The organism is Paucidesulfovibrio longus DSM 6739 (genome assembly GCF_000420485.1).
Taxonomy (GTDB): domain Bacteria; phylum Desulfobacterota; class Desulfovibrionia; order Desulfovibrionales; family Desulfovibrionaceae; genus Paucidesulfovibrio; species Paucidesulfovibrio longus.
The window spans coordinates 227144-452635 of record NZ_ATVA01000011.1; the positions used below are offsets into that span (position 1 = coordinate 227144).

Below are 225492 nucleotides of genomic sequence, written 5' to 3' on the forward strand. Positions count from 1 at the left end.
GGCAAGGCGGATGCGCGCGGAGCTTGACATGGACGCCCCGGAGCGGGAAACCGGAGCGCAGCGCATGGGGCGCGAAAGCCGGATCGTTCCGGCCGGACTCCGGCCCGGGCCGGAAAAGAGGTGAGCGCATGGAGGCGACGGTTCCCCTTGTGGCGGTGGCGGGCATTCATCTGGTATCCTGCATGAGTCCCGGCCCCAATTTCCTGATCAGCGTGCGGCGGGGCCTGCGGCATTCCCCGCGCATCCTGCTGCTGACCACCCTGGGCGTGGCCACGGGAACCACGACCTGGACGCTGCTCGGCGTGCTCGGCTTTACCGCCGTGATTCTGGGTTCCCCAGGACTTTTCCTCGCGCTCAAATTCGTCGGCGGGGTCTATCTTGCCCGGCTGGGGCTGCTCGCCCTGCGCTCGGCCTGGCTGGGAAGCGCAGGCATCCGACTCGCCGCAGAGGCTCCGGCGCAGCCCATCAGCGGTTGGCGGGCCTACCGCAGCGGACTGCTGACCTGCCTTTCCAATCCCAAGGCCGCCGCCTACTATCTTGCGCTCTTCACCACGGTGCTCGGCCCGCAGACCCCGTCCCAGGTCAAGTGGCTGCTCGTGCCGCTGCTGCCGCTGATCTCGTTCACCTTCTACACGCTGTCCGCCCTTGCGCTTTCGCGTTTCAGGGGCGTCTACGCCCGCATGGTTCGGGGCGTGGACGCGGTCTTCGGCGTGGTCATGCTCGCTGTGGGCCTGCGCATTTTCTTCGCCGGGAATTGAACGCGAAAGGGCGCCCCTCGCAGCCGGGGCGCCCTTGTCGTGGGCAGGTTCGCTGCCGGACGCGATCAGGCCGCGTCGCGCCGCGTCTCGGTGCCGGTGAGGCGGCGGTCCACCTCCTTGACCTTCTTGAGCACGCTGCGGACGATGCGGCGGAATTCGCCCAGATCGCGCGGCTCGTAGCGCGCCTTGGCCTTTGTCAGGCCCGCGAGGTCCAGGGTTTCGTTGTAAAGGTAGGGCAGGTAGAGCGGATCCTGATGGATGAAGAGCGATACCTGCTCCATGAGTCCGTGGATTTCGTCCTGGTTCTTGGCCAGCTTGCGGAAGAGCTTTTCCAGCCGCTTTTCCGCGCGGTGCAGGCTGGAGGTCCAGGAGTTGCTCTGGGGCTCGAACTGGAAATCGCGATGGCAGGCCGAGCAGAGCGTGAGCCGTTCCAGAAAGTGCTTCAGGCTGCCAGGAGCCGAGGCCAGGGCTCCGGCCATGCGGGCCTCCTCCAGCGACACGGCGCGCGCGCCCTGGATGGGGGCGTAGCCGCCGTAGAGATAGGCGATGGGGAAGGGCGTCTGGCGGATGTCGTCCTCCAGGTCGCGCTTGGCCGCGAGGTACTGCCGCGAGGTGACGATGCTCTCGCCTTCCAGGTTCTGGATTCTGCGGTGGACGCGCTCGTTGAAGACCTTGTTCGTGCCGTGGGCGTGGTGGCCTTCCACGTGGGAGCCTTCCTCCTTCCAGGCGAAGTCCTGGCCCACGAGGGTGATTCCGGCCACGCCGCACCAGCGCAGCAGCCGGATCAGGGTCAGGCTGACGTTGCCGCCCGCGTCCAGGACCAGCTCGTTGTCCTTGAGCACGAAGGTGGCCATGCCGCCCATGGTCCAGAGCGGAATGGTCGGGCCGGGATACGTCTCCACGACGCGCGGGTCCACCTTGGTGGAATAGATCAGGGGCACGTCGCGGGCGGCCTGCATGTCCAGGCGCTTGTAGATGTCGAGCATCTGCGCGTTGAAGTCCAGGGCCAGGCAGAAATGGGGCGTCAGGCCCAGGCGCTGGAGCGCGGGCATGGTCTGGAGCGATGTGGCGTAGAGGGCGTTGCCGGGCTGCTCCGCCAGCTTCGGGGCGAATTCTTCCAGCGAGGGGCCGGCGCCGAGAATCACGGCGGAAAGGCCCTTGGCCGCGCCGCGAAGCGGGGTCACGCTGCCTTCCTCCATGGCCCTGCGGAAGTTCTTCAGCTCGTTGCCGACCATGAGATCCTGGCGGAACTTGAGCGTGTTCAGCTCCACGGAGAAGTTTTCCAGCCGGGCCTGGGCCTTCTTGCTCCAGACCGAATACAGCGGGGAAAGCTGGCTGGAGGGCAGATCCTGGCGCAGGTGGATGCGTCCGTAGATGAACTGGAGTTCCAGGTTCTGGACCACGGCGGCGAGATGGTCCTCGCTGGGCGGCAGAAAGTGGAGCTTCTTGGTTGCGAAGGCCGGGCGGTAGTCCGTCTGCCCCAGGCAGCAGTAGAGCTGCACGGGGTCCGGCTCCAGGACGAGAATCTTATGGGAAATAGGCGTATTGGTGCAGAGGTGGTTGATTCCGTAGCCCAGGTTGCAGCCCACGACGAGGCTCGCGCCCGTGGCGGCCTTGTCCTGCGGAATCCAGTCGCGGTAGAGTGCCACGGGGGGCATGGACTCGAACATGCCTTTGCCGCTGGGCAGCTTGAGGTCCAGGAGTCCCCAGCGGTTGTTGAAAACGCGGGCCTCAGCGGCTTCGCGCAACTCCTTGTCGTCGAGCGGCTGCGCGCGCAGCCAGTTGACGAGTTCGGGAGCGTAGTTATTCAGTGTGTCGAGGTTTCCGTCCAAATGAGGAAGCAGCGTCATGGTTCCGTCCTTGTTCAAGGTTGACGCTCCTGGTCTGCAAGGATCGTGCTATCGCCTTGCGGGCCGGTCGGATTTGCCGTACACCTCACCCATCATAAACGCTTCAAGCCTTGGAAAACGAGTTTGAAAATGATCTACAAGGACGTTCTTTCCCGCATCGGCAACACCCCGCTCGTGGAAATCAACAGGCTCAACCCGTTCGCACCGGGCGTCAGCATTCTGGCGAAAATCGAGTGCGTGAATCCGGGCGGCTCCATCAAGGACCGGGTGGCGTTGTGTATGATCGAGGCGGCGGAGCGCTCCGGCGAGCTGACCCCGGACAAGACCATCATCGAGGCCACCAGCGGCAATACCGGCATCGGCCTGGCCATGGTCGCGGCGGTCAAGGGCTACAAGATCACGCTGCTCATGAGCGAGCGCGCCTCGGAAGAGCGCAAGATGATCGTCCAGGCCTTCGGCGCGGACATCCTGCTCACCCCCGGCCACCTTTCCACGGACGGGGCCATCGAGAAGGCCTACCGCATGGCCCGGGAGGAGCCGGACAAATACGTGCTCATGGACCAGTTCAACAACACGTCCTCCATCGAGGCCCACTACAAGGGCACGGGCCTGGAGATCTGGGAGCAGACCGGAGGCGCGGTCACGCATGTGGTCGTGACCCTCGGCACCACCGGAACCTGCATGGGCATCACCAAGCGCATGCGGGAAATGAACCCCGACGTGCAGGTGGTGGCCGTGGAACCCCATGCCGGGCACAAGCTCCAGGGCCTGAAGAACATGCACGAATCCTACCCGCCGGGAATCTGGGACAAGAAGGCTCCGGACCGGGTCATGCGCATCGAGGACGACATCGCCTTCGAGTATTGCCGCAGGCTCGCGCGGGAGGAGGGCATCTTCGCGGGCATGAGTTCCGGCGCGGCCCTGGCCGCCAGCGTACGCTTGGCCGAAGAGCTGGCCGCGCAGGGGCGCGGGGCCAAGATCGTGACCATCTTCCCGGACTCCGGGGAACGCTATCTCTCCACCCCGCTCTTTTCCCTGGCGGCGGCCAAGGGCCTCAAGCTGCGCAACGCGGCCACGGGAACCGGCGTGACCATCGGCACCAGCGGGACTCGCGGGCTCTACGCCGTGGGGCCGAGCATGGACCGTCCCGACGACGCCGGAGCCTGGCGGCGGGCCGTGCTGCTCGACGTGCTGGCCCGCGCCCTTGAGGAACGCGGCGCAGCCGTGAGCGCGGCCATCGGCCTGACGGACATGGACGACCGCACCCTGGAAGCGGCGCGTGCTTCGGGCGGGAGCCGTGCCAAGTACGCCGAGGCTGTGCGCGCCCGGATCAAGGAGCGCGCCCGGATGCTCGGCATGCGCGAAGGCACGGCCTTTCCCCTGGCTTCCGGCTCCGCGGCCAAGTGCGTGGAGCTGACCCGCAAGCTGACGGAAAAGGGGCTGGCCTACGAGAAACTGCGTAGCGTCTACTTCGACGTGCTGCGGGACGAACGCTACGGAGCCATGGCCCTTCAGGATCCGGACAAGATTTCCGCGGGCAAGACCGTGGACCTGGACGACTACGTCAAGTCCAACCCCCTGGATTTCACATTGCTCAAGCGCGCCAGCCTCCAGGATCTCAAGGAAGGCGAAGTCTTTGAGACGGCCTGGGGCAACGTGCGGCCCACGTGGTTCCTTCAGGTGGCCGCTGCCGGGCTCGACGCGCTGCCTTCGGTGGACGTCTTTCTCGCCGACGAATCCCAGAGCTTTCCGCATCTGGAGAATCTGCGCGCGCTCTGGTCCGCCGCGGGCCGGGAGGTCCAGGCCTGGATCCTGGGCCAGCAGGCCGTGGCCGAGGACGGGCTGGAGTTCGGCGACTTGCTGGCCGAGGCCGAGCATCCGTTGGCCCTGCGCATGTGGCTGCTTTCGGGTTCCTATCACAAGACCCTGACCGCCACCCGGCAGGCCGTGGAAATGTGGTCCAGGAACTGGCGGCGCGTGCAGGACGCGGCCGCGACCCTGGCCCTGGCCCAGTCCGCGCCGGGAGACGACGTGCCCCAGCCCGCGGAGCAGGCCGTGTTCGATCTCAAGAGAGGGCTGGCCGAAGCGTTGGACAACGATTTCGGGCTGCACCGCTTCTGGACGGCGCTGTTCAAGTTCGTCAAGGACGTGCACCAGCTCGAATCCGCCGGACGGCTCACGGGCGCCGCGGCCAAGGCCTGCCTTCGCCAGCTTCGCGCCGTGGACCGGGTGCTCGGCATTCTCGACGAAAACACGCTGCCGCTGCTGCTCGCGGATTTGCCCGAAGAGGTCCGCGCCCTGGTGGGCAAGCGGCAGGCGGCGCGGGAAGCCAAGGATTTCGCCGCCTCGGACGCCCTGCGCGACGAGCTGGCGGCCAAGGGCTACCGGGTCGAGGACTCGGCCAAGGGACCGCGCATCTTCCGCGCCTAGGCTCGACCGGGGCGGAGGCGCAAGCCTCCATCGACAGTACGCAAAAGGGCGGAACCGCGCGGTTCCGCCCTTTTTAATGGTTGAAGCGGGGTGGGTGTCCCGTTCTATTCGTTGCAGTCCTTGCAGGGCAGAACCAGGTTCAGCAGCACGCCCACGATGCCCGCGAGGCCGATGCCGCCCATCTGGAGCTGGCCGATGCTGATGTCCGCGCCGAAGATGTCGGCGATGGCGTTGATCGGGCCGCTCAGGGGCACGGTCAGCCCGCCGATGCCGACCACGAGGATGATGCCCACGATGGCCATGTTGCGCGGCAGCATGAGGTCGTGTCCGGCCCGGACCAGGGTGTTGATGCCGATGGTGGTGATGGCGCCGAAGAGCAGGACCATGATGCCGCCCATGACCGGGGTGGGCACGGTCTGGAGCAGGCCGCCGAGCTTGCCCACGAAGGCCAGGAGCACGGCGGAGATGGCGGCCCAGGTCATGATCGCGGGGTTGAACGCGCGGGTCAGGGCCACGGCGCCGGAAACCTCGGAGTAGGTGGTGTTCGGAGGACCGCCGAGCAGGGCCGCCAGAGAGGTGGCCAGGCCGTCGCCGAGCAGGGTGTTCTTGATGCCGGGATCCTTGACGTAGTCCTTGCCCGTGATGCCGCTGATGGCCAGCACGTCGCCGAAGTGCTCGATGGACGGGGCGATGGCCACGGGCACGATGTAGAGCACGGCGGCCCAGTTCCAGTTGCTCCAGCTGGGGAAGGAGAAGTTCGGAACGGCGAACCAGGGGGCGTCCTTGAGGGAGCTGAGGTTCACGAGATGGTCGCCGGCCACGCTGAAGAGCAGGGTGGCTCCGGCGGCCTCCTTGGCCGCGCGCTCGGCGGTGAACTGGGCCAGGGCCGAAGCGGTGAAGCCCGTGGCGTCCAGAAGCACGGCCGTGCCGTAGCCCGCGAGGATGCCGCAGAGGATGGGCACGAGCTTGAACCAGCCCTTGCCCAGCAGGGAGACGAGGATGGTGGTCAGCAGGGCGACCACGGCGCAGATGGCCGCGGCCTTGGGCACGGCCAGCACGATGCTGGCGTCGCCGCCCAGGCCCATGGACATGTTCACGGCCACCGGGGCCAGGAACAGGCCGATGACCATGATCACCGGGCCGGTGACCACCGGGGGCAGGATGCGGGCCAGGGCCGCGTTGCCGCGCCAGCGGATGATCAGGCTCAGGATAACGTAGAGCAGGCCTGCGGCGAAGAGGCCGCAGAGCGTGCCCTCGATGCCCCATTCCTTCACGCCGTAGCCGATGGGCGCGATGAAGGCGAAGGACGAGGCCAGGAACACGGGCACCTTGCCCTTGGTGACGACCTGGAACAGCAGCGTGCCTGCTCCGGCGGTGAACAGGGCCACGTTCGGGTCCATGCCCACCAGCAGGGGCACGAGAACCAGCGCGCCGAAAGCCACAAACAGCATCTGCGCGCCGAGAATCCCGTCTTTCAATCGGAAATTGTACTCAGTCGAATGAACGTTGCTCATTAACTCCTCCTCTCTGGGTGCGAACGGACAAAAAAAACGGGCCGGAGCCCGTGGTTGCTATTTGGTGCCGAAGATTTTGTCCCCGGCGTCGCCGAGGCCCGGAAGAATGTACCCGACGTCGTTCAGCTTTTCGTCGATGGCCGCCACGTAGATGTCCACGTCCGGGTGCTCGCGTTCCAGACGGGCGATGCCTTCGGGCGCGGCCACGAGGAACAGGCCCCGGATGCTGGGGCAGCCCGCTTCCTTGAGCAGCTTGATGGTGGCCATGAGCGTGCCGCCGGTGGCCAGCATGGGGTCGAGAATGAAGGCCAGGCGCTGGTCGATGTTCTTGGCCAGCTTGACGTAGTACTGCACGGGCTCCAGGGTTTCCTCGTTGCGGTAAAAGCCCACGACGCTGACCTTGGCGCCGGGAACCATGTCGATCACGCCGTCCATCATGCCCAGACCGGCCCGCAGAATGGGCACGACGGTGATCATCTTGCCGGAAATGGTTTCGACCTCGATTTCACCGGCCCAGCTCATGATCTTGGTGGACTCGGTCTGCAAGTCCTTGGTGGCCTCGTAGGTCAGCAGACGAGTGATTTCGATGGCGAGCGCCCGGAATTTGCTGGTGCTGATGTCGGACGTGCGCAGGAGCCCCAGCTTGTGCCGGATCAGCGGATGATCCACGACGGTTACAGACACGATAATCCTCCAATTTTCTTGAGAAAAAATATTCCAGCTCGGACAAACTTTTTATCTTTACTCGGCAAAGGGGGCGGAGGTCAAGCCCCGTGCGCCAGCGGCACTTCAATACCAAAAAGGTGTTTTGTCATCCGGGCGCGGGGGGTATATCATCCCCATATGAAAAACAGGAATGACGAAAGCGCCTCGGCGGCGGAGATTTTCGGGGCGGGCTGGCGGCGAAGGGTCGCGCCGGAAGACGGCGGTCTGCGGCTGGACCGTTACTGGGCCAGGGAGCTGGAAGAGGAGGGGGTTTCGCGCGGCAAGGTCCAGGACTGGATCAAGCTCGGTCTCGCCCTCGTGGACGGCATGGCCGTGAGCAAGCCCAACCAGACCCTGCTGCCCGGCCAGGAGCTGGAACTGCGGGGCAAGGCTCCCGCCTGCGGAACCCTTGCCGAGGCAGGCCCCCTGGAGGTGCTCCACGAGGACGCCCAGGTGATCGTCCTGAACAAGCCCGCCGGGCTGACCACGCATCCCGCTCCGGGCGAGCCGGAGGGCACGCTGGTCAATCGTCTCCTGGCGCGCTGGCCCGACATGGACCCGGCGAAATCCGGCATGGACCCGGTGCGGCCCGGCATCGTGCATCGGCTGGACAAGGACACCTCCGGCCTGATCATCGCGGTCCGCACCGAGGCGGCCCGGCTTCTGCTCGCAGCGGACTTCGCCGCCCGCAGCGTTGACAAGCTCTACCTCGCCCTGGTGCACGGCGTCCCCGAACCCCGCAAGGGCGAAATCGACCTGCCCATAGGCCGCGACCCGCGCAACAAGACGAAGATGGCCGTGGCCGAGAAAGGCGGAAGAGAGGCGCGCAGCAGCTACGAGACGCTCTGGGTCGCTCCGGGCATGAAGGCGTCCCTGGTGGCCGTGCGCATCCACACGGGCCGCACGCATCAGGTCCGCGTGCACATGGCGGCTATCGGTTGTCCGCTCCTGGGCGACGCCACCTACGGCGCGCGGCAGGCCGCGGAATGGTCGGCGGCGGGCGAGCCCGAAGCGGCCAGACAGATGCTCCACGCCTACGCCCTGCGCTTCACGCATCCGATCACGGGGAAGCTGCTCTTTTTTCGGCAGGATCCTCCCGAAGACTTCCAGAACCTGCTCGCGGCCCTGGCCCGGAGCGGGCTGCGCGTCGGACTGGTGGGGCCTCCGGGCTGCGGCAAGTCCACGCTGCTGGGGCTGCTGGCCGAGGCGGGGCTGCCGACCTTCAGCGCGGACGCGGCCGTGGCCGAGCTTTACGCGCCCGGCGGGGACGGAGCCGACCTCATCGGCAGGCGTTTCGGCACGCAGTATCTTCACGCGGCAGGCGGCGTGGACAAGGCCGCGCTTTTCGCGGCCATGCGCGAATCCGGGCAGATCCTGCGCGAGGTCATGGAACTGGTGCATCCCCTGGTGCGCCACAGGGCCGAATCGTTCTTTCGCCGCCACGCGGCACAGGTGGCCGTGGCCGAGGTTCCGCTGCTGCTGGAGGGCGGCTGGCACGAGAGCGGCGTCGTGGACTGCGTGGTCGGCGTGTTCTGCCCGGACGAACGACGCCGGGGCGCTTTCCGCGAGGCGCGCGGGCTCGACCCGGATACGCTGGCCGTGTTCGATTCCTGGCAGTGGCCCCCGGACCGCAAGCGGGCCTTCTGCGCCCTGTGCGTGGAGAACGACGCCGGGCTGGCAGAGCTGCGCAGCGAGGCGGCCCGCGTTTCCGCGAGCCTGGAGGAGATGCGTTCGCGGCGCGGGGCCGAGGCCCTGGAACGGGCCGGGCAGGCCATGCTTATCGTGGCCGAAAGGCTGAAAGAGGCGCCTGAGTGATTCCGCTGTACGACAACGTCCCCCGCGTGCATCCGCCTTACGCGGTGCTTGGGATCATCATTCTGAACGTTCTGGCGTTTCTTTATGAACTCAGCCTGCCGCCGCAGGACCAGATGCTGTTCTTCCACCTCTTCGGGGTGGTGCCGGCGCGGTTCAGCGATCCGCAGTGGGCCATGCACGCCGGGTATCCCGACGCCACGCTCTGGCCCCTTTTCACCTACATGTTCCTGCACGGCGGCTGGCTGCATCTGATCATGAACATGTGGATGCTTTGGATTTTCGCGGACAACATTGAGGACGTGACCGGGCATTGGCGGTTCGTGGGCTTCTATCTCTGCTGCGGGCTGGTGGCCGTGGCCCTGCACGTGCTCTTCAACCAGGACTCGCCGCTGCCCATCGTCGGCGCGTCCGGGGCCATCGCCGGGACGCTCGGCGCGTATCTCGTGCTGTATCCGCACGGCCGGGTGGCCACCCTGGTGCTCATCTTCATTTTTTATTTCCGGGCCTCTCTGTTTCTGGTCGTCTGGTTCGCGTTGCAGATCGTCTCCGGCATCGAGCAGGGCTCCGCCGGCCAGATCGCGGGCGTGGCCTGGTGGGCCCATGTGGGCGGTTTCGTGGCGGGCATGGTCCTGATCCGCGTGTTTCGCCTCAAGGATCGCTGCTACTACTGCTACGACGCCCGCCTTCGCCGATACGACCTGGCCGATTGACGGGACGACGGTTTTCAAGGGGATGCTGGTTTGGTACAAAGCGTGATGCTCAAGACTTCGCCTTTCTATCGTGCTTGTGCGCTGCTGCTGGCCCTTGGGCTTTCTCTCGTCTTCGCAGCCGGAGCGGCGGCGGCGTCCGCAGGGACCGGGCGCACCCTGCGCGTTGTGGCCCTGGAGGCCCCGCCCTTGTGCATGCAGGGGCCGGACGGAAAAGCCGAAGGCCTGCTCGTGGACATCGTTCGAGAAGCCCTGCGCCGCGCCGGATATGGCGCGGAATTCGAGATCCTGCCCTGGAAGCGCTGCCTGGAAACGACCCGCAACGGCGAGGCCGACGCGGTTTTTTACGCCGGGTACAGTCGGGAACGCGCAAAATACCTCTACTTCCCCATGGAACAGCTTTTCGAGGAGCAGACCGTGTTCTGGCGTCGGGCCGGGAGCCCGGCGCAGCTTGCTCCGGACTATTCCAATGCACGGCGCTTCACCGTAGCCGCCGGGATAGGCTATCGTTACGGAGGCCGGTTGGACGGCGCTCTTGCCGAGGGGCTTTTTCGGCATGTGGAGCGCATTTCCGACTGGGAACGCGGCGCCTGGATGCTGTTGAACGGACGGGTGGATTTTTTTCTCGCCGACCGTCTGCCCGCGCTGCATCTCCTGCGCGTGCAAGGGCTGACGGACCGCATTGAGCCGCTGCGCGACGCCCAAGGGCAGGTCATGATCTGGAGCCGCTCGCCCACGTATCTCTGCTTTTCCCGCGCGAGCACGACCCGGAAAGACGTGCGCGCGTTCGACGCGGCCTTGAGCGCCCTCAAGCAGGACGGCACGTATGAAAGATTGCTGTCCGCACCCCGCTGAGGGGGAGTCGCCGCTCTCCGCGTCGGGATCTTGACTGTCGGACAAATCGGCTTATTGTAAAGTATTGCCGGACGGTTCCGGCGCGAGAAAATGAGGAGTCGATAGCCGATGGCCGTTGAATACAAGGACTACTACCAGACGCTCGGAGTTTCCAAGACCGCCGACAAGGATGAGATTTCCAAGGCGTTCAAAAAGCTCGCCAGGAAATGTCACCCCGACCTGAACCCCAACGACAAGAGCGCGGAAGCCCGGTTCAAGGAGATCAACGAGGCCTACGAGGTGCTCAAGGATCCGGAAAAGCGCAAGCTCTACGACCAGCTCGGCCCCAATTGGGACCAGTATCAGCAGGGAGGCTTCCAGCGTCCTCCGGGCTTCGAGAACGTGCAGTTCGACTTCGGCGCGGGCGGCGGCGGTTTCAGCGATTTCTTCGAGACGATTTTCGGCGGCGGCTTCCAGGGTGGCGGCGGCTTCGGCGGCGGCTTTCCGGGCGGCGGCTACCGGCAGGAGGGCTTTGGCGGGCGACAGGGCTACCAGCGTCGGCCCCGGCGCGGCGCGGACTCCGAGGCCGTCTATGAAATCACGCTGGAAGAGGCCTACCGAGGCGGGCAGAAGACCATCACCCTCCAGGAGCAGGGCGGTCCGGGCGTGGCCGCCGGACAGAGCAAGACCCTGGACGTCAAGCTCCCGTCGGGCGTCAAGGACGGCCAGCGCATCCGGCTCTCCGGCCAGGGCAACCCCGGCATGGGGGGCGGTCCCGCGGGCGACCTCTACCTGAAGATCCGCATCCTGCCGCACCATCTCTACAGTCTTTCGGACAGCAACATCCTTCTCGACCTGCCCCTGGCTCCGTGGGAGGCCGCGCTCGGCGCCAAGGTCCGCGTGCCCACCCTGGACGGCCCCGTGGAAATGAACATCCCCGCGGGCATGGCCTCCGGCAGGAAGCTGCGCGTCCGCGGGCGCGGACTGGGCTGCGGGGCGAAAAAGGGCGACCAGATCGTCCGCATCGTCATCGCCACGCCCAAGCAGCTCACGGACGAGGAACGGGAACTCTGGGAAAAGCTGGCCACGATCTCCGATTTCGAGCCACGGCCCTACTAGGCGGAAGCGCGCCGCCCTTCATATCCAAGCAAGGAAGCGGGAAACATGACCACCAAACGCCTTCAGGAAATTCTCTGCCGGGTCCAGCGGCCCAATCTGCCGGAACGCTCCGAGCTGGTCGCCTGGGCCCAGCTTGTGGAAATCACGCGTATCGAACCGAGCCACGTTTCGGAGCTTCTGGAGCTGGGCTGGATCAGCCCGGTAAAGACCAACGCCGAGGAGTATCTCTTCCGCCTGCGCGACGTGTACCGCATCCAGAAGCTGATGCGCCTCTGCCGCGACCTGGAGGTTTCCCTCATGGGCGGCAGCATCATCGTGGATTTGCTGGAGCGCATCGAGCAGCTGGAAAGCGAACTGGAACAGGCCCGACGCCTGGGCTGACGGCCGGTGCGAACCTCCAGCCGCGGATTCCCGCACTTCCCGTTTCGCCGGGCCGGGTTCCGGCTTTCGCGCGCCGCTTGCGCCGTTGCGGCCGTCAGTCGCGGCATTCCCGAAATCCACATATTTTCGAGTCGTTCAGCGGGTTGCGAACATTTTCCACAGCTTTCCTCTTGCCAGTATAAAAGGCATGCTTACCTTTGTCCGTGATAGGAACAAAAATATATTTAGCTTGTCCTTTCAATATCTTTAATTGTGGAAAATTATTTCGGGCGCAGATCCGGCCCGAGAGGAAGGAGGCGCAATGGACCTCAACAAGCTGACCCAGAAAACCCAGGAAGCCATCACCCAGGCGCAGTCCCTGGCCGTGAAGCAGGGCCATCAGCAGATCGACGTGGAGCACCTGCTCTACGCCCTGGTGATGCAGGACGACGGGCTCGTGCCCAAAATTTTGAAGAAGGTGGACGTGGACGCCGCGGCCTACGCCAAGGCCGTGGAAGCGGAAATCGGAAAGATGCCCAGGGTGTCCGGCCCCGGAGCCCGGCCCGACCAGGTCGTGGTCACGCATCGGCTGAATTCCGTGCTGGTGCGGGCGGACGAGATTCGCCAGCGCATGCAGGACGAGTTCGTCAGCGTGGAGCACGTCTTTCTTGCCGTGCTCGACGAGTCCGCCTCCACGGGCGCGGGCCGCGTGAACAAGCAGTTCGGCGTGAACCGCGACGCGGTCTTCGCCGCCCTGACCAAGCTGCGCGGCAACCAGCGCGTGACCTCGGACAATCCGGAAGCCTCCTACGAGGCCCTGAACAAATACGGACGCGACCTTGTTGACGAGGCCCGCAAGGGCAAGCTCGACCCGGTCATCGGCCGGGACGCGGAAATCCGCCGGGCCATCCGCATTCTTTCGCGCCGGACAAAGAACAATCCCGTGCTCATCGGCGAGGCGGGCGTGGGCAAGACCGCCATCGTGGAGGGGCTGGCCCAGCGCATCGTCAAGCAGGACGTGCCCGAAGGGCTCAAGGACAAGACCATCTTCGCCCTGGACATGGGCACGCTCGTGGCGGGCGCCAAGTATCGCGGCGAGTTCGAGGAACGGCTCAAGGCCGTGCTCAAGGAGGTCCAGACCTCCGAGGGCCGCGTGATCATGTTCATCGACGAGATCCACACCATCGTGGGCGCGGGCAAGACCGAAGGCGCCATGGACGCGGGCAACCTGCTCAAGCCCATGCTGGCGCGCGGCGAGCTGCACTGCATCGGCGCGACCACCACGGACGAGTACCGCAAGTACATCGAAAAGGATCCGGCCCTGGAGCGCCGCTTCCAGACCGTGATGGTCAACGAGCCGAGCGTCGAGGACACCATTTCCATCCTGCGCGGGCTTCGGGAGCGGTTTGAAGTGCACCACGGCGTGCGCATCTCCGACGGTGCGGTGGTCGAGGCCGCTGTGCTCTCGGACCGCTACATCTCGGACCGCCAGCTTCCGGACAAGGCCATCGACCTCATCGACGAGGCCGCGGCCCTGATCCGCACGGAGATCGACTCCCAGCCGGAAGAGCTGGACCGCATCAACCGGCAGGTGCTGCAACTGGAAATCGAGCGCGAGGCCCTGAAGAGGGAGATGGACCAGCCCTCCCGCGACAGGCTGGTCAAGCTGGAGGACGAGCTTTCCGGACTGCGCCTGGAGCAGGACGAGCTTCAGTCCCAATGGGAGCGGGAAAAGGGTTCCATCGAAGGCTTGCGCCGCATCAAGGAGGAAATCGAGCAGGTCCGGCTTCAGATCGAGGAAGCCGAGCGCGTGCTCGACTACAACCGTGCGGCCGAATTGCGCTACGGCAAGCTGAACTCCCTGGAGAAGCAGCTCGCCGGGGCGGACGCGGCCATGGACGAGGAGGGCAAGCCCCGACTGGTCAAGGAGGAGGTCGGCCCGGACGACGTGGCCGAGATCATCTCCCGCTGGACCGGCATCCCCCTCTCCCGGCTCATGGAAGGCGAGCGGGAAAAGCTGCTGAAGCTGGGGGACGTGCTCCACGAGCGCGTCGTCGGCCAGGACAAGGCCGTGACCGCCGTGACCGAAGCCGTGCTGCGCGCCCGCGCCGGACTCAAGGATCCGCGCCGGCCCATCGGCTCGTTCATCTTCCTCGGCCCCACGGGCGTGGGCAAGACCGAGCTGTGCAAGACCCTGGCCGCGGCCCTGTTCGACACCGAGGACAACATGATCCGCATCGACATGTCCGAGTACATGGAGAAGCACACGGTGGCGCGGCTCATCGGCGCGCCTCCGGGCTACGTCGGCTACGACGAGGGCGGCCAGCTCACCGAGGCCGTGCGCCGCAAGCCATACTCGGTGATCCTCTTCGACGAGATCGAAAAGGCGCATCACGACGTCTTCAACGTGCTGCTCCAGGTGCTCGACGACGGGCGGCTCACGGATTCGCACGGACGCACCGTGGACTTCAAGAACACCATCGTGATCATGACGTCCAACATCGGCGCGCCCCGTCTGCTCGAAGGCATCGACTACGAGCGCGGCGGGTTCAAGCCCGGAGTGGAGGATGCGGTCATGGGCGAGCTGCGCCAGCACTTCCGGCCCGAATTCCTCAACCGCGTGGACGAGACCGTGATTTTCTCGCCCCTGAGCACCGAACAGCTCGGCGTCATCGTGGAACTGCTCCTCAAGGGGCTTTCGGAACGGCTGGCCGACCGCAAGATCACGCTCAGCCTCACGGACGCGGCCCGCAAGTTCATCGCCGAGGCGGCCTACGACCCGATCTACGGCGCGCGCCCGCTGAAGCGGTACATCCAAGCCCACGTGGAGACCCCCCTGGCCAAGCTGCTCATCGGCGGCAAGCTGGGCGACGGGGACAGCGTGGCCGTGGACGAGCAGGACGGCGAACTGGTCTTCAACTGATCCGCAGGCGAATGCTGACGGCAATCACGGGCCGGGGGAGCGATCCTCCGGCCCGTTTTGCTGGCTGCGGCGAATCTGGCACCTTCGTCGATATCCTGCTAGGCTGCTGGAAAATCATCGGTGAAACCGAGCAAGGACGAGGAACATGCCGGAAACGTTGACGACCCTCCTGGGCGAACCGGACGCGCCCGAAGCCTTGGAGAGGCTCTACCGCGCCGATCCGGCGGCTTTTGCCTCGGCGCTGCCCTCGGCTCTGGCCGCGCGGCCCGACTCCCCGCTGCTGCGGGCCTGGCGAGCGCGGCTCGCGCCGGACGCGGAGGGGGTGTACCTCCTGGGAAAGCCGCCGAGGCGGGAAGCCGAGGGAAGGGCGCAGGCGACGCGGCCTGGGAGCCTGGGCGAAGTCTGGCTGGTCGTCGGCCTGGGGCTGCTGGCCGGGCTGTTCGTCAAGCTCCCTGAAATGGCGTCCGGCTCCTCCTGGGCCTTCTTCAGCGAGGACTGGTTCTACCCGCGAAACATCCTTCTTGGGCCGCTGGGAGCCATGTTTCTCTATCTGCTTCATCTGCGGGGCTGGAAGCGGCCCGGCTCCTGGATCGCCATCGGCCTGTTCGCGATTCCCGCCCTGTGGCTCAATGCCCTTCCGGACACCCACGCGGACGCCACGGTGCTGGCCTGCCTGCATGCGCCGCTGCTGCTCTGGTGTCTGACCTGCGCCGCGTATGCGGGCGGGAGCTGGCCCAGCGCGGAGCAGCGCCGGGAATACGTGCGCTTCTTCGGCGAAGTGGTGGTCTTTTCCGGGCTGTTGCTGCTCGGAGGCGGCGTGCTGCTCGGCCTGACCCTGGGGCTGTTCGAACTGCTCGGCGTGCCCGTCTCCTGGATTTGGGAGTGGATGATGCCCCTGGGCGCCGCGGCCATTCCGGTTGCCGCGGCCTGGGCCGTGACGCGGCATGACGGCGGCGCGCGGATCATGCCGCTCCTGGCGCGCATCTTCGCGCCCCTGTTCCTGGTGGTGCTGATGGCCTATCTGGTGCGCATGGCCGTCCATCTTCCGGAGTTGTTCCAGGACCGGGAGACGTTGCTGGTCTACAACCTGCTGCTGCTCTCCGTGCTGGGCCTGTCCGTCTTCGCGCTCTCCGGGCGGGACGCCGGAGGAAGGACGCGGGCCGGATTCCTGGAATGGCTGCTGGCCGCGCTGCTGCTTCTCACCGTCCTTCTCGACTTCGTGGGCCTGGCGGCCATCGGCGACCGCATCCTGGGCATGGGGCTGACCCCGAACCGGCTGGCCGTGCTCGGCTCCAACCTCGCGGTGCTCGGCAACCTTCTGGCCCTGCTGCGGCTGTATGCGCTGCTGCTGCGCGGCAAGGCGGACGTCGCGGCCCTGGAACGCGTCACCGCCCTCTACCTTCCGGTCTACGCGGTCTGGGCCGCGCTGGTGACCTTCGTGTTCCCGTCGGCGTTCTGACCGGGCGCGCCTTGACATACCCCTCCCAGGCCCGATCATATGGAAACCGGGACGCATCCCGATGCCCCGGCCAAGACTTGGAGACGACATGAGCAGAATCACGAGCACGGATCTGGAAAACTATGCCGAGGTGCTGACCTGGGCCATGCGCACCTCGCGCGCCGAGAAGCTGCACAACGGCGACGCCGTGGTGGTGCGCTTCGACTATCCGGCCATCCGGCTCGCCGAGGCGCTGTACACCAGGCTCGTGGACGAACATCTCAATCCGGTTCTTCGTCTTTTGCCCACCCCGCTCATGGAGGGCGAGCATTACCTGAACTCCAGCTTCGGCCAGCTGGTCTTTCAGGAACCGGGCGAGGTGGAGTTGTATGCGGGCTGCGCCGGGGTCATCACCGTCTATTCGCCCCTGGAGCTGACCCACCTCGCGGGGATCGACCCGCGAACCATCCAGGAGGGCCGCCGCGCCCGGCGAGCCGTGTTCGAGGTCATGGAGCGGCGTCGGCGTTCCGGCAGGCTCGGCTGGACCTCCTGCGTGCTGCCCAGTCCCGCCCTGGCCAATGCCGCGGGGCTGTCCCTGGACGAGTACGAGGAGCGCTGGCTGCGGGCCTGCTGGCTGAACATGCCCAGCCCGGTCAAGGAGTGGCGGCGCATCCGCGAGGAATTGTCCGAAATTTCGTCCTGGCTCGACTCCCTGGACATGGAGAGCGTGCACGTGCAGGCCGCCAACGTGGACCTGACCTTCGCCCCCGGCGACAACCGCCGCTTTCGGGGCATGCTCGGCACCAACGTGCCCGGCAGCGAGGTGTTCATCTCCCCCGACTGCCGCAGCGTGCGGGGCCGTTTCTGGTCCGACCTGCCGTCGGTGGAGCTGGGCAGGGTGGTTCTCGGCGCGCGGCTCGACTTCGAGGGCGGTGTCGCGGTCCGGGCCGAGGCGCAGACCAACGCGCAGTTCTTGCAGCAGCGGCTGTATGCGGATGCCGGGGCGCGCAAGGTGGGCGAGTTCGCGCTTACGGACCGTCGCTTTTCCCGCGTGGACCGATTCATGGCCCACACCATTCTGGACGAGAACCACGCGGGCGAGCACGGCAGTTGCCACATCGCCCTGGGAGCCTCCATCCCGGCCACGTTTTCGGGTCCGCAGGAAATTCTCACGCCGGAGATGGAGCTGGCGCTCGGCTTCAACTCCTCCGGGGTGCACTGGGATCTGGTGAACACGGAAGACAAGCTCGTCACGGCGAAGACCGCTGACGGCTCCGAGGTCGTCATCTACGAGGACGGGGAGTTCCGGCGCTAGAGCCGGAACTGTTGAAACCGTATCGGAATCGGCGCGGCGTCCCCGGGAACGCCGCGCCGATTCTGTTTTTCGGGCTATTCCTGGAGCAGGGCCTGGCCCTCGCTGTCCTTGTGGACGTTCAGGATCGCCAGCACGATGTCCAGCAGATACCACATCAGCAGTCCCCCCAGGGTGAAGATCTTGAGGATGCCGAGCACGCGGTGGCCGAGATAGAAGCGGTCCATGCCGAAGAATCCGCCCATGATGGCCAGCAGCAGGCAGACGCTCTGGTAGCGGCGTTTCGGCCGGACCAGGGCCTCGCCCTCGGCGTCGGTGCGGATGCGCCCCGTGATGACCAGGTAGAGGTCCAGCAGCTGCCAGAGAATGACGATCAGCAGGAGGGGCCAGAAGAAGATCCCGGAACCCGTGGGGTGGCGGAACGGATTCGAATTGTACCAGAAAAAGGACGCGTAATAGAGCAGGCTTACGCCGAGCCGCGTGAAGCAGAGCCTGCGGAAGCCGAGGTAGAGGTAGTGCACGCCGAGCCCGGCTCCGAAGACGGTGAGGATGAGATAGGTGAGGGTTTCCTTGTTCTCCGAGCCTTCCAGCGGGACGCCGTTGACGTCCTTGGGCTTTCCGCCCACGAGCAGGTAGAGGTCGATGAGCCACCAGATGAACAGTCCGCCCAGGGTGATCATCTTGAGGATGCCGGTGCCGATCTTGCCGAGGTAGAAGCGGTCCAGTCCGGTCCAGCCGAGAAGCAGGCTGAGCACCACGGCTACGGAATACACCCTGCGGGGAGCGTTATCAGCGCTCTCCGGAGCCGGGCGCTTGATGGTGCCCAGCAGCCATTTCCACTCGTCGGCGTAGGCCGAGGACGGTACGGATTCCTCGTTGACGTTTTCCTGTTCCATTGTCGTCTCCTTTTCATGCACGATTACGGTTGGTTGTTCGTCCGCATACGAAGACGGCATACCAGATGGGCGGCATGAATGCCAGTCTTTGGATATGTTGAAACAGTGAAGAAGCGATCCGGGACGCAACGCGGCGGGTGTCCGTTTTGTCCTGTTTTTCCCGCCCGGACCGTTGACATCGGTTCCCTGGTGCTTATCCCTTCTGGGCAACGGGGCGTGGCCCCAATTACCAAGAGCAAGGAAAGACAGATGAGCGAAGAGAAGAGCACTGAATCCGCGAAAGCCGAGGCCGGTCAGGCGGACGGCGTGACCCAGGAGATCGATCTCTCGGAAGAGGAACTGGAAGCGCTTTGCCGAGAACGCGTCTGCCCCGCCTGCAACGTCATGCAGGAGGCCGAGAATCTGCGTCTGCGCGCCCTGGCCGACACCGAGAACATCAAGAAGCGTCTCCTGCGGGAAACCGAGGAGTTGAGGAAGTACGCCGGGGAGAACATCCTCGCGGACCTGCTTCCGGTGCTCGACAATCTCGACCTCGCGCTGGAGCATGCCAAGGGGCTGGACGCCTGCGCGGATTTCGTGGTCGGCGTGGAAATGACCCGAAAGATCTTCCTGGATACGCTGGAGCGGCAAGGCCTCTCCTCGATCCGCGCTTCCGCAGGGGAAGAGTTCGACCCCAACGTGCACGAGGCGGTGGGCATGCTCCAGAATCCGGAACTGCCCGACGGAGCCGTGGTCCATCTGGTCCAGCGCGGCTACGCCCTCAAGGGGCGGCTGCTGCGGCCCGCCAAGGTCATGGTCAACAAGCTGGAAGGCTGAGCAATCGACCTGCATCCGCCCCCCTTTACAACGTGGCGGAGCGTCTTATCTTTGTATCGTTGCAGTGAACCGACAAATTTATCTCCAGATTTGAATGAGGAGGACGCATAATGGGTAAAATCATAGGAATCGACCTCGGAACCACCAACTCCTGTGTCTACGTCATGGAGGGCAAGGATCCGAAGTGCATCACCAACCCCGAAGGCGGACGCACCACGCCTTCCATCGTGGCCTTTACCGACAAGGAGAGGCTCGCGGGTGAGATCGCCAAGCGTCAGGCCGTGACCAATCCCGAAAAGACCATTTTCGCCATCAAGCGGCTCATGGGACGCGAATTCGACGCCCCGGAAGTGACCAAGTGGCTCGAGCATTGCCCCTACCGCATCGTCAAGGGCAAGAACGGAGACGCCTGGGTCGAGGTCGCGGGCAAGAAATATTCCCCGCCTGAAATTTCGGCCATGATCCTGCAGAAGCTGAAGAAGGACGCGGAAACCTACCTCGGCGAGGAAGTCACCGAGGCGGTCATCACCGTTCCCGCCTACTTCAACGACTCCCAGCGCCAGGCCACCAAGGACGCGGGCAAGATCGCGGGCCTGGAGGTCAAGCGGATCATCAACGAGCCCACGGCGGCTTCCCTGGCCTACGGATTCGACCGCAAGGCCAACGAAAAGATCGCGGTCTTCGACCTCGGCGGCGGCACCTTCGACATTTCCATCCTGGAAGTGGGCGACAACGTCGTGGAAGTGCGCGCCACCAACGGCGACACCTTCCTCGGCGGCGAGGACTTCGACCACAAGATCATCGAGTATCTCGTGGAAGAGTTCAAGCGCGAGAACGGCATCGACCTTTCCAAGGACCGCATGGCCCTCCAGCGGCTCAAGGAAGCGGGCGAAAAGGCCAAGAAGGAGCTGTCCTCGTCCATGGAGACCGAGATCAACCTGCCGTTCATCACGGCGGACCAGTCCGGTCCCAAGCACCTGATGATCAAGCTCTCCCGCGGCAAGCTGGAGCGTCTGGTCGAGAGCCTGGTGGACCGCACCGAGGCCCCCTGCAAGAAGGCCCTGGCCGACGCGGGCCTCACCGCCGCGGACATCGACGAGGTCATCCTCGTGGGCGGCATGACCCGCATGCCCCTGGTGCAGGCCAAGGTGAAGGAATTCTTCGGCCGCGAGCCGAACCGCTCCGTGAACCCGGACGAGGTCGTGGCCATGGGCGCGGCCATCCAGGGCGGCATCCTGGCGGGCGACGTCAAGGACGTGCTCCTGCTCGACGTGACCCCGCTCTCCCTGGGCATCGAGACCATGGGCGGCGTGATGACCAAGCTCATCGAGCGCAACACCACGATCCCGACCCGCAAGTCCCAGGTCTTCACCACGGCCACGGACAACCAGCCCAGCGTGTCCATCCGCGTGTTCCAGGGCGAGCGGCCCATGAGCGCGGACAACATGCTCCTCGGCAACTTCGAGCTTTCCGGCATTCCGGCCGCGCCGCGCGGCGTGCCCCAGGTCGAGGTCACCTTCGACATCGACGCCAACGGCATCGTCAACGTCTCGGCCAAGGATCTCGGTACCGGCCGCCAGCAGTCCATCCAGATCACCGCTTCCTCGGGCCTTTCCGAGGACGAGATCAACCGGATGGTCAAGGACGCCGAGGCGCACGCCTCCGACGACAAGCAGAAGCAGGCCCTGATCGAGGCCCGCAACCAGGCCGACAGCCTGGCCTATACCACTGAGAAGTCCCTGCGGGACATCGGCGAGAACGTGGACCCGGTGCTCAAGGGCGAGATCGAGACCAAGCTGGAGGCCCTCAAGGCCGTCATGGACAGCGAGGACGTCGAGACCCTGAAGAAGGCCACGGACGAGCTGGCCCAGGCTTCGCACAAGCTGGCCGAGAAGCTCTACGCCCAGAAGAGCCAGGCCGCGGGCGAGGGCGGACAGCCCGGCCCCGAGGGCGCAGCCGCCGGTCCTTCCGCCGGAGCGTCGGCGGGCTCGGATGACGACGATGTGGTCGACGCGGACTACACCGAAGTCAAATAGCCCTGAAAACGTAATGAATTCAAAAGGCCGCCGGTTTTCCCGGCGGCCTTTTTCATGTCTTCGCCCTGCTCGTGCGCCGTCCGGTTCGCTCCCCCGCGCGCTGGCGCAGGGAGCCGATCCCCAGGCAAAAGCCTTGCTCGGCCCGGCACTTGCCTTGCGGCGTCAACCAGTATAGCCTGTCCCCGCCCGTTTCCAAGGGCTCATGCACGGTTCACGCACCACGCCAACCGGAAGAGATCAATGATTCGAATGCAACACGAGATACCCCGCATTGCGGCCCTGATCCTGCTGGGAATCCTGCTCTTCGGCGCTACAGGCTGCCAGAGCGGAATGCAGATCAACCGGCGCTCCCTGGAGAGCGCCGCGACCCTGCCGACGCCTCAACTGAAGCAGGAGGCGGACACCGCCTTTGCCGAAAATCGTTGGGCGCAGAGCGAGTTCTACTACCAGCGATTGGTGGAGCGCCAAGACCTTGCTGAAGAACAGCGGCCCGAAGCGCTCAAGCGCCTCGCGGACAGCGCCCTGCGCGCCGAGCACCCCATGCAGGCCCGCTTCGCCCTGGAACAGTGGGCCGCGATTCAGCCGGACGCGGCGAACGGCTGGCAATACAACGCCCTCCTGCTCGACGCCTACCGCGCCCTGGGCCGCGAAAGCGAGCTGGCCTCGCTCAAGGACAAGCTGCTCAACGACGCCTCCCTGACCTGGGCCTTGCGCCACCGCGCGGGCGTGCGCCTGGCCCTCGGCTACGCAGCGGAAGGGCAGAATGCCAAGGCCCTGCAGACGCTTGAGGAATTTTACGCCAAGGCGCCTTCGACCACAGCGCGCGGCGAGATGGAAGCGACGTTCTTCAAGGGCATGCAGGATCTTTCGAGCGTGGACGCGCTTGCCAAGGCCGTGCCCGCGGCGAAGCGTCTTTCCTTCCCTGGTGCCCTGGTGTTTTTCGAGCAGGCCCGGCGCGAAGCGCGCGGCGGCGAAAAGGGCTGGGACGCGGCCTGGAAGACCATGCGCGGCATCCTTTCCAACGCCGACCTTGCGGACAAGGTCATGCTCGGCGACATCCTTCAGGCCCTGGAGCGCTCCAACGGCCAGCCCCGCACCGGAGTGGTCCTGCTCCTGCCCATCACCGGGCGCTACCAGGACGTGGGCCGCAAGATCGTGCGCGGCGCGGGCGCGGCCCAATGGATGCTCGCCAACCAAGGCGTGGAGCTGGACATCAAGGTCGTGAACACGGATGCGCCGGACTGGCTGGAACGGCTGCGCAACCTGCCGCCGGAATATGCCGTCGTGGGCGGGCCGCTGCGGGTTTCCAGCTTCAAGTCCCTGGAGGAGAGCGGCGAGCTGGCCCGGCGTGCCGTGTTCGGGTTCCTGCCTTCCCTGGGGGACGCCCAGGAAGGGCGGCAGGCCTGGCGCTTCTTCCCCTCGCGCGACGACGAAGTGCGCGCCCTGGTGCGCATCGCCTCCCAGCGTCTGGGCATCCGCAACTTCGGCGTGCTCAACCCCGCGGAGCCGTTCGGCACCGAGATGGCCGACATCTTCCGCAGGCAGGTCATGCTGGCGGGCGGCAACGTCACATCGCAGCAGTCCTATGCGCCCAAGGATTCTCCCAGCTGGGGGCGACGGATCGCCGCCCTGCTGAACGTCCCGTCCAGCTTCGACAAGGAGGCCCCCCTGCCGGAGGCGAATTTCGGCGCGGTCTTCCTGCCGGACGGCTGGTCCCAGGCGCAGCTGCTGGTGCCCAACTTCTTTTTCTACGACGCCACGGACATGGTCTTTCTCGGACCGAACCTCTGGAGCAGCGCCCTGGACCGCGTCACGGACGTGGAGGAAGCGTATTTCCGGCTGGCGATTTGTCCCGGCGCATGGAACCAGCAAAGCCTGGGCGCGGAAAAACTCCAGGCTCTGCTGGACTCCGAGGGGCTGGGGCAGGCCGATCTCTGGGTGGCCATCGGATACGACTGGCTGCGCATGACGGCCGGGCTGGGAGCGTTGCCTTCCGGCTGGACCCCGGCGGACGTCAACGCCCGGCTGCAAAACCTGCACATGGAATTCAGCCTTGCGCCCATGACCTGGGACGCGGACGGCGTGACCTATCAGGACATGTATCTGTTTACGCCCGGCCCGAACGGCGGCACAGTGCTCGCCGACCCGGACGCCATTGCCGAGCGGTTCGCGCGGGCCAAGGCCAAGCGCGAGGAACGCCGCAGGCTTTGGCGTCAGAACCAGAAAAGATAGCAAGGCACAAGAGAAAGGAGCCCGACGCATGAAGATCAGCCCCGAAGAGGTGGCCCGCGTGGCGCGCCTGGCCCGGCTCGACCTCTCCGAGGAGAAGGTGGAGCTGTTTTCCGGCCAGCTTGGCGATATTCTTGACTATATGGACAAGCTCGGCGAGGTGGAGACTGCGGAGGTGGAACCCCTCTACAGCCCCGTGGAGCACGTCACCGTGCTGCGGCCCGACGAAACCGCCAAGGAATACAGCCGCGAGGAAATCCTCTCCAACGCGCCCGAAACCGACGGCAGCCATTTCATCGTTCCGCGCATCGTCTGACGCCCGGCCCGCCACCTTTGCCCAACGGAAGAATCATGTCCGAACTTCATCAAAAGACGTTGACCGAATTGCGCTCCCTGCTGCTCGCCGGGAAAGCCACGGCCGAACAGGCCGTTTCCGACTGCCTGGGCCGCATCGAGGCCACCGAGCCCAGCGTGCGCGCCCTGCTCCAGGTGCGGGGCGAGGACGCCTTGGCCGAGGCCCGCGAACTGGACAAGGCCGGTCCGGATCCGCAGAAGCCGCTCTGGGGCATTCCCCTGGCCGTCAAGGACGTGCTCTGCACGCGCGGCCAGCGGACCACCTGCGGTTCCAGGATTCTCGAGAATTTCACCCCGGTCTTCGACGCCACGGCCGTGGCCCGGCTGCGCGAGGCCGGCGCCGTGCTCGTCGGCAAGACCAACATGGACGAATTCGCCATGGGCTCGTCCACGGAGAACTCCGCCTATTTCCCGACCCGCAACCCCTGGGCGCTCGACCGGGTTCCGGGCGGTTCGTCCGGCGGCTCCGGCGCCACGGTGGCCGCGCGGCAGTGCCCGGCGGCTCTGGGCACGGATACAGGCGGATCCATCCGGCTGCCCGCGTCCTTTTGCGGCCTGGTCGGCCTGAAGCCCACCTACGGAAGGGTTTCCCGGTTCGGAATGGTGGCCTACGGATCCTCCCTGGACCAGATTGGTCCCATGACCCGCTGCGTGGAGGACGCCGCCCGCGTGCTCGGAGTCATCGCCGGGCATGATCCGCGCGACTCCACGTCGGTGGACCGGCCCGTGCCGGACTACGTGGCCGCGCTGGAACAGCGCAGCGACCTTTCCGGCCTGCGCATAGGCCTGCCTGAGGAATACTGGGGCGAGGGCCTCGCGCCCGAAGTGGCCGCCGCCTGCGGCGCCGCCGTGGAGAAGATGCGCGCGCTGGGCGCGACCACCGTCCCTGTGAAGCTCTCCATGACGCAATACGCCATCGCCACCTATTATATAGTGGCCATGGCCGAAGCCAGCTCCAACCTGGCCCGGTTCGACGGCGTGCGCTACGGCTACCGCAACCGCGAGGCGTCCGAGCTGATCGACATGTACACGCGCAGCCGCACCGAGGGCTTCGGGGACGAGGTGCAGCGCCGGATCATCATCGGCACCTATGTGCTTTCGTCCGGTTACTACGACGCCTACTACCGCAAGGCCGCGCAGGTGCGCCGCCTGCTTCGCGAGGATTTTCTGAAAGCCTTCGAATCCTGCGATCTCATCGCCGGTCCGGTCTGCCCGACCACGGCCTTCAAGGTCGGCGACAAGGCCGATCCGCTTCAGATGTATCTCATGGACATCTTCACCATTTCCGCGAACCTCGCGGGACTGCCGGGCATGAGCCTGCCTGTGGGCCTCGGCGCGGAATCCGGGATGCCCGTGGGCTTGCAGCTCATGGGACCGTCCTTCAGCGAGGAGAGCATGCTTGCGGCGGCGCATTGCCTGGAACAGGCTCTGCCTCCGCTGCCCGCGCCCTCGCTCTGATCGCGGAGGGCGCCTGGGACCGGGAGGCCCGGAGGGGAGAATGGGACGCGGCAAGACCGGAGCTTCGGACGGAGCGCAGGCTGGGGCGTCGGTCCATTGCGGATTTTGCCTCGGCGGGCTGCTGGCCTGGGCCGCGGTAGCGGCTCCCCCGGCGTGCGCCGATGCGGGCGGACCGCTGCTCACGGCGGTCTTTCTGGACGCGGCGCTCTTTTCCTGGGGCGAGTTCGCCGCCGTGCTGGTGGAATGGATCTACCTGCGGATCTGGATCAAGGGGATTTCCACGGGCAGGGCGCTGTGGTGGTCCGTGCTGATCAATTCCCTGTCGGCGCTGCTGGGCATGCTGCTGCTTCTGGCGCTGCTCCCCCTTTTCCCGGAAATGCTCTCGGATCGCCCGGACATGCACGAAACCAGCCTGCACATGTGGCTGACCCTGGGCCTGGTCCTGAGCTGGCTGGTCAGCGTGGGCTCGGAGCGCTGGCTCCTCGGCCTCCTGGCGCGCAGGCGGGGGCTGGCCCTGCGCCATCCCTGGCGCAACAGCATGTGCTTCAACGCGCTCAGCTACGTCGGGCTTTCGGGCATGGCGGTCTGGCTGCTGTATATCCTGTAGATTTCAAGGAGACGAATGCGTTCGAGCGATGCGAGGCGCGTGGTTGCGGCGGTCAGCGGCGGCATGGACAGTTTGCTGGCGCTGGCCCTGCTCAAGGAGCAGGGGCACGATGTCGTGGCCGCGCATGGACTTTTCCTGCCGGATTCCAGAGCGGATTCCCCTTCGGTGCAAGGGCTTGAGCGCCAGTGCGCCGGGCTGGGCGTGCCGCTGCGCGTGCTCGACATGCGCCGGGAGTTCCGTCGGTGCGTCACCGACGTCTTCGCTGCGGAATACCGCGCCGGGCGCACGCCCAACCCCTGCGCGTTGTGCAATCCCCGCATCAAGTTCGGGGCGCTTTTCGAGCTCGCTCGGGAGTTCGGAGCCGAGGCCGTGGCCACGGGACACTACGCCTGGCTGGACGCGGCCGAGGAGTATGGAGCGGGACCGCTCCTCCTGCGGGGCACGGACCTTTCCAAGGACCAGAGCTACTTTCTTTCGCTGCTTCCTCCGCGCGTGCTGGACAAGGTCATCTTCCCGCTGGGGGGGCTGCGCAAACGGGACGTACCCGCGGAGCTTGCGCGGCGCGGGCTTGTTCCGCCCCTGTCCGGCGAGAGCCAGGAGATCTGCTTCATCCCCGGCGACGATTACCGGGCCTGGCTTGAGGCGAACGCTCCGGACCTGCCGGGCGGCGGCGCCATGCTTGTCCGCAACGCCGAAGGCAAGGCGGAACAGGAGGTCGGGCGGCACGGCGGCCTCTGGCGATATACGCAGGGACAGCGGCGCGGGCTGGGCGTGGCCTGGAGCGAGCCGCTCTACGTCCTCGACAAGGACACGGCGCGCAACGCGCTGATCCTTGGGACGCGGGAACAGGGGAACTGCATGGCCTGCGAGGCCGGAGAGGCGAATTTGTTCGTCCCGGCGGAGAAGTGGCCGGAAAAGCTGCTGGTCCAGACCCGCTATCGGCAAAGGGCGGAGCCTGCGAAAGCCTGTCTGGTGGCGGGCCGGTTGCGGCTGCGGTTCGAGCGTCCGCACGAACGGCCCGCCCCGGGCCAGGTGGCCGCGCTCTACGACGAGCAGGGCCGCGTTCTGGCCGGGGGGATTCTGGACCGCGTTCTGGATTGAATGGGTTTAGTTCTCGTCGACCTTGATCAAGAGCGACTTTTCGTTGCGCTGGTCGAGGCGGCCGCGCTCGTAGGCGGCTTCCATGCGCCGGATGACCTCGGCGGCGTCGAGATTTCTCACCGAGGCGCGCTGCGCCTCCAGACGCACGGCTTCTCCTATCTTCTCATTGTCGTAGGGGCGGTAGTTCATGAGCCTTGCCAGCGCGCCTCCGGGGCCGGACTTGCCAATCTCGGTCAAGTCCAGATAGAAGGCGGCCTCCGGGTCGTCGGGCAGCTTCTGGAGCGCTTCGGTGAGCTGGGTTTCCGCTTCGGCGTATTCTCCGTTGTGGATCAAGGCCTTGCCGAGCATGATGCGCGTCCGTGCCGAATCGGGATGCTCAGACAGCGACTGTCTGTAGAGGGCCACGGCCTGGGCCGGATCGTCGGCCATGGCCATGGAGGCTTGGGTCCGGGTGGAGCAGGCGGTCAGGGTCATGATCGTCAGCAATAACGCGGCGGATATTTTTGATGTCTTGTTCATGGCGTGCCTCCTGGGCATGCGGGGTTACGGGACCGATGGTCCTGTGTTATTCTCCAAAGATAGGACGTTAGGGAAAAAAGTAAAGGGCTTCCGATGGACAAACCCGCACGGCGCATATTCACGGCCACCCTCGGCTGCAAGATCAACCAGTACGAGACGCAGGCCATTGTCGAGGCCTGGCGCGACGGCGGATACGGGCACGCGGAACATGCCTCGGACGCGGATGTGATCCTCGTGAACTCCTGCGCAGTCACGTCCAAGGCCGTGGCCGACCTGCGCAAGACCGTGCGGCGGCTGCACCGCGAAAACCCGGAAGCGGGAATCATCGTCACTGGCTGCGCGGCCCAGGTCTTGCGCGAGGAGCTGGCCGAGTTGCCGGGCGTGGTCAGGGTCGTGCCCCAGGAAAGCAAATCCGAACTGCTGCGCCCCCGCTCCGGCTCCTTCTCCATCAGCGACTATCCCAGGGCTCGCGCTGTGGTCATGGTGCAGGACGGCTGCTCCCACGGATGCACCTATTGCATCGTGCCGCTCACGCGCGGCCCCTCGCGCAGCAGGGAAGTGGCCGAGATATTGGACGAGGCCGAGAAGCTTTTGGAGGCTGGATTCCACGAGCTGATCCTCAGCGGCGTCAACCTGCGGCAATTCGGGCGCGACCTCGCCCCCGGCCCCTCCGGCGATCATCCGGATTTCTGGGATCTGCTGCGGATGCTGGAAGAGCGGCTTTCCCGTTTCGCGGGCCGGGCGCGGCTCCGGCTCTCCTCGGTGGAGCCCGGCCAGCTCGGCGGCAAGGCGTTGGAGGTTCTCGGCGGGTCGAAGCTGGCCAGCCCGCATCTGCATCTGTCGCTTCAGGCCGGAGATCCGGAGGTGTTGCGGCGCATGGGCCGGGGACACTACCGCGCCGAACAGGCCGAGGAGTTTCTGGAACGGCTTTCGACCCGCTGGCCGATATTCGGACTCGGTGCGGACCTGCTGACGGGCTTTCCGGGAGAAACCGAGGCCCAGTTCGAGAACACCCTGGACTTTTGTCGGCGTCTGCCTCTTTCCTACGCACACGTTTTCCCGTACTCTTCCAGACCCGGAACCCCAGCCGCGAACATGCGGGACAAGGTGCCGGCGGCGGAGAAGAAACGGCGCGCCGCGCTTCTGCGCGAACTGGCCGAAGCCCGGAAGACCGCCTTTTTGGAGCGCGTTTCCCGCCTGGAACGGGTGGACGTGCTCGTGCAGGATGTCCGGGGCAACGGGGTCTGCGAATATTACGCTCCCTGCCGGTTCACCCGGCCCGGACCCGAAATCGCGGCGCGGGCCTTGGTTCCCGCGCGTCCCGTGGGGGTGCGGCGCGGCGTGGTCCTGGTGGAGCCGCTGGAGCGGGCGGAATAATGAAATTTAATGAAAGTCATATATTTTTAGATAGTTGAATTGTCAGTGGAATAATCGATACCCAGGGCGCGAGCCGCGCCAAGGAGTTCATATGCCCGTGAGCATGACTGGTTATGGCCGAAGCGAAGGCGGTGGTGACGGCTTCAGTTTCGTATGGGAACTGCGCAGCGTCAACGGCCGTTTTCTCGACGTGAAGTGGAAGCTGCCTCCCTCCATGCGCTGCAAGGAGCAGGAGTGGGAGAAGCTGTTGCGGTCGGTGGGGTCGCGGGGGCGGGTCGAGGCCAGCCTGAACCTGGAAGTGGCTTCTCCCGATCTGCTCGGCGTGCAGCTCAACGTTCCCCAGGTCCGGGCCATGATCGAACAGGTCCAGTCCCTGGCCGAAGGGTACGGAGAAACCTTCACGCCTGATTTCAATAGATTTTTGTCCATCCCGGCGCTCTGGCGAGACAATTCTTCGGAGCCGGATCCCAAGCTGGCCGCCGAGGTGGAGAAGGGGCTCGCCGCCTGCGTCGCGGACTGGCAGCGCAGCCGGGAAGCCGAAGGCAAGGCCCTGGTGGCGGACCTGCTGGCGCGCATCGAGGTGCTGGGAGGGCTGTCGGAGCGAATCGCCGAGCGCGTTCCCGTGGTGCTCGCGGAGAAGCGCGAGGGGCTGGTGCGGCGCATCCGCGAGATGATGGAAGCGTCGGAAGCGGTCTTCAGCGAGGAGCGCATGCTCCAGGAAGTGGCCATCCTCACGGATCGACTGGATGTTTCCGAAGAGTTGACCCGGCTCGCCGAACACCTCAAGCGCATGGCGGAAGTGCTCGGACGCGACGGGGATGTGGGCAAGCGGCTCGATTTCCTTCTTCAGGAAACCTTCCGGGAGATCAACACCTGCGGCAACAAGGCCCAGGATACCGAGGCCAGCCGTCTTGCCGTGGATTTCAAGGCCGAGCTGGAGAAATGCCGCGAGCAGGTGCAAAACATCGAGTAGGGTCGGTATGCAGAACATTTCAGCCAAGCAGCGGCTGCTGAACATTGGTTTCGGCAACTTCGTGGTCACGAGCAGGGTCATCGCCATCGTCAACCCGGCCTCCTCGCCCATGCGCAGGCTGCGCGAGGACGCGCGCCAGGAGGGCAGACTCATCGACTCCACCCAGGGCCGCAAGACGCGCTCCATCATCGTCACGGATTCCAATCACGTGATCCTTTCCGCCATCCAGGCGGAAACCATCGGCCAGCGCTTCATCGCGGAGGAGACGGTCAATGAGTAGCCTGGAAGCGGACCGCGGGCGCGGCCCCGGAGCCGCGCCGGAAGACCCGGAACGCCTTGGGCTCGTGCTGGTCATCTGCGCGCCTTCGGGCACGGGCAAGAGCACGCTGGTCCGCCGCCTCGTGGAGGAATTCCCGCGCTTCGCCTTTTCCGTTTCCTGCACAACGCGGGCGCCGCGCGGCCAGGAACGCGACGGAGTGGACTACCACTTTCTTTCCAAGGACGATTTTCTTTCCATGCGCGACAAGGGCGAGTTCGCGGAGTGGGCCGAAGTGCACGGCAACTACTACGGAACGCCGCTGGCCCCCTTGCGAAAGGAATTGGACCAGGGCAGGGACGTGCTCTTCGACATCGACGTTCAGGGGGCCATGCAGCTCAAGCGCAGCTTTTCGGACGGACTGTACGTCTTTTTGCTGCCGCCTTCGCGGGCGGAGCTGGAGCGCCGCCTGCGCGGGCGCGGCACGGACGCGGAAGAGGCCATCCGGCGACGGCTGGCCGGAGCCGCCAAGGAAATGCACGCCGCCACGGAGTTCGATCACTGGATCGTGAACGACGATCTGGACCGGGCCTACGAGGAACTGCGCGCCGTGTATCTCGCGGGACGCAGCAAGCCCGTGTTTCTGCCGGGCCTGCTGCGGGGCATCCTGCAAAGCTTCGAGGAGGAAGGATGAGCGAACTGGTGGTGGCCCTGGACTACCCGGAACCGAAACCCGCCCTGGAAATGGCGCGCGGCCTGCGCGGAGTCGCGCCGTGGGTCAAGGTGGGCATGGAGCTGTTCGGCGCGAGCGGCCCGGCCATCGTCGAGGAACTCAAGAAACTCGGCTTCAAGGTCTTTCTCGATCTCAAATTCTTCGACATTCCCAATACCGTGCGGGGGGCCGTGCGCAGCGCGGGCAACGCGGGCGCGGACATGTGCAACATCCACGTGCTCGGCGGCGCGCGCATGGCCGAGGCCGCGCTCGCGGGCCGCTCGGATTCCCGCCCGGAGATGCTGCTCTTCGGCGTGACCCTGCTCACGAGCATGACCGAAGCGGACCTGCCCCTGGATACCGGCGGGATACAGGGACCGGAATTGGCTCTGCGCCTTGCGGTAAGCGCGAAAGCGTATTATTTGGATGGTGTGGTCTGCTCCGGATTGGAAGTCGCGGGGATCAAGGCGGCCACCGCCGGAGACCTGCTCTGCCTGACGCCGGGCATTCGCCCGGACGGCGCGGAGCGCGCGGACCAGCGCCGCGTGGTCACTCCCGCGGAGGCTGTGCGGTTCGGATCGGATTTCCTCGTGATCGGGCGGCCCATAACGGGATCGACCCACCCGGAACGCGCCGCAGAGGCCATCGGCCTTGAGATGGAACGGGCCGGGCGCGAAAACAGAGGAGAAGCATGAGCGATCAGCAGTCCCATTCCCAAGGCGAAGCCAAGCCTGAGCGCGGCAAGGTGGAAGGCGTCGGACGCGACAAGATCAAGGGCGTCTTCTCCACCCAGACCGTGGAAAAGGTCGGCACCGGCACGACGCAGCGCAAGGCCATCCAGAAGACCTACTGGTTCTGCGAGGAGGGCAAGGAGGACTTGATCCAGGTCCAGCCCCTGAACAAGAACTACGTTCCTTCCGGTCCCAGCCGCGCCGTGGCCAAGGAGGAGTTCCTGGGCAAGTTCAACCCGGAACCGGAATTTTACGTCCAGACGGTCTATCCGAAAATGCGCGAACTGGAGAACACCATCAAGCGCGGCGAGGACCACCGCGAGGCCGGAAGGGTCTATTCGGCCGAGCTGGAGTTCAAGGAAGCCACCACTGTGGACGAGGAAAACGTCCGCGCCAATTTCGGCCTGGGCCTGACCTATCTGGATCGCGGCGACGCGGTCAAGGCCAACGACATTTTCGAACGGCTCGTGAACCTGGAGGCGGCGTTCGACCAGGAACACAAGCACCTGTTCAACGACTTCGGCATCAACCTGCGCAAGAACAAGATGCTTGAGCAGGCCCTTGAATACTACCACCGCGCCGAGCGGCTGGAAGGCCACGACGAGAATCTCTTCCACAACATCGCCAGGGTCTACTACGAACTCGGCGATCTCGAACACTGCGTCGAATATCTGAAGCGCTCGCTCCAGCTCAACCCCGGCATGGAAGAAGGCAAGCTGTTCATGGAATATCTCAAGAAGAACGGCTACGTCACTGTACTTCCCGACGGAACGGAAAAGATCGATCCCAATCCGGACGGCATCGTCGGCAGCGGCAAGGGCAAGGGCGACGGCAAGCCCATCGACGTGGACGGAGGCGCGAAGTTCTGATGCACAGCGACGACGCCAAGACGTTTCTGATCGGGCTGCCGGACGTGCGGCACGACCTGCCCTTCTCGCCCGGCCTGATGCACAAGCTCTTTGCCCAGACCGGGGAAAACTCGCTGGCCTCCCTGAACCAGGTGGCCGAGACCATATCCAAGGACCAGGGACTGACGGCCAAGATCCTGGCCGTGGCCAATTCCGCGTTCTACGGGCTTCAGGCGCGCGTGAGCACGGTGCAGCGCGCCGCGGCCGTGCTGGGGCTGGCGGAAATCCGCAACATCGTGGTCGCCTTCGGCATCCGCGCCCTGAGCCGCAAATTTTCCCTGCCCAAGTCTTTCAACCTGCTGGATTATTGGAAGCACCAGTTTTGCGTGGCCAACGTGGCCAAGGAATTGGCCCGGCGGGCCGGGAGTCCGGACGTGGCCAACCTCTTCACCGCCGGACTGCTCCACGACCTCGGCAAGCTGATCACCGCGCTCTATCGTCCCGAAGACTGGCAGGCCATGGAAGATCTCGCCAAGGTCAAGAAGCTGCCTCCGCATAAGGCCGAGGACGAATACTGGGGGCTGGACCACGGCGTGATCGGTTCCCTGGTGCTCAAGTCCTGGGATTTTCCCCCTGAACTTTACGAGCCCGTGAACTGGCACCATTCTCCGCGTCTGGCCGGGGTCTTCAGCGGCGACGCCGCCATGCTCGGCATGGCCGACGCCATTGCCCGCCGGATTTTCGACGGGGTGGACTCCGACCCGGAAGCCGAGGAGCAGATCATCAAGACCTGCCGGCAGTTCGGCCTCGACCCGCAGGAAATCCTGGCCCAGGCCGGGGAGCTGCTCAACGACGAATCCATCGACAAGGTCGTGCACCTGCTCGTCTGACCGGAGGCGTTTTGCCGAACATCTGGAAGTTTCGCGAGCGGGGCGGCAGCCCCGCCGATTCGGATCGCATGGCCCAGGAACTGGGCGTTTCCCCTCTCATTGTGGAAATATTGTCCAGCCGTGGCTTGAAAACCCTCGGCGAGATGGATCGTTTCCTCAGTCCCCTGCTGCGCCACCTGGAGCGGCCCGGCTGCATCCCCGGCCTTGCCGAGGCTGCCCGCGTCCTGGCCCAGGGCATTGCCGAAGGGCTGCCCTTGGCCGTTTGGGGCGACTACGACGTGGACGGCGTCACCTCCACGGCGCTGGTGAAAAACTTTCTCGCGGAGCACGGGGTGGAGGTGCGCCACTTTCTGCCCAACCGTCTGGAGCACGGCTACGGCATGAACGTGGAAGGCGTGGAACAGCTTTACGAAGAGGGCGTCCGGCTGCTGCTCACCGTGGACTGCGGCATATCGGACCATGAGCCCGTGGCCCGCGCCCGCGAGCTGGGCATGGTCGTGGTGGTTTCGGACCATCACCTTCCCGGCGAGTTTCCGCCGGATGCCCAGGCCGTGTGCAACCCCAAGCTGGCCTGCGCGGACGGGGAATGTCCCTGCGCGGACCTGGCCGGGGTGGGGGTCGCGCTGCTGCTCATGGCCGAGCTGAACAGGCTGATGCCGAAACAGATTGATTGGCGGCCGTTGCTGGACCTCGTCGCCCTGGGCACCGTGGCCGACGTTGTCCCGCTGACCGGGCCGAATCGCATTCTTGTCAAGAACGGCCTGCTTATGATCAAGGACGCCAAGCGTCCGGGCATCGGCGCGCTCAAGGAGGTCAGCGGCTACGATCGTCTGGCCGCGCTCGGCGCGGGGCAGATCGGCTTCGGCCTGGCGCCGCGCATCAACGCCGCGGGACGGCTCGGCGATCCGCAGACCGCCCTGGACCTGCTCCTGGCCCCGGACCTGGCCACGGCCCGGCCCCTGGCGGAAAAGCTGGACCGCATGAACGCCGAGCGCCGGAGCGAGGAAGACTCGATCCTCGCCGAAGCCCTGGAACAGGCCGAGCAGCAGCTCCGGCTCTTCCCCAAAGCCATGGGCCTCGTGCTCATGGCGCCGCACTGGCATCCCGGAATCATCGGCATCGTGGCCTCGCGGGTGGTCGAGAGGCATTATCGGCCCACGCTTCTGCTCTGCGAGGAGGGAGGCGTGCTCAAGGGGTCCGGCAGGAGCATCTCGGAATTCGACCTGCACGGCGCGCTTTGCGCATGCGCGGACCTGCTGGCCGGATTCGGCGGCCACAGACAGGCCGCCGGGCTTTCCCTGCCCGCGGAAAATCTGGATGCCCTGCGCGCAAGATTCCATGCGGCCTGCGTCGTCCAGCTCGGCGAGGAGCCGCTGACCCCGTCGCTCAAGGTGGACAGCGAACTGCCCCTTTCCGCCGTCGATTTCAACCTGCTCAAGAATCTGGAACAGCTCCAGCCTTTCGGCATGGGCAATCCCGAGCCGGTATTCGCGACCCCGCCCGTGCAGGTGCGCGAGCACCGCGTTTTCGGCAAGAACCACGTGCGCATGACCCTGGCCGACATGGAGGCCAAGGCGGTGCTCTCGGCCAAGGCCTGGCGCATGGCCGAACAGTTTCCCTACGACCTCAAGGGCAAGGTGCTGCGTTTCGCCTTCACGCCCAAGATCGACCGCTTCAACGGCGTGCCCAAGATCGAGCTGAACATCAAGGACTGGCGGGAAAAGTAAAAGCCGTGCCTCCGAGAGGGGCACGGCTTTTTTCTGGATTCCGTCCGCCCGCTGTGCGGGCCTCAGTCTTCCGCAGGGCGTTTTTCGAGAAACTTCGCAGCATTGTAGCTGCTGCGCACCAGCGGGGCGCAATACATCTGCGGCACGCCCAGCTTCTTCCCTGCCTCGGCATACTCCTCGAAAACGTCCGGGTGCACATAGCGCCGCACTTCCGGGTGTTCGCGCGTGGGGCGCATGTACTGGCCCACGGTCACGATGTCGCAGCGTACCGCCGCAAGATCCTTGACCGCGCGCAGCAGTTCCTCGTCCGTTTCCCCCAGCCCGACCATCAGGCCGGACTTGGTGGGGATTTCCGGCGCGATTTCCTTGGAGCGGGCCAGCAGGTCGAGGCTTTGGCGATACTCCGCCTGGGGCCGGATGCGGTCATAGAGGCCGGGCACGGTCTCCACGTTGTGGTTGAGGATGTCCGGTCCGGCGTCGAGCACCGTCTTCAGGGCATCGCGGTCGCCCTGAAAGTCCGGGATGAGCACTTCCACGGTGCAGTCCGGCTGGGCGGCGCGCAGCGCCCGGATGGTGGCAGCGAAGTGCGCGGCCCCGCCGTCCGGCAGGTCGTCGCGGGTCACGGAGGTCACGACAACGTGCCGCAGGCCCAGGCGTTTCGCGCCTTCGGCCACGCGGCGCGGCTCGTCCGGGTCCAGGGGCTGCGGGCGTCCGGGCGTGATGTTGCAGAAGGCGCAGTTGCGCGTGCACTGGCTGCCCATGATCATGAACGTGGCCACCTTGCGCGAGAAGCACTCCCAGCAGTTGGGGCATTTGGCGCTCTGGCAGACCGTGTTCAGGTGCAGGTCTTTGAGCAGTTCGCGCGTGCCGGAAAAGTTCGGGCTTTCGGGCAGCTTGACCCTAAGCCAGGGCGGGATGCGCAACGGCCTGGAATTCTTCTCGGAAGACATCTTTCACCTCGTGCATGGAAATCTCGCGCCCGGCCTCGGCCGAGAGCGAAGTGGGCCGCGCTCCCTGGATGCCGCAAGGCGTGATCAGGTCGAAAAGGGTGGTGTCGCTGGAAACGTTGAGGGCCAGGCCGTGGTAGCTGACCCATTTTTTCACGGCGATGCCGATGGAGCAGAGCTTGCCCTTGTCGGTCCAGACGCCGGGGTGGCCTTCGCGCCGCCGCGCGGCCACGTCGAAACGGGCGGCGGTCCGGATGACGCTTTCCTCGATGTCGAAGAAGAGCTGCTTCAGCCCGCCGGGTCGTTTTTCCACGGGCAGGATGGGGTAGCCCACGAGTTGGCCCGGAAAATGGCAAGTGATGTTGCCGCCGCGCGTGGTCCGCGCCAGCTCGATGCCGCGCTCGCGCAGAAAGGCTTCGGGCACGTGCAGGTTGGCAAGTCCGCCCTGCCGTCCCAGGGTGATCACCGGACGATGCTCCAGCAGAAAAAGGGTCGGCTCGCCTCCGGCCAGCACGTCGGCGTGGGTTTGCAGTTGGAGCTCCAGGGCCTGCTGGTAGGAAATCAATCCAAGGTCGATGACGTTCATGGCTTTTTAGGTTTGCGGCGCTTGTCCGAGCTGGGTTTGCGTTTGTCCGGGGCTTCCTGGCGGCGTTTTCCCGCCGGTGCGCTCCGTTCCTCTTTTCCCTCGCGGGGCTTGCGGCGGGGGGAAGCGGGCTTGGGGGCGCGTTCGTAGCGTTCGCCGATGCCGCCCTTGCCGGTGCCGGAGCGGGGCGTGCGCGCGGACTTGCCGCCGGACTCGTCCGGTTCGGCGGCGCGCGGTGCGGGGCGCGGCTTGCGTTCCGGGTCGAGCGGAAGGATCAGGGCGCCGGATTTGGGGTCGTTGTCAACGTGTTCCGGCCACTGCGGAACGAGCAGGTCGCCCGGCCAGCCGCCCCGGCTGAGATTCGGGGCCTGGATGAGCACGAGTCCGCGCTCGCAGCAGCCGTATTGGCCTGCTCCGTCCGGAATGGGAAAAATATTCGAGACGGCGCGGACCCGGTCGGACTGGGGCGCGGCGGCGCGGCTCATGAACAGGAAGCTGATGCTTGTGTCGTTCTTGGGCAGTCCGGCCCGGTTGGACAGGGCCTGCAACCAGCGCGGAACGCCCGTGACGGGCAGTCGGAAATGGCACCAGGGCTTGCTGCCCGTGCCGGGCATGGGGCATTCCTCCGCGTGGGGGCAGGGGGAAAGCGGAGCAAAGCCCTGGTCCAGGCATTCGCGGCGCAGGTGGGAAAGGATGGTGCCGGAGCGCCGCGTTCCCGGCTCGATGATCAGGAGCTTTCCGTCGTCCGCCATGTTCTTGCGCAGGATGGAGGTCACGCGCTCGGCCTGGGTGGGCAGGCTGCCGCCCGGTCCCCAGTGCAGTTCGTTGAGCGCGTTGGCCGCCACGAGCAGGTCCGCCCGACCATGGATTTCCGTGTGCATGGGGCCTTTGACCAGATCGATCTTCCAGGGCAGTTCTTCGCCCGCCATTTCGCGCAGCAGGGCCAGGCCGTCGCGCATGATGCCGGGCGTGCGGTCGACGCAGACCAGGCGCAGGCGGCGCGTGCGCAATTCGGGCAGCGCGATCCAGAGGGCCAGAGGCACGGTCAGGGGACCGGAGCCGAGGTCGGCCACGGTGGCTCCCTCCGCAGGGGCGATGCCAAGGCCGTCGCGATCCAGGCCTTGAAAGAGCCGCACGAGCCGATAGAGGTTCCAGGGAAGGAAATAGCGCAGATAGGCGGTCCGGGAGCCGGGGTTGCCCATGTAGTCGTTGTTGATCTCGCCGCGCTCGTCCGTGAGCATCCGGGAGAGGTCGCGAATGCCGTAGGGCAGGGTTTCAAGGTGGCGTCCCTTGAGCGGGTGGATTTTGTCCAGCGCGCGGCCGAAAACCGCGAGGTGCGCGGTCACGGTCTCGTTGGGCTTGGGAAACAGGGTCGAAAGGCGTTTAGCGGACATGGGCGAAGACCATCCTTTGCATGAATTGACTGCCGAGTTCGGGGTCGGCGGCGAGGTCCACCAGCCGGGGCGGGGCCATGCCTTCCAGATCCTTGCGGACCTGGGGCGATTGGAGCAGCAGAACCGCCCCGCGCAGGGAGGTGTTGCCTTGCTTGCGCGTGCGTGCGGCCAGTCCCGCAGGCAGGAATCCCAGAGTTTCCAGATCCGCGAGGGAAACATGCTCTCCCATGGCTCCGGCCAGGTGCAGGGCCGCGAGGTCGCCCGGCAGCAACCCCGCCTCGGCCAGCAGGCGCGAAAAAGCCAGGTTGAAGGCGGCCTTGACCTTGAGAATCTGTTCCACGTCCGAGGCGGGCAGGGCGAGGTCGTCGTTGACGCGAAACGCGGGCTCGTCCTGCGCCGTGAAGAGCCGGGCCGCGAGCCGTCCCAGCAGCGGAGTGGCCGCGTTTTGCGCGGCGTCGGCAAGGAAGCGCCCGTCGGTGCGCAGCAGTCCGGCCCGCAGCAGCAGGGCCACCAGGGAAAGATGTCCGGTTCCGGTGATGCCGGGCGGGCCGTTCTGGTCGTTCTCGAAATATTGCGGAGTCGGTCCGGCCGGGCCGAGGGTGAAGCCGGTGACGGCGCCCGGTCCGGCGGTGCGGCCGCAGCGCAGTCCCACGCCTTCCAGGGCCGGGCCCATGGGCACGCTCGCGCAGAGCAATTCCGAGGGCGAGAGGGCCAGGATGAATTCCCCGTTGGTGCCCAGATCCGCCAAAAGGAAGGGGTATTCCGGCCGGGCGTCCGGTGCGAGGACCAGGGAGGCGAACCCCGCGGAAAGATCGGCTCCCACGAACGGCGCGTAGAGCGGCGGCAGATAGGCCGGGGGCAGGGCCGGATCGAGCCGTTCGAGGCTTCCGCCCCGCAGCGGCAGCGCGTAGGGCGAGGACGCCAGACAGGAGGCGTTTCTGCCGAGCAGCAGGGCGAGCATGGCCGGATTGCCCGCGATGCAGAGGGAATCCACCGGGATGTTCAGCGAAGCGGACAGGAGCTTGAGCTGGTCGAGAACCAGGTTGCGGAGGATGTCCCCGCCGCCGGGCCGGAGGGAAAAGGCCAGCCGGGCCATGATTTCGCCGCCGAGGCCGATCTGCGCGTTCAGTTCCGAGCCGGACGCGGTGATCTTGCCGCCCTGCAAGGCGGCCCAGTGCAGGGTCGTCGTGCCGAGATCCACGGCCAGGGCCGTTTGTCCGCGCGCGTCGAGCCTGCCCTCGCGGCGCGGCCGGGCCGCGCGGGTCGGCTGCGGCAGTTCGATTTCGCAGGGGGTCGCGGGATGCAGGCAGGAGAGCCGCCAGCCCTTGTCCACGTCGTTCTGCCCCAGACGGGCGATTTCCTCCCGTCGAGGCGCGGGCGCGCTGCTGGTGAATCGCACGCGGCAGAGCCCGCATTTCCCCAGCCCGGAACAGAGCGGCACGTTTTCCCAGAGGCCGAGCAAAAATACGGCCTGCGCCAGGGTCTGGTTCGGATCCGTGGCGGTTTCCCGGCGGGTGCCTTCCGGCAGGGTGATGACGATGCGTTCCATTCGGGTTCCTTTATGGGGCGATTACCGTATCCCAGGGGCCCGGTGCTGTAAATGGGCGGTGCTTGGAGTCCCGGTGGCGGGCGGACGGGCACGGGCGGCGGAGCCGGAGGACGGCGTCCCCGACAGGCGTTTTCGCGTCCGGAGAGGGGTCAGCAGCGTTGCAGGCGTTGTATTGCGTCGTGCAGATGCGCGAGCCATATCTTGGACAATTCCGGATGCTCGGCAGCGCCGAGGAGCACCACTTCGCACTCCAGGCCGGCCTCCGTGAGCAGGCTTTCCCAGGATTCCGGCCGGTCCCCGGCCAGGTCGCGCAGGGCGTGCCAGCCCGCGCCGAACAGAAAGGGAAGCAGGGCGGCCTTGCGGATGCCCAGGCGCGCCAGCTTGTCGCGGGCTTCGAGGATTTCGGGACCGTCGATGGGCGCCACGAACACGAGAGGGTTGTGCTCCTGGAGCAATTCGTTGAGGGCGTCGTAATATTCGCTGCCCGGATGGCGGCTGCCGTGGCCCATGAAGAGCACGGCGCCCTCTTGGGGGGCGTGGCGTTCCGCGATGGTCAGCAGGGCCTTTGCAACGTGCTCCAGATCCTGCTCCCCGGCCAGGAGCGGAAAACCCACCTCGATGCGCTCGAAGCTTTCGTCGCGCAGGACCAGCTCGTTGGACAGGGACAGGATGTCGTGAAATTCCCGGCCCGGAATGACGTGCAGGGACTGAATGGCCACGCGGCGCAAGCCTTTGTCCGCGAGTTCTTCCAGGCGGGAGCGCAGGCCCGGAGCGGACTCGCCCTTTTCTTCCAGCATCTTGCGAACGTGCTGCGAAGTGTAGGCCACTTCGCAGGGCACGCCCGGATACTCGGCGCGGACCATGTCGCGGATGCGGCTCAGGGCGGCCTGGGCGTCGGGCTTGCGGGAGCCGTATGCGGCGAGAAGAATGGCGTAGTTCATGTATCGGGCGGCTCCGGAAGGGGCTCGGCCGGACTCAGGTCGCGGCGGGTTCCAGGCAGAAGGAGCGCAAAAGCGCTTCCACATCGACCACGAGGGCGTCGGATTCGCCCATCATGCCGAAGCCGAGGATGGGCAGGGAGAAGATTTCGCCCACGGGCAGCGTGAATTTGGTGATGACCACCTGCTGCTGGCGCAGAACCTCGTCCACGAGAATGGCGGTCTTGAGCTCGCCGACGCGGACGACCACGGCCTGGGCACGGGTCATGTCCTCGATATCCGTCGCGATGTCAAGGTAATCGCCCAGCCGGAGCAGGGTGTGCACCTCGCCCCGCACGTCCACGGTCTGCCTGCCGTCCGGCAGATCGACCATGTCGCGCTTGCGCGGCAGGTAGATCTCGACCACGTCCTGGCTGGGGATGATGAACAGTTCCTTGCCCAGGCGGCAGACCAGCGCTTCCACGATTCCCTCGTTGGCCGAGCGGGAAAGGGGAATTTCCAGGGTGAAGGTCGAACCCCGCCCGTATTCGCTGGCGATGTCGATCTCGCCGTCCAGGGTGTTGCGGATGACGTTGAGCACGGCGTCCATGCCCACGCCGCGACCGGACACGTCCGTGACCTTTTCCGCGGTGCTGAAGCCGGAGGTCAGGATGAGTCGGAAGATTTCGGATTCGCTGAGTTCCTCGTCCCCGGTGAGCAGCCCCTTTTCCAGGGCCTTGGAGCGGATGCGCTCCGGGTTCAGGCCGCGTCCGTCGTCGCGGATTTCGATGTAGGCGTTCTCCCCTCTGCGCGCGGCCGAGAGCCGGACTGATCCGGTAGGCGGCTTTCCGGCGGCCTCCCGTTCCTCCGGCATTTCGAGGCCGTGGTCCACGGCGTTGCGCAGCAGATGCACCAGGGGTTCGTTGAGGCTCTCCACGATGGTCTTGTCCAGGGCCAGGCTGTCGCCCAGGATCTCGAAGCTGATCTTCTTGCCCATTTTCTGGGCCAGGCTGTTCACGAGGCGGTGCATGGGCACGAAAATCTGCTTCAGCGGCACGAGGCGGACCGCGTTGACCTCGGTTTGCAGGTTGGTGATGATGATGTCCAGCTCGCGCAAGCTGCTGGCGGTTTGGCTGGCCCCGGTTCCCCCCGCCTGGGAGATGACCGCGTAGGTGACCATCAGCTTGCCGACCAGCTCGATGATCCTGTCCAGGCGCTCGGTGTCCACGCGGATGGAGGAAATGCTCGAAGCCTTGATGGCCTGGGCCGCGGCCTGCTGCTGCGTCTGGCCCTCGGATTCCGGTTGATCGGGCAAGGCTTCGCCGAGTTCGTCCGCTTCGGGTTCGGCGGCCACGGGTTTGGGGGCTATCGCCTCTTGCGGCGGTTCCGTCTGGACCTGGAGGGCGTTCATGGCCCCTTCTTCCAGAAGGCCGGACATGGCGAAGAGCAGCTTCTTGTACCCCTCGCAGATGCCCAGCAGGGCCGTGGTGATGTCGGCGCTGACCGGAGTGATGCCGTCCGCGAGCATGTCCATCAGGGCGATGACCTGCGCGGAGGGCAGCTTCACATGGGAGAGGCCAAGGCTGTCCAGGACGTCCTTGATGCCTGCGCCGCCGTTCTGCTCCGAATCCAGGATGCTGCGCTCGAATCCCTCGATGCATTTCTGGATGCTCTCGATCATGCGCTGCGCTCCCGGCGTGCCTGCTGCCGTTGCAGATAGGCCTCGAGGTTGGAGTAGCTTTCGAAATACCTGTCGAAGCCCCAGGCGTAAAAGGTGGCGCGGCAGGATCCGCGCATGCCCGCCGCTGCGAGCTGAAGCCGGGCGGCGTGGCCCGTGATGCTCTGCCAGACCGAGGAGCCCATGGTGCGTACCTCTTCCAGATCGAGAACGGCGTCCTCTCCGTCGGCGATCTTGCCCAGTTGCTCTCCGAGGGCCAGGCGATGTCCCTCCAGGTGCAGCCGGGGGCAGGTCACGCGGATGATGGAGTATCCGTCTTGGCGAACGAGCCTGAAGCAGTCCGCGCTGGGGGCGAGCTCCTTGCGCTTGCCTCCGGCCGCGTCGGCCAGAAGCTTCAGGATCTCGTCGGCTTCCTGCTGGTTCAGCGCCCCTTCCGTCCGGATTTGCTCCAGAACCTGGAAGATCGCGGTCACGCCGCGTCCTGCCAGGGCGAGGTTTCCCTCGTTGCACTCGATCTTTTCCGCCTGGAGAGCCTTGAGAAAGTCTTCGACCTTGTGGGTGAAGGAGGAGGCCGGCTCGAATCCGCTCATGAATCCGGCCACGCCCTTGATCGTATGGATCGGGCGAGCGAGGATCTCGATGCCTTCCGCGACGTTTCCGCTGTCGAGAAGTTCAAGTCCTTCGATGACTTGCGGATAGTACTTGTCGTTCACTTCCGCAAAAAATTCTTCGACCATGGGATCGATGGTCATGCGGATTCCTCGCTACTTGGCCAGCAGCCCGAGCTTTTCCAATTCGCCGTAGAGCTTGTCCTTGTCCACAGGCTTGACGATGTACCCGGAAGCTTCGCCGTCGTGGAATGATCGGATGACGGTCTTGGGGTCGTCGAGGGCCGTGGTCATGATCACCTTGACGGGATTGGCGATGTCCAGCTCGCGTTCCATGTCGCGGATACGCTCCAGAGCTTCCATGCCGTCCACTTCGGGCATCATGATGTCCATGAGGATCAGTTCGTATGGGTTGCCTTCCTTGTGGGCCAGGCGAAAGGCATCCAGGGCTTCCTTGCCGTTGACCACGACTTCGACCTCGAAGGCGGTGGTCAGGAAGGAGCGCAGAACTTTGCGACTCAGGAATTCATCTTCGACGATAAGCGCACGCATGTCGTCCTCGCGTCGATGGGAAAAAGTGTTGTTGCATCGTCAGCCACGTTATCAAAAAACAATGGGAATACAAAGGGGAAATTCGAAATCCCGTGCATCTTGCGCGCAAAGGCATAATCGGGTAGGCACGCGACATGCCACGAGAGATTACTCCCCAGCGGCTGGAGCGCATCCGCGACGTGTTGCGGCTCCGCCAAAAAGATCTGACCCTGATTATGGATAACATCTGGGATCCGCACAATGTTTCCGCTGTGCTGCGCAGTTGCGACGCCTTCGGCGTGCTCGGCGTTCATCTATATTATACGACTGCAAAGTGGCCCGATATCGGCAAAAAGTCTTCGGCATCGGCGCTCAAATGGGTCGACCGCACGCGCCACGACAGCGCGGCGGAAATGATAGGCGGGCTTCGTTCGCAGGGCTATCAGATTTTGCGGACGGGCTTCTCCGAGACGGCGCACGAACTCGCGGAATGCGATTTCACGCGGCCCACGGCGGTGATCCTTTCCAACGAGCATCGCGGCACCTCTCCGGAGCTTGCCGAACTCGTGCCCGACGAGATCTATATCCCCATGCGCGGCATGATCCAGAGCTTCAACGTATCCGTCGCCGCCGCCTTGATCCTCTACGAGGCGTCCAGCCAGCGCGACGCCAACTCCATGTACGACATCCCCTCCCTCAGCGATGAGGAACTCCTGGAATACGAGGCGCTCTGGCGCGAGCGCTAGCGCTACGGCATGGCGGCTCGGCGTTGCCTGCCGCCTTTGCCCGCGTCGGGTCCGCCCTTTTCGCGCGATGCGGGGCGGGCCGATTCGGCTTGCGGTTCATTCTTCGCAGGTTTGCGGCGGCAGCCCCTGAAGCAGGGCCTTGCGCCGGGCGAGCAGATCGGTCCAGAGCGTTTCCCGGTGCCTGTCGCCGAGCGCCTTGATCTCCTCGCGCCCGTACTTCCCCTCCAGCTTGATGCGGTTGCCGAAGACGTGGCCTATGCCCGCCAGGGTCTGGGCCTTGGCCAGGCTGGAGTGCTGGACGTGCCGCACGGCCAGTCGCCCTTCGTAGACCACCTTCATGCCGTTCAGCCCAACGCGCAGGTCGCGTTCCAGGTCGTCGAACTGGGTCGGAGAGAAGCGGATGTCGAAGTCTCCGGCCCGGCGCACCCCCTCCATGCTCAGCAGGTGGCAGCAGCCGGACACGGAAAGCGCCGGGCGACGGTAGCTGAAAAGCCCCAGGTCCAGGGCGTTGGCGCAATTGTCGAAGATCAGGATGTTGTCTTCGCGTTCCTGGAAGGTGGACGGACACTGGCCGGGAGGGAGCAGGTGGTAGTCCGCGGACTGGATGCAGGCGGGCGCCGAGGCCGAAATGATTCTGCACCCGGCCACGTCCGCGCCGCTTTCATCCATGGCCCTGCCGAGACGCACCAGCCAGTCCGCGGGCAGGAGCACGTCGTCGTCCAGAAAGGCGGCCCTGCGGCAGGCGCGGACTTCCGGCAGGGAGAGCAGCCAGTTCCGCGCGGCGGGCGCGCCCACGTTCACGGGCAGGCGCACGTCCAGGAAACGGCCCGGAGCGAACAGCGAACGGCAGCGGCGCACCGTTTCCGCAGTGGCGTCGGAGGAGCCGTTGTCCAGGGCCACGACCAGGGCGCGGCGCAGGTCGCTGGCCGCGAGGCTGCGCAGGGTCTGCTCCAGCAGTTCGGCCTTGTTCCATGAATAGACCAGGACGCAGGTGTCGGAATAATCCTCGTCCGAGGCCGGAACGGGCGGTTCGAGCAGATTGGAGAGCTTCAGGGTCAGCTGGGGATGCCAGGGCAGCCGTCGCCAGACGCCGGCGAGCAGCCGGATTCCTTCGGCCCGTTCATCCATGCGCAGGGGAAGCTCCGCGCGGAGATAGTCGGAGAAGGGGGACCAGAGTTCCGGGCTCAGCGCCTGCGCGTGGGCCAGGGCCTGCTTCGGGGGCAGGTAGTGCAGCGCCCACTCGGCCCGGAGCCGGTTCTTGAGCGGAAGCAGGTCGGGCTCCACGTCCGCGGCGTCCAGAAGCGAGGGGGGAAGATCCTCCCGCCCAAGACGCAGCAGCCAGTCCCAGGAGGCCGCGAGCCAGAAGATTCCTTCGCCGGGCTGGCGCACGCGCAGCAGCAGGTGCTTGAGCGCCAAGGCCTGTTCCCCGGCGTCCATGGCCGCGCGGAGCGGTTCGCTGTCCAGCGGGCGGGCCAGGGCCGCGTGCAGCTTTCGCAGGAAGCGGGGCAGCGGCGGGGTGAAGGGTTGCGTCCGGCCCGCTTCGAGTAGGGGCGTCAGGGCGTCGAGGCTCAGCGGGCGGCGCTGCCAATTCCAGAGCAGCAGCTCCCGCGCCGCCGGAAGCAGCGCGGGAGCGCGTTCGACGCCCATGCGCAACATGCCGTGCCCAAAAGCCAGGGCGGTGCGGTCCTCTTCGATGCCCAGGGGCCATGTCGGCGCGGCGGGCCGCAGGGTCTGGAGCACGGATTCTCCGAAGTCGGGATCGCAATGTATAGGGGATGCGGACATGCGGCCTCCTGTTACGGCTTGGTACGATATTTCGGATTCCTTGAAAAGCCGCTGACCCGGGAACTCTTTTCTGCTAGAGGGTTCCCATGCGAAGCGTACTTCAGACCCTGCGCGACGGCGGAGTGGTCATCTACCCTACGGAAACCCTCTACGCCCTCGGCTGCCACGGGCTTTCCAGGGATTCGGCGCTGCGGGTGCTGCGCATCAAGCAGCGGCCCGAAGCCAAACCCCTGCCCCTGATCATCGGGGCCCCGGACATGCTCGAACTGGTGGCCGAGGTCGTTCCCGACTGCGTCCGCGCATTGGCCGAAGCCTTCTGGCCCGGCCCGCTCTCCATTCTGGTCCGCGCCTGCGCCGAAGTGCCCAGGCCCATCCGCGACTCCCTCGGCTTCGTCTCGGTCCGCTGCACGCCGCATCCGCTGGCGGCGGCGCTCTCTCGCGAGCTGCATGCCCCGCTGGTGGCCACCAGCGCGAATTTCAGCGGGTGTCCCGCTGCGGGGAGGCCCGAAGAACTCGATCCGGACCTGATCGCCCGCGCGGACGCCGCGCTTCTGGCGCAGCCCTATCCCGAAGGGGGCGCTCCTTCCACCCTGGTCATGCCCCACCCGGACGGGCGCATTCAGGTTCTTCGTCACGGCGCAGTGCCGCTGTCCGCTCTTCATGCGCAAGGCTTCGCGTTTCTTGACGACTGAGCCGCGCCGCCTGTCGGGAAAAGAGAGCTTTACTGCGCCCGGTCATTTTGGCAAGCTGCGGAATCCTGATACGCTGTGAGACTGAATGAAACCAATGCCGGTTCCCAACATCCTTGTCATCGAGGACAGCAAGTCCGTTCAGGCGGAATTGGTGCGGCGCATTGAAAAGGATCTCCGGTTCAATGCCCAGGCCGTGGGCACCCTGGCCGCGGCGCGCACCGCCCTCGCGGAAGGCGAATGGTTTCTCGCCATCGTCGATCTGGCGCTGCCGGATTCGGACGACGGAGCAGTGGTGGACGCCGTGCTGGAGCACGGCCTGCCCTGTCTCGTGTTCACCTCGGACATCACCCAGGAAACCCGGCAGCGCATTCTGGCCAAGAGCGTGACCGACTACGTGGTCAAGAACCGTCACGCCGTGGACAATCTCGTGACCGCGGTGGGGCGGCTGCACCGCATTCGCGGACGCAAGGCCCTGGTGGTGGACGATTCCCGCTCCATGCGGCGCTATCTCAAAAACCTTCTTTCCCTGCATCTTCTGGACGTGGTCACCGTGGAATCGGGCGAGCAGGCTCTGGCCTTGCTCCAGGAGGATCCCCATTTCCTGCTGGCCGTGGTGGACTACGAGCTGGATGGCATGGACGGCGTGGAGCTGACCGTCAAGATCCGCGCCCGCAGGGAACTCAAGGATCTGGGGATCATCGGCATTTCTTCCTTCAGCGGCGAGCCGCTTTCAGTGCGGTTCATCAAGAACGGCGCCAATGATTTTCTTCGCAAGCCCTTCGAGCGGGAGGAATTCCAGGCCCGCATGTTCCAGCTGGTGGACACGGTGGAGCGGCAGCGACGCCTGCGGGAACTGGACGAAATCAAGAACCGCCTGCTCGGCATGGCCGCCCATGATCTGCGCAACCCCATCAACGCCGTGAACGGCTTCGCCGGCATCCTGCTCCAGACCGCCAAGAGCGCCCTGGACGAGAACCAGCAGAAAATGCTCGAATACATCCAGCTGGCCGGCTGGCAGATGAACGCCCTGGTCAGCGATCTTCTCGATATATCGGTCATCGAGAGCGGCAGGCTGGAGCTCTGCTGCCAGCAGGAGGACATCGCCTCGCTGATGGTCGAGCGCGTGGACATGGCCCAGCTGATGGCCGGGGACAAGAACATCGAGATCCGCATCGACCGCAACGAGGCCTTGTCCGCCAATGTGGACCGCCGCCGCATCGGACAGGTCATCGACAACCTGCTGACCAACGCCATCAAGTTTTCTTCCCCCGACACCCTGGTGAGCGTGGAGTCCTGGAGCGAGGACGAAAACGTCTGCTTCCAGGTTCGCGACCAGGGCCCGGGAATTCCCTCGACAGAACGCGACAAGCTTTTCGTCTCCTTCCAGAAGCTGACGAACCGGCCCACGGCGGGCGAGGTCAGCACCGGCTTGGGGCTGGCCATCGTCAAGAAGATCGTGGAGGCGCACCAGGGCCGGGTGCAGGTGGAAAGCGAGCGCGGCAAGGGAACCTGCTTTCGTGTTTGTCTGCCGCTGCAATCCCACTGCTGATGGAACCACATTGAGGGTTGAATTTTTTGAACCGGGTGCCGTTGCCCGGTTCAACTTTTTGTTCTACAGCAATCTTGGCGTGTTATGCGCTTGCGGCACCCCGGACAGAACTGGAGCGCGATTCTCCGGTATAAAAAATTGATCGGCTTTCATGGAGCGGCGGGCGGGGAATGGAATTTGTTTTCTTGCGCAATATCTTGATTATGCTCATCTTTCAACAAATAATGTCCAGGCCCTGAAGTCTGGCACGAAGACTGCTAATAACAAATTATCCTTCTTCTTTTGCAGACACAGTGTTCGAATGAGGCTCTCCGGGTGGTCCGGAGAGCCTTTTTCGTTTTTCGGTGGCGGGGATTGCGTAAATTTGAAGAACTCTTCGAAACAGATGCGCAATCGGTTGTCATCCGTAGACAGTATGCTATGAATAGAACCAGATGATCGTCGCGAGAATGCACGGCATGAAAAGCGGCGATTCGGGGGGCTTGGATGAAGACGGCGCGATCCTGCCCGCATTGTGGCCGGGAGGTGGAGTTTTATCGAAATCCGCTTCCGACCGTGGACGTGGTCATCCATGTGCCCGGTCGGGGGGTGGTGCTTGTGGAGCGCGCCAACGAGCCGCACGGCTGGGCCTTGCCCGGCGGTTTCGTGGACTACGGCGAAAGCTGCGAGGCGGCCGCCCTGCGCGAGGCGCGCGAGGAAACGAGTCTGGACGTGATCCTGACGGGTCTTGTGGGAGTCTATTCCGATCCGTTGCGCGACCCGCGCCACCATACCCTCAGCGTTGTCTACGCGGCCGCGGCTGCGGACCCTTCCCGGCTGAAGGCGGGAGACGACGCCGCCGGAGTGCGGATATGGCCCCTGGACGACCTGCCCTCCCTGGCATTCGACCACGCACGCATTCTTGAAGACTACCGCAGGAGCCTGCCCGGCGCCGCTGCGGACCTGAACCGGAGGCATGGGTGACGGACGAAACCACCAACAGGCCGCGCATCGTTCTCCTGACCTCGGAGATGTTTCCCTTTTCCAAGAGCGGCGGCCTCGGCGACGTCATGGGGGCGCTGCCCTTGGCCCTGCACTGCAAGGGGGCCGAGGTCTGCGTGATAACGCCGTTCTATGGCCGCCTGAGCACCGCCGGACACGAGATCCGCCTGGTCCGGTCCGATTGTCCCGTGGGATATCCGTGGAGCCCCGTCACTGCCGAGATCTACCGCACGGACTACCAGGGCGTGCCGATCTATTTCGTGGCGCGCGGCGAATACTTCGACCGCCGCGCCTACTACAACACCTATGACGGCGATTATTTCGACAATTGCGAACGGTTCACGTTTTTCGTGCGCGCGGCCCTGTCCTGGTGCCGCCAGTTCGAGACGCCCCCCGCCGTGATCCATTCCCACGACTGGCAAAGCGCGCTTGCGCCCGTTTTCCTGCATTTCCTGCGGCAGACCGATCCGTTCTGGAAGGACACGAAATCGGTCATGACCATCCACAACCTGGCCTTTCAGGGACGGTTCTCCTTTCGGCTTTTCGAAAACTGCGGCCTGCCGGGGGAGGCCTGGAACCTCGACGGCGTCGAGTATTACGGCGACTTCAACCTGCTCAAGGGCGGCATCGCCTATGCCGACGCCGTGACCACGGTCAGCCCGGCCTATGCGCGCGAGATTCTGTCCCCGGCCTTCGGCTGCGGGCTGGAAGGAATTCTCCAGAAGCGAAGCGACAGGCTTCGGGGCATTCTGAACGGAGCGGACTATTCGGTCTGGGATCCGGACAGCGACAAATATCTGCCCTGTGCGTATGCGCCCGAATCCATGGACGGGAAACGCGTCTGCAAGCGCGCCCTGCTGCGGGAGTTCTATCTCGCGGACCAGCTGGAGGACCGGCCCCTGCTTTGCTTCATCGGCAGGCTGCGAAGGCAGAAGGGCATCGACCTGCTTTTCGAGATCCTTCCGGAGCTGATGCGCAACGAGGTCGGGGTCATCGTCCTCGGCGAGGGCAATCTTGAGTTCGAAGCCCGGCTCCAGGAACTCGTGGAGCAATACCCCGGCAGACTGGGCGGGGCCATCGGCTATTCCGAGGATCTTGCCCACCGCATCCACGCGGGGTCGGACATCTTCCTGATGCCTTCGCGGTACGAGCCCTGCGGCCTGACCCAGATGTACGCGCTGCGCTTCGGCACGCCGCCCGTGGCCACGGCCGTGGGCGGGCTCATCGATACCATCATCTCGCACCCCAGCCCCTATTGCACGGGCTTCACCTTTGCCAAGCCGGAGCCGGGCCTTTTCCTGGACGCGGTGAACCGCGCGCTGCGGCTCTGGAACGACAAGACCGCCTGGCAGGGTATGATGGAGCGGGCCATGCGCCAGGCATTCACCTGGGAGCTGGCCGCGGAGAAGTACCTCGACCTCTACGCCTCCCTGGGCGCGGAATTCCGGTCCGATGTCGGGCCGGAAGCCTCCCCGGAAGACGAAGCCGTTCTGCAATGCAACCCCCGGACGCTCCGGGGCGCATAAGGAGTGGAAGATGCCGCTTTCCAAGAAATATTTAAAGAGCAAGCCGGTCTGCAAGGTCACCTTCAAGGTGTCCAAGAGCACGGCGCAGGGGGCCAAGAGGATTTTCCTCGTGGGCGAGTTCAACAAGTGGAACACGAAGAACCTGCCCATGCAGCAGCTCAAGGACAATTCCTTTTCCGTGACCGTTGACCTCGAAGTGGGCCGGGACTACCAGTATCGGTACCTTACGGATGATGGCGTCTGGCTGAACGATTCCAAGGCCGACCGCTACGAGTACAGCGCCTTTGCGGGCGGCGACAATTGCGTGGTCACCACTTGAGGCATGGCCCGGCTTCTCTTGGTCCGACCGAACAGCAACGAGGAACAATGCCCGAAACCACCCGCCCCGTCTATATCGCCCCCTTCGACCTGCATCTCTTCGGCAAGGGCGAGCATTGGGATTTATACCGTATTCTCGGAGCGCACCCCGCCGTGGGCGAGGACGGCGCTCCGGGCTATCGGTTCGCGGTCTGGGCGCCCAACGCCCGGAGCGTCAGCGTGCTCGGCGCGTTCAACGACTGGACTCCGGGACGGCACCCGCTTTTCCCCGTGGGATCCTCGGGCATCTGGGCCGGATTCCTTCCCGAAATAGGGCGCAACGTCTCCTACAAATACGCCGTGGAGCAGCAGGGCGGGCGGGTGATCTTCAAGACCGACCCCTTTGCCTTGGCCACGGAGTCGCGTCCCGGCAACGCGGCCGTCACCGGGACGCTGGACGGCTACGTCTGGGGCGACGAGGACTGGATGGAGTCCCGCCGCAAGAACGAGCTGCCCCTGGCGCGTCCCGTGTCGGTCTATGAAGTCCATGCCGGATCGTGGCGCAGGCCGGACGGCAGGTTCCCCACGTATGCGGAGCTGGGCGACGAGCTGATTCCCTACGTCCTGAACCTGGGGTTCACGCATGTGGAGTTTATGCCCCTGGCGGAGCACCCCCTGGACGAATCCTGGGGCTATCAGACTTCCCACTACTTTGCGCCGACCTCCCGTTTCGGCTCGCCCGACGAGTTCCGCTCCCTGGTGGACCGTTTCCATCAGGCCGGGCTGGGAGTGTTTCTGGACTGGGTGCCCGCGCATTTTCCCAAGGACGAATGGAGCCTGGGCCGCTTCGACGGCACGGCCCTCTACGAGCACCAGGATCCGCGCCTGGGCGAGCATCCGGACTGGGGCACCTACATCTTCAACTACGGCCGTTATGAGGTCGCCAACTTCCTGCTCAGCAACGCCCTCTATTGGCTCAAGGAATTCCACATCGACGGCCTGCGCATCGACGCGGTGGCCTCCATGCTCTACCGGGACTATTCTCGCGAGCACGGCCAGTGGCTGCCGAACCAGTACGGCGGCAACGAGAACATCGAGGCCATCGAGTTTCTGCGTCGGCTGAACACCGTGGTCCACGCTCATTATCCCGGCGCCTGCGTCATCGCCGAGGAGTCCACCTCCTGGCCGGGAGTGTCGCGGCCCGTGTATGCGGGCGGACTGGGATTCACCTTCAAATGGAACATGGGCTGGATGAACGACACCCTGGCTTATTTCCGCAAGCAGCCCATCCATCGTTCGCATCATCACCAGAACCTGACCTTCTCCATGCTGTATGCCTTCACGGAGAATTTCCTCTTGCCCATTTCCCATGACGAGGTCGTGCACGGCAAGGGCGCGCTGCTTTCCAAGATGCCCGGCGATTCCTGGCAGCAGTTCGCCAACCTGCGGCTTTTTCTGGCCTACCAGTGGGCTCATCCCGGCAAGAAGCTGCTCTTCATGGGCTGCGAGTTCGGACAGTGGAACGAATGGAATTGCAGCCGCGAACTGGACTGGATTCTTATGACTTTCGACACCCACAGGGGCGTCTCGCACCTCGTGGGCGACCTGAACAGGCTGCTGCGCGAGCAGCCTGCGCTGCATGCGCACGACCATGACTGGGACGGGTTTCAGTGGCTCGATTTTGCGGATCACAACGCCTCGGTGATCAGCTTTTTACGCAAGTCGCCCGGAGCGGCTCCCGTGCTTTGGGTCTTCAACTTCACGCCCGTGCCCCGCGAGAACTACGCCGTGCCCTGCCCCCTGGAAGGGGAGTGGCGCGAGCGGCTGAACACGGACGCGGGCTGCTATGGCGGCACGAACCTGGGCAACGGCGGCGCGGTCCTGGCGCGCCCGGAAAACGGCGGCCCCACTCTGCGGCTGACCCTGCCTCCCCTGGCGGCGCTGGCTTTCGTTTACCAGGGCTGACCCCCTCCGTTTCGCGGGGACGGCGAGAAAGTGCTTTTCTCGGCTGCCGCGAATCCGTAATCTATGCGGATGAATACCATCCTGATCACGCTGGGCGACACGGGCGGGCTTGGGCCGGAACTGGTGGTGCGCCACTTCCTTGAGGCGGCTTCTGACCCCTGCGGCCTGGAGGCGGCGGGCCAGGGCGACGCGGGCGGGGATTCCTGCGACATCGGCTTACGCTATCTGCTGCTCGGCCCGGAATCGGCCCTGCGGACGCATCTGGGTGCCGGAGAACCTTTCTGGACGCGGCTGGAAGCGCCGGAAGAGCTCTTGGAGCTGGGGCCGGGAGTCTATCTTTTCGAGCCGGAGGAGCTCGCCGGGCTGGCCTGCCCCCTGGGCACGCCGAGCGTGGCGGGCGGAACCTGCGCCGGGGTGAGCCTGGAGCTGGCCGTGCGCCTTCTGCGGGACGGAATCGGCCAGGGACTCTGCACCTGCCCGCTGAACAAGGCCATGCTCCAGGATGCGGGCTTCGATTTTCCCGGCCATACTGAATTTTTGGCCGAGCGCCTGGGCGTGGGGCGCGAGAACGTCTGCATGCATCTGGGCGGACCGGTGCTGCGCGTCAGCCTCGTGACCACCCACCCGCGATTGCGGGACGTGGCCGACTTGATCACCCAAGAGCGCATTTTGCACTGTCTGCGGCTGACGGCCGCGCACATGCGCGCTCTGGGCGTGGCCGGACCCATCGCGGTCTGCGGGTTGAACCCGCACGCGGGCGAGTCCGGGAAGATCGGAAGCGAGGAAATCGAGATCATCGCTCCCGCGCTGGAAGTGGTCCGCGCCGAGGGGCTGGACGTGGTCGGTCCCCTGCCGGGCGATACGGTTTTCCATTTCGCCGCGCGCGGAGCCTATGCGGCTGTCCTGGCCATGTACCACGACCAGGGCCTGGCCCCGCTGAAGCTGATGCATTTTTCAGAGGCCGTGAACGTGACCCTGGGCTTGCCGTATCCGCGCACGTCTCCGGACCACGGCACGGGGTACGATCTGGCGGGCAAAGGCTCGGCCAGCCTGGAGAGCTTCCGGGCCGCCTTGCGGATGGTCGAGCGCATGGTGGAGGTGCGGGAAGAGGTTCGGGCCGTGGCCGAATGACCGATTCGGGCGTTCGCCGCCGGGTCAGACGTTCATGGCGAGCCGGGCCGCGGCCTCGCCCGCGCGTTTGCCGTAGACCTGGGTGGCGGTGACCATGGCTCCGCCGAGGCGGTTGGCCCCGTGCATGCCCGTGGCGCATTCGCCGCAGGCGAACAGGCCCGGCAGGGGCTGATCGGTTCCGGCGGCCAAAACGGCTCCGTGGGCGTTGATGAGCGCGCCGCCGTTGCCCGCGTGGGCGAAGAGCGCGGCCTCCTCCCAGTCCCCCTTGCCGATCTTGACCCGCACCACGCCGCGTTCGTTCGCCTGGGCCTGGAGCCACTGGTCCATGCCGTAGTCGTGGACCTCTTCCCCTTCGTATTCCACCGGTCCCCAGGCCGCGGGGCAATGCGTGCGGCGCGCGTCCGCCAGGGCCAGCACCTTGGCCGAGGGCGCGACCTCCCGGCCGTCCGGGGTCATGGCCACGGCGTCCGGCCCGGCGATTTCCGCCGGGGAGCGAAAGCGCAGTTCCGGCAGACTCATCCAGAAATATTGCAGATAGTCCGTGTTTTCCATGCGCGCTCCGGCGTCCTGGAGCATCTGCCAGGAAAGACCGGGATTGCCCGGTCCGGCCGTGTGCCGTTCGGCCAGAGGGGCGGGGCCGCCCAAGGCCATGACCACTGCCTTGGCCCGGATAAGAATCGGATCGCCTATGCCGTCTGCCTCGGAGCCGGGCCTGGGGCGCAGTCGCGCTCCGGCGACGCGTCCGGATTCGATCTCCAGGCCGAGCACCTCCAAACCGGACCGGAACCTGACGCCGAGGCCGACGGCCTTGTCCTGAAAGAGTCCGTGCGCGTGCGCCAGATCGTCGAAGACCGCTGCCCTCGGAAACGGGCTGAAGCAGCCGTTGCGGCGCAGCAGCCTGCCGTCCGCGCCGTAGCGGAATTTCAGGCCCAGGGCTTCCAGTTCGCGGAAGCGCGGTTCGGCCTCGTTGGCCAGGATCTGAACGAGAGCATGATCGACCATGCCCGGACTGGCCAGCCAGACGGCCTCGCGCACGAAACGCTCTCGTTCGCGCTCGCCCAGGGGCAGCTGCATGCCGAGATTGCCGTTGCGGTTGGCAAAGGAGGAGCCCGAAGGACCGGGCAGCAGCGTGGCCAGCGTCACCTCCAGTCCGGGGCAGGCTTCGGCTGCGGCCCAGGCGGCCCGGAGTCCCGCGAGGCCTGCGCCGAGAATGAGAACATCGGTGCGACTATGCATGACGGCAGGGTAAGGGAAAAACTCCCGGGAGGGAAGGGGATGAGCGGGCTTTGCGCTGCGATGTCATGGAATTGCGGGCGGATGCGCAGGCGAGAAGAAACAAGGAAGCCGCCCGAAGGCGGCTGCCGGTCTGCTGCTGAAAGCGGATCTAAATCTTTTTCAAGGCGTATTGCCGCATCTTTTCCGCCTCTTTGAAGGCGGGATTGATGCCCAGTGCCTTTTCCGCCGCGTCCTTCATCTTGGCCCACTGCCGCCAGTCGAAATAGAGGCGGCCGAGGTTGAAGTAGAGGTATTCGTCCTTGTCCGTGTATTCCAACGCCTTGAGATAATAACGTTCCGCCGCGTCGAACTGCTTGAGCTTGCGCAGCACGATGCCGATCCGGTTGTAAAGGAACAGGGCCTGGGGATCGTTTTTGAGCGCGTCTTCAAGCAGGCCGAGGGCGTCGTCGTAAAGGTCGGCCTTGAGATAGCGGTCCGCGATGTCGGCCTTGAGTTCCGTGTCGCCCTTGAAGGTGCGCATCAGGCCGTTGAAGGTGCTGCGGGCCTTGTCGATGGCCTTGGCGTCCAGGAAGGCCTGGCCTTTTTCCAGCTCTTCGGCCTTGACGTGTTCCTTGTTGGCGATCTCGTGCTGGGCTTCCTCGGTGACGTGGTTTTCCAGTTCGCCCACGAGTTCGAGCATGGTCTGGTAGAGTTTCTTCTCGTCGCCCGGTTTGTAGGGGATGACCAGCGGATAGAGCCGCCGCAGTTCCTTGTCCTGGTTCAGGGTGTACACCGCCTGCTCGATGAGCACCGAGAACTCGTCCCGCTCGTTTTTCATCAGCGGGTTTTTCAGGATGGTCAGCAGCGCCTGGGTGACCGCCTGGGCGGCGGCCATGGGTTTTCCCTGCTTGAGCAGGCCGTTGACCTCGGTCAGACGCTTGCGTGCTTTGATCAGTTCGACGGACATGCCGCTCCTATGAAAACAAAGGCCTGGTTATTTTCCGGTTTCCTGCCGGACCAGATCCCGGAAGCGGGCGAAGAAGTAGCCGCTGTCGTGCGGACCGGGCGCGGCCTCCGGGTGGAACTGAATGGCGATGATGGGCTTGTCGCGATGGGCAAAGCCTTCCAAGGTGTCGTCGTTCAGATTCCTGTGCGTCATCTTAAGATGATTCAGACCGGAAATGTCAACGCAAAAGCCGTGGTTTTGAGAGGAAATCTCGATTTTTTCCGATTCCAGGTCCATGACCGGGTGGTTGCAGCCGTGGTGGCCGAAGCCGAGCTTGAAGGTCGTTCCGCCCAGGGCCAGGCCGAGAATCTGGTGTCCGAGGCAGATTCCCGCCACGGGCAGATCCTGGCAGAAGTCCCGCGTGGCCTCGACCGCACCCGTGACCACCGCAGGGTCGCCGGGACCGTTGGAAAGAAAAATGGCGTCCGGCTCAAGCGCACGGGCCTCGGCCGCGCTCATGGACGAAGGCACGGTGAGCTGCACGAACCCCTGGGCCGCGAGCAGGCGGTGAATGTTCCACTTGATGCCGAAGTCGTAGACGATGACGCGCGGGCCGCCTTCGGGCCAGGCGAAGTCCTTCAGGTTCACGGGAACCGGTCCCTGGTCGGTCCAGAGGTAGGGCTCGGTGGTGGAGACGCGGTCGGCCAGGTTCAGGCCCTCCATGGGGGCGAGCCCCTTGGCCCGGCGCACCAGCTCCGCGGCGTCGTCAACCGAGGTGGAGATGACGCCGCGCATGGCGCCGTGAATGCGCAGGTGGCGGGTCAGGGCGCGCGTGTCCACGCCTTCGATGCCGGGAATGCCCGCTTCGCGGAGATAGTCGGGCAGGGACTTGTGGGCGCGCCAGTTGCTCGGCTGCTTGCAGCATTCCTTGACGATGAACCCGGCGACCTGGACCTTGGGGGATTCCACGTCTTCGACGTTCACGCCGTAGTTGCCGATCAGCGGGTAGGTCATGCAGACCATCTGGCCGGTGTAGGAGGGGTCGGTGAGGACTTCCTGGTACCCGGTCATGCCGGTGTTGAAGATGACCTCGCCGCCCGCTTCGATGGGGCCGGTGAAGGATTCGCCCGGAAAGAGGGTGCCGTCTTCGAGGGCAAGGATCGCTTTCATAATTGCTCCCTGAGGATGTTCGTAACTCCGGCCAGATCCTCTTCGCGGTCCACGCCGTGGCAGGCGTGCCGCGTCAGGCTGACCCGGATGGGGATGCCGTTCTCCAAGAGCCGGAGCTGCTCCAGCTTTTCCCTGCGTTCCAGGGCGCCCGGAGGCAGGGCCGCGAAGGCCCGCAGCGCTTCCATGCGGAAGGCGTAAAGCCCGATGTGCAGCAGGTAGCCGTCGCCCGAACCGTCGCGGTCGAAGGGGATGGCCGATCTGGAAAAATAAAGCGCGTTGCCGTTCGTGGCAAGGGCCACCTTGACGCGGTCCGGCGAGGCGGCCTCTGCGGCGTCGATGCGTCCGGCCAGCGTGGCCACGCGCACCTCCGGCTCGCGGAACGGGCGCAGCAGGTCCGTGAGCATGGCCGGTTCCAGGCAGGGTTCGTCGCCCTGGATGTTGGCCACCACCGCGTCCGGCTCGACTCCGATCAGCTCGGCCGCTTCCAGAACGCGGTCCGTGCCGCTGGCGTGGTCGGGCCGCGTCATGACGGCGGGCACGCCAAGTTCTTCCGCCTTGGCCCGGATGCGCTCGTCGTCCGTGGCCAGGAGCACGCGCGCCAGCTCAGGGCAGCGCCGCGCCCGGTCGTAGACGTGCCAGAACATGGGCTTGCCCAGGATGTCCGCCAGGGGTTTGCCCGGAAGGCGCGAGGAGGCGTAGCGCGCGGGAATGATGCCGTAGCATTTCGGAAATTCTTTCATTGGGCCGGTTGCGCTTCCTATCTTCTTTTGAGGGAATGGGCAATATGGAGACAGGCGGTCGCCGTGCCGCCCCGTCGCTCGGAAACATAGGCCTGAAAGCGCGCCCGCACCGCATCGCGGTCCGGCGGGGCGTCCAGAAGGCTCAGAAGCTCGGCCAAAGCGGCCGCGGTGTCGGGCGTTTTGCGCACCAGACCCGCCTGGAGAATATCTTCGCCCACCCAGGCGAAATTCTTCCAGTGCGGGCCGATGACCGGAATCAGGCCGTGCGTCAGCGGCTCCAGGAAATTCTGTCCGCCGAGGGGAGCCAGGCTGCCGCCGACGAACGCGGCCGAGGCCTCGGCAAAGGCGCCTTCCAGTTCGCCGATGCGGTCCCAGAGCAGCACGGTGCCGGGGCGGACCGGCTCTTGCGCCCGCGAACGCAGCACATGGGGGATTCCCGCGCCGGAAAGCAGTTCGCTCCAGGCGTCGACGCGTTGCAGGTGGCGGGGAAAAAGTCCGGGCAGGCAGTCTGGCCGGGCCGCGAGCAGGCCGCGCAGCAGCTTGAGCGCCTCGGCTTCCTCCTGCTCGCGCACGGAGGCCAGCACGACGAAGGGCGTCGCGTCCCCCGGCAGGAGTCCGTCCAGGGCGGCGGATTTGGCCGCAGGATCGCCGGCCTTGGGAATGCGGTCGAACTTGATGTTCTGCATCAGCTCCACGCGGCCGTGCCCGTAGAGCGTGGAAAAGCGCGCGCCGTCCGCTTCGGACATGGCCAGGATCTTGTCCGGGGCGATGCGCCGGAAAAAGGAGGGAAACTTGAGGTAGCCCCGCAGGCTGCGTTCGCTCATGCGGCCGTTGACCAGCAGAAGGCGGACGTTCTGGTCGCGGCAGGAGGCCATGAACCCCGGCCACATTTCGGACTCCAGCAAGACCGCCGCGCGGGGCTGGACCCGCATCAGGGCCTTGCGCATCAGCCGGGGGCGGTCCAGGGGGAAATAGGCGGCGCGCAGGTTCAATTCCGGGCGCAGGGGGCGCAGCTCGGCCATGAGGGCGTCCAGGCGTTCCATGCCCTCGGCCGTATTGGTGGTCAGCAGCACGGACAGCGGCTCCCCTTCGGGCTGGTCCGAGGGCAGGTGCAGCCGCCGCAGGATCTCGCCCGCGAGAAAGGCCTCGCCCACGCTGGCGGCCTGGATCCAGAGGTCGCAGGGGCCGGGGTAGGGCTCTCGCTGGACGCGCTGGCCCCAGCCGTGGCGCAGGCGCTGATTGCGGCGCAGAAAAAAGAGCGCCGGACCCCAGACGAGGTCATAGAGACGAAAGAGGGTGGTGCGGGTCAGTGCCATTCGGGCCTACCGCTCCAGGCCCAGGCGGATCAGCTCGGCGATGAGCTGGTCGAACTCCAGACCCGCGGTGCGCGCGGAGCGCGGCAGCAGGCTGGTGGCGGTCATGCCGGGGAGCGTGTTCATCTCCAGCAGGTAGGGCTTGCCGTCCGCGGAGACCATGAAGTCGCCGCGCGAGTAGCCCCGGCAGCCGAGGGCGCGGTGCGCGGCCAGGGTCATGGCCTGGACTTCCTCGGCCAGGGCGTCGTCCACGGGGGCCGGGCAGATCTCCTCGGCGCCGTCTTCGTCATATTTGTTCTGGAAATCGAAGTAGGCCGCTCCGTGCTTGGGCCGGATCATGATCAGGGGCAGGGGGGACTCGCCGAGAATGCCGCAGGTGACCTCCACTCCCGGAATGGAGGCTTCCACCAGGGCCTCCTCGCCCAGCGCGCCGACCTTTTCCAGCGCCTGGAGAAGATCCACCTCGCGCTCCACGAGGCTCATGCCCAGGCTGGAGCCGCCCATGTTCGGCTTGACGAAGACGGGGTAGCGCAGGCCGATCTTGGCGTTGCGGGGCGGCAGGGGCCAAAGCTCCCAGCGAGGGGTGCGGATGCCCGCGTCCTGGAAGATCGCCTTGGACGCGGCCTTGTTCAGGGCCAGAAACGAGGCCGCCGGACCGGAACCCTGGTAGGGGCAGCCCACGCGGTCGAGCGCGGCCTGGACCAGTCCGTCCTCTCCGGGCGAGCCGTGCAGGCCGATGAAGGCGAAGTCGCATTCCTTGGCCAGCTGGATCAGGGCGGCATAGCCGTCGAGCAGATCCAGGAAGGTCACTTCGTGGCCGAGATGCTCCAGGGCGCGACGGATGTTGCGGGCGCTGGAAAGGGATACGTCGCGCTCAGTCGACCATCCGCCCGCGATCAAAAGTATCTTCACTCAGGTCCACCTTGCATGTTTTGCTGAAGAGCCGTTCCACTTCCATGGCCTGCTCGTGCGTGACCGCGATGCGTTCCCTGATCAGCTGCGTCTTGCCGTAGCGCTCGAGCAGATCCTGGAAGCGGTCTTCCAGGGAGACGATGCGGTCGTGGGCGACGCGCTTGTCGCCGTAGATGACGGCCAGAGGCAGAACGTGGCCGGGCAGCTCCAGGTCGAAGGGCCAATAGACGTGGTGCATCACGCCGTGGGCCAGGGCCGGGTTGCCGGTCACCGCCATGACCCAGGAGGCGCCGAGCTGGCTGTGATTGCCGCCGTGGTGGATCGTGTATGCCTTGGCGATGTCGTGCAGCAGGGCGGAGGCGCGCACCTCGGCCACGTCCACGTCCAGCCCGGCCTCCTTGGCCAGCACTGCGAGATGGGTGGCGACGCGGGCCACCATGCCGCTGTGTGCGCGGATGTGGTCGGGCATTTCGTAACGGTCCCAGAGCCGGACGCATTCCGCATGGTCCGGAACCCTCGCGCGGCGGCTTTCCGGCGGGGGCGGCGGAGTGTCCAGTGGCGGCAGGAATGGTTGCAGCGGGTTCTTCATGGCGTTTTTTCTTGAGGGGTTGGTCTCGGCGCAGCGCCGGAACAAATTGACAGTATCAGCAGGGATTATAAAAGTCCAAGGGCGACTGCGCGTTTCGAAGCGGAGAAATCCTCGTCGGACGGGAGGAATCGATCAGAATCCGAGAAGAGAAATATTTTCCTTGATCTAATTCGCACCGGGAATTAATACTCGGCAACCGACTTCGGGCTGCGGGCCCGAATCCTGCCCCGGCAGGTCCCTTTGAGATTATTATTTCCACAACGCATTGAGGAGGTTTAGGAATGGCTTCTATCGAGTACAAAGGCAAATCCTTTGAGGTTGACGAGGACGGTTTCCTGCAGAGCTTCGACACCTGGACCCCGGACTGGGTCGAGTACGTCAAGGAGCAGGAAGGCATCGCCGAGATCTCCGAAGACCACCAGAAGGTCATCGAGTTCCTGCAGGACTACTACAAGAAGAACGGCATCGCCCCGATGGTGCGCATCCTCTCCAAGGTCACCGGCTTCAAGCTGAAGCAGATCTACGAACTGTTCCCGTCCGGCCCCGGCAAGGGAGCCTGTAAGATGGCTGGCCTGCCCAAGCCCACCGGCTGCGTGTAACCCACGTATTTCGGTCTTTTCGGCGGGAGCTTCGGCTCCCGCCTTTTTTTTTGTCCCGCGGAAGGCGGTTTTCCCTCCGCAGTCCGCGCATCCTGCCGATAAGATTTGCTTCGCACGCTCCAAAGGAGTATGAAGGTCCGCACCTCATTCAACGCGGCACTTCAACGTGGAGAAATGCTTTGAGCCTCACACTGCTTGAGAAATTTCACGATCCGGACCTCTGCAAGGGACTTCTCGACAAGCTGCACTCCCTGGTGGACCGGGAATTCCGTTTCATGGAAGTTTGCGGCACCCACACCGTGGCCATCTTCCAGAGCGGCCTGCGCTCGCTTCTGCCCGAGAAAATCGTGCATCTTTCCGGGCCGGGCTGCCCGGTCTGCGTGACCCATGAATCCGAGGTCAACGCCTTCATCGATCTGGCCGGGCGCGACGACGTGATCGTGGCCACTTTCGGCGACCTCATGCGCGTGCCCGGAAGCAAGGGCCGCAGCCTGAAAAAGGCCCAGGCCGACGGCGCCAAGGTCGCGGTCGTCTACTCCCCGCCGGACGCGCTCAAGCTCGCGGCGGACCACCCGGACAAGACCGTTGTCTTTCTCGGCGTCGGCTTCGAGACCACGGCTCCGGCCGTGGCGGGAACGCTGCTCATGGCCCGCGAACAGGGCCTGAAGAACTTCAAGGTGCTTTCCTTCCACAAGCTCGTGCCCCCGGCTCTCGGCGCGCTGATGACCGATCCGGAGGTGAACATCGACGCCTTTGTCATGCCCGGACACGTTTCGGCCATCATCGGCCTGGAGCCGTATCGGCCCGTGGCCGAAGTCTTCGGCAAATCCGCAGCCGTGACCGGATTCGAGCCCGTGGACATCCTCGGCTCCCTCGTCTTCCTTGTGGAGGCCTGGAAGAGCGGCGAACCCAAGGTCGCCAACCTGTATCCGCGCATCGTTCGGGACGGCGGCAACGCCAAGGCCCGCGCGGTCATGGAGCAGGTCTTCCGGACCTCGGACGCGCTCTGGCGCGGCATCGGCCTGATTCCCGGCTCCGGCCTGGAAATGCGCGACGAGTTCGAAGATCACGACGCCAAGAAGGCTTTCGGCATCGAGATCGTCGAATCTCCGGCCCTGCCCGGCTGCCGCTGCGGCGACGTGCTCAAGGGCAAGCTGCGCCCGGACCAGTGTCCCCTGTTCAAAAAGGCCTGCACCCCGGCCAGCCCGGTCGGCCCCTGCATGGTTTCCACCGAAGGCTCCTGCGCCGCCTACTTCAAATACAGCATGGACTAAGCATAATGAGCGACAAGGTTCTTCTCGACTACGGCAGCGGCGGGCGCGCTTCCCAGCGCCTTATTTCCGAGCTTTTCCTCAAGCACTTCGCCAACCCGGAACTGGACCGCCTCAACGACGCCGCGCGTCTGGAGCTGGACGGTCCCCTGGCCGTGAGCACCGATTCCTTCACCGTGGACCCGATCTTCTTTCCCGGCGGCGACATCGGCTGCCTGGCCGTGCACGGCACGGTCAACGACGTGGCCATGCTCGGCGCCGAACCGCTCTACCTGACCTGCGGCTACATCATCGAGGAAGGGCTGCCCATGGAGGATCTGGAGCGCATCGTCGTGTCCATGGGCGCGGCCGCGCGCCACGCGGGCGTGCGCATCGTCACGGGGGACACCAAGGTGGTGCCGCGCGGAACCGTGGACAAGATTTTCATCAACACCACGGGCATCGGCCGCATCGTGGCCGACCCCATGCCCAGCGGCGACCGCGCCGCGCCCGGCGACGCCGTGCTCATCTCCGGAACCATGGGCGACCACGGCCTGACCATTCTCGGCACCCGCGAAGGGCTTTCCTTCGAGGCCGCCGTGCAGAGCGACTGCGCCTCCCTGAACCATCTGCTGCTCAAGCTGGTGCGGGAAATCCCGTCCGTCCACGTCCTGCGCGACCCCACGCGCGGCGGCCTGGCCACCACCCTGAACGAGATCGCCATCAGTTCCGGCGCGGGCATCGAGGTCCAGGAGAAGTCCGTGCCGGTGCGTGCCGAGGTTTCGGGCGGCTGCTCCGTGCTGGGGCTCGACCCGCTCTACCTCGCCAACGAGGGCAAGTTCATCTGCATCCTGCCCGAAGCGGACGCGGAAAAAGCCCTGGAGATCATGCGCGCGGACGAACTCGGCGGCGACGCCTGCCGCATCGGTTCGGTCACGGAGCAGAATCCCGGCAAGGTTTCCCTGGTCACGCCCCTGGGAGGCAAGCGCCTGCTGAACATGCTGGAGGGCGAGCAGTTGCCGCGCATCTGCTGACCCCGGCCGCGACCCGCAATGAAAAACGTCCGCAACGGCTTCACCCCGTTGCGGACGTTTCGTTTTTTTTCTGGCGGATTGTTACCAGCCGATGTGCTTCGAGAATTCGTTGAGCACGATCTTCCATGTGCTCAGGAGATTGCGGAAATGCTGCTCGGAGACGCCGCCCGTGGCCAGGGCGTCCATCTCGACGCGGCTGTTGCCTTCGCTGTCCAGATAGGCGCGGCCGAAACGGTTGTGGGTGTTCCAGGTGTTGATGGAGCTTTGGCTCGGATTCTTCGCCTGGGTGAAGCCGCTGTAGAACTGAACCGCCTCGCAGACATCCTTGGTGCAAGCGTAGAAGAATATCTGAAAATTCAGATTGCCGTCGCTGGAACTGATCAACGGATCTCCGGCATCGTCCTTGGTCAGTTCCGTCTTGAATCCCATGTTTTGCATGATGCGCTGCATCTCCGCTCCGGAAATTCCGTCGTAGAGTGTCTGCGCGCGGCAATCCGCGGCGAAGTTCGCGCCGCAAAGGGCCACGGCGAGCAGCATGGCGAAGCACAACTTGAATCGTCTCATTACTCTTTCCTTGTTGAAGTGGGGTGAAAGGGTATCCAACAGTAGAGTTCCGAATAATTCATGAATGAGTTTGCGGTCAAGAGCAGAGAGCACCGTGGCGTCTGCTTCATGCGGGCAAATCCGTGCAGAAGGCTTGCTTTTGCTTGACGCTGCAACCGCGCTGATGTAAACGGTGTTCATGAAGACCACTCAGCTAGGCCACAACTTCTTTTCTTTTTTCTTCTTTTTTATCTTTACCCTCGCCTGTGGCCTGGAGGGGACTGTCTAGCTGCATCCAAAGACAAGACCAAAACCGGGCCGCAGGCGAAAGCTGGCGGCCCGGTTCTTTTTTGTCCGCCAGCCGTAGCCAGGGGCCTCCAAAACCGGAGGAGAGGTTATGATGTTGGGACTCGGGAGCGCGGAGATCGCACTGGCCTTCTGGCTGGTGATCGCAAGCGCGCTGTTGTGCATCGGCTACGGCGTGGCGAAATGGAATTCCGGAGGGCAGGAGGACGCGGTGGACCCGGAGCGGGAGGAAGCGCAGGCCGCAGGGGCCGCTGTTTCCAGAACCGCTGAGGAGGCCGCGAAATGATTTCCAAAATCATCGTCAGCGTACTCTATTTCGCAGTAGTCTTCTACCTCGGCTACAAAGGCTGGCAGAACACCCGCAAGGCATCGGACTACATGCTGGCGGGCCGCAGGATGAACCCCTTTGTCATGGCCATGAGCTACGGGGCCACGTTCATCTCCACCTCGGCCATCATCGGTTTCGGTGGAGCCGCCGGACTCTTCGGCTTTTCCCTGCTCTGGCTCACCGTGGCCAACGTCTTCATCGGCATCTTCCTGGCCATGACCGTATTCGGCCGCCGCACGCGGCGCATGGGCCTTTGCCTCAACTGCCACACCTTCCCGGAGCTGCTCGGCAGGCGTTTCGACTCCTCGTTCATCCAGGGCTTTTCCGGCCTGATCATCTTCCTGTTCATCCCGGTCTACGCGGCAGCGGTGCTCATCGGCATTTCGCGCATGCTCGAAGTCTCGCTGAACATCCCCTATGACTGGGCTCTCATCGGCATGACCGCGATTCTCGCCGTCTACGTGGTCACGGGCGGGCTCAAGGCCGTGATGTACACGGACGCCTTCCAGGGCGGGATCATGATGGTCATGATGATCATCCTGCTTTACTACACCTATTCCGCCCTGGGCGGGGTGACCAGCGCGCACCAGACGCTCACGGACATGGCCGCCATGATGCCGGAGAAGCTCCAGAAGGGCGGCATGCTCGGCTGGACCCAGGGCGCCAAGTTCGGGACGCCGCTCTGGCTGGTCATCTACACGACCATCATCTACGGAGTGGGCATCGGCGTGCTGGCCCAGCCGCAGCTGGCCGTGCGCTTCATGACCGTCAAGAGCGACAAGCAGCTCAACCGGGCCGTGCTCTTCGGCGGCATCTTCATTCCGTTGATGACCGGGGTGGCCTTCATCGTGGGCGCGCTTTCCAACGCGGTGTTCACCGCGCGCGGCGGAAAGATCGCCATTGCCCAGGCCGGGGGCAACATCGACAAGATCATTCCCACCTACATCGAACAGGTCATGCCGGACTGGTTCGCCGGATTGTTCCTGCTCGGCATGTTCGCGGCGGCCATGTCCACGCTCAGCTCGCAGTACCATGTCGGCGGCACCTCCCTGGGCCGCGACGTGATCGAGCGCGGGCTGTTCAAGCGCGTGGGCACCTCGGCCAAGGCCTCGCAGATCGGCGTGACCGTGACCATCCTGGCCACCCTGGTCTGGGCCTGGGTCTTGCCGGAATCGATCATCGCCCGCGCCACGGCCTTCTTCTTCGGCCTGTGCGCGGCCTCGTTCCTGCCCGTTTACCTGCTCGGCCTCTACTGGAAGGGCATCACCAAGGTGGCGGCCAAGGTTTCCATGGTCGGCGGATTCGCGGGGTCCATGCTCTGGCTCCTGTTCGTGCACGAAAAGGAAGCGGCCGGTCTGGGGATCTGTCAGTGGCTCACGGGTCAGCCCACTCTCGTCTCCGCGGCGACCAAGGGCTCCTGGGTTTGGCTTCTGCAATGGGTCGATCCCAACGTGGTGGCCCTGCCGATCAGCTTCCTGCTGGCCGTGGGCGTGAGCCTGATGACCAAGCCCATGCGCCAGGAGCACCTGGAGCAGTGCTGGGCCAACTTCTAGATTCCGCATGCGGAAAAGGACCGGGCGCGCGTCGAACGTGCGTGGCGCGCGCATCGGTTTTGTCCCTCCTCCAGCGGGGCTTCGGCCCCGCACAGGGGGAGGAGGGCAGGTTCGCGGAATCGCGTGAATGAAAACAGCAAGGCGGAACGCCGGATGTCCGGCGTTCCGCCTTGTCGTTGGGCGGGGTTCAGGAAGCCTCAGCCTCGGCGGGCCTTGCGCATGAAGACCACGGTCAGGCCGGGGCGGACCTGCTGCGTAAGGTATTCCTCGTAGCCGAGTCGGCGATAGAGGCGCAGGTTGCCCTCGCTTTTGTGGCCGGTGAAGATTTCGAAGTGTTCCGCATCCGGAAAGCGGGTTTCTATGGCGTCCATGAGCCGCGAGCCGATGCCGCGCCTCTGGAGGGCAGGGGCCACGACGAGCCGCCCGATGCGGCAGGTGCCGCCGTCGAGATTGGCGCGGACCGAGCCGGCGATGCGCCCCTCGTCCATGGCCTTGAGGAAAAGATGGCCGCGCATGGCATCGCGCATCTGCTCAAGGCTTTCCAGCATGGCCGGGACCGCGTCCATGCCGTAGAGCATGGCCTCGGACTGAAAGGCGGCCTTTTGCAGGGCGAGCAGTTCTTCGGCGTCGTTGGCCTGGGCCTGGCGGATGCGCAGCGGGGCGTTCATGAGGGAATGATCTCCGAAGGATCGAAACGTCCGGGATCGGCGGGAATCATGTCCGCGATGCGCGCGGCCGCGGATTCCAATGCCTCCCAGGTCTCGCAGGCGGCGAGTTCGCTGCGCAGGATGCGGATGTCGCGCAGGCCCTTGGCGTAGCGTGGAATGAAGGAGCGCAGCTTGCGGAACGCCCGTTCCGTCCCGTCCAGATCGCGCGTCAGGCGGATGTGCCTGTTCACGATGGCGCCCAGGTGCGCCCCGGTGCGGGCGGGAGGCTCCTCCCCGCGCAGCAGGGCGTGGAAGCGTTCGAACACGGCCGGATCGAACATGGCTCCGCGCGCGAACATGACCGCGTCGATGCCGGTTTCGCGCAGGCAGCGCACGCCGTCGTCGGCGGTATAGATGTCGCCGGAGCCGACCACGGGAATGGACACGGCCCGCTTGAGTTCGGCCAGCCGGGACCAGTCCGCGTCGCCCATGAACATCTGCTTGCCGTAGCGGGGGTGCAGGGTCAGCCAGGCCACGCCCAGGTCCTCAAGACGACGGCCCACGTCCACGAACACGTCCAGCCCTCTTTCCCAGCCGAGGCGCGTCTTCACGCCGACACGGCCCGGTCCGGCCTTGCGGACCATGACCTCGGCCAGGGCGCAGAGGCGGTCGGGATCTTCCAGCAGGCGCGATCCGGAACCGGACTTGGCGACCTTGCGGACGGGGCAGCCCGCGTTGAGGTCGAAGAAGCGGAAGCCCATCTCCAGCACCTTGTCCATGGCCGCCTCGAAAATCTCCGGCTCCGCTCCGAAGAGCTGGAGCACGAGAGGCTCGTCGTTGGGGTGCGTGTCCAGGAGGTTGGTGGTGCCTCTGTTCATATAAAAAAGGCCCTTGGCCGAGACCATTTCCGTGTTGGTCACGGCGGCGCCGTATCCGCGGCAGAGCATGCGGAAGGGGAGGTCGCTGTAGCCCGCGAGCGGGGCCAGCCAGGGCTTTTCTGGTCGGATGTCGAGCGTGTTCATGGCCGTCTGGAAATAGGCCCAGCCGGAGCCGCTGTCAAATGCGGAGATGTTTTTTGAAAGGAAGGCGAAAAAAATGCTGGACAAAGCAAACTTGAACTGGCAATAGCGTGGGCCGCAAGCAAGCGCAGGGACTTTTGAAAGTTTCCCGTTGGGAAGGTGAAAATAATCCTTGCGTTTTCGATGAGGGACGAGTAGTTTCCCTCGTTCACGCTGGCTGGCGTAGCTCAATTGGTAGAGCAGCTGATTTGTAATCAGCCGGTTGCGGGTTCAAGTCCCATCGCCAGCTCCAGTCAGCGCATTTGGTGGGGTTCCCGAGTGGCCAAAGGGAACAGACTGTAAATCTGTCGGCGAACGCCTTCGGAGGTTCAAATCCTCCCCCCACCACCACTTTGAAATGAAATGCTGTAGGAGGCGGTAATCCGCCGGTGACTACGGATAATGAGCGGGAATAGCTCAATTGGCTAGAGCATCAGCCTTCCAAGCTGAGGGTTGCGGGTTCGAGTCCCGTTTCCCGCTCCAGCCGTTATCCAGCCGATTCACCTCCTTTCAGTATTGCCAAAGCCCACGTAGCTCAGTAGGTAGAGCACATCCTTGGTAAGGATGAGGTCACCGGTTCAAATCCGGTCGTGGGCTCCACTGGTATTTTAGATAATTGAATTTAACCATTAAAATTGCTGAACAGAACTTTATAGGGGGATTCCAACATGGGTAAGGCCAAGTTTGAGCGGAACAAGCCGCACGTCAACATTGGTACCATCGGTCACATCGACCACGGCAAAACCACTCTGACCGCCGCCATCACCAAGCTGGCCGCCATGGCCGGTAAGGGCGAATACGTCGCTTTCGACGAGATCGACAAGGCTCCTGAAGAGAAAGAGCGCGGCATCACCATCGCCACCGCCCACGTCGAGTACGAGACCGACAAGCGTCACTACGCTCACGTGGACTGCCCCGGTCACGCCGACTACATCAAGAACATGATCACCGGCGCTGCCCAGATGGACGGCGCGATCCTGGTCTGCGCCGCCACCGACGGTCCCATGCCCCAGACCCGTGAGCACATCCTGCTCGCCCGTCAGGTCGGCGTGCCCGCCATGGTCGTCTTCATGAACAAGTGCGACATGGTCGACGACGAAGAGCTGCTGGAGCTGGTCGAGCTCGAGATCCGCGAGCTGCTCTCCAAGTACGAATTCCCCGGCGACGAAATTCCCGTCATCCAGGGTTCCGCTCTGAAGGCTCTTGAGGCCGACACCATCGACGATCCGGCTGCCAAGCCCATCTTCGAGCTGCTCGAGGCCTGCGACAGCTACATTCCGGAGCCCGTCCGCGACGTCGACAAGCCCTTCCTGATGCCCATCGAGGACGTGTTCTCCATCTCCGGCCGCGGCACCGTCGTGACCGGTCGTGTTGACCGCGGCGTGATCACCGTTGGTGACGAAGTCGCCATCATCGGCATCAAGGACACCGTCAAGACCACCTGCACCGGCGTCGAGATGTTCCGCAAGATCCTCGACCAGGGTCAGGCTGGCGACAACGTCGGCGTCCTGGTTCGCGGCGTGAAGCGTGACGAAGTCGAGCGCGGCCAGGTTCTGGCCAAGCCGGGTTCCATCACCCCGCACACCAAGTTCAAGGCCCAGGTCTACGTCCTGTCCAAGGACGAAGGCGGCCGTCACACCCCGTTCTTCTCCGGCTACCGTCCCCAGTTCTACTTCCGTACGACCGACGTCACCGGCGTCGTGACCCTGGAAGAGGGCGTCGAGATGGTCATGCCCGGCGACAACGCGGTGTTCAACGTCGAGCTGATCGCCCCCATCGCCATGGAGCTGGGCCTTCGCTTCGCTATCCGTGAAGGCGGCCGTACCGTCGGCGCTGGCGCGGTCAGCGAAATCGTGGAGTAAGACATGCGCGTCAACATCCAGTTGCAGTGCACGGAGTGCAAGCGTAAGAACTACGCTACCTCCAAGAACAAGAAGAATACTACTGGACGCCTGGAAGTGAAGAAGTATTGTCCCTGGGACAAGAAACACACGGTCCACAAAGAGTCCAAGTAGTTTCGAACGCAGGGGTGTAACTCTAACGGCTAGAGTGCCGGTCTCCAAAACCGGAAGTTGGGGGTTCGAATCCCTCCACCCCTGCCATCTTTTATAGGACGGTCCGAATGGCCAGAAAGAAAATCAAGGACTCCGGCAGTCAGCAGGCCCAGAAGGTCTCCCCGGCGAGCCTGGGGGCCAAGATCTCGCAACTGAAGGACTTTTTCGAAGAGTCCAAGGTCGAGATCAAGAAAGTCGTCTGGCCCAGCCGGAAGGAAACTGTCGCCACCAGCATCGCCGTCGTGGTCTTCACGGTGGTGGTTGCCCTGTTTCTGGGGGTTGTCGACCTTGGGCTGTCCCAGCTCATCAGCGTCATCCTGTCCTAACCGCGGCGCGTAAGGACAACGGACTATGAGTGAACTTGAGCTTACAGGCGACGCCAAGATGCGCGCCCGCTGGTATATTCTGCATACCTACTCCGGGTTTGAGCAGCGGGTTGAGCAGACGATCAAAGAGATGATGCGTACCGGCCAGGACAACGGTCTGATCGAAGAAGTGGTCATGCCCACCGAGAAGGTCGTTGAAATGGTCAAGGGCGAGAAGCGGACCACCACGCGCAAATTCTATCCCGGATATGTCATGATCAAGATGGTCATGACGGACGAATCCTGGCACCTGATTCAGGACATCCCGAAGGTTACAGGGTTTGTTGGCGGCAAGAACCGCCCTACGCCCATGCGCGACAGCGAGGCGCAGACTATCCTGAAAATGATGGAGAGCCGCCAGGAGCAGCCCCGTCCCAAGTTCAACTTCGGACGCGGCGACGAAGTCCGGGTCATCGACGGCCCCTTCTCCGGTTTCAACGGAGTGGTCGAGGACGTCAACTACGACAAGGGCAAGCTTCGGGTCAGCGTATCCATCTTCGGTCGACAGACGCCTGTCGAGTTGGATTTCGTCCAGGTGGACAAAGGCTGATCCGGGCCGATCCCTACGTCTAAAAGGCACCGCAAGGATTGAAAAATGGCCAAGAAAGTCATCGGAAAAATTAAGCTGCAGATCGCCGCAGGCGCTGCCAACCCGTCGCCGCCCGTCGGCCCGGCTCTTGGTCAGCACGGCGTGAACATCATGGAGTTCTGCAAGGCGTTCAACGCCCGCACGCAGGACCAGAAGGGTATGATCATCCCCGTGGTCATCGAGGTCTACGCGGACCGGTCGTTCTCCTTCATCACCAAGACCCCGCCCGCCGCGGTGTTGCTGGTCAAGGCCGCCAAGCTCGACAAGGGCAGCGGCGAACCCAACAAGACCAAGGTCGGAAAGGTGACTCGCGCCCAGGTGCGGGAAATCGCCGAACTGAAGATGCCCGACCTGACCGCCGCGGACATCGACGCCGCCATGCGCAGCATCGAAGGCACCGCCCGCAGCATGGGCATCGAAGTTAAAGGCTAGTTGGAGAAGCGAACCATGCCGAAACACGGAAAGAAATTCAGAAGCGCCGTCGAGGGAAAAGACCTCACCCAGCGCGTGTCCGTCGAGGAAAGCGTGAAGCTGGCCGTCGAGGCCTCTTTTGCCACCTTTGACGAGACCGTGGATGTGGCCATCAACCTCGGTGTCGATCCCAAATATTCCGATCAGATGGTGCGCGGCGCCGTCATCCTGCCCAACGGTCTGGGCAAGGACGTCCGCGTTGCCGCCTTCTGCAAGGGCGACAAGGAAGCCGAAGCCAAGGAAGCCGGAGCCGACGTCGTCGGCGGCGACGACCTGATCGAGAAGATCCAGGGCGGCTGGCTGGAGTTCGACAAAGCTGTCGCTACTCCGGACATGATGGCCCAGGTCGGCAAGATCGGCCGGGTGCTCGGTCCTCGCGGCCTGATGCCCAACGCCAAGATCGGTACCGTCACCTTCGACATCGGGAAGGCCGTCAAGGAACTCAAGGCCGGTAAGGTCGAGTTCAAGGTCGATAAGGCTGGCGTGCTCCACGCCCCCATCGGCAAGGTCTCCTTCGGCGCGGACAAGCTCTGCGAAAACCTCAAGGCCCTGCTGGAGACGGTCAACCGCATCAAGCCCTCCTCCAGCAAAGGCACCTACATGCTCTCTCTTGCCGTGGCCACCACCATGGGCCCCGGCTTCAAGGTGGACGTGTCCACCATCCGCAAGTTCCTGGAAGCGTAAGGGACAACCCCGCCTCGGTCGGACCGGGGCGGGTCGAGATATACAACAGGAAGGCGAGTCGCAGACAGCAGGCGGGGTTTCGGCCCCTTAATCCGTCCTGCCGAGACGAGTTCTAGACTTGCTTTCCGGGCCAACTGATGAGGAGTGTCGATGAACAGGCAAGATAAAGCCCAGATCATTGAGCAGCTTTCTGAGAAAGCTTCTCGGGCGAGCATTGCCGTCGTCACCGGCTTCGCCGGTCTGACCGTGGAACACACCACTGTTCTGCGCAAGGATCTCCGCGAGTCCGGAGTCGACTTCCAAGTCGTCAAGAACACCCTGGCCCGGTTAGCTCTCAAGGATACCGATCACGGGGTCCTCTGTGAGCATTTCAAGGACAACTGCGCTGTCGCCCTCGGGTACGAAGATCCCGTTCCCCTGGCGAAGGCGCTGGCCGAATTTGCGAAGAAGAACAAAAAGTTCGAAATCAAATTCGGTAGCCTTGAAGGGCGCTATCTTGACGAGAACGGCTTGAAGGAGCTCGCCAAGCTGCCCGGTAAGCCCGAGCTGCTTGCGTCGGTCCTCGGCACCATGAATGCCGTACCGACCAACTTTGTGGGTCTGTTCGCGAACCTGCTGCGCAATACCCTCTACGCCTTGACTGCGATCAAGGAGCAGAAGGAAAAAGAAGCGGCGTAACGGATCCGAGTGCTCACGACCAAGTAAGGTTACCCCCAAGGAGGACAACGAAATGGCTGATATCACTAAAGATCAGGTTGTCGATTTTATCGCCAACATGACTGTGCTTGAGCTCTCCGAGTTCATCAAGGAACTCGAGGAGAAGTTCGGCGTCTCTGCCGCCGCTCCCATGGCCGCCATGGCCGTCATGCCCGCCGGTGGCGGCGAAGCCGCTGCCGAAGAGGAAGAGAAGACCGAGTTCGACGTCATCCTCACCGGTGCCGGCGACAACAAGATCGGCGTCATCAAGGCCGTCCGCGCCCTCACCGGCCTGGGCCTGAAGGAAGCCAAGGCGCTGGTCGACGAGGCTCCGAAGCCCGTCAAGGAAGGCGTGTCCAAGGACGATGCCGCCGAAGCCAAGAAGCAGCTCGAGGAAGCGGGCGCCAGCGTTGAAGTTAAATAGTTAGAATCAAATAACAGCCAAAGAGCGCAATCCCCAACGGGGGAGTTGCGCTCTTTGCGCTGTATCTGTATAGAATTTTTTAGCGTTTTAATTTACCATCCGCATTTCCCGTGAATACCGGCTCCCCGCCGGTTTTTGGCCCGAACGGGGTCGCTGGAGCTGCGCAAGGCAGTCCGTACCTAAACGCCAAACGTATCGCACGAGGGTACAATGGTTCAGCTTACAAAACAGTTCGGAGAAATCGTCAATGCCCTGCCCATCCCCCACCTGCTCGAGTTGCAGGTGGACTCCTACAAGCTGTTCTTGCAGGAGGATGTGCCGCCAGCCAGCAGGGAGGACATCGGCCTTGAGGGGGTCTTCCGTTCGGTCTTCCCCATCGAGGACTTCAACAAGACGGCCAGCCTTGAGTATGTCAGTTATGAAATCGGCGAGCCCAAGTACGACCAGTCCGAATGCATTTCCAAGGGCCTGACCTATGAAACGACCATCCGCATCAAGGTGCGTCTGGTGGTCTATGACGTGGACGAGGAGTCCGAATCCCGGACCATCCGCGACATCAAGGAACAGGACATCTATTTCGGCACGATCCCGCTGATGACGGAAAAGGGCACCTTCATCATCAACGGCACCGAGCGGGTCATCGTCAACCAGTTGCAGCGTTCTCCCGGCATCATCTTCGAGCATGATTCCGGTAAGACGCACTCCAGCCGCACCGTTCTTTACTCCTGCCGCATCATTCCCATGCGCGGCTCCTGGCTGGACTTCGATTTCGACCACAAGGACATCCTCTACGTCCGCATCGACCGCCGCCGCAAGATGCCCGCCACGATCCTGCTCAAGGCCATGGGCATGACCCGGCAGGACATTCTCGACTACTTCTACGACTCCGAGACGTACCTTCTCCAGGACGGCAAGGTGCTTCGCAAGGTCGTCGAGGAGCACTTCCGCAAGGAAGAAGCCTACGTGGATCTCGAACTTCCCGACGGCAAGGTCGTTTCCAAGGCCGGCGCGCCCATTTCCAAGGGCGGCTGGCGCAAGCTCGCCCGCCAGGGAGTCGAGACCATCGAGGTCGCTCCCGAAGCCCTGCATGGCCTTTTCCTCTCCCGCGACCTTGTGGACAAGAACGGCGAAGTCATCGCCGAGGGCGCCGAGGAGATCACCCCGGCTCTCATCGAGCAGGCCCAGGAAGCCGGAATCGTTGAGATTCCCGTGCTGTGGACCAGCGGCATGGACGTTTCCTCCTCCATGCGCGAGACGCTGATGCTGGACAAGACCGTGGACCTGGAAAGCGCGCAGATCGAGATCTACCGCCGCCTGCGTCCCAGCTCTCCCCCCACGGGCGAGATCGCGGCCACGTTCTTCGAGAACCTCTTCCGCAATCCTGACTATTACGACCTCTCCAGCGTGGGCCGCTACAAGCTGAATTCCCGTCTGGGCCTGGACCAGCCGCTGGAGAAGCGCACCCTGGCCAACGAGGACATCCTCACGGCCGTCCGCGTGCTCTGCAAGCTCAAGGACGCCCACGGACCGGCCGACGACATCGACCACCTGGGCAACCGCCGCGTGCGCCCCGTGGGCGAACTGGTGGAAAACCAGTATCGCATCGGCCTCGTGCGCATGGAGCGCGCCATCAAGGAGCGCATGAGCCTTCAGGAAGTGGCCACCCTGATGCCCCACGACCTGATCAACCCGAAGCCCGTGGCCGCGGTGCTCAAGGAGTTCTTCGGAACGTCCCAGCTCTCGCAGTTCATGGACCAGACCAACCCGCTCTCCGAGGTCACGCACAAGCGCCGTCTCTCGGCCCTTGGCCCCGGCGGCCTGACGCGCGAGCGCGCGGGCTTCGAGGTGCGCGACGTGCACACCTCCCACTATGGCCGCATTTGCCCCATCGAGACTCCGGAAGGTCCGAACATCGGTCTGATCGTCTCCCTGACGACCTATGCCAAGGTCAACGACTACGGCTTCATTGAGACGCCGTTCCGCGTGATCAAGGACAACAAGGTCACCAGCGACGTCAAATACGTCGACGCGACCATGGAGGCGGGCGAGGTCGTGGCCCAGGCCAACGCCCCGCTCAAGGACGGCGAATTCGTCAACGACCTGGTCACCGTCCGAATCCTCGGCGACGTGACCCTGGCGCCCCGTGAGGAAGTCACCCTCATGGACATCAGCCCGAGCCAGATCGTCTCCATCTCCGCCGCGTTGATTCCCTTCCTGGAACACGACGACGCCAACCGCGCGCTCATGGGATCGAACATGCAGCGCCAGGCCGTGCCCCTGCTGCGCGCCGAAAAGCCCCTGGTGGGAACCGGCATGGAAGCAACCGTGGCGCAGGATTCCGGTGCGTGCCTGCTCGCCGAGCAGGACGGCATCGTCCACTATGTGGACGCCGAACGCATCGTGATGTGCTACGAGGGCGGGATTTCCCCGAACACGGGCGGCGTCAAGAGCTACGAGCTGCTCAAGTGGCACAAGTCCAACCAGAACTCCTGCTTCGGCCAGCGCGCCCGCGTCAACGTGGGCCAGAAGGTCAAGAAGGGGCACGTGCTCGCGGACGGCCCGGCCATCCGCGACGGCGAACTGGCCCTGGGCAAGAACCTGCTCGTGGCCTTCATGCCCTGGTGCGGCTACAACTTCGAGGACTCCATCCTGATCTCCGAACGGATGGTCAAGGAGGACGTCTTCACCTCCGTGCACGTGGAGGAATTCGAAGTCGTCGCGCGAGACACCAAGCTCGGACCCGAAGAAATCACCAGGGACATCTCCAACGTCTCTGAGGAAATGCTCCGCAACCTCGACGAGTGCGGCATCATCCGCCTCGGCGCGCGCGTGCAGGCCGACGACATCCTGGTCGGCAAGATCACCCCCAAGGGCGAGACGCAGCTGACCCCGGAAGAAAAGCTCCTGCGGGCCATCTTCGGCGACAAGGCCCGGGACGTGAAAAACACCTCCCTCAAGGTTCCGCCGGGAATCGAGGGCACCGTGGTGGACGTGAAGGTCTTCAACCGCCGCTCCGGCGAGAAGGACGAGCGCACCCATAATATCGAGCAGTACGAGCTGGACAAGATCGACCTCAAGGAGATGAAGCACATCACCGCGCTGACCGACGCGCAGCGCGAAAAGATCATCCCCGTGGTGGAAGGCAAGGCCGTGGCCAAGGATCTGCCCGGAAAGAAGAAGGGCAGCCTTTACGCGGAAGGCGGCCAGCCGCTGGACGCCGAGGCCTTGGCGGAGATTCCGCTGAAGAAGCTGGCCGGGGTCTTCGAGGACGCCGACGTGAACAACGTCATCAAGGACTTCCTCGCCGACTACGAGCGTCAGATCAAGTTCATCAAGAACATCTACGATCTCAAGCGCGAAAAGGCCACCGAGGGCGACGATCTGCCTCCGGGCGTGATCAAGATGGTCAAGGTCTACGTCGCCGTGAAGCGCAAGCTCAGCGTGGGCGACAAAATGGCCGGCCGCCACGGCAACAAGGGCGTCGTCTCCTGCATCCTGCCGGAAGAGGACATGCCTTTCTTCGCCGACGGAACGCCCATGGACATCGTGCTCAACCCGCTCGGCGTTCCTTCGCGTATGAACATCGGCCAGATCATGGAAACCCACCTGGGCTGGGGCGCCAAGGAAATCGGCAACCGCCTCTACGCCATGTACGAGGAGGGGGTCCAGGATCTGCGCGTCCGGATCAAGGCTTCCCTGGGCGATACCGTGGACGAGCTCATCGACGGCCTCAGCGACGAGGAGCTTGTGGAGGCCATCAAGGCCAGCAAGAACGGCATCGTGACCAAGACGCCGGTTTTCGACGGCGCCGAGGAAGAGGAAATCTGGTCCATGCTTGAAAAGGCCGGCCTGCCGGACGACGGCAAGGTCGTGCTCTACGACGGCCGCACCGGCGTGCCGTTCCAGAACCGGGTCACGGTGGGCGTGATGTACATCCTCAAGCTGCACCACCTGGTCGACGAAAAGATTCACGCCCGTTCCACGGGCCCGTACTCCCTGGTCACCCAGCAGCCCCTCGGCGGCAAGGCCCAGTTCGGCGGCCAGCGTTTGGGTGAAATGGAAGTCTGGGCTCTGGAGGCCTACGGCGCGGCCTACATGCTTCAGGAGTTCCTCACGGTCAAATCCGACGACGTGCAGGGCCGCGTGAAGATGTACGAAAAGATCGTCAAGGGAGACAACTTCCTTGAAGCGGGGCTGCCGGAATCCTTCAACGTTCTCATCAAGGAACTCATGTCCCTTGGACTGGACGTGCACCTGGAGCAGGACGAGCCTCGCAAGAAGCCCATGCCGCAGCGTTTCGCGCAGTAGGGCGTTCGGCGATATTCGATTGTAACCGGCCCGGCCGAAAGGCCGGGCCAGTTAGAAATTCATAACCCCAAGGGGCAGCCATGACTTTGGACGATCTGTTCACCTTGCGTGGCACTCCCAGCGTCGGCGGCGCTGGTCGTGGATTGAAATCCATCAAGATATCCATCGCATCTCCGGAGAAAATCCGTGAATGGTCCTTCGGCGAGGTCAAGAAGCCGGAAACCATCAACTACCGCACGTTCAAGCCGGAGCGGGATGGCCTGTTCTGCGCCAAGATCTTCGGGCCGGTGAAGGATTACGAGTGCAACTGCGGAAAATATAAGCGCATGAAGCACCGCGGCATCGTCTGCGAAAAGTGCGGTGTCGAGGTTATCGCTTCCAAGGTGCGCCGCGAGCGCATGGGCCACATCGAGCTGGCCGCTCCCGTCGCGCACATCTGGTTCCTGAAGACCCTGCCTTCCAAGATCGGCACCCTGCTGGACATCACCATGGCCGATCTGGAAAAGGTGCTTTATTTCGATTCCTACATCGTGCTTGAGCCGGGCGAGACTCCGCTCAAGAAGCACCAGATCATCTCGGAAGACCAGTACCTCCAGGTGCTCGACCATTTCGGCGAGGATGCCTGCGAAGTGGGCATGGGCGCGGAAACCATCCGCAAGCTGCTCGAGGCTTTGGAGCTGGAAGAGCTGCGCGCCTCCCTGCGCGAGGAATCCCAGTCCACCCGTTCCCAGACCCGCAAGAAGAAGATCACCAAGCGGCTCAAGATCGTCGAGGCCTTCATCGAATCCGGCAACCGCCCGGAATGGATGATCCTCGAGGTCGTGCCCGTGATTCCGCCCGAGCTGCGCCCCCTGGTGCCCCTGGACGGCGGACGCTTCGCCACTTCGGACCTCAACGACCTCTACCGCCGCGTCATCAACCGCAACAACCGTCTGAAGAGACTGCTGGAGCTGGGCGCGCCGGACATCATCATCCGCAACGAAAAGCGCATGCTCCAGGAATCCGTGGACGCGCTCTTCGACAACGGCCGTCGCGGCAGGGCCATCACCGGCACCAACGGCCGTCCGCTGAAGTCCCTCTCCGACATGATCAAGGGCAAGCAGGGCCGGTTCCGTCAGAACCTGCTCGGCAAGCGCGTTGACTATTCCGGCCGTTCCGTCATCGTCGTCGGTCCGAGCCTGAAGCTGCACCAGTGCGGTCTGCCCAAGAAAATGGCGCTCGAGCTGTTCAAGCCCTTCATCTATTCCGAGCTGGAGCGGCGCGAACTGGCCACGACCATCAAGAGCGCCAAGAAAATGGTCGAGCGCGAAGACCTGGTGGTCTGGGACATCCTCGAGGACGTGGTTCGCGAGTATCCCATCCTCCTGAACCGCGCCCCGACCCTGCACCGTCTCGGCATCCAGGCCTTTGAGCCGCTGCTGGTCGAGGGCAAGGCCATCCAGCTGCACCCGCTGGTCTGCGCGGCCTACAACGCGGACTTCGACGGCGACCAGATGGCCGTGCACGTGCCGCTTTCCGTGGAGGCCCAGATCGAGGCCCGCGTGCTGATGATGTCTTCCAACAACATCCTCAGCCCGTCCAACGGCAGTCCGATCATCAACCCTTCGCAGGACATCGTCCTCGGCCTGTACTTCCTGACCACCCAGCGCAGCTTCGAGCTGGGCGAAGGCAAGGTCTTTGCCGGACCCTGGGAAGTCATCGCGGCCCACGACGGCGGCGCGCTCAGCCTGCACGCGGGCATCAAGGTGCGCATCGACGGCAAGCTCGTGGAAACCACCACTGGCCGCATCATCGTCAGCCAGCTCCTGCCCGAAGGCGTGGACTTCGAGGCCGTGAACTGCGTGCTGAACAAGAAGAACATCGCCCGGCTCGTGGCGCAGACCTATCGCGACGCGGGAACCAAGGCCACGGTCATCCTCTGCGACCGGGTCAAGGGTCTGGGCTACGAATACGCGACCCGCGCGGGCGTGACCATCGGCGTGAAGGATCTCCGGATTCCCGCGCGCAAGCCCAAGCTCATCGAGTCCGCGTACAACGAGGTCTCGGAGATCGAATCGCAGTACCGCGACGGCATCATCACCCGTACGGAAAAGTACAACAAGGTCGTCGACGTCTGGACCAAGACCACCAACGACGTTTCCAACGAGATGATGAAGGAAATGTCCGTGGACATCGTCCAGGATCCCAAGACCGGAGCTGTGGAGCACAACTCCAGCTTCAACCCTATCTATATGATGGCCACCTCCGGCGCCCGAGGCAACCAGGACCAGATGCGCCAGCTGGCCGGCATGCGCGGCCTGATGGCCAAGCCGTCCGGCGAGATCATCGAAACGCCCATCACCGCGAGCTTCCGCGAGGGACTCTCGGTTCTGCAGTACTTCATCTCCACGCACGGCGCTCGTAAGGGTCTTGCGGACACCGCCCTGAAGACCGCGAACTCCGGTTACCTGACCCGCCGCCTCGTGGACGTGGTCCAGGACGTGACCGTGTCCGAACTGGACTGCGGCACCGTGGACGGACTGGAGCTGACGCACTACATCAAGGGCGGCGAAGTGAAGCAGCCCCTGTCCGAGCGCGTCCTCGGCCGGGCCACCATGTTCGACATCTTCGATGAGGCCACGGGCGAGCTGATCGTCCCCGGCGACACCATCATCGACGAATACTACGCCGACAGGCTCGACAACGCCGGCGTAAACAGCATCATCATCCGCTCGGCCCTGACCTGCCGTTCCAAGCGCGGTGTCTGCGCCAAGTGCTACGGACGCGACCTGGCCCGCGGCCACCTCGTCAACGTGGGCGAGACGGTCGGCATCATCGCCGCCCAGTCCATCGGCGAGCCCGGCACCCAGCTGACCATGCGTACGTTCCACATCGGCGGCACGGCCTCCAAGGAAATCGAGCAGTCTTCCATCGACAGCCAGCACTCCGGCCGCGTGACCTTCTCGCGCATGCGCACGGTCATCAACAGCGAGGGCCAGCACATGGTCCTCGGCAAGAGCTGCCAGGTGGGCGTTGTGGACGAACAGGGCCGCGAGCGTGAAAAGTACGTTCTGCCCTCCGGCGCCAAGCTGCTGGTCCAGGAAGCCCAGGAGATCAAGAAGGGCCAGACCCTGGCCGAATGGGATCCGTTCAACGAGCCGTTCATCGCGGACGTGAGCGGTACCGTGGTCTTCCACGACATCATCGAGGGCAAGACCATCCAGGAACGCGTGGACGAAATGACCCAGAAGGCCACGTTCACCATCATGGAATACCGGACCACCAACTTCAAGCCCGCCATCTCCATCGTGGATGAGAACGGCGAGGCCGTGATGCGGCCCGGAACCTCCAGCCCCGCGGTCTTCCCCATGCCCGTCGGCGCCATTCTCATGGTCCGCGACGGCGACGTGCTCAAGCAGGGCGACACCATCGCCCGCAAGCCGCGCGAAACCTCCAAGACCAAGGACATCGTCGGCGGTCTGCCGCGCGTCGCCGAGCTCTTCGAGGTCCGCAAGCCCAAGGATCAGGGCGTGGTCTCGGAAATCGACGGCGTCGTTTCCGCCGGCCAGGAAACCAAGGGCAAGCGCAAGATCATCGTTACCCCGGAAGTGGGCGAAGCCAAGGAATACCTCATTCCCAAGGGCCGCCACATCACGGTCCAGGAAGGCGACTTCGTGGAGGCGGGCGACCTCTTGACCGAAGGCTACCCGGAGCTGCACGACATCCTCAAGATCAAGGGCGAGAAGCATCTGGCCCGCTACCTCGTCGAGGAGATCCAGGACGTCTACCGCTTCCAGGGCGTCAACATCAACGACAAGCACATCGAGATCATCGTCCGCCAGATGCTCAAGAAGGTCAGCATCCTCGATCCGGGCGGCACCACCTTCCTCATCGGCGAGCAGGTGGACAAGACCCGGTTCATGGAAGAGAACCAGAAGGCGCTGGCCGAGGGCTTCGAGCCCGCCACGGCCGAGCCGCTGGTCCTGGGCATCACCCAGGCTTCGCTGTCCACGGATTCCTTCATCTCGGCGGCTTCCTTCCAGGAGACCACCAAGGTGCTTACCGAGGCCTCGCTGATGGGCAAGGCCGACAGCCTGAGAGGACTCAAGGAGAACGTCATCGTGGGACGCCTGATTCCCGCGGGCACGGGCTTCCGCGAATACGCCGAAGCCGAGATCGACGTTCCCGAACAGCAGGAGCGTCCGGACAAGTTCCTCGAGGAACTGGAAGACAATCCGCTGCTCGTCGACGGCTAGAACACGTCCCAAGCTATTCGAACCAATGGAGAGGCTCCGGCCTCTCCTTTTTTTGGGCAGTGGCGGAGCAGGGGAGCCCCAAGTATAAAGTGGCGTCCGAGCCTTGACAAAGCCAAGGTTCTTGACGTACATCCCCGTCTCTTTGACTAGGATTCAGTAACACTTGTTTTGGAGGAGATATGCCGACTATCAATCAGTTGATCCGCAAGCGCCGGAATGCCGTGGGCAAGCGGAAAAAGACCCCGGCTCTCCAGGAATGCCCCCAGCGGCGCGGCGTGTGCACTCGCGTGTACACCACCACGCCGAAAAAGCCGAACTCCGCGTTGCGTAAGGTCGCCCGTGTGCGCCTGACCAACGGCATCGAAGTTACGGCTTACATTCCCGGTGAGGGCCACAACCTTCAGGAGCACTCCGTCGTGCTGATCCGTGGCGGCCGTGTGAAAGACCTTCCCGGTGTTCGCTACCACATCGTGCGTGGTACCCTGGACACCGCTGGTGTTTCCGATCGCCGTCAGGGCCGTTCCAAGTACGGAGCAAAGCGTCCCAAATAAGGCTTTTCGGAGCCCGTTTTCGTCTGAGTGACTCAATGTCCGGGGAGCGATGCCCACAAGTAGGGTTTTCCGGCGTCCTGAAATAACGTCCCCCCGGCCAGAACCAAGGAGAGCAAAATGCCGCGCAAAGGACCAGCGCCGAAGAGGCAGGTCAATCCCGACCCGATTTACGGGAGCCGCCTGGCGTCCCGTTTCATCAACCGCTTGATGCTCCAGGGAAAGAAGAGCGTAGCGGAAAGAATTTTTTACCAAGCCCTGGAGAACCTCGGCAAGGCTTCTTCCGAGGATCCCCTGAAGGCCTTTGAAAAGGCCCTGGAAAACGCCAAGCCGCACGTCGAGGTCAAGTCCCGCCGTGTTGGCGGCGCCACCTACCAGGTGCCCATGGAAGTCCGGCCCGAGCGCCAGTCTGCCCTGGCCATCCGCTGGCTCATCAACTTCGCCCGCAATCGTGGCGAGAAAGGCATGGTCGCGCGCCTCTCCGGCGAGCTTCTGGATGCCTACAACAATCGTGGTGGAGCCGTGAAAAAGCGGGAAGACGTACACAAGATGGCCGAAGCCAACAAGGCCTTCGCCCATTACCGCTGGTAGCGGAGGAGAGAGATCGTGGCCAGACAGGTTCCCAGGGAAAAGCAGCGCAACATCGGCATCATGGCTCACATCGATGCCGGTAAGACCACTACCACGGAGCGCATCCTGTTCTACACCGGCGTCTCGCACAAGATCGGCGAGGTGCATGACGGCGCAGCCACCATGGACTGGATGGTGCAGGAACAAGAGCGTGGAATCACGATCACCAGCGCAGCCACGACCTGCTTCTGGCGCGATCACCGCATCAATATCATTGATACGCCCGGTCACGTGGACTTCACCATGGAGGTGGAGCGTGCCCTTCGCGTACTCGATGGAGCCATTGCGGTCTTCGATGCGGTTGCCGGTGTGGAGCCCCAGTCCGAGACGGTCTGGCGGCAGGCGGACCGCTACAAGGTCCCCCGCATGGCTTTCGTGAACAAAATGGACCGGATCGGCGCGGACTTCTTCCGATGCGTCGATATGATCAAGACCCGCCTGGGCGCCAAGCCCGTGCCCCTTCAGATCCCCATCGGCGCCGAGGACGAGTTCCAGGGCGTGGTGGACCTCATCGAGGGCAAGGCGATCATCTTCGACAAGCCCGAGTCCCTTGGAATGGAATTCTCCACCACGGACGTCCCGGAGGACATGCAGGAGCTTTACGAGACCATGCGTCTCGAGATGCTCGAAGCTGTCGCCGAAGAGGACGAGTCCCTGATGGAAAAATATCTCGGCGGTGAGGAACTGACCGCCGAGGAACTGCGCGAGGGCGTGCGCAAGGCCACCGTGGCCCTGACCATCTGCCCCGTGCTCTGCGGCACCGCCTTCAAGAACAAGGGCGTGCAGCAGCTGCTCAACGCAGTCGTGGATTACCTGCCTTCTCCGCTCGACGTCGTCGCCATCAAGGGCGTGCACGCCGACACCGGCGAAGAGGTGACCTGCCCCTGCGAAGACGACAAGCCCCTCTCGGCTCTGGCTTTCAAGCTCATGACCGACCCGTTCGTTGGCCATCTGACCTTCCTGCGCCTCTATTCCGGACACATCGAGTCCGGACAGTCCGTTGTGAACACCCGCAGCGGCAAGAAGGAGCGCATCGGTCGTCTTCTGAAGATGCATGCCAACAAGCGTGACGAGGTCAAGGAAGCCTGGGCGGGTGACATCGTCGCCGCCGTCGGCCTGAAGATCGTCGCCACGGGCGACACTCTGGCCGATCCCAAGCTGCCCGTGGTTCTGGAGTCCCTGGACATCCCGGAACCGGTCATCGAGGTGGCCATCGAGCCCAAGACCAAGGCCGACCGCGATGTTCTCACCGACAGCCTGGCCAAGCTGGCCAAAGAGGATCCGAGCTTCCGCGTCAAGACCGACGAGGAAACCGGACAGACCCTCATCGCCGGCATGGGCGAGCTGCACCTCGAGATCATCGTCGACCGCCTGCTCCGCGAGTTCAACGTCAATGCCAACGTGGGCGCTCCCCGCGTCGCTTACCGCGAAACCATTACAAAAGCGGTCAAGGTTGACGTCAAGCACGCCAAGCAGTCGGGTGGTCGCGGCCAGTACGGTCACGTCGTGCTCGAGGTCGAACCCAACTCCGAAGGGGGCTACCTCTTCGAAGACGAGATCAAGGGCGGCGTGATCCCGAAAGAATACATCGCCCCCGTCGACCGCGGCATCCAGGACGCCCTCAAGAACGGCGTCATGGCCGGCTACCCGGTCGTCGATATCAAGGCCAAGCTGGTCTTTGGTTCCTACCACGAAGTCGACTCCTCGGAGCAGGCTTTCTACGTGGCTGGCTCCATGGCCATCAAAGAGGCCTGCAGAAAGGCTGGGCAGGTTCTGCTCGAACCGATCATGAACGTGGAAGTCGTGACCCCCGAGGACTACCTCGGCGACGTCATGGGCGACCTCAGCGGTCGTCGCGGCCGCGTGGCCGGCATGGACACCCGCGGAGGCGCGCAGGTTATTCGCGCCAACGTGCCGCTGTCCATGATGTTCGGCTACGCCACGGACCTGCGGTCCAAGACCCAGGGCCGGGCCACCTTCACCATGCAGTTCGATCACTACGAACAGGTGCCTGCCTCGTTGGCCGAGGAGCTGATCAAGAAGAGCTAGGCCCTGCCCGGCTTTTTACTTGACAGAACTGTGATATTGAGAGTAAGCCTTCGGACCGTTTTTATCTATTCGAAGGATCCCGCGCCCGCACTGAAACGACCGGGCGCGTTACGAAGAAACGTTTCAGGAGTACGCTTATGGCGACCATGACCAGTGATCGGATCAGGATCAAACTGAAAGCATATGATTATCGTATCCTGGACAAGGCGGTCACCGAGATCGTAGACACCGCCCGGAATACCGGTGCGGCCATCGCCGGACCCGTTCCGTTGCCCACTGATATTCACCGGACCACGGTCCAGAAGTCCGTTCACGTGGACAAGAAGTCCCGCGAGCAGTTCGAGATGCGCATTCACAAGCGCCTTCTCGATATTCTGGAGCCCACCCAGCAGACTGTGGACGCGCTTGGAAAGCTGTCCCTGCCTGCGGGTGTTGACGTGGAAATCAAGCTTTAATTGAGAGGATACCATGCCCAAAACGCTTGGATTGCTCGGAAAGAAGATCGGGATGACCCGAATCTTCAGCGACGACGGCAGCGTGTGCCCAGTGACCGTTATTGCCGCCGGGCCGTGTCCGATCATGCAGATCAAGTCCGACGATAAAGAGGGTTACAGCGCCTTGCAGGTGGCCTACGACGAGATTCCGGAGCGGAAGATCAACCGTCCCGAGCGCGGCCATCAGGCCAAGGCCGGGAAGGGCTTTTTCCGCCACACCGTCGAATGCCGCATCGAGAACGTCGGTGATTACGAGATCGGCCAGGAATTGACCGTTGATATGTTCAAGGCCGGCGACCAGGTCAAGGTCTCCGGCACCAGCAAGGGAAAAGGTTTCCAGGGCGTTATCAAGCGCTGGAACTTCTCCGGTCTGGGCGCTTCCCACGGCGCTGAAAAAGTGCACCGTTCCCCGGGTTCCATCGGCAACTGCACCTACCCGGGTCGCGTCTGGAAGAACAAGAAGATGCCCGGCCACATGGGCGCTCGGAACGTCACGCTCCCCAACGTGGAAGTGATCGATGTCCGCCCCGAAGAAAACATCATCGTGGTCAAGGGGCAGATTCCGGGCCCCAATAACGGCCTCGTGATGATCCGCAAGAAGAACTAGGGGAGTCCGTCATGGCCAAAGTGAACGTGTACGACCAGAATAATATGGAAGTGGGCAGCATTGAGCTGGCCCCTGAAGTCTTTGAGGTGGAGGTCAAACCCGAAATCCTTCATCTCGTGGTGCGGGCCTTCCGCGCCGCCGGCCGAGCCGGCACCCATGCGACCAAGAACCGCGCCCTGAAGCGCGGCGGCGGACGCAAGCCCTGGCGCCAGAAGGGCACTGGCCGCGCTCGCGCGGGCAGCACCCGTTCGCCTCTGTGGCGCGCCGGCGGCATCACCTTCGGCCCCCAGCCCCGGTCTTACGACTTCAAGGTCAACAAGAAGATCCGGAGCCTGGCTCTGAAGATGGCTTTGTCTTCCCGGCTTTCCGAGGAAGGTCTCAAGGTGATCAACAAGATCGACCTGCCCGAGATCAAAACCAAGGGCTTCGTCAAAGTGGCGACCGGCCTTGGCCTCGAAAAAGCCTTGATTGTTGCCAAGGATGCTGATACTAATCTCGTCCTTTCTGCCCGGAACTTGCCGGGAATTAAGGTGGTTGAGGCCGATAAGCTCAATGTTTACGATGTGCTCCGTTTTCCCTCTTTGATCCTTCTTGAGGGCGCGGCCGCGCACATCCAGGAAAGGCTGAAATAATCATGGACTACACCCAGATTCTTCTCAAGCCGCTGATCTCGGAAAAGGCCACCATGGCCAAGGAGGAGACGAACAGCGTAGTGTTCTACGTGCATCCCTCCGCCAACAAGATCGCGGTCAAAAAAGCGGTGGAGAAGGCCTTCGACGTGAAAGTCGAGGCCGTCAACATCGTCAACCGGAAACCCAGGGAGCGCCAGCGTTTTGGCCGTCAGGTTGGCCGCATCGCCGGTCACAAGAAGGCCTACGTCAAGCTCGCCCCCGGCAGCAAGATCGATCTGTTCGAAGGAGTGTAACGAATGGCTACCCGTTCTCTCAAACCGACCTCTCCGGGACGCCGTTTCCAGACCATCTCCACCTTCGAGGAGATCACCAAGGATCGGCCGGAAAAGTCTCTCACCGAGGGCCTGCCCAAGAAGGCCGGCCGGAACAACAACGGTCGCGTGACCTCCCGCCGTCGCGGCGGCGGCCACAAGCGGCTGTACCGGATCATCGACTTCAAGCGCGACAAGCGTGACATTCCCGCCACTGTCGCCGCCATCGAGTACGATCCGAACCGTTCCGCCCGTATCGCCCTCCTGCACTATGCCGATGGTGAGAAGCGCTACATCCTGGCTCCGGTGAACCTGAAGCCCGGTGACGTCGTCACCGCTGGCGACGACGCCGATATCAAGCCCGGTAACGCGCTGTACATCAGCAAGATTCCCGTGGGCACGATCATTCACAACGTGGAGTTGCATCCGGGCAAGGGCGGCCAGTTCTGCCGCGCCGCCGGAACCTACGCCCAGCTGATCGCCAAGGAAGGCAAGTACGCGCTTCTGCGCATGCCCTCCGGCGAGATCCGCAAGGTGCTCGTGACCTGTACCGCCACTGTCGGTCAGGTCGGCAACATCCAGCATGAAAAAATCTCCCTGGGCAAGGCGGGCCGTAATCGCTGGCTCGGCCGTCGGCCCAAGGTGCGCGGCGTGGCCATGAACCCTGTGGATCACCCGCTTGGCGGTGGCGAAGGCCGCAGCTCGGGTGGCCGGCATCCCTGCTCCCCGTGGGGCATGCCCACCAAGGGCTATCGGACCAGAAGCAAGAAGAAGGCTTCCAGCAAGCTTATCGTCAAGCGTCGCGGACAGAAGTAGGAGACAATCATGCCCAGATCGCTTAAAAAAGGTCCGTTTGTTGACGGACATCTGCTCAAGAAGGTCGAGCGGGCCAATGAGAACCAGGACCGTCGTGTCGTTCAGACCTGGTCCCGCCGTTCCACCATCACTCCTGAGATGGTGGGCCTGACCTTTGCAGTTCATAACGGTCGCAAGTTTATCCCGGTGTTCGTGTCGGAGAATATGGTCGGTCATAAGCTGGGCGAGTTCTCGCCCACCCGTACCTTCTTCGGACACGCCGCCGACAAGAAAGGCAAGAAGTAGGGGGTAGGGAAACATGGAAGCTAAAGCTGTCAGCAAGTTTCTCCGGGTGTCCCCTCGCAAGGTTCGCCTTGTGGCCAAAAACATTAACGGCAAGCCGGTAGAGGACGCGTTGAACATTCTCAAGTTCACGCCCAACAAGTCTGCTGCCATCCTGAGAAAAGTGCTTTATTCCGCCGTTGCCAACGCGGAACAGAAGCCCGGGGTGGATGTGGATTCGCTCAAGGTCTCCTCGGTCATCGTCAACGAAGGCCCGACCTGGAAGCGTATCATGCCGCGGGCCATGGGCCGCGCCTACCGCATCCGCAAGCGCACCAGCCACATCACCGTTGTCGTGAAGGAAATGTAGGTACCGTCATGGGTCAGAAAGTTCATCCGTACGGGTTCAGGCTGGGGTATACCAAGAACTGGCTTTCCCGCTGGTTCAGCAAGAAGGAATACGCCGATTTCGTCCTCCAGGACGACCGCCTGCGCAAGTACGTCAAGAAAAAGCTGTACCAGGCCGGCATCTCCCGCATCGAGATCGAGCGCGCCGGTGGTAAGGTTCGTCTCATCATCCACACTGCCCGTCCCGGCATCGTCATCGGCCGCAAGGGCGTGGAGATCGAGAAGTTGCGCGATGATTTGAGGAAAAAGTTCCAGACCGAGTTCACCATTGAGGTGAACGAGATCCGGCGTCCGGAAACGGATGCCCAGCTCGTGGCTGAGAACATCGCACTCCAGCTGGAGCGCCGAGTGGCCTTCCGCCGCGCCATGAAGCGCACCGTGGGCCTTGCCCGCCGCTTCGGCGCCGAAGGCATCAAGGTCTACTGCTCCGGCCGTCTGGCCGGCGCCGAGATCGCCCGCTCCGAATGGTACCGCGATGGTCGGGTTCCCCTGCATACGCTGCGCGCCGACATCGACTACGGGTATGCCATCGCGCAGACCACCTACGGTGTCATTGGCGTCAAGGTCTGGATTTTCAAGGGTGAAATTCTTGACCACGAGGTGGAACAGTAATGCTTGCTCCGAAGAAAACGAAATACCGCAAGCGGCAAAAGGGACGCGTCAAGGGCCAGGCCCAGCGCGGCAGCACGATCGCCTTCGGCGACATCGCGCTGAAGACCCTGGACCACGGCAAGCTGTCCAGTCAGCAGATCGAGTCCGCCCGTATTGCGATCATGCGTCACATCAAGCGTGGCGGTAAGGTCTGGATCCGCGTCTTCCCGGACGTGCCCATCACCAAGAAGCCCGCTGAAGTCCGCATGGGTAAAGGTAAAGGCTCTCCGGAGGGCTGGGTTGCCCCGGTCAAGCCCGGACGCATCCTTTATGAAGTGAAGGGCGTCAGCCTCGAGCTGGCCAAGGAAGCCCTCAAGCGCGCTTCCTACAAGCTGCCCGTCCGCACCACCATCGTGGTCAAAGAGGGGGTGGAATAATGCAGAGCGTCAAGGAACTTCGCGAGATGGAAGAGTCGAAGCTCGCAGAGACCCTGGCCGAAACCCGGCAGGAGCTCTTTACCCTGCGCTTTCGGCATGCCACTGCGCAGCTGGAGAATACCCAGCAGCTTCCGAACCTGAAGAAAACCATCGCCCGCATTCTCACTGTTCAGCGTGAACGCGCAATGGGAGCCTAAGATATGGCTGAGCTCAAGTTTAAAGGCAACCGCCGCGTGCTGACCGGAATGGTCGTCAGCGACAAGGCCGACAAGACCATTGTCGTCCGGGTCGAGACCCTGGTGAAGCACCCGTTGCTGAAAAAATATGTTCGTCGCCGCAACAAGTTCATGGCCCATGATCCGGCCAACGAATGTGGTATCGGCGACAAGGTGCAGATCGTCGAGTACCGTCCTCTGTCCAAGCAGAAGCGGTGGCATCTGGTCAAGATTCTTGAAAAGGCTGTGTAGGTGAAGCCATGATCCAGGTGGAATCCAATCTCGACGTGGCTGACAACTCCGGTGCCAAACGGGTAGCCTGCATCAAGGTGCTTGGCGGTTCCCGTCGCCGGTACGCCACGGTCGGAGACATTATTAAGGTTTCGGTCAAAGAGGCCATGCCGCATTCCAAGGTGAAGAAAGGCGATGTCCTCAACGCCGTCATCGTGCGGACCAAGAAAGAGGTGGGCCGTCCGGACGGTTCCTACATAAAGTTCGACAACAACTCCGCTGTGCTGCTGAACAACTCCAACGAGCCCATCGGTACGCGTATCTTTGGCCCGGTGGCTCGTGAGCTGCGGCAGAAGAACTTTATGAAGATCGTCTCTCTTGCCCCCGAGGTCCTGTAAGGAGGGCCTTAACTATGAAGAGCAAGATCAGAAAAGACGACAAGGTGATGGTCATCGCCGGCAAGGATAAGGGAAAGATCGGCAAGGTCCTTCGGATTCAGAAGAAGAAGGACACGATCATGGTCGAAAAGGTGAATCTGGTTCAGCGCCACACCAAGGCCAATCCCTATGCCAATCAGCCTGGCGGGATCATTGAGAAAGAGGCCCCCGTTCATATCTCCAACGTGATGGTCATGTGCGACGCCTGCGCCAAGCCGGCCCGCATCGGCTATCGGGAGACCAAGGATGGGAAGAAGGTCCGTTACTGCAAGCATTGCAACGAACAGTTCGACTAGGGGCTGAACATGACTCGTCTTGAGAAACTCTATCGCGAGAAGGTCGTGCCTGAACTTCAGAAGGAATTCGGGTACAAAAGCCCCATGGAACTTCCCCGGCTGGAAAAGATTTCGCTGAACATCGGTCTTGGCGAAGCCAGTCAGAACAGCAAACTTATCGAGGACGCCACGGTTGAACTGACCCGCATCGCCGGTCAGCACTCCGTTGTCACCCGGGCCAAGAAGTCCATCGCCCAGTTCAAGCTGCGCGAAGGGATGCCCATCGGTTGCCGCGTCACGCTCCGTCAGGAACGTATGTGGGACTTCTTCGACAAGCTGGTGACCTTCGCCCTGCCCCGTGTGCGCGACTTTCGTGGCGTTCCGGACCGCGGGTTCGATGGTCGAGGCAACTTCACCATGGGTGTGAAAGAACACACGATTTTTCCCGAGATCGACATCGACAAGGTCGATCGGGTGAAGGGCATGAATATCACTGTCACCACGACTGCCAAGACGGACAAAGAAGGCAAGATGCTTCTCGACCTGCTTGGCATGCCCTTCAAAAAGTAGGAGGTTACCGGTTTGGCCAGGACATCTCTTCGGGTCAAGGCCCAACGCAAGCCGAAATTTAAGGTTCGCGCCTATAATCGTTGCCCGATTTGCGGGCGTTCGCGTGCGTTTCTGCGCCGGTACGGCATCTGCCGCATTTGTTTCCGCAACAAGGCGCTTGCCGGTGAACTTCCCGGCGTTCGCAAAGCGAGCTGGTAAGGAGATCACGCATGAGCGTTGTCGATCCCATTTCCGATATGCTGAGCCGCGTCAGGAATGCCTACGCTGCCTATCACAAAGGCGTCGATATCCCGACTTCCAAGATGAAGCAGGCTATCGCAGGCATCCTGAAGGATCAGGGCTATGTCTCTGACTTCACGGTCGATGAAAAGAACATCAACATCCAGTTGAAGTACTCTGACGGCAAACCGCTGATCTCCGGTCTGCGCAAGGTCAGCAAGCCTGGCCGTCGCGTATACGTCGGTGCCAGCGACATCCCCCAGGTGCAGAACGGCCTCGGCATCTGCATCCTCTCCACTTCGCGTGGAGTGCTTGAGGGTGCGCAGGCCCGGGCCGAAAACGTCGGCGGCGAGCTGCTGTGCGAGATCTGGTAGCGAGGATTGTGATATGTCCAGAATAGGAAAACAACCCGTCGCCATCCCGTCCGGCGTTGAAGTGACGCTCGGGGACGAGATCATGGTCAAGGGCCCGAAGGGCAGCCTGACCACCTCGACGCACCACACTGTCACGTACAAGCTTGAGGACGGCCAGGTCGTCGTCGAGCGCAAGGATGACTCCCGCATGGCCCGTGCCCAGCACGGCCTGCGCCGGACCCTGCTGGCCAACTGTGTCGAGGGCGTGAGCAAGGGGTTTGAAAAGACCCTGGAAGTCATCGGCGTCGGTTACAAGGTCCAGGTCGCGGGCAAGAGCGTCGTTCTCACCGTTGGGTATTCCCATCCGGTCGAGTATCCGCTCCCGGCTGGCATTGAGGCCAAGGCCGAGGGCAGCAAACTGACCATCAGCGGCATCGATAAGCAGCTGGTGGGCGAAGTCGCCGCCCAGATTCGCAAGATCCGTCAGCCGGAACCCTACAAGGGCAAGGGCATCAAGTATCTTGACGAGCAGATCAGACGTAAGGCCGGTAAGTCCGGCGGCAAATAACGGGGGAAAGCTATGAAGCTTACCAAGGAACAAGCCCGGCGGCGCAGAAAGGCCCGCATCCGGAAGAAGATTTCCGGTACGACCGAGCGGCCCCGCATGGTGGTCTTCCGTTCCAACACCCATCTCTACGTCCAGCTTGTGGACGACGAGACCGGTGCCACCCTTGTCAGCTCCTCGACCCTTACTCTCTCCAAGGAGAAGGGCAAGATGAGCGCCAACCGCGAGTCCGCTGCCGAAGTGGGCAAGGACATCGCCGGCAAGGCCAAGGAACGGAACATCGAGCAGGTGGTCTTCGACCGCAACGGGTATATCTACCACGGACGAGTGAAAGCCCTTGCCGACGGCGCCCGCGAGGGCGGCCTGAAGTTCTAGGGTCAATCGAAGGATACGGACGATGGAACAGAACGAATCCGGGCTGATTGAAAAGATCGTGTACCTCAACCGCGTGGCCAAAGTGGTCAAGGGTGGCCGGAGATTCTCCTTCAGCTGCCTGGCGGTTGTCGGCGATGGTCAGGGAAGCGTGGGGTACGGACTTGGCAAGGCCAACGAAGTGCCCGAGGCGATCCGCAAGGCCACCGAACGCGCCAGAAAAGCCATGATCAAGGTCCCCCTGCTGGACGGAACGCTTCCGTATGAGACTCTCGGCTGCTACGGCGCCGGTCGTGTCATGCTCAAGCCCGCCAGCCGCGGAACGGGCATTATCGCCGGCGGTCCTGTCCGCGCCATTATGGAAGCGGTCGGGGTGCATGACATCCTGACCAAGGCCATCGGCACGAACAATCCGCATAACGTGCTCCGCGCCACCATTGCCGGTCTGGCTTCCCTTCGCAGCGCGGAGGAAGTTTCCGAACTGCGCGGCATGAAGGTCGAGACCCCCCGGAAGTAACTCGTCCGGACGTTAAGCAGCATAGGAGACGGCCATGGCTCAGGTTACGGTTAAGCTTATGAAGAGCAAGATCGGGTGCACGCCTTCGCAGCGTGCCACCCTTGCGGCCCTCGGACTGCGGAAGATTCGGCAGGAAAACTGCTTCGAAGATTCCCCGGTCGTGCGGGGCATGATCAATAAAGTGAAGCATCTTGTGGAGGTTGTTGCATCATGAAGCTCCACGAACTCTATCCCTTCCCGGAAGAGTACAAACAGAGAAAGCGCATTGGTCGCGGTTCCGGCTCCGGCTGGGGCAAGACCAGCGCCCGCGGCCACAAGGGCCAGAAGAGCCGTACCGGCGCTTCCATCCCTGCCTGGTTCGAAGGCGGCCAGATGCCGCTCATGCGTCGTCTCCCGAAGCGCGGTTTCAAGAACCCCTTCCGGGTCGAGTATGCAGCCATCAACCTTGGTCGCCTGATCGAGGCCTTTGAGGGCAAGAACGAGATTACCCTTGAGGACATCTACGAGCGCGGCCTTTGCAAGACCGGCGCTCCGGTAAAGATTCTGGCCAACGGTGAGGTCTCCGCGGCCGTCACCATCGAGGCGCATCGGTTCAGTGCCGCTGCCGCCGAGAAGATCTCCAAGGCCGGAGGCACCGCCAAGTCCATCGAAGTTCAGGAAGGATAACACGTGGCACTCTCTGGCGTTGAGAATCTTGCGCGACTGCCCGAATTGAAGAAGCGGCTTCTGTGGACGCTGCTTCTTCTTTTCGTGTATCGCATCGGCATTCATATCCCCGTACCGGGCGTGAACGGACCAGCTCTCGCGGCCATCTTCGAAGAAGCCGCCGGGACGCTTCTCGGTCTTTTCAACATGTTTTCGGGCGGTGGATTGAAGAATCTGTCCATCTTCGCGCTGGGCATCATGCCCTACATTTCGGCGTCCATCATTCTCCAGCTGCTCACCGTGGTCAGCCCTGAGCTGAAGCGGCTGCAGAAGGAGGAAGGACAGGCCGGACGCAAGAAGATCACCCAGTACACCCGTTACGGAACCGTGCTCATTTCTCTTGTCCAGGGCTTCGGCATCGCCGTCGGCCTGGAAAGCATGGTCAGCCCCATCGGTCCCGTTGTTTCTCCGGAAACCGCGGGCTGGGCATTCAGAAGCATCACCGTGATCACCATGGTCACGGGTACGGTGTTCCTGATGTGGCTCGGCGAAAAGCTGACGGAAAAGGGCATCGGCAACGGCATTTCCCTGATCATTTTCGGCGGCATCGTCGCCGGCATGCCCAGCGCCGTGGCGCGTACGATATCGTTCATGAGCGAAGGCGTCATGAGCCCCCTGTTCGTGCTCGTCCTCGTCCTGGGCATGGTCGGCATTCTCGCGCTGATCGTTTTCGTGGAGCGAGGCCAGCGCCGTGTTCCCATCCACTATGCCAAGCGCCAGATGGGCCGACGCATGGTGGGCGGGCAGACCACGCACCTCCCGCTGCGCGTGAACACCGCAGGCGTCATCCCGCCGATCTTCGCTTCGAGCTTGCTGCTTTTCCCGGGCACCATCGCCCGGTTCTCGGACATGCCCTGGCTTCAGGCCATCTCCGACTACATGCAGCCCACTTCCATTGTTTATAACCTGCTGTACGTGGCGGTTGTGGTTTTCTTCTGCTACTTCTACACCGCCATTGTCTTCGATCCCAAGGGGATTGCCGACAACATCCAGAAGCAGGGCGGGTTCATTCCGGGCATTCGTCCGGGCGCCAAGACCCATGAATACATCGACCGCGTGCTTGCACGCATCACGCTCTGGGGTTCGCTTTACGTGTCCGCCATCTGCGTGCTGCCCATGTTCCTGATCGCACAGTTCAACGTGCCGTTCTATTTCGGCGGCACCTCGCTGCTGATCATCGTGGGCGTGGCCATGGACTTCATGGGGCAGGTCGAATCCTATATGATCTCCCGTCAGTACGAAGGCCTCATGGGCAAGGCTGGCAAGGTAAAGGGCAGGCGGTAGGTTTTGAAGAAGTTCCGAGGAGTATTCCTCAAGAACGATAGAGAGATTGGCCTCATGCGCGAGGCCAATCGCATTGTCTCAAGGATTCTGGACGAAATGGGCCAGGCTGTTGAGCCCGGCGTGACGACCATGCTCTTTGAGAAGATCGCCCAGGCGCGCTGCAGGGACTACAAGGTCCGACCGGCTTTTCTGGGGTACGGAGGTTTTCCTTTCGCACTGTGCTGCTCGGTGAATGAGGAAGTCGTGCACGGCTTTCCCTCGGACGCTAGAGTGCTTGAGGAAGGCGATATCGTCAGCTTTGACATGGGTGTTGTGTACGAGGGCTACTACGGAGACTCCGCCCGGACCTTCGCCGTCGGCAAGGTCAGCGACACCGCCCAAAGGCTGATGGACGTAACCCGGGAGTCCCTGATGAAAGGCATTGCCCAGGCACAGCCGGGTCGAAATCTCTTCGAGGTTTCCCAGGCCGTGCAGGAATACGCGGAGTCCGCCGGTTTCGGAGTTGTCCGGCGTTTCGTGGGGCACGGAATCGGGACCAGGCTGCATGAAAAGCCTGAGATTCCGAACTTCGTGCCCAAAGGGTTGCCTGGGGTGGTGCTCAAGCCGGGGATGACCCTGGCCATCGAGCCCATGATTACCGAGGGATCGCCGGAAGTGGAGATCCTTTCGGACAAATGGACGGCGGTGACCAAGGACAGGAAACTGTCCGCTCATTTCGAGCATACCATCGCCGTGACTTCGGACGGTCCCGTAATCTTGAGCCGATCCGATTGAGAAGGTGGGCAGGAAATCCTTGCGGTTTCGAAAAAACTGCTGTAAAAGACACCTTCGCTTTTTCCCGACGGGGTCCGTCGGCTGCTGTAAAAGGCATACGATTTTAAGGGATTAGTCCCGATACAATAGAGCTGAAAGATACTGGAGACGGTCATGAAAGTCAGGCCCTCTGTAAAGAAGATGTGTTCCAAGTGCAAAATCATCAGGCGCAAGGGTGTGCTGCGGGTCATTTGCGACAATCCGCGGCATAAGCAGCGTCAAGGATAAGAAGGGGTATAGAAAGTGGCACGCATTGCTGGTGTTGATCTGCCCAAAAGCAAGCGGATGGATATCGCCCTGACCTATATCTATGGTATCGGCCAGGCAACTGCTCTTGAGATCCTCAACAAGTCGGGCGTCGACTGGAACAAGAGTTCCGACGACCTCACCGCTGACGAGGCCAACACCATCCGTGTTGAAATCGAGCAGAATTACAAGGTGGAAGGCGACCTGCGTCGTGACATCACCGCGAACATCAAGCGGTTGATGGATATCGGCTGCTATCGCGGACTTCGTCACCGCAAAGGACTGCCCTGCCGCGGTCAGAAGACCCACACCAACGCCCGCACCCGTAAGGGTCCGCGCCGCTCGGTGGTTGGCCGCAAGAAGAAGAAGTAGCGGCACGTCCGCCTTTCTATATTTCAATAGATCGTATCTGAGGAGATCAGGTTATGGCGAAACCCAAGCGTTCCGCGAAGAAGAAAGAAAAAAAGAACGTTCCCGTGGGCCTTGCCCACATCAAGGCGACGTTCAACAATACGATCATCACCTTCACCGACATGAAGGGCAACGTGGTCAGCTGGGCGAGCGCTGGAGCGGCCTTCAAGGGTTCCCGCAAGAGCACCCCTTTCGCCGCCCAGATTGCCGCTGAGAACGCCGCCAAGGTCGCTCGCGACAACGGCATGCGTACCGTCGGCGTCTTTGTCAAGGGTCCGGGGTCCGGTCGTGAAGCCGCCATGCGCGCCATCGGCGCCGCCGGTTTCAAGGTCAGCTTCATCCGCGACATCACCCCGATTCCCCACAACGGCTGCCGGCCCCCGAAGCGCCGCCGCGTCTGATTCAGGAGGTTTCCCTTGGCTCGTTATACCGAAGCAAAATGCCGCATTTGCCGCCGCGAGGGACACAAGCTGTTCCTCAAGGGCGACCGCTGCTATACGGACAAGTGCGCTTACGAGCGCCGTCCTTACGCTCCCGGCGCCGCCGGGCGCAACATGCGCCGCAAGATGAGCGACTACGCCATCCAGCTGCGCGAGAAGCAGAAAGTCCGCCGTATGTACGGCATCCTCGAAGGCCAGTTCCGCCGCTACTTTGAGCGCGCCGACGCCATGAAGGGCGTCACCGGCACCAACCTGCTGGTCCTGCTCGAGCGTCGACTGGACAACGTGATCTACCGCCTTGGCTTCGCCAACTCCCGGACCCAGGCCCGTCAGCTGGTTCGTCACGGCGTCTTCGCCGTGAACGGCCGCCGCGTGGACGTGCCTTCCTTCATGGTTCGTCCGGAGGATGTCGTCGAAGTGCGCGAGAAATCCCGCAAGATCCCCGTCATCGTCGAGGCCCAGGACGTGATTGCCCGCCGCGGCTGCCCGGACTGGCTCGAAAGCGATGGCGCTGCCTTCAAGGGCAAGGTCAAAGACCTTCCCAAGCGCGAGGACATTCAGTTCCCGATCAACGAGCAGCTCATCGTCGAGCTGTACTCCAAGTAAACGGGTGATTCATGCTTGTTCAAGACGGTGACAGACTTATCAACACGCGGAACTGGTCCGAGCTCGTAAAGCCGGAACAGCTCGTCCGCGACCCCAAGTCCACCGGTACGTACGGCAAGTTCGTCTGCGAACCGTTGGAGCGCGGCTTTGCCACCACCATCGGCAATGCCCTCCGCCGTGTGCTGCTTTCCTCCTTGCAGGGAGCAGCCATCGTGGCCGCGCGTATCGAAGGGGTCCAGCACGAGTTCACCACCATCGAGGGCGTGATGGAGGACGTGACCGAAATCGTCCTCAACCTCAAGTCCGTCCGTCTGGCCATGCGCAACGTCGAGCCCCAGATATTGGTCCTTGAGGCCAACAAGCGGGGGCCCATCACCGCTGCCATGATCACTGAGAACCAGAACGTCCAGGTGCTCAGCAAGGACCAGGTCATCGGAACCCTTTCCGAGGACCGCCCCTTGAAGATGGAGCTGGAAGTGCGCATGGGCAAGGGCTATGTCCCCGCCGAGCTGCACGAAGGCCTCACCGAGGACATCGGTTTGATCACCATGGACGCCAGCTACTCCCCTGTCCGCAAGGTCGCGTACACCGTGGAGCAGGCTCGCGTCGGCCAGATGACCAACTACGACAAGCTCATTCTTGAGGTGTGGACGGACGGTTCCGTGTCCCCTGAGGATGCGGTCGCCTACAGCGCGAAGATCCTCAAGGACCAGCTTTCCGTTTTCATCAACTTCGACGAAATGTCTTCGGCCCAGCAGCCGGATGACGATGATACGGTCAACCTGAACCCGAATCTGTTCAAGAGTATTGACGAACTGGAGCTTTCGGTCCGTGCGACCAACTGCCTCAAGGCCGCCAACATCCAGCTGGTTGGCGAACTGGTGCAGCGCTCCGAGCAGCAGATGCTCAAGACCAAGAACTTTGGTCGCAAGTCCCTGGATGAGATCCGCAGGGTCTTGGACAGCATGGGACTCAAGTTCGGCATGCTCGTCGATGACTTCGACAAGAAACAGCAGGAATGGCTGAAGAGGAAAGAGAAAAATGAGGCATAGAAACTCCGGCAGAAAACTGAACCGCACCAATGCCCATCGCAAGGCTCTGATGCGGAACATGGCGCTGGCTCTGCTCACCCATGAGCGCATTCGTACCACCGAAGCCAAGGCCAAGGAGCTGCGCAAGGTTGTCGAAAGCCTCGTGACCCTTGCCCTGCGCGACGATCTGCACTCCCGTCGTCTGGCTTACAAGGCCCTGAACAATCACCAGATGGTTCAGCGTCTCTTTGACGAAATCGCTCCCCGCTTCAAGGACGGCAACGGCGGATACACCCGTATCCTCAAGCTTGCGCTTCCTCGTCGCGGCGACAACGCCCCCATGGTCGTGATCGAGCTGACCAAGCTCGCCGAGGCTGCCGCTCCGGCGGAAAAGGCTCCGGCTGAGAAGGCTTCTGCTGAAGCCTAGCGACCAGAGCATATGATTCTGAAGAGCGGCCCTTCGGGGCCGCTCTTTTTTTGGGCTTGCTGGATAGTATTTTTCTATGTAGTAAATCGAGATCATGGACTTCAGAAAACTCGAAGCGTTCTGCAAGGTGTACGAATTACGCAGCTTTTCAAAAGCCGGCCAGGAACTTCACCTTTCGCAGCCAACCATCAGCGCGCATGTGGCCTCGCTTGAAGAGCAGCTTGGACTGTTGCTTTTCGATCGACTCGGACGAAACGTACTGCCGACCAACGCCGGCGACGTTCTTTATCGCGAAGGTAAGGAGATCTTTTCCATTCTGCGCAGGGCGGAGGCGGAACTCTCCATGCTGCGCGACGAGGTCGCCGGGGAGTTGATCGTCGGCGGCAGCACCATTCCCGCCAACTATATTCTCCCGGAACTCATGGCCCGGTTCATGGCCAAGCATCCGGCCGTACGCATCGAGCTTCGCACCGGAGACACGGACGAGGTGACGGAAATGGTTGCGGAAGGGAGGCTGGACCTGGCTGTTGTCGGAGATTTGCCAGAGGTTCGCGGCATAATCCCGGAGCCTCTTTTCAGTGATCGTCTGACCGCAGTCGCTTCACCCCGGTATGTTCTTCCGCCCGACTGTCCCCTGTCGGAGTGGCCTTGGGTCATGCGGGAACAGGGGTCCGGCACAAGGCGCGCATTTGAACGTGCCCTGGCTGCCGGGGGGCATAATCCGCGCACATTGCGCTCCGTGTGCATGGTGTACGGAACCGAGGCGGCCATGCGCGTCGCCGTTGCCGGGGCCGGCATAGCCGTCGTTTCCGCGCGCGCCTGCGATGCCGCTGTCCGGCGCGGTGAGTTGCGTGTGGTCGATTGCGGGCTGCTTGAGATGGAGCGCAAATTCTATCTTCTGCGCCATGAAGGCCGTCGCGCATTTCCCGCGGCAGGGGCCTTCCTCACCTTCCTCCGAGAGAACGCCGAGATCTAGCCTGCCTTGAGCATGCTCCGTTCCAGTTCGGCGAATCGAAGCTCCGGAGCGGATTCAATGATTCCGCTTTCCGAGAGCAGGGCAAAAAAACGTTCCAGCCCCGTTTTTTCCTTGTCGCCCAGATCATACGACAGCCCGTTGAAATACGAACACATCTCCAGCGCATCCAGGGAGCTTCCGCACGAGGCCAGACCGCACAGCTCGGAGATGTGTTCCTGTCCCCACTGTTTGGCTCTCAGAAGCTGATTGACGGCGTTTTCGAGCGCGATCCGGTTTGCGTCCCAGGCTTCTCGCAAGATGATCCAGACGCCGAATATGAACGGCATTCCGGTCCATTCCAGCCATTCCTGCCCAAGATCGTAGAGGTGCGGATAGTCCGGATGGCGACGCAATTCCAGGGCCTCGTCCCCGATGGCCAGAATGGCTTCGGGCTTGTCGCCCCTGGCGAGCATCGACGTGGCGTCGCCGCTTTCGAAACGGACTTCGACCTTGTAGCGTCGCGCGAGGAGAAGGCGCAGCAGCGCGGCCGAGGTATGCGTCTGGGCGCTGACGAGAATGCTTTGCCCCGCAAGCTCGCGGACGGGCCTGCGCGAGAGCAGGAGCACGCTCTGCACAGGGCCGTGACAGCCGATGGCGAGGTCGGGCACGAGCAGGTATCTTTCGGAGCGCCGCGCATATTCGATGCTGGAGTTGGCGGAGAGGTGCAATTCCCCACGTCGCATCATCTCGTTCAGCTCTGCGGGCACGCCGGACACGATTTCCAGCTCGTGCGGCACGAGCCCCTGCTCCAGCGGGTGATAGATCGGCAGAACGTTTCTATACCCGATCTTTCCGAGTTTCAGGCGTGCATTCATGCCGTTTCCACCGGCTGATACGTCATGTTCCGCTGCACTGGCCGAAATCCAGCCGCTTCGATGAGACGGTGGATCTCTTCCCGCGTCAGCCGGAAGCAAACCCCGGCGGCTCGGACGACGTTTTCCTCGATCATCAGCGAGCCGAAGTCGTTGCCCCCGAAATAGAGGGCGAGCTGCGCGATCTTCGGTCCCATCGTGACCCACGAAACCTGGATGTTGTCCACGTTGTCCAGCACGATGCGCGAGAGCGCGAGCACGCGGAGGTATTCGGGCGAGGTCAGGGGCCGGGCCTTGATGTTGGTGTTCTCCGGCTGGAAGGTCCAGGGAATGAAGGCTGTGAAGCCCCCTGTGCGGTCCTGCGTTGCGCGTACCGCGAAGAGATGATCGAGGCGGTGCTCCGGTTCCTCCTCATGCCCGAACATCATGGTGGCCGTGGTGCGCAGTCCCTGGGCGTGCGCTTCTTCCATGACGGCGAGCCAGGCGTCCGCCGAGCATTTGTTGGGCGAAACCCGTTCGCGCACCTCATTGACCAGGATTTCCGCGCCGCCACCCGGAATGGAATGCAATCCCGCTTTGCGCAACCGCTGGAGCACTTCCGCCACGCTCATGCCGTAGAGGCCCGCAAAGTAGTGAATTTCAGGCGGCGAAAAAGCGTGCACATGGATGCTGGGATAGCTTTCCCGTATGAATCCGAGCAATTCTTCATAGAATTCAAAGGGGAGGTCAGGATGGTGGCCGCCCTGCATCAGGATTTGCGTGCCACCGAGCGCGAGGGTTTCCTCGATTTTCCGTGACAAATCCTCGCGGCTGATGACGTAGCCGCCTTCCTGGCCAGGAGCTTTGAAAAAGGCGCAGAAGCGGCAACCGCAGGAACAGATGTTGGAATAATTGATGTTCCTGTCCGCAACGTAGGTGACGACCGGAGCGGGATGCTTGCGCAGCCGGATCTCGTGGGCCAGCGCGCCGAGTGCGTGCAGCGGCGCGGATTCGTAAAGCGCGGCGGCTTCCTGCCTGTCGATGCGCCCGCCGGAGCGGACCTTGTCGAAAATATCTTGCATGGCGCGGTCTCGTTGGTTGCATTGACGACGCGGGTTACCCCCGGCGCGTCTCAATTGGATTGAAGTAGGAATCGCGCTCCACAGGGCGAAATCCGCAACCGCGGATCATTTCGTCCAGCTCCGAGCGGGTCAGGCCCTGCTGCGAGGTGGCGCCCGCCTCGTGCCCGATCTTTTCTTCCACCACGGTCCCGTCGAAGTCGTCCGCGCCCCAGAGCAGGGCGGCCTGGGCCTGCTTGACCGTGAGCATGACCCAATACGCCTTGATGTGCGGCACGTTGTCGAGCATCAGCCTGGAAATAGCGATGGTCTTGAGTTCGTCGAGCCCGGTCAGCGGGCGCTCGATCTTGAGCTTGCTGTTTTCCGTGAGGAACGGCAGTGGGATGAAGCAGACGAAGCCGTTTGCCCGGTCCTGAAGGCGGCGCAGCCGATCCAGATGGTCGAGTCGATGGGCGCTGGTTTCGATGTGTCCGAAGAGCATGGTGCAATTGGTCTTCAGGCCGAGGCCGTGGGCCTCCTCGTGAATGCGCAGCCATTCTTCGGCGTCGCTTTTGCGCGGGCAGACCTGTTCGCGGATTTCCGGCGCGAAGATTTCCGCGCCTCCGCCGGGGAGCATGTTCAGCCCGGCGGCCTGGAGACGCCGCAAGGTTTCCAGGGTCGATATTCCTTCCAGCGCGGCAAAATGCGCAATTTCCACGGCGGTGAAGCATTTCAGCACGGCTTGGGGATAGCGGCCGCGCAATTCGGCCAGTGTCTGCTCGAAAAAGCTCAGGGGCAGGGTCGGATGGCAGCCGCCGACCATATGGATTTCGCGCGGCTCGCTGGGGGCGCGTTCGAGCTTGTCGAGCACATCTTCCCGACTGAGGCGGAATGCGCCGGTTTGCTCGTCGTTTTCGCGCTGATAGGCGCAAAAGGTGCAGCCGTTGACGCAGACGTTGGTGTAGTTGATGTGGCGGTTGACCACGTAGTAGGCGGCGTCGCCGTGCATCCGCGTACGGACGAGGTGGGCCAGGTCGCCCACGGCCAGCGGGTCCGGGCAGGCGAAAAGGGCCTCCCCGTCCGAGAGGCTCAGGCGTTCACCGGCCAGAACCTTGTCCAGGACGGTTTCCAGGCCGAGGCGGGCGTACCGCTGACGATCAAGCATGCTGTTCTCCGTTGTTCGCCGCCAGGGCGCGGCGGATGAAATCCATGAGCTGGTCGATGCGTTGGCGCGAATCCGCTTCGGAGATGCCGTGCAGGGCGGGATGCACTTCCGGGACCGTCAGGGACTGGAGCAGGCGGTCGAAAAGACCGTCCACCAGGAACACGGCCATGTTCAGGTCAAGGTCGGAGCGCAGCTCGCCCCGGCGAATTCCTTCCTCCAGGAGCGGGGTCAGGTATTTGGCCGCGTAGCCGCGCACCTGGCGCAGGAAGGAGACGCGAAACGGCACGTTCTCCTGGAAGAGAACCTTGAGATAGATGCGGTAGAGGCGGGGATGGGCGCGCACGAATTCCAGCCCGGCCTCCAGGCTCAGCCGCAAGCGGTCGAAGGTGTCCCCCTCGGCCTCGCGGGCCTTGCGGAGCGGGCCTTTGAGCTTTTCCACGGAATGCTCGAAAACGCACTGGAAGATGCCTTCCTTGGTGCCGAAATAGTTGAAAAGCGACCCTTTGGCGATGCCGAGGCGCTTGACCATGCGGTTGATGCTGGCCTGATGGAAGCCGTGTTCGGCGAACTCCTCCACGGCGGCGTCGAGCACGCGTTCCTGCTTTTGCGGATCAAGGTTTTCAAAGGTCTTGCTGCGCATCTTTCTTGCCTTTGGCTGAGGGCTTTCGTACAGTGACCAGGTGGTCATCGGCAGGTGCGAATGACCAGGTGGTCACCGTAGTTTTCGTTTCGAAGCTTGTCAACGACAAAGGATTTTTGCATGCCCGCGCAGCTTTCCATAGGAATTTCCCCCTGTCCCAACGACACGTTCATCTTCGGCGGCCTCGCTCTCGGACTCATCGGCTGCGAGGCGGGCGACCTGGACTTCCGGCTGGGCGACGTGGAAGAGCTGAACAATTGGGCTGCCGGAAACGGTCCCGATGTCTGCAAGGTGTCGGTGGCCGCTGCCGCTGGGCTGCTGGACGAATATGTGCTGCTGCGGGCGGGCGGGGCTCTGGGGTGGGGCGTGGGGCCGATCTTGGCCGGGGTGCCGGGGACCAGGCTGGACGGCCTGCGCGGAAAGGTCGCCGTGCCCGGCATGCGCACCACGGCGACGCTGCTCTTTTCAATGCTCGCGGACGAGCACGGCCTCGACGTATCCTTGGAGGAAATGGTCTACAACGAGATCATGCCCTCGGTGTCCCAGGGACGCTGCCAGGCGGGGCTGGTCATCCACGAGGGGCGTTTCGTTCTGGGCGAGTATGGCCTGGAATGCTTGCAGGACATGGGCGAATGGTGGGAAAAGCGAACCGGCCTGCCTCTGCCTCTCGGCTGCATCGTGGCTCGCCGATCCCTGGGCGAGGCGCGGCTGCGCCTTCTGGACAAATGCATCCGCGCGAGCATTCTTTTGGCCAGGAATCAACTGGATGCGGTCTGGCCGTTCATCGTCCGCCATGCCCAGGAGATGGATCCCGGCGTGATTCGCGAACACATCGATACTTTCGTGACCGACTACAGCCTGGACGTGGGACAGGAGGGCGAAGGCGCGGTGGCCACGCTGTTGCGGGAGGCCGCAAAACTCAGCGGCGCTCGTCTGCCGGAAGGGAATCTGCTGCTCGGCGCATGATCGGCACGGAATTCTGTATGGCTCGGAAGCAGGAGCAACAAACGGGGCGGCTCAAAACCGCCCCGTTTTTTTCGGTAAGGGGAGCGGGGCGTTTCAGCGCGCGTCCGGGGGCAGTTCCACGGTCACTTCCGTGACCTTGGACCTGGTCTTGGTCTGGCTGACGATCACTCCGGCCAGGACCACGACGGAGGCGGCATACTGCATCGGGGTGAGCACCTCGTCGAGATAGGCCCAGGCCATGAACAGGGTCAGCACGGGAATCAGGTTCGTGAAGGCCGAGGCCTTGTGGGCCGGGATCTTGCTCAGCCCGTAGTTGTACAGGCCGTAGCCTCCCAGGGTGATGAACGCTCCCAGGTAGACGATGGCGAGGATTCCTTCGAGGGAGAATCCCTGCGGCGCGGCCGTGCTGGGCAGGAAAAGCAGCGGAAAGTAGAACAGCGTTGCCTGCACCGCCTGCACCGCCGTGAGGAACAGCGGGGGGTAGCGCACGCTCATGCGCTTGAGCATGATCATGTAGCCCGAAGCGCAGATCATGGCCAGGAACTCAAGAAAGTTGCCGAGCATGGGGTTGGGCGCGCTCTCTCCGGGCACGGCTCCGGCGGAGAGCCAGACAGCGCCGACCACCGCAAGGGCGAACCCGAACAAGGTCCGCCGGGTGATCTCCTCCTTGAGCACGAAATGCGCGCCCACGGCCACGATCAGCGGCAACAGGGAGACGATCATGCCGGCCTGGGAGGCGTGGGTCTTTTCCAGGGCCAGCGCCTCGAAGACGAAATAGAGGCAGGGTTCGCAAAGGGCCATGAAGGCCAGGAACTTCCAGTCGCCCTTCTGGTATTTGATGTTCCGGAAGTTGCGCCAGAGAAAGAGAAAGCAAAAGCTGGCCACGAACATGCGTCCGAAAATCACGACCATGGGGTCGTAGTGCCGGAAGGCCACCTTGAGCGCCACGAAGGAGCTGGCCCAGAGCAGCGAGGCCGAGAGCAGGGCGAGAACCGGAAGGGCGCCCGCGGAGATGCGCATGGCTTATTCCTCGCCCTGAAGGGCGGAAAGGGTGGGGGATTCGTCCACGTAGAGAGGCGGGTTGATCTGCTGCTTGCCGGAGCGCAGCACGATGATGGTCTGGGTGGCGCGGACCGGGGGAATGTCGTTGATGTTGGTGAGCACGTGCTCCAGGCTGGCCGTGTCCGGGCAGCGGAGCTTGAGCAGAAAGCAGGCCTCGCCCACCGTGTAGTGCACCTCGACCACTTCCGGGATGCGGGCGAAAGCGGCGGCAGCCTCTTCGGAACGGCGCATCTCCTGCAAATAGACCTGTGCGAAGGCCAGCACCTGCATGTTCAGCGCTTCCGGAGCCAGCTCCACGGTGAAGCGACGGATGATGCCGCGCTTTTCCAGGCGCTTGATGCGCCCGTGCACGGCCGCTGCCGAAAGCCCCACCAGCTCGCCGAGGCGGGCGTTGGTGGTGCGGGTGTCTTCCTGAAGAATGTTAAGAATCTGCTTGTCAATGGCGTCCATCGTTCAATCATCCTCCGATGGGGCAGGCAATAGATCAGTTTTCTGCGGAAGGCAATGACTGAAGATCAAAAAAAAGCGGCCCCGAAGGGCCGCCCGTGCGCTGCGTGGGGAAAAAGCTGTTTCAGAAGCACATGGCCACGAGGTTGAAGGGCTTGTAGCCGTTGTCCGGGTTGAGGGCGTAGCGGCAACCGAGGGTGCAGTCGTCGCGCTTGTTCACGATGTCCTGGTCCGAGCCTTTGTAATGGGGACATTCGTTGTTGTAGCAGACCAGGACCACGCCCCAGCCGCTGTCCGGCGGAGCCAGCCAGGCTTCCATGGGCTTGCCGCAATGCGGGCAGTCGTGGTCTTCGAGGACGGTCTCGATTCCTGCGTATGTGAAGATCATCTCGTTCTCCTTGTTGGTGTATTCGCCTTTGTACAGATAAGACCTCTGACCAGCGCGTCAACCCATGCGGACGCGGTAATCCGCCGATGGGCCGAACGCTTTTCAGCTCTGCGATGCCTCCCGCAGGGCGCGGAACAGGGCGCGGGCGTTCTTGGGCGGCTTGCCTTTGGCGCGTTCCTGGCGCGCGTTGCGCAGCAGGCTGCGCAGGTGCTGCCGGTCGGCCTCGGGATGGGAGTCGAAAAACTCCTCCAGGGGTTCGTCTTCGCCGTCAAGGAGCCTGTCGCGCAGGCGTTCCAGGGCCTTGAAGGCCGCATTGGCCTCGGCCGTGGCCGCGCCCCTGCTGTCCAGGAATTCCATGATCGGTTCCGGGTCCAGGGAGCGCATCAGCTTGCCCACGAACTGGTTCTGGCGTCTGCGTGCTTCGTGCTTCGTGATGCGCCGCAGCTCGTCCAGGGCGTCGAGCAGGTCCGCGGGCAGGTCCAGAGGGCGCAGTTCTTCGCGGGTCAGCGCGGAGAGGCGTTCGCCCATGTCTTGAAGGGCAGTCATGTCCCGTTTTTTTTGGGATCGGCTCTTTGGAGCCTTGAATTCTTCCATGCCGAATCTCTAGCCGAGGCCGTCGAGCCTGTCCAGCCCGCGTTGCCTTGATCGTGACCGTGAGCTATCGTTGCCGGCGGAGGATTTCATTCATGGCGAACCGGCTTTCCGGGCAACGACGCGCAGATGCTGAGAGCGCATGCGCCGCGCGCATTGAACGCGGGGGCGCGGGGGACGTCCTGCGCCTTGACGGGCGGCTGGACGCAGGAGCTGTGGCCCGCTGCTGGAACGACATCGTTCCCCAGGCCGGGCCGGAGCTCCTCGTGGACGCCTCCGGTCTTGCGGATCTCGACGGCGCGGGCATGGCCCTGCTGCTGACCCTGCGCCGGGCGGGCGCGAAGCTGGAAGGGCTGGCGCCGCGCTTCGAGGAGCTTCTCGGCCTTGTGCCGCTGGACGCCCTGACGCGGGACAGCGGAGATTGCCGGCGCTGCGGGCTGGCGGAGCGCGTCGGCCGTTCCGCGGGCAGCGCCTCGCGCGACCTGGGGACGCTCGTCTCCTTCGTGGGCGAGTGCGGCCTGGCGCTCTGGCAGGCCGTTCGCCATCCGCGCAGTGTGCGCCGCCGCGACGTTCTCGACGCCATGACCGCCGTGGGGGTGGACAGCATGCCCATCCTGCTGCTCATCGGCTTTCTCATGGGCCTGATCATGTCCTTCCAGTCCGCCGTGAGCCTGGTCCGTTTCGGCGCGGTCATCTTCGTGCCGAACATGCTCGGCCTGGTCATGTTCCGCGAGATGGGCGGGTTGATCACGGCCATTCTGCTCGCGGCGCGCTCCGGCTCGGCCTTTGCCGCCGAGATCGGGACCATGAAGGTCAACGAGGAGCTGGACGCCCTGGTCACCATGGGCCTTTCCCCCATGCGTTTCCTCGTGGCCCCGAAGGTCATCGCCTCGGTGCTCATGGTCCCGTTGATGACCTTGTTCTTCAATTTCGCGTCTCTTGCGGGCGGCGCCCTGGTCATGCTTTCCATGGGCTTTCCGCTGGCGACCTTCACGGGACGGGTCTTCGCCAACACCACGGGCATGGACGTGGGAGGCGGACTGCTCAAGGCGCTGGTCTTCAGCGTGCTCGTGGCCGGGGCGGGCTGCATGCGCGGCATGGGCACGGGAGCCGGGGCCGGGGCCGTGGGCCGCTCCACCACCGGAGCCGTGGTCAGCGGCATCATCCTCATCGCCGTGGCGGACGGGCTTTTCGCCGTGGCTTTCTACCTCCTGGGAATCTAGCGCATGGACCAGGCCGGAATCGAACCCGTCATCCGCGTGCAGGGCCTAGTGGCCGCCTACGGCGAAACCGTCATTCTCGACAACGTGAGCTTTGACGTGAATTCCGGGGAAATATTCGTGATACTGGGCGGGTCTGGCTGCGGAAAATCCACGCTGCTCAAGCATATGATCGGCCTGCGAGCCCCGCGCCGAGGCAAGGTGCTCATCGGGGGAAGCGACGTGGCCGCGGCCGAGGGAACCGAACGGGACGCGATTTTGCGGCGCATCGGCGTCATGTATCAGAGCGGCGCGCTGTTCGGGTCCATGAGCCTGCTGGAGAACGTTTCCCTGCCGCTGGAGGAGTTCACGGACCTGCCTCCGGACGCGGTGCGGGCCACGGCGCTCATGAAGCTGGGGCTGGTGGGCCTCGGAGGGGCCGCAGGGATGCTTCCCGCCGAGATCAGCGGCGGCATGCGCAAGCGGGCGGCCATCGCCAGGGCCATGGCCCTGGATCCTCGGATTCTGTTTCTGGATGAACCCTCGGCCGGGCTCGATCCCGTGACCTCCGCGGAACTGGATGATCTCATCGTCCGGCTTTCGCGCACCCTGGGAGCGACCTTCGTGGTGGTCACGCATGAGCTGGACAGCATTTACGCCATTGCGGACCGGGTGATCATGCTCGACAAGCGCACCCGCCGGATCGTGGCCCAGGGGGATCCTCGCGAGCTTCGCGACCACGCCGACGACCCGGAGGTGCGGCGGTTCTTCCTGCGCGGCAGAACCGAATCGCATGTCGCCGAAACCGGAGAAAGGACATGAGCCGGCAACGTTATCATCGACTGGGGCTGTTCATCATCGGAGGCACGGCGCTTTTGCTCTTCGTGGTCTTCGCGCTCGGGGCTGGCCGTTTTCTCAATTCCTCCATCAAGCTGGAAACGTATTTCAACGAGTCGGTCAACGGACTGGAAGTGGGCTCCCCCGTGAAGTACCGGGGAGTCAAGATCGGCACCGTCTCGCACATCGGCTTCGTCATGGGCCGCTACACCTCCGTGGCCGAAAGCGACTACCGCTACGTGCTCGTGGAGTGCGAGCTGTCGGACGACTCGTTCCTGAACCGCCCGGAGGCGGAGATCGCCGATCAGATCCAGGAGGACGTGAAGCGCGGCCTGCGCATCCGGCCCACCTCCGTGGGCATTACGGGACAGCTTTTCCTGGGTATCGATTACCTCGATCCCGCGAGCAACCCGCCTCTGCCCATCACCTGGGAGCCGCGCAATTTGTACATTCCTTCCGCGCCGAGCACCCTCAGCCGCCTGGAAGAGGCGGTCACGCGCATGAGCGAGGCCGTGGGCGGCATCGACAGGGAAGATGTCGAAGGGATTCTCAAGGGAGTGCGCAAGGTGACGGACAGCCTCGGCAGTTTTCTGGAAAAGGCCGACGCCAAGACCCTGGGCGAACTGCTGGCCGCCAACCTGGAGCAGACCGAGGGCATCTTCGCCAGCGTCAACCGCCTTCTGCGCGACCCCGAAGCCGTGAAGCTCCTGCCCAACGCCTCGCTGGTCATGGGCGACCTGCACGGCATCCTGGGACGGGCAGGCGAGGACATCGTGGCCACCGCTGCGGACATGCGCGTGACCTTCGCCGCGCTCAAGACCGCGTCGATCCAGCTGGAGCAGGCGCTTCGCCAGCCGGGTACGGACTTGCCCACCTTGGCGAAACGTGTGGACGAGGCCACGGGCGAGGCCGCGGCCGCCTCGGCAAAGCTTCACGAACTGCTCAACCGGATCAACGGCGTGGTGGCCGGACAGCAGGGCAACGTGCAGGAAATTTTGGAAGGCTTGCGTCTGCTCGTGCAGGATCTGCGCGAGATCACCCAGGAGGCGCGGCGCTATCCCTCCGGGATGCTCTTCGGCGAGCCGCCCGCGCGGGAGCTGCCGGAGGGGCATCAACGTGCAGCGGAGCGGCCTGGGAGCGCGGGAGACAAGCAATGAACACGGAAGCGAAAAAAATGAACGGGAAGAGATGCCGGAACGCGGCGGAAAGAGGCGTGGAGAACTGCCGGGCAGGGCGTGCGGCCCGTGCATGCCGGAGTCGGGGCGCGGTTTTCCTGGCGGGGTTGATCGCGGTGCTGGCGTTGGGTCTGGCCTTGTCCGGCTGCGCGGGGCTGAAACGTCCGGCCGTGGAAAAACGGCACTTCGACCTGCGGCCGGAGCGAGGCGAGCGCGTCGCCGCCCCGCAGGGCGCGCCCAATCTGAGACTGCGGCGCGTGCAGGTTTCTCCCCTGTGCAGCGGCAGGGAAATGGTCTTCCGCTCCGGTCCGGGGGCGTTTGCTTCGGACTATTACAACACTTGGTTCGTGCCTCCGGCGGACATGCTCAGCCAGGGGCTTCGCCAATGGCTGGACGGTTCCGGCCTTTTCGCCCACGTGCTCGACGGCGCGAGCCTTGCCGGGGCCAGCCTGGCGCTTGAGGGCACCGCCAATGCCCTGTACGGCGATTTTTCCGGGGATGCGCCCGCCGCTGTGGCCGAAATGCAGTTCCTGTTGTTGAACGAAGCCACCGGTCATAACGAAATCGTCTTTTCCGGCAGTTACGAAGAGCGCGTTCCTTTGACCTCCGAGGCCCCGGCGGAACTCGCCGCCGGTCTGCGGCAGGGCGTGGCCGCGATTTTCGCCCGGCTGGAATCCGACCTGGGCAAGGTGCCGGACCTGGCCGCCGGGGGGCAGGCGGCCCGTTGAGCTTTCCACGGGGGGACTTCGCCGTGTCTTGCCCGTTGAGCACGCTTCTTCGCCGGAATGGCATGCGCGTCGATTGGCCGACGCGGGCGTTCTCGTTCGCGAAGAGGCTGCACCGGCATTGGGCGTCGCCTGTTCGGCCAGACGGCGTCACCAGCCCTTGCGGCCGCCGTCGTAGGGCTTTCCCAGGCCAGCGCGGATGAGCATCTGCGCGAGATCCTCTCCGTCCACGCTGATGTCCGCCACGATGCGGAAATACTTTCCCCGGCGCACGTTGCGCAGTTGCAGCACCCGGCAGCCCGACAGGACGGCCCGGACCAGTTCCCGCGCCTGCACGGCCATGCGGCGAATCTCCGGGCGTTTGTCCCGGAGTTCCGGAGTGTCGCACCCGGCCAGCCTGACGGAAATCTCCCTCCCCACGATGTCCGGATAGCCGGGGATGTCCACCACGATGGTGTCCCCGTCCACCACGCGCAGAAGCCGAGCCTGGAGATGGCCGTAGATTTGGCCGCCTGACAATGCGGCGGAAGGGAGGACGCAGGATGCCAACACCAAGAGTGCGGCGAGCCAGCGTGTGCGGTTATTCTTTTTGTTCAATATTCTATGGTGTTATGGTTTAAAAAACATGTCAGAAATAGCCTTCGGGGAGGCAGGGATATCTTGTGTCCTCCCGTTACAGTTCATGCCATATTTTGACAAATAGCATATTGTTGTCAATAGGCTTTTGTCAGATCCGAAATAAAACATGCACTATATGCGTTATTTATAATGCGCAAAAAAGGCCCCTGCCGAAGCAGGGGCCTTTGGGGGGCAAAAAAAGGAAGGGCGAGCTCTTCCGGCGCGGTGCATTCCGGCGCCGCAGCCCGGTTTCGCCGCCGGGGAAGCTGGACGAAATCAGGCCCAGGCGGCCTCGAAAGCCTTCAGCCGTTCGGCGTAGGGCGGGAACTTGAAGAACGCCGAGCCGGAAACGAGCACGTCCGCGCCCGCCTCCACGAGGGATTTGCAGTTCTCCAGGGTCACGCCGCCGTCCACCTGGATCAGGGCCTTGCTGCCCGCCGCGTCGATCATGGCGCGCAGCTCGCGGATCTTGTCCATGCAGAAGGGAATGAATTTCTGGCCGCCGAAGCCGGGGTTCACGCTCATGATCAGAACCATGTCGAGCTGCGGCAGCAGGTATTTGACGGCGTCCAGGGGCGTGGCCGGGTTCAGGGACACGGCGCATTGCACGCCCCGGTCCGCGATGGCGGCCACGGCGCGTTCCAGATGATGCGTGGCCTCGGCGTGCACGCAGATCAGGTCGCAGCCCGCGTCCGCGAATTCGTCGATGTAGCGTTCCGGCTTTTCGATCATCAGGTGCGTGTCGAAAAAAAGCTTGGAGTGTTTGCGCATGGCCTTGATGACCGGGGGGCCGAAGGTGATGTTCGGCACGAACAGTCCGTCCATGACGTCCAGGTGCGCCCATTTCAGGCCGGCTGCCTCCAGCGCCTGCAACTCGTCGGCGAGCCTTGCGAAGTCGCAGGAAAGCAGCGAAGGGGAAAGAACGATCTCTCGAGCCATATCGGCTAGTCCTCCACGTTGAAATCGACTTTGATCTTGAACATCTTGTCCGCGGGAAGGTTGAGCACCTTGATGCCCGTTTTGGCGCTGATCTCCGCCAGGGTCGCCTCCACATCCTCCCAGTCCGGGCCGATGTAGGTGAACCAGACGTTCAGCTCGTTCTCGCGCAGGTAGTTGTGCGTGACGCCGTCGTACCGGTTCACTTCGGCCACGAATTCGTCCAGCTTCTCCTCCGGAACCTTGGCCGCGCAGAGCGTGGAGCGCCAGCCCAGCTGCCGGGAGCCGAAGTTCGCGCCGATGCGCCGGATCACGCCGCTGTCGCGCAGGCGGTTGACCCGCTCCAGCGTCTCGGACTCGGAAAGACCCACCTGCTCGCCCACCACCGCGTAGGGGCGTGGGGCAATAGGGAACTCCGATTGGATGATATTCAGGATTTTGCGGTCAAATTCGTCCATTTCGTGCATCGTGTTCGCCTCCGGCGGCCAGGGGGGAAACCCCCTTTTGAAAAAGGGGGCTTTCCCCCCTGGACCCCCCTTCCCCTAAAACTTTTATGGGTTTTGATGCGGCTGCGCCGCATCAAAACAGAGGGGCTGAAATCTGCTTCCCCTGTCCGCGATCCCGCCTTGCGCGTCAGCGCAAGGCCGATAAAAGTCTTTGGAAAGGGGGTCCGGGGGAAGAACCTTTCTTCAGAAAGGTTTTCCCCCGGCAAATTCTTTACGCCTTCGCCTTTTTCTTCGGCTGATACGAGCACAAGGGCTCTTCTTCCAGGTAATGCCCGCGCATGGTCTGGGCGCGGGCGCGGCAGCCGCCGCAGACGCGTTCGTATTCGCAGTGGCCGCATTTGCCCTGGTAGACTTCGGGGTTGCGCAGATTCAGGAACTGCTTGGACTTGCGCCAGATTGCCGGGAAGGGCGTCTCGCGCACATTGCCGCAGTCCAGTTCCAGGTAGCCGCAGGGCTGGACCTGTCCGGTATGGGAGATGAAGCAGAAGCCCACGCCGCCGAGGCAGCCGCGCGAAACCGCGTCCAGGCCGAAGTTCTCGAAGGTCACGGGAATGCCTTCCTCCTTGGCCCGCTGGCGCAGGATGCGGTGGTAGTGCGGGGCGCAGGTGGCCTTGAGCAGCATGTCGGTGGTCTTCTGGAAGTCGTAGAACCAGTTGAGCACGTCCTCGTATTCCTGGGCGGAGATGATCTCCGTGCCCAGTTCCACGGCGCGGCCCGTGGGCACGAGCAGGAAGATGTGCCAGGCGGACGCGCCGATGCGTTCGCAGAGCTGGAAGATGTCCTTGAAGAGATGCAGGTTGTTCTTGGTCACCGTGGTGTTGATCTGGAATTCGATGCCCACGTCCTTGAGATGCTGGATGCCGCGCATGGAGGCGTTGAACGCGCCCTGCTCGCCGCGAAATTCATCGTGCTGTGCGGCTTCGGGCGCGTCGATGGAGATGGAGCAGCGTTCCACGCCCGCTTGCTTCATCTTCTGCGCGGTCTCGGGCGTGATCAGCGTGCCGTTGGGGGCCATGACGCAGCGCAGGCCCTTGGCCTTGGCATAGGCGATCAGCTCGTACACATCGTGTCGCATCATGGGCTCGCCGCCCGTGAAGATGATGATCGGGTTGCCCACGTCCGGGAAGGTGTCGATGAGGGCTTTGGCTTCCTCGGTGGAAAGCTCGCCCTCGTAGGGTTCGGGGTGCGCCTCGGCCCGGCAGTGCTTGCAGGCGAGGTTGCAGGAGCGGGTCACTTCCCAGGCGATCAGGCGGCAGGCCGGGGTGCCGTCCTCCAGCTTCATGACGGGCTTCTTGCCGGGATGCTCGTGCGCGCCGTCCATGCCGCCGGGATGTCCGGCCTGGGGCTGGGAGCCCGCCGGATGCCCGCCGGGGTGTCCGCCGGGGTGTCCTTGATTGGGATTGCTCATTTGTATCTACCTGAAAAAATTACAGCGTTTTTAAAACATCTTCCGTGAAGTAGCTCAGGATCAGATCGGCTCCGGCCCGCTTGATGGAGGTGAGGGACTCCATGACCACCGCCTGTTCGTCGATCCAGCCGTTCTGGGCGGCGGCCTTGATCATGCTGTATTCGCCGGAGACCTGATAGGCCGCGATGGGCATGTCGAAGGAGTCGCGGACCTGGCGGATGATGTCCAGGTAGGCCAGGGCGGGCTTGACCATGAGGATGTCCGCGCCCTCGAAGGCGTCGGCCGCGGCTTCGCGCATGGCCTCGCGGCTGTTGGCCGGGTCCATCTGGTAGGTCTTGCGGTCGCCGAACTTGGGGGCGCTCTCCGCGGCCTCGCGGAAGGGGCCGTAGAACGCGGAGGAATACTTCACCGCGTAGGACATGATCGGCAGGTTCGCGTGGCCGCCTGCGTCCAGGATGTCCCGGATGGCCTGCACCCGTCCGTCCATCATGTCGGAGGGGGCGACCATGTCCGCGCCCGCCTCGGCGTAGGAGAGGGCCGTGCGGGCCAGGAGATCCAGGGTCGGGTCGTTGAGCACGTCCCCGTCCTTCACGATGCCGCAATGGCCGTGGGAGGTGTATTCGCAGAGGCAGACGTCCGGGCAGACGAGCAGCTGCGGCCACTTGTCCTTGATCATGCGGATGGCGCGCTGGACGATGCCGTTGTCGTCGTAAGCGCCGCTGGCCTTTTCGTCCTTGTGCGCGGGAATGCCGAAGAGCATCAGGCTGCGCAGGCCGGAGGCCACTGCCTCGCCCACCTGCTTTTCGAGCTGCTTCAGGCTGAGCTGGAACTGCCCGGGCATGGACCCGATGGGTTTGCGGAAGTCCTTGTCGTCCGTCTCGGCGACGAAGTAGAGCATCATCAGATCCTGGGGACGGATCTCCGTCTCGCGGACCATCTCGCGGAGGGTCGCGCTGCGGCGCAGTCTGCGGCCACGGTGAAATTCGGACATGGCAACTCCTCTAGGGACGGCGGGAGGGCGGGGAGAGGGGGAGGCTCGTCCCCACGGGAGCGCGGTCGCCCTCCCGGTGCTGGCCCCGGCCGGGTCGGCGCGGGGCGGAAAACGGGAACGCCGGCCGGAAATCCAGAATGCGTCGGATTTCCGGCCGGCGGATCAGTCATCAGTCCTTGACGCCCACGGGCTCGCCGCTGATCTCCTCGTCGGTGAGGTAGCAGGCGGGATCCTGGGCCCAGAAGTCGCCGTAATAGGCTTCGGCGCGGGCGCGGAAGTTGCCGCCGCAGATGTGCAGGAAGCGGCAGTCGGCGCAGCGGCCCTTCACGTGGGGACGCTTGTCCTTCATCTTGTGCAGCAGCTCGATTTCAGGATCGTCCCAGATCTGGGAGAAGGGGCGTTCGAGCACGTTGCCGAAGGTGTGGTGGCGCATGAACTGGTCCGCATGCACGGAACCGTCCCAGGAGATGCAGCCGATGCCGCGTCCCGTGGAGTTTCCTTCGTTCCACTGGAGCAGCTCCAGCACCTCGGCGGCGCGCTTGGGATCCTCGCGGAGCATGCGGTAGTAGAGGTAGGGCCCGTCCGCGTGGTTGTCCACGGTGAGCACTTCCTTGGGCAGGCCCTTGTCGTAGAGGGCCTTGGTGCGGTCCATGATCAGGTCCACGACCTGGCGGGTTTCCGCATGGTCGAGGTCTTCCTTGATCAGCTCGGAGCCGCGCCCGGAGTAGACCAGATGGTAGAAGCAGATGCGGGGGATGTCGCGCTGCTCGATGAGGTCGAAGAGATGCGGAATCTCCATGGCGTTGCGCTTGTTGATGGTGAAGCGCAGGCCGACCTTGAGCCCCTCGGCCTGGCAGTTGGCCACGCCTTCGAGCGCTTTCTTGTACGCGCCCTTGACGCCGCGGAACTTGTCGTGGACCTCTTCGGCCCCGTCCAGGGAGATGCCCACGTAGGACAGGCCGACTTCCTTGAGTTCCTTGGCCTTCTTCTTGGTGATCAGGGTGCCGTTGGTGGAGATGACCGCGCGCATGCCCTTGCCGGTCGCGTACATGGCCAGCTCGGTGAGGTCTTCGCGCACCAGGGGTTCGCCGCCGGAGAAGAGGATCACGGGCGCGCCGTAGGCGGCCAGGTCGTCGATCATCTCCTTGGCCTTGGCCGTGGAAATGGGATCCTCGTGGGCGCTGGGGTCCACGGCGTGCGCATAACAGTGCACGCATTTGAGGTTGCACCGCTGGGTCATGTTCCAGACCACCACGGGCTTTTTGTCCTTGGAGAACTGCAACAGGTGGGAGGGCAGCTTGCCCGACTCGCGCCCATAACGCAGGGCGTCGGAAGGCTCCACCGAGCCGCAGTAGAGTTTCGAAATGCCGATCATTGCCTTACCTCGCTTTGAAGTGGGACCATTGCGGTATCATAAAAGGCCCAGGCAGAAAAGTCGAAAAGAGCCGTCAAAAAAAGGGGAGGAACGCATCCTCCCCTTTCTAGTAAGCCGTGACAGCGGGCTGTCAACCGCTCATTGCGCGAGGCGCACCTCCACCCGGCGGTTGAGCTGCTTGTTCGCCGGCGTGGTGTTCGGCACCAGCGGCTCGGATTCGCCGCGCCCGTCCGTGGCCAGCAGGGCCGGGTCGATGCCGTGCCGCTGCACGAGATAGCTCTTCACCGCGGCGGCGCGCCGTTTGGAAAGTTCCAGGTTGTACTGATCCGAGGCGTCCGAATCGGTGTGCCCGATGATCAGAACCTTGCGGCCCTTGAGTTTCGGCGAATTCAGCGCCTGGCCAAGCTCGTCCAGGTTGGCGAAATATTCCGGACGGATGGTGGCCTTGTCCACGTCGAACTCGACCTTGATGTAGACGCTGCCCGTCGTCGCTCCCAGCTCGTCGGCCAGGTCCATGCTGCGGACGGACGCGCCCTGGTCGGTCTGGTTCGCGTTTTCGTCCGGCGATGCCGTGAGTCCGTCCACGATTTCGTCCGCGGTGGAGGCGAAGCCGAGGCGGCGCGGGTCCACGGGCGGCAGCCAGGAACGCAGGGGCACGGCCATGTCCGCGGCGATGGCGCGGGTGATGGAATAGAGCGGCGAGTCCGGCATGCGGGTGCGCGTCATCCAGAGCACCCAGTCCTTGTTGCGCTCGAATTCGATGCGGCCCGTCTGTTCCATGGACACGAGCATGTTTCCGCTGGCCACCTCGTAGATGTCGCAGCGGATGGTCAGGGCGGAATCGTCCACGGTGCCGCCCGCGTAGAGATAGGGCACGGAGGGAAGCACGAGCATGTCCGCGCCGCGCCGCCGGGCCTCGGCCAGGGCGGATTCGCGGCCCCGGTAGACCAGCTCGTCGGGCAGGACCAGGGTCGGGAAGACCGGCTCCTCGGACCAGGCGTCCTGGAACACGCGGGCCAGGCTGCGACCCAGCTCGATGCGCGCCGGGATGGTTTCGCGGATCCACATGGGGAACATCAGCGCCTTGACCGGGGAATGGAGCCGTTCCACGGGCCGGACGTACACATGCAGATTCGATCGGTCCACTGCGGCGTCCGTGACGATCTGGGTCTGCTGGGTCAGGGACGGCTGAACGTAGTTGCAGGCTCCGAGCAGGGCGCAGAGCAGCAGGACCGGGAGCAGGACAGGGGCGCGGCCAGGGCGGCGACTGGGGTGCTTCATTGTTTTTCCCTTGAAATCCGTATTGATGAATCGGCGACAAAACGCCGACGGTCACGGTCTTATGCGGGAATCAGAAGCAAGATGCGTACCGCCTATTGCAGCAGGCGGGTGGGGGAAGGCGCGGACTGGATGGATTCGAGCAGTTGGCGCTTGGAGTGCAGCAGACCCTGCCGGAGCATCAGCCGCTCCTTGGCGGACATCTGTCGGAAATTCGGCTCTGCGGCGATGCGCGCGAGCTTTTCCGCCTCCAGGTGAATGTCGCGGATGACGGCCTGCACCGAGGACTCGCCGGGGCAGGACTGCGCGGCGCACAGGGCCAGTGTCCGCAGTTCGGCGGCCATGTCCAGAAACACGCTCGGCTTGATCTGGCGCTGAAGCTGGCGGCGGGAGGCCAGGGAGCGGAAAACGTCGCGGATTCGGTTCAGGATCACTGCGCCGCTCCGGGATGGGGCATCTGCAAGGTGGTGAAGTAGAGCATGCCCACGACCCCGGCCACCAGGGCCACGGCCAGGACCACGCGCCAGGGCTGGGTCCGGTGGATGGCCGCGCAGCCGATGATGGAGATGGGCAGGCTCCAGAGCCAGCCCACGAGGTAGCCGTAGGGCAGCACGCTGAGAATCAGGGGGGCGTAGGAGTATGCCGTAGCCCGGAAGGTGGCCTCAAAGCCGCGCGGCGCGGCGCGCAGCAGCACGAGCACGCCGTGGAGCACTCCGGTGCTGAGGAAGAGGTTGACCACGAACATCATCGGCAAGACCCCGAACAGGAAGAGCGGGTCGGCCTGACCCGCGCCCACGTCGGTGTCGAGCATGGTCATGCCCGGCGCCAGCTTGGAAAGGGCGGGCAGTCCGGCGAAATTCCAGAACAGGCTCAGGATCAGGTAGAATTCGAAGAGCAGCAGCGCAAAGACCAGAGGCCGCGCCAGTCCTTTTAGGGGCATGACCTCGAAGAACAGCCGGGGCGAGAGCATGGCTCTTTTGATGGTCTGCGCCATGCCGGGGAAGAATCCGTAGTGCTCCAGGTCTTCGAAGGGCGGCAGCAGATCCGGGATTCCCGCTTTGACTTCGTGCAGGGGAACAGGTCCGGACGCGGGGCGGTCATGCAGATGCCCGTCCGGTCCGTAGAAGCGTTGCGGCTGTTCCTGAGCCTGCTCCTGGGGCTTTTCAGCTTCCGAAAGCTGGAAATCGTCCGCGTCGAGGCTGCGGAAACGGAATTTCTCGCCGCATTTCGGGCAGGTGGCCATTTCGCTGCGTTCGGGGATCTTTTCGTCCGGTATTTCCCGGCTGAATCCGCAATGGGGGCAATTGATCTGCATGCTCATGGTTGCGCCGCTCGGAGCGGGCGTCTGTTTCATGTTCTCTGTATCAATGGCGTCTCATACGTGAGATCGCGCGGGGACGCAACCGGATCCGGCCGGCGCGTCAGGCCGGGAACTGCGGCAACAGCAGCACTTGAAGCTCGTTGCAGAGCAGGTTGGCCCGTCGGAACCGCGACAGAGGCAGGTTGGGGAACTCCTCGTTGAGCCTGTGCCGCAGCTTGCCCCCGGAGGCCTTGTCGAAAAGCGCCAGCTTTTCGCGCAGGGCTTCCGGCTTTTTGTGCAGGTGGGAATAATGCAGGATGGGCGCGTCGAGCACGAGGCCCGTGCGTCCGGAAATCCCGGTCAGGCGCTCATGCACCGGGTTTTCGAAACGCAGTCCCGGCTGGTTGCGGAAGAGCCGAAGCTGCTGGTCGGGCCAGAGGCCGTAGCCCGCGCGGCAATGCTCGGCGTCCGGGGTGAAGGTCAGGCGCGGGAAGAACCAAGCCTGGACTCCGCGCACAGGAAAGAGGCCGGGCAGGAGCGTCCAGTGGTCCTCGGAGAACCGTTCGTCTCCATCCAGAAAGAGCACCCATTCGGCGGAGCACTCCGCGAGCATGCGGTTGCGCTGGGCGGCGAAATCTCCGTTCAGCGGCCGGGCGAACTGGCGCACCGGGCAGGCCGCGCTGATCGGCTTCTGGGGAACAGTATCCGCGTCCCAGATCACGATCAGTTCCTCGACCCAATCCGGGAATTGGGCGAAGAATTCCTCCAGACGCGGCTCGTCCGGATGCAGGACGCAGGCTGCGGAAAGGGACGGAGCCTGGACGGCGAAATGGCCGAAGGGGGTGCCGTTGATGGCTGCGTGGGGCTTGGCCAGGGTCAGGGTGCGTTGCAGGGACTGGCAGACCTCCCGTTCGTCCGGCCGAAGTTCCGGGTTCAGCTGGATGAGCGCGTCCGCAGGCAGGGCGTTTCCCTGCGCCAGCAGATGGACGATGGCCCAGGGCGAGGAGTCGGCCAGGAGCTGGACCGGGCCGTCCGGAGTGCGCCAGCCCGCGTTGCCCGCTTCGAGCACGCCGCGCGCGCGTTCCGGGGAAAGCTCGCAAACCGTGAGCGCGGCTTCCGCGGGCAGGGATTGGGAAAGAATTTCGACCAGCTTTCCAGAGCCGAGCCCCAGGAGCACCAAATGCCGCTTGCGGCTTTTCTCCAGGAGCCGCAAAAAGCGTTCGGCGGCCTGTTCCAGCTCCTCGGACGCGGGGGGCGCGGGCGGGGCTTCGGATTGCGGGGAGTCCTGCCAGGCGAAGGAGAGGATCTCGTCGGTGTAGGCGGCGAAGAGGTGCTTTTCGGAGTGCTTTTCAGGGCTCACGGGGTCTTTCCTTTGGCTTGGTTCGCGAGAATTTCGTCGTAGATGGCTTCCAGTTGCAGGGTCACGGTTTGCGCGCGGTAGAGCCGGGCGGCCTTTTGGCGTCCGGCCTCGCCCATGCGCCGGGCCAGCGCCGGATCGCCGAGCAGCCTGGCCACGGCCAGTCCGTATTCCTCGGCGTTTTCCGCCACGAATCCGGTCACCTCGTTGTCCACGAGTTCGACTTGGGCGTTGTCGCGCGGGGGCGGGCAGGGGTGCGTGACCACGGGCAGGCCGCAGGCCATGGCCTCGGCGATGACCAGCCCGAAGGACTCTCCCGTGTCGTTGGCGTGGGCCAGGACCGAGCAGCCGCCGTAAAATGCGGCCAGCTCCGCGTCCGTGCGCACGGGCGGCAGAAAGCGGACGCGTCCGGAAAGGCCGTTCCGGTCCACCCAGGCTTCGGCTTCGGGAATGCCGCCGATGATCCGGTATTCGAGGTTCGGCGCGGCGCGCAGGGCGTGGGGCAGAAAATCCAGCGCCAGGGGGGACCACTTGCCCTTGTCCGCGCGCGAGACGCGGCCGACCACGGGCCGCGAGAAATCCGGCCCGGCGGGCAGGGCCTGCGCGAAATCCGGCCCGGCGGGCAGGGCCTGCGCGAAATCCGGCCCGGCGGGCAGGGCCTGCGCGAAAAAGTCGGTGTCCACGGGATTGTAGAGCACGCCGTAGGCGGGCGGTTCGACCGGGACGCCGTGCAATGCCGCGAAGCGTCTTGCGCAGAAGTGGGAGACGAAGAGGTGGCGGGTCACGGCGCGGCCGGACGGGCTGGGATCGAAGCGGCCGAAAACGTTGGTCTCCACCACGGGAGCGCCGTAATTGCGCAGCGGCCGCATGAGTTCCGGTTCGGGCCAGCCCGCGCGGTGCACGTGCACGAGGCGCGGCCGGACCCGCTGAAGCACCTGGAACAAATCGGGCTGGATGTGCGTGGCAACGCCCGCGGCGCGAAGCATCTCCCCGCGCTCGCCGTCGCGCGGGCTGTAGACGACGGCTTCCCAGCGGCGGCTCAGGTGGGTGGCGAAGAGCTGCATCACCTTTTCCGTGCCGCCGAGGCCGAGGGACTTGGCGATGTGCAGAACGCGGATCGGTTCGGACATGGTTGCAAAACCACATGGCTCATTTCGCGGGTCTTGGCAAGACGATCCCGCAAAAGAGAAACGGGCCGGAACTCGTCCGGCCCGTTGGTTAGAGCGAATTGTTGTAGGCGGAAGCTGCCCGCTGCCGAAGCAGGTTCACCGACTTGGAGAGCGAGGTCTGGGCCGGTTGCTGTTCCTTTTGCGGCTGCTGCGGCTGGGCCGGTTTCGGCGGGGCCGCCTGGGGCTTGTCCGCCGGGGACTTGTCCGCCGGGGGCTTGGCCGCGTCCGGCTGCGCCTGCGCCTTTCCGGTTTCGGGCCGGGGCGGTTGCGCCTGGGGCTGCGCGGGCTGCTGCGTCGCTTCGGCATTCTGCTGCTGCGCCGCTGCGGCCGCTCCCATGGCGGCCATGCGGTTCAGACCGGCCATGGCCTGTCCGTTGGCGCGCTTTTCCGCTTCCGGCACGATCTGGGCGTAGGCGGAGCGGATGTTGGTCAGGATGTTCAGCACCTCGTCGATCATGCGCACGTCCATCTTCAGGTTGGCCTTGGCCAGCCGGATGTTGCAGAACATGTACAGCGAGTCCAGGTTGTCCGCCAGCTTGCCGCCCTTGTCGCGGTTCAGGCTGTTGGCCAGCTCGCTGATGATGTCCATGGCGCGCGAGATCAGGATGCCCTTCTTGGCGTAGTCCTTGGCCTCGATGCGTTCCTTGGCCTGCTTGAGAAACTTGATGGCCGCGTCGTAAAGCATGACCAGCAGTTGTCCCTGGGAGGTGGTGGTCACCTGGGTCGCGAGGTAGGCGTGTGCGGCCTTGCTCATTCTTCACTTCCTCCGCTGACGTTTCGGTTAGGAGCTGGACAGTTGGCTGATCTGGCTTGTGAGCTGCGCGGATTGCCCTTCGTAGTTGCCGAGCAGGGCGTCGAGCCGGGCGAACTTTTCACGCAGATTGCGTTCCATCTGGTCGATGCGGTTTTCTTCATAGGCGATCTTGTCATCGATCATGTCCATGATGTCTTCGTAGTTGTCTTCAAGGATGTGCAGGGGGCCTTCGGTCTTGTTGGTCAGCGCCTTGAGCTCCTTGACCATTTCTCCGGTCTTGCCGCGCTTGAGCACGGCCAGGGGATAGTCGTCTTCGCTCGTGCCCGAGGGAGGGTAGGTGCCCTGGGCGAGGTTGAGGACGTTGAGCACCAGACCGGCCGAGGGGTTCTGCTCCACCTTCCTGTCGCCGATGTTGATCTTGTGGGACTGCGACGTGATCTGGTGGGTCGTGTTGTCGATCCCTGCCGGGTATCCGTTGATCCAGGCTTCGGTGATGTTGCCGCTGGCGTCCACCGAGTACTTGACCTTATACGAACCGGCCTCGGTGATTCCGTCGATGTGCGAATAGTAGCTGACGTTGTTGGTATTGTAGACGCCGCCCTCGTCCTTCGCGCTGAACAGGCGGGCCACGGCGTCCGTGTCCGCGTTCAGGGCGATATCGAGCTTTTCCTCGTCGAGCACGAGCAGGCCCGCCGTGGGCGAGTTCTCGTCCGCGTCGGTGAGGATGCCGATCTGGGAGAGCGAGGATATGACGTCGCCCTGCGGCGTGCTCCCGGTGTCGTCGTAGTAGAAGAAGCCCAAGCCCTTGTCCGCGACGATGCTCTTGAGCTTCTGGGAAATGATGTCCACGCCGTAGTTGCCTGTGAGCAGCGAGCCCGTTTGCTTCACGGAGTCGAACTTGGTGATGCTCTGGATGTACTTGCGGACCTCGTTGACCTGGGTCACGAAGGTGCGCACGTTTTCCTTCAGGGATTCCCGGTCCGTGTCCACGATCAGGGAGATGTCCGATCCGGGCGCGGCGCCCCTGAGGTTCAGGGTCAGGCCGTCGATGATGCCCGTGACCGTGTTCGAGGCGTTGGAAATCCAGCTGCCCGAGGGCCAGCCGTTGACCCGAATCTGGGAGTTCTGGTTGATCTGGGTCTGGTCGAAGTCCCCGGATGTGAATCCCGTCAGGGTGGTTCCCGCGCCTATGGAAAGATCGGCGTCCGCTCCGAGGTCCATGCCCCGGAACTGGAGAAACGATTCCGTGCCGTTGGAAATGATGCTGGCCTTGACTCCGGGGTTTTCCGGGTCGTTGTTGATCAGGTTCTTCAGGCCTTCGAGCGTGGTGTCCTTCGGGACGCTGAGGGAATAGTCGGTTCCCTTGTAGTTGTATGCGAAAACGCGGCTTCCGCCGGAGTTCAGCACGGTGTCCGTGGCCGCGTAGCCGTTCTGGTTGGTCAAAATGGCGTTCTGGGCGAGCTGGTTGACCTGCACGGTATGCGCCGCTGCCTGCGCCGAGCTGTCCGCCGTGGCGGTGAGCACGCTGCTGGAGGTGCTGGACACGCTCTTGGTCATGAACTCGTTGATGGTGTCCATGCCTTCCAGCGTGGTCTTCAGCGAGAGCATCTTCGTGTTCAGCTCTTTGAAGGCGTCCACCTTGGACTGCCAGGAGGCCTTCCATGTCTCGAGACTCGTGACGCGGTTGCGTTCGACCTTGATGAGCCCGTCGATCAACGAGTTGAAGTCCGTCCCGTTGCCGAGGCCTGCGAAGTTGATCTGGCCGGAGGCATACGACGAAGTGGTCGCGGTATCCAGCGAACTGGCTGATGCGGCATAACTCATGAGTGTCCTGCCTTGGGCAAAATTTTCCGGGTCTGGTTATCCGCTCCAGAGGTTGCAAGTGAAGTGCCAGGAAAGAGAAGGGCCGGACCGCCCCGTGAGGCGATCCGGCCTGCCTTGGCTCGCCCTTGGCCGGGTCGAGCGTTCCGTTCAGCCTTAGCCGCCGATGAGCTGGAGGGCCATACGCGGCAGCGAGTTGGCCTGGGACAGCATGGCGACCGCGGACTGGGTCAGAATCTGCGAGCGGACGAACTCCGTCATTTCGCTGGCCACGTCCACGTCCGAGATGCGGGACTCGGCGGCCGACAGGTTCTCGGCCTGGACGTTCAGCGTGGTGATGGTGTTCTCCAGACGGTTCTGCAGAGCTCCCAGGCTGGCGCGGATCTTGTCCTTGGACACGATGGCGTTCTTCAGGGCCACCAGGGACTGCTGGGCCAGGGCCTGCGTGGAGATGGAGCGGCCGTTGGCGGTGGTGGCGCCGAGGCCGACACCCAGCGCGGAAGCGGTGGAGGTGCCGATGGAGACGTAGTAGTAGTCCTCGGCGCTGTCGTTCTCGGTTCCGAAGTGGACCTTCAGCGGACCGGAAGAAACCAGCCCGGCGCCGCTGTGGGCGGAGTTCGCGCCCGAAAGGTTGCCGTTGAGCAGGTAGATGCCGTTGAAGTCGGTGGAGTTGGCGATACGGGTGATTTCCGAAGCCATGGCCTGATACTCGGAGTCGATGATCAGACGCTGGGCCGAGGTGTAGGTACCCGTGGAGGCCTGCTCTGCGAGTTCCTTCATGCGGATGAGCTTTTCGTCGATGACGCCGAGGGCGCCGTCCGCAGTCTGGATCAGGGAGATGGCGTCGTTGGCGTTGCGCACGCCCTGCTGGAGAGCCTTGACGTCGGCGCGCATCAGCTCGCGAATCGCCAGACCGGCGGCGTCGTCGGCCGCGGTGGTGATGCGCAGGCCCGAAGACAGGCGCGCGGTGGACTTGCTCAGCGCACCGTAGGACGAGCTCAGGTTGCGCGCGGCGTTCATGGCCATCAAGTTGTGGTTGATAACGAGGGACATGGTTTCCTCCTTGAAATGGTTTCGGCTTCCTTGCCTGTTGGATGTGGGCGATTCTCCGCCGCCCATTTCCGTCTTGAGTTGCTTTAGTTATCGACGGCAGCCTAGAAAACTTTAGAGGAATGAATGTTCTTTTTATGCACGTTTCGCGTTGCGGCGGGCTGGGGCGAAGGCGCGGGCGGGGCGGCTCCGCGCCGGGGAACTTGGCACGATACGTGCTTTTCTTCGTGTGCGCGTCGTTTTGCCGACGCCGATTCACTCGAAGGAGAGACACATGCATCAAGATCATCGGCCGGGACTTGACCTCCGGCTCCGTTCCAGCTCCGGCGTTTCGACTTTTGCGGGGCGTTCCGCCTGTTCGCAGCCGCCCGCGCAGAGCGGGGACGAAAGCGCGTCCCTTGCGCTTCGCCCCTTGCAGCCTCCCTACGACGTGGATGCGCTGTTTCGCGACATGGACGCCCTGGCGCGCGAAAGCCCGGAACGGGACGAGGCGCTCCGGGAGCGCGGCAGAAGGGTTCTGGTGCAGGCCCGCGAGGCCGTGAATCTCGCCTACAGGCATAATTTCCCGCTGCATCCCTTCCTGGTCGAATCGAGACATTGCGCTCTGGAACAGGCCGTGCGCGACATCCTGGCGGGTCGTTCGCACACCGTACCCCAGGACTTGGCCGCCGCAACGGAATCGGATCCGGCGGCGCGCATCGCGGCGGGCGTCGAGCGGGCGCAGTTTTCCGAAGAATATTTCCGCATCACCGAAGCCATGAACGCCAAGGTCAGCAACGCGGCCCGCGTTGCCGAGGCGGTATCCAAGGACGGCCTGCTCTCCGCCATGCTCCTGCGGCTGGTGAACAGCCCGTTCTACGGCCTTGGCTCGCACGTGGACACGCTCCAGCGGGCCGTGGCCTTCACCGGGTTCAACGAGCTTTCCGCCCTGGCTCTGGCTGTTTCAGCCGTGCGCCATTTCCGCTCCGACGAGGACGGCGGCTCCGTTCCTGCCGGATTTTGGCGGCGGTCCATCATTTGCGGCGTGCTTGCCAAGCTTTTGGCGCGCCGCGCCGGATTGAGCGGGGAATGGTTCTTCGTGGCCGGGCTGCTGCACGACATGGGCGGGATCACGGCCCGGCGAGCGGTTCCTGTTCTGTTCGGGCAACTGGCCGAGACGATCCGCCGGGGCGACGCGCATCCGGAAAAGGCCGAAGCGCTCCTGCTCGGCAGATCGACCGCCGACATCGGCGCGAGTCTGCTGCGGCGCTGGGGCATGGTCGAGGAGCTGGCGGGGCTGGTGGAGAATCGCCGCGCGCCGGGCCGCGTGGGCTATGAGCCCGGCGTGTGCGTGCTGCACCTTGCGGAAATCCTGGCGACGGCCATGACGGTGGCCCTGCCCGAAACCATGGCGCTGCCGCGCCTGGATCCGCTGGCGCTGGAGGCGCTGGGGCTGGCCCCCTGCGAGCCTGCGGGCCTGCTGGAGCAGGCCGTTGAGGACGCCGCCGGGGTGCTCGGCGCGCTCTTTTCCTGACCCGCCGAATCATCATATATAAAGGACGCCGCCCCCGGTCCGGGAGCGGCGTCCTTTTTTCATTCGTCGGTGGGGGTCGCTAGAAAAGGCTCTTCACGCTGTCCACGGCTCCGCCGACGCCTTCCTTGGCTCCCTTGGAGACGCCATCGACAGCGCCGCCCGTCTGGTCGATGACCCATTCGCCGCCCTTCATGGCGAAATCTCCGGAGTTCTTGAAAGCCTCCTCCATGCCGGCATAGAGCCCCTTGACGATGGCGGCAGCGGCCTCGGCCGGGCTGGCGCCGCCGCTGTCCTTGCCGATGTCCGTGAGGTGGATTTCCGGCAGGTCGAGGGTCAGGCCTTCGCCGGGCAGTCCGGTGATGTCGGCGGTGATCGCGCCTTCGCGGATGTAGACGTTCTCTATGATGATTTTCTTTTCAGGCCCGGATCCGGCAGCGGGCTTTTCCGTCTCGGTACCGGCGGGCTTGGCCGCGGCCTTGTCGCCGCCGGTCGATTCCTTGATGTTCTTCAGCAGCGCTTCGAAGTTGTCCGTCTTGCCCTGGGTCTCGTAGGCGATCTTCGGAGCCTGGATCACGATCTCGTGGATCAGGATCGTGTCGGAAAGCAGGGAGTCGCGGTCCAGCTTGACGCTGACCACGCCCACGGAAAGCAGTTCGCGGGGCTTGAAGCCGCGGTTCACGGGGTTGCCCACGCGCAGGCCGTTCAGCGAACCGGAGCCGGAAAAAAGCCCGATGTCCGCGCCTTCCAGAACCACCTCGGTCTGGGTGACCTTGGGGCCGAATTCGTTGACCGCCATCTTGACGATGGAGTCCACGTTCAGCAGCACGTAGGCCAGGATGCCCGCCACCAGAATCACCAGGGCCGCCGCACCGATAATGATCTTTTTCATTTTCTACCTCGCTGGGGTATTTGAATATTTCCTGGTATCTACCCTAGCCTGGCGAGCACCGCAAGCAGGCGGAGGAAAATTGCCGTCAATCTTCGGCGGCGCATGGGGGGGGACGCGGAAAATTCACGAAGCCGACGTTGCCGCGACGGGCAGGGACGTGTACATTCATGCCATTCATCCTTCAGCTGGGCCTTTTGCCCAAGGAGTCTCGACATGCCCGTCATCAGCGCCGACACTCTCCGCAACCGCCTGCAACAGGGCGAGAATCTGCTCCTGGTGGACGTGCTTTTCGAAGCCCAGCACGAACGCAGGCGACTGCCCGGAGCGCATTCCGCGTGCGTCTACAACGTCACCTTCCTGGACCAGATGGCCGTGCTGGTGCCCGACCGAGAGGTTCCCCTGGTGGTCTACGGCGCGGGCGATCCGGACCGTTCCGCTCTTGTGGCCGAGCGCAAATTGATCGAGGCGGGCTGGACCAGCGTGTACCGTCTCGAAGGCGGCATCGACGCCTGGGCTGCCGCGGGCGGGGCTCTGGAAGGAACGGACACGAGCGCCGACAAGGATCTCGAGCGCCTTTTCCTTCCGGAAGAGCGCGTCTATTCGGTGCTCCCCGAAGAAAGCGCGGTCGCCTGGGAAGGGCGCAACAAGGTCGGCTCGCATCAGGGCGTCCTGGCCTTGGCCGGAGGGGAGCTCGAATTTCTCGCAGGCCGCGCGGACGGCGAGTTCCGGCTCGACATGCGCAGCATTGAGGACAAGGATCTCACGGACGACGAGCTGCGGCGGACGCTTGTCGCCCATCTGCTCTCGGAGGATTTTTTCGACGCGAAGAATCATCCTTTCGCGACCTTGCGCGTCAGCCGGGCCGAACCCAACGACGCCGAGCCGGGCAGGCCGAACTTCCGGCTTTCAGGAATGCTGGAGATGCGCGGGGTCAGCCGTCCCTTCGGCTGCGAGGCCACCCTGGCCAACCTGGAAGAAGGGCGCATCGTGGTGGAGGCGCATTTCGACCTGGACCGCACGCATTGGGGCGTGAATTACGGATCGGGCTCGCTGTTCCGATTCCTTGGCTACCATCTGGTCTACGACATGGTCAGCGTGCGCGCCCGGCTGGTGCTGGCCTGACGCCGCTCGCGGCCTGGGCGGGACAGGTGCGGCCTGTTCAAATCCGAGGAAAGCGCGGCCGGGCGAAATGGCGAAGACGGTTCGCGTTCTGGAATCCGTCGGCTTCGTCCTGCGGCGCATTTTTCTGATTCGTTCCTGCTTCCGCGCTGAAGTCCGCGCCGAGGCCCGTGTCCAGGCCCGGCCCGCGCCCGATGACGCCCGAAGGATCCGCGTCGCCGAAGGCCGCTGGTTCAAGCGCCGCGCAGAGCCGCACGGTTTTTTGGCTCGCTTCCTCCATGAGTTCTTCTATGGAAGCCGAGCGGGGTTCGCCCGTGACGGGGTGGAGATAGGAAATCCGGCCGCTCAGGAACTCCAGGATGGGTGCTGCGGAGGCGGCGTCGGGATAGAGCAAGGCCAGGATCTCGCGCGGCAGGCGCGACTTCTGCGGCAGCAGGGGCCGGAGCCGGGCCAGGGCCGCCCCCAATGGTGAGAGCGCCAGGAACTGCATTCGGGAAAAGGTGCGCCACGCGCGCCGCAGGGCCGCGTTCACGCCGCCGTTGCCGTTGCCTGAGAGCACGCCCAGGAAATCCAACGGCGCCAGGGGCACGGGGTCGCACGATCGCAGGAGACGCGTCAGGCGGCGGGAGCGCAGTTCAGCGCGGCTGCCCGCCACGGCGAGGTCCAGGCAGCTTTCCAGGAGGCGGTGGCGCTCCACGGCGCCTGGTTCGCCGAAGTAGTCCCCGGTGAGATGGAAGACCATGGGGTGCAGGGTCGCGTCCGCGCAGAGGTGGGAGGCGAGGCCGACTAGGAAGGCGCGGGCCTCCTTCGCTTCGGGGGAGCCATTCAGGGCGGCGGCGTGGGCGGCCTGGGCGCGGAGCAGGGCGTGCGTGTCGCGGCCTTTCTTGCCGTGCAGCAGGTGGGGCAGCTCCAGGAGCGACTCGGATTCTTCCCGTCCCGGCGTTTCCAGGTAGTACGGCGCGTCGTGAAAAACAGACCCCAGCAGCAGGGCGGCGCGGACGCGGCCTTGCAGAGGGACCAGATCCGCGCCGAAGCGGGTTCCGGCCAGCAGTCCGGCGCTGCGTTCCGCGATGCGAAAATGGGTGTATTCTTTTGGCACGGGGCGACCATACGCCGGATTGCGGCTTCTGAGAAGCGGAGGCGGAGCATCCGGACGGGATGAAACATCCCGCGTCATGCGGGTTCCCGCCGTGGCTCTCCTGTTTCCAGCGCGTTATAATACCGAACTTTTCAAGAGCGCGCGCCTTGCGTATGCTGGGGGAAAGAATGCAATGGAGGAAATCAGATGCGACCGACGAATATCGATAGCGACAAAATAGCCAAGACCCAGGTCGAGGAAGAGGACAAGACACGGGTTTTCGGCCAGGGACCGAGCGAGCCCGCCGTGCGTTCCAGCGGGAAGAGCGTCTTCTTCATCGGGCCGGAAGGTTCGGGCCGCCGGGCCGCCGGCAGGATTCTGGCCGAGCGCCTCAAGCTGGGATTCGTGGAGGCGCACGACGCCGAAACCCTCGAGGCAGCCCTTGCGGGCGAGCGGGTGGTGGCGTCCGTGGACCGGGAACTGCTGCTCGACGAGCGGCTTGTGGAAATGCTCAAGAACCAGGGCGTGGTCTTCTACACCATGGCCGGAGTGCAGGCCGTTGCCGAGGCGCGCGGCCTCGTGCCCGACGAAGAGTGCAAGCGCAGAATCTTCGCGGAAATCGACGAATGGGAACCGTTGTTCATGCGCACGCTGCATTTCCTGCTTCCGGGCGGCGTGGGACCGGAAGGTCTCGCCGCCAACGCAGCGGACAAGCTCTATCTCGTCAGATAGCAACCAACCGAACCGGAGGAAGACATGGCCAAGGCCATCGAACGACACGACCTCACGGACCTGAAAGGCTTTTATGAACTCATGGCCCTGACGCGGGACGTGCGTTTCGAGGCGGTGACCGATCTTTTCGCGGGGCGCACCCCCTGGCCGGGAGCCGTGCGTTCCCTGGAGAACGCCCTGGAGAATCTGCGTGCCGTTCCCGTGAGCCGGGGCAAGTCCGTGCTGGAAGTCACTGCCGGCCGCAGCATGGGCGTGGACCTCGGCTACGAGATCGGCGAGCTGGAGAAGGACGTGCTCTATCTGCGTTCCGGGGAGGAGGCCCTGCTGCGCAGGCTCGGCGAACTGCACGAGGGCTTTGCGGACGAGGTCCGCACCGCGGCGGACACCCTGCGCGGCATCCAATTCAACTGCTGGATCACGGACAGGGACGGCACGACCAATAATTATTGCGGTCGGTACAATTCTTCGATCCAGTCCGCGTACAACGCGGTCTTCCTCTCCCGTTTCGCCCGTTCGCGCGTGGGGGCTTCCGTGTTCATCACCTCGGCTCCCCTGCGCGATCCGGGCATCGTCAACGTCAGCGTGAACCCGGAGAACACCTTCATCTATGCGGCGTCCAAGGGCCGCGAGTGCCTCGACCTGCGCGGCGTGCGCCGGGTCTTTCCCATCGAGGAGCAAAAGCAGGCGCTCCTGGATTCCTTCAACGCGCACATGGAAGCCATCCTCGAAGATCCGGCCTACGAGATCTTCACGCTCATCGGCTCCGGCTTTCAGAAAAAATTCGGGCAGACGACCATCGCGCGCCAGGACATCACCAAAACCATTCCCGAAGACGAGTCCCACGCCTTTCTGGACAAGATCGAGGAAATCACCGCCCACGTGGACCCGGACGGCGGCAATTTCCGCATCGAGGACACCGGCCTGGACGTGGAGGTCATCCTCACCGTGGAGGGCGGAGACGGGCTCAAGGACTTCAGCAAGGCCGAAGGCGTGAACTTCCTCAACGAAACCTTTGCGCTGAATCTGGCCAAGGGGCCGAACCTCATCAGCGGGGACACCCGCTCGGACCTGCCCCTGGCCCAGGCCGCCCTGGCGCACAGCCCCGACACCTGGGCCTTGTTCGTGACCACGGACCCGGACCTGCGCGACGCCGTGCGCGCCCTGGCGCCCAAGTCGCTGATCGTGTCCAGCCCAGACGTGCTCGTGACCGCTCTCGGCTCGCTGGGCTAGACGGCAAAAGGATCCCACGCAGCAGACCGACCGACCCAACCAAGCAACCTCCGGAGGAAACGATATGGCAGCCGCAACGCTCAAAGGCGTGATTTTCGATTTGGACGGCGTGATCACCGGGACCGCCCGCGTGCATTCCCTGGCCTGGGAGAGCATGTTCAACTGGTACCTCAAGAAGGTCGCGGACCGCGACAACCGGCCGTTCGAGCCTTTCACCTCCGAGGATTACCTGAACTACGTGGACGGCAAGCCCCGGATGCAGGGAGTCAAGAGCTTCCTGGAGTCGCGCGGCATCGACCTTCCCTTCGGCGACCACGCCGACACGCCGGACAAGGAGACCGTCTGCGGTCTCGGCAACCGCAAGAACGTGGACTTTCAGGATGTCTTGCGCCGGGAAGGGCCGGATGTGTTCAGTTCTTCCGTGGCCTTCGTGCGCAGCCTCAAGGAGCGCGGGGTGCGCGTGGGCGTGGCCTCGTCCAGCCGGAACTGCCGTTTGATCCTGGAGCTGGCCGGACTGCTCGATCTCTTCGAGACGCGCGTGGACGGCGACGTTTCCCTGGAAATGGGCCTCAAGGGCAAGCCCGACCCGGACATCTTCACCACGGCGGCGGCCAACCTCGGCCTTCTGCCCGGCGAATGCGTGGTTGTGGAGGACGCCATTTCCGGCGTGCAGGCCGGGGCGGCGGGCAATTTCGGCCTGACCCTGGGCGTTGCGCGCGAGATCGGCGGAGACGTGCTCCTGGCCAACGGCGCGGACCTCGTGGTGCGCGACCTGGGCGAGATCGACGCGGACGACCTGGAGCGCTGGTTCCGCAAGGGCCTGGACGAGGACGGCTGGGTTTTCCGCTACCACGGCCTGGACCTGCCCAACGAGAAGCTGCGCGAAACCCTGACCACCGTGGGCAACGGCTATCTCGGCGTGCGCGGCGCCCTGGAAACCGAGCGCGCGTCCGAGCGGCACTACCCCGGCACCTACCTGGCCGGGATATTCAACAAGACGCCCACTCCCCTGCACGGGCGCGACATCTACAACAACGATCTGGTCAACTGTCCCAACTGGCTGCTGGTCGAATTCAAGGTGGACAAGGGCGAATACGTCAGCCCGCTGGACATGGAAGTCCTCGCCTACACGCACTCCCTGTCCATGCGCGACGCGGTCATGGAGCGGCGGCTGGTGGTCAAGGACCGCCTGGGACGCATCACCCGCATCGACTCGCGGCGGCTGGCGAGCATGGCCGATCCGCACCTGCTGGCCCTGCGCTTCGAAGTCACGCCCGTGAACTACACGGGGCGCATCACCCTGCGCTCGTGCATCGACGGCAACGTGATCAACGACGGCGTGGCCCGCTATCGCCAGCTCAACCAGCGGCATCTGGAGCTGGTCAGGAGCGGCAAGGCCGCCGGAGGCGTGTTCCTGGAGGTGCGCACCAACGCTTCGGGCTACCGCGTGGCCATGAGCGCGCGCCACGCGCTGTATGATGAAAACCGCCGCATCAACGGCACGCGGGAGCTCGTGAGCGACGGCGCGCTCGTCGGCGAGGAAATCGCCTTCCCGGCCAGCGAGGGGCGCACCTACGCCCTGGAAAAGCTGGTCAGCGTCTTCACCTCGCTGGATCTCGCGGACCCGCGCAAGGCGGCCACGGCCCGGCTGGACAAGGCCCGCAGCTTCCGGCAGCTCCACGGCCCCCACGCCCGCGCCTGGGAAAAGCTCTGGGACAAGGCGGACATGGTCGTGGGCGGAGACAGGCTCGTGCAGCGCACCCTGCGGCTGCACGCCTACCATCTGCTGGTCACGGCCTCGCCCCACAACCGCAAGCTGGACGCGGGCATGCCCGCGCGCGGGCTTTCCGGCGAAGCCTACAGAGGCCACATCTTCTGGGACGAGCTGTACATCCTGCCGTTTTATGATCTTCATTTCCCGGAGATTTCCAAGGCGCTGCTCAAATACCGCTACGAGCGCCTGCCCGGCGCGCGGCAGTATGCCGAGGAAAACGGCTACGAGGGCGCCATGTACCCCTGGCAGACCGCGGACGGCGGCGACGAGGAAACCCAGGAAGTGCACTACAACCCCAAGAGCGGCGACTGGGGACCGGATCTTTCGCGCCGCCAGCGCCACGTCTCCATCGCGGTGTTCTTCAATACCTGGCGCTACGTGCACTGCACGGGCGACTGGAAATTCATGCGCGACTTCGGCGCGGAGATGATGCTCTCCATCGCCCGCTTCTGGGGCTCCATCGCGGAGCAGGACGCGGCCACGGGCAAGTGGCACATCGACGGCGTCATGGGACCGGACGAATTCCACGAGAAGACGCCGGGATCGGACAAGGACGGATTGCGCGACAACGCCTATACCAACGTCATGAGCGCCTGGGTGCTGGATAAGGCCCTGGAGCTGCTGGGGAGCCTTTCCCCTGCGGAGGCGGCGCGCGCGGCGAAACGGGCGGGCCTGCGTCCCGGCGAGCCGGAGCGTTGGAGAGAGATCGCGCGCGGGCTGAACGTCAACGTGGACGGGAACGGCGTCATCGAGCAGTTCGAGGGCTACTTCGGCATCAAGGAGCTGGACTGGGACGCCTACCGCGCCAAGTACGGCGACATCCATCGCATGGACCGCATCCTCAAGGCCGAAGGGGACTCCCCGGACGCCTACAAGGTCGCGAAGCAGGCCGATACCCTGATGATGTTCTACGCGCTGCCGCCGGAAAGCATCGTGGACATTCTGCGGCGGCTGGGGCATGACGTGGGCGACCCGGCCACGCTCCTGCGGACCAACTACGACTACTACGAAGGCCGCACCAGCCACGGGTCCACGCTTTCCAAGGTCGTCCACGCCCTGATTTCCAGCTATTTCGGCGACGACGCCACGGCCTGGCAGTGGTTCCGGGAAGCCCTCGTGAGCGACATTCACGACACCCAGGGCGGAACCACCTTGGAAGGCATCCACACCGGCGTCATGGCCGGCACCCTTGATATCGTGACCCGCTATTTCGCGGGGGTGGACGTGAGCGGCGAGCTGCTCTCGGTGCAGCCGCATCTGCCCGCGCACTGGAGCGAGTTGGCCCTGAAGGTGCGCTTCCGGGGCGATCTCTTCGGTCTGCGCCTCACGCCCGGCAAGCTGCGCGTCGAGCTGCTCAAGTCCGGCAAGGACGCGGTGCACCTGTATGTGCTGGGCCGCAAGGTCGAGTTGACCCTGGGCAAGGCCCGGACACTGAATCTGAACTAGTCGGAGATCAAATGGCCGTAAAAGAACTGCGCGTCGAGCTGCTGAGCATGACGCCCAATGCGCTGGAACTGGTCTATGCCGCGTTCCGGCAGTGCTACCATGCGGGCTTCGCGGCGGACATGTGGACGCGCCTGCTGAACGGGGAGATCGAACGGGAGAAGCAGGCCGAGTTCGTGCGCGGGGTGCTCGAATCCGGACACGACAGCCCGGTGGAGCACGTCAGCTTCACCTTCGCCATCGAGGGCATCTCGCGGGCCTGTTCGCACCAGCTGGTCCGGCACCGCATCGCCTCCTACTCGCAGCAGAGCCAGCGCTACGTCGCCGAGAACGACCTGGACTACATTCTGCCGCCCGCCATCGCCCGCATCCCGGAAGCGCGCGAGCGTTTCGAGGCCTTCATGGCCGAGGTGGGCGAGGCGTATCGGGATCTGCGGGAGATTCTCGTTGCCCACGGCCGCAAGGCCAAGGCCAACGAGGACGCGCGGTTCGTCCTGCCCCAGGCCGCCGAGACCAAGATCGTGACGACCATGAACTGCCGGGCCTTGCGGCATTTCTTCCACCTGCGCTGCTGCAACCGCGCCCAGTGGGAAATACGGGCCATGGCCGATGCCATGCTGGCGATCTGCAAGGACAAATTGCCCGCAATCTTCGGCAACGCCGGAGCGCGTTGCGAGGAATTGGGGTTCTGCCCGGAATCCGAGCGGTTCGCGTGCGGCAAATACCCGACCCGAGCTTTTGGTGAGGCGGAATAGCGCCTATCGGAACGGGATTATCCCCTATGTGACAACTCTACGGGATTCCATCCGAATTGTTACGTGTTGGGAAAAGGCATGAGATTTCGGGGAAAACAGGTGTTCTTAATCTGCCGTGGGGGTAACCAGCCCTTGCTGGGCCTTGTATTCCCGGCGGTACGCCTTTGTGCGGGCAGGTGCCCGCATTCATGCCTGGAAAACGGCATTTACCCGTATAAACGTATTTAATTTAGATGGTTATTCGCTTTTGGCCGCGAACATGGGGCAGGCGAAAGTCAGAAAAAATCGTTATAACTTTTATTCTATGATAAAAAAGAAAGAGAATTTGTTCGAAATTTGAAGGAATCCAAAAATCATTCTGTGGAAAACTTTTTCAGTCGATGTTGAAAAAAAGTGAAGAAAGGTTATCAGCCGTTGCGCTACCGCCCTTGCCGGAGGCAATGCCGAAAGGGCTGGACAACGGACAATGTGATAAAACTAATAAATAAAGCATGTTGCGCTGTAGAGAAGCGCAGAGCGCTCTTGGCGGGCTTCCGCGTTGAGTCGCTTTGAGCCGCCGGACTCCATGCTGTAGATACACCCACATGATCAAAGACGTCTGGAAAGACATACTCAACACACTAGAAAAGAGCCTCAATCCGGGGCTCTTCACCATATGGATACGGCCCCTGGCCGCCCGCTACGGCGACGGCGTGCTGACGCTCATGGCTCCGAACGATTTCGTGGCGACCTGGGTGCGCGACCGCCTCTTGGGCGTCATCGCGGACGCCGCGCTGCAGATCATCGGCTCTTCCCCGCGCATCGTCGTGGAAGTGGACGCCGCAGCCGCCGCCAAGTCTGCGAGCGTGGCGGAAACCGCCGCCGAGCAGCGACCCGCCCCGGCGGCCGCAGCCACCGTGCAGATGGGGCTGCCCATAGTCCAGGCGCCCAAGGCCTGCCGCGATTTCCGCTGGCGCTTCCGCTTCGAGGATTTCGTCACCGGGCCGAGCAACGAACTGGCCGTGGCCGCGAGCAAGGGCATCTGCCACAACACCCTGACCTCGGACCATCTCTTTCTCTGTTCCGGGCCGGGCCTGGGCAAGACGCACCTGCTGCACTCCATCGGCCGCCGCCTCTCCATCGCCTCGAACCGGAGCAAACCCCGCGTGGCCTGTCTTTCCTCGGAAGAGTTCGCCACCCGCTTCGTGCTGGCCATGCGGGCCAACGAGTTGCCGCGCTTCAAGGCGGAATTCCGCGAGAGCGTGGACGTGCTCCTGCTGGAGGATGTCCACTTCTTCCAGGGCAAGGAAAAAATGCAGGACGAGCTGCTGGGCATGCTCAAGGCCCTTCAGGAGCGCGGATGCAAGGTCGTGCTGACCAGCTCCTTCCGGCCCAAGGAACTCTCCAACGTGGATTCGCAGCTGGTTTCGCGCATCTGTTCGGGCTTCATGGCCATGATCGGGACGCCGGATTTCGATACCCGGCGCAGAATCCTGCTGAACAAGGCCGAGGCCATGGGGGCGAGCGTCTCGGACGACGTTTCCAACCTGCTGGCCGAGCGCATCACCAAGGACATCCGCCAGCTCGAAAGCTGCCTGAACAACCTTGTGCTCAAGGCGCGCCTGCTCAAGCAGCAGCTTACGCTGGACCTGGCCTGGGAAGTGCTCGACAACTACGCCCAGACCGATTCCCGGCCGGACTACGACCACATCATCGAGTTCGTCTGCCGGACCTACGGCCTGACCCGCGAGCAGCTGCGCTCCAAGAGCCGCAAGCAGCAGGTGGTCATGGCCCGCAACACGGCCTTCTTCCTCGCGCGCACGCATACGGAGCTGTCCCTGGCCGCCATCGGCGAGCGCCTGGGCCGCAGGCACTCCACGGTCATCAAAGGCATCACCAACGTGGAGCGGGAGATTTCCCAGCAGACCCCGCTGGGCTGCCAGCTTCAGCACACCATCGAACGTCTGAACGCCTAAGCCGCCTCCCGGAAAGTCGTCCTGCCCGGCTCCGGCGGAGTCGGTCTTTTTTTTTTGTCCGACCCCGCAGGGATTGGCGGACAGGGAAGGAAAACAAAAGCGCCCCGGAAACGGGGCGCTTTTGCTTGTGTCGTTGGGGCCGCAGGACGGCGTTCATTCGCTTCGGACTTTTCCCCATCCGCCGCCTCCGGGCGTTTCCAGGCGCAAAGAGTCCCCGGCACGCAGCAGGACATGGGCTTTTCCGGGCAGCGGATCCTGCCGGCCCTCGCGGCGCAGGAGCAGATTGCGGCCGGGAGTTCCGGGCTGTCCGCCCTGGAGGCCGAAGGGGGAATGGATGCGCCGATCCGTGAGCAGCGTGGCCTCGCAGGGCGCAAGCGCCTGAATTTCGCGCACGAGGCCGTCCCCGCCGGGATGTTCGCCGACGCCCCCTGAGCCTCGGCGCAGCCCGAATCGGGTCACCCGCAGGGGATAGGCGAATTCGAGCGCTTCCACGGGGGTGTTCAGCGTGTTGGTCATGTGCGAGTGCACGCCGGATTCGCCGGGGCCGAAAGGTCCGCCGCCCATGCCCCCGCCCAGCGTCTCGTAATAGGCGAAGGCCGAATCGCCCGGCCCTGCGGCGTCCGCAGGCCGTTCATCGTCGATAGTCTGGGGGCGGGGCAGGACGCCGCTCACGGTCAGGTTGTTCATGGTTCCCTGGCTGGCTGCGGGGATGAGTCCCGGCAGGGCCTTTGCCAGCGCTCCGAGAACCACGTCCACGATGCGCTGCGACGTTTCCACGTTTCCTCCGGCCACGGCTGCGGGAAACCGGGCGTCGAGCAGGGAGCCGGGGCGGGTGAGCACCTTCAGCGGGCGCATGCAGCCCGCGTTGGCCGGGAAGTCGAGCCCCTGGGATGTGGAGCGCGCCAGCGCCAGAAAGGAATAGAGCACGGCGGAGAGGGTGATGGCCCGCACGGCGTTGACGCAGCCGGGCGTCTGGTCGGCGCTGCCCGTGAAGTCCAGTTCGGCGTCCTGGCCGCTGACGGTCAGCCGGAGATGGATTTCCAAGGGACCGTTTCCCTGGCCGTCGTCGTCCAGGACGTCCGAAAACGAGGAGGAGCCGTCCGGGATGCGCTCAATGACGCCGCGCAGCAACGTCTCGGAATAGTCGGCCAGAGCGCTCGCGAGCCGGGTCAGCCGTGCGGCGCCGTGCGCGGCGAGGAGTTCGCCGAGGCGGCGCGCTCCGACGCGGTTGGCAATGATCTGGGCCTCGAAGTCTCCCCGGCGCTCGGCCGGGGTGCGCACGTTGGCCAGGACGAGGCGCATGATCGGTTCAACGATTTCGCCGCGCTCCATGATCTTTACGGGCGGAATGATCAGCCCCTCCTGGAAGAGCGAGCTGGAAAGGGGCATGGACCCCCCGGCCATGCCGCCCACGTCCGCGTGGTGGGCGCGGTTCGCCGCGAAAAAGGCCGGTCGGCTTTCGCCGGGCGCGAAGACCGGGGCGATGAGGGTGATGTCCGGAAGGTGCGTGCCGCCGCGATACGGGTCGTTGAGCATGGCCATGTCGCCGGGACCGAGGTCCAGCTCCATGATCGCCGCGCGGACGGATAACGGCATGGAGCCGAGGTGCACGGGGATGTGCGCGGCCTGCGCGACCATGTCGCCGTTCGCGTCGAACAGGGCGCAGGAAAGGTCGCGGCGTTCCTTGATGTTCGGCGAAAAGGCCGTGCGCGTCAGGGTCACTCCCATCTCTTCCGCGATGGAGGCGAAGCGGTTCTTGAAGATTTCGAGCTGGACGGGACTGACAGGGGCAGGGGCGGACAAGTCCTGATCTGATGTTTTTCTTGTCATGGCGCTCCCGTCGTGATGTCCGGATTTCCGGCGGGGTTCAGCTTTCGCGGGAGCGGCGCAGCATCTCGCGGGCCACGTCCGGGTCCAGCCCGCGTTGCCGGGCGATGGTGTCGAGGTTTTCTTCCGCGTCCGAAGGCCGCATGTACAGCGGCTCCACAGGAGACGGTCCGTAGGCGAGGTCCGGATCGCAGGCCGCATCCAGAAGCGCCTGGGGCGAGGGGGCGTCCCGCTGCGGGCCGAGCACGCGCATACCGAGTTCCTCCGCCAGCGGGGTGAAAAAGTCCGCGTTGCGGCGCAGGCCGCTGCCGAGCAGGCTCGCAGGCCCGGAATGGCTGGCGGCAAGCTCCCGCAGATGCGCCTCGGCGTCTTCCAGCGTGCCGGAGAGGAGCGGGCCGAGGGGCTTGGCGTCGTTGCCGAATGTCTGGACATAGACCTGCCGCCGCCGGGAATGGGTCAACACCGCGAGGGGGCCGCCCAGCAGCGGCGCGACGCAGCGCGCCAGGAGCGGCAGGTGCTCGATGCCCGCCATGGGCTGCCCGTGCACAGCGCTCAGCGCGGCGGCCACGGCCAGGGAGAGACGCAGTCCGGTGAAGCTCCCCGGACCACGGACGCAGGCGATGCGGCTCACGTTTTCCGGCTTCAGGCCCAGCGCCCGGAGCAGGGACTTGATGGACGGAGCGAGGAAGCGCACGGACTCTCCCGGCACTGTCCATTCCTGGGCCGCGAGCAGATGCGCTCCCCCATGGGGGCCGGCGTGGCCCAGCGCGATCTGAAGGCGCTCCTCGGCGCCGTTGAGGGCCAGGGTCAGGCCGTCAGGAAAAGAGGATGCGGTGAATGTCATTGTAGAATGTCAGGGCCATCAGGGCCAGCAGGAAGGTGATGCCCACGTAGGTGGCCATTCTGCGGATCAGTTCGTTGACCGGCCTTCCGGTCAGAGCCTCGAAGCCGAAGAAGAGAATGTGACCGCCGTCCAGCACGGGGATGGGCAGCAGGTTGAGGATGCCGAGGTTCACGCTGATGAAGGCCGCGAGCAGGAGCACGTCCGCGAGTCCGGCCTGGGCGTGTTCGCCCACGGCCTGGGCGATCATGATCGGCCCGCCCACGCCCTTGAGCGATGCGCGGCCTTCCACGATCATCAGGAAGCTCTTGAAGGTCATGTCGATGGCGTTGACGGTCTTGTGCAGGGCCGCGCCCGCGCCGAGGTCCAGGCCGAGGGGAACGGTCAGGGGTTCGACGCTGAAGCTGATGCCGATCTTCGGCCTGGGCAGGATTTCATCGTTCTTGTCCGCTTCGCTCAGGAAGGCGGGCTGGACCAATACTTCGCGCAGTACGCCGGCGCGGTCCACGGTCAGGCTCACGGCTTCGTCGCGGCTGAAGAGAATGGTGGTCAGCAGGTCGCTGGGCGAGTAGATCTTGGAGCCTTCCACGGCCACGATGCGGTCGCCGGGCTCGATGCCCGCGGCCCGGGCCGGGCTGTCGTCGAAGACTTCCTGGACCGGATGCTGGTAGAGCGTGACCTGGCCTTGGGCCAGGAAAAGGGTCCAGTAGATCAGCCAGCCGAGCACGAAGTTGAAGACCGGCCCGGCCAGGACCACGAGCAGGCGCTGCCAGGCCGGACGGAGCATGAAGCGCTGGCTTTCCGGGAAGTCCGTGTCTTCCTCCACGCTTTCCGGGCTCTCTCCCGCGAGGCTGACGTAGCCGCCCAGGGGCAGGGCCGAAAGCCGGTATTCGGTCCGGCCCACGGTGCGCCTCAAGAGCACGGGGCCGAAGCCGAGGGAGAAGGACTTGACCCCCATGCCCAGGACACGGGCGACGAGGAAGTGTCCGAGTTCGTGGAAGAAAATCAATCCGCCGAGGACGAGGATGACTGCGATGGTGCTTGTCATGGCGCGTTGGCCCCGCTGGCGGGGCTGCTCTCCTTATGTACGGTGTGCCGCGGCTCGCTTGCGCGTCTCGCGATCGAGTTCCAGAATCGCTTCCGGCGAGTCCACGGGCGTGGCCGCGTGCCCGGCGAGCGCGGTCTCGATCATGGCCGGTATTTCTAGATAACGAATTTTCTCGTGCAGGAACAGGTCCACGGCCACTTCGTTGACGGCGTTGAGGACCACGGGGTGGCTGGGGCCGGCGGCAAAGGCTTCTTGGGCCAGCCGCAGGCAGGGAAAGGCTTCCAGGTTCGGTTCCTCGAAGGTCAGGGAACCGACTTCCGCCAGGCTCAGGCGCTTCAGGCCCAGTTCGACCCGGCGCGGGTAGCAGAGGCAGTGGGCGATGGGAATCTGCATGTCCGGCAGGCCGAGATGCGCGATTTGCGAACCGTCCACGTACTCCACCAGGGAATGCACGATGGATTGCGGATGGACCACCACGCCCACCTTGTCCGCGGGCAGGCCGTAGAGGTGGCAGGCTTCGATGATTTCCAGCCCCTTGTTCATCAGCGTGGAGGAGTCGATGCTGATCTTCGCGCCCATGGACCAGTTCGGATGCGCCAGGGCCTGGTCGCGGGTCACGCCTTCGAGGTCGGCGCGGCTGCGGCCCCGGAAGGGACCGCCCGAAGCCGTGAGGATCAGGCGGTGCAGCCCGTCCCCGGCGTGCCCGGCAAGCCCCTGGAAGAGGGCGTTGTGCTCGGAGTCCACGGGCAGGACCAGGGCTCCGCTGGCCCGGCAGGCCGCGCGGATGAGGTGGCCGCCGAGCACGAGGGATTCCTTGTTGGCCAGGGCGATGGTCTTGCCTGCGCGCGCGGCGGCCAGGGTCGGGGCGAATCCCGCGGCGCCCACGATGCTGGAAAGAACCATGTCCGCTTCCGGCAAGGCGGCCAGACGCTCGAACGCGGCGCTTCCCGAAAGGATTTCCGGATGATAGTCGCCGGGCAAAAGGGTCCGCAGCCGATCGACGTCGGCCGGTTCGACGAGGGCCAGATAGGGCGGGCGCAGAAGCGCGGCCTGCTCGGCGAGGCGTTCGGCGTTGCGGCCGCCTGCCAGGGCCAGCACCTGGAAGAGTTCGGGGTGGCGGAGCACGACTCGCAACGCGCTCGTGCCGATGGAACCCGTGGCGCCGAGAATCACAAGCCGCCGGGGAAAGGGCGGCGCGGGCGAAGTTTCGGGCCAGGGGGAAATATAGCTCTGCACGATGTCTCCGTTTGAGGCCGGATCAGAAACCCACGACCGGGGCGAGAAGCGGGGCAAAGCCTTTGCTGAGGATCAACGCGGGAAAGCATTCCCGGAGCAGGGCGTAGATGGGGACGATGAAAAGCAGGCTGTCCACCCGGTCGAGCATGCCGCCGTGTCCCGGCAGGATGCTGCCGGAATCCTTGATGCCCAGTCCCCGCTTGAGCGCGGACTCGAAGAAGTCGCCGAACTGGCCCGCGAGGTTGAGCACCACGCCGAGCAGGGCAAAGGCCCACCAGGGAGTGTCGCTGAAGATCGCGCCGAGCGCGGTGGTCACGCCCACCGTGCCCGCCATGCCGGCCCAGCTGCCGACCCATGACTTCTTGGGGCTGACCGAGGGCCAGATTTTCTTGTTTCCCCAGAGGGAGCCGGCGTAAAACGCGGCCGTGTCTCCGGCCATGGCCGCGGCCAGGGCGAGGACGATTTCCAGCGGTCCCCAGCGAAGCGGAAAATGCAGGGTCAGCGGCACGTAGGCGAGGCCGAAGAGGAAAACCATGGCATCGCGGACCGGAATTTCCTTCTCTGTGCCGAAGCGGAACAGGAAGGCTATGGCCCCTGTCCAGAACCCGGCCAGCAGGGCCAGGGAAAGCCAGATCGGGTCGCCGGCCACCGTGGCCCAGAGCACGAGCCCGGCGCAGAGCAGGCCCAGGACGCGGAGGCGCTGGTGGTCGTGGCCCCAGAAGAGGCCGTAGAGTTCCCAGAGGGTCAGGGCGCAGAGAAGGGCGAGCACGGCGAGCAGCACGGGGCCGCCGATGATGATGCCCGCTGCCGGGACGGTCAGCGCGAGGATGGCCGTCATGATTCGTTGCTGGTGTGTATTGGCTGGCATAGATTTTTTCTCGTGGGGCGCGCTGGACGCCCGAGGCACATGCTTAAACGATTCCCGTTGCGGGGGCAACCTGCCTGGCGTGCGGGCGGCGTCAAAACCGGGGACGACGCTATTTATCGCATCGATTTATCATGATAGAAGAGATAAGGGTTCACATCTCACGTTGAAGGGGGCGGCATGGGCAGGGAGGAACGGAGAGGCAGGGGCACCCGGTCGGTGCACGTGGACGAGTTGCGGCTGCGGTCCGGAGTCATGGACATGGCGCCGGAGTCCTTTGCCGATGTGGAGCAGGCGTGCGAATACGCCCGCGAACTTGTGGAGCGCAATCGGCGCATGGCCGAAATCGGTCTTGCGCTCTCCTCGGAACGTCGGGTGAACCGCATCTTCGAACTGGTGGTGGAGGAGGCGCGGCGGTTGACCCGGGCGGATGCCGGAACGCTCTACATCGTCACGGAAGATGGCAAGGCCTTGGAATTCGTCGTCATGCAGAACGAAAGCATGGGACTGCGCATGGGCGGCACCAGCGGCAACGAGATCACGCTGCCCCCGGTCCTGCTGCACGGTCCCGACGGCGCGCCCAACCACGGCAACGTCTCTTCCTACGTGGCCCTCACCGGACAAGCCGTGAGCATTCCCGACGTGTACGAGGCCGAGGGCTTCGACTTCACGGGGACGCGCGCCTACGACGCCACCACGGGCTTTCGCTCCCAATCCATGCTCGTCATCCCCATGAAGAATCACGAAGGGGAGATTATCGGCGTGCTGCAACTGCTCAACGCCCGCGACAGGGACGGACGGGTGCATGATTTCGACGAGGCCGGACTCGGCTTCGTGGCCGCGCTCGCCTCGCAGGCGGCGGTGGCCCTGACCAACGCGCAGCTGCTGCGCGATCTCAAGCGGCTGCTCTATTCCTTCATTCAGAGCATCGCCTCGGTCATCGACGCCAAAAGCCCCTATACGCGCGGCCATATCGACCGGGTGGTCAAGCTGACCATGCTAATGGCCCAATCCGTGAACATGCAGGAACACGGCGTTTTCAAGGGCGTGCATTTCAGCGAGGACGAGCTGGAGGAGATCAAGCTCGCGGCCTGGATGCATGACGTGGGCAAGATCGTCACCCCGGAACACATCGTGGACAAGTCCTCGAAGCTTCAGACCGTCGTCGACCGCATCGAGCTGATCCGGCTGCGTTTCGCGCTCATCGGCGAGCGCATGCGCGCGCAGTCCCTGGAGAGGCGTCTCAACCTCATGGCCGAGGGAGGGAGTCCGCCGGAACTGGAATCCGAGGAGCGAGAACTGGACCGGAGTCTTGCGGAACTGCGCGAGGCCTTGGCCTTCGTGGAGTCCTGCAACGGCGCGGGGCAGTACCTGAGCGACGAAAGCCTGAAGCGGCTTCGGGAAATGGCCTCTAGGGTATATCTCCATGATGGGGAGTCGCGCCCCTGGCTCACTCCCGACGAGCTGGAAAACCTGAGCGTGCGCCGAGGCACGCTGACCGACGCCGAAAGGAAAACCGTGGAGAACCACGCCGCCGTCACTCGCGAGATGCTCTCGCAGCTGCCGTTTCCCCGTCGTCTGGCGCAAGTGCCGCGCTTCGCCGGGCACCACCATGAAAAACTGGACGGATCCGGCTATCCTGATGGAATAACAGGAAAGGATTTGTCGCTCCAGGCCCGGCTGCTGGCCATTGCGGACATCTTTGAGGCGCTTACGGCCAAGGACAGGCCCTACAAAAAGCCCATGCTGCTGTCGCAAGCCTTGCGTATTCTGGGGAGCATGCGCGACCAGGGACATATCGACCCGGACTTGTACGAACTGTTCGTCCGCGAGCGGGTCTACGCGCCGTATGCGCTGAACGAGCTGGATGAAAGCCAGATCGACGAGGCGTGAGGAATCAGTCCTCGACCTGCTCGCCGGTCTTGCCGAAGCGTCGCTGGCGGCTTGAGAATTCTTCCAGCGCCTTGTCCAGTTCTTCGGGCGTGAAGTCGGGCCAGAGCGTGTCCGTGAAATAGAACTCGCTGTAGGCGGCCTGCCAGAGCAGGAAGTTGGAGATGCGCTTTTCGCCGGAAGTGCGGATGATCAGTTCCGGGTCGGGCTGTCCGTGCGTGTAGAGCGCGTCCGCAAAGACTTCGGGAGTGATCTCCTCCGGCCGCAGGCCTTGCCCGGCAAGCGTTTGCGCCGCGCGCAGGATTTCGTCCCGGCCGCCGTAGTTCAGGGCCAGGTTCAGGGTCATGCTCTTGCAGTGGGCGGTCTTGCGCAGCACATGCTTGAGCATTTCGCGCACGGCCAGGGGGAAGCGCTCGATCTCGCCGAGAATCCGCAAGCGGATGTCCTGCTCCAGCAGCGAGGACAGCTCCCCCTTGAGAAAGCGCACGAGCAGATCGAAAAGCACCCGCTTTTCCTCTTCGGGCCTGGCCCAGTTCTCGGTGGAGAAGGTGTAGAGGGTCAGGTGGCGCACGCCGATCTTGCGGCAATGCGTCACAAGGGTCCGGGCCGACTCCACGCCGACCCGGTGCCCTTCGTGTCTCTTCATTCCCCGCCGCGTGGCCCAACGGCCGTTGCCGTCCATGATCACGGCAATGTGCTGCGGTATGGTCTGTTCAGATTTCAAGGATTTCTTTTTCCTTGGCGGTGAAGGCGTCGTCGGCCTTGGCCACGAAATCGTCGGTGATCTTCTGGATTTCGTCCTGGGTCTTGTGGGCCTCGTCTTCCGTGGCGGTCTTGTCCTTGAGCATCTTCTTCACGGACTCGTTGAGATCGCGGCGAACGTTGCGGATGGCGATCTTGGAGTCCTCGGTGTACTTCTTGGCGACCTTGACCAGCTCCTTGCGGCGCTCCTCCGTGAGGGGCGGCAGGCTGATGCGGATGAGCTTGCCGTCGTTGATCGGGGTCAGGCCCAGATCGGATTTCTGGATGGCCTTGTCCACGTCGCTGAAGGCTCCCTTGTCCCAGGGCTGGATGGTGATGGTCCTGGAATCGGGAACGGAAACGGACGCGATCTGGCTCAGCGGGGTGGGGGTGCCGTAGTAGAGCACCTCGATGCTGTCCACCAGGGCGGTGGAGGCGCGGCCCGTGCGCAGCTTGGAAAAGTCTTTCTCCAGGCTGGACAGGGCGCCTTCCATGCGTTTTTTGCCTTCTTTCAGTAGCGTCTGCATAGTCTGACTATCCTCCTTGAACGATGGTTCCGACCGTCTCGCCGCGCGCCACCCGCTGAATGTTGCCTTCCTTGAAAAGGTTGAAGACAACGATGGGCAGGTCATTGTCGCGGGCCATGGAAATGGCCGTGGAGTCCATCACGCCGAGGCGTTTTTCAAGAACTTCGGAAAAGGTGACGTTGTCGTACTTGCTGGCGTCCTCGAACTTGGCGGGATCCCTGTCGTACACGCCGTCCACCTTGGTGGCCTTGAAAATCGCCTCGCATTTGAGCTCCATGGCCCGGAGCGCGGCAGCGGTGTCCGTGGTGAAATACGGATTGCCCGTGCCCGCGGCGCAGATGACCACGCGGCCCTTTTCCAGGTGGCGGATGGCCCGCCGCCGGATGTAGGGCTCGGCCACCTCGCTCATGCGGAAGGCGGTCATCACGCGGGTCTGGCAGCCGAGCTTCTCCAGGGCGTCCTGCACGGCCAGGGCGTTCATGACCGTGGCGAGCATGCCCATGTAATCGGCCTGGGCGCGCTCCATGCCCTTTGCGCTGGCAGCCATGCCGCGGAAGATGTTGCCGCCGCCGATGACGAGCGCCACCTGAAGCCCGGAAGAGGCCACTTCCGCGATTTCGCCGCTGAACTGGCCGATGGAATGCGGATCGATGCCGAACATCTGTTCGCCTGCCAGGGCCTCGCCGCTGAGTTTGATCAATACCCGCGAGTACTTCATCTTGTCCATACCCCTCTTTGATATCCCCAAAAAAAACGGGCCTCGTGGCCCGTTTTCCGTCTAGTCTTCGGAAGTTCCTTCCCCGAGGCCCAATCTCGCGAACCCCTGGAGAGTGACCCCGGACCCCTTGAGCAGGTCTTTGATCACCTTCTTGTCGTCCTTGATGAACGGCTGTTCAAGCAGGCAGACTTCCTTGTAGTATTTGCTCACGCGACCGAGAACGATCTTTTCGGCGATCTCGGCGGGCTTGCCCTCTTCCATGGCCTGGGCCTTGTAGATCTCCTTCTCGCGGTCCAGCAGCTCCTGGGGAACCTGGTCCGGAGAGACGCACAGCGGGTTGGCCGCGGCGACCTGCATGGCGATGTCCTTGGCGATCTGGTCGTGTTCGCCGGGCTTGCCGCCGGCAAGGCCGACCAGCACGCCGATCTTGCCGTTGGCGTGCACGTAGCTGCCCACGATGCCGTCCACGGCGATGCGGGCGACGCGGCCGATCTGCATGTTTTCGCCGATCTTGCTGACCAGCGGGGTCAGGTCGCAGGCGTCTTCGGGCATATCCTCGATCTTCTCCGCGCCCAGCTCGCCGGCCTTGGTGGCCAGAGCAGCGGCGAAGGAGGTGAATTCCTCGTTCTTGGCGGCGAAGTCGGTCTCGCAGAGCAGCTCGACCATGACGCCGGAGGAGGCGTCGTCGGCGATCCAGAGTCCGATGGTGCCTTCGGAAGTGGCGCGGCCGGCTTTCTTGGCGGCCTTGGCCAGGCCCTTCTCGCGCAGGTAGACAACGGCCTCTTCCATGTCGCCGTTGGCCTCCACGAGGGCCTTCTTGCAATCCATCATTCCTGCGCCGGTCTTCTCGCGCAGTTCTTTCACCATAGCAGCGGTAATAGCCATTCTAGCGTCCTCCTGACCCTTATTCAGCGGTGTCGTCGGCCTCGGTTTCGGCCTTGGGGGCTTTCTTCACTTCAGCCTTCTTGGGAGCCTCGGCCTTCTTTTCTTCGGCCTTGGCTTCGCCCTTGGCCTCCTCGCGACGCGCGGCGCCTTCCATGCAGGCTTCGGCGATGTGGGTGGCGAAGAGCTTGATGGCGCGGATGGCGTCATCGTTGCCGGGGATGATGTAGTCGACCACGTCCGGATCGCAGTTGGAGTCGACCACGGCAACCACGGGGATGCCGAGCTTGCGGCACTCGGAAATGGCGATGTGCTCGCGCTTGGGGTCGATCACGAAAGCGGCGGCCGGGGGCTCGGTCATATCCTTGATGCCGCCGAGGGTGCTGTTCAGCTTCTCGACCTCGCGGCTCATCTTGACGATTTCTTTCTTGGGGAAGCGGTTGATGGTCCCGTCCTCGTACATGGCCTCCAGCTTCTTCAGACGATCGATGCTCTTCTTGATGGTCTGGAAGTTGGTGAGCATGCCGCCCATCCAGCGGTGGGTCACGGAGTACATGCCGCAACGCTCGGCCTCGAACTTGACGGCTTCCTGAGCCTGGCGCTTGGTGCCCAGGAACAGGATGGTGCCGCCCTCGGCAACGGTGTCGGCGATGAAGTCATAGGCCTTGGCGAACAGCTTCACGGTCTGCTGCAGGTCCATGATGTGGATGCCGTTGCGGGAGCCGAAGATGAAAGGACGCATCTTGGGGTTCCAGCGGCTGGTCTGGTGGCCGAAGTGGACGCCGGTTTCCAGCATCTGCTTCATGGTAACGTAAGACATGGTGAACCTCCTGGGTTGTTCCTCCGCCCCGTACCGTGAGAGACTGCGGATTCATTGATTTTTTCCGCAGCACCCAGAGAACGTTGATGCAGGGCGTGTGTTTTTGAGACGGGAGTGACTACGACAGATCGGCGCAAAAAGCAAGCGCACGATCCGATGCGAGGCGTTATTTCCGGCTTCGGCCCGCGTATTCCTGCTCGGCCTACACGCAGATGACCAGCGGAACCACCACGGGGTCGCGTTCGAGCACCTTGCGGAAGAAGCGGCGCAGGGCGGAGCGCAGGCGCTCCTTGAGCTTCTTGACGTTGCCGGGCGGGATGTTCTCGAAGACTTCGAGCACGATGCACTTGGCGTCTTCCAGCAGGTGCGAGTATTGCTGCTCGAAGATGAAGCCCTTGGAGATGATGTCCGGGCCGAGGGTGATCTCGCCCGTGTTCTCGTCGATGACGAGCAGCACGATGACCAGGCCTTCGCCGGCCAGGAGCGCGCGCTCCTTGAGCACGGTCTGGCCCACGTCGCCCACGCCCTTGCCGTCCACGAGCGTCACCGAGGCGTCGAGCGCGTCTTCCAGGCGCAGGCCGCCGTCGGGCAGCAGCGTGAAGGGCTGTCCGTCCTCGATGACCAGGGCGCGCTCCTTGGCCACGCCGCACTCCACGGCCAGGCGGCGGTGCTTGACCAGGTGGCGGTATTCGCCGTGCACGGGCACGAAGAACTTGGGCGCTACGGTTTCGAGCATGATCCGCAGTTCCTGGCGATGGGCGTGGCCCGAGGCGTGGATGGCGGCGATGCTCTCGTAGAGCACCTCGGCTCCGAGCTTGTAGAGCCGGTTGATGACCTTGGTGATGGCGCGGACGTTGCCCGGAATGAACCGGGAGGAAAGAATGACGAGGTCGCCCTCGTGCACGGAAAGCTGGCGGTGCTCGCCCAGGGACATGCGCGAAAGCGCGGCCAGGGGCTCGCCCTGGGAGCCGGTCACAAGCAGCACCACTTCGTCGTCGGGCCGGTCCGCCAGTTCTTCGAGCGGCTGGAGCACGCCTTCGGGGATGCGCAGGTGGCCCAGCTCGCGCGCGATCTCGATGTTGCGCACGAGGCTTTTGCCGCTGACGCCGACCTTGCGCCCGAACTCGTGGGCCAGGTCGATGATCTCCTGCATCCGTTGGATGTGGGAGGAAAAGAGCGTGACCAGCACGCGGCCTTCGGCCTCGTCGAAGAGTTCGCGCAGGCGCAGCTTGATTTCCCGCTCCGTGAGGGAATAGCCCTCGCGCTCGGCGTTGGTGGAGTCGGAAAACATGAGCGTCACGCCGGGGGTCGCGAACTCGGCGAAGCCCTCCAGGTCCGTGGCGTGCCCGTCCAGGGGATTGCGGTCGATCTTGAAGTCGCCGGTGTGCACGATGCGGCCCACGGGCGTTTCAATGCCCAGGCCGAACCCTTCGATGATGGAGTGGCAGACCGGGAAGAAGGTGAAGGCGAGGTCGCCCATCTCCACCCGCTCGCGGGCCTCCACGGGCCGCAGCTCCACGTATTTGTCCAGCCCGTGTTCGCGCAGCTTGGATTCCACGAGTCCCAGGGTGAAGCGGGAGCCGTAGATGGGCGCGTTGACGTAGGGCAGCAGCCAGGGCAGCGCGCCGATGTGGTCTTCGTGGCCGTGGGTCAGGACGATGCCCTGGATTTCGTGCTTGTGCTCCAGGAGAAAGTCGAAATTGGGGATGGCGACGTCCACACCGTAGAGGAAGTCTTCCGGAAACATCAGGCCGCAGTCCACCAGGGCCATGCTGTTCTCGGTGCGCAGGGCCATGCAGTTCAGGCCGATCTCGCCGAGACCGCCCAGGGGATAGACCGTCAGTGATCCGCTCATTCGCCCTCCCGGCGAAGCTCAAGGTAGGCTTGGTTCATTTTTTCGTACAGTTCGTCGCGAAACTTGTCCCTATCCTTCAAACTGTAAGCGGATGTATCGATGGGTGCAAGCGCTTTGACGTAAACGGTATGTTCGTTGTTCAGCTTCCAGGTGTTCTTGGGCAGCACGTCGCCCATGCCGCAGATGACCACCGGAGCCACGGGCACGCCGGACTTGAGCGCCAGGATGATGCCGCCGGTCTTGAATTCCTGGAGTTTCGAGAAATCGTCGGAACGGGTTCCCTCCGGGAAGACGATGGGCGAAACCCCGGACTTGGTCACGGCCACGGCGTTCTCGATGCTCTTCATGGCTTCCCGCCGATTGGAGCGGTCGATGGGGATGTGCTGCGCGCCCCACATGGCCCAGCCGAAAATGGGCACGCTCCAGAGGCTCTTCTTGGCCAAAAAGCGGACGTGGTGTCCCGCCAGCAGCCAGTATCCGATCATGATGTCCAGCAGGCTCTGGTGGTTGAGCATGAAGACGTAATGGCCGCCCGGCTCCAGGGCGGAAAGGTCGACCTCGTACTTCGCCCCCGTCAGCCAGGCCAGCTTGCGGGTCCAGCGGTTGCCGAACTTTTCGCCCCAGCGGCCGCGATTCTTGGTGAAGCCCATCAGGCCCATGGCCAAGCTGTAATAGATGGTCAGCGGAAAGAAGAGAATATAGAATAAGATTTTGCGCATGCTCGTGTTTCCTCGGGATTTGGGAGCAAGAACCTACGTGAAAAGCGTGTGGGCCACAAGGGGCGCGCATTGCTGTTCGCAAGATCGCCTCATTGGCGCAGCACGGGAATACGGGTCCGGGGGATCGCACGAGCGTATCCTTGGCGGCGGCGCGGAAGATCGGCTTCGCGCGCTTTGACATTTCCCCTCGGCTTCCTTATCGGGGTTCACATGCACAATGCTCACGAAAGCCTTTCGGGCAGAAAACTGGCCGCGGTTTCCCTGGCGGCTCTCGGCGTGGTCTTCGGCGACATCGGCACCAGCCCCCTCTACGCGATCCGGGAGTGCTTCCACGGCGAATACGGCATCGCCGTCACCCAGGGGAACGTGCTGGGCGTGCTTTCGCTCGTGTTCTGGGCGCTGCTGCTGGTCGTTTCGCTCAAGTATCTCGTCTTCATCATGCGCGCGGACAACGACGGGGAGGGCGGCGTACTGGCGCTGACGGCCCTGGTGCGCCCGAAGCGGGGCGTGCGCGGCGTGGGCCAGTGGGCTCTCGTGGCCATGGGGCTTTTCGCCGCCTGCCTGCTCTACGGCGACGGCATGATCACCCCTGCCATTTCCGTGCTCAGCGCCGTCGAAGGCCTGGGACACATCGCCCCCGTCTTCAAGCCCTACGTCATCCACGTCACCCTGGGCATCCTGGTCGGACTTTTTTTGCTCCAGAGCCACGGCACGGCCAGGGTGGGGGCGCTGTTCGGACCGATCATCCTGGTCTGGTTCGGCGTGCTCGCCGTGCTCGGGCTGGTCCAGATCGCGCTCAACCCGCAGGTTCTCCAGGCGTTTTTTCCCTGGCACGCCCTGGCCTTCCTCATCGACAACCGCCTGCACGGCTTTGTCGTGCTCGGCGCGGTCTTCCTGGTGGTCACGGGCGCGGAGGCCATCTATGCGGACATGGGGCATTTCGGCAGCCGACCCATCCGGCTGACCTGGTTCCTGGTCGCCTTTCCGGCTCTGATCCTGAACTATTTCGGCCAGGGGGCCCACCTGCTGACGCATCCGGCGGACGCCTACCATCCGTTCTACGCCATCGTGCCGCACTGGGCGCTCATTCCCATGGTCCCGCTGGCCACCATGGCCACGATCATCGCGTCCCAGGCCGTGATCACGGGGGCCTTCTCCCTGACCAGCCAGGCCATGCACCTGGGCTACCTGCCCCGCCTGCGCGTGACGCACACCTCGTCCACGCACATCGGCCAGATCTACGTGGCGCCGGTCAACTGGCTGCTGATGGTCTGCACCATCGGGCTGGTGGTGGGGTTTCAGTCGTCGAGCAAGCTGGCCGCGGCCTACGGCGTGGCCGTGACCGCCACCATGCTGATCACCTCCGTGCTCTTCTTCGTCATCGCCCGCAAGCGCTGGAAGTGGTCCCTGCCTGCGGCGGCCCTGCTGACGCTGCTCTTCCTGCTGGTGGATTCGGCCTTCTTCGTCTCGAACATGACCAAGATCTTCCACGGTGCATGGTTCCCGCTGATCATCGGCGGCGTGTTCTTCACGGTCATGATCACCTGGGAGCAGGGGCGGCGCATCCTGGGCAGCAAGATGAAGGCCCTCACGGAAAAGCTTTCGGATTTCGTGGCCAGGGTGACCAGTGACCCGCCCCAGCGCATCAACGGGCAGGCGTTCTTCCTCACGCGCAGCCACGACCTCGTGCCCATGGCCATGGTCCAGAACCTGCGGCACAACAAGATCCTGCACTCGGACGTGTTCTTCCTGAACATCCGCACGGAGGAGATTCCCAGGGTTCCCAATTTCGAGAAGATCGAAGCGGAAAAGCTGGGCGCGGGCATCCACCGCATCATCGCGCATTTCGGCTACATGGAGGAACCGAAGATGTCCACCATCGCCTCCCTGTGCAAGGAGCAGGGCATCAACGTGGACCTGAAGGAGGCCAGCTTCTTCCTGGGGCGCGAAAAGCTCGCCGTCGGGAAGAAGCCGCTCATGGGCCGGCTGCGCGCCCAGCTCTTCCTTTTCCTCTCGCGCAACGCCATGGACGCCGCCGGGTTCTTCGACATTCCCTCGGACCAGGTCATCGAGGTGGGCGCGCAGCTCGAACTGTAGCCCGCACCTTGCAACGCCAATGGAAAAGGGCGGCCCTTCCGGGCCGCCCTTTGTTTTGAATATCGCAATGAATCCAGGAAGATTATTCTTCCTCGGCGTTTTTCTTGTGGGCCTTGATGACCTGTTCGGCCACGTTGGGCGGGCATTCCTCGTAATGGTCGAATTCCATGGCGAAGGTGCCCTGGCCCGCGGTCATGGAGTTCAGGTCCGGGGCGTACTTGAGCACTTCCGACATGGGCACGTGGGCGCGGATTTCCGTCAGGCCCGCGTTGGAGTCGGAGCCGAGCACCTTGCCCCGGCGGCCGGAGAGGTCGCCGATGACGTCGCCCATGTAGCTGTCGGGCACGGCCACGGTGACGAGCATGATGGGTTCGAGCAGCTTCACGCCGGCCTTTTCGCAGGCTTTCTTGTAGGCCAGGGAGCCCGCCACCTTGAAGGCCATCTCCGAGGAGTCGACCTTGTGGTAGGTGCCGTCGTAGAGGGTGGCCTTGAAGTCGATGAGCGGATATCCCGCGAGGTAGCCGCGCTGGGCCGCTTCCTGGATGCCCTTGTCCACGGCCGGGATGAACTGGTTGGGAATGGCGCCGCCCACGATGTTGTCCACGAATTCGTAGCCGCCGCCGGAGGGCAGGGGCTCCATGTGGATCCAGCAGTCGCCGAACTGGCCTCGGCCGCCGGACTGCTTCTTGTGGCGGCCCTGGATTTCCATGGCCTTGCCCTTGAGGGTTTCCCGGTAGGGCACCTTGGGGGTCTTGAGCACGATCTGGACCTTGGAGCGGCGCTTGGCCTTTTCCGCGGAGACCTCGATGTGGTTCTGGCCCATGCCGGAAAGCAGGGTGTCGCCGGTTTCCTCGTCGCGGGCCATGGACAGGGTGATGTCCTCGTCGAGCAGCTTGTGCACGGCGGAGTAGACCTTGTCCTCGTCGCCCTTTTCCGCGGGGGCCAGGGCGTAGGTGATCAGCTGCGGGGCGATTTCCGGCTTCTTCAGCTCGAACTGGCCCTTTTCGGGCACCAGGGTGTCGCCGGTGCGGGTATACTTGAGCTTGGTCAGGGTCACGATGCTGCCGGGGCCCATGGGCTCCTTGGTCTGGGCCTGGTCCTTGCCCTGCATCAGCAGGAGCTGGCCCACGCGTTCCTTTTCGCTGCGGTTGACGTTGAGCAGCGCGCTGTCCGGGGTCAGGGTGCCGGAAAGCACGCGCACCACGGAGAGCTGGCCCGCAAAGGGGTCGGCCAGGGTCTTGAAGACGAACATGGCCAGGGGCTCGTCGGGCGAGCTTTTGCGAACGGAATCGTCCGCGCCGATCCAGTCGGCGTGGTCCAGGGGCGAGGGCATCAGATCCTGGATGGTGTTCAGGAGCATTTCCGCGCCCTTGTTTTCCAGGGCGGAACCCACGACAACGGGAACGAGGTCGCCGGAGAGCACGCCCGCCTTGAGGCCCTGGATGACCTCGTCCGGGGTCAGCTCGCCTTCCTCGAAGTACTTCTCCATCAGGGCTTCGTCGGATTCGGCCACGTTTTCGATCATGGCCTCGCGCATGGCTTCGATGTCGTCGGCCATGTCCGCGGGAATGTCCGCCTTGGCCGCGCCGCCCTGGTCGTCGAACATGAGGGCCGTGTTGCCCAGCAGGTCCACGACGCCTTTGAAGTTCTCCTTGGAGCCGATGGGGTGGTAGAGCAGCACGGGCTTGATGCCGAGCATGTCGCTCAGCCCGGCGAAGGCCATGTCGAAGTCGGCGCGGTCCCGGTCGATCTTGTTGATGAAGACCATGGCCGGCAGACCGGCTTTCTTGACTTCGCTCCAGACCTTGCGGGTGTGCGGCTTCACGCCGTCCACCGCGTCGATCACGAGTACGGCGCTGTCCGCGCCTGCAAGAATGTAGCTGAGGTCGCCGCTGAAGTTGGCGTCGCCCGCCGCGTCGATGAGAAAATGCTGGTTCTTGTTCCATTTGTAGTTGGCGAAGCCGGGCTGGATGGAGCCGCGGCGTTTCACTTCCTCGGGCTCGTAATCCAGGGAGGTGGTTCCCTCCTCGATTTTACCCAGCCGGTTGATGACTCCGGTCTTGAACAGGAGCATTTCGGCTACGGAGGTCTTGCCGCAGCCGCCATGCCCAACCAATGCGTACGTTCTCTGGCTTTTCAATGCGTCAGACATTCCCAACTCCATTCCACTCAGGTTTTGTCGAGCGAAGGCCCGAAAAATCGGCCCGCCGCGCACGAGCAGCAGTTTTTAAGGGTTTAGACCTATAGGAACAGCAGCCGCATCTTGTCAAGGGGGGACCGGGACTTGAGCGACTCTCTAAGGGCTTGAAGACAGAATAAAATTGGAGCGCATCCAGAAACCGCCCCAGGGCTTGTGAAAAAAAGCATAAGCGCAGAGGCGGGGTTCGTCTCAAAGTCAAGGCCCGGAAATGGGAAAATCATGACGCCTCCTTCCATTCGCTGGCTGTTGTGTTATGCTAAAAGGCAAACATCGGAGGTCAAAATGAATAATCGTACAAACAAAAATGGTTCCCTGGCCCTGGCGCTCGTGTTGGGGCTTCTGCTCGCGTTTTTCGCCTCTCCGGCCCTGGCCCAGATGGGCCCCGGCATGATGGGAGGAGGGCACGGCTACGGCTCGGGCAGCGGGCAAGGCTACGGACCGGGCTACGGCATGGGTCCGCAGGGCTGGGGCCAGCCCTACACGGCGGAACAGCAGACCGCCTACTGGAACATCGCCCGCAAGTATTCCCAGCAGCAGAGCGAGCTGAACTCGAAGCTCTGGCCGCTCCAGGCGGACCTGAACGCAGCTCTCGCGTCCGACAAGCCCGATGCGGCCAAGGCCCGGGAGATCGCAGATCAGCTCGGCGACCTCATGGGCGAGATGTACAAGCTGCGCATGGCGTTTTCCATCGATCTGCGCGAGGCCGGCCTGCCCGTCTACAACATGATGGGACCGGGCATGGGCTCCGGCATGATGGGCTACGGAGGCGGCTACGGCATGATGGGTCCGGGAATGATGGGTCCGGGAATGATGGGAGGCTGGCAGTGATCGGCCTTTCCGGCTTGGCGCTGCCTGCCGCGCAATACGGCGGGACAGGACCGGGGCAGGGCATGAACGGCTTCGGCACGGGCTGGGGAGGGCACATGTACATGCCTTTCGGCGGCCTGTTCATGATCGTGCTGCTGGTGGTGGGGGTGCTGCTGGTCTTCCTGTTCCTGCGCTCCGCCGCCCGCAAGACGCCGAGGTCCGAGTTCGAGACGCCGCTGGAGCTGCTCAAGGGGCGCTACGCGCGCGGCGAGATCGACCGCGAAGCCTATCTGGCCATCAAGAAAGACCTGGAAGAACGCGGCGAGGGCGATTGAATCGCCCTTTCCGGCAGTCCTGAACGAGGCCCCTTGGAAACGAGGGGCCTTTTCGTTTTCCGGCTGCGGACCGCAAAGAGGCCGCCCGCTCTGCCGATATGCCGGAACGCATTGCCACGGCGTGGGATTTGTGGTTTTCTGTGCGCAAAGAGGAGCCTGACATGCCGTTGCCGGACTACCACGAGCGGGCCGAACGAATGCAGCGCGGACTGGCCCGCGCCCTTGCCGCCGATCCCACGCTCTTGAACTTGCCGGGCCGCTCCCTGGCCTGCAAGGTCGATCCGCTCTACTACCTCGCGGTGCAGCCGCTGTTCGACGAGGCCCTGGAACGCTGGGCCGGGCTGATGCCGGGCAGCGCGCCCGACGTCCTGGTGCGGACCGGGGCCTACGTCACCCACCCGCCGGACCGGGAGCACGTCCTGACCCTCGGCGTCTCCTGGGGCGGCAGAACCATGCGCGTGCGCGCCAGCTTCGTGGACGCGGATTTCATAGACCGCGCCCTGCGGCTCTATGCCGGGGCCGCGCGCGGCCTGGAACTGTCGGACCTGCGCATCAGCTCCGAGGACCGGGAGCTGGTGGAAAAATTCTTCGAAAACAAGACCGCGCCCCGAAATCTGGCCTATGCCTGATTGCGGGGCGCGTCGGTCGGGCTTGGTCCCGCTTCCTCGCTAGTCGCCGCGTTCCGCGGTGAGCTGCTTCTCGATCATGATGTTCAGGATGGTGCGGTCCGTCTCGATCATGCCCTGGGTGGAGAGTTCGCCCACGTTGCGCATGGTCTGCTCGGACGAGCAGCCGATGATTCCGTCCGTGTCGGCCACGTCGACGCCCTGGAGCGCGAAGAGGGCGGACTGCACGGCGGACCCGGCTGCGGTGTTCAGCTTCAGGGCGCAGGCGGCCTTGGCCCCGTCGCAGATGACCCCGGCCAGGTCGGCCACGAGGTTCTTGATGGCGCCGGAAACATGCCTGGCGTCGCCGCCGAGCAGGTAGGCGACCCCGGCCGCGGCTCCGGCCCCGGCGGCCACGGAGCAGCCGCAGACGGCCGAGAGGCGGCCCGTGTGCGCCTTGACGTAGGCCGTGATCATGTGGCTGAGGGCCACGGCTTCGAGCATCTGCCGCTCGCTGATGTGGACATGGTCCGCCACGGCGCGGATGGGCAGGATCGCTGTCAGGCCGTGGTTGCCGCTGCCTGCCGAACTCATGGCCGGAAGGTTCACCCCGGCCATGCGCGCGTCCGCCGCCGCCGAGGTAAGGATGCGCGCCGAGAGGATCATGTCCCGCTCCATGAGGCCCTGGCGGGCCATGCGGTCCAGAGCCTTGCCGATGCCGAGTCCGGAACCGTGCTTGAGGCCGTGGGCCGCGAGCAGCTCGTTGCGCTTGACTCCTTCCATGAGAAACGCCAGATCGTCGTCGTCCAGGTCGTCGGTCAGGGCGATGATTTCGTCCAGGCTGCGGGCCATGAGCCATTCTTCCAGCGCGGCCACGCCGCTCTTGCCGTCCGCCGCGCGCGGGGCGAGCAGGGCGTGTCGGGCGAGGTCCGTTCCGTCCAGGCGCAGGGCCGTGATGTTGTCGTGCAGCCCTTCGATTTCGGCCTCGGCCGCGCGGTCCCCGGCCTGCACCCGCGCGCGGATGAACAGCCCCTGGCGCTCGCGCAGCAGATGCACGGACACCTTCTTCGCGCCCTTGGCGGCCAGGGCGGCCTTGCGGGCCGCCTCCGGGATGGAGCCGAGCACCTGGAGCCTGAGGCCGGGGTCGCCGCCGAAGGCGCCCAGCGCGGCAGCCGTGTCCAGGCCCTTGAGGTCGGGCGCGCCGGGAATGGAGACGGCCAGTCCGTTCTTGTAGACGTTGGGATCCGTCCAGACCTCCACGGCGTCCACGCGGCGCACGTCGGCGTCGTCGAGCAGCGAGGCCGCGGCCGCCGCGGCGAGCGCCACGGCCACCGGCTCGGTGCAGCCCAGGGCCGGAGCCACTTCCAAACGCAGGATGTCCTTGACGGTAAAGCTCATGCGCGCTCTCCGGGGATCATTGCTGCTTGGTCTGGCTGTTCGGGCAGGAATCCGAGAGGAAGCAGATGGGGCAGCCGCCCTTGTAGGGCATGTGGGTGAAGACCGCGAACTGGTGGTCCAGGGTGCCTTCGGGGTTCCAGGAAAGTCCCAGGGACTCGAAGGCGTCCTGCACGGCGGGACCGGGCTTGGGCAGCGGGGCGCACTGGCCCTGGTCCAGCTCCGGGATGAGGTGTCGCGCCGCGATCATGACCATGGTGATGGCCAGGTTATGGAAGCTCATGCCCGCTGTGGGCGAGTCCTGCCAGATGCCCTCGATCTCGCTGTCCACGTCCTTGTCCAGCCAGAGCAGCAGGTAGGCGTTGTTGCCCTTGGCGTTGGTCAGCTTGCGCGCGTTGAGATGGCTCTTCCACTTTTCCCAGCGCTCTCCCAGCTCGTCCATGAGATCCTGGTCCATGCGGGTTTCTTTGCTGATTTCGGAATAGATCCAGATGTCGAATTCCGGATTCACTTCGACGTTCTCTATCTTCAACTCGCTCACGTGCGTGTCCTCCGATGATGTTTGATGGTCCCATACCCGCTTTCCCCGCGCGGCTCAAGCCGCCTTTTCCGGCGCAGGCGGTTCACAGCTCCGCGTTTTCCTGATAGTTTCAAGGCGTAATTCGCGCAGAGCGCTTTCGGACACCTCAACGAACCGAAGATGATCATGCCGAACCGATTCCTGCATTCGCTGCTCGCCCTGCCGCAAAAGAACCGCGAGGTGGCCAACCTGCTGCTGGCCATTCTCATCGGCGGCCTGGCCGGGTATGGGGCGCTCTTTTTCCGCTACGTGCTCATGTCCACGCAGTGGCTGTTCTATCAGCACAGCGCGGACGCCCTGACATGGCTCGGCGCGGTGCCCTGGTGGCTGAAGATCGTGCTGCCCGCGGGCGGCGGCATCGTGGTCGGGCTGATCGTGCATTACTTCGCGCGGGAGGCCAAGGGCCACGGTGTGCCGGAGGTCATGGAGGCCATCGTGCTCCGCAACGGGCAGATCCGCAAGCGCGTGGCCTTCGCCAAGATCGTGGCCTCGGCCATCACCATCGGCTCCGGCGGCTCCGTGGGCCGCGAAGGCCCCATGGTCCAGATCGGCGCGTCCATCGGCTCTTCCGTGGGGCAGGTCTTCAAGGTGCCGAGCATGGACATGCGCACCATGGTGGGCTGCGGCGCGGCCGCGGGCATCGCCGCCACCTTTAACGCGCCCATCGCGGGCGTGCTCTTCGCCCTGGAGATCATCGTGGGCGACTTCGGGCTGTTGTCCTTTTCGCCCGTGGTGCTTTCCTCGGTCACGGCGACGACCATCTCGCGCTATTACCTCGGCGACCTGCCCGCCTTCGTCATCCCCGACTATTCCATCGTCTCCCTCTGGGAGTTCACGTTCTACCCTATTCTCGGCGTGCTCACGGCCCTGGCCTCGCTGCTGTTCATCAAGACGCTCTATGCCTTCGAGGACGGCTTCGAGGCCCTGCGCGTGCCGGACTGGACCAAGCCCGCCCTGGGCGGAGCCCTGCTCGGCGTGGTGGTCATCTTTTTCCCGGAGACGTTCGGCGTGGGCTACGGGGCCATGAACCTCTCCCTGACCAACCAGATGACGGGCTGGTGGCTGCTGCTGCTCGTGTTCGTGAAGATCCTAGCCACCTGTCTCGTGCTCGGTTCGGGCGGGTCCGGCGGCATCTTCGCGCCGTCCCTGTTCATGGGGGCCATGCTCGGCGGAGCCTTCGGATGGGCCATGAACGCCATTTTCCCAGGAATAACGGCCCAGCCGGGCGCCTACGCCCTGGTGGGCATGGGGGCCATGGTGGCGGGCACGACCTATGCGCCCATCACTGCCATTCTGATCCTTTTCGAGCTGACCAACAGCTACTCCATCATCCTGCCGCTGATGATCACCTGCATTTTGGCCACGATCATCAACTCCACGGTGCGGCGCGGCTCCATCTACACCACCAAGCTGCTGCGGCGCGGCATCGACATCATGGCGGGCCGGGCCGGAAACGTCCTGCAATCGCTGCTGGTCAGCGAGGTCATGGACGACAACGTGCACGTCATCCCGGAATCGGCCGCCCTGGAGCGGATCATCTGGACCTTCAAGACGGAGAACGCGCCCTACCTGCACGTGGTCGACAGGGATGGCAGGCTGACCGGGATCATCTCCTTCCGCGACATCCGGGCCGTGCTCAACGAGCCTTCGCTGTTCAAGCTGGTCATCGCCAAGGATCTGGCCACCTGCCGCCCGGCGGTGGTCACGCCCAGCGACACGCTCCAGGTCGCCTCGCAGCTGCTCTCCAGCAAGGGTGTTTCCCAGCTGCCCGTCGTGGATTCCGAGGCGGGCTTCCATCCCATCGGCACGCTCAAGGAATCGTCCCTGACCGCCGCCTACAATCAGGCCATGGTCCGGCACGCCATCATTCGGGAGGAAACCTAGCCGGCCGACCTTTCTGGGCGGAGCTTTTTTTTTCGCCAGGCACTGGAAAACAAGGAATATCCATGATGACGGTGTGTTCGCAGCGGTTTTCGCGAGGCGGAATATCTGCCGTCCGGCATGTATTCGTCTTGCGCGGTGCGCCGATGCGGCGTATTTCGTGAATCAGCCCGGCGATGTTCGTGATGCCGGGCAGCCCGCAAGGAGCGGCTCCCGCCGGGAAAACCGGCAGAGAGGACGGCGCTGGACGCCGGTTCCTGTCTTCGGGGGGGGAAGTCCGTACGCACGCGGGTCCGGGCAATCCGGCATCGGCATGGGCATTGAGGGGAGAACGTTTTGCGGTTTCAGGCGAGGCCCGGCGGCCCGCTCAAGCGGCGGCGTCCTGCGGCCCGCAGTCTGCGAGAGGAGTCTGTGAATGTCTGGTGAGAAGCGCGAGGCGCAGGGTAAGGATATGTTGCGCCTCCGGCCCATTTCCGTTGATGACGCGCCGCATATGGTGCGGCTTTTGGGTGAGGACCGCGAAGCGGTGATGTGCATGGCCCGCATGCCCTGGCCGCTGACCCTCGAAGGGGCGCGCCAGTGGTTGCGCAACATTGCCAAGGGCGAGACCGTATTCGCGGTCTTGCGGCCCTCGGACGGGGTCTTCCTCGGCACGGTGGGGTTCTGGCCCGGCCGGGGAGACGACTCGGAAACCTTCGAAATCGGATATTTCATCGGTCGGGAATTCTGGAACCAGGGCTTCGCCACCGCAGCGGTGGCAAAAGCCGTCGAATCGGCCCGCCGGGTGGGCGTGGAATGCCTCCAGGCCCTGGTCCGGCCTGAGAACGCCGCTTCCATCCGCGTCCTGGAAAAGAACGGTTTTCTCTTTCTGGGAGAGGTGCAGCGCGACCAACCCCTGCGCGGCGGCATGCGCACGCTGGAGCTTTGGGAACGCGACATCGAGCCCCTGGGCAAGAGCCGGGACACAGAGGCCATGCGCGAATCCCTGCGGCGCAGCAAACCTCGCGGCTGGGACGAATGAGTGTCCGCCGTATGCTCAACCTGGCGGCCATGATGTCCCTGCTGGTCATTTCCTCCTGCGCGTCGAGCCCTCCCCAGGGACTCGGCGTTCATGGCGGCGGTCTTTCGGCCTGTCCGTCCAGCCCCAACTGCGTCTATTCCGCGGATCCGGATGCGGATCGCCGGGTCGAGCCCCTGCCGGCCGACGGGAGCGTGGACGCGGTGCTGGACCGTCTGGCGAAACTGGTGGAGTCGCAGCCGCGTGCCACGGTGGTCCGGCGCGACGGCGCCTATCTGCATGCGGAATTCCGCAGCAGGGTCTTCGGGTTCGTGGACGACGTGGAGTTCCTTTATCTGCCCTCGGAGGGGCTCGTGCAGATGCGCTCCGCGGCGCGTCTGGGCTGGTGGGACATGGGCGTCAACCGCGCCAGGGCGCAGCGCCTGCGCGAGCAATGGCTGCGCAACTGAGCCGGGCCGGGGCGTTTCACGCGGACTTCGCTGAAATCCGCAAGAAACGCTTCCGCATGCGATTCGACAAGAAAAGGGAGAGCCGAGGCTCTCCCTTTTCTTGTTTCCGCCTGCTGCGCGGGCGGCGGGGCGCGCACGCTTCCGGCTATTCTCCGAGCAGGGCGTGCATGAGGGCCTCGTCCAGGGTCGGGTGCGCGAAAATCAGCTCCTCGGCCTGCTCGCGGGTCCAGCCTTCCCGGACCATGATCGTGGCCGCGGTGCAGAATCGCGAGGCGTCGTGCCCCACGGCGGTGACGCCGACCACGCGGCCCTCGCTCCAGACCACCTTGACGAAGCCCTGAGTGGCGGCGTGGGCCTGGGCGATGGGATTGGCCGCCCACTGCGCCGAGGTGGTCGCGCAATCCCGCCCGGCTTTTTCCAGATCCGAAGGCATCAGGCCCACGCGCATGCATTCCGGAGAGCCGTAGAGCACGCTGGGCACGGGGCCGTGGGCATAGGGCGCGTCGATTCTGCCCGCCAGGCGCAGGGCCGCGTAGCGGGCCTGGTTGGACGCGGCGTGGGCCAGCTGGATGCGGCCGTTGGCGTCGCCCACGACATAGACGTGGTCGGCGGCGCGCAGACATTCGTCCGTCTTGATCCAGCCCGGCCCGACGAGTTCCGCGCCCAGGGCCTCCAGGCCGAGATCCCGGGTGTTGGGGCGGCGGCCCACGGCGATGAGGGCCTTTTCCGCCTCCACCTCGCTGCCGTCGTCCAGGGTCAGCAGGGCGCGGCCTTCCTTCGTGACCACCGAGGCCACCTTGACCCCGGTGCGCACGTCCCATTTCCAGCGCCGGAACACGGACTGGAGCGCCTTGGACACTTCCGGATCCTCCAGGGAGGCCACGCGGTCCAGGGCGTCGAAGAGATGTATTTTCGCCCCCATGCGGTGCGCGGTCTGGGCCATTTCCAGGCCGATGAAGCCCGCGCCGATGACGATCAGGCTTTCCGGCATGTTCTCCAGGGCCAGGAAGCCGTCCGAGTCGAGCACGGCCTCGCCGTCCGGGGCCAGCCCCGGAAAGGAGGAGGGGCGGCAGCCCGTGGCGACCACGAGATCCGCGTATTCGAGCACCACGCTGGCGGTCTCGGCGGAAACTTCCACCCGTCCCGGACCGGCCACGCGGGCCTCGCCGTCGTAGAGGTCCACTCCGGCGGTCTTGAGACGCGCGGCCATGGCCTTGCGGGTTCCGGCCAGGAGCTTGTCCTTGCGGTCCTGGAGCGCGGTCCAGTCCACGCGGATTTCGCCGTCCGCGACCTTGACCCTGGCCTGGGCGTGCAGCTCTTCGATGGCCGAGGTGGCGCCGAGCATCAGCTTGGTGGGGATGCAGCCCCGGTTCAGGCAGGTGCCGCCCAGGGCGCTGCGCTCCACCAGGGCGGTTTTCAGGCCCAGGCCCGCGGCCTGGACCGCGCAATCGAATCCGCCGGGTCCGGCTCCGATGACCACGAGATCGTATTTCACGGTGCGTGTCTCCTTGAATTAAAGAAACGGGCCGCATCCCCTGATCAGGGAGCGGCCCGGTATCAATCAATGTGTCTGCATCGTCGGCCCGTTCAATCGCCGGTTGTCTAGGCGTCGTCCGCCAGGATCATCTCCCTGGCCGCCCTGGTCTCGTCCAGCCGGGTCACGGGCTTGGTCACGGGCGCGGCCGTGATGGAGTCCGGGTCGGTTTCCACGCGGGCCGCGATTTCCAGCAGGTCGTCCACGAAGCGGTCCAGGGTGGCCTTGTTTTCCGTCTCCGTGGGCTCGATCATGATGGCTTCCTTGACGATCAGCGGGAAGTAGACCGTGGGGGCGTGGTAGCCTTTGTCGAGCAGTGCCTTGGCGATGTCCAGGGCGTGGACGCCCTTTTCGGCCTGGCGCACGGCGCTGGCCACGAACTCGTGCATGCAGGTGCGGTTGTAGGGGATCTCGAAGGCGTCCTCCAGCCGCTTGCGCATGTAGTTGGCCGAGAGCACGGCGTTCTCCGTGGCGCGGGTCAGCCCCTCGCGGCCCAGGCGGAGGATGTAGGCGTAGGCTTTGAGCACCACGCCGAAGTTGCCGTAGAACGGGGCCACGTAGCCGATGGATTTTGGCTGGTCGTAGTCCAGGAAGAACTGGCCGTCCTCCAGCCGGACCACGCGCGAGATGGGCAGGTAGGGAGCCAGCCGCTCGCTGACGCCCACGGGGCCGGAGCCTGGCCCGCCGCCGCCGTGTGGCGTGGCAAAGGTCTTGTGAAGGTTCAGGTGCACCACGTCGAAGCCCACGTCGCCCACGCGCATCTTGCCCATGATCGCGTTCAGGTTCGCGCCGTCGTAGTAGAGCAGGGCGTCGACCTCGCGGAGCATGGCCACGATTTCGGGCAGGTTCTTCTCGAAGAGGCCCAGGGTGTTCGGGCAGGTCATCATCATGCCCGCGACCTCGTCGTCGAGCACTTCGCGCAGGGCGGCCGGGTCCACGATGCCGTTCTTCGACTCGATGCTGACGACCTCGTAGCCCGCGATGGCCGCACTGGCCGGGTTGGTGCCGTGGGAGGAGTCCGGGCAGATGATCTTGGTCTTCTTGTTGCCCTTGTCGCGGTGGTAGGCCGCGATGAGCATCACGCCCGTAAGCTCGCCGTGCGCCCCGGCCATGGGGTGCAGGGTGAAGGCGTTCATGCCCGTGATCTCGCAGAGCAGGCGCTCGGTGTCGTGGATGGCCTCCAGCGCGCCCTGGCAGAGGCTGCCCGCCCCGGTGAGCTGCGGCAGCACGGGGTGCAGCCGGGTGAAGCCCGGCAGGGCCGCGACCTGCTCGCAGAACTTGGGGTTGTATTTCATGGTGCAGGAGCCGAGCGGATAGAAGTTTCCGTCCACGCCGAAGTTCTTCTGGGACAGCTCCGTGAAGTGGCGGACGACGTCCAGCTCGGAAACCTGGGGCAGGCCGGCATTCTCGCCGCGCAGCAGCCCGGAGGGGAGAAAGTCGGTGGCGTTCATTTTTCCGGCGCGGGGCCAGACGCCTTCCCGGCCAGGAACGGATTTCTTGAAGATGGTCTTCATGCCAGCACCCCCCGGAGCATTTCAGCGAACAGTCCGATCTGTTCCTCGCTGGTTTTTTCGGTGCAGGCCACCAGCAGCCCGTTTTCCAGGCCCTCGTAGTAGCGGCCCAGCGGGAACCCCGCGACCACGTTGCGTTCCAGAAGCCTGGAAACCGCCTCGTAGGCGTTCACGGGCAGAAGCACGGCGAATTCGTTTCCGAAGGAGCCCTGGGTCAGCATTTTCACGCCGGGAATGGCTGCGAGGCGTTCGGCGGCGTAGTGGGCGCGTTCCATGGAGAGCAGCGCGGTGCGTCTGAGGCCTTCCTCGCCGAGCAGGCTGAGGTGGATGATGGCCCGCAGGGCGCAGAGCGCCTGGTTCGAGCAGATGTTCGAGGTGGCCTTCTGGCGGCGGATGTGCTGCTCGCGGGCCTGAAGGGTGAGCACGTAGCCCGTGCGGCCCTCGGAGTCCTCGGTGCGTCCGGCCACGCGGCCCGGAAGCTGGCGGACCATCTTGCGGGTGCAGGTCATCACGCCGAGGTAGGGGCCGCCGAAGGAGAGCGGCAGGCCCAGGGACTGGCCCTCGGCAACGGCCACGTCCGCGCCCATCTCGCCGGGCGTCTTGAGCACGGACTGGAGCACGGGATAGGTCAGCAGCACGCAGACGGCCTTGTGCTCGTGCGCGGCGGAGAAGAGCGCGCTGAAATCGTTGACGCTGCCGAAGAAGTTCGGGTTCTGGACCAGCACGGCGGCGGTTTCGCCGTCCATGGCCGCCAGCAGCCCGTCCATGTTCGTATTGCCCTCGGCGTGGGGCACGGTGACCAGCTCCAGGTCCAGGTTGGTGGTGTAGGAGCGGAGCATGACCCGGTAGATCGGGTTCAGGGACTCGCTGACCACCACCTTGCGCCGCTTGGTCTGGCGCACGGCCATCATCAGGGCCTCGTAGAGGGCGGTGCCGCCGTCGTAGACGCTGGCGTTGGCGCATTCCAGGCCCATCAGCCGCGACATGGCGGTCTGGTATTCGAAGATGGCCTGGAGCGTGCCCTGGCTGGCTTCGGGCTGGTAGGGGGTGTAGGCGGTGTAGAACTCCCCGCGCGAGGAGAGCGCGTCCACGGCGGCGGGGATGTGGTGGTCGTAGAAGCCCGCGCCCAGGAAGCTGATTTCCGGGTTGGCGTTCTTGGCGGCCAGCCGTTCCATGTGCGCCAGCACTTCCATTTCGCTGCGGCCTTCGGGCAGGTCGAAGCTTTTCGGCCGCATTTCATCCTTGATCTCGGCGAAAAGCTCTCCGACGCTTTTCGCGCCGATGACCGCGAGCATTTCCCGGACCTCGTCCGGGGTATGGGGAACGTAAGGCATTGCTTCTCCTTGGCAGACGGAACAGGACCGAAAGAGCCCTCATTGGCGCGGCGCCGTCCATGCCGGGCGGCGCCGGGATGATTCTGGCCCGGACCGCGCGCTTTTGCAATGATAGAGCCGGACGGCGCGAACGACAACGCCCCGTCGCGGCTGTGCCGGTCCGGGGCGGAAGCGCGCCCGGCGCGCGAAATCGCCCCGCGCGGGGCGAATCGGCCCGGCTAGTGGCCTTCGGACTCGATAGCGGCCTGATAGCCCGCCGCGTCCAGCAGCCCTTCGGGAGCGCCGGAGGTCTTGACCTTGACCAGCCAGCCTTCGCCGTAGGGGTCGGCATTGACCTTCTCGGGCGCGTCTTCCAGGGATTCGTTGATCTCGACGACCTCGCCGCCCACCGGGGCGTAAAGCTCGCTGGCCGCCTTGACGGACTCGACCGAGCCGAACTCGTCGCCCGCCGCGAAGGTGTCGCCCACGGAGGGCAGTTCGACGTAGGTCAGGTCGCCGAGCTGCTGCTGGGCGAAGTCGGTGATGCCGAAGGTGGCGGTGTCGCCTTCGACCTTCACCCATTCGTGGGACTTGGCGTAGAGCCTATCATTGGGGATCATGTCTGGACCTCCTTGGGTAATCCGTAAAGATGGGTTCCCTTATCATTCCTTCATGCGGAATGAAAGTCCGTATTTGTGGACAGGGCCGAAATAATATCGGTGCATATTTCGCGAAGCGCAATGATGTTCGGTCCGGGATGCGTTTCGAAGAAGGATGGATCAAGTTTTTCGCAGCCCGTAGCGTTTTCCATGAGGCGTTTCGCATTGTTCAGCTTCAAATGAGGATGGTTCCGCGTGATTGTGGCATTCCCCTATTGATTGTCATCGGGCCGTAGTTTAGTGTTAAGACTCTATATCCTAATCAGTGTCGAGGGGTGCAACTGTTGGATTGATCGGCATCGGCTGGTCCGAGGGAACCGTTGGAGGGGGCGAGATGTATCGTCGTGCATTGACGGCTGTTGTGACTGCGTTGCTCTTGTTGGGACTTGCATCCGGCGGTTTCGCGCAGGATGCGAAGAAACCAGTGGTCATCGAGGGCAAGAAGATCCTTCCCCTCCGGGTGCTGTGTCGTCCGTTTTCCACGGTCTACAAGAGCCCGGACGAGGCCTCCGGCACCGCGCGGGAAAACGTGGCCGCCTTCACGTCCTTTTACGTCTACACCCGGCCCTCGGCAGAGGAACGGGAGATGGAAAACGGCTGGTACGAGGTCGGCACGGACAATCGCGGATCGACCATCGGCTGGATGAAGTCGTCCGACGTGTTCGAGTGGAAGCAGACCATGTGTCTGGCCTATACCCACCCGCAGGACCGCAAGCCCGTGCTGATGTTCGAAGGGCGGGCCCCGCTGGACGCGCTGCTGGGAAAACCCCAGGCCGAGCGCGTGTCCGAGGCGGAAAAGCTGTACCAGACCATCGCGGCGGGCGCTCCGCCGGCGGATTTCCCCGTGGTTTCCGTGGAGCCGCAGAAATACATCGACATGTCGGACCAGTTCTACCTCTTGCCGATCCTCAGCTTCGGCACGGTGGAGCTTGACGGCCGCGAAGGCCGCGTCGTGCAGCTCGCCGCCGTGACCAAGTCCGGTCCGGGCGCGCGCGAGAAGTCCGACATCCGCTCCAATCCGGGATATCTCCAGGAGGCAACCTCCTCCTCGACGCAGGTCAGCCCCGAAGACCTCAAGGATCTCAAGATCGACATCGTCTGGGTCATGGACACCACGGTTTCCATGCGGCCCTATATCCAGAAGACCATGCAGGTGGTGCGCGACGTTTCCGAACAGATCACCCTGGACACCAACGTGGCCAAGGGCATGAAGTTCGGCATCTGGGGATACCGCGACCCGGCGGACATGATTCCCGGCATCGGCTACACCACGAACAACTATACCCCGAAGCTTCAGGGCGTGGGCGATTTCATGCAGACCCTGGCCGGGGTGGACGTGACCCAGGTGGACTCCGAGGATTACGCCGAGGACGTCTTCTCCGGCATGGCCGACGCCATCCAGAACACGCAGTGGACGCCCGGCGCGATCCGCTTTCTCATCCTCGTGGGCGATGCTCCCGGACACGAGCTGGGGCACAAGTTCAACGCCTCCGGCCAGGACGAGCTGACCATCCGCAACTTCGCCAACGACCAGTCCGCATACATCTTCGCCGTGCACGTCAAGAACCCCAAGGCCAAGCAGCAGTACCACGACGCAGCCGAACGGCAGTTCAAGGAACTCTCCCGCAACAAGGGCACCAGCGGGCAGGCCGCCTACTGGAGCGTCTTCTCCGACGACATGGATGGCTTCACCAGCATTTCCATGGACGTGGCCACCAGGATCACGAATCTGATGAGCGGAGCCATGAAGGGCAGCGTTCCGACCGCGGCCGCAGCCGGAGGCGAGATGGCCGGACTGAACTCCTCGCCCGCGGCGTCTCCGGCTCCCGCCGCCTCGGCCTCGGCAGCTTCGGCAGCCGCGCCGGGCAGCCAGGTCATGGACGAGGTCGTGCGCGCGGCCCTGGTGGAGTGGATCGGCTCCAAGACGGGCGCGCAGGCCCCGCGCGACATCGTGGCCTGGGCCGTGGACAAGGATTTGCTCAATCCGGCCATGCAGTCCATGGAAGTGCGTCTGCTGGTCACGAAGAACCAGCTCGACTCGCTCAAGACCGTGCTCGACGAGATCATGGCGGCGGGCCTGCGCGGGCAGATCAGCTCCGAGAAGTTCTTCGACGCGTTGCAGGCCACTTCCGCCGCGGCCGCGCGCGATCCCGAAAAGATCAAGAACGCTTCGCGCCTCGCGGATACCGGGCTCGTGCCGGAATTCTTGGACGGCCTGCCCTACAAGAGCCAGCTCATGGACATGAGCAACGAGCTTTGGGACGCCATGGGCGTGGACGGCCAGGATTCCTTCCTGGACCAGCTCGACGCGCGCGTGAAGACCTATCAGGAAATCCACGACAGCCCGGCCCTCTGGGTCGAATTGAACAAGGGCGACGACCCGGACGAATTCGTCTACCCCATCAGCCTGGAACTGCTTCCGTAGCGTATGAACCGCGTCCGCCCCGGCCTCGCGCCGGGGCGGCGATCCGGTGTGAGGCCAGCATGAATTCCCTCGGCGAAGCTTTGTCCGGCGACGAATCCGTCGTCTACCGTCTGCGCGGCGTGCGCAAGCTGCGCGAGAAGGGCGGCGTGAGCTTCGAGCTTGAAATTCCGGAGTTCACGGTTCGGCGCGGCGAGTTCATCGCCGTGGTCGGGCCTTCGGGCTGCGGCAAGTCCACGCTGCTCGACATGCTCGGCCTCGTGCTCAAGCCGAGCGAGGCTCGCGAGTTTTCCTTCCGCTGCGGCGGGCAGGGCGAGCTGGCCGGGCTGGCCGGGCTGAGCGAACGGCGTCTGGCCGAAGTGCGCCGCAGCTGCATCGGCTATGTGCTCCAGAGCGGCGGACTCCTGCCGTTTCTGAGCGTGCGCGAGAACATCCTCCTGCCCTGTCGGCTCAACGGACAGCGCGGCGCGGGGGACGTGGCCGCCCTGGCCGCCCGGCTGGGCATTGCGGACCAGCTCGGCAAAAAACCCCAGCATCTTTCCGGCGGGCAGCGGCAGCGGGTGGCCATTGCCCGCGCACTAGCCCACAGACCTCCCTTCGTGCTCGCGGACGAGCCCACGGCGGCCGTGGACAAGCTCACCGCCGAGGAGATCCAGAAGCAGTTCAAGGAGATTTCCCGCCAGCTCGGCGTGACCCTGGTGCTCGTGACCCACGACCTGGGACTGGCCCGTTCCGGCGCGGACCGCCTTTTCAGCTTTCGCATCCGCCGCGAAGGCGCGGAGCGCACCGTGTCCACCCTGGTGGAAAAGGGCCTCGGCAAACACGCGGAAGCCGGAGGGGCGGCATGATGGGCGCGCGCGGCATGGTCCTGCGGCTTTCCCTCGCCGACTTGCGGCACGAGTGGATTCTCTCGGTCTGTCTGGTCATGGCCGTGGCCGCCGTGCTTTCGCCCTTGCTGATCCTGTTCGGCCTCAAGTTCGGGACCATCGAGATCATGCGCGAACGGCTCATCGAAGACCCGCGCAACCGCGAGATCCGTCCGATGATTTCCCGCAGTTTCGAGCGCGACTGGTTCGCGGGCATGGCCGCCCGCCCGGACGTGGCCTTCGTGGTGCCCTTCACCCGGCAGATATCGGCGCAGGTGGAGGCGCGGCTCAAGGACGGCGCGGAGCACGTTTCCCTGGACGTATTGCCCACGGCCGCGGGCGACCCCCTGCTGCTGCAAAACGGCGCGTCCGTGCCGGGCGAGGGCGAGTGCGTGCTCTCCGCGTCCGCTGCCGAGGCGCTCGGCGCGCAGCCCGGATCGGTGCTGACTCTGGGGGCCAGACGGCTCCGGGGGACGCAATACGAAAAGGCCGAAACCGAGCTTCGGGTCGCGGGAATTGCGCGGCCGCGGGCAACGGTGCTCAAGTCCCTGTACGTGCCCCTGCCGTTTCTGGAGGCGGTGGAACGCTACAAGGACGGGCAGGCCGTTCCCGAATACGGCTGGCCCGGAGATCAGGCCCTGGCCTACCCTGTCTATGACGGACTGGCCGTGATTCTGGCCGAGCCGTTGTCCAAGGTGGACGAATTCCGCCTCATCAACAATACGGGCTTTTCCCGGAAGGAGCTGCTCGCTCCGGGCGACATGGTCGAGCGCCTGGGCTGGAGCATCGCCCCTGGGCCGAGCGTGTATCTGGCCTCGGCCCGGCGCAAGCCCGTGGACGGCGAAAGTCTGCTGGCGGTGCAATACGCCCTGCGCGGCAAGAACCCCGTGCTCGTGCCCTGGGTGCGCGAGCTGCGCGCCGAGCTGATCGCCCCGCTCCAGGCGCTGGAGCTTGACGGAGAAGGCGATGCTTCCGGTCCCTCGGATGCCGTTCCGGCGGAGGGCGGCGTGGTTCTGGCCGAGCTTGGGCTGGACGCCTTTTCCATGTCCGCGGAGGATGCCGAACGGCTCCGGCCCTCGGCGCCGCCGTCCTGGGGAGTGGCGGACGAGTCTGCGCCGTCGGCGGCGTGGCGGCGCGTGGCCCTGCCCGAGGGATTGGCGTTGCCGAAGGACGAGCCCGAAGAGGGCGCGGCTTCGGACCGGGGAGCGCAGCCCGGCGGCGAGCCGGATGGGAACGCCGCCTCCATGAGCACGGACAGGGACGAAGAGCGCGCGCCTGCGGAACTGATCCTGCGCGTTTCCCGCGAAGACGGAGCCACGCTGGCCTTTCCCGTGAGCGTGGATCCGGTTCGCGTTCCCGGTTCGTCCCGCGCCCTGATTCCGGCGCGGCTTGCGGGCGTGCTCAATCTTTTCGGCGAGCGCAACGTGGGCTTCGACGCCCTCACGGAGGAATTCACGCTGGCGAGGCGGGGCTATGCAGGCTTCCGGCTCTACGCCGCCACCATCGACGACGTGGACGGCCTGCGGCGCGAGCTGGAAGCCCAGGGCGTGACCGTGAGCACCGAAGCCGAACGCATTCGGGACGTCATGGAGCTGGACGGCTACCTGACCCTGATTTTTCTGCTCATAGCCGGGGTGGCCCTGGTGGGCGGGGCGGCCTCGCTGACGGCCAGCCTCTACGCTTCGGTGGAGCGCAAGCGCCGCGACCTTTCCGTGCTCAGGCTGCTCGGCCTATCCGGCCCGGCCCTGTTCCGGTTCCCCGTGTACCAGGGCGCGCTCATCGCCGCCGCCGGATTCGCAGTGGCCTTCGGTTTCTTCGAAACGATGGCCGTCGTGATCAACACGCTTTTCCACGAACATCTCCAAGCCGAGGAGAGCCTCTGCCGCCTCGAACCGTGGCACCTGGGCGCGGCCCTGGCCGGAACGGTGCTCATCGCCGTTGCCGCCGGGAGCGTCGCGGCCTGGCGCGTCACGCGGATCGAGCCTGCCGAAGCCCTTCGGGACGAGTGAGGACACCATGCTTCCACGATCCGAATGCCGCGTCTGCGCCCTTTCCGCCCCGGACCCTGTCCGCGTCTGCATGCTGGCGACCCTGGCCGCCGCGCTTCTGCTGCTCTGGGCCATGCCCTGCCGGGCGCACAACCCCGCGCCCCTTCAGGACGATCTCAAGCTGCCCATGCCCGGCGGGGAGGAAATGGTCTTTCGCCCCGTGTTCCTGGGCCAGGGGGACGGCCCCTTCGCCCTGCGCAAGTTCAAGATGGGCGACCCGGGCGGAGGCTTTCGCGAATACCCCACCAGCGTGGCCCTGGGCGGCTCCTTCGTGGCGCAGGACAAGGGCAAGCGGGACTGGTGCTATTATCTCGGCAAGTATGAAGTCACCGAAGGGCAGTATTATGCGCTAATGGGGCTGCCCCAGGGGGGGGATGCGGCCCTGCTGAAGTCGAAGCTGCCCATGACCGGCGTGACCTACTTCGACGCGTTGGCCTTTGCGGACCGCTACAATCGCTGGCTGCTGGAAAACGCGCAGGCCGCGCTTCCGGCCAACGGCGAATCTCCCGGTTTCGTGCGGCTGCCCACGGAAGCCGAGTGGGAATTCGCGGCGCGCGGCGGCGCCAGGGTCACTCCGGACCAGTTCGACCGCAAGTTGCCCTACGACGGAGTGCTGCCGGAGTACGAGTGGTTTTCCGGACCGACTTCCTCGCACAACAAGCTCAAGGAATCCGGCATGCTCAAGGCCAACATCCTCGGCCTGCACGACATGCTGGGCAACGTCGCGGAAATGACCCAATCACTGTACCGCGTCGAATACTATCAGGGGCGGCCCGGCGGTTTCGTTGCGCGCGGCGGGCATTTCCTCACTTCCGAAAACATGCTGCGCTCTTCCCTGCGCACCGAGGAACCGTTCTACATCGGCAGCCGGGCCAAGGGATTCAAGCCCAACGCCAAGGCGACCATGGGCTTTCGGCTGACGCTGTCCTCCGTGATCTATACGGACAGGGCCGCGCTCAAGGACATGGAATTCGCCTGGGACGCCTATCGCGGCGGCAAGGGCGCGGACATGCCCGCGGCGGTTTCCGTGAGTCCGACCAGCTTCCAGGCGGACGTCAAGACCCAGGAGGCGTTCGAGCATCTGGAGCGGCTCAAGGCCGAACTGGCGAAGCTCGGCGGCGGCGAGTCCGTCGCGCGGGAGCTGGGCTTTATCGAGGCTTCCCTGAACGACATGAAGCTGATCCGGCGGCAGGCGGACGAGGATTCCGCTTATGCCTGGGCCAAGATTGCGGCGGAGCAGGGCTTCTTCCTCTACCGCGAGCTGCAGAAGCTGCCCAAGGTGCTCGCCGTGCTGGAGAGCGCGCAGACCTCCGGCCGCACGGCCATGATCGAGAGCCTGACGCAGCGGCGGGACGAGGTTCAGGGCAATATCGACGCGGCCCTGGCTTCCTATTCCGATTCGTTCCGGCAGTTGGCCGCCACGCCCGACTGGGCCGTGGACAAGGCCTTCGAGCGCTACACCGCCTTCCTGTTGGAGCGGGGCGCTGCGGACCAGGTCCGGGTGCTCAAGACCGTGCGGGCGCATTATGCGGATTTCGGGCAGACAAAGCGAGCGGATACGTCGGGTTGGCGCAAGCAGCTCGAAACCCTTTCCGTTCGATAATGGTGGTTTTTGATCCTGAATCGGGTAAAAATGAATGCATGTAAAACTCTTGCATGGGGGAGGGAAACCATGAAGAAATTCTTGAGTCTTGTACTGGTTCTGAGCTTGGTGGTCGGCGGCCTGTCCGCCCTGGGAGGCTGCGCGGCAAAAACCGACCGCGGCCAGACGCAGCAGGAAGGCGCGGCCACGGGCGCGGCGGGCGGCGCTGTGCTGGGAGCGATCCTCGGCGCCATCATCGGCGGCGACGCCGAGAGCGCGGCCTGGGGAGCGGCCATCGGCGCGGCGGCGGGCGGCGCGGCCGGATACGCCTACGGAACGCATGTCGCCGACAAGAAGGCCGAGTATGCCAAGCAGGAGGAATGGCTCGACGCCTGCGTGGCCAGCCTGGAGCAGACCAACGCGGAAACCAAGGCCTACAATGCGCAGCTTTCCACGGAAATAGCGGAAATGGATGCTCAGAGCAGCAAGCTCCTCGCCGACTACAATAAGAAGACCGCGGACAAGAGCGCGCTTCTGGCCGAGAAGGACGTGGTGGACAAGAAGCTGGCCGAGGCCAACGAGGCTCTGGGCAAGGCCAAGTGGGAGCTGGACAATCAGGAAAAGGTTCTCGCGGACGCCAACGCCTCCGGCTCCACCACGCAGGCCAAGGAGCTGGATGAACGCATCGCCACGCTCAAGGCCGAGATCGCCAAGCTGGAGAGCCAGACCGAACAGCTGGCCTCCATGTCCAGCCGCATGGCCGTCTAGCGGAGCGTTCGCACTGCGGGGCGGGTGCTGCCGGGGCATGAATTCAAGCAGGACAGCGGAGGAGGGACGATGGGCAAGAGAATGACGGGGGCGCTGCTGGTGTGCGCCCTGCTCGCGCTCGCGGGCTGCGAGACCACGGGCGATCCGAACCAGGGCGGGCTTTGGGGCTGGAGCGAGGAAAAGTCCCAGCAGCGCATCGACGAGCGCCAGGCGCGCAAGGCCACGCTGGAGGAAGAGCAGCAGGCCGAGGCGGCCCGGACCGCCGCGCTGGAGTCCGAGAGCGCGGAAAAGCGCGCCCAGCGCGACGCTCTGGTGGCGAAGGCCACGAGCCTGGACAAGGAACTGGCCGCGCTTCAGCAGAAGATCCGGACGGCCAAGGCGAGCACGGATGCGGCCAAGCGCCGCCAGTGGGAGCTTTCCACCGAGGCCAATGCCTTGCAAAGCAAGCTGGACAAGGCGCGCGCCGCCGCCGCGACAACGCCGGACGTGCAGGCCAAGCAGGACGAGGTCAAGCGGCTGGAAGCGGAAATCGACAGGCTGCTCAAGGAAGCCGAAGCCCTGAGCACGCTTTGATCGGCTTTCCGGAAACCGTTTCCCTTCGTGCGCGGTTCGCGCCGCTCATGTTGACGCCCATGCTCGTCCTGGCGATTGCCCTTTGGCCGGGGGGCTCGTTCGCGGCCATGCTCTCGGCGCAGTCGAACGGCGGCGGCGCGTCTCCGGCCTGGGCCGGAAACGACGACATGCTGCTGTTCTATGAGGCCCTGGTCCGCATTCAGGAGCAGTCCATCCAGGAAGACGGTCCGCGCGAGATCGTACGCAAGGCCATTCGCGGATATTTGCGTCAGGTGGACGATTTCTCGGATTATCTCTCCCCGGAAGAGTACGCCTCCTGGCGCGGGGTGCGCCAGGGCGGCTACGCGGGCGTGGGCATGGACATCTTCACGGACCGCGCAGGCCGGATGATCTGCCTGCCGTATCCGGACGGCCCGGCGGCCCAGGCGGGAATCCGCTACGGCGACGAGCTGACCTTCGTGGGCCGTGAAGCCGTGCAGGGCGTCTCGGTTCGGGTCGTGGGCTCCTGGGTCCGGGGCCGCGTCGGCGAATCCGTGAGTCTCGTGGTCCGGCGGGAAGACGGCAGCGTGCAAAGCCTCTCCCTGGCGCGAAGAGAGATGAAGCTGAATGAGCTTGTCGTGGAAAGGGACGGTCCTTTTCCGCGCCTCAGAATTTACAGCTTCGGGCCGGAAACCGCCGGGCGGCTGCGGCAGGCGCTGGCTGGGTTGCCCGCCGGAACGCCCCGGATCATCGATCTGCGCGGCAACACCGGGGGCGATCTGTATGCGGCCATCGACGCGGCGGCGTTGTTTCTTCCCGCGGGCGCGGCCATCGTGGACGTGCGCACCCGCAAGGAAACCAAGCATTTCGCCGCCCGCGAGCCCGCAGCGGACAGGTCGCCCGTGGTCATATGGCAGGACGGGCTGACCGCCAGCGCGGCCGAGGTCTTTGTCGCGGCCCTGGTCGAAAACGGGCGCGCCGCGAGCGTGGGACGGACCACGTACGGCAAAGGCGTGACCCAGACCGTCATCGAACTATCGGACGGCTCCGCCCTGTTCGTGACCAACGGCGCGCTGCGCACGCCCAAGGGGCAATACTACCATCGCCACGGACTCAAGCCCGGCCGGGAGCCTGCTTCTTCGGGAGGTTCCGCCGAGGGGGTGCTTGCGGACACCGTGCCGCTTTGGAACGCGACGCTCGAAATGCTGGGAAAGTGATCCGGCGGGGGAAAGCCTCCGGCGTTCAAGGGCCTGCAAGCCTTTGAGCGCCGGAGGCGTTTTTTTGCTTAGATCCGTTTCTCTTCCACGGCGTGGCAGGCCACACGGCCACCGGTGTCCAGCTCCACGATCCTCGGAACCTCGGCCCTGCATCGCGCGTCGGCGAAACGGCAGCGGCCGTGGAAAACGCAGCCCGTGGGCAGGTTGATGGGCGTGGGCACGTCGCCCGTCAGGCGGATGTGCTCGCGCTTGCCGCCGCCCAGCCGGGGAATGGCCGAAAGCAGGGCCTGGGTGTAGGGGTGGCGGGGATTTTCGAATATCTCCCGCACGGGGGCCAGCTCGCAGAGGTGGCCGAGGTACATCACGGCCACGCGCGTGGAGATGTGCTCCACAACGGAGAGGTCGTGGCTGATGAACAGGTAGGTCAGGTCCAGCTCGCTCTGCATTTCCATGAGCAGGTTCAGGATTTGCGCCTGGATGGAAACGTCCAGCGCGGCGATGGGCTCGTCGGCCACGATGAATTCCGGGTCGAGCACCAGGGCGCGCGCGATGGAGATGCGCTGGCGCTGGCCGCCGGAGAATTCGTGCGGAAACTGCTTGTTCCAGGCCGGGTCCAGGCCCACATGCTCCAGGGTCTTGAAGACGTGGTCCTTGACCTGTCCCCGGTCCCAGGACGGGTTGTGGAAGCGCACCGGCTCTTCCAGAATCTGGCGCACGTTCATGCGCGGGTTCAGGGAGGCGTAAGGATCCTGGAAGACCATCTGCATCTTGCGCCGATACGGCTTGATGTCGTTGCTGGAGAGGTTGTCGATGCGCTTGCCGCGATAGAGGACCTCGCCGGAGGTGGGCTTGTGGATGCGCATGATGGCCCGGCCCAGGGTGGACTTGCCGCAGCCGGACTCGCCGACCACGGAGAGCGTCTCGCCCGGCAGAATGCGGAAGGACACGCCGTTCACGGCCTTGACCACGGTGCGCACGCGCGCCATCTTGCCGCCCTGCCACTTGATCTGGTCCAGCAGGCCGCCGGAGATGTCGAAGTGCTTGGCGACGTCGCGGACTTCGAGCAGGGGAGTGATATCGTTTCGTTCGACCATATTATTTCACCATGAAGCAGGCCACCTGCCTGCCGGATGCCTTGGTTTCGGGCATGGGAACCTCGCGCTTGCAGATGTCCTGGCAAAGTTCGCAGCGGGGGTGGAAGGAGCAGCCCGAAGGAAGCTTGGCCAGGGAAGGCATGATGCCCGGAATCTGCTTCAGCTTCTGGCCCTTGCCGCAGCTTTGGGGCAGGGCGCCGATGAGTCCCTTGGTGTAGGGGTGTTCGGGGCGGTCCACCACGTCGCGGGTCGTGCCCATCTCCACGATGCGCCCCGCGTACATCACCGCGATCTTCTGGGTGACTTCGCTGACCACGGCCAGGTCGTGGGTGATGAGCAGCAGGCCCATGCCCTCGTCCCGGCAGAGTTCCAGGAGCAGGTCCATGATCTCGGCCTGGATGGTCACGTCGAGCGCCGTGGTGGGCTCGTCCGCGATGATCAGGGCGGGGCTCGTCAGCAGCGAGATGGCGATGACGATGCGCTGGCGCATGCCGCCGGAGAACTCGTGCGGATACTGGTCGAGCCGTTTTTCCGGAGAGGGGATGTAGACCCGGCGGAGCTTGTCCAGGGCGATGGCCTCGGCTTCCTTTTCGCTCACGTCCATGTGGGCCAGGATGGTTTCGACCATCTGGGTGCGGATGTTCAGGACCGGATTGAGGGTCATCATCGGATCCTGGAAGATCATGGAGATGCGGTTGCCCCGGATGTCCCGGATTTCCTCGATGCTCAGGTCCGCGAGGTCGCGGCCCTCGAAGAGGATCGAGCCGTCCGCGATGTATCCGGGCTTGCTGATCAGGTTCAGGATGGAGAAGCCCGTCAGGGTCTTGCCCGCGCCGGATTCGCCCACGAGCCCGACGCGCTCGCCCTTGCCCACGGTGAAGCTCACGTCGCGCAGGGCGCGCAGGACGTTGCCGCGCATGTCGAATTCCACGCAGAGTTTCTTGACTTCAAGCAGCGGCTGCATGGCTATCCCTTGTAGAGTTTGGGGTTCAGGTAGTCGTGGAGCCAGTCGCCGAGGAGGTTGATGACCAGCACCAGGATCACGAGCACGATTCCGGGGAAGAGGGTGATCCACCAGGAGCCGCTGAAGATGTACTCGAAGCCCACGTTGATGAGCGAGCCGAGGGACGGCTTGGTCACGGGCATGCCCAGGCCCACGAAGGAGAGGGCCGCCTCGCTCATGATCGCGTTGGCCACCTGGATGGTGGAGATGACGAACACGGGCGAGAGGGTGTTGGGCAGGATGTGCCGGAACATGATCCGCCGCTTGGACAGGCCGATGACGCGGGCCGCCTCGACGTATTCCTTTTTCTTTTCGGCCAGGACCGAGGCGCGCACGGTGCGCGCGTACTGGGGCCACTCCGCGAAGCCGATGACCAGGATCAGCAGCGGGATGGCGATGTGTTCGTACATGGCCACGCCGAACGCGGCCTGGAATACCGCCGAGATGAAGATTGCCACCATGTAGGTCGAGAAGGAGAGCTGCACGTCCGCCAGCCGCATCAGCGCCGAGTCCACCCGTCCTCCGAAGTAGCCGGAGATCAGGCCGATGACGATGCCGATGATGCCCTGCATGGCCACCGCGCCGAAGCCGATGATCAGCGAGACGCGCATGCCGTAGAGCATGGTCGAAAGCATGTCGCGGCCCTGGGCGTCCGTGCCCAGGGGGAACTGCGCCACGCCATGCTCCATGAACGCCGGGGGCTTTTCCGCGTTGACGAGGTCGTAGGTCGTCGGGTCGTAGGGATTGGAGGGGGCGAAGAGCGGCGCTCCCAGGCCGAGGATCAGCAGGAGCGCGAGCACGATGAAGCTGGTCAGCGCGACCTTGTCCTTGAGGAAGTCGTGCAGGAAATAGGATTCCCTGAAGCGACGCCATCTGCTTCTGGTCTGCATGCTATTTCCTCCCCGTGATGCGCACGGTCGGGTTGACCAGACCGTAAATGATGTCCACGACCGTGTTCACGACCACGAAGATGAATCCCACGACCACGAGGTAGGCGACCATCAGCGACGAGTCGGCCCGTTCCACGGCCTCGATGAACATGAAGCCCATGCCCTGCCAGGAGAAGACCGTTTCCGTGAGGATGGTGAAGGCGATCATCACGCCGAGCTGGACGCCGCCCACGGTGATGACCGGAAGGAGCGTGTTGCGGAAGGCGTGCACGATCCAGACGCGCATGGGGGGCAGGCCCTTGGCCCAGGCATACTTGATGTAGTCGTTTTCCAGCACTTCCATCATCTCGGAACGGATCAGCCGGATGAACAGCGGAAGCATGATCGAGGAGAGCGCCACCGTGGGCATGATCAGGTGCTTGAGGCCGTCGAGGGTCAAAAGTCCCGTGTGCCAGCCGTGGATGTTGACGGTTTCTCCCCTGCCGAAGGAAGGCAGCCAGTGCAGCTCGATGGAAAAAATGTAGATGAGCATGATCGCGGTCAGGAAGACCGGGATGGACACGCCCACTGTGGAGCCGCCCATGACCAGCTTGGCGAAGAGCCGCTTCGGCCTTATGGCGCAGTAGATGCCGAGGGGCACGGAAAGAAAGACGATGAGCACCGCGCTGCAGAAGACCAGTTCCAGGGTGGCCGGCGCCTTGGCCAGGATGACCTCCATGGCCGGTTTCTTGTAGAAGAAGGAGCGGCCGAGGTCGCCGTGGGCGGCGTTGTAGAGAAAGCGGCCGAACTGGACCACGAAGGGATCGTTGAGACCGAGCTTGTCGCGGAGCGCGTCGCGTTCTTCCGCGGAGACCGAGATGCCCGTAAGCTCGCGGACGGGGTCGCCCAGGCTTTGCTTGATGGCGAATCCGATGAAGCCGATGATGACCATGACCATGAAGGCTTGCAGGATGCGCCTGATGATGAAGGCTGCCATATTTTTCCGTCGTTTTTGCAGCGAAGGGGGACCATGCAGGCCCCCCTTCGCTTTAGGTTGTCGATGTGGTGGTCCTGAACCGGACTACTCGATGACCAGGTCGCCGAAGTAGGGGAAGTTCTGAACGTTGACGATGTCTTCGATGCTCATGCCCTTCTTGGAGGCCCAGGAAAGGTTCTGCCAGTGCAGAGGCACGAAGGCGGCGTCCTCGTACAGAATCCGCTCGACCTCCTGCAACATTTCGCTGCGCTTGGCAAGGTCGGTCTCGATCTGGGAGGCGAGGATCAGCTCGTCCACCTTGGGGTTGCAGTAGTTGCCGGAGTTGTACTGGCCGTAGCCGGTCTCGGCGTTGCGGCACATCAGCAGGAACTCGGTGTAGTTCGCGGAGTCCTCGGTGTCGGGATGCCAGCCGATCATCTGCACGTCGGCCACCTGGGCGTCGAACTCATCCCAGTACTGGGCCTTGGGCATGGTCTTCAGGCTGACCTTGATGCCGATCTTGGAGACCATGGAAACGAAGGCCTCGGCGATCTTCTCGTCGTTCACGTAGCGGTTGTTCGGGGCGATCATGGTGCACTCGAAGCCGTCCGGGTAGGAGGATTCGGCCATGAGCTGCTTGGCCTTCTCGAGGTCGAAGCGGGGGGTCAGCTCGGGCACGTAGCCGGCGAAGCCCTCGGGGGCCTGCTGTCCGGCGGCGGTGGCGAAGCCCTTCATGATGGTGTCCACGATGCCCTGGTTGTTCACGGCGTAGACGATGGCCTGGCGGACCTTCGGGTCGGCGAAGGCGGGCTGGCTCTTCTGGTTCATCTGCAGGGTGATGATGCGCGAGCCGCCCATGATCACGAGCTGAAGGTCCGGGTTGCCCTGGACGCGCTCCAGATCCTGCGGGGGAACGGGCATAATGAAGTCCACGTCGCCGGAAAGCAGCGCGGCCACGCGGGAGGCGTCGTTGGAGATCGGGGTCAGGACGATTTGCTCCACGTTGCCCTTGGACTGCTTGTCCCAGTAGTCGGCGAAGCGGGTGAAGACGGTCTTCACGCCCTGCTCGCGGGACTCGACAACGTAGGGGCCGGTGCCGGACTCGTTGACGTTGGCGAAGGAGTGGTCGGTCTTGACGATGGCGTCCTTGGGCTGGCCCTGGTCGTCGGTGCCGGAGTAGAACACGCTGTCCATGGGGAAGATGTAGGTGGCCATGGAGAGCAGCAGGCCGTAAGGCTGCTTGGTGACGATGTCCACGGTGTAGTCGTCCACGGGCACGGCCTTCTCAAAAGGCTCGAACAGGCCCTTGAAGTCCTGGGACTTCTTCAGACGCTCCAGGGTCCAGGCCACGTCCTTGGCGGTGAAGGGGTTGCCGGAGTGGAACTTGACGCCCTGCACCAGGTAGAAGCGCATGGTCTTGGGGTCGATCTGTTCCCACTTGTAGGCCAGGCGGGGTTCGATGGAGCCGTCCTTGGCCCAGCGGACCAGCGGATCGAAAACCATGTGGGAATACTGGAGCATGCCGCCGGAGAGCTGGACCTGCGGGTCCAGGGAGACGGGGTCGGCGTCCATGGCCAGACGCAGGGTAACCTTGGAAACTTCGGGAGCCGTTTCAGCGGCCTTTTCAGGGGCTGCGCCTTCCTCGGCCTTTTTTTCGTCGCCGCCGCAGCCCGCGAGGAGCAGGGCCATCGCCAGGGCGAAAACCAGGAACAAACGTTTCATGTCCTACCTCCAAAATGAATGTGAAGAAATCCTCTCCAATCCACAAAACAGGGGCGCGCCTGCCTCAGACGTCACCCCTTCGTGCGCGTTGGATGCCGCACTTGCGGCAAAGTCGTCTTCTGTTACCAAAAAGTAACCGTGATTGGAATAGATTTTTCCGGAATCGTCGTGCGGGCGGTTGCTCGCATGAAAGCGGGCGCATGGAAAATGCGTTTGCCAGCGTGCGGGAATATTGTACCTTTCCTGCGGAGGCGTTTCATGGCGGATCAAAAAAAAGCGTACCTTTTCGGGTTGGCCACTGTGCTGCTCTGGTCCACGGTGGCCACCGCCTTCAAGCTTTCGCTCCAGGCCATGCGGCCCGCGCAATTGCTGTTCTACGCGGGGATGGTGTCCACCCTGGTCCTGGCGGCCATTCTCGCCTCGCGCGGCGGACTGCGGGATGCCCTGCGCTGCTCCCGCGCCGAATGGCTGCGGTCCCTGGCGCTCGGCGCGTTGAATCCCTTTCTCTATTATCTCATCCTGTTCAAGGCGTATGACCTGCTGCCCGCGCAGGAGGCCCAGCCGCTGAACTACACCTGGGCCATCACCCTGGCCCTGCTTTCCATTCCCCTGCTTCGGCAGCGGCTTTCCCGGTTCGACCTGCTGGCCGTGTTCGTGGGCTATGCGGGCGTCGTGGTCATCTCCACCCACGGCGATCCGCTGGGCATGCGCTTCGCTTCGCCCCTGGGCGTGGCCCTGGCCCTGCTTTCCACCGTGGTCTGGGCGCTATACTGGATATTCAACACCAGGGAGACGCGCGAGCCCGTGGCCGCGCTGTTTCTCAACTTCCTGCTCGGAATGCCCCTGGTGGGCCTCTGGTGCGCATTTTTCGACGGCTTCGCCGTGGCCGATGCCGTCGGGCTGTTCGGCGCGGCTTACGTCGGCCTGTTCGAGATGGGCATCACCTTCGTGCTGTGGCTCACGGCCCTGAAGTATTCGGAAAACACGGCCAAGGTGGGCAACCTGATCTTCCTCTCCCCGTTTCTGTCCCTTGTTTTCATTCATTTTCTATTGGGCGAGGAGATTTTGCCCTCGACCTATGCGGGCCTGGGATTGATCGTCGCCGGGCTGCTGCTTCAGAGGGCGGGCAGGCGCGGCTAGCGGCCGAAGTCTTGCGGGCGATCAGCGGCGGGCAATCAGCGGCGGGCGTTTTGCGCGGGAGGCCGGTAGCGCTCCAGAAAGGCGAGAAACGATTCCAGCCGGTCCTGCTCCGTTTTTCCCGGATCCACGAAGAGCAGGCCGAGCACGAGTCGGCCCTTGGCCCGGCTGACGTTGCGGACCTCGCAAAGCATGGTGTTCGTCCTATCCCGGCTGAGCAGGGAGAAGGTCAGGTCCACCAGCGCGCCCTTTCCCGGAGGCTCGGCAGAATCGGGATAATCCAGGCAGGCGCGGCAACCGCAGCGGCTGATGTCCAGCAGCATTCCCTTCGTGACCCCGTCCAGGGTTTCCACGGTCGCAGGCAGGTGGCATTCGAAGCGGTCGTGCTGCCGCAGGGTGAAGGATTCGCCGACCGCGGGATATGAGATGTAGAGGTGGCGGTAGGGAGCGGCGTTGAAGGCCAGGGAGTCGGCGAGGAAGCCCACGAGCATGTCGTCGCAGTTTATGAACATCTTCAGCGAGTTGCCCTTTTCCAACAGCGGGTAGACCTGATGCTGGTTCAGCCCCAGGGCGGAGAGCCGCACGATGACGTAGCTGCGCGGCTCCATGCCCACGAAGCTGGTGGGCAGCCGATAGTCGAGCCCGGCGGGCTTGATCAGGATCCTGTCGCCGTATTGAGGCCGCAGTTCCTGGAAATCGACGCTGCAAGCGATGCGCCCTTCGGGGGAGATGTCCAGTTCTCGCATGACGTCAGATCCTGTATTCCGAAACGAGGCGTATGAAGGCTTCGATGCGTTTTTCCTGGTCGGGGTCGAAGCTCTGGAATTGCAGGCCCAATTGCAGCAGTCCGGCCTCCGATGATCTCCCGATGCGTTGGGACAGGCGGCAAAAGCAGTGCAGCGGCTCTGCGAGCGTGGGCAGCTGCATTGCCAGATCGTAGCATTCCCCTTCGCAGAGCCAGTGCAGAGGGTCCGCTCCGGACAGCAGGGACATGCGGCAGCCGCCTTTGCTGATGTTGCTGATCATGCCCTGGCCGGAGCCTGCCGGAGCCGCGATCTTCGCGGGCAGGTGGCAGTCGATGCGGTCGTGAAGCCGCAGGTTGAAGGTCTGGGCGATTTCCGGAAACGAGAGGTAGAGGTGGCCGAAGGGGGATGTCTTGAAGCCCTGGATGCGCACCGTGAAGCCGCACATGACCCCCTGCCGGAGATAGAAGAGCCGGGTGCGGCGGGTCTTGTCGCGCAGAGCGGCCAGGGCCGCCTTGTCCGCCAGGGCGTTGCCCAGCGAGCAGATCACGTACCGCGATGGCTCCATGCCGATGAAATAGGTTTTCAGCTCGCCTTCGAATCCTTCGGGGCGAAGCAGGAGAGGGCTGCCGAAAGCCGGATTGAATTCCAAGTCGGTGCGTTGTGGCATCGTGTTCGGGCGCTGGAGGAAACGGGCCTGCCTGCGGCAGTTGCCGTAAGGGGTACAATCCAGACCGTGTCCGGTCAATGCCGAAGGCCGTGTTTGTCCTCTTTTCGGGTAGTTTTGGGGGGCGCGGGTATGGCTTGTCCGCCCTGCGCACCATTCGCGCGAGCCTGGAAAACGTGCGCCTGACGCTTGTGCGGAGCGGCTGGAATTCGTATAAGCTTGCATCCTCGTGAATTCCCCAAAGGAGAACAGGCATGGCAAGCGGCTTGGAGCGACTGGTCGTCGCGAGCAATGGAACGGATTTCGGCATCCTGCCGGGCATGGCCAACCGTCACGGGCTCATCGCCGGGGCCACGGGCACCGGCAAGACCGTGACCCTGCGCGTCCTGGCCGAGGCGTTTTCCGACGCGGGCGTGCCCGTGTTTCTGGCCGACGTGAAGGGCGACCTGGCCACCCTGGCCGAGCCCGGCGGCGACCACCCCAAGGTGGCGGAACGGGTCGCGCTGTTGGGGCTGTCCGGTTTCGCCTACCGGGCTTATCCCGTGACCTTCTGGGACGTTTTCGGCGAGCTGGGCCACCCGCTGCGCACGACCATTTCCGAGCTGGGGCCGCTGCTGCTCACGCGGCTTCTGGACCTCAACGAAACCCAGGCGGGCGTGCTGCAACTGGCCTTCCGCATCGCGGACGACGAGGGACTGCTCCTGCTCGACCTCAAGGATCTGCGCCTGCTGCTGCGGCATGTGGGCGACAACGCCAAGGCGTATCAGCTCGAATACGGCAACGTCTCCGCGGCCAGCGTGGGCGCCATCCAGCGGCGGCTGCTGGAGCTGGAGGAGCAGGGCGCGGACCGGCTCATCGGCGAGCCCGCGCTGAACCTCGACGATTTGCTCCAGATCGACCGCGACGGACGCGGCATGATCAACGTGCTTTCCGCCGAGCGCCTGATGCGCTCGCCCCGCGTCTACGCCACCATGCTGCTCTGGCTGCTTTCGGAGCTGTTCGAAAACCTGCCGGAGGTGGGCGATCCGGAAAAGCCGAGGCTCGTGTTCTTCTTCGACGAGGCGCACCTGCTCTTCGACGACATGCCCGAAGCCCTGCTGGAAAAGATCGAGCTGGTGGTCCGGCTGATCCGCTCCAAGGGCGTGGGCGTCTTCTTCGTGACCCAGAATCCTCTCGACGTGCCGGACAAGGTGCTCGGCCAGCTCGGCAACCGCGTGCAGCACGCGCTGCGCGCCTTCACCCCCCGCGACCAGCGCGCGGTCAGGGCCGCCGCCGAGACGTTCCGCATCAATCCGGAGCTGAACGTTGAAAACGTGATCACCGAGCTGGGCACGGGCGAGGCCCTGGTTTCCTTCCTGGACCGCAAGGGCGCGCCCGGCATGGTGGAGCGCGCCTTCGTGCTGCCGCCGAAGAGCCGCCTGGGAACCATGGACCGCCGCACCCGCGACGCGATCATCCGCGAGAGCGTGCTTTTCGGGCAGTACGAGAAGGAAGTGGACCGCGAATCCGCCTACGAGATTCTCACCGAGCGGCGCACCCGCGACGAGGAACAGGCCAGGGAGCTGGCTGCGCAGCGCGAAAGGGAAAAGGCGGAACAGGCCGCAAAGCCCCGCGCCTCGCGGCGGCAGTCCCTGGGCGAGGCCTTCATCACCAGCGCGGCCCGCTCCATCGGTTCGGCCCTTGGGCGCAAGATCATCCGGGGCGTGCTCGGCGGGTTCCTGCGCTGACATTCTCCCGAATGCCGTTTTGGACCGCCCCGGATCGGATTCGGGGCGGTTTTTCTTTTTTGGACGGGCGGATGCGTGCCCGGTATTGACGCAATGGCGGCTTACGATATAGGACATGGGCAATATCCAACGCCCTGCTCGTCCGGAGATCGCCATGAAGACCGTATTCCTGTGCCTCGTTGCCTGCTTCCTCTTTGCCTGCGCTCCCAAAACTCACAGTCCCGAGGTAGACGGCCGCTCCGTGGCCGCGGAGGACGCCAAGCAGAACGAACTGGTCGCCCAAATGCAGAAGGAGCGGTATCAGCGCCTCGTGGACGTGAGCGATCCGCTGCTGAGGAACAATGTGGAAATCTGCGGCGCAAAGGTCGCCACCTCCTTCGGGGTGGATTTTGTCCGCAGCGGCGACCTGGATGGGACACGGGGGAGATACCTGGCCAAGGCGTTCCATCTTGGCCCGAAGCTCACGGCCACGCTGCTTCCCGTCCACGGTCAGGCCTACCGCGCGGGCATGCGCGAGGGCGACGAACTGGTCTCCGTGAACGGCAAGCCGGTCCCCGAGGGCAAGCGCGCCGGAGCGAGGCTGCTGGAATTGCTGAAGGACGAGGTGAAGACCTCGCCGGTGGTCACCTTCAAGGTTCTGCGCCGCAACGTGCCCTGGAGTTTTGTGGTCCGTGGCGTCCCGTCCTGCAACATGCCGGTGCTTTTGGAAAACAACCTGGATATCAACGCCTATGCCGACGGCAAGTCGGTCGTTGTGGCCACGGGCATGCTCAATTTTGCATCAGACGAGGAACTGGCCGTGATCATCGGCCACGAGATGGCCCACAATGCCATGCTGCATCCGGAGCAGGGGCAAGCAGCGGCCGAAGCGGGCCTCTACCTCGACATGGCGCTGGAATGGCTCAGCGGCGTGCCTTCGGGCTATTTCTTCACGCAGACCGGGCGCAATGCCTACAGCCATGCACAGGAGTTCGAGGCGGACTATGTGGGCATGTACATCGCGGCCCGGGGGGGCTACGCCGTGGACAAGGCCACGGAGTTCTGGCGTAAAGTGTCGGCGACCTTGGGACAGGTGAACCAGGACAGCAATTCGCACCCCAACACGCCGGAGCGCTATCTAAAGATCCAGGCCATCGCGGACGAGATCTGGCTGAAGAAGAGCAAGGGTGAGCCGCTGCTGCCGGAGATGAAGGACGGCGGGCCGTTCAAGGCTCCCTCGCTGGAAGAGAAGGAGAAGAGGGAGACGGCCGAGGCAGGGGAGAAGGCCTCCTCGACCCCAGGATTTGCGGGCGGCAGTTCGAAGTAGCGCTGCTCAGTTCCGCACGCAGCGCACGTAGTTGCGCACGCGGATTTCGTCCTCCTGGCCGCCCTGGCGCGAGCCATGTTTCACGCCCATGGTCTTGGGGTCGCTGCGCTGCGCGCCCGCGCCGTGCACGTCCACTCCGGAATCCGAAACGCATTTCCCGAAGCAGACGTAGTCCGCCTGGGCGACATTGTCGCCGTGGGTGGTGGAGGTCCAGAACCAGCCCGCCGGGTCGCTCATGCGCAGCGGCGGCGCGAGCGCGGGCACGCGCGAATAGTCCGCGATGTATTCGAGTTCCTTGGCGTTCGGCAGGCGCCAGTCGTCCTGTCCGCCGAGCCGAAGCTCTTCGCAGTAGGCCAGGGCTTCGGGCCAGTCTCTTTTCTTCCCGTCGTCGCTTTGCTGCCAGGTCAGCCCCACGGCGCGGTCCGTCACGGTCCCGTCCCCGTTGTCCTCGAAATCGTTCGCCCCCCAGGGCGCTCCGCGCACGCAGCGCCAGAAGAGTTCCACCGGGTGGCGCGTGCCGCCGCATTTGATGCGCCCGTCCAGGAAATTGACGAAGAACGCGGCCTCCTCTGGCCGATCCCAAAGCTGCCCGGCGTAGAGGGTCGAGGTCCAGGTCTGGCCCATCATTTCCGGGAAGTGGGTGGAAAAGCGGTCGTTCTTGAGGAACGAGGCATCCGGCGGTTCGATGTCGAAATACCGCGTGTCCAGGTAGGGCTTGACGCCTGCCGCCCCGTCGAAGGTGATCAGCGAGTACAGCTCCTTGACCGAGGGCAGCCGCCAGTCGTCGCGTCCGCCGAGCGTCAGTGACTCGCACGAGCGTTTCGCGTCGTAATACCGCAGACGCTCCGCATTGTGGGCGCGTTGCCAGGTCAGCCCCGTGAGCAGGTCCGTGACCGTGCCGTCGCCGTTGTCGCGGTAGGCGGGCTGCGGTCCGGCGTATTGGGCGTCCTGACCGTAATAGGGCTGTCCCGGAGCAGGGCAGGCGATGGGGTGCGTTTCGTCGAAGCAGAGCCGCTGGTTGGTGTCGGGCACGCCTCCGGTGGGGATGGGACGGCGCTCGGCCAGGGGAGAGGAGTCCGCGTCAGCCGGATAGGCCGGCGGCCGGCGGCTCGGTCCGGCTTCGCCGGCGCGGCCCATGGACGTTCCATGCATGGAGGGCATGTTGTCCGCCCGCCCCGTCCGCTCCTGCGGCGCCATGCCGCCGGGCCGCGCCGAGCCGCCGGAAGGGGCCATGCCCGGTCCGCGTCCCTGGGGCACGCAGGCCAGTCCGCCGGGCGTCATGCCGCACGATCCGGCCATGCCGCTCGGCAGGGTGCAGGTGTCCCCCGTGCTGCGGCCCTCGCAGGCCCGGATCGCCGCCTGCGGCGGCATGGGCGGCTGGGCGGACGCCGGGAAGGGAGCCGCGACAAGGGCGGCGAGAAGCGGCAGGACGGTAAGAATGCGTTTGCTGACGGACAAGCGGCCTCCTTGGAAATACGCTTGGACGGCGAATGGGAACCTGCCGGAGCATAACCGCAATCCGCGCTTGCGGGCAAGTCGGGGCAGGGCGGAAGAAGCGGGCGCGGACCACGCCGGGACGCCGGCGCACGGGCGGCGGGGCGGCTGGGAAAACGAAACCGCCCCGGTCCGAAGACCGGGGCGGCGTTGCGTCGTTCGTCAGCGGGGAGCGCGGGCTAGACCCACATCTCGCCTTCCTCGATGGGCGCGAAGCCCCGGCGCATGGTGTTTTCCGTGATGCAGCGCGGATCCATGAGCTGGATGAGGTAGTCGGGACCGCCGGTCTTGGAGCCCACGCCGGACATCTTGAAGCCGCCGAAGGGCTGGCGTTCGACCAGGGCGCCGGTGTTGTTGCGGTTCAGATAGAGGTTGCCGACCCGGAACTCGCGGCGAGCCTGCTCCAGGTGCTTGGGGCTTCTGGAGAACACGCCGCCCGTGAGGGCGAAGCGGGTCGAGTTGGCCCATTCGATGGCCTGGTCGAAGTCCTTGGCGCGCATGACCGCCAGCACCGGGCCGAAGATTTCCTCCTGGGCGATGCGGTGCTGCGGCTCGATGCCGCCCACGATGGTCAGGGGCACGTAGCAGCCCGTTTCCGGCACGCTGCGCTTGACCAGGATTTCGCCTTCCTTGGCCGCGATGTCGATGTATTCCATGATCTTTTTCTGCGCCGAGGCGTCCACCACCGGACCCATGTAGTTGGCGGGGTCTTCGGAAGGACCGATCTTGAGGCATTCCGCGGCCTTGGTCAGGCGTTCGATGAAGCGGTCGTAGATGTCGTCCACGACGATGACCCGCGAGCACGCCGAGCATTTCTGCCCCTGGAAGCCGAAGGCGGAGTAGAGGATGTGGATCACGGCCTGATCAAGGTCGGCGTCGTCGTCCACGATGATGGCGTTCTTGCCGCCCATTTCGGCCACCACGCGCTTGCAGTGGGTCTGTCCGGGCTGGACCTTGGCGGCCTTTTCCTGGATGCGCAGGCCCACGGCCTCGGATCCGGTGAAGGAGATGACCGCCACCTTGGGATGTTCCACGAGGTAGTCGCCCATGTCGCGGCTGGAGCCGGGGCAGTAGTTGAACACGCCGTCGGGCAGCCCGGCCTTGCGGAAGATCTCCACCAGCCCGTAGCCGATGATCGGCGCGAGGTTGGAGGGCTTGTAGATCACGGGGTTGCCGACCACGATGTTGGCGGCGACCATGCCAGCGGAAATGGCCAGGGGGAAGTTCCAGGGCGAGATGACCGCGGCGATGCCCTTGGGCTGGTAGAAGAGCACGTTGTGCTCGCCGGGGGCGCGGCCCATGCGGCGCGGCTTGCCCAGACGGACCATTTCGCGCGCGTAGTATTCGAGGAAGTCGATGGCCTCGCCCACGTCGTGGTAGGCCTGATCCCACTGCTTGCCGACTTCGAGAACCTGCCAGGCCGAAAGCTCGAACTGGCGGCGGCGCATGATCTCGGCGGCGCGGGCGATGATCTCGGCGCGCTCGCGGGGATCGGTGTCGCGCCAGGCCGGGAAGGCGGCTTCGGCCGCGGCCACGGCCTGATCGATCTCGGCCTGGCCCGCCTGGCAGACGCGGCCCAGGACTTCGCCCGGATCGGCCGGGTTCAGCGAATCGATGAGCTTTCCGGTTTCGACTTCCCTGCCGCCGATGAACAGCGGATAGACCTTGCCCTTCTGGGCGCGGATCTTGTCCACGGCGTCGGGGAAGGCCAGGCGGTTGGCCGGAACCGTGAAGTCGATGAAGGGATCGTTGACGAAGGGGGAATCCAGACCCTCGGATTTGTCGTCGGCCGGGGCGCACTTGGCGGCCAGCTCGCGCTTGAGGGTTTCTTCCGGGTTCTCCATGAGCCGGTCCACTTCCTCCCCCTCGGCAAAGGACTGCCGCAGGAAGGATTCGTTGGCGGTGTTCTCCAGCAGGCGGCGCACGAGGTAGGCCATGCCGGGGATCAGCTCGCCGTAGGGGCAGTAGAGGCGCACGCGCTTGGCCACGTTCTGGAGGCCTTTGCGCACGGGCTCGGCCATGCCGTAGAGCACCTGGAACTCGTAGCGGCTTTCCGGAACGTTCAGGGCCTTGGCCGTCTCGTAGACGCTGCTGATGGAGCGGATGTTGTGCGAGGCGCACTGGAAGTAGATGAGGTCGCTGTTTTCAAGGATTTTTCTGGACTGGCGCTCGTGAGCCATGTCGGATTCGGCCTTGTTGGTCCAGACGGGAACCTCCCAGCCGCTCTGCAGGGCGATGACGGTTTCCTCGTCCCAGTAGGCGCCCTTGACCAGCCGGATGCCGATGGGCAGGTTTTTCTCCCGCGCCCAGGCGATGAGCTCGTCCAGGTCGCGGTCCGTATCCTTGAGGTAGGCCTGGAGCACGATGGAAAGGTGCGGGTAGTCCACGAATTCCGGATCCGTGCGCAGCCGCTTGAACAGCTCGATGGTCATTTCCTTGTACTTCAGGGCTTCCATGTCGATGCAGAGGAAGCCGTCCATGGCCTTGACCGCCCGGTAGATGGGCTTCATGCGGGAGATGATGCCCTCGATGGAGCCTTCCAGGTCCACGGTCTTGGACTGGGAATAGAGGGCCGAGGGCTTGACCGAGACGTTGACCTTGGGCGCGTAGCCCCAGTCCAGGTCGCCCGCGCCGCCCAGGGCGGGCCAGTCCTTCTGCTCCTTGGCGATGGCTTCCAGCAGCTCCAGGTAGCCGTTCATGTAGGCTTCGGATTCCTCCTCGGAAACCGTGGCCTCTCCGAGCAGGTCCACGGTGAAGGCGAATCCGTCCTTGCGGAGCTTCTTCAGGCCCTTGAGCGCTTCCTTGGTGGTCTGGCCCACGATGAACTGCTTGGCCATGCCCTCGATGTTCGAGCGGATGGCCTTGCCCATCATCTTGCCTGCGATGTTGCCGAGCAGGCCCGTGGATTTTCCCGCGCCCCACTTGAGCACGGCGGGAATGTCCGCGTCCTCGCCCCCGAAATATTCCTCGATGTGGCGCGTGAGGTTGTCGCTGCTGTTCAGGTAGGGCAGGACGTCCACGAAGCGGAAGAGCTGGACCTTGAAGTCCTCGTTCTTCATGGCCCAGTCCATGACCTTTCCGGTCCAGAATCCTTTGTTGAAGACGGAGGGCGCTTCGCCGCGAATGCTGTCGAAGAAGGCCTTGCCTGTGGCTCTGATTTGGGTTTCCAGTGTGGACTGGGTCATTTATCCGGACCTCCTGTGCAATTGGTTATGCTTCGTCGATGGGCAGGTTGCTGCTTTCCTTGACCGTGCGCAGCACGATCGTGGATTTGGTATTCTTGACCGTGGGGATGCGCCCGATCTTGGCCAGCATTTCGGCCAGCTTTTCGGTGTTCTCCACACGGATTTTCACGAGATAGGAATCCTGCCCGGCGCAGTAGTGCACTTCCAGCACGCCCGAAATGGAGGCGAGCAGCTCTCCCGTGGAGGTGGATCCCACTTCTTCCTCCACGCTGACGAGGGTGAAGGAGGTCAGGCCGAGCCCGACGGACAGAGGAGCCACGCGAGCCTCATAGCCTTGAATAACGCCGTTCACTTCCAGCTTGCGGATGCGTTCGAGCACGGCCGAGGGCGCTTTGCCGATTTGGCGGGCGATGTCGGCGTTGGTTGTGCGGGCATTTTTCTGCAGAATGTTCAAGATCTTTTTATTAGAGCTGTCGATCATTCGTTTTGTCCTCCTAAAAAGGAACAAAGTTCTCCGGGGGGAGCATTTACGTAAATGTAATATTCTAGCAATTCAAGTTTGAATCGTTGAATGTTCTGTTTTCAAGGATGATTCAGAATATAATTCTCGAAAAAAACAAATGTCAAGATTAAAGTTCGAAATTGGAAACTAATTTCCAAAAAAATGCTTGGATTCTTTTTGGATTGAGATTATACCACTGAAACTATGGCAACTCTGAAATTGGCAGACGTAAGCATCCACTTTGGCGGCGTTCAGGCCTTGTCCGGCGTGTCCTTCGACCTCGGGGGCGGCGAAATCCTTGGGCTCATCGGGCCCAACGGGGCGGGCAAGACCACCATCTTCAACGTCATCACCGGCGTGTACCGTCCCACTTCCGGCCAGGTCACCTATGAAGGTGAAAGCCTGCTCGGCAAGCGGCCCCACCAGATTCTCAAGGCGGGAATCGCCCGGACCTTCCAGAACATCCGGCTCTTCACGGCCATGACCGCCGTGGAGAACTGCATGGTCGCGCAGCACAGCCGCACTGGCGCCAGCATCATCGGCGCGATCCTGCGCACTCCGGCCCAGCGCCGCGAGGAAGAGGAAATCCGCGAGCGGGCCATGGAGGCGCTGCGCTTCATGGGCATGCAGTCCAAGGCCGACGAAGCCGCCAGGAACCTGCCCTACGGCAGGCAGCGCCATCTGGAGATCGCCCGCGCCCTGGCTTCCAATCCGCAGACCATCCTGCTGGACGAGCCCGCAGCCGGACTGAACCCGGTGGAAAGCGCCGAACTGATGCACACCATCGAACGCATCGCCGACCTGGGCATCAACGTCCTTCTGGTCGAGCACGACATGAAGGTCGTCATGGGCGTCTGCCACCGCATCGTGGTCATGGACTACGGTCAGCTCATCGCGCAGGGCCGTCCCGAGGAAGTCCAACGCAACCCCAAAGTCATTGAGGCCTATCTGGGCCAGTAACCAATCATGAGGAGGTAGTACTGATGAAAAGGCTTCAGCTTTTCGCGTTCCTCGGAATCCTGCTGCTCGGGCTGGCTCTCGCCGGCTGCGGCGGCGAAGAGAAAAAATCCGAGCAGGCCGCAGCCCCCGCCGCGGAAACCCCTGCGGCCGAGCCTGTCCTGAAGCTCGGTTCCATGAGCCCGCTGACCGGTCCGTACTCCGCTGACGGCAACGACATCGCCAACGGCGCCCGCGCCGCCATCGACGTGGTCAAGGCCCAGGGCGGCATTCCCGGCTTCAGCGACATCGTTCTCTACGCCGAGGACACCGCCTGCGACCCGAAGCAGGCCGTGGCCGCCGCCAACAAGCTCATCTCCGAGCAGGTCACCGGCGTTGTCGGCGCGTACTGCTCCAGCTCGACCATCCCCGCCTCCGCCACCCTGGATCCCGAAGGCATCCTGATGGTCACTCCTGCCTCCACCAACCCGCAGGTCACCGAGCGCGGCCTCCAGTACATGTTCCGCATCTGCGGACGTGACGACCACCAGGCCCCGGCCGCCGTGAAGTTCATGACCGACTTCCTCAAGGCCAAGACGATCTTCATCGTCGACGACAAGACCACCTATTCCCAGGGTCTGGCCGAAGAAGTGGCCGCCAACTGCGAAAAGTCCGGCATCCAGATCCTGGCGCACGACCACGTCAACCAGGGCGACAAGGACTACTCCGCCGTGCTGACCAAGGTCCGCCAGGCCAATCCCGACGTCTTCTACATCTCCCTGCAGAACTCGGCCACGGGCGCGCTCATGCTCATCCAGGCCAAGCGCATGGGCATCGAAGCCGCCTGCATGGGCCAGGACGCGGTCTACCATCCGCAGCTGATGGAAATCGCCAAGGAAGCCGCTGAAGGCGCCTACCTGACCTTCGGCTACACCGACGTGACCACCGACACCTACAAGGAATTCGAAGCCGCCAACGCCAAGTACGGCCAGGTCGGCGCCTATTCCGCGTACGCTTACGACTCCGCCATGTCCCTGCTCAAGGCCGTGGCCGCCGCCGGCTCCACCGAGCCCGCCAAGGTCCGCGAAGCCATGATGGCTCTCGACTTCCAGGGTGCTTCCAAGCAGGTCAAGTTCGCCCCCAACGGCGATTCCGGTTCCGACTACATCATCTTCAAGGTGGTGGACGGCAAGTTCGTGCCCTTCTGGAATCCCAAGACCGGCGAAGCCTTCTAGACTGATCGTAAACGACGACCCAAAGGGGGGGCTACGGCCCCCCCGATTTGCGAGTTCCTATGGACAATGCACTCACCTTCTTCTTCCAGCAGCTGCTCAACGGCCTGACGCTGGGGGGATTCTATGCGCTGATCGCCCTGGGCTACACCATGGTCTACGGCATCATTCAGCTCATCAACTTCGCCCACGGCGAGTTCTTCGCGGCCGGCGGCTACATGGGCGTGATCCTGCTCAGCTTCATGGCCGGAGCGGGCTGGATGGATACCCACCCCTGGCTCTGCATCGGGTTCTCCATGATGCTGGCCATGCTCTACTGCGCCATGCTGGCCATGGCCGTGGAAAAGGTCGCCTACAAACCCCTGCGGCATTCCTCGCGGCTTTCCGTGCTGCTGTCCGCCCTGGGCATGTCCATTTTTCTGCAGAACGCCCTGATGCTGACGCAGGGCGTCTACGACAAGGCCTATCCCGGCGGCATCTTCGGCGCGCCCTTCGAGATTTACGGCGTGATCGTCAACTACATGCAGATTTTCATCCTTGGCATTACCGCCGCCCTGCTGGTCGCGCTCAACTTTCTGGTCTTCAAGACCCGCGTCGGGCGGGCCATGCGCGCCACGGCCCAGGACAAGATCATGTCCGCCCTGGTGGGAATCAACTCCAACCGGGTCATCAGCCTGACCTTCGCCATCGGCGCGGGACTTGCCGCGGCCGCGGGCATCATGGTCGGCTTCTATTACGGCTCCGTGCGCTTCGAAATGGGTTTCGTCCCGGGCATCAAAGCCTTTGCGGCTGCCGTCCTGGGCGGTATCGGCAACATCACCGGAGCCATGCTCGGCGGATTCATCATCGGCATGGTGGAGATCATGGCCGCGGCCTACATCCCCTACGGCGGAGAGTACAAGGACGTCTGCGCCTTCATCATCCTGATCGCGGTCCTGTACTTCCGGCCCACAGGCATCATGGGAGAGAACGTCGATGATACAAGGGTTTAAACGACAGCTTCTCTATTTCCTGGTGGCCATGCTCTGGCTTTTCGCCCTGCTTTGGCCGCTGCTGGACATCAACCCCGACGGAACCCTCGGCTTCTGGCGCAGCTTTTCCGCCTGGCTGCCCATCGCCGTGGCCGCCAGCATCATCTTCGTGGTCTACCAGATCAAGCTGGCCGGCTACCTCGACGGTCCCGCAAGGCTGCTGGAAGCCGCCAAGGAGAGCCTGGGCGAGAAGCTGAGCCGCGTGCCCACCTGGGTCTGGTTCCTGCTCGTGGCCGGAGTGTTCTTCGTCATTCCGATGTTCACCGAACGCCGCGTGCACGACGTGCTCATCCAGGTGCTCATCTATGTCTGTCTGGGCCTGGGGCTGAACATCGTCATCGGCCTCTGCGGGCTGCTCGACCTCGGCTTCATCGCCTTCTACGGCGTCGGCGCCTACACCTACGCGCTGCTTTCGCTGCACTACGACGTCTCCTTCTGGCTGGCCCTGCCCGCCGCCGGAGGATTGGCCATGATCGCGGGCTGCCTGATCGGCTATCCCACGCTGCGCATGCGCGGCGACTATCTGGCCATCGTGACCCTGGGCTTCGGCGAGATCGTGCGCATCATCCTGAACAACTGGATGAGCCTGACCAATGGCCCCAACGGCGTCATGGCCAAGCCGCTGACCGTGCCCATGCCCGTGTTCGAGGGGGGATTCCACTTCGAAACCGTGGCTCTGCGCAGCCTGGGCGATCTCTACTACGTGGCCTTCTTCCTGGCCGTGATCACGGTCATCGCCGTGAACAGGCTGAACTTCTCGCGCATCGGACGCGCCTGGGAGGCCATCCGGGAGGATGAAACCGCCGCCGAGCTCATGGGCGTGAACACGTTCGCCTTCAAGCTCATGGCCTACGGCATGGGCGCGGTCTTCGGCGGGCTGGCCGGCGCGTTCTTCTCGGCGCGCATGGGCTTCGTGGCCCCGGAGAGCTTCACCTTCCTGGAGTCCGCCCTGGTGCTGTCCATCGTGGTTCTGGGCGGCATGGGTTCCATCCCCGGCATCATCCTCGGTTCCTTTGCGATCATCGCGCTGCCCGAGGTCTTCCGCGAATTCCAGCTCTACCGGATGCTGGCTTTCGGCGGCGCCATGACCCTTATGATGCTCGTTCGTCCGGCGGGGCTGATCCCGGCGAAACGCATGGGCAAACGCGGAGAGGAGGCGGAATAGGCATGGCCCGGGACACCATTCTCGAACTCAAGGACGTCACCGCCCACTATGGGCGCATTCAGGCTCTTAAGGGCATTTCCCTCTCTGTGGAGCAGGGCGAGGTCGTCTCCATCATCGGGGCCAACGGCGCGGGAAAATCCACCACGCTGATGGTCATCTGCGGCATCGTCAAATGCAGTTCCGGCAACGTGCTCTACAAGGGGGAGGACATCTCCCGCGTCAGCGCGGACAAGCTTCCCGCCATGGGCCTGTGCCAGGTTCCGGAAGGGCGGCGCATCTTCCCCCGGCTGACCGTGGCCGAGAACCTGGACATGGGCGCCTTTTTCCGGCGCAACAAGAAGCGCATCAAGGCCGACATGGACATGGTCTACGAGTACTTTCCGCGCCTGCGCGAGCGCCGCACCCAGGCGGGCGGCACGCTTTCCGGCGGCGAGCAGCAGATGCTGGCCATAGGCCGCGCGCTCATGAGCCGACCGGAAGTGCTGCTACTGGACGAGCCTTCGCTGGGCCTCGCGCCCATCATCGTGCAGCAGATCTTCGAGATCATCCAGAGCATCAACAAGGAAAAGGGCACCACCATCCTGCTCGTGGAGCAGAACGCCAACATCGCGCTCCAGGCTTCCGACAGGGGCTATGTCCTCGAGACGGGCAAGGTCGTCATGGCCGACGAGGCGGGCGCGCTGCTGAGCAATCCCGACATCCGCAAGGCGTATCTCGGAGATTAGCCGGGTTTTGACCGCATGAAGAAAAGGCCGCGAAAGCGGCCTTTTTTATGGGCGGTGGTGCTACGAATGCGCTGTTTGATTGCTGGTTTCGTGACTTATTCGGCTTGCCAATGTCACGGCAAGACGCTAAAGACAGAGAGTGCGAAGAGAGATGAAAAGCGCCCTGGTCCGGGCGGGAAAGGCGATGCTCCGATGCCGGAAGGCGAGCGGATGAGCACTCTAGCCCAAAGAGCGGAAAGGCTCAAGGTCCGCGCCGCCGGGCGCGACTGGCTCCTGGAACGCACCGGGGACATGGAACGGCTTTGGGACGAAATGGACCAGGCCGACTTTGGCGAGGACGAGCGGCTTCCGTATTGGGCCGAGATCTGGCCCGCGAGCGTGCTGCTCTGCGAACTGCTCCTGCGGGAACGGGAACGCCTCGCCGGAAAGCCTTGCCTTGATCTGGGCTGCGGATTGGGGCTCACGGCCCTGGTCGGCTCCTGGCTCGGCGCACGCGTCCTGGCCGTGGATTACGAGGCCCAGGCGCTTTGCTTCGCCCAGGGCAACGCCGATCTCAACGGCGTTTCCCAGCCGCTCTGGGCGGTCATGGACTGGCGTTCGCCCGGTTTGGCCGCCTCCGCCTTCGACTTCATCTGGGGCGGCGACATATTGTACGAAAAGAGATTCTTCGACCCGCTGGAGGCGTTGTTTCGGCGCTGTCTGGCTCCGGGCGGGGAAATCTGGCTCGGCGAACCGGAACGAACCGTTTCGAGGCCCGTGTGGGACCGGCTTGCCGGGCTCGGCTGGCAGTGCGACATCGTGCTGCGGGACAAGGTGGCCCTGGGCGGCCAGAATCAAACCGTGCGGCTCTGGCGCGTAACGCGATGAAGGAGACTGTGAATGGGCAAGACCATCCGATTCGGCGTATCCCTCGATTCCGATCTGCTTGAAAAGTTCGACTCCCTCTGCCGGGAAAAAAGCTACCAGACCCGCTCCGAGGCCATCCGCGACCTGATCCGCAACACCCTGGTGCAGCGGGAGTGGGAACAGGCCGAGGGCGAGGTGGCCGGAACCCTGAGCATGGTCTACGACCATCACCAGAGCGGACTGGCCCAGAAGCTGACGGAAATACAGCATGAGGACCACGAGGTCATTCTTTCCTCGCTGCATTGCCACCTCGACCCCCACAATTGCCTCGAAGTGCTGGTCCTGCGCGGCGAAGCCTCGATCATCAAGCATCTCGGCCAGAAGCTGATCTCCACCAAGGGCGTCAAGCACGGCCAGCTCAACCTGACCACCACGGGCAAGGATCTTTTCTGATGTCCGGAAAATGCCGCACCATGGAGGACGTGCAGAGCGGCAAGGCCGCCATCGCTCTGCCCATCGACCGCGTCGGCGTCAAGGATCTGCGCCTGCCCGTGATCGTGCGCGACCGGGCTCAGGGGTCGCAGCACACCGTGGCCCGCGTGGACCTCTCCGTGGACCTGCCTGCCGAGTTCAAGGGCACGCACATGAGCCGTTTCGTGGAGGCGCTCGAAGGCTGGTCCGAGGAACTGGACTACGCCTCCTTCAAGCGTCTGCTCGCGGACATCACCCAGCGGCTCGACGCGCAGCGCGCCTATGCCGAACTGCGGTTTCCGTTCTTCCTGCGCCGCAGCGCCCCGGCCAGCGGCGGCAAGGGCATGATGGGCTACGACTGCACCCTGGTGGGCGAGTACGAGAACGGCAGGCTGGTCTTCACCCTGGGGGTGGAGGTGCCGGTGATGACCGTCTGCCCCTGTTCCCTGGCCATCAGCGAGCAGGGCGCGCACAGCCAGCGCGCGTCCATCCGCGCCAAGGCCCGGTTCACCGGGCTGCTCTGGCTGGAGGATCTCATCGATATCTGCGAGGGGTCCGGCTCCTCTCCGGTCTATTCGCTGCTCAAGCGCGAGGACGAGAAATTCGTCACGGAGAGCGCCTTTGCCAATCCCGCTTTCGTGGAGGACGTGGTCCGCGCCGTGGCCAGAGGCCTCACGGACCACCCCCAGGTGACCTGGTTCCGGGTCGAGGTGGAGAGCCACGAGTCCATCCACGACCACGCGGCCTATGCGGTCATCGAGCGCAATTTGAAGGGCTGAGTCTTCCGGCGATTTCTTTCGGCAATGTCTCCCGGCAATTCCCCGCGCGACTGCAACGGCGCGCTTCCTCCGCGCGGTTTCTCCGGCGGCCTTGCCCGCCGGGTCGGCGCGGGCCGCTGGACATTTCCCGCCGGATGGCTACAAGGAGACGAGGCCCCGTCGCAAGTCCGCGGCCGGGGCGTCTTCCGAATTCCGGAGCAGAAATGGGCGCAGACAATTCCATCCAGGCCATCACGGCGTTGACCAAGGCCGCCGAGGTCACCGCCGAGAATCTCGCCAACGTGAACACGCCCGGATACAAGGCCCGGCGTGCCCGTCTGGAGGATGGACCGGGCGGGGAGGGCGTTCGCGTTTCGCATCTCGATGCGGACTCCTCTCCGGGACCGGACGTCTCCTTCGTGTATTCGGATGCGCCGCCGCCCCTGAACGCCGTGCGCCAAGGATCGAACGTGGACGTCGCCCGCGAGATGGTCGATCTGATCGGCACGCAGAACGCTTTTGCCGCCAATGCGGCCGTTGTCCGCGAGTGGGACCGCACTCTGGGCCTCGTGCTCGATCTCAAGGCCTGATCCGCTTCCTGCGGCTGCCGCCTTCCGGGGCGCTCCCGCCCGCCTTTCCGCCTGCCTTCTCTTCCTCTCGCCCCTCTGACTTGGATGGATCGCCGCACCCGGCCATACGCTGCGGGAGCGGCTGGCAGACGCGGCTCGTTCCTGCCGCGTCGGTCGTGAAAAATCCTGTTCCCTTCGACGAACATATCTGATAAATGCTATTAAGCCCTCTTGCGGGCAATTGAAAATCCATGCCCCGGCGAGAGCTTGCGGGCTTTTTCTATGTCAGGAGATTGAACATGGTTCCGAACAAGTCCGTCAAGACGGATTACGACGTCATCGTGGTCGGCGGCGGGCCCGCCGGCCTTTTCGCGGCATTCTGGCTCTGCGAGCATTCCGGCCTGGACGTGCTGCTCATCGAAAAGGGCAAGCGCAGCCTGAACCGCGAGTGTCCCATTTCCGGGGAGCGCGGCTGCATCAAGTGCCGTCCCTGCAACATCCTCTGCGGCGTGGGCGGGGCCGGGCTTTTCTCGGACGGCAAGCTGAACTACATCCACAAGCTCGGCAAGACCGACCTGACCCAGTTCATGCCGGTATCCGAGGCCAAGCGCCTCATCGACGAAACCGAGACGATCTTCAACCGGTTCGGCATGGACGCCGAGGTCTACCCCACGGACATGGACGCGGCCAAGTCCATTCGCCGCGAAGCCAAGAAGCACGGCATCGACCTGCTGCTGATCAAGCAGAAGCACCTCGGAAGCGACAACCTGCCCGGCCACATCGCGGGCATGGCCGAATATATCCGCGAAAAGGGCGTGACCATGCACACCTCCGAGGAGGTCCGCGAGGTCATCGTCGAGGACGGCCGCGCCCAGGGCGTGCGCACCAGCCGGGGCGACTATTCGGCCAAGGCCGTGATCCTCGCGCCGGGCCGGGTGGGCGCGGAGTGGATGGGCAAGGTCGCCCAGGAACTGAATCTCGGCGTTTCCCAGCGCGGCATCGAGGTCGGCGTGCGCGTGGAGGTTTCCCGCGAGATCATGGAAGACCTCTGCGGCATCATCTACGACCCGACCTTCTTCATCCGCACGGCCAAGTACGACGACCAGACCCGGACCTTCTGCACCAACCAGGGCGGGTTCGTGGCCCTGGAGAATTACCAGGACTTCGTCTGCGTCAACGGCCACGCCTACACCGAAAAGAAGTCGGACAACACCAACTTCGCCTTCCTTTCCAAGGTCGTGCTGGACGAGCCCGTCACGGACAACCAGTCCTACGGGGAATCCATCGGGAGGCTGGCCACGCTCATCGGCGGCGGCAAGCCCATTCTCCAGCGCTTCGGCGATCTCAAGCGCGGACGCCGCTCCACCTGGAACCGCATCCGCAACAGCTCCATCGAACCGACCCTGCGCAACGTGGTCTGCGGCGACATCGCCATGGCCCTGCCGGAACGCATCCTGACCAACGTGGTCGAGGGGCTGGAGAAGCTCAACGAGGTCGTGCCCGGCGTGTCCAACGACGAGACGCTGCTCTACGCGCCGGAGATCAAGTTCTTCGCCACCCAGGTGGACACGGACAGCCATCTGGAAACGGCCGTGAAAGGGCTTTTCGTGGCGGGCGACGGTCCGGGCGTGGCGGGAAACATCGTCTCCGCAGCGGCAACCGGCCTGATTCCTGCCAAGAAGATCGCCGCGCGATTGAAATAGCCTTTCGTCCGCGAACCGACGCAGGCCGTTCCCCGTTTTGGGGAGCGGCCTTTTTTGTCGCCGATGTTTGCGTGCGGCATTGCCTGGACCCGTAAAAAAATGTAACGGCTGCGATAGGTGACGCGTGCATTCAACGGGAGGGGATCATGAAGTCGATGTTGTGTGCGGTTTTGACGGTCATGCTGCTTGCTTCGGCACAATGCGTCCTCGCGGGAAGCTGGGCCATGCAGTGCCCGCCGGGCTGGAGCGACGAGCGTTCCGGGCTGGGCAACGATCTCGTCAAGCAATGCATCGCTCCGAACCGCGATGCGTTCGTGGAATTGTATTCCTCGCAGGGCGAAGTGCTGCCGCTGGATCATCTGCTGCAACAGTGGGAATCCGGAATGCTGGCCAAGGGCATGCCCTTCCAGAACCGGGTACGCATGCAGGACGGCCAGGTCTCCGGAGTGCCCGCACGCACCTGGGAATACACGGGCATGGCCAACGGAGCGCGTTTTCATTCCTATGTGGCCGGAACGGTGCACGGCGGCAGCACCTACGTGGTTCAGGGGCTCTACGTGGAGGAGCGCTCCGCGTTGCAGGATCAGGTCCGGGCCGCGCTGAACAGCTTCGTGTTCACGGACCGGGGGGCCAACGTCATGCCGGGAGCCATGGGCCAGGGGAGCGGCATGCAGGGCGGCATGGGCCAGGGCGGCATGTCCGGCGGCATGGGCCAGGGCGGCGCGCCGGGGAACGCCGGATCCGCTTCCGGCGGAGCGGGAACGCCCGTGGCCGGGCTCAAGGATCGGGCCTGGAAAACCGGCGGCAATATGGCCGCGCAGTGGGGACTGGCGCACGGCTCCATTGCGCCGGGAAAGGATTTCTGCACCTGGGAGCTGACCACGACCCGCAGCCTGGGGCTGCATTTTCGCGATCCCTACAACCAGGGCAAGCAGAGCTACGTCGTGGATATCGTGGACAAGCCCAGCGGCAGGACCATCCAGAGCGAGGTCGTGGGCATGATGTCGAAGATGCGCGTGGGACCGGGGCATTTCGTGATCACGGTCCGGCCCGTGTCCGGGTACGCGGGCTGGAAATGCGAATGGGAGTGACGTTCTTCGGAACAGGACACAAGGAGGGCCGCGGCCCTCTTTTTTTTGGTAATTTTCTAGAAAAACGATTGACATTGCGTCATTTGATTGACAGTGAGGTGGTAGCATAGATGGCAAGCGGGTTTTCGCGCTTCCGCCGCAGGATGGCGAAGGCGCGTCTCGCGGTGCGGCTGTTCCCCCGCCGGAGGATGCATGGCGCTCAATATTGATGGAATCATAGGCGAAAGTCCTGCATTGCAGGAGGTCTTCCGCGTTCTGGCCAAGGTCGCCCCCACGGATTCCACCGTGCTGGTGACCGGAGAATCCGGCACGGGCAAGGAATTGCTCGTGCGTGCTCTGCACCGCAGCAGCAGGCGGCACGACAAGCCTTTCGTGCCCATCAACTGCGGAGCGATTCCCAAGGAACTGCTCGAATCCGAACTCTTCGGGCATGAAAAGGGCGCGTTTACGCATGCCATCCGTTCGCGACCCGGCCGTTTCGAGCTGGCCGACGGCGGCACCATTTTTCTCGACGAAATCGGCGAGATGGATTTTTCGCTTCAGGTCAAGATTCTGCGCGTCCTCCAGGAAAAGGAGATCGAGCGCGTCGGCGGCACCTCGACCAAGAAGGTGGACGTCCGCGTGGTCGCCGCCACCAACCGCGACCTGGAAGGGGAAGTCGCGGCCGGACGATTCCGGGAAGATCTTTTCTATCGTCTGAACGTCATTCCCCTGCAACTGCCCGCCCTGCGCGAGCGCGGCGACGACGTGATGCTCCTCGCGCGCCACTTTCTCAAGGGCTTCTGCAAGGAGCGCGAACGCCAGGGGCTTTGCCTCTCCCCGCAGACCGAGGCCATGCTCCTTTCCTACTCCTGGCCGGGAAACGTCCGCGAGTTGGAAAATTTCATGGAGCGGCTCTCCATCCTCTGCGACGGAGCCTGCATCGAGCCGGAAGATCTGCCGGAGAAAATTTGGAAGGATGCGGGCAAGGAGCCTCTGAAACGCCCGGCCCCTGCGGCGGCCGTTCCTGCGGGCTTTGCCTGGCCGAAGCTCAAGGACATGCGGGACAAGGAACTCGCGCTCAAGGAGTTCCTCGAAAATATTGAGGATCGCTTGATCCTGGAAGCTCTGGAAGAGGTGGACGGGGTCAAGAACCAGGCCGCCGAAGTTCTCGGCATCAAGCGCACCACGCTCATCGAGAAGCTCAAGAAGCGCAAGCTGCTCGACGGCTGATCGGGCGGCAGGTCCGTCCTTGCACGGGTTTTGCATTAGGGGCGGGTTGTGGACCTGAAACGATTTCGACCGCTTGTGAGACCGCTGACGCTGGTCCTGGCACTGGTCTGGATGCTCCTCCAGCCGGTATCCTCTCTTGCGGCCTCGATCACCTTCCGAACCCGCGCCGACACGGACGTACTGACCTTCGACCTTGCCGCCGCGCCCGTGCCGGGAGCGGTCAGCAGAACAGGCCCGCAGGCCCTGAACGTGCGCCTTCCCGAAGGGGACGGGCTTGCCGTGGGGCAGACCTTCCAGGCCGCCCGCCTCGTGGATTCCGTGGAGCCGTCGCCGGAAGGCGCGCTGATCAAGCTCAAGACCAACGCCTTCGGCTACATTTTCACGCCGGTTCCCGGCAAAAACGCCCTTCAGATTCAGATCTTCCGCGATCCCACCGGCGCACGCTGGAAGGATCCCACCGCAGCGGCCCTGCCTCCGGACGTGCCGAATCCTCTGCCTCCGCAGCCCGACCTGCGCGCTCCCGCGGCTCCCGCGGCACCGGCCCCCGCCGCCGCAGGGAATGGCGCCCAGCAGCCCGCAGGCGCGCCTCCGGCCGGAGAGGGCAATCTTACGCTCGACCGTCCCCAGCCCGCGCTGAACTCGCTGTTCTCGGTGCCTTATGCCGTGCGCGTTCCCGTTTCCGGCTTGAACAACGAACTCCAGGTCCGTCCCAGCGAGATCGGAACGGTCAACGTCGAGACGGGAACGGCCCGCTACAAGGCCGTGAACACCATTTCCGAGCCCACGGCCCCGGAACGCGTGCTTCCGGCAACGGATACGGAAATTCCCTCGCCGGGCCGGACCGTGAGCGGCGCTCCGCCGGGCGGCACGGACGGGCAGGCTTCATGGCTGCGCCGACAGACGGCGCTCTTTGCTCCTCCGGCTCCTTCGGCTCCTGCCGCACCAGCCGCTCCTGCCGCAGCGGCTCCGGCTCCGCCTGACGCGCCTTCCCAGGCGCCGTCGTCGTCCCTGGCGGCGCAGGCCCAGCAGGCCATGCAGCAGGCCCAGGCCGTGTACGACGGCAAGGCTCCGGCGGACGCGCCCCCTTCGCCCGTTCCCACGGACGCCGCTTCTGCTCCCGAGCCCGCCCCGGCGCAAACGGGCGTGAAGGTGCAGGACACGGCCGTCCAGGGCGCCATAGACACCATCGAGTCGCAGCAGGCCCAGGCAGCGGCTCAGGCGGGCGTTCCGGCTTCGGGAGCCGGGCTGACTCCTGAGGAAGCCAAGCGCATTGAAAATTTGCAGTTGTCCCTGATCAAGGCCCAGTCCCACATCGCCACGGGCAAGCTGGCCGAGGCCAAGAACGAGCTGGAGAGCCTCCTGGCCCAGCCGGACGTTCCGGCCAAAATGCGCCTGGAAGCGACCTACAGCCTCGGCGGCGTGCTCATGACCCTCTACAAGGACAGCGCAGCGGAACATTTCGACGAGATCAACAGCCTCTACAAGGAGGCGATGAACGCGGATCTGCGTTCCCCGGAACTGCCGCAGGCCCTGCTCAATCTCGGACTCCTGAACTTGCGCGTGGGCAACCTGCCGGAAGCCCAGGCTTATTTCGATCTGCTCAAGTCCAAGTATCCGGACGATCAGAACGTGCCCGCCATTGATTACTACTGGGGCGAATACTATTTCCGTCAAGGCGACTGGCAAGAGGCCGCCGACCGCTTCCAGGGCTTTATCGAGCGTTATCCCGAACAGGAACGCCTGGCCCGGCAGGCCGCCTTCCGTTTGGCCGAAGCCCTGAAGAACCTGGGGCTTTACGATCAGGCGTACCAGATCGTGGACTACATCGACAAACGCTGGCCCCAGGTCTTCGAGTCCAGTCCCGGCTTTCTCAAGCTCGCCGGAGACATCGAGTACCATCTCGGCAAGTACGACCAGGCCAAGAGTCATTACTGGACATACTACAACATCAATCCCAAGGCCGAAGCAGCGGACATCGCGCTCGCCCGCATAGGCGACGTGTTTCTCCAGCAGGGCGACGCGCAGGCAGCCCGCAGCATCTATGAGCGGACGGTGCAGGATTACCCGGATCTGGAAGGGGGGCTGGTGGCCAAGATGCGCCTCGCCGAGGAAGGCATCCACGATTCGCCCACCATGGTGGAAATGGTCACGGTTTTCGACCGTCCCTTCACGCTCCGGCCCAAGCAGGTCTACACCGAGATCGTGGACCAGCACCCTGAAAGCCCGCTTGCGCCCTTGGCGCTGCTCAAGCTCGGCATGTGGCACTTCTACCAGAAGGAATATCCGGATGCTCTCGCCGCGGCCCAGCGTCTGCTGGACGAGTATCCCCGCAGCCCGCTCACGGACCGCGCGCGCGAGCTGGGAAACCGGGCCTTTGCCCTGGCCGTGCCCCAGCTGCTGGATCAGGAGATGTATCAGGCCGTGGTGGATTATTGGGAAAAGTATCATTTCATCAACGATTCCTCCGACGACGAGAGCAACGCGACCCGCATCGGCGTGGCCAGGAGCTATGCGGCCCTGAACGACTACGAGAAGGCGCTCGACCTGCTGAAGCCGTTCCTGGGCGACAAGCAAGTGCCGGAATATTCGGAAATGGCCCTGGCCGTGGCCGCGGATATCTTTCTGAAGCAGAAGGCCTGGAACCGCATCAACGACCTTTCGACCCATGCGGAGCAGAATTGGGATCTCAGTCCGCGCGCCCGGCGGCTGCTGATGCACGCCAACGCCGTGGCCCTGGAAAACCTCGGGGAAACCCAGAAAAGCGCCCGGCTCTGGGCCCAGCTTGGAGCCGATGAAAACGTCGAACCTTTCATCCGTGCGGATTCATTGTACTACATGGCCAAGGAAGCCATGAAGCACGAGGACTTGCGCCGGGTTTTCGTGTATGCCCAGGAGGCGCTGTCCCTGCTGCTCTCGTCCAAGGGCTATCCGGAAAAGATCAAGGATTGCCTCTTGATGTCCATTTACGCAACGGAGCGGTCCGGACGCTACCGCCAGGCGCTGAAATGGGCTTTGGAATACGACAAATACGTGCCGGAAGATGATCCGGAGTGGGCGTCGCAGCGCTACAAGCTGGCCGAGCTCTACCGCAAATCCGGCTTCCCGGACGAGTGGGCGCGGGTCATGGGCGATTTGCGCGACAAGCAGCCGGACTCGCTCTACGGCAGGCTGGCGGCCACGGCCCTGGAAACGGACAAGCTGGAACAGCGCGCCCAGGAATACGCCCCCGTGCCCAACTAGCATCCGCGTCGAATCATCTGTTTGCAATCCGGCCTGTTGACCCTCGCGCCCGTTCGGGTATGATCAAGACAAAGTTGATTTCATGAGCCGGGGAGGTCGAGCTATGGTCAGGCAGCCCGTCGTTGCGGGGCAATTCTATCCGGGTGAGCCCGCAGCCCTCAATACCGAAGTGGAACGCTATCTGGCCCAGGCCGCTCCCCCCTCCGGTGGCGGGCGGCGAACCCTTTTGGCCATGGTCCCGCACGCCGGATACGTGTTTTCCGGCGGCGTCTGCGGCAAGACCCTGGGCGAGGCCCGCCTCTCGCGGACGCTGGTGCTCCTGGGGCCGAACCATACCGGACAGGGGGAACGTCTGGCCGTATGGCCGGAGGGAGCCTGGAACATCCCCGGAGGAAGTCTGGATGTGGACGGCGCCCTCGCCTCGGCCGTGCTGGAGCGGGTTCCCGGCATGCGCTCGGACGAGCAGGCCCATTCCCGCGAGCATTCCTTGGAAGTGGTCCTGCCGTTCCTGCGGTCGCTCAATCCGGAAACGCGCATTGTGCCCATTGCCGTGGCCGACCCTTCCCCGGATGTGCTTCTGCGGGCCGGGGCGGAACTCGGCAGGCTGCTTTCCGGTTGGGAGCAGCCTGTGTCCCTGGTGGTCAGCTCGGACATGAGCCATTACGTCAGCGACATTCGCGCCCGCGAACTGGACGAACAGGCCCTGGCGGCAGCCCTGAAGCTTGACGCCTTCGCCCTTTATGAAACGGTGCGCGGCCAGCGGATATCCATGTGCGGCGTGCTGCCCATGACCTTGGCCCTGGCCGCGGCCAAGGAGATGGGAGCGGCGTCCGCGCGGCTGGTCGCCTACACCACGTCCGGCGAGGTCACGCGCGACTTCGAGCAGGTCGTGGGCTATGCCGGGCTGCTCGCGGACTGAACCCCGCCTTGCTGTCCATCCCGAACCTGCGCAAGAACAGGGACGAAAAAAAGGGACGACCCCGTGAGAGGCCGTCCCTTTGTCATTCGTTGCGTGGACTCTAGCGTCTGCCGCGTCCGCCGTCACGTCCGCGACCGCCGTCGCGGCCTCCGGGACGCCGGTCGCCGCTGCCGGCCGGGCGCTTGAAGTCGTCCAGGTTGACCTCCTGTCCGGCCTGCTCCATGAGCCAAGCCTTGCGGGAGAGGCGGATGCGTCCGCCCGGCTCCAGGGAGATGACCTTGACGGTCACTTCCTGACCCAGCTGGAGGACGTCGCTGACGTTCTCGACGCGTTCCACATCGATCTGGGAGACGTGCAGCATGCCTTCCGCACCGGGCAGGATCTCCACCAGGGCGCCGACTTCGAGCAGCTTGCGCACGGTGCCGACGTAGTTGCGGCCCGGCACCGGGGTCTGGTCGTAGTAGAGGACCATCTCCTTGGCCTTTTCCAGGGACTCCTGGTTGGGCGCGAAGATCATCACGCGGCCGGAATCCTCGATGTCGATGTCGGCCTGGGTTTCGGCGGTGATGGCCTTGATGTTCTTGCCGCCGGGTCCGATCACGGAGCGGATCTTTTCCGGGTTGATGGTCAGCTCGCACATCTGGGGCGCATAGGCGGAAAGCTCGGCGCGCGGGGTGTCCAGGCACTGGGCCATCTCGCCGAGGATGTGCAGGCGGGCGTCGCGGGCCTGCGCAAGGGCGCGGCGCAGGACTTCCGAGGGGATGCCCGTGATCTTGATGTCCATCTGGATGGCGGTCACGCCGTCGCTGGTGCCGGCGCACTTGAAGTCCATGTCGCCCAGGGCGTCCTCGTCGCCGAGGATGTCCGTGAGCACGTAGAACTCGTCGCCTTCCTTGCACAGGCCCATGGCGATGCCGGCCACAGGGGCCTTGATGGGCACGCCCGCGTCCATGAGCGCCATGGTCGCGCCGCAGACGGAGGCCATGGAGGAGGAGCCGTTGGACTCCATGATCTCCGAAACCACGCGCAGGGTGAAGGGGAATTCCGCACCGGGCAGAACCGGGCTGATGGCCCGCTCGGCCAGAGCGCCGTGGCCGACCTCGCGGCGGCTGGGGCCGCGCAGCATGCGCGCTTCGCCGACGCAGTAGGGCGGGAAGTTGTAGTGGAGCATGAAGCTCTTGTTGATTTCACCGGTCAGCGTCTCGATGCGCTGCTCGTCGCGGGAGGAACCCAGGGTGGCGATGCAGCAGGCGCTGGTTTCGCCGCGGCGGAACAGGGCGGAGCCGTGGGTCATGGGCAGCAGTCCGACCTCGATGGAGAGCGGACGGACCGTGGTCAGGTCGCGGCCGTCGATGCGCAGGCCTTCCTCGACGATGCGCTTGCGGACGATCTTCTTCTCCAGCTTGCCCAGGGCGTCGCCGACCTGCTTGACCTTTTCGGGAGCGTCGGCCCATTTTTCGGCGGCGGCGAGCTTGACCTTTTCCTTGACCTTTTCCTTGGCGGCCTTGCGGGCCATCTTTTCGGAGGTGGTCAGCGCGGCCTTGAACTCGTCGGAAACGAGCTCCTCGACGAAGGAGGCGACTTCTTCATCCTCGACCGGAGCGACCGGTTCGATCTTGGGCTTGCCCACCAGGGAGCGCAGCTCGTCCTGGAGGTCGAAGAGCGGCTGGATCTGCTCGTGGCCCCATTCCAGGGCGTCGGCGATGAGCGATTCCGGCAGGAAGCGCGCGCCGCCTTCGACCATGACCACGGCGTCGCGGGTGGCCGCGAACACGAGGTTCAGGTCGGTGGAATCCTCCATGCCCTGGTAGGTCGGGTAGAGAACGAATTTCTTGTCCACGTAGGCCACGCGGGTTCCCACCACCGGGCCGAGGAAGGGCATGGGGGAGATCTGCAGGGCCGCGGAAGCGCCCGTCAGGGCCAGCACGTCGGGGTTGGTGCTCTTTCCGGCGGAAAGGACCGTGGCGATGATCTGGACCTCGTCGCGGAAGCCCTTCTGGAAGAGCGGGCGGATCGGGCGGTCGATGAGGCGGGAGACCAGGGTCTCGCGCTCGGACGGGCGGCCCACTTCGCGGCGGAAGTAGTTGCCCGGCACGCGGCCGGCCGCGTAGAGCATTTCCTGGTAGTTGCAGGTCAGGGGAAAGAATCCGCGGTCTTCGGCCAGGGGCTGGTTCACGGCGGTGACGAGCACCACGGTGTTGCCGGACTGGATCCAGACGGCGCCGCTGGCCTGATTGGCGAACTTGCCCGTTTCCAGGGTGATTTCCACGTTTCCGACCTTGGTGGTCAGAGATGTCTTGTCGAAAGGCTTGAGCATGGCTCCTCCTTCTTGGCGGTTGAACCGCCTGGTCCGGGAGCAGTAGCCGGCTTGGGGAAGAACTCCTGTCCGTGGACAGAAACGCTTTCCGCAGCCAACTAAAATGCCTCCCGGAACAGGGCGAATACATGTCGGGGGAGAGGGCACGGTGCCCCCTCCCCCGCAGAGACAAAGTCTCCCTACTTGCGCAGACCCAGTCGCTGGATCAGCTCACGGTAGCGCTGGATGTCCTTGTTCTTGAGATAGTTCAAGAGCTTGCGGCGCTGGCCGACGAGCTTGAGCAGGCCCGTGCGGGAGTGGAAGTCCTTCTTGTGCGTCTTGAAGTGCTCGGTCAGGTAGTTGATCCGCTCGGTGAGCAGGGCGACCTGAACTTCGGGAGAGCCGGTGTCTCCCTCGTGACGCTTGTAATCCTCGATGATCTTGTTCTTGTCCTGAGTATCCAGTACCACAGCCATTACCTCCTGTCTTGAAGTGACTTGCGTCCATCGTCACCCGCGCCGAATGGCGTCAGGCCCAAAGTCCCCGGAGAATCGCCCATTTGGGTGCTCCGTCCTTGAGCGTTGCTTCGACCAGGGCGAGCGGCTCGCCGTCGGGGCCGAGCAGCATGGCCTTCTGGCCGGGCGTTCCGGAAAGCAGCTTTCCGGGAACGTCAACCACGGGAAGCCAGGTTCCGTTCCTGACAAGTGCCGCGAGGGCTTCCGTCAGTCGGAACTTGGCCCAGTGGGGGAGCGTGTCGGCCAGGGGAATGACCTTTTCGCCGAAGCGCTCCGGTTCGCTCAGGACGTCTTCCAGGCTGTGCGCCTGGTCGAGCCCGAATGGACTGCTCTCTTCCCGGATCAGGCTCGTGAGCGCCGCTCCGCATCCAAATCGCATCCCCAAGCTGTGGACCAGGGAGCGTACATAAGTGCCCGTAGAGCACCGGACGCGGAATTTCGCCACGGGAAGGGCGATGTCCAGCAATTCAGCCGCAAAAATGGTCACCGGTTTGGTTTTCACCGGAACCTCCTCCCCCGCACGTGCGAGCGAGTAGAGCGGCTTGCCGTTATGTTTAGCCGCCGAATAGGCGGGAACATCCTGTTCTGTCAAGTCCCGCCAGGCGGCAACCGCCTTGCGGACTTCCTCCGGAGCGACTCCGACCTCGCGTTCTTCAAGGATTTCTCCTTGAATATCGTACGTGTCGGTCGTGATTCCCAGGCGCATTTCCCCGACGTAGGTTTTGGAATCCTCGCTGAGGTAGGCGGCCAGCTTGGTCCCCTGGCCCAGAAGCACGAGCAGAACGCCGCTCGCCAGCGGATCCAGCGTGCCCGCGTGGCCGATCTTGAACTGGCCGAGCTTGCGCTTGATGTCCGTGAGGCAGCCTGCCGACGTCGGGCCGGAAGGCTTGTCCAGCACGAGCAGGCCGTCGAGCTGGCGCGGGTCGCGTTTCGGTTTTCTGCCCATCAGTCCTTCTTTCCCAAAACCTGGGCCACGCTGTCCACCAAAATCCGGGTGGCCGTGTCCAGCGGGCCGGAAATGTTGCCGCCGGCGGCGTTCTTGTGGCCTCCGCCGCCCAGGAGCGCGGCCACTCCCTGAATATCGTCGCTGCCGTTGGAGCGCAGGCTGAACTTCCAGTAGTCGGGTTCGTCCTCGCGCAGAATGGCCGAGACGCGCACGCCGCGCAGGCTGCGCACGAAGTTCACCAGCCCGTCGCAGTCGTCGGCGTTGGTTCCGGTGCGGCGCTGGGTTTCCAGGTCGGCGACCACAAGGCCCATCTCGCCGTCCAGGTGCATGCTCAGGGTCGAGAGCACCTGGGAAAGCAGGTTCAGGCGCTGGGGCGTCCACTGGTTGATGATCTTGGGGTTGATCACGCCGGGCTTGATGCCCTGGCGGTACAGCTTGGCCGTCAGTTCCAGGGTTTCCGGCTTGGTGCTGCCGTAGGTGAAGAACCCCGTGTCCGTGGCCACGGCCAGGTACACGGCCTCGCCCAGGGGGCCGCTCAGTTCCAGTCCCAGTTCCTCGGCCAGTTCTCCGATCATGGCGCCCACCGCCGGATAGGCGATGTCCACCCAGTTCAGCGCGCCGAAGCCGGGGTTGCTGAGGTGGTGGTCGATGTTCACGGTATGCGCGGTGTCGAGGGCGGCCATGAGCGGCTCGCCCACGCGCGCAAGCGCGCCGCAGTCGATCACGAAGGTCCAGGCGGGCAGGGGCGAGGGCAGCTCGTTCGTCAGCGGGGCCGGGAGCTGCACCCAGTCGAGGGAGTGGGGCAGCTCGGAAACGTTGTAGAGCGTGAAGCGCTTGCCCAGTTGCTGAAATATCCAGCCCAGGGCCGCGGTGCTGCCGATGGCGTCGCCGTCGGGGTTGACGTGGGCGGACACCAGAAAATCGTCGTTCTGGCGGATGAGATCAGCTATTTGCCGGACCGGGCTTTCCATAGATCATGTCCTCGAGGAACTGGTCGCGCGAAAAGCGCAACTGGGGGATGTATTTGAGCTTCAGGCGACGCCCCAGGCTGGAGCGCAGAAAGCCCGCCGCATGTTCCAGCGCGGCCTGGACCTCGGCTTCCCGTTCCGGGCCGCCGCTCATGGTGTAGAGCACTTCCGCGATCTTCAGGTCGCGGTTCATGCGCACGCCGCTGATGGTCACCAGCTCCAGGCGCGGATCCTGGATGTCTTCCAGGAGCAGCGTGCCGATTTCCTGCTGAATCTGGTCTGAAAGGCGGATGGACCGCCGGGATGAGGACGTTTTCATCGCTCAAAGGCCTCGTTGTTGTCGGCGTCAGTCGCCGGAGAAAACTTCGGTTTCGCAGCGCACCAGTTCCGCGGGGGAGATGGCTTCGACCATGGCCAGAGCCTTGGCCAGCCGGCTCTCGACCTTGCGCGTTTCGTTGGCCACGGTGACCACGGCCAGCACGAGCCGCTTGTGCGCGTCCAGAGCGTCGACCTCGGAAACAGCCACGTTGAACTTGTTGCGAAGCTTTTGCTTCAGGCTCAGCGAGACCTTGCGCTTGCCCTTGAGGGAGTCGTTGCCGTGCAGCACGAACTCCAGGCTGAGTACGCCGATGATCATCGCCGCGCGCCTCCGCAGGGGGCTCCCCTGAAAACGTTTGCGCCGCCCGCCGCCGGAAAGGGCCGCAGGGCGGATCGCCGTGCCTTCGGGAGGGGGCGGGAGGGCTTGTCGCAAGCCCTCCCCGCATCCCTTCCGAGATGTCTAGTCGATGGTCCTGGCGACCTCGCGTTCTTCGAACGCCTCGATGATGTCGCCGACCTTGATGTCGTTGTATCGTTCCAGGCCCACGCCGCACTCGAAGTTCTTGGCCACTTCCTTGGCGTCGTCCTTGAAGCGCTTCAGCGAAGAGAGGGCGCCGGTGTAGATGACCACGCCGTCGCGCAGCAGGCGGACCTTGGCGTTGCGGGTCAGCTTGCCGTCGATGACGTAGCAGCCCGCCACGGTGCCGACCTTGGGCACGCTGAAGGTGTCGCGCACCTCGGCCTGGCCGAGGTAGTCCTCGACGGTGTCGGGCGTGAGCATGCCGCTCATGGCGTCCTTCACCTCGCCGGTGAGCTTGTAGATGATGTCGTAGAAGCGGATCTCGACCTTCTCCTGCTCGGCGATCTCCTTCAGGCGCGCTTCGGGCCGCACGTTGAAGCCGATGATGATGGCGTCGGACGCGGAAGCGAGCAGAATGTCGGATTCGGTGATGGCGCCGGTGCCGCCGTGGCGCACCTGGACCTTGACTTCTTCCGTGGAGAGCTTGTTCAGGGCCTCGGTCACGGCTTCCAGGGAACCCTGCACGTCGGCCTTGACGATCAGGTTCAGATCTTGGGCCGCGTCTTCCGGCCTGGAGGCCAGGAAGGATTCCAGGGTGACCTTGGCCTTGCCCGCCAGTTCCTTGTCGCGGTGCTTGCCCGCGCGGGTGGAGGCGATGCGCTTGGCGACCTTGTCGTCCGCGACCACGGCGAATTCGTCGCCCGCTTCGGCAATGGTGTCGAAGCCCTGGATCTCGACCGGGATGGCCGGACCGGCTTCCTCGATCTTGATGCCCTGGTCGGTGAACATGGCGCGGACCTTGCCGTGAACCATGCCGCAGACGAAGGAATCGCCCTGGCGGATGGTGCCTTCCTTGATGAGGACCGTGCCCACGGGGCCGCGTCCCTTGTCCAGCTTGGCTTCGACCACGTGGCCTCGGCCCGGCTTGTCCGGGTTGGCCTGGAGCGTGAGCACTTCGGCCTGGAGCAGAATCATTTCGAGCAGTTCGTCGAGACCGATGCGCTGCTTGGCCGAGACGTTGGCGAAGATGGTGTCGCCGCCCCAGTCCTCGGACACGAGACCCAGGTCGGAGAGTTCGCGCATGACGCGCTCGGGGTTCGCGCCTTCCTTGTCGATCTTGTTCACCGCCACCACGATGGGCACCTGGGCCGCCTTGGCGTGGCTCACTGCCTCGCGGGTCTGGTCCATGACGCCGTCGTCCGCGGCGACCACGAGGACAACGATGTCCGTGACCTGGGCGCCGCGCTTGCGCATGGTGGTGAAGGCTTCGTGGCCGGGGGTGTCCAGGAAGACGATGTCGCCGCGGCCGGTTTTGACGTGGTAGGCGCCGATGTGCTGGGTGATGCCGCCCGCCTCGCCGTCCGTCACGTTGGTCTTGCGGATGGCGTCGAGCAGGGAGGTCTTGCCGTGGTCGACGTGGCCCATGATGGTCACGACAGGGGGACGCGGCTTGAGCTCCTCAGGCGAGTCCACTTCGGTGGGAAGCAGGAATTCCTGCTCGTCGAAGGCCACGTTCTCCACCTCGTATCCGAACTCGCTGGCCAGCACCTGGGCCGTGTCGAAGTCGAGGGACTGGTTGATGGTGGCCATCACGCCGAGTCCGAAGAGGGTCTTGATCAGATCCTGGGCCTTGACGCCCATCTGCTTGGCCATGTCGGAAAGGCGCACGGTGTCGTCCACGCGCAGCTTGCGCTTGGCCGCCTTGAGGGGCTGCGTGGATTTGGGCAGCACGGGCTCGGCCTGGCGGCGGCCCTTCTTGCGCTTGCCGCGTCCGCCGAAATTGCTGTCGCCGGGAGCGTCCGCGCCCTTCTTGCCGCGCGGGCCGTCGTCGAATTTCTTGAACTCGACGGTGCGGCGGTCCTTCTTCTTCTTGCGCTTGGGCGCATCGTCGGAAGGCGGCATCGGATTGCCGGGATCCGGCTCGGAGGACGGCTCGGGCGTGGGCGGGAGGAATTTTTCACGAGCTTCGCGCAGGGCGGCCTGGCGCGCCACCTCGGCGGGATCGGGCCGGGAGATGATGCGCACGGTGGGCGCTTCCTGCACGGGGCGCTTTTTCTTCTTCTTGGCCTGCTTGTCGCCGGGCTTGGCCTTCTTGGGCTGGCGATCCTCGGAATCGGCGGCCTCGGGAGCCTCGGCGGACTGCTCCGCCTGGGGCGCTTCGGGCTCGGTCTGCTTCTGGGGCTCGATGGGCTGTTCGACCTCGGCAGCGGGCGCGGAAGTTTCCGATTCGGGCTCGGCCTGGGGGGCGACCGGCTCGGGATCGGCTTCGGCTGCGGGCTGTTCGGGTGCGGGCTTGGCCGCGATCTCGTCCTCAGGGCGCGAAATGATGCGGGCCGCCGGCGTTTCCGCCGGGGCTTGCCGCCGCTTGGCGGATTTTTTCTGCGCGGGGCGTTCGACGGGTCGTTCCGGCTCCTCGTCGGTCGGGAGGTCGGCGGGAGCGTCCTCGGCAGCCGCGTCCTCCTGCTGGCGGGGGGCGACGGGAGCGGCCGCTTCGATCTCGGCTTCGGTTTCCGTTTCCTCGACCTCGGCTTCCTCGGTCCCGACGGCTTCCTCGGTCTCTTCCTGGGCGCGGGAGCGGCTGCGACGCCGACGGCGCACGATCACTCCGGGCTGCACCTCGCGGCGCACGACCTCGGTCTTCGGACCCTCTTCGGTCTTCAGCGAGGCGCGGAGTTTGTCCACGTCTTCGGGATCAATGGCGCTCATATGGCTCTTGACCTGAACGTCCAGCTCTCGAAGGCGTTGGAGAATATCTTTGTTGCTGACGCCGAGCTCGGCCGCCAGGTCTTTCACTCTGTAGGTTTCCGCCATTGCTTTCCCCCCTTGGGATGCTTCCGCAGACCGAATTTTTCAAACCGTTTCCTGCACGCTTCATCCGAGCAGACATATATCCCACGCCCCGGAAGAACCTGGGCGGGATCACATACCAACTGCCCCGAACCATCGCGCACATGGCGCAAAAGCTCCCGCTTGGGCAGTTTGCGGCGACACAGCACGCAGGTGCGCAGAGGCACGTGCGCTTTGCCGCCTTCGACGTTGTCGCGGACCATGCGGTCCTTATTCACCGCTCTCGGACTTTTCGACTTCCTCGCCGGAAGCCTCGTCCGCCGAAGCATCATCCGGGGATTCTCCGCCCTCAGGCGCATCGCCCTCGGCAGTCTCCTCGGCTTCGGCGCTGTCCGCCGGAGCGGTCTGCTCTTCCTCTTCCGACTCGGTCTGCCCGTTGGCCGGATTGAGTCCGAGCATGTTGATGGCCGCGCGCAGGTCCGCAATGCGGGATTCGTCCATGCCGTTCACGGTGAGCATTTCCTCGTCCGTGGCCAGGGCAAGGCCCTCGGTGGTTTCGAATCCGGCGGCCAGGAAAGCCTCCACGCTGACTTCGGCGACGCTGGCCAGCTGGTCCAGGCCCTTGCGCGCGGCGTTGAGCTCGCCGTAGCGGCTTTCCGTGAAAATGTCTATTTTCCAGCCCAGCAGCCGGGACGCGAGCTTGACGTTCTGCCCCTTGCGGCCGATGGCCAGGGTCAGCTGATCGTCGGGAACGACCACTTCCAGGACTTCGTCCTCGTCGTCCACGGTGATCCGGCTGATCGTGGCCGGGGAAAGGGCGTTCCTGGCGTACATGACGATGTCCGGGCTCCAGACCACGATGTCGATGCGCTCGCCGCGCAGCTCTTGGACCACGTTCTGGATGCGCGAGCCGCGAATGCCGACGCAGGCGCCCACGGGATCCACGTCGCGGTCGCGGGAGTTGACGGCCACCTTGGCGCGCAGGCCCGGATCGCGGGCAACGCCCATGATCTTGACCGTGCCGTCGGCCACCTCGGGCACTTCGCGGTGGAAGAGGGCGGCCATGTAGTTCGGGTGCGAGCGGGAAATGAGCACCTGCGGTCCGCGCGATTCCTTCTGCACGTCGATGATGTAGCCCTGGACGCGGTCGCCGCGCTTGTAGCGCTCGCGGGGAATCTGCTCGTCCTTGGGCAGCAGGGCCTCGGTGCGGCCGAGGTTGATGATCCAGCCGGTGCGGTCGCGGCGCTGGATGATGCCGCCCACGATCTCGCCCACGCGGTCCTTGTATTCCTCGAAGATGATCTCCTGCTCCGCGTCGCGCATGCGCTGGATGATCACCTGCTTGGCGGACTGGGCCGCGATGCGCCCCAGATCCTCGATCTTGAGCTTGAAGCCCATCTCGTCGTCCAGCCGGACGCCGGGATCGTGCTGCTGCGCTTCCTCGAGGATGATTTCCGAAATCTCGTCGTGCACCTCGTCGACGACCACCTTGAACTGATAGACCTCGATTTCGCCGAGATCCTCATTGAAGGTGACTTCGATGTCCATGGCGTCGCCATACTTGCGGGCCACGGCGGAGCGCACGGCTTCTTCAAGGGTGTCGATCAAGAGATCGCGGTCGATGCCGCGGTCCTTGCTGATCTGATCGATGGCTTTCTTCAGTTCCGACATGGTGCAACCTCCGCCTCCCGGAACGGCCGGAAGGGCTGGGAAATTAGAATTCGTGGACCAGGCGGGCCGACTTGACCCACTGCCACTCGATGCGCATCTGCGCGCCGTTTTCCTCAAGCTCGAACTCGCCGTCGCCGATCTGGACGAGCCGCCCCTTGATCTTCCGCCGCTCGTTGACCAGCTCGGTGAGCTCCACGGCGACGGTGCGGTCGATAAAGCCGCGCATCTGCTCCAGGTGGAAGAACCTGCGCTCCAGGCCGGGAGAGGAAACCTCCAGCGTGTAGGAGCTGGGGACCACGTCCTCCATCTCCAGGACCACGCCCAGGTCGCGGCTGACTTTGGCGCAGTCGTCCACGTTCACCCCGTCGTCGGCGTCGATGAATACGGAAACAACGGTCTTGTTGCCGGCCGCCGGAGCCAGCAGACCCCAGAGACGGTAGCCGAGGGCTTCGATCTGCGGCTCGGCAAGTGCGTAGAGTTTTTCTTCCAGTCGTGTGCGCTTCATGAAAATCGCCTGGTTATATAAGTTTCCGCCGATCCATAAATAAAAAAGTGGACCCTAAGGCCCACCCCGATGATCAAGCCCTTGTGGCTTGGGCGGAATTTCCCTCTTGAGCCTTGGAGCGGGTGACGGGGGTCGAACCCGCGACACCGAGCTTGGGAAGCTCGTACTCTGCCAGCTGAGCTACACCCGCTCATCCGCACCGGGGAGTGCCCCCTGTGCGAACAAAACCTTTTAGGCGGGAGCTTGAAGCTTGTCAACCGTTATTTGCGGAGCGAAACGACAGGAGCGCCGTTATGCCCGCGCATGCGCCTCAGCGGCGGGTCAGCGCGAGCAGGCGGGAGCTGGTCAGGGGCAGAGGAGCCTCGAAGCGCAGGGTCACGTCCTGTCCCTGCACGTGCATGACCCGCGTGGGGATCGTCTCGAAGTCCGTGCTCTCCAGGAATTGAGGGTGCAGGGCGACGCTGTCGCCGCGCCGGAGCAGCGCCTCGCTGCTGGTGTCCTTGTCGGTCAGCAGCACGAGCCGCGCGGATGTGGCCGAGATGTCCACGAGGCTGGCGCGGTTGCTGCCTCGCGAATCGGCTTCGATGCGACAGCCGTGTCCGTAGCAGATGGCCTTGAAGACGTTCTTGGGTCGGATGTGCATGGCGGTCCTCCGTCCGTTCCTGCATACGCCTGCGGGGCGGGCCGGATCATTTCCGCGACGCGACGGAACGGTAAAGAAACGGTTACGGGCCGGGCCGATTCGTTGGACCGGATGTTGCATCTGCTTTGCTCGAAGAGGAGGTGATCCCATGCGGGACAGCATGATGAACGCCATGTTCGGCGCTATGTCGAATGAAATCAGGATGAACCAGATCGCCAACAATTTGGCGAACGTCAACACCACTGCGTACAAGCGGGACAAGGTGGCCTTTCACGACACCTTTCTCCGTTTCGCCCACGACTACATGGTCGATGCGCGTCCGTCGCTGCGGGACAAGGACATGTGGCCCAAGGCCGACCTGATGGCCAAGCCGCGTCTCTCGGACCAGAAGACGGACTTCAGTCAGGGGAGCCTTCAGATGACCGGAAACCCGCTCGACCTGGCGCTTTCCGGCGACGGCTTCTTCCGCGTGCGCACTCCGGACGGGGACTACATGACGCGCAACGGCAGCTTCCGGCTCAGTTCCGAGGGTACGCTGGTGACGGAGCAGGGCTTCGAGGTGCTCGGCAACGGCGGCCCCATCACCATCCCGGCCGGAACAGCCGCCGTGACCGTGGATTCCGCGGGACAGATCCGCGCGGACAACCAGGTGGTCGGCGAGCTGGAACTGGTGGCCGTGGACGACCTGCGGCAGCTCCAGAAGATCGGCAACAACCTTTTCCAACTCGACCCCAAGGGGACGGCCGCCGAGATTCCGCCGGAGGATCTCACCGTGGAGCAGGGGTTTCTTGAAAAGCCCAACGTGGAGGTCGTCACCGAGATGGTGGACATGATCGAAACCCAGCGCGCTCATCAGATGTATACCAAAATGATGCAGGGCACGGGCGAGATCGATGAAAAATTGATCAACACGGTCGGCCGCGCCAACTCGTAAGCGGCAGGAGGTTATCTATTATGATGCGCTCGCTTTGGACGGCGGCCACAGGCATGGTGGCGCAGCAGACGCACATCGACGTGCTCTCGAACAACCTGGCCAACGTGAACACCACGGGCTTCAAGAAGAGCCGGGCCGAGTTCGAGGATCTGATGTATCAGACCCTGCGCATGGCAGGAACCATCAACGAGGGCGGCAACCGCATCCCCACCGGCATCCAGGTGGGCATGGGCGTGCGTCCCGTGACCGTGCACAAGTTCTTCACCGAGGGAAACCTCCAGAACACGGGCAACCCCCTGGACATCGCCATCGAGGGCGAAGGGTTCTTCCTCGTGGACCGCAACGGCGAGGACGTCTACACGCGCGCCGGCTCGTTCAAGCTGGACAACGACGGCCGCGTGGTCACGCCCCAGGGCTACCCGCTCCAGCCCGAATTCACCGTGCCCGCGGACACGGTCAGCGTCGCCGTGACCGAGGACGGCCACATCGCGGCCCTGGACAGCTCCGGGGCGGAACTCGCCTCGGCGGACATCCAGATCTACAACTTCATCAACCCCGCCGGGCTGAACGCCGTAGGCCGCAACCTCTACAAGGAAACCGAGGCCTCCGGGGCGGCCACCGCCGGAACTCCCGGCGATACCAACTTCGGCACCCTGGCCCAGGGATTCCTGGAAGGCTCCAACGTGGAGATGGTCGACGAAATGGTCGGCCTGATCATCGGCCAGCGCGCCTATGAAGTGAACTCCAAGGCCATCACCACCTCGGACGCCATGCTTCAGACGGCCATCAACGTGAAGCGCTAGGCGCGCAAAGGCAGAATGGAGGAAGAAGATGAGACGCAACAGCGCGAGAATAGCCAGAATGGGACGGACCGGCCCCGCCGTGATCCTGCTGCTCCTGGCCGCCGCGGTGCTGGCGTTGGCTTTGCTGCCCGGCGGCGCGGACGCCGCCGGCGAGCCCGGCTGGAGCCTGCGCATCCGCGAGGCCGCCTGCGTGGAGTCCGAGCGCGTGCTCCTGGGCGACATCGCCGAGCCGGTCGGCCCGGTCCGCCCGGAGGTCTGGAGGGAACTGGCCGTGCGGCCACTTTGGAAGTCGCCGGAATACACCGGACGCCAGCAGGCTCTGCCGAGAGAGCAGATCGCCAAGATGCTCGCCTACTACGTTCCCGAAGTGGCCGATTCCTGCGTGCTGCCGGGCAGGCTCGTGGTTCAGAAGGGCGGGCGCGTCTTCGAGCGTCGTGCCCTGGAACGGCTCGTTGTCGATTTTCTGACGCCCAAGGCCGCGAGCCTCGGCGGCGAACCGGAAATCAAGGACATCCGTCTGCCTTCCTTCCTGTTTCTCGACGATGCCTTCGACCAGGTCGAAGTGGCCCTGAACAACGATCTGAAGCCGGGCCGGGTGAACATGCTCATCCGGGCCGTGGCCAAGGACGGCAGGATCACCCGCCGCGTGGCCACCAGCGCCTTCGTGAATCTCTGGAAGGCCGTGCCCTGCGCGGCCAAGCCCATCAACAGGCTCGAATCCGTGACCCCGGACAAGGTCATGTTCATGCGCAAGAATCTCGCCTACCTGGGCGAGGTCTGGGACGGAAAGTCCGGACCTTACCGCATGAACCGTTCCGTGGGCACGGGCCAGCCGCTGGAGATGGAGTTTCTTGACGGAGAACCCATGGTATCCAAGGGAGATACCGTCAATCTGGTCTATCGCGGCCCGCGCATCACCCTGGCCGTGAAGGCCGAGGCCCTGGCCGACGGCGACCAGGGGCAGACCGTTGAGGTCCGAAACCTGCAAAGCAAGAAGACGGTCCTGGCCACGGTGGTGGACCGCAATACCGTGTCGGTCAGATAGGGGAGAAGGACAATGAGACGTTTCATCGAGCGCATCGCGCTTCCGGCGCTTCTGGCGGGCTTCGTGGCGCTGCTGCTCGGCGGCTGCGCCGCCAAGAGCGAGCCCACGCCCATGCCGATCCTCACCGAACCGGCCTACGAGGAACCGGAACCCCTGGACAACCCCGGCTCCCTGTTCACCGAGAACACGGCGGAATTCCTCTACGAGGACAACCGCGCCAACCGCGTGGGCGACATCGTCATGGTCGTGGTTTCCGAGGTGGCCGACGCCAGCTCCAAGGCGGACACCACCTCCGACCGGACCACCACGAACCAGTACGGCATCACGGCCGCGCCGGACAAGGGCACCCTGCTCGGCGGAGCCATGGACAGCCTGGGCCTGACTCCGAGCCTGGCCATCGAGTCGGACAACGCCAACACCTTCGAGGGCAAGGGGGAAACCACCCGCAACACCACGCTCACCGCCACGGTGGCTTCCCGCGTGGTGCGGATGCTTCCCGGCCGGGTCATGCAGGTGGAAGGCGCGCGCCGGGTCCGCGTGAACAACGAGACGCAGATTCTGGTGGTGCGCGGCCTGGTGCGCGCCCGCGACATCCA

At 64.1% G+C, this 225492-nt stretch carries 217 protein-coding genes and 6 tRNA genes (1 of these 223 running past the window's edge); 134 read left to right on the forward strand and 89 right to left on the reverse strand.

What is annotated here, in order from left to right:
• The first annotated feature begins 128 nt into the window (after nt 1–128).
• Nucleotides 129–758, forward strand: coding sequence for a LysE family translocator (locus G452_RS17785; protein WP_022660738.1), 630 nt, complete (start codon nt 129–131; stop codon nt 756–758).
• A gap of 65 nt (nt 759–823) precedes the next feature.
• Here G452_RS17785 and G452_RS0102790 read toward each other — a convergent pair whose 3' ends face one another.
• On the reverse strand, nt 824–2626 hold the full coding sequence (locus G452_RS0102790; RefSeq protein WP_022660739.1) for a motility associated factor glycosyltransferase family protein: 1803 nt from the start codon (nt 2624–2626) through the stop codon (nt 824–826).
• Between the two features lie 111 nt (nt 2627–2737).
• Between G452_RS0102790 and G452_RS0102795 the strand changes: the two genes are divergently transcribed.
• Nucleotides 2738–5038 (forward strand): cysteine synthase, encoded by a 2301-nt coding sequence (locus tag G452_RS0102795; RefSeq protein ID WP_022660740.1) that lies wholly within the window; start codon nt 2738–2740, stop codon nt 5036–5038.
• Between the two features lie 104 nt (nt 5039–5142).
• On the opposite strand, the gene G452_RS0102800 is transcribed toward G452_RS0102795, so the two are convergent.
• Together G452_RS0102800 and upp are read right to left on the reverse strand one after the other, a co-directional pair.
• Nucleotides 5143–6552, reverse strand: a complete 1410-nt coding sequence (locus G452_RS0102800; protein WP_022660741.1) for a uracil-xanthine permease family protein — start codon at nt 6550–6552, stop codon at nt 5143–5145.
• A 57-nt stretch (nt 6553–6609) separates the two neighbouring features.
• Complete coding sequence (upp, locus tag G452_RS0102805; RefSeq protein ID WP_022660742.1) at nt 6610–7236, reverse strand: uracil phosphoribosyltransferase; 627 nt, start codon at nt 7234–7236, stop codon at nt 6610–6612.
• A gap of 159 nt (nt 7237–7395) precedes the next feature.
• Here upp and G452_RS17790 point away from each other — a divergent pair, with 159 nt between their 5' ends.
• The 8 genes from G452_RS17790 (at nt 7396) to G452_RS0102845 (ending at nt 17768) form a co-directional block, all read left to right on the forward strand.
• Nucleotides 7396–9072 (forward strand): dephospho-CoA kinase, encoded by a 1677-nt coding sequence (locus G452_RS17790; protein WP_022660743.1) that lies wholly within the window; start codon nt 7396–7398, stop codon nt 9070–9072.
• The gene (locus G452_RS0102815) at nt 9069–9782 is read left to right on the forward strand and encodes a rhomboid family intramembrane serine protease (protein WP_022660744.1); all 714 of its coding nucleotides are present in this window, start codon (nt 9069–9071) and stop codon (nt 9780–9782) included. Before G452_RS17790 ends, G452_RS0102815 begins: the two co-directional genes overlap by 4 nt.
• Before the next feature lie 30 nt (nt 9783–9812).
• Nucleotides 9813–10634 carry a substrate-binding periplasmic protein gene (locus tag G452_RS0102820; RefSeq protein ID WP_162141266.1) on the forward strand — a complete coding sequence of 274 codons (822 nt, stop codon included), beginning with the start codon at nt 9813–9815 and terminating at the stop codon, nt 10632–10634.
• Nucleotides 10635–10742: 108 nt separating this feature from the next.
• Nucleotides 10743–11732: a DnaJ C-terminal domain-containing protein gene (locus G452_RS0102825; protein WP_022660746.1), complete on the forward strand. Its 990-nt coding sequence runs from the start codon at nt 10743–10745 to the stop codon at nt 11730–11732.
• Nucleotides 11733–11777: 45 nt separating this feature from the next.
• Nucleotides 11778–12113 (forward strand): chaperone modulator CbpM, encoded by a 336-nt coding sequence (locus G452_RS0102830; RefSeq protein ID WP_022660747.1) that lies wholly within the window; start codon nt 11778–11780, stop codon nt 12111–12113.
• Nucleotides 12114–12414: 301 nt separating this feature from the next.
• Complete coding sequence (gene clpB, locus G452_RS0102835; protein ID WP_022660748.1) at nt 12415–15015, forward strand: ATP-dependent chaperone ClpB; 2601 nt, start codon at nt 12415–12417, stop codon at nt 15013–15015.
• A 145-nt stretch (nt 15016–15160) separates the two neighbouring features.
• Complete coding sequence (locus G452_RS17795; protein ID WP_022660749.1) at nt 15161–16474, forward strand: hypothetical protein; 1314 nt, start codon at nt 15161–15163, stop codon at nt 16472–16474.
• Nucleotides 16475–16562: 88 nt separating this feature from the next.
• The gene (locus G452_RS0102845) at nt 16563–17768 is read left to right on the forward strand and encodes an aminopeptidase (RefSeq protein WP_022660750.1); all 1206 of its coding nucleotides are present in this window, start codon (nt 16563–16565) and stop codon (nt 17766–17768) included.
• Between the two features lie 74 nt (nt 17769–17842).
• On the opposite strand, the gene G452_RS20360 is transcribed toward G452_RS0102845, so the two are convergent.
• Nucleotides 17843–18661: a TM2 domain-containing protein gene (locus G452_RS20360; RefSeq protein WP_051141969.1), complete on the reverse strand. Its 819-nt coding sequence runs from the start codon at nt 18659–18661 to the stop codon at nt 17843–17845.
• Between the two features lie 249 nt (nt 18662–18910).
• Here G452_RS20360 and G452_RS0102855 point away from each other — a divergent pair, with 249 nt between their 5' ends.
• From G452_RS0102855 to mnmA, 7 genes are all read left to right on the forward strand, one after another.
• Nucleotides 18911–19477: a nucleotide exchange factor GrpE gene (locus G452_RS0102855; RefSeq protein ID WP_022660751.1), complete on the forward strand. Its 567-nt coding sequence runs from the start codon at nt 18911–18913 to the stop codon at nt 19475–19477.
• 110 nt (nt 19478–19587) lie between these two features.
• Nucleotides 19588–21513 carry a molecular chaperone DnaK gene (gene dnaK, locus G452_RS0102860; RefSeq protein ID WP_022660752.1) on the forward strand — a complete coding sequence of 642 codons (1926 nt, stop codon included), beginning with the start codon at nt 19588–19590 and terminating at the stop codon, nt 21511–21513.
• A gap of 240 nt (nt 21514–21753) precedes the next feature.
• Complete coding sequence (locus G452_RS0102865) at nt 21754–23745, forward strand: type 1 periplasmic-binding domain-containing protein (protein ID WP_022660753.1); 1992 nt, start codon at nt 21754–21756, stop codon at nt 23743–23745.
• A gap of 28 nt (nt 23746–23773) precedes the next feature.
• Nucleotides 23774–24058 carry an Asp-tRNA(Asn)/Glu-tRNA(Gln) amidotransferase subunit GatC gene (gatC, locus tag G452_RS0102870; protein WP_022660754.1) on the forward strand — a complete coding sequence of 95 codons (285 nt, stop codon included), beginning with the start codon at nt 23774–23776 and terminating at the stop codon, nt 24056–24058.
• A gap of 35 nt (nt 24059–24093) precedes the next feature.
• Nucleotides 24094–25554, forward strand: a complete 1461-nt coding sequence (gene gatA, locus G452_RS0102875; protein WP_022660755.1) for an Asp-tRNA(Asn)/Glu-tRNA(Gln) amidotransferase subunit GatA — start codon at nt 24094–24096, stop codon at nt 25552–25554.
• Between the two features lie 40 nt (nt 25555–25594).
• The gene (locus tag G452_RS0102880; protein WP_022660756.1) at nt 25595–26161 is read left to right on the forward strand and encodes a hypothetical protein; all 567 of its coding nucleotides are present in this window, start codon (nt 25595–25597) and stop codon (nt 26159–26161) included.
• 15 nt (nt 26162–26176) lie between these two features.
• Nucleotides 26177–27262, forward strand: coding sequence for a tRNA 2-thiouridine(34) synthase MnmA (gene mnmA / locus G452_RS0102885; protein WP_022660757.1), 1086 nt, complete (start codon nt 26177–26179; stop codon nt 27260–27262).
• Between the two features lie 6 nt (nt 27263–27268).
• Here mnmA and G452_RS0102890 read toward each other — a convergent pair whose 3' ends face one another.
• On the reverse strand, nt 27269–27781 hold the full coding sequence (locus G452_RS0102890; RefSeq protein ID WP_022660758.1) for a tetratricopeptide repeat protein: 513 nt from the start codon (nt 27779–27781) through the stop codon (nt 27269–27271).
• Nucleotides 27782–27874: 93 nt separating this feature from the next.
• Here G452_RS0102890 and G452_RS0102895 point away from each other — a divergent pair, with 93 nt between their 5' ends.
• From G452_RS0102895 to recJ, 8 genes are all read left to right on the forward strand, one after another.
• Nucleotides 27875–29158, forward strand: a complete 1284-nt coding sequence (locus tag G452_RS0102895; protein ID WP_022660759.1) for a MiaB/RimO family radical SAM methylthiotransferase — start codon at nt 27875–27877, stop codon at nt 29156–29158.
• Between the two features lie 91 nt (nt 29159–29249).
• Nucleotides 29250–30131: a YicC/YloC family endoribonuclease gene (locus G452_RS0102900; RefSeq protein ID WP_022660760.1), complete on the forward strand. Its 882-nt coding sequence runs from the start codon at nt 29250–29252 to the stop codon at nt 30129–30131.
• 7 nt (nt 30132–30138) lie between these two features.
• Nucleotides 30139–30411, forward strand: a complete 273-nt coding sequence (locus tag G452_RS0102905; protein WP_022660761.1) for a DUF370 domain-containing protein — start codon at nt 30139–30141, stop codon at nt 30409–30411.
• Nucleotides 30404–31081, forward strand: a complete 678-nt coding sequence (gmk, locus tag G452_RS0102910) for a guanylate kinase (RefSeq protein ID WP_022660762.1) — start codon at nt 30404–30406, stop codon at nt 31079–31081. Before G452_RS0102905 ends, gmk begins: the two co-directional genes overlap by 8 nt.
• Nucleotides 31078–31794: an orotidine-5'-phosphate decarboxylase gene (gene pyrF, locus G452_RS0102915; protein WP_022660763.1), complete on the forward strand. Its 717-nt coding sequence runs from the start codon at nt 31078–31080 to the stop codon at nt 31792–31794. Before gmk ends, pyrF begins: the two co-directional genes overlap by 4 nt.
• Complete coding sequence (locus tag G452_RS17805; RefSeq protein WP_022660764.1) at nt 31791–32699, forward strand: tetratricopeptide repeat protein; 909 nt, start codon at nt 31791–31793, stop codon at nt 32697–32699. Before pyrF ends, G452_RS17805 begins: the two co-directional genes overlap by 4 nt.
• Nucleotides 32699–33568, forward strand: a complete 870-nt coding sequence (locus G452_RS0102925) for an HDOD domain-containing protein (protein WP_022660765.1) — start codon at nt 32699–32701, stop codon at nt 33566–33568. The genes G452_RS17805 and G452_RS0102925 overlap by 1 nt, the downstream gene beginning before the upstream one ends.
• Nucleotides 33569–33579: 11 nt before the next feature.
• The gene (gene recJ / locus G452_RS0102930) at nt 33580–35295 is read left to right on the forward strand and encodes a single-stranded-DNA-specific exonuclease RecJ (RefSeq protein ID WP_022660766.1); all 1716 of its coding nucleotides are present in this window, start codon (nt 33580–33582) and stop codon (nt 35293–35295) included.
• 62 nt (nt 35296–35357) lie between these two features.
• Here the strand turns inward: recJ and lipA are convergent, their stop codons facing one another.
• The 8 genes from lipA to G452_RS0102970 all read right to left on the reverse strand — a co-directional run bounded on the left by lipA (nt 35358) and on the right by G452_RS0102970 (nt 43523).
• Nucleotides 35358–36245 (reverse strand): lipoyl synthase, encoded by an 888-nt coding sequence (gene lipA, locus G452_RS0102935; RefSeq protein WP_027188971.1) that lies wholly within the window; start codon nt 36243–36245, stop codon nt 35358–35360.
• Nucleotides 36196–36828 (reverse strand): lipoyl(octanoyl) transferase LipB, encoded by a 633-nt coding sequence (lipB, locus tag G452_RS0102940; protein ID WP_022660768.1) that lies wholly within the window; start codon nt 36826–36828, stop codon nt 36196–36198. Before lipB ends, lipA begins: the two co-directional genes overlap by 50 nt.
• Nucleotides 36825–38219: a small ribosomal subunit Rsm22 family protein gene (locus tag G452_RS17810; protein WP_022660769.1), complete on the reverse strand. Its 1395-nt coding sequence runs from the start codon at nt 38217–38219 to the stop codon at nt 36825–36827. The genes lipB and G452_RS17810 overlap by 4 nt, the downstream gene beginning before the upstream one ends.
• The gene (locus G452_RS0102950) at nt 38209–39768 is read right to left on the reverse strand and encodes an ASKHA domain-containing protein (protein WP_022660770.1); all 1560 of its coding nucleotides are present in this window, start codon (nt 39766–39768) and stop codon (nt 38209–38211) included. The genes G452_RS17810 and G452_RS0102950 overlap by 11 nt, the downstream gene beginning before the upstream one ends.
• 149 nt (nt 39769–39917) lie before the next feature.
• Nucleotides 39918–40709, reverse strand: a complete 792-nt coding sequence (locus G452_RS0102955) for a sirohydrochlorin cobaltochelatase (RefSeq protein ID WP_022660771.1) — start codon at nt 40707–40709, stop codon at nt 39918–39920.
• Between the two features lie 34 nt (nt 40710–40743).
• Complete coding sequence (locus tag G452_RS0102960) at nt 40744–42366, reverse strand: chemotaxis protein CheA (protein WP_022660772.1); 1623 nt, start codon at nt 42364–42366, stop codon at nt 40744–40746.
• Nucleotides 42363–43115: an Hpt domain-containing protein gene (locus G452_RS0102965; RefSeq protein ID WP_022660773.1), complete on the reverse strand. Its 753-nt coding sequence runs from the start codon at nt 43113–43115 to the stop codon at nt 42363–42365. The genes G452_RS0102960 and G452_RS0102965 overlap by 4 nt, the downstream gene beginning before the upstream one ends.
• 12 nt (nt 43116–43127) lie before the next feature.
• Nucleotides 43128–43523 carry a response regulator gene (locus G452_RS0102970; RefSeq protein ID WP_022660774.1) on the reverse strand — a complete coding sequence of 132 codons (396 nt, stop codon included), beginning with the start codon at nt 43521–43523 and terminating at the stop codon, nt 43128–43130.
• A gap of 134 nt (nt 43524–43657) precedes the next feature.
• Here G452_RS0102970 and G452_RS0102975 point away from each other — a divergent pair, with 134 nt between their 5' ends.
• On the forward strand, nt 43658–44248 hold the full coding sequence (locus tag G452_RS0102975; protein ID WP_022660775.1) for a TrmH family RNA methyltransferase: 591 nt from the start codon (nt 43658–43660) through the stop codon (nt 44246–44248).
• A 96-nt stretch (nt 44249–44344) separates the two neighbouring features.
• On the opposite strand, the gene G452_RS17815 is transcribed toward G452_RS0102975, so the two are convergent.
• Nucleotides 44345–46033 carry a glycosyltransferase family 2 protein gene (locus tag G452_RS17815; RefSeq protein WP_022660776.1) on the reverse strand — a complete coding sequence of 563 codons (1689 nt, stop codon included), beginning with the start codon at nt 46031–46033 and terminating at the stop codon, nt 44345–44347.
• Between the two features lie 86 nt (nt 46034–46119).
• Here G452_RS17815 and G452_RS0102985 point away from each other — a divergent pair, with 86 nt between their 5' ends.
• The 7 genes from G452_RS0102985 (at nt 46120) to pdxA (ending at nt 54174) form a co-directional block, all read left to right on the forward strand.
• Nucleotides 46120–46725 (forward strand): L-threonylcarbamoyladenylate synthase, encoded by a 606-nt coding sequence (locus G452_RS0102985; protein WP_022660777.1) that lies wholly within the window; start codon nt 46120–46122, stop codon nt 46723–46725.
• Nucleotides 46726–46810: 85 nt separating this feature from the next.
• The gene (locus tag G452_RS0102990) at nt 46811–48274 is read left to right on the forward strand and encodes a sensor histidine kinase (protein WP_081650444.1); all 1464 of its coding nucleotides are present in this window, start codon (nt 46811–46813) and stop codon (nt 48272–48274) included.
• Between the two features lie 486 nt (nt 48275–48760).
• A complete protein-coding gene (locus G452_RS0102995; RefSeq protein WP_022660779.1) occupies nt 48761–49237 on the forward strand; it encodes an NUDIX domain-containing protein in 477 nt (158 codons plus the stop codon).
• On the forward strand, nt 49234–50781 hold the full coding sequence (gene glgA / locus G452_RS17820) for a glycogen synthase GlgA (protein ID WP_022660780.1): 1548 nt from the start codon (nt 49234–49236) through the stop codon (nt 50779–50781). Before G452_RS0102995 ends, glgA begins: the two co-directional genes overlap by 4 nt.
• A gap of 10 nt (nt 50782–50791) precedes the next feature.
• Nucleotides 50792–51100 (forward strand): isoamylase early set domain-containing protein, encoded by a 309-nt coding sequence (locus tag G452_RS0103005; protein WP_022660781.1) that lies wholly within the window; start codon nt 50792–50794, stop codon nt 51098–51100.
• Nucleotides 51101–51147: 47 nt separating this feature from the next.
• Entirely contained in the window at nt 51148–53043 is a 1896-nt protein-coding gene (glgB, locus tag G452_RS0103010) for a 1,4-alpha-glucan branching protein GlgB (protein WP_022660782.1), read from the forward strand.
• Nucleotides 53044–53112: 69 nt separating this feature from the next.
• Nucleotides 53113–54174, forward strand: coding sequence for a 4-hydroxythreonine-4-phosphate dehydrogenase PdxA (gene pdxA, locus G452_RS0103015; RefSeq protein WP_081650480.1), 1062 nt, complete (start codon nt 53113–53115; stop codon nt 54172–54174).
• Between the two features lie 24 nt (nt 54175–54198).
• On the opposite strand, the gene G452_RS17825 is transcribed toward pdxA, so the two are convergent.
• The 7 genes from G452_RS17825 to G452_RS0103050 form a co-directional block, all read right to left on the reverse strand.
• Nucleotides 54199–55410, reverse strand: coding sequence for an FAD-dependent oxidoreductase (locus G452_RS17825; protein WP_051141970.1), 1212 nt, complete (start codon nt 55408–55410; stop codon nt 54199–54201).
• Nucleotides 55411–55558: 148 nt separating this feature from the next.
• Nucleotides 55559–56356: a tetratricopeptide repeat protein gene (locus G452_RS0103025; RefSeq protein WP_022660784.1), complete on the reverse strand. Its 798-nt coding sequence runs from the start codon at nt 56354–56356 to the stop codon at nt 55559–55561.
• A gap of 27 nt (nt 56357–56383) precedes the next feature.
• Nucleotides 56384–57505 (reverse strand): glutamine-hydrolyzing carbamoyl-phosphate synthase small subunit, encoded by a 1122-nt coding sequence (gene carA, locus G452_RS0103030; RefSeq protein ID WP_022660785.1) that lies wholly within the window; start codon nt 57503–57505, stop codon nt 56384–56386.
• Nucleotides 57502–58245: a 3-deoxy-manno-octulosonate cytidylyltransferase gene (gene kdsB / locus G452_RS0103035; protein WP_022660786.1), complete on the reverse strand. Its 744-nt coding sequence runs from the start codon at nt 58243–58245 to the stop codon at nt 57502–57504. Before kdsB ends, carA begins: the two co-directional genes overlap by 4 nt.
• Before the next feature lie 17 nt (nt 58246–58262).
• Nucleotides 58263–59561, reverse strand: a complete 1299-nt coding sequence (locus G452_RS0103040; protein ID WP_022660787.1) for a 3-deoxy-D-manno-octulosonic acid transferase — start codon at nt 59559–59561, stop codon at nt 58263–58265.
• 6 nt (nt 59562–59567) lie between these two features.
• Nucleotides 59568–60470: a D-alanine--D-alanine ligase family protein gene (locus G452_RS0103045; RefSeq protein ID WP_022660788.1), complete on the reverse strand. Its 903-nt coding sequence runs from the start codon at nt 60468–60470 to the stop codon at nt 59568–59570.
• Nucleotides 60433–61059, reverse strand: coding sequence for an HD domain-containing protein (locus G452_RS0103050; RefSeq protein WP_022660789.1), 627 nt, complete (start codon nt 61057–61059; stop codon nt 60433–60435). The genes G452_RS0103045 and G452_RS0103050 overlap by 38 nt, the downstream gene beginning before the upstream one ends.
• Before the next feature lie 281 nt (nt 61060–61340).
• Between G452_RS0103050 and G452_RS0103055 the strand changes: the two genes are divergently transcribed.
• The 3 genes from G452_RS0103055 to hypE all read left to right on the forward strand — a co-directional run bounded on the left by G452_RS0103055 (nt 61341) and on the right by hypE (nt 63942).
• Entirely contained in the window at nt 61341–61658 is a 318-nt protein-coding gene (locus G452_RS0103055) for a TusE/DsrC/DsvC family sulfur relay protein (RefSeq protein ID WP_022660790.1), read from the forward strand.
• Between the two features lie 179 nt (nt 61659–61837).
• Nucleotides 61838–62932, forward strand: a complete 1095-nt coding sequence (hypD, locus tag G452_RS0103060; protein WP_022660791.1) for a hydrogenase formation protein HypD — start codon at nt 61838–61840, stop codon at nt 62930–62932.
• Between the two features lie 5 nt (nt 62933–62937).
• On the forward strand, nt 62938–63942 hold the full coding sequence (gene hypE, locus G452_RS0103065; RefSeq protein WP_022660792.1) for a hydrogenase expression/formation protein HypE: 1005 nt from the start codon (nt 62938–62940) through the stop codon (nt 63940–63942).
• Between the two features lie 81 nt (nt 63943–64023).
• On the opposite strand, the gene G452_RS17830 is transcribed toward hypE, so the two are convergent.
• A complete protein-coding gene (locus G452_RS17830) occupies nt 64024–64506 on the reverse strand; it encodes a YbjN domain-containing protein (RefSeq protein ID WP_022660793.1) in 483 nt (160 codons plus the stop codon).
• A 376-nt stretch (nt 64507–64882) separates the two neighbouring features.
• On the opposite strand from G452_RS17830, the gene G452_RS17835 reads away from it, so the two are divergent.
• Both G452_RS17835 and G452_RS0103080 read left to right on the forward strand, forming a co-directional pair.
• A complete protein-coding gene (locus G452_RS17835; protein ID WP_022660794.1) occupies nt 64883–65077 on the forward strand; it encodes a symporter small accessory protein in 195 nt (64 codons plus the stop codon).
• The gene (locus G452_RS0103080) at nt 65074–66672 is read left to right on the forward strand and encodes a sodium:solute symporter family protein (RefSeq protein ID WP_022660795.1); all 1599 of its coding nucleotides are present in this window, start codon (nt 65074–65076) and stop codon (nt 66670–66672) included. Before G452_RS17835 ends, G452_RS0103080 begins: the two co-directional genes overlap by 4 nt.
• Before the next feature lie 197 nt (nt 66673–66869).
• Here G452_RS0103080 and G452_RS0103085 read toward each other — a convergent pair whose 3' ends face one another.
• Both G452_RS0103085 and G452_RS0103090 read right to left on the reverse strand, forming a co-directional pair.
• Complete coding sequence (locus G452_RS0103085) at nt 66870–67340, reverse strand: GNAT family N-acetyltransferase (protein ID WP_022660796.1); 471 nt, start codon at nt 67338–67340, stop codon at nt 66870–66872.
• On the reverse strand, nt 67337–68341 hold the full coding sequence (locus tag G452_RS0103090; RefSeq protein WP_027188973.1) for a tRNA dihydrouridine synthase: 1005 nt from the start codon (nt 68339–68341) through the stop codon (nt 67337–67339). The genes G452_RS0103085 and G452_RS0103090 overlap by 4 nt, the downstream gene beginning before the upstream one ends.
• A gap of 213 nt (nt 68342–68554) precedes the next feature.
• On the opposite strand from G452_RS0103090, the gene G452_RS0103095 reads away from it, so the two are divergent.
• The 48 genes from G452_RS0103095 (at nt 68555) to G452_RS0103320 (ending at nt 100680) form a co-directional block, all read left to right on the forward strand.
• Nucleotides 68555–68630 (forward strand) — tRNA-Thr (locus tag G452_RS0103095).
• A gap of 12 nt (nt 68631–68642) precedes the next feature.
• Nucleotides 68643–68728: transfer RNA gene (locus G452_RS0103100), tRNA-Tyr, on the forward strand.
• 55 nt (nt 68729–68783) lie between these two features.
• Nucleotides 68784–68860, forward strand: a tRNA-Gly gene (locus tag G452_RS0103105).
• Between the two features lie 41 nt (nt 68861–68901).
• Nucleotides 68902–68977 (forward strand) — tRNA-Thr (locus G452_RS0103110).
• 68 nt (nt 68978–69045) lie between these two features.
• Entirely contained in the window at nt 69046–70239 is a 1194-nt protein-coding gene (gene tuf / locus G452_RS0103115; RefSeq protein ID WP_022660798.1) for an elongation factor Tu, read from the forward strand.
• 3 nt (nt 70240–70242) lie between these two features.
• Nucleotides 70243–70392, forward strand: coding sequence for a 50S ribosomal protein L33 (rpmG, locus tag G452_RS0103120; RefSeq protein WP_022660799.1), 150 nt, complete (start codon nt 70243–70245; stop codon nt 70390–70392).
• 10 nt (nt 70393–70402) lie between these two features.
• A tRNA-Trp gene (locus tag G452_RS0103125) sits at nt 70403–70479 on the forward strand.
• A gap of 20 nt (nt 70480–70499) precedes the next feature.
• A complete protein-coding gene (secE, locus tag G452_RS0103130; RefSeq protein WP_022660800.1) occupies nt 70500–70757 on the forward strand; it encodes a preprotein translocase subunit SecE in 258 nt (85 codons plus the stop codon).
• Nucleotides 70758–70782: 25 nt separating this feature from the next.
• A complete protein-coding gene (gene nusG, locus G452_RS0103135) occupies nt 70783–71346 on the forward strand; it encodes a transcription termination/antitermination protein NusG (protein WP_040368070.1) in 564 nt (187 codons plus the stop codon).
• Between the two features lie 45 nt (nt 71347–71391).
• Nucleotides 71392–71817, forward strand: a complete 426-nt coding sequence (gene rplK / locus G452_RS0103140; protein ID WP_022660802.1) for a 50S ribosomal protein L11 — start codon at nt 71392–71394, stop codon at nt 71815–71817.
• Nucleotides 71818–71832: 15 nt separating this feature from the next.
• The gene (gene rplA, locus G452_RS0103145; RefSeq protein ID WP_022660803.1) at nt 71833–72540 is read left to right on the forward strand and encodes a 50S ribosomal protein L1; all 708 of its coding nucleotides are present in this window, start codon (nt 71833–71835) and stop codon (nt 72538–72540) included.
• Between the two features lie 150 nt (nt 72541–72690).
• Nucleotides 72691–73218, forward strand: a complete 528-nt coding sequence (gene rplJ, locus G452_RS0103150) for a 50S ribosomal protein L10 (RefSeq protein WP_022660804.1) — start codon at nt 72691–72693, stop codon at nt 73216–73218.
• A gap of 52 nt (nt 73219–73270) precedes the next feature.
• Nucleotides 73271–73660, forward strand: a complete 390-nt coding sequence (gene rplL / locus G452_RS0103155; RefSeq protein WP_022660805.1) for a 50S ribosomal protein L7/L12 — start codon at nt 73271–73273, stop codon at nt 73658–73660.
• 210 nt (nt 73661–73870) lie between these two features.
• A complete protein-coding gene (gene rpoB / locus G452_RS0103160; protein ID WP_022660806.1) occupies nt 73871–77968 on the forward strand; it encodes a DNA-directed RNA polymerase subunit beta in 4098 nt (1365 codons plus the stop codon).
• Nucleotides 77969–78048: 80 nt separating this feature from the next.
• A complete protein-coding gene (gene rpoC, locus G452_RS0103165) occupies nt 78049–82203 on the forward strand; it encodes a DNA-directed RNA polymerase subunit beta' (RefSeq protein ID WP_022660807.1) in 4155 nt (1384 codons plus the stop codon).
• Nucleotides 82204–82382: 179 nt separating this feature from the next.
• The gene (gene rpsL / locus G452_RS0103170) at nt 82383–82754 is read left to right on the forward strand and encodes a 30S ribosomal protein S12 (RefSeq protein ID WP_022660808.1); all 372 of its coding nucleotides are present in this window, start codon (nt 82383–82385) and stop codon (nt 82752–82754) included.
• A 117-nt stretch (nt 82755–82871) separates the two neighbouring features.
• Nucleotides 82872–83342 carry a 30S ribosomal protein S7 gene (gene rpsG / locus G452_RS0103175; RefSeq protein ID WP_022660809.1) on the forward strand — a complete coding sequence of 157 codons (471 nt, stop codon included), beginning with the start codon at nt 82872–82874 and terminating at the stop codon, nt 83340–83342.
• Nucleotides 83343–83357: 15 nt separating this feature from the next.
• Complete coding sequence (gene fusA, locus G452_RS0103180) at nt 83358–85430, forward strand: elongation factor G (RefSeq protein ID WP_022660810.1); 2073 nt, start codon at nt 83358–83360, stop codon at nt 85428–85430.
• A 137-nt stretch (nt 85431–85567) separates the two neighbouring features.
• Nucleotides 85568–85885 (forward strand): 30S ribosomal protein S10, encoded by a 318-nt coding sequence (gene rpsJ / locus G452_RS0103185; RefSeq protein ID WP_022660811.1) that lies wholly within the window; start codon nt 85568–85570, stop codon nt 85883–85885.
• A gap of 13 nt (nt 85886–85898) precedes the next feature.
• A complete protein-coding gene (rplC, locus tag G452_RS0103190; RefSeq protein ID WP_022660812.1) occupies nt 85899–86531 on the forward strand; it encodes a 50S ribosomal protein L3 in 633 nt (210 codons plus the stop codon).
• Between the two features lie 11 nt (nt 86532–86542).
• Entirely contained in the window at nt 86543–87163 is a 621-nt protein-coding gene (gene rplD / locus G452_RS0103195) for a 50S ribosomal protein L4 (RefSeq protein WP_022660813.1), read from the forward strand.
• 2 nt (nt 87164–87165) lie between these two features.
• On the forward strand, nt 87166–87456 hold the full coding sequence (gene rplW / locus G452_RS0103200; protein WP_022660814.1) for a 50S ribosomal protein L23: 291 nt from the start codon (nt 87166–87168) through the stop codon (nt 87454–87456).
• 3 nt (nt 87457–87459) lie between these two features.
• Nucleotides 87460–88290 (forward strand): 50S ribosomal protein L2, encoded by an 831-nt coding sequence (rplB, locus tag G452_RS0103205; protein ID WP_022660815.1) that lies wholly within the window; start codon nt 87460–87462, stop codon nt 88288–88290.
• Nucleotides 88291–88299: 9 nt separating this feature from the next.
• Complete coding sequence (rpsS, locus tag G452_RS0103210; RefSeq protein ID WP_022660816.1) at nt 88300–88575, forward strand: 30S ribosomal protein S19; 276 nt, start codon at nt 88300–88302, stop codon at nt 88573–88575.
• Between the two features lie 13 nt (nt 88576–88588).
• Nucleotides 88589–88921, forward strand: coding sequence for a 50S ribosomal protein L22 (gene rplV, locus G452_RS0103215; RefSeq protein ID WP_027188974.1), 333 nt, complete (start codon nt 88589–88591; stop codon nt 88919–88921).
• A gap of 8 nt (nt 88922–88929) precedes the next feature.
• Nucleotides 88930–89571: a 30S ribosomal protein S3 gene (gene rpsC, locus G452_RS0103220; RefSeq protein ID WP_022660818.1), complete on the forward strand. Its 642-nt coding sequence runs from the start codon at nt 88930–88932 to the stop codon at nt 89569–89571.
• Entirely contained in the window at nt 89571–89987 is a 417-nt protein-coding gene (gene rplP / locus G452_RS0103225) for a 50S ribosomal protein L16 (RefSeq protein WP_022660819.1), read from the forward strand. Before rpsC ends, rplP begins: the two co-directional genes overlap by 1 nt.
• Nucleotides 89987–90184 (forward strand): 50S ribosomal protein L29, encoded by a 198-nt coding sequence (gene rpmC / locus G452_RS0103230; RefSeq protein ID WP_022660820.1) that lies wholly within the window; start codon nt 89987–89989, stop codon nt 90182–90184. Before rplP ends, rpmC begins: the two co-directional genes overlap by 1 nt.
• 3 nt (nt 90185–90187) lie before the next feature.
• Nucleotides 90188–90454, forward strand: a complete 267-nt coding sequence (gene rpsQ / locus G452_RS0103235; RefSeq protein WP_022660821.1) for a 30S ribosomal protein S17 — start codon at nt 90188–90190, stop codon at nt 90452–90454.
• Between the two features lie 8 nt (nt 90455–90462).
• Nucleotides 90463–90831, forward strand: coding sequence for a 50S ribosomal protein L14 (gene rplN, locus G452_RS0103240; RefSeq protein WP_022660822.1), 369 nt, complete (start codon nt 90463–90465; stop codon nt 90829–90831).
• A gap of 14 nt (nt 90832–90845) precedes the next feature.
• Entirely contained in the window at nt 90846–91166 is a 321-nt protein-coding gene (gene rplX, locus G452_RS0103245) for a 50S ribosomal protein L24 (protein ID WP_022660823.1), read from the forward strand.
• A gap of 9 nt (nt 91167–91175) precedes the next feature.
• Nucleotides 91176–91715 carry a 50S ribosomal protein L5 gene (rplE, locus tag G452_RS0103250; protein ID WP_022660824.1) on the forward strand — a complete coding sequence of 180 codons (540 nt, stop codon included), beginning with the start codon at nt 91176–91178 and terminating at the stop codon, nt 91713–91715.
• Nucleotides 91716–91727: 12 nt separating this feature from the next.
• On the forward strand, nt 91728–91913 hold the full coding sequence (locus G452_RS21005) for a type Z 30S ribosomal protein S14 (RefSeq protein ID WP_078716313.1): 186 nt from the start codon (nt 91728–91730) through the stop codon (nt 91911–91913).
• A gap of 11 nt (nt 91914–91924) precedes the next feature.
• Nucleotides 91925–92308 (forward strand): 30S ribosomal protein S8, encoded by a 384-nt coding sequence (gene rpsH / locus G452_RS0103255; RefSeq protein WP_022660825.1) that lies wholly within the window; start codon nt 91925–91927, stop codon nt 92306–92308.
• A 13-nt stretch (nt 92309–92321) separates the two neighbouring features.
• The gene (gene rplF, locus G452_RS0103260; protein ID WP_022660826.1) at nt 92322–92855 is read left to right on the forward strand and encodes a 50S ribosomal protein L6; all 534 of its coding nucleotides are present in this window, start codon (nt 92322–92324) and stop codon (nt 92853–92855) included.
• 12 nt (nt 92856–92867) lie between these two features.
• On the forward strand, nt 92868–93227 hold the full coding sequence (gene rplR / locus G452_RS0103265) for a 50S ribosomal protein L18 (protein WP_022660827.1): 360 nt from the start codon (nt 92868–92870) through the stop codon (nt 93225–93227).
• A gap of 22 nt (nt 93228–93249) precedes the next feature.
• On the forward strand, nt 93250–93741 hold the full coding sequence (gene rpsE, locus G452_RS0103270; protein ID WP_022660828.1) for a 30S ribosomal protein S5: 492 nt from the start codon (nt 93250–93252) through the stop codon (nt 93739–93741).
• 34 nt (nt 93742–93775) lie between these two features.
• Complete coding sequence (rpmD, locus tag G452_RS0103275; protein ID WP_022660829.1) at nt 93776–93955, forward strand: 50S ribosomal protein L30; 180 nt, start codon at nt 93776–93778, stop codon at nt 93953–93955.
• Nucleotides 93952–94407, forward strand: a complete 456-nt coding sequence (gene rplO, locus G452_RS0103280; protein ID WP_022660830.1) for a 50S ribosomal protein L15 — start codon at nt 93952–93954, stop codon at nt 94405–94407. Before rpmD ends, rplO begins: the two co-directional genes overlap by 4 nt.
• Nucleotides 94408–94410: 3 nt before the next feature.
• A complete protein-coding gene (secY, locus tag G452_RS0103285) occupies nt 94411–95730 on the forward strand; it encodes a preprotein translocase subunit SecY (protein WP_022660831.1) in 1320 nt (439 codons plus the stop codon).
• Between the two features lie 3 nt (nt 95731–95733).
• Entirely contained in the window at nt 95734–96504 is a 771-nt protein-coding gene (map, locus tag G452_RS0103290) for a type I methionyl aminopeptidase (protein ID WP_022660832.1), read from the forward strand.
• 153 nt (nt 96505–96657) lie between these two features.
• Nucleotides 96658–96771, forward strand: a complete 114-nt coding sequence (gene rpmJ, locus G452_RS21010) for a 50S ribosomal protein L36 (protein ID WP_078716322.1) — start codon at nt 96658–96660, stop codon at nt 96769–96771.
• Nucleotides 96772–96786: 15 nt separating this feature from the next.
• A complete protein-coding gene (rpsM, locus tag G452_RS0103295; RefSeq protein WP_027188975.1) occupies nt 96787–97161 on the forward strand; it encodes a 30S ribosomal protein S13 in 375 nt (124 codons plus the stop codon).
• A 53-nt stretch (nt 97162–97214) separates the two neighbouring features.
• Nucleotides 97215–97601 (forward strand): 30S ribosomal protein S11, encoded by a 387-nt coding sequence (gene rpsK / locus G452_RS0103300; protein ID WP_022660834.1) that lies wholly within the window; start codon nt 97215–97217, stop codon nt 97599–97601.
• A gap of 15 nt (nt 97602–97616) precedes the next feature.
• The gene (gene rpsD, locus G452_RS0103305) at nt 97617–98246 is read left to right on the forward strand and encodes a 30S ribosomal protein S4 (RefSeq protein ID WP_022660835.1); all 630 of its coding nucleotides are present in this window, start codon (nt 97617–97619) and stop codon (nt 98244–98246) included.
• Between the two features lie 11 nt (nt 98247–98257).
• A complete protein-coding gene (locus G452_RS0103310; RefSeq protein WP_022660836.1) occupies nt 98258–99298 on the forward strand; it encodes a DNA-directed RNA polymerase subunit alpha in 1041 nt (346 codons plus the stop codon).
• Entirely contained in the window at nt 99288–99704 is a 417-nt protein-coding gene (gene rplQ, locus G452_RS0103315; protein ID WP_022660837.1) for a 50S ribosomal protein L17, read from the forward strand. The genes G452_RS0103310 and rplQ overlap by 11 nt, the downstream gene beginning before the upstream one ends.
• 94 nt (nt 99705–99798) lie before the next feature.
• Nucleotides 99799–100680 carry a selenium metabolism-associated LysR family transcriptional regulator gene (locus G452_RS0103320; protein ID WP_022660838.1) on the forward strand — a complete coding sequence of 294 codons (882 nt, stop codon included), beginning with the start codon at nt 99799–99801 and terminating at the stop codon, nt 100678–100680.
• Here the strand turns inward: G452_RS0103320 and G452_RS0103325 are convergent.
• From G452_RS0103325 to G452_RS17840, 4 genes are read right to left on the reverse strand one after another with little or no spacing between them, the layout of a single operon-like run.
• Nucleotides 100677–101534 carry a menaquinone biosynthetic enzyme MqnA/MqnD family protein gene (locus G452_RS0103325; RefSeq protein ID WP_022660839.1) on the reverse strand — a complete coding sequence of 286 codons (858 nt, stop codon included), beginning with the start codon at nt 101532–101534 and terminating at the stop codon, nt 100677–100679. The genes G452_RS0103320 and G452_RS0103325 overlap by 4 nt on opposite strands.
• Nucleotides 101531–102592, reverse strand: coding sequence for a cyclic dehypoxanthinyl futalosine synthase (gene mqnC / locus G452_RS0103330; protein WP_022660840.1), 1062 nt, complete (start codon nt 102590–102592; stop codon nt 101531–101533). The genes G452_RS0103325 and mqnC overlap by 4 nt, the downstream gene beginning before the upstream one ends.
• A gap of 34 nt (nt 102593–102626) precedes the next feature.
• On the reverse strand, nt 102627–103733 hold the full coding sequence (gene mqnE / locus G452_RS0103335) for an aminofutalosine synthase MqnE (RefSeq protein WP_022660841.1): 1107 nt from the start codon (nt 103731–103733) through the stop codon (nt 102627–102629).
• Complete coding sequence (locus tag G452_RS17840) at nt 103726–104373, reverse strand: TetR/AcrR family transcriptional regulator (RefSeq protein ID WP_022660842.1); 648 nt, start codon at nt 104371–104373, stop codon at nt 103726–103728. The genes mqnE and G452_RS17840 overlap by 8 nt, the downstream gene beginning before the upstream one ends.
• Before the next feature lie 120 nt (nt 104374–104493).
• Here G452_RS17840 and G452_RS0103345 point away from each other — a divergent pair, with 120 nt between their 5' ends.
• Complete coding sequence (locus G452_RS0103345; protein WP_022660843.1) at nt 104494–105339, forward strand: 1,4-dihydroxy-6-naphthoate synthase; 846 nt, start codon at nt 104494–104496, stop codon at nt 105337–105339.
• Nucleotides 105340–105432: 93 nt separating this feature from the next.
• Here G452_RS0103345 and G452_RS0103350 read toward each other — a convergent pair whose 3' ends face one another.
• From G452_RS0103350 to yjgA, 4 genes are all read right to left on the reverse strand, one after another.
• The gene (locus G452_RS0103350; protein WP_022660844.1) at nt 105433–106359 is read right to left on the reverse strand and encodes a DMT family transporter; all 927 of its coding nucleotides are present in this window, start codon (nt 106357–106359) and stop codon (nt 105433–105435) included.
• 3 nt (nt 106360–106362) lie between these two features.
• Nucleotides 106363–106851, reverse strand: coding sequence for an Lrp/AsnC family transcriptional regulator (locus G452_RS0103355; protein ID WP_022660845.1), 489 nt, complete (start codon nt 106849–106851; stop codon nt 106363–106365).
• Between the two features lie 121 nt (nt 106852–106972).
• Nucleotides 106973–107236 carry a hypothetical protein gene (locus tag G452_RS0103360; protein WP_022660846.1) on the reverse strand — a complete coding sequence of 88 codons (264 nt, stop codon included), beginning with the start codon at nt 107234–107236 and terminating at the stop codon, nt 106973–106975.
• A gap of 102 nt (nt 107237–107338) precedes the next feature.
• Entirely contained in the window at nt 107339–107830 is a 492-nt protein-coding gene (yjgA, locus tag G452_RS0103365; protein WP_022660847.1) for a ribosome biogenesis factor YjgA, read from the reverse strand.
• A gap of 92 nt (nt 107831–107922) precedes the next feature.
• On the opposite strand from yjgA, the gene G452_RS0103370 reads away from it, so the two are divergent.
• The 4 genes from G452_RS0103370 to G452_RS17850 are packed head-to-tail and all read left to right on the forward strand — an operon-like array spanning nt 107923 to nt 111766.
• Nucleotides 107923–109050 (forward strand): ABC transporter permease, encoded by a 1128-nt coding sequence (locus G452_RS0103370; RefSeq protein WP_081650447.1) that lies wholly within the window; start codon nt 107923–107925, stop codon nt 109048–109050.
• A gap of 3 nt (nt 109051–109053) precedes the next feature.
• Nucleotides 109054–109848: an ABC transporter ATP-binding protein gene (locus G452_RS0103375; RefSeq protein ID WP_022660849.1), complete on the forward strand. Its 795-nt coding sequence runs from the start codon at nt 109054–109056 to the stop codon at nt 109846–109848.
• Nucleotides 109845–111020, forward strand: a complete 1176-nt coding sequence (locus G452_RS17845; RefSeq protein WP_022660850.1) for an MlaD family protein — start codon at nt 109845–109847, stop codon at nt 111018–111020. Before G452_RS0103375 ends, G452_RS17845 begins: the two co-directional genes overlap by 4 nt.
• A 17-nt stretch (nt 111021–111037) precedes the next feature.
• A complete protein-coding gene (locus G452_RS17850; RefSeq protein WP_081650481.1) occupies nt 111038–111766 on the forward strand; it encodes an ABC-type transport auxiliary lipoprotein family protein in 729 nt (242 codons plus the stop codon).
• Between the two features lie 147 nt (nt 111767–111913).
• On the opposite strand, the gene G452_RS17855 is transcribed toward G452_RS17850, so the two are convergent.
• The 14 genes from G452_RS17855 to G452_RS0103455 form a co-directional block, all read right to left on the reverse strand.
• The gene (locus G452_RS17855) at nt 111914–112282 is read right to left on the reverse strand and encodes a thermonuclease family protein (protein WP_162141267.1); all 369 of its coding nucleotides are present in this window, start codon (nt 112280–112282) and stop codon (nt 111914–111916) included.
• A 375-nt stretch (nt 112283–112657) separates the two neighbouring features.
• Nucleotides 112658–113320: a ribulose-phosphate 3-epimerase gene (rpe, locus tag G452_RS0103395; protein ID WP_022660853.1), complete on the reverse strand. Its 663-nt coding sequence runs from the start codon at nt 113318–113320 to the stop codon at nt 112658–112660.
• Nucleotides 113321–113325: 5 nt separating this feature from the next.
• Nucleotides 113326–113775 (reverse strand): siroheme decarboxylase subunit alpha, encoded by a 450-nt coding sequence (gene ahbA, locus G452_RS0103400; RefSeq protein WP_027188977.1) that lies wholly within the window; start codon nt 113773–113775, stop codon nt 113326–113328.
• Between the two features lie 259 nt (nt 113776–114034).
• Nucleotides 114035–115231 (reverse strand): heme b synthase, encoded by a 1197-nt coding sequence (ahbD, locus tag G452_RS0103405; RefSeq protein WP_022660855.1) that lies wholly within the window; start codon nt 115229–115231, stop codon nt 114035–114037.
• A 19-nt stretch (nt 115232–115250) separates the two neighbouring features.
• Complete coding sequence (hemB, locus tag G452_RS0103410; protein ID WP_022660856.1) at nt 115251–116222, reverse strand: porphobilinogen synthase; 972 nt, start codon at nt 116220–116222, stop codon at nt 115251–115253.
• Nucleotides 116223–116391: 169 nt separating this feature from the next.
• On the reverse strand, nt 116392–117597 hold the full coding sequence (ahbC, locus tag G452_RS0103415) for a 12,18-didecarboxysiroheme deacetylase (protein WP_022660857.1): 1206 nt from the start codon (nt 117595–117597) through the stop codon (nt 116392–116394).
• A gap of 138 nt (nt 117598–117735) precedes the next feature.
• Complete coding sequence (locus G452_RS0103420; protein WP_081650449.1) at nt 117736–118878, reverse strand: OmpA family protein; 1143 nt, start codon at nt 118876–118878, stop codon at nt 117736–117738.
• Nucleotides 118879–118970: 92 nt separating this feature from the next.
• The gene (locus tag G452_RS0103425; RefSeq protein WP_022660858.1) at nt 118971–119309 is read right to left on the reverse strand and encodes a hypothetical protein; all 339 of its coding nucleotides are present in this window, start codon (nt 119307–119309) and stop codon (nt 118971–118973) included.
• A complete protein-coding gene (locus G452_RS0103430; RefSeq protein WP_081650450.1) occupies nt 119306–120229 on the reverse strand; it encodes a zinc-ribbon domain-containing protein in 924 nt (307 codons plus the stop codon). The genes G452_RS0103425 and G452_RS0103430 overlap by 4 nt, the downstream gene beginning before the upstream one ends.
• Before the next feature lie 67 nt (nt 120230–120296).
• On the reverse strand, nt 120297–121535 hold the full coding sequence (locus G452_RS0103435) for a glycosyltransferase family protein (RefSeq protein WP_022660860.1): 1239 nt from the start codon (nt 121533–121535) through the stop codon (nt 120297–120299).
• Entirely contained in the window at nt 121532–122662 is a 1131-nt protein-coding gene (locus tag G452_RS0103440) for a glycosyltransferase family 4 protein (RefSeq protein ID WP_022660861.1), read from the reverse strand. The genes G452_RS0103435 and G452_RS0103440 overlap by 4 nt, the downstream gene beginning before the upstream one ends.
• An 88-nt stretch (nt 122663–122750) precedes the next feature.
• Nucleotides 122751–123455, reverse strand: a complete 705-nt coding sequence (fliS, locus tag G452_RS0103445) for a flagellar export chaperone FliS (protein WP_022660862.1) — start codon at nt 123453–123455, stop codon at nt 122751–122753.
• Between the two features lie 27 nt (nt 123456–123482).
• On the reverse strand, nt 123483–125279 hold the full coding sequence (gene fliD / locus G452_RS0103450; protein ID WP_022660863.1) for a flagellar filament capping protein FliD: 1797 nt from the start codon (nt 125277–125279) through the stop codon (nt 123483–123485).
• A 153-nt stretch (nt 125280–125432) separates the two neighbouring features.
• Nucleotides 125433–126329 carry a flagellin N-terminal helical domain-containing protein gene (locus tag G452_RS0103455; RefSeq protein ID WP_022660864.1) on the reverse strand — a complete coding sequence of 299 codons (897 nt, stop codon included), beginning with the start codon at nt 126327–126329 and terminating at the stop codon, nt 125433–125435.
• A gap of 271 nt (nt 126330–126600) precedes the next feature.
• Between G452_RS0103455 and G452_RS20365 the strand changes: the two genes are divergently transcribed.
• The gene (locus G452_RS20365) at nt 126601–127839 is read left to right on the forward strand and encodes an HDOD domain-containing protein (protein WP_022660865.1); all 1239 of its coding nucleotides are present in this window, start codon (nt 126601–126603) and stop codon (nt 127837–127839) included.
• A 79-nt stretch (nt 127840–127918) separates the two neighbouring features.
• Here the strand turns inward: G452_RS20365 and G452_RS0103465 are convergent, their stop codons facing one another.
• Nucleotides 127919–128728: an AsmA family protein gene (locus G452_RS0103465; RefSeq protein WP_022660866.1), complete on the reverse strand. Its 810-nt coding sequence runs from the start codon at nt 128726–128728 to the stop codon at nt 127919–127921.
• A 213-nt stretch (nt 128729–128941) separates the two neighbouring features.
• On the opposite strand from G452_RS0103465, the gene G452_RS0103470 reads away from it, so the two are divergent.
• Nucleotides 128942–129850 (forward strand): YceI family protein, encoded by a 909-nt coding sequence (locus tag G452_RS0103470; RefSeq protein ID WP_022660867.1) that lies wholly within the window; start codon nt 128942–128944, stop codon nt 129848–129850.
• A 37-nt stretch (nt 129851–129887) separates the two neighbouring features.
• On the opposite strand, the gene G452_RS0103475 is transcribed toward G452_RS0103470, so the two are convergent.
• A complete protein-coding gene (locus tag G452_RS0103475; RefSeq protein WP_022660868.1) occupies nt 129888–130946 on the reverse strand; it encodes a zinc dependent phospholipase C family protein in 1059 nt (352 codons plus the stop codon).
• 186 nt (nt 130947–131132) lie between these two features.
• Here G452_RS0103475 and G452_RS0103480 point away from each other — a divergent pair, with 186 nt between their 5' ends.
• The 5 genes from G452_RS0103480 to dnaA all read left to right on the forward strand — a co-directional run bounded on the left by G452_RS0103480 (nt 131133) and on the right by dnaA (nt 138814).
• Nucleotides 131133–131657 (forward strand): hypothetical protein, encoded by a 525-nt coding sequence (locus G452_RS0103480; RefSeq protein ID WP_022660869.1) that lies wholly within the window; start codon nt 131133–131135, stop codon nt 131655–131657.
• 24 nt (nt 131658–131681) lie between these two features.
• A complete protein-coding gene (locus G452_RS0103485) occupies nt 131682–132887 on the forward strand; it encodes a hypothetical protein (RefSeq protein ID WP_022660870.1) in 1206 nt (401 codons plus the stop codon).
• Nucleotides 132888–132951: 64 nt separating this feature from the next.
• Nucleotides 132952–136107 (forward strand): beta-phosphoglucomutase family hydrolase, encoded by a 3156-nt coding sequence (locus G452_RS0103490; protein WP_022660871.1) that lies wholly within the window; start codon nt 132952–132954, stop codon nt 136105–136107.
• A gap of 11 nt (nt 136108–136118) precedes the next feature.
• Nucleotides 136119–136859 (forward strand): FAD-dependent thymidylate synthase, encoded by a 741-nt coding sequence (thyX, locus tag G452_RS0103495; RefSeq protein WP_022660872.1) that lies wholly within the window; start codon nt 136119–136121, stop codon nt 136857–136859.
• Between the two features lie 584 nt (nt 136860–137443).
• Nucleotides 137444–138814: a chromosomal replication initiator protein DnaA gene (dnaA, locus tag G452_RS0103500; protein WP_022660873.1), complete on the forward strand. Its 1371-nt coding sequence runs from the start codon at nt 137444–137446 to the stop codon at nt 138812–138814.
• 153 nt (nt 138815–138967) lie between these two features.
• On the opposite strand, the gene G452_RS0103505 is transcribed toward dnaA, so the two are convergent.
• From G452_RS0103505 to G452_RS17865, 5 genes are read right to left on the reverse strand one after another with little or no spacing between them, the layout of a single operon-like run.
• Nucleotides 138968–140644 (reverse strand): hydantoinase B/oxoprolinase family protein, encoded by a 1677-nt coding sequence (locus tag G452_RS0103505; protein ID WP_051141971.1) that lies wholly within the window; start codon nt 140642–140644, stop codon nt 138968–138970.
• A gap of 37 nt (nt 140645–140681) precedes the next feature.
• Nucleotides 140682–141485 carry a tRNA (adenosine(37)-N6)-threonylcarbamoyltransferase complex dimerization subunit type 1 TsaB gene (gene tsaB / locus G452_RS0103510; protein ID WP_022660875.1) on the reverse strand — a complete coding sequence of 268 codons (804 nt, stop codon included), beginning with the start codon at nt 141483–141485 and terminating at the stop codon, nt 140682–140684.
• The gene (rseP, locus tag G452_RS0103515; protein ID WP_022660876.1) at nt 141457–142530 is read right to left on the reverse strand and encodes an RIP metalloprotease RseP; all 1074 of its coding nucleotides are present in this window, start codon (nt 142528–142530) and stop codon (nt 141457–141459) included. The genes tsaB and rseP overlap by 29 nt, the downstream gene beginning before the upstream one ends.
• Nucleotides 142531–142563: 33 nt before the next feature.
• Complete coding sequence (dxr, locus tag G452_RS0103520) at nt 142564–143766, reverse strand: 1-deoxy-D-xylulose-5-phosphate reductoisomerase (protein ID WP_022660877.1); 1203 nt, start codon at nt 143764–143766, stop codon at nt 142564–142566.
• 22 nt (nt 143767–143788) lie between these two features.
• On the reverse strand, nt 143789–144634 hold the full coding sequence (locus G452_RS17865; RefSeq protein ID WP_022660878.1) for a phosphatidate cytidylyltransferase: 846 nt from the start codon (nt 144632–144634) through the stop codon (nt 143789–143791).
• A 177-nt stretch (nt 144635–144811) separates the two neighbouring features.
• Here G452_RS17865 and G452_RS0103530 point away from each other — a divergent pair, with 177 nt between their 5' ends.
• The gene (locus tag G452_RS0103530; RefSeq protein WP_022660879.1) at nt 144812–146524 is read left to right on the forward strand and encodes an HD family phosphohydrolase; all 1713 of its coding nucleotides are present in this window, start codon (nt 144812–144814) and stop codon (nt 146522–146524) included.
• Between the two features lie 4 nt (nt 146525–146528).
• Here G452_RS0103530 and G452_RS0103535 read toward each other — a convergent pair whose 3' ends face one another.
• The 7 genes from G452_RS0103535 to G452_RS0103565 all read right to left on the reverse strand — a co-directional run bounded on the left by G452_RS0103535 (nt 146529) and on the right by G452_RS0103565 (nt 152783).
• Complete coding sequence (locus tag G452_RS0103535) at nt 146529–147245, reverse strand: isoprenyl transferase (protein WP_022660880.1); 717 nt, start codon at nt 147243–147245, stop codon at nt 146529–146531.
• Entirely contained in the window at nt 147235–147789 is a 555-nt protein-coding gene (frr, locus tag G452_RS0103540) for a ribosome recycling factor (RefSeq protein WP_022660881.1), read from the reverse strand. Before frr ends, G452_RS0103535 begins: the two co-directional genes overlap by 11 nt.
• 7 nt (nt 147790–147796) lie before the next feature.
• The gene (pyrH, locus tag G452_RS0103545) at nt 147797–148516 is read right to left on the reverse strand and encodes a UMP kinase (protein ID WP_022660882.1); all 720 of its coding nucleotides are present in this window, start codon (nt 148514–148516) and stop codon (nt 147797–147799) included.
• 51 nt (nt 148517–148567) lie between these two features.
• Nucleotides 148568–149392 (reverse strand): translation elongation factor Ts, encoded by an 825-nt coding sequence (tsf, locus tag G452_RS0103550; RefSeq protein ID WP_022660883.1) that lies wholly within the window; start codon nt 149390–149392, stop codon nt 148568–148570.
• A 19-nt stretch (nt 149393–149411) separates the two neighbouring features.
• On the reverse strand, nt 149412–150209 hold the full coding sequence (rpsB, locus tag G452_RS0103555) for a 30S ribosomal protein S2 (protein ID WP_022660884.1): 798 nt from the start codon (nt 150207–150209) through the stop codon (nt 149412–149414).
• Between the two features lie 202 nt (nt 150210–150411).
• Complete coding sequence (locus G452_RS0103560) at nt 150412–152064, reverse strand: ribonuclease J (RefSeq protein WP_022660885.1); 1653 nt, start codon at nt 152062–152064, stop codon at nt 150412–150414.
• Complete coding sequence (locus G452_RS0103565; RefSeq protein WP_022660886.1) at nt 152061–152783, reverse strand: lysophospholipid acyltransferase family protein; 723 nt, start codon at nt 152781–152783, stop codon at nt 152061–152063. The genes G452_RS0103560 and G452_RS0103565 overlap by 4 nt, the downstream gene beginning before the upstream one ends.
• A gap of 210 nt (nt 152784–152993) precedes the next feature.
• Between G452_RS0103565 and G452_RS0103570 the strand changes: the two genes are divergently transcribed.
• Nucleotides 152994–154880 carry a potassium transporter Kup gene (locus G452_RS0103570; protein ID WP_022660887.1) on the forward strand — a complete coding sequence of 629 codons (1887 nt, stop codon included), beginning with the start codon at nt 152994–152996 and terminating at the stop codon, nt 154878–154880.
• 82 nt (nt 154881–154962) lie between these two features.
• Here G452_RS0103570 and G452_RS0103575 read toward each other — a convergent pair whose 3' ends face one another.
• On the reverse strand, nt 154963–157032 hold the full coding sequence (locus G452_RS0103575; RefSeq protein ID WP_022660888.1) for an elongation factor G: 2070 nt from the start codon (nt 157030–157032) through the stop codon (nt 154963–154965).
• Between the two features lie 330 nt (nt 157033–157362).
• On the opposite strand from G452_RS0103575, the gene G452_RS20370 reads away from it, so the two are divergent.
• The 3 genes from G452_RS20370 (at nt 157363) to G452_RS0103595 (ending at nt 158851) form a co-directional block, all read left to right on the forward strand.
• Nucleotides 157363–157908: a periplasmic heavy metal sensor gene (locus tag G452_RS20370; RefSeq protein WP_022660890.1), complete on the forward strand. Its 546-nt coding sequence runs from the start codon at nt 157363–157365 to the stop codon at nt 157906–157908.
• Nucleotides 157905–158222, forward strand: coding sequence for an SHOCT domain-containing protein (locus G452_RS0103590; RefSeq protein WP_022660891.1), 318 nt, complete (start codon nt 157905–157907; stop codon nt 158220–158222). The genes G452_RS20370 and G452_RS0103590 overlap by 4 nt, the downstream gene beginning before the upstream one ends.
• Nucleotides 158223–158383: 161 nt before the next feature.
• Nucleotides 158384–158851 carry a hypothetical protein gene (locus G452_RS0103595; RefSeq protein WP_022660892.1) on the forward strand — a complete coding sequence of 156 codons (468 nt, stop codon included), beginning with the start codon at nt 158384–158386 and terminating at the stop codon, nt 158849–158851.
• A gap of 39 nt (nt 158852–158890) precedes the next feature.
• Here G452_RS0103595 and G452_RS0103600 read toward each other — a convergent pair whose 3' ends face one another.
• Nucleotides 158891–160225 (reverse strand): L-cysteine desulfidase family protein, encoded by a 1335-nt coding sequence (locus tag G452_RS0103600; protein WP_022660893.1) that lies wholly within the window; start codon nt 160223–160225, stop codon nt 158891–158893.
• A 16-nt stretch (nt 160226–160241) separates the two neighbouring features.
• Nucleotides 160242–160763, reverse strand: a complete 522-nt coding sequence (locus G452_RS0103605; protein WP_022660894.1) for a hypothetical protein — start codon at nt 160761–160763, stop codon at nt 160242–160244.
• A gap of 165 nt (nt 160764–160928) precedes the next feature.
• Between G452_RS0103605 and G452_RS0103610 the strand changes: the two genes are divergently transcribed.
• The 3 genes from G452_RS0103610 to G452_RS0103620 all read left to right on the forward strand — a co-directional run bounded on the left by G452_RS0103610 (nt 160929) and on the right by G452_RS0103620 (nt 164150).
• On the forward strand, nt 160929–162686 hold the full coding sequence (locus G452_RS0103610) for a chloride channel protein (RefSeq protein WP_040368188.1): 1758 nt from the start codon (nt 160929–160931) through the stop codon (nt 162684–162686).
• Nucleotides 162687–163098: 412 nt separating this feature from the next.
• Nucleotides 163099–163704: a GNAT family N-acetyltransferase gene (locus tag G452_RS0103615; protein WP_081650454.1), complete on the forward strand. Its 606-nt coding sequence runs from the start codon at nt 163099–163101 to the stop codon at nt 163702–163704.
• The gene (locus tag G452_RS0103620; protein WP_081650455.1) at nt 163701–164150 is read left to right on the forward strand and encodes a DUF1499 domain-containing protein; all 450 of its coding nucleotides are present in this window, start codon (nt 163701–163703) and stop codon (nt 164148–164150) included. The genes G452_RS0103615 and G452_RS0103620 overlap by 4 nt, the downstream gene beginning before the upstream one ends.
• Nucleotides 164151–164295: 145 nt before the next feature.
• Here G452_RS0103620 and G452_RS0103625 read toward each other — a convergent pair whose 3' ends face one another.
• The 4 genes from G452_RS0103625 to gcvH form a co-directional block, all read right to left on the reverse strand.
• A complete protein-coding gene (locus tag G452_RS0103625) occupies nt 164296–165645 on the reverse strand; it encodes a dihydrolipoyl dehydrogenase family protein (protein WP_022660898.1) in 1350 nt (449 codons plus the stop codon).
• Between the two features lie 107 nt (nt 165646–165752).
• Nucleotides 165753–167198, reverse strand: coding sequence for an aminomethyl-transferring glycine dehydrogenase subunit GcvPB (gcvPB, locus tag G452_RS0103630; RefSeq protein WP_022660899.1), 1446 nt, complete (start codon nt 167196–167198; stop codon nt 165753–165755).
• On the reverse strand, nt 167195–168529 hold the full coding sequence (gcvPA, locus tag G452_RS0103635) for an aminomethyl-transferring glycine dehydrogenase subunit GcvPA (RefSeq protein ID WP_022660900.1): 1335 nt from the start codon (nt 168527–168529) through the stop codon (nt 167195–167197). Before gcvPA ends, gcvPB begins: the two co-directional genes overlap by 4 nt.
• Nucleotides 168530–168747: 218 nt before the next feature.
• Nucleotides 168748–169128, reverse strand: coding sequence for a glycine cleavage system protein GcvH (gcvH, locus tag G452_RS0103640; protein WP_022660901.1), 381 nt, complete (start codon nt 169126–169128; stop codon nt 168748–168750).
• Nucleotides 169129–169591: 463 nt separating this feature from the next.
• Here gcvH and G452_RS0103650 point away from each other — a divergent pair, with 463 nt between their 5' ends.
• The 7 genes from G452_RS0103650 to G452_RS0103685 all read left to right on the forward strand — a co-directional run bounded on the left by G452_RS0103650 (nt 169592) and on the right by G452_RS0103685 (nt 178622).
• Nucleotides 169592–171592: a VWA domain-containing protein gene (locus G452_RS0103650; RefSeq protein ID WP_162141268.1), complete on the forward strand. Its 2001-nt coding sequence runs from the start codon at nt 169592–169594 to the stop codon at nt 171590–171592.
• Between the two features lie 59 nt (nt 171593–171651).
• The gene (locus G452_RS17875; protein ID WP_022660904.1) at nt 171652–172437 is read left to right on the forward strand and encodes an ABC transporter ATP-binding protein; all 786 of its coding nucleotides are present in this window, start codon (nt 171652–171654) and stop codon (nt 172435–172437) included.
• 1604 nt (nt 172438–174041) lie between these two features.
• The gene (locus G452_RS21930; protein ID WP_407636015.1) at nt 174042–174464 is read left to right on the forward strand and encodes an ABC transporter permease; all 423 of its coding nucleotides are present in this window, start codon (nt 174042–174044) and stop codon (nt 174462–174464) included.
• A gap of 7 nt (nt 174465–174471) precedes the next feature.
• A complete protein-coding gene (locus G452_RS17890; RefSeq protein WP_022660905.1) occupies nt 174472–176106 on the forward strand; it encodes a formylglycine-generating enzyme family protein in 1635 nt (544 codons plus the stop codon).
• 69 nt (nt 176107–176175) lie between these two features.
• Nucleotides 176176–176853, forward strand: a complete 678-nt coding sequence (locus tag G452_RS0103675) for a glycine zipper domain-containing protein (RefSeq protein WP_022660906.1) — start codon at nt 176176–176178, stop codon at nt 176851–176853.
• Between the two features lie 69 nt (nt 176854–176922).
• Nucleotides 176923–177426, forward strand: coding sequence for a hypothetical protein (locus G452_RS0103680; protein ID WP_022660907.1), 504 nt, complete (start codon nt 176923–176925; stop codon nt 177424–177426).
• A gap of 47 nt (nt 177427–177473) precedes the next feature.
• On the forward strand, nt 177474–178622 hold the full coding sequence (locus tag G452_RS0103685; RefSeq protein ID WP_155887515.1) for a S41 family peptidase: 1149 nt from the start codon (nt 177474–177476) through the stop codon (nt 178620–178622).
• A 68-nt stretch (nt 178623–178690) separates the two neighbouring features.
• Here the strand turns inward: G452_RS0103685 and G452_RS0103690 are convergent, their stop codons facing one another.
• From G452_RS0103690 to G452_RS0103710, 5 genes are all read right to left on the reverse strand, one after another.
• Nucleotides 178691–179716 (reverse strand): ABC transporter ATP-binding protein, encoded by a 1026-nt coding sequence (locus G452_RS0103690; protein ID WP_022660909.1) that lies wholly within the window; start codon nt 179714–179716, stop codon nt 178691–178693.
• Between the two features lies 1 nt (nt 179717).
• Nucleotides 179718–180680 (reverse strand): ABC transporter ATP-binding protein, encoded by a 963-nt coding sequence (locus G452_RS0103695; RefSeq protein ID WP_022660910.1) that lies wholly within the window; start codon nt 180678–180680, stop codon nt 179718–179720.
• Between the two features lie 2 nt (nt 180681–180682).
• Nucleotides 180683–181609 (reverse strand): ABC transporter permease, encoded by a 927-nt coding sequence (locus tag G452_RS0103700; protein WP_022660911.1) that lies wholly within the window; start codon nt 181607–181609, stop codon nt 180683–180685.
• A 1-nt stretch (nt 181610) separates the two neighbouring features.
• The gene (locus G452_RS0103705; RefSeq protein WP_022660912.1) at nt 181611–182585 is read right to left on the reverse strand and encodes an ABC transporter permease; all 975 of its coding nucleotides are present in this window, start codon (nt 182583–182585) and stop codon (nt 181611–181613) included.
• A gap of 84 nt (nt 182586–182669) precedes the next feature.
• Nucleotides 182670–184286, reverse strand: a complete 1617-nt coding sequence (locus tag G452_RS0103710; RefSeq protein WP_022660913.1) for an ABC transporter substrate-binding protein — start codon at nt 184284–184286, stop codon at nt 182670–182672.
• Between the two features lie 258 nt (nt 184287–184544).
• On the opposite strand from G452_RS0103710, the gene G452_RS0103715 reads away from it, so the two are divergent.
• On the forward strand, nt 184545–185426 hold the full coding sequence (locus tag G452_RS0103715; protein WP_022660914.1) for a DMT family transporter: 882 nt from the start codon (nt 184545–184547) through the stop codon (nt 185424–185426).
• A 35-nt stretch (nt 185427–185461) separates the two neighbouring features.
• Here G452_RS0103715 and G452_RS0103720 read toward each other — a convergent pair whose 3' ends face one another.
• Together G452_RS0103720 and G452_RS0103725 are read right to left on the reverse strand one after the other, a co-directional pair.
• On the reverse strand, nt 185462–186169 hold the full coding sequence (locus G452_RS0103720) for a PilZ domain-containing protein (RefSeq protein ID WP_022660915.1): 708 nt from the start codon (nt 186167–186169) through the stop codon (nt 185462–185464).
• A gap of 4 nt (nt 186170–186173) precedes the next feature.
• The gene (locus tag G452_RS0103725; protein ID WP_022660916.1) at nt 186174–186836 is read right to left on the reverse strand and encodes a PilZ domain-containing protein; all 663 of its coding nucleotides are present in this window, start codon (nt 186834–186836) and stop codon (nt 186174–186176) included.
• Between the two features lie 251 nt (nt 186837–187087).
• Here G452_RS0103725 and G452_RS0103730 point away from each other — a divergent pair, with 251 nt between their 5' ends.
• Together G452_RS0103730 and G452_RS0103735 are read left to right on the forward strand one after the other, a co-directional pair.
• Nucleotides 187088–188560, forward strand: coding sequence for a helicase HerA-like domain-containing protein (locus G452_RS0103730; RefSeq protein ID WP_022660917.1), 1473 nt, complete (start codon nt 187088–187090; stop codon nt 188558–188560).
• 154 nt (nt 188561–188714) lie between these two features.
• Nucleotides 188715–189866: a M48 family metallopeptidase gene (locus tag G452_RS0103735; RefSeq protein ID WP_022660918.1), complete on the forward strand. Its 1152-nt coding sequence runs from the start codon at nt 188715–188717 to the stop codon at nt 189864–189866.
• 6 nt (nt 189867–189872) lie between these two features.
• Here G452_RS0103735 and G452_RS17895 read toward each other — a convergent pair whose 3' ends face one another.
• The 3 genes from G452_RS17895 to G452_RS0103750 form a co-directional block, all read right to left on the reverse strand.
• On the reverse strand, nt 189873–191324 hold the full coding sequence (locus G452_RS17895; protein ID WP_022660919.1) for an Lcl C-terminal domain-containing protein: 1452 nt from the start codon (nt 191322–191324) through the stop codon (nt 189873–189875).
• Between the two features lie 215 nt (nt 191325–191539).
• Nucleotides 191540–194545, reverse strand: coding sequence for an L-glutamate gamma-semialdehyde dehydrogenase (gene pruA / locus G452_RS0103745; RefSeq protein ID WP_022660920.1), 3006 nt, complete (start codon nt 194543–194545; stop codon nt 191540–191542).
• Between the two features lie 25 nt (nt 194546–194570).
• Nucleotides 194571–195026 carry an Lrp/AsnC family transcriptional regulator gene (locus G452_RS0103750; RefSeq protein WP_022660921.1) on the reverse strand — a complete coding sequence of 152 codons (456 nt, stop codon included), beginning with the start codon at nt 195024–195026 and terminating at the stop codon, nt 194571–194573.
• 225 nt (nt 195027–195251) lie between these two features.
• Between G452_RS0103750 and G452_RS0103755 the strand changes: the two genes are divergently transcribed.
• The 14 genes from G452_RS0103755 to amrB all read left to right on the forward strand — a co-directional run bounded on the left by G452_RS0103755 (nt 195252) and on the right by amrB (nt 210945).
• Entirely contained in the window at nt 195252–196007 is a 756-nt protein-coding gene (locus G452_RS0103755; RefSeq protein WP_022660922.1) for an ABC transporter ATP-binding protein, read from the forward strand.
• 23 nt (nt 196008–196030) lie between these two features.
• Nucleotides 196031–197218: a branched-chain amino acid ABC transporter substrate-binding protein gene (locus G452_RS0103760; RefSeq protein WP_022660923.1), complete on the forward strand. Its 1188-nt coding sequence runs from the start codon at nt 196031–196033 to the stop codon at nt 197216–197218.
• Nucleotides 197219–197277: 59 nt separating this feature from the next.
• A complete protein-coding gene (locus G452_RS0103765; RefSeq protein WP_022660924.1) occupies nt 197278–198207 on the forward strand; it encodes a branched-chain amino acid ABC transporter permease in 930 nt (309 codons plus the stop codon).
• Nucleotides 198191–199411: an ABC transporter permease subunit gene (locus G452_RS0103770; protein ID WP_022660925.1), complete on the forward strand. Its 1221-nt coding sequence runs from the start codon at nt 198191–198193 to the stop codon at nt 199409–199411. Before G452_RS0103765 ends, G452_RS0103770 begins: the two co-directional genes overlap by 17 nt.
• A gap of 2 nt (nt 199412–199413) precedes the next feature.
• The gene (locus G452_RS0103775; protein ID WP_022660926.1) at nt 199414–200136 is read left to right on the forward strand and encodes an ABC transporter ATP-binding protein; all 723 of its coding nucleotides are present in this window, start codon (nt 199414–199416) and stop codon (nt 200134–200136) included.
• Between the two features lie 210 nt (nt 200137–200346).
• Nucleotides 200347–201003: a class I SAM-dependent methyltransferase gene (locus tag G452_RS0103780; protein WP_027188990.1), complete on the forward strand. Its 657-nt coding sequence runs from the start codon at nt 200347–200349 to the stop codon at nt 201001–201003.
• Between the two features lie 12 nt (nt 201004–201015).
• The gene (nikR, locus tag G452_RS0103785) at nt 201016–201435 is read left to right on the forward strand and encodes a nickel-responsive transcriptional regulator NikR (RefSeq protein ID WP_022660928.1); all 420 of its coding nucleotides are present in this window, start codon (nt 201016–201018) and stop codon (nt 201433–201435) included.
• A gap of 20 nt (nt 201436–201455) precedes the next feature.
• Nucleotides 201456–202232: a GTP cyclohydrolase FolE2 gene (gene folE2 / locus G452_RS0103790; protein WP_027188991.1), complete on the forward strand. Its 777-nt coding sequence runs from the start codon at nt 201456–201458 to the stop codon at nt 202230–202232.
• Nucleotides 202233–202435: 203 nt separating this feature from the next.
• Nucleotides 202436–202801, forward strand: a complete 366-nt coding sequence (locus G452_RS0103795; protein WP_022660930.1) for a flagellar basal body rod protein FlgB — start codon at nt 202436–202438, stop codon at nt 202799–202801.
• A 278-nt stretch (nt 202802–203079) separates the two neighbouring features.
• Nucleotides 203080–204483, forward strand: coding sequence for an NAD(P)/FAD-dependent oxidoreductase (locus tag G452_RS0103800; RefSeq protein WP_022660931.1), 1404 nt, complete (start codon nt 203080–203082; stop codon nt 204481–204483).
• A 146-nt stretch (nt 204484–204629) separates the two neighbouring features.
• The gene (locus G452_RS0103805) at nt 204630–205574 is read left to right on the forward strand and encodes a hypothetical protein (protein WP_155887517.1); all 945 of its coding nucleotides are present in this window, start codon (nt 204630–204632) and stop codon (nt 205572–205574) included.
• Between the two features lie 192 nt (nt 205575–205766).
• The gene (locus tag G452_RS0103810; protein WP_022660933.1) at nt 205767–206786 is read left to right on the forward strand and encodes a sigma-54 interaction domain-containing protein; all 1020 of its coding nucleotides are present in this window, start codon (nt 205767–205769) and stop codon (nt 206784–206786) included.
• A 75-nt stretch (nt 206787–206861) separates the two neighbouring features.
• Nucleotides 206862–210026: a tetratricopeptide repeat protein gene (locus tag G452_RS0103815; RefSeq protein WP_022660934.1), complete on the forward strand. Its 3165-nt coding sequence runs from the start codon at nt 206862–206864 to the stop codon at nt 210024–210026.
• 103 nt (nt 210027–210129) lie between these two features.
• Nucleotides 210130–210945 carry an AmmeMemoRadiSam system protein B gene (amrB, locus tag G452_RS0103820; protein WP_022660935.1) on the forward strand — a complete coding sequence of 272 codons (816 nt, stop codon included), beginning with the start codon at nt 210130–210132 and terminating at the stop codon, nt 210943–210945.
• A gap of 100 nt (nt 210946–211045) precedes the next feature.
• Here the strand turns inward: amrB and pnp are convergent, their stop codons facing one another.
• From pnp to G452_RS0103875, 12 genes are all read right to left on the reverse strand, one after another.
• On the reverse strand, nt 211046–213262 hold the full coding sequence (gene pnp / locus G452_RS0103825) for a polyribonucleotide nucleotidyltransferase (protein ID WP_022660936.1): 2217 nt from the start codon (nt 213260–213262) through the stop codon (nt 211046–211048).
• A gap of 179 nt (nt 213263–213441) precedes the next feature.
• The gene (rpsO, locus tag G452_RS0103830) at nt 213442–213717 is read right to left on the reverse strand and encodes a 30S ribosomal protein S15 (protein WP_022660937.1); all 276 of its coding nucleotides are present in this window, start codon (nt 213715–213717) and stop codon (nt 213442–213444) included.
• Nucleotides 213718–213769: 52 nt separating this feature from the next.
• Nucleotides 213770–214702 (reverse strand): tRNA pseudouridine(55) synthase TruB, encoded by a 933-nt coding sequence (gene truB, locus G452_RS0103835; protein ID WP_022660938.1) that lies wholly within the window; start codon nt 214700–214702, stop codon nt 213770–213772.
• Complete coding sequence (locus tag G452_RS0103840; RefSeq protein WP_022660939.1) at nt 214702–215673, reverse strand: DHH family phosphoesterase; 972 nt, start codon at nt 215671–215673, stop codon at nt 214702–214704. Before G452_RS0103840 ends, truB begins: the two co-directional genes overlap by 1 nt.
• Nucleotides 215645–215989: a 30S ribosome-binding factor RbfA gene (gene rbfA / locus G452_RS0103845; protein WP_022660940.1), complete on the reverse strand. Its 345-nt coding sequence runs from the start codon at nt 215987–215989 to the stop codon at nt 215645–215647. Before rbfA ends, G452_RS0103840 begins: the two co-directional genes overlap by 29 nt.
• Before the next feature lie 27 nt (nt 215990–216016).
• Nucleotides 216017–216307, reverse strand: coding sequence for a DUF503 domain-containing protein (locus G452_RS0103850; RefSeq protein WP_022660941.1), 291 nt, complete (start codon nt 216305–216307; stop codon nt 216017–216019).
• A 141-nt stretch (nt 216308–216448) separates the two neighbouring features.
• Nucleotides 216449–219319 carry a translation initiation factor IF-2 gene (infB, locus tag G452_RS0103855; protein ID WP_022660942.1) on the reverse strand — a complete coding sequence of 957 codons (2871 nt, stop codon included), beginning with the start codon at nt 219317–219319 and terminating at the stop codon, nt 216449–216451.
• Nucleotides 219298–219654: a YlxR family protein gene (locus G452_RS21020; RefSeq protein WP_327077701.1), complete on the reverse strand. Its 357-nt coding sequence runs from the start codon at nt 219652–219654 to the stop codon at nt 219298–219300. The genes infB and G452_RS21020 overlap by 22 nt, the downstream gene beginning before the upstream one ends.
• Nucleotides 219566–220966, reverse strand: coding sequence for a transcription termination factor NusA (gene nusA, locus G452_RS0103860; RefSeq protein ID WP_022660943.1), 1401 nt, complete (start codon nt 220964–220966; stop codon nt 219566–219568). The genes G452_RS21020 and nusA overlap by 89 nt, the downstream gene beginning before the upstream one ends.
• Before the next feature lie 43 nt (nt 220967–221009).
• Nucleotides 221010–221471 carry a ribosome maturation factor RimP gene (locus G452_RS0103865; RefSeq protein ID WP_022660944.1) on the reverse strand — a complete coding sequence of 154 codons (462 nt, stop codon included), beginning with the start codon at nt 221469–221471 and terminating at the stop codon, nt 221010–221012.
• A gap of 114 nt (nt 221472–221585) precedes the next feature.
• Nucleotides 221586–221661 (reverse strand) — tRNA-Gly (locus G452_RS0103870).
• 120 nt (nt 221662–221781) lie between these two features.
• Nucleotides 221782–222114: a hypothetical protein gene (locus G452_RS0103875; protein WP_022660945.1), complete on the reverse strand. Its 333-nt coding sequence runs from the start codon at nt 222112–222114 to the stop codon at nt 221782–221784.
• Nucleotides 222115–222262: 148 nt separating this feature from the next.
• On the opposite strand from G452_RS0103875, the gene flgF reads away from it, so the two are divergent.
• The 4 genes in view from flgF to G452_RS0103895 are tightly spaced (at most 28 nt apart) and all read left to right on the forward strand, a layout consistent with a single transcriptional unit that may run on beyond the window.
• Nucleotides 222263–223048 carry a flagellar basal-body rod protein FlgF gene (flgF, locus tag G452_RS0103880; protein WP_022660946.1) on the forward strand — a complete coding sequence of 262 codons (786 nt, stop codon included), beginning with the start codon at nt 222263–222265 and terminating at the stop codon, nt 223046–223048.
• A gap of 20 nt (nt 223049–223068) precedes the next feature.
• Entirely contained in the window at nt 223069–223851 is a 783-nt protein-coding gene (flgG, locus tag G452_RS0103885) for a flagellar basal-body rod protein FlgG (RefSeq protein ID WP_022660947.1), read from the forward strand.
• 28 nt (nt 223852–223879) lie between these two features.
• Nucleotides 223880–224896: a flagellar basal body P-ring formation chaperone FlgA gene (flgA, locus tag G452_RS0103890; protein WP_081650462.1), complete on the forward strand. Its 1017-nt coding sequence runs from the start codon at nt 223880–223882 to the stop codon at nt 224894–224896.
• A 12-nt stretch (nt 224897–224908) separates the two neighbouring features.
• Nucleotides 224909–225492, forward strand: the 5' portion of a protein-coding gene (locus G452_RS0103895) for a flagellar basal body L-ring protein FlgH (protein ID WP_022660949.1). The gene runs 130 nt beyond the window's last position; only the first 584 of its 714 coding nucleotides appear in the window; it begins with the start codon at nt 224909–224911; its stop codon lies off the right edge, out of view.

Excerpts from the sequence above, each read along its gene's own strand:
- rpsQ (WP_022660821.1), top strand. The coding sequence starts at position 90,188 with ATGGCTGAGCTCAAGTTTAAAGGCAACCGCCGCGTGCTGACCGGAATG.
- dnaK (WP_022660752.1), top strand. The coding sequence starts at position 19,588 with ATGGGTAAAATCATAGGAATCGACCTCGGAACCACCAACTCCTGTGTC.
- tsaB (WP_022660875.1), bottom strand. The coding sequence starts at position 141,485 with ATGACATTCACCGCATCCTCTTTTCCTGACGGCCTGACCCTGGCCCTC.
- G452_RS0103565 (WP_022660886.1), bottom strand. The coding sequence starts at position 152,783 with ATGCGCAAAATCTTATTCTATATTCTCTTCTTTCCGCTGACCATCTAT.
- rpe (WP_022660853.1), bottom strand. The coding sequence starts at position 113,320 with ATGGCTCGAGAGATCGTTCTTTCCCCTTCGCTGCTTTCCTGCGACTTC.
- G452_RS0103345 (WP_022660843.1), top strand. The coding sequence starts at position 104,494 with ATGCCCGCGCAGCTTTCCATAGGAATTTCCCCCTGTCCCAACGACACG.
- rplX (WP_022660823.1), top strand. The coding sequence starts at position 90,846 with ATGAAGAGCAAGATCAGAAAAGACGACAAGGTGATGGTCATCGCCGGC.
- G452_RS0103355 (WP_022660845.1), bottom strand. The coding sequence starts at position 106,851 with ATGGACGCCATTGACAAGCAGATTCTTAACATTCTTCAGGAAGACACC.
- pyrH (WP_022660882.1), bottom strand. The coding sequence starts at position 148,516 with ATGGACAAGATGAAGTACTCGCGGGTATTGATCAAACTCAGCGGCGAG.
- rpsH (WP_022660825.1), top strand. The coding sequence starts at position 91,925 with ATGAGCGTTGTCGATCCCATTTCCGATATGCTGAGCCGCGTCAGGAAT.
- G452_RS0103760 (WP_022660923.1), top strand. The coding sequence starts at position 196,031 with ATGAAAAGGCTTCAGCTTTTCGCGTTCCTCGGAATCCTGCTGCTCGGG.
- rplJ (WP_022660804.1), top strand. The coding sequence starts at position 72,691 with ATGAACAGGCAAGATAAAGCCCAGATCATTGAGCAGCTTTCTGAGAAA.
- G452_RS0103750 (WP_022660921.1), bottom strand. The coding sequence starts at position 195,026 with ATGATCGACAGCTCTAATAAAAAGATCTTGAACATTCTGCAGAAAAAT.
- G452_RS20365 (WP_022660865.1), top strand. The coding sequence starts at position 126,601 with ATGCATCAAGATCATCGGCCGGGACTTGACCTCCGGCTCCGTTCCAGC.
- folE2 (WP_027188991.1), top strand. The coding sequence starts at position 201,456 with ATGGAGGACGTGCAGAGCGGCAAGGCCGCCATCGCTCTGCCCATCGAC.
- yjgA (WP_022660847.1), bottom strand. The coding sequence starts at position 107,830 with ATGGAAGAATTCAAGGCTCCAAAGAGCCGATCCCAAAAAAAACGGGAC.
- pnp (WP_022660936.1), bottom strand. The coding sequence starts at position 213,262 with ATGCTCAAGCCTTTCGACAAGACATCTCTGACCACCAAGGTCGGAAAC.
- fliD (WP_022660863.1), bottom strand. The coding sequence starts at position 125,279 with ATGAGTTATGCCGCATCAGCCAGTTCGCTGGATACCGCGACCACTTCG.
- rplR (WP_022660827.1), top strand. The coding sequence starts at position 92,868 with ATGAAGCTTACCAAGGAACAAGCCCGGCGGCGCAGAAAGGCCCGCATC.
- rpsS (WP_022660816.1), top strand. The coding sequence starts at position 88,300 with ATGCCCAGATCGCTTAAAAAAGGTCCGTTTGTTGACGGACATCTGCTC.
- rpoB (WP_022660806.1), top strand. The coding sequence starts at position 73,871 with ATGGTTCAGCTTACAAAACAGTTCGGAGAAATCGTCAATGCCCTGCCC.
- rplV (WP_027188974.1), top strand. The coding sequence starts at position 88,589 with ATGGAAGCTAAAGCTGTCAGCAAGTTTCTCCGGGTGTCCCCTCGCAAG.
- G452_RS0103780 (WP_027188990.1), top strand. The coding sequence starts at position 200,347 with ATGAGCACTCTAGCCCAAAGAGCGGAAAGGCTCAAGGTCCGCGCCGCC.
- lipA (WP_027188971.1), bottom strand. The coding sequence starts at position 36,245 with ATGTCTTCCGAGAAGAATTCCAGGCCGTTGCGCATCCCGCCCTGGCTT.
- flgG (WP_022660947.1), top strand. The coding sequence starts at position 223,069 with ATGATGCGCTCGCTTTGGACGGCGGCCACAGGCATGGTGGCGCAGCAG.
- G452_RS0103695 (WP_022660910.1), bottom strand. The coding sequence starts at position 180,680 with ATGCAGCCGCTGCTTGAAGTCAAGAAACTCTGCGTGGAATTCGACATG.
- G452_RS0103325 (WP_022660839.1), bottom strand. The coding sequence starts at position 101,534 with ATGAATGCACGCCTGAAACTCGGAAAGATCGGGTATAGAAACGTTCTG.
- G452_RS0102925 (WP_022660765.1), top strand. The coding sequence starts at position 32,699 with ATGCACAGCGACGACGCCAAGACGTTTCTGATCGGGCTGCCGGACGTG.
- G452_RS0102855 (WP_022660751.1), top strand. The coding sequence starts at position 18,911 with ATGAGCGAAGAGAAGAGCACTGAATCCGCGAAAGCCGAGGCCGGTCAG.
- G452_RS0103480 (WP_022660869.1), top strand. The coding sequence starts at position 131,133 with ATGCGACCGACGAATATCGATAGCGACAAAATAGCCAAGACCCAGGTC.
- G452_RS0103755 (WP_022660922.1), top strand. The coding sequence starts at position 195,252 with ATGGCAACTCTGAAATTGGCAGACGTAAGCATCCACTTTGGCGGCGTT.
- G452_RS17875 (WP_022660904.1), top strand. The coding sequence starts at position 171,652 with ATGAATTCCCTCGGCGAAGCTTTGTCCGGCGACGAATCCGTCGTCTAC.
- G452_RS17835 (WP_022660794.1), top strand. The coding sequence starts at position 64,883 with ATGATGTTGGGACTCGGGAGCGCGGAGATCGCACTGGCCTTCTGGCTG.
- amrB (WP_022660935.1), top strand. The coding sequence starts at position 210,130 with ATGGTCAGGCAGCCCGTCGTTGCGGGGCAATTCTATCCGGGTGAGCCC.
- G452_RS0102865 (WP_022660753.1), top strand. The coding sequence starts at position 21,754 with ATGATTCGAATGCAACACGAGATACCCCGCATTGCGGCCCTGATCCTG.
- frr (WP_022660881.1), bottom strand. The coding sequence starts at position 147,789 with ATGCAGACGCTACTGAAAGAAGGCAAAAAACGCATGGAAGGCGCCCTG.
- secE (WP_022660800.1), top strand. The coding sequence starts at position 70,500 with ATGGCCAGAAAGAAAATCAAGGACTCCGGCAGTCAGCAGGCCCAGAAG.
- G452_RS20370 (WP_022660890.1), top strand. The coding sequence starts at position 157,363 with ATGAATAATCGTACAAACAAAAATGGTTCCCTGGCCCTGGCGCTCGTG.
- G452_RS0103840 (WP_022660939.1), bottom strand. The coding sequence starts at position 215,673 with ATGGAAAGCCCGGTCCGGCAAATAGCTGATCTCATCCGCCAGAACGAC.
- G452_RS0103595 (WP_022660892.1), top strand. The coding sequence starts at position 158,384 with ATGCCGTTGCCGGACTACCACGAGCGGGCCGAACGAATGCAGCGCGGA.
- G452_RS0103875 (WP_022660945.1), bottom strand. The coding sequence starts at position 222,114 with ATGCACATCCGACCCAAGAACGTCTTCAAGGCCATCTGCTACGGACAC.
- G452_RS17790 (WP_022660743.1), top strand. The coding sequence starts at position 7,396 with ATGAAAAACAGGAATGACGAAAGCGCCTCGGCGGCGGAGATTTTCGGG.
- tuf (WP_022660798.1), top strand. The coding sequence starts at position 69,046 with ATGGGTAAGGCCAAGTTTGAGCGGAACAAGCCGCACGTCAACATTGGT.
- G452_RS0103350 (WP_022660844.1), bottom strand. The coding sequence starts at position 106,359 with ATGCGCATCTCCGCGGGCGCCCTTCCGGTTCTCGCCCTGCTCTCGGCC.
- G452_RS17865 (WP_022660878.1), bottom strand. The coding sequence starts at position 144,634 with ATGCCAGCCAATACACACCAGCAACGAATCATGACGGCCATCCTCGCG.
- ahbD (WP_022660855.1), bottom strand. The coding sequence starts at position 115,231 with ATGAGCAATCCCAATCAAGGACACCCCGGCGGACACCCCGGCGGGCAT.
- G452_RS0103710 (WP_022660913.1), bottom strand. The coding sequence starts at position 184,286 with ATGAAACGTTTGTTCCTGGTTTTCGCCCTGGCGATGGCCCTGCTCCTC.
- G452_RS0102965 (WP_022660773.1), bottom strand. The coding sequence starts at position 43,115 with ATGACCATCGATCCCATGGTCGAAGAATTTTTTGCGGAAGTGAACGAC.
- G452_RS0102975 (WP_022660775.1), top strand. The coding sequence starts at position 43,658 with ATGCCACGAGAGATTACTCCCCAGCGGCTGGAGCGCATCCGCGACGTG.
- infB (WP_022660942.1), bottom strand. The coding sequence starts at position 219,319 with ATGGCGGAAACCTACAGAGTGAAAGACCTGGCGGCCGAGCTCGGCGTC.
- rplF (WP_022660826.1), top strand. The coding sequence starts at position 92,322 with ATGTCCAGAATAGGAAAACAACCCGTCGCCATCCCGTCCGGCGTTGAA.
- G452_RS0103575 (WP_022660888.1), bottom strand. The coding sequence starts at position 157,032 with ATGTCTGACGCATTGAAAAGCCAGAGAACGTACGCATTGGTTGGGCAT.
- G452_RS0103775 (WP_022660926.1), top strand. The coding sequence starts at position 199,414 with ATGGCCCGGGACACCATTCTCGAACTCAAGGACGTCACCGCCCACTAT.
- rpsK (WP_022660834.1), top strand. The coding sequence starts at position 97,215 with ATGGCGAAACCCAAGCGTTCCGCGAAGAAGAAAGAAAAAAAGAACGTT.
- G452_RS0103730 (WP_022660917.1), top strand. The coding sequence starts at position 187,088 with ATGGCAAGCGGCTTGGAGCGACTGGTCGTCGCGAGCAATGGAACGGAT.
- G452_RS17890 (WP_022660905.1), top strand. The coding sequence starts at position 174,472 with ATGCTTCCACGATCCGAATGCCGCGTCTGCGCCCTTTCCGCCCCGGAC.
- mnmA (WP_022660757.1), top strand. The coding sequence starts at position 26,177 with ATGCGTTCGAGCGATGCGAGGCGCGTGGTTGCGGCGGTCAGCGGCGGC.
- rplP (WP_022660819.1), top strand. The coding sequence starts at position 89,571 with ATGCTTGCTCCGAAGAAAACGAAATACCGCAAGCGGCAAAAGGGACGC.
- rpsC (WP_022660818.1), top strand. The coding sequence starts at position 88,930 with ATGGGTCAGAAAGTTCATCCGTACGGGTTCAGGCTGGGGTATACCAAG.
- G452_RS0102845 (WP_022660750.1), top strand. The coding sequence starts at position 16,563 with ATGAGCAGAATCACGAGCACGGATCTGGAAAACTATGCCGAGGTGCTG.
- G452_RS17815 (WP_022660776.1), bottom strand. The coding sequence starts at position 46,033 with ATGTCCGCATCCCCTATACATTGCGATCCCGACTTCGGAGAATCCGTG.
- G452_RS0102995 (WP_022660779.1), top strand. The coding sequence starts at position 48,761 with ATGAAGACGGCGCGATCCTGCCCGCATTGTGGCCGGGAGGTGGAGTTT.
- ahbA (WP_027188977.1), bottom strand. The coding sequence starts at position 113,775 with ATGGACGAATTTGACCGCAAAATCCTGAATATCATCCAATCGGAGTTC.
- G452_RS0103420 (WP_081650449.1), bottom strand. The coding sequence starts at position 118,878 with ATGAAGCACCCCAGTCGCCGCCCTGGCCGCGCCCCTGTCCTGCTCCCG.
- G452_RS0103810 (WP_022660933.1), top strand. The coding sequence starts at position 205,767 with ATGGCGCTCAATATTGATGGAATCATAGGCGAAAGTCCTGCATTGCAG.
- rpmG (WP_022660799.1), top strand. The coding sequence starts at position 70,243 with ATGCGCGTCAACATCCAGTTGCAGTGCACGGAGTGCAAGCGTAAGAAC.
- G452_RS0103800 (WP_022660931.1), top strand. The coding sequence starts at position 203,080 with ATGGTTCCGAACAAGTCCGTCAAGACGGATTACGACGTCATCGTGGTC.
- flgF (WP_022660946.1), top strand. The coding sequence starts at position 222,263 with ATGCGGGACAGCATGATGAACGCCATGTTCGGCGCTATGTCGAATGAA.
- G452_RS17840 (WP_022660842.1), bottom strand. The coding sequence starts at position 104,373 with ATGCGCAGCAAGACCTTTGAAAACCTTGATCCGCAAAAGCAGGAACGC.
- G452_RS17785 (WP_022660738.1), top strand. The coding sequence starts at position 129 with ATGGAGGCGACGGTTCCCCTTGTGGCGGTGGCGGGCATTCATCTGGTA.
- G452_RS0103705 (WP_022660912.1), bottom strand. The coding sequence starts at position 182,585 with ATGGCAGCCTTCATCATCAGGCGCATCCTGCAAGCCTTCATGGTCATG.
- G452_RS0103430 (WP_081650450.1), bottom strand. The coding sequence starts at position 120,229 with ATGAAACAGACGCCCGCTCCGAGCGGCGCAACCATGAGCATGCAGATC.
- G452_RS0103040 (WP_022660787.1), bottom strand. The coding sequence starts at position 59,561 with ATGGCACTGACCCGCACCACCCTCTTTCGTCTCTATGACCTCGTCTGG.
- rbfA (WP_022660940.1), bottom strand. The coding sequence starts at position 215,989 with ATGAAAACGTCCTCATCCCGGCGGTCCATCCGCCTTTCAGACCAGATT.
- lipB (WP_022660768.1), bottom strand. The coding sequence starts at position 36,828 with ATGAACGTCATCGACCTTGGATTGATTTCCTACCAGCAGGCCCTGGAG.
- G452_RS0103080 (WP_022660795.1), top strand. The coding sequence starts at position 65,074 with ATGATTTCCAAAATCATCGTCAGCGTACTCTATTTCGCAGTAGTCTTC.
- G452_RS0103620 (WP_081650455.1), top strand. The coding sequence starts at position 163,701 with ATGAGTGTCCGCCGTATGCTCAACCTGGCGGCCATGATGTCCCTGCTG.
- G452_RS0103440 (WP_022660861.1), bottom strand. The coding sequence starts at position 122,662 with ATGTCCGAACCGATCCGCGTTCTGCACATCGCCAAGTCCCTCGGCCTC.
- G452_RS0103680 (WP_022660907.1), top strand. The coding sequence starts at position 176,923 with ATGGGCAAGAGAATGACGGGGGCGCTGCTGGTGTGCGCCCTGCTCGCG.
- G452_RS0103725 (WP_022660916.1), bottom strand. The coding sequence starts at position 186,836 with ATGCCACAACGCACCGACTTGGAATTCAATCCGGCTTTCGGCAGCCCT.
- G452_RS0103765 (WP_022660924.1), top strand. The coding sequence starts at position 197,278 with ATGGACAATGCACTCACCTTCTTCTTCCAGCAGCTGCTCAACGGCCTG.
- G452_RS0103360 (WP_022660846.1), bottom strand. The coding sequence starts at position 107,236 with ATGATCTTCACATACGCAGGAATCGAGACCGTCCTCGAAGACCACGAC.
- hypE (WP_022660792.1), top strand. The coding sequence starts at position 62,938 with ATGAGCGACAAGGTTCTTCTCGACTACGGCAGCGGCGGGCGCGCTTCC.
- rplK (WP_022660802.1), top strand. The coding sequence starts at position 71,392 with ATGGCCAAGAAAGTCATCGGAAAAATTAAGCTGCAGATCGCCGCAGGC.
- rpsO (WP_022660937.1), bottom strand. The coding sequence starts at position 213,717 with ATGGCTGTGGTACTGGATACTCAGGACAAGAACAAGATCATCGAGGAT.
- G452_RS0102990 (WP_081650444.1), top strand. The coding sequence starts at position 46,811 with ATGAAACCAATGCCGGTTCCCAACATCCTTGTCATCGAGGACAGCAAG.
- G452_RS21930 (WP_407636015.1), top strand. The coding sequence starts at position 174,042 with ATGGAGCTGGACGGCTACCTGACCCTGATTTTTCTGCTCATAGCCGGG.
- rplQ (WP_022660837.1), top strand. The coding sequence starts at position 99,288 with ATGAGGCATAGAAACTCCGGCAGAAAACTGAACCGCACCAATGCCCAT.
- G452_RS0103615 (WP_081650454.1), top strand. The coding sequence starts at position 163,099 with ATGTCTGGTGAGAAGCGCGAGGCGCAGGGTAAGGATATGTTGCGCCTC.
- G452_RS0103455 (WP_022660864.1), bottom strand. The coding sequence starts at position 126,329 with ATGTCCCTCGTTATCAACCACAACTTGATGGCCATGAACGCCGCGCGC.
- pruA (WP_022660920.1), bottom strand. The coding sequence starts at position 194,545 with ATGACCCAGTCCACACTGGAAACCCAAATCAGAGCCACAGGCAAGGCC.
- fliS (WP_022660862.1), bottom strand. The coding sequence starts at position 123,455 with ATGAGCAAGGCCGCACACGCCTACCTCGCGACCCAGGTGACCACCACC.
- glgB (WP_022660782.1), top strand. The coding sequence starts at position 51,148 with ATGCCCGAAACCACCCGCCCCGTCTATATCGCCCCCTTCGACCTGCAT.
- rplC (WP_022660812.1), top strand. The coding sequence starts at position 85,899 with ATGCCCAAAACGCTTGGATTGCTCGGAAAGAAGATCGGGATGACCCGA.
- G452_RS0103085 (WP_022660796.1), bottom strand. The coding sequence starts at position 67,340 with ATGAACGCCCCGCTGCGCATCCGCCAGGCCCAGGCCAACGACGCCGAA.
- rpsB (WP_022660884.1), bottom strand. The coding sequence starts at position 150,209 with ATGTCTTACGTTACCATGAAGCAGATGCTGGAAACCGGCGTCCACTTC.
- G452_RS0103600 (WP_022660893.1), bottom strand. The coding sequence starts at position 160,225 with ATGAGCTTTACCGTCAAGGACATCCTGCGTTTGGAAGTGGCTCCGGCC.
- G452_RS0103310 (WP_022660836.1), top strand. The coding sequence starts at position 98,258 with ATGCTTGTTCAAGACGGTGACAGACTTATCAACACGCGGAACTGGTCC.
- G452_RS0102895 (WP_022660759.1), top strand. The coding sequence starts at position 27,875 with ATGGACAAACCCGCACGGCGCATATTCACGGCCACCCTCGGCTGCAAG.
- hemB (WP_022660856.1), bottom strand. The coding sequence starts at position 116,222 with ATGTCCGAATTTCACCGTGGCCGCAGACTGCGCCGCAGCGCGACCCTC.
- G452_RS0102905 (WP_022660761.1), top strand. The coding sequence starts at position 30,139 with ATGCAGAACATTTCAGCCAAGCAGCGGCTGCTGAACATTGGTTTCGGC.
- gcvPB (WP_022660899.1), bottom strand. The coding sequence starts at position 167,198 with ATGAAGACCATCTTCAAGAAATCCGTTCCTGGCCGGGAAGGCGTCTGG.
- G452_RS17850 (WP_081650481.1), top strand. The coding sequence starts at position 111,038 with ATGAACGGGAAGAGATGCCGGAACGCGGCGGAAAGAGGCGTGGAGAAC.
- G452_RS0103805 (WP_155887517.1), top strand. The coding sequence starts at position 204,630 with ATGAAGTCGATGTTGTGTGCGGTTTTGACGGTCATGCTGCTTGCTTCG.
- thyX (WP_022660872.1), top strand. The coding sequence starts at position 136,119 with ATGGCCGTAAAAGAACTGCGCGTCGAGCTGCTGAGCATGACGCCCAAT.
- G452_RS17825 (WP_051141970.1), bottom strand. The coding sequence starts at position 55,410 with ATGCATAGTCGCACCGATGTTCTCATTCTCGGCGCAGGCCTCGCGGGA.
- G452_RS0103470 (WP_022660867.1), top strand. The coding sequence starts at position 128,942 with ATGCCCGTCATCAGCGCCGACACTCTCCGCAACCGCCTGCAACAGGGC.
- G452_RS0103720 (WP_022660915.1), bottom strand. The coding sequence starts at position 186,169 with ATGCGAGAACTGGACATCTCCCCCGAAGGGCGCATCGCTTGCAGCGTC.
- gcvH (WP_022660901.1), bottom strand. The coding sequence starts at position 169,128 with ATGATCCCCAATGATAGGCTCTACGCCAAGTCCCACGAATGGGTGAAG.
- G452_RS0103485 (WP_022660870.1), top strand. The coding sequence starts at position 131,682 with ATGGCCAAGGCCATCGAACGACACGACCTCACGGACCTGAAAGGCTTT.
- G452_RS0103490 (WP_022660871.1), top strand. The coding sequence starts at position 132,952 with ATGGCAGCCGCAACGCTCAAAGGCGTGATTTTCGATTTGGACGGCGTG.
- rpsL (WP_022660808.1), top strand. The coding sequence starts at position 82,383 with ATGCCGACTATCAATCAGTTGATCCGCAAGCGCCGGAATGCCGTGGGC.
- tsf (WP_022660883.1), bottom strand. The coding sequence starts at position 149,392 with ATGGCTATTACCGCTGCTATGGTGAAAGAACTGCGCGAGAAGACCGGC.
- G452_RS0103090 (WP_027188973.1), bottom strand. The coding sequence starts at position 68,341 with ATGAACACGCTCGACATCCGACCAGAAAAGCCCTGGCTGGCCCCGCTC.
- clpB (WP_022660748.1), top strand. The coding sequence starts at position 12,415 with ATGGACCTCAACAAGCTGACCCAGAAAACCCAGGAAGCCATCACCCAG.
- G452_RS17845 (WP_022660850.1), top strand. The coding sequence starts at position 109,845 with ATGAGCCGGCAACGTTATCATCGACTGGGGCTGTTCATCATCGGAGGC.
- G452_RS17830 (WP_022660793.1), bottom strand. The coding sequence starts at position 64,506 with ATGAGACGATTCAAGTTGTGCTTCGCCATGCTGCTCGCCGTGGCCCTT.
- G452_RS0103795 (WP_022660930.1), top strand. The coding sequence starts at position 202,436 with ATGGGCGCAGACAATTCCATCCAGGCCATCACGGCGTTGACCAAGGCC.
- G452_RS0102970 (WP_022660774.1), bottom strand. The coding sequence starts at position 43,523 with ATGCGTGCGCTTATCGTCGAAGATGAATTCCTGAGTCGCAAAGTTCTG.
- rplL (WP_022660805.1), top strand. The coding sequence starts at position 73,271 with ATGGCTGATATCACTAAAGATCAGGTTGTCGATTTTATCGCCAACATG.
- G452_RS0102795 (WP_022660740.1), top strand. The coding sequence starts at position 2,738 with ATGATCTACAAGGACGTTCTTTCCCGCATCGGCAACACCCCGCTCGTG.
- rpsG (WP_022660809.1), top strand. The coding sequence starts at position 82,872 with ATGCCGCGCAAAGGACCAGCGCCGAAGAGGCAGGTCAATCCCGACCCG.
- G452_RS0102825 (WP_022660746.1), top strand. The coding sequence starts at position 10,743 with ATGGCCGTTGAATACAAGGACTACTACCAGACGCTCGGAGTTTCCAAG.
- G452_RS0103005 (WP_022660781.1), top strand. The coding sequence starts at position 50,792 with ATGCCGCTTTCCAAGAAATATTTAAAGAGCAAGCCGGTCTGCAAGGTC.
- rplD (WP_022660813.1), top strand. The coding sequence starts at position 86,543 with ATGGCCAAAGTGAACGTGTACGACCAGAATAATATGGAAGTGGGCAGC.
- G452_RS0103675 (WP_022660906.1), top strand. The coding sequence starts at position 176,176 with ATGAAGAAATTCTTGAGTCTTGTACTGGTTCTGAGCTTGGTGGTCGGC.
- G452_RS0103610 (WP_040368188.1), top strand. The coding sequence starts at position 160,929 with ATGCCGAACCGATTCCTGCATTCGCTGCTCGCCCTGCCGCAAAAGAAC.
- G452_RS0103850 (WP_022660941.1), bottom strand. The coding sequence starts at position 216,307 with ATGATCATCGGCGTACTCAGCCTGGAGTTCGTGCTGCACGGCAACGAC.
- G452_RS17810 (WP_022660769.1), bottom strand. The coding sequence starts at position 38,219 with ATGTCCGCTAAACGCCTTTCGACCCTGTTTCCCAAGCCCAACGAGACC.
- mqnE (WP_022660841.1), bottom strand. The coding sequence starts at position 103,733 with ATGCTTGATCGTCAGCGGTACGCCCGCCTCGGCCTGGAAACCGTCCTG.
- nusG (WP_040368070.1), top strand. The coding sequence starts at position 70,783 with ATGAGTGAACTTGAGCTTACAGGCGACGCCAAGATGCGCGCCCGCTGG.
- G452_RS0103375 (WP_022660849.1), top strand. The coding sequence starts at position 109,054 with ATGGACCAGGCCGGAATCGAACCCGTCATCCGCGTGCAGGGCCTAGTG.
- rpsJ (WP_022660811.1), top strand. The coding sequence starts at position 85,568 with ATGGCGACCATGACCAGTGATCGGATCAGGATCAAACTGAAAGCATAT.
- ahbC (WP_022660857.1), bottom strand. The coding sequence starts at position 117,597 with ATGATCGGCATTTCGAAACTCTACTGCGGCTCGGTGGAGCCTTCCGAC.
- G452_RS17795 (WP_022660749.1), top strand. The coding sequence starts at position 15,161 with ATGCCGGAAACGTTGACGACCCTCCTGGGCGAACCGGACGCGCCCGAA.
- gatA (WP_022660755.1), top strand. The coding sequence starts at position 24,094 with ATGTCCGAACTTCATCAAAAGACGTTGACCGAATTGCGCTCCCTGCTG.
- G452_RS0103690 (WP_022660909.1), bottom strand. The coding sequence starts at position 179,716 with ATGGTCGAACGAAACGATATCACTCCCCTGCTCGAAGTCCGCGACGTC.
- G452_RS0103685 (WP_155887515.1), top strand. The coding sequence starts at position 177,474 with ATGTTGACGCCCATGCTCGTCCTGGCGATTGCCCTTTGGCCGGGGGGC.
- rplB (WP_022660815.1), top strand. The coding sequence starts at position 87,460 with ATGGCTACCCGTTCTCTCAAACCGACCTCTCCGGGACGCCGTTTCCAG.
- G452_RS0102950 (WP_022660770.1), bottom strand. The coding sequence starts at position 39,768 with ATGGAACGCATCGTCATCACCCTGCCGGAAGGCACCCGCCGGGAAACC.
- gcvPA (WP_022660900.1), bottom strand. The coding sequence starts at position 168,529 with ATGCCTTACGTTCCCCATACCCCGGACGAGGTCCGGGAAATGCTCGCG.
- G452_RS0103055 (WP_022660790.1), top strand. The coding sequence starts at position 61,341 with ATGGCTTCTATCGAGTACAAAGGCAAATCCTTTGAGGTTGACGAGGAC.
- G452_RS0102880 (WP_022660756.1), top strand. The coding sequence starts at position 25,595 with ATGGGACGCGGCAAGACCGGAGCTTCGGACGGAGCGCAGGCTGGGGCG.
- carA (WP_022660785.1), bottom strand. The coding sequence starts at position 57,505 with ATGAAAGCGATCCTTGCCCTCGAAGACGGCACCCTCTTTCCGGGCGAA.
- rplA (WP_022660803.1), top strand. The coding sequence starts at position 71,833 with ATGCCGAAACACGGAAAGAAATTCAGAAGCGCCGTCGAGGGAAAAGAC.
- truB (WP_022660938.1), bottom strand. The coding sequence starts at position 214,702 with ATGGGCAGAAAACCGAAACGCGACCCGCGCCAGCTCGACGGCCTGCTC.
- mqnC (WP_022660840.1), bottom strand. The coding sequence starts at position 102,592 with ATGCAAGATATTTTCGACAAGGTCCGCTCCGGCGGGCGCATCGACAGG.
- G452_RS0103865 (WP_022660944.1), bottom strand. The coding sequence starts at position 221,471 with ATGAAGCGCACACGACTGGAAGAAAAACTCTACGCACTTGCCGAGCCG.
- nikR (WP_022660928.1), top strand. The coding sequence starts at position 201,016 with ATGGGCAAGACCATCCGATTCGGCGTATCCCTCGATTCCGATCTGCTT.
- rpmD (WP_022660829.1), top strand. The coding sequence starts at position 93,776 with ATGGCTCAGGTTACGGTTAAGCTTATGAAGAGCAAGATCGGGTGCACG.
- G452_RS0103715 (WP_022660914.1), top strand. The coding sequence starts at position 184,545 with ATGGCGGATCAAAAAAAAGCGTACCTTTTCGGGTTGGCCACTGTGCTG.
- G452_RS0102800 (WP_022660741.1), bottom strand. The coding sequence starts at position 6,552 with ATGAGCAACGTTCATTCGACTGAGTACAATTTCCGATTGAAAGACGGG.
- pyrF (WP_022660763.1), top strand. The coding sequence starts at position 31,078 with ATGAGCGAACTGGTGGTGGCCCTGGACTACCCGGAACCGAAACCCGCC.
- G452_RS0102900 (WP_022660760.1), top strand. The coding sequence starts at position 29,250 with ATGCCCGTGAGCATGACTGGTTATGGCCGAAGCGAAGGCGGTGGTGAC.
- G452_RS0103370 (WP_081650447.1), top strand. The coding sequence starts at position 107,923 with ATGGCGAACCGGCTTTCCGGGCAACGACGCGCAGATGCTGAGAGCGCA.
- G452_RS0102960 (WP_022660772.1), bottom strand. The coding sequence starts at position 42,366 with ATGATCGAGAGCATCCAGAAATGCATCGAGGGATTCGAGCGCAGCATC.
- gmk (WP_022660762.1), top strand. The coding sequence starts at position 30,404 with ATGAGTAGCCTGGAAGCGGACCGCGGGCGCGGCCCCGGAGCCGCGCCG.
- rplW (WP_022660814.1), top strand. The coding sequence starts at position 87,166 with ATGGACTACACCCAGATTCTTCTCAAGCCGCTGATCTCGGAAAAGGCC.
- rplO (WP_022660830.1), top strand. The coding sequence starts at position 93,952 with ATGAAGCTCCACGAACTCTATCCCTTCCCGGAAGAGTACAAACAGAGA.
- G452_RS0103560 (WP_022660885.1), bottom strand. The coding sequence starts at position 152,064 with ATGAGCGGATCACTGACGGTCTATCCCCTGGGCGGTCTCGGCGAGATC.
- G452_RS0102985 (WP_022660777.1), top strand. The coding sequence starts at position 46,120 with ATGCGAAGCGTACTTCAGACCCTGCGCGACGGCGGAGTGGTCATCTAC.
- G452_RS0103570 (WP_022660887.1), top strand. The coding sequence starts at position 152,994 with ATGCACAATGCTCACGAAAGCCTTTCGGGCAGAAAACTGGCCGCGGTT.
- G452_RS0102830 (WP_022660747.1), top strand. The coding sequence starts at position 11,778 with ATGACCACCAAACGCCTTCAGGAAATTCTCTGCCGGGTCCAGCGGCCC.
- G452_RS21020 (WP_327077701.1), bottom strand. The coding sequence starts at position 219,654 with ATGCGCCTGAGGGCGGAGAATCCCCGGATGATGCTTCGGCGGACGAGG.
- G452_RS0103770 (WP_022660925.1), top strand. The coding sequence starts at position 198,191 with ATGATACAAGGGTTTAAACGACAGCTTCTCTATTTCCTGGTGGCCATG.
- G452_RS0103050 (WP_022660789.1), bottom strand. The coding sequence starts at position 61,059 with ATGAAGAACCCGCTGCAACCATTCCTGCCGCCACTGGACACTCCGCCG.
- G452_RS0103025 (WP_022660784.1), bottom strand. The coding sequence starts at position 56,356 with ATGTCCGTCGAACTGATCAAAGCACGCAAGCGTCTGACCGAGGTCAAC.
- G452_RS0103530 (WP_022660879.1), top strand. The coding sequence starts at position 144,812 with ATGGGCAGGGAGGAACGGAGAGGCAGGGGCACCCGGTCGGTGCACGTG.
- rseP (WP_022660876.1), bottom strand. The coding sequence starts at position 142,530 with ATGACAAGCACCATCGCAGTCATCCTCGTCCTCGGCGGATTGATTTTC.
- G452_RS0103465 (WP_022660866.1), bottom strand. The coding sequence starts at position 128,728 with ATGAAAAAGATCATTATCGGTGCGGCGGCCCTGGTGATTCTGGTGGCG.
- rpmC (WP_022660820.1), top strand. The coding sequence starts at position 89,987 with ATGCAGAGCGTCAAGGAACTTCGCGAGATGGAAGAGTCGAAGCTCGCA.
- G452_RS0103320 (WP_022660838.1), top strand. The coding sequence starts at position 99,799 with ATGGACTTCAGAAAACTCGAAGCGTTCTGCAAGGTGTACGAATTACGC.
- G452_RS0102890 (WP_022660758.1), bottom strand. The coding sequence starts at position 27,781 with ATGAACAAGACATCAAAAATATCCGCCGCGTTATTGCTGACGATCATG.
- kdsB (WP_022660786.1), bottom strand. The coding sequence starts at position 58,245 with ATGAAAGAATTTCCGAAATGCTACGGCATCATTCCCGCGCGCTACGCC.
- dnaA (WP_022660873.1), top strand. The coding sequence starts at position 137,444 with ATGATCAAAGACGTCTGGAAAGACATACTCAACACACTAGAAAAGAGC.
- G452_RS20360 (WP_051141969.1), bottom strand. The coding sequence starts at position 18,661 with ATGGAACAGGAAAACGTCAACGAGGAATCCGTACCGTCCTCGGCCTAC.
- G452_RS0102955 (WP_022660771.1), bottom strand. The coding sequence starts at position 40,709 with ATGAACTACGCCATTCTTCTCGCCGCATACGGCTCCCGCAAGCCCGAC.
- rpmJ (WP_078716322.1), top strand. The coding sequence starts at position 96,658 with ATGAAAGTCAGGCCCTCTGTAAAGAAGATGTGTTCCAAGTGCAAAATC.
- rpsE (WP_022660828.1), top strand. The coding sequence starts at position 93,250 with ATGGAACAGAACGAATCCGGGCTGATTGAAAAGATCGTGTACCTCAAC.
- G452_RS0103735 (WP_022660918.1), top strand. The coding sequence starts at position 188,715 with ATGAAGACCGTATTCCTGTGCCTCGTTGCCTGCTTCCTCTTTGCCTGC.
- rplE (WP_022660824.1), top strand. The coding sequence starts at position 91,176 with ATGACTCGTCTTGAGAAACTCTATCGCGAGAAGGTCGTGCCTGAACTT.
- gatC (WP_022660754.1), top strand. The coding sequence starts at position 23,774 with ATGAAGATCAGCCCCGAAGAGGTGGCCCGCGTGGCGCGCCTGGCCCGG.
- G452_RS17805 (WP_022660764.1), top strand. The coding sequence starts at position 31,791 with ATGAGCGATCAGCAGTCCCATTCCCAAGGCGAAGCCAAGCCTGAGCGC.
- G452_RS0103700 (WP_022660911.1), bottom strand. The coding sequence starts at position 181,609 with ATGCAGACCAGAAGCAGATGGCGTCGCTTCAGGGAATCCTATTTCCTG.
- pdxA (WP_081650480.1), top strand. The coding sequence starts at position 53,113 with ATGAATACCATCCTGATCACGCTGGGCGACACGGGCGGGCTTGGGCCG.
- nusA (WP_022660943.1), bottom strand. The coding sequence starts at position 220,966 with ATGTCGGAACTGAAGAAAGCCATCGATCAGATCAGCAAGGACCGCGGC.
- flgA (WP_081650462.1), top strand. The coding sequence starts at position 223,880 with ATGAGACGCAACAGCGCGAGAATAGCCAGAATGGGACGGACCGGCCCC.
- rplN (WP_022660822.1), top strand. The coding sequence starts at position 90,463 with ATGATCCAGGTGGAATCCAATCTCGACGTGGCTGACAACTCCGGTGCC.
- rpoC (WP_022660807.1), top strand. The coding sequence starts at position 78,049 with ATGACTTTGGACGATCTGTTCACCTTGCGTGGCACTCCCAGCGTCGGC.
- G452_RS0103505 (WP_051141971.1), bottom strand. The coding sequence starts at position 140,644 with ATGACAAGAAAAACATCAGATCAGGACTTGTCCGCCCCTGCCCCTGTC.